General features: G+C 59.7%; 196 protein-coding genes, 1 riboswitch and 1 other annotated feature (1 of these 198 only partly in view). Of the genes, 122 read left to right on the top strand and 74 right to left on the bottom strand.

The features are described 5' to 3' along the window. Positions 1-17 precede the first annotated feature (17 nt). The 5 genes from deoC to yjjJ all read left to right on the top strand — a co-directional run bounded on the left by deoC (position 18) and on the right by yjjJ (position 5,791). Positions 18-797 carry a deoxyribose-phosphate aldolase gene (gene deoC, locus CYR55_RS04275; RefSeq protein ID WP_101815028.1) on the top strand — a complete coding sequence of 260 codons (780 nt, stop codon included), beginning with the start codon at positions 18-20 and terminating at the stop codon, positions 795-797. 63 nt (positions 798-860) lie between these two features. Continuing rightward, positions 861-2,183: a thymidine phosphorylase gene (deoA, locus tag CYR55_RS04270; RefSeq protein WP_101815027.1), complete on the top strand. Its 1,323-nt coding sequence runs from the start codon at positions 861-863 to the stop codon at positions 2,181-2,183. A 75-nt stretch (positions 2,184-2,258) separates the two neighbouring features. Next, positions 2,259-3,482, top strand: coding sequence for a phosphopentomutase (deoB, locus tag CYR55_RS04265; protein WP_101814910.1), 1,224 nt, complete (start codon positions 2,259-2,261; stop codon positions 3,480-3,482). Positions 3,483-3,559: 77 nt separating this feature from the next. Beyond that, on the top strand, positions 3,560-4,279 hold the full coding sequence (gene deoD, locus CYR55_RS04260) for a purine-nucleoside phosphorylase (protein ID WP_072928645.1): 720 nt from the start codon (positions 3,560-3,562) through the stop codon (positions 4,277-4,279). Between the two features lie 180 nt (positions 4,280-4,459). Further along, on the top strand, positions 4,460-5,791 hold the full coding sequence (gene yjjJ / locus CYR55_RS04255; protein ID WP_101814909.1) for a type II toxin-antitoxin system HipA family toxin YjjJ: 1,332 nt from the start codon (positions 4,460-4,462) through the stop codon (positions 5,789-5,791). 62 nt (positions 5,792-5,853) lie between these two features. Here the strand turns inward: yjjJ and CYR55_RS04250 are convergent, their stop codons facing one another. Then, entirely contained in the window at positions 5,854-6,522 is a 669-nt protein-coding gene (locus CYR55_RS04250) for a YtjB family periplasmic protein (protein ID WP_101814908.1), read from the bottom strand. A gap of 225 nt (positions 6,523-6,747) precedes the next feature. Between CYR55_RS04250 and serB the strand changes: the two genes are divergently transcribed. From serB to nadR, 3 genes are all read left to right on the top strand, one after another. Next, positions 6,748-7,722, top strand: a complete 975-nt coding sequence (gene serB / locus CYR55_RS04245) for a phosphoserine phosphatase (RefSeq protein WP_101814907.1) — start codon at positions 6,748-6,750, stop codon at positions 7,720-7,722. Positions 7,723-7,828: 106 nt separating this feature from the next. Next, positions 7,829-9,214: a DNA repair protein RadA gene (gene radA, locus CYR55_RS04240; protein ID WP_101814906.1), complete on the top strand. Its 1,386-nt coding sequence runs from the start codon at positions 7,829-7,831 to the stop codon at positions 9,212-9,214. A 67-nt stretch (positions 9,215-9,281) separates the two neighbouring features. Further along, entirely contained in the window at positions 9,282-10,514 is a 1,233-nt protein-coding gene (gene nadR / locus CYR55_RS04235) for a multifunctional transcriptional regulator/nicotinamide-nucleotide adenylyltransferase/ribosylnicotinamide kinase NadR (protein WP_101814905.1), read from the top strand. A gap of 67 nt (positions 10,515-10,581) precedes the next feature. Here nadR and ettA read toward each other — a convergent pair whose 3' ends face one another. The 3 genes from ettA to CYR55_RS04220 all read right to left on the bottom strand — a co-directional run bounded on the left by ettA (position 10,582) and on the right by CYR55_RS04220 (position 15,975). Beyond that, positions 10,582-12,249: an energy-dependent translational throttle protein EttA gene (gene ettA, locus CYR55_RS04230; RefSeq protein ID WP_101814904.1), complete on the bottom strand. Its 1,668-nt coding sequence runs from the start codon at positions 12,247-12,249 to the stop codon at positions 10,582-10,584. A gap of 183 nt (positions 12,250-12,432) precedes the next feature. Continuing rightward, positions 12,433-13,053 carry a transcriptional regulator RcsA gene (gene rcsA, locus CYR55_RS04225; protein WP_101814903.1) on the bottom strand — a complete coding sequence of 207 codons (621 nt, stop codon included), beginning with the start codon at positions 13,051-13,053 and terminating at the stop codon, positions 12,433-12,435. 171 nt (positions 13,054-13,224) lie between these two features. Then, positions 13,225-15,975, bottom strand: coding sequence for a cation-transporting P-type ATPase (locus CYR55_RS04220; RefSeq protein WP_193852584.1), 2,751 nt, complete (start codon positions 15,973-15,975; stop codon positions 13,225-13,227). 219 nt (positions 15,976-16,194) lie between these two features. Here CYR55_RS04220 and CYR55_RS23485 point away from each other — a divergent pair, with 219 nt between their 5' ends. The 3 genes from CYR55_RS23485 to trpR all read left to right on the top strand — a co-directional run bounded on the left by CYR55_RS23485 (position 16,195) and on the right by trpR (position 18,822). After that, entirely contained in the window at positions 16,195-16,347 is a 153-nt protein-coding gene (locus tag CYR55_RS23485; protein WP_165699522.1) for a hypothetical protein, read from the top strand. Between the two features lie 161 nt (positions 16,348-16,508). After that, positions 16,509-18,437, top strand: coding sequence for a murein transglycosylase (gene sltY, locus CYR55_RS04215; protein WP_101814902.1), 1,929 nt, complete (start codon positions 16,509-16,511; stop codon positions 18,435-18,437). Positions 18,438-18,492: 55 nt separating this feature from the next. Continuing rightward, positions 18,493-18,822: a trp operon repressor gene (gene trpR / locus CYR55_RS04210; protein WP_101814901.1), complete on the top strand. Its 330-nt coding sequence runs from the start codon at positions 18,493-18,495 to the stop codon at positions 18,820-18,822. On the opposite strand, the gene yjjX is transcribed toward trpR, so the two are convergent. Beyond that, a complete protein-coding gene (gene yjjX / locus CYR55_RS04205) occupies positions 18,823-19,356 on the bottom strand; it encodes an inosine/xanthosine triphosphatase (protein WP_101814900.1) in 534 nt (177 codons plus the stop codon). 52 nt (positions 19,357-19,408) lie between these two features. On the opposite strand from yjjX, the gene gpmB reads away from it, so the two are divergent. Next, positions 19,409-20,056 (top strand): 2,3-diphosphoglycerate-dependent phosphoglycerate mutase GpmB, encoded by a 648-nt coding sequence (gene gpmB / locus CYR55_RS04200; RefSeq protein WP_101814899.1) that lies wholly within the window; start codon positions 19,409-19,411, stop codon positions 20,054-20,056. On the opposite strand, the gene robA is transcribed toward gpmB, so the two are convergent. After that, entirely contained in the window at positions 20,053-20,919 is an 867-nt protein-coding gene (gene robA / locus CYR55_RS04195; protein WP_101814898.1) for an MDR efflux pump AcrAB transcriptional activator RobA, read from the bottom strand. The two genes, gpmB and robA, sit on opposite strands and share 4 nt — an antisense overlap. A gap of 207 nt (positions 20,920-21,126) precedes the next feature. On the opposite strand from robA, the gene creA reads away from it, so the two are divergent. Beyond that, entirely contained in the window at positions 21,127-21,603 is a 477-nt protein-coding gene (gene creA, locus CYR55_RS04190) for a protein CreA (protein WP_101814897.1), read from the top strand. Between the two features lie 65 nt (positions 21,604-21,668). Here the strand turns inward: creA and arcA are convergent, their stop codons facing one another. Next, on the bottom strand, positions 21,669-22,385 hold the full coding sequence (arcA, locus tag CYR55_RS04185) for a two-component system response regulator ArcA (RefSeq protein WP_072928659.1): 717 nt from the start codon (positions 22,383-22,385) through the stop codon (positions 21,669-21,671). 654 nt (positions 22,386-23,039) lie between these two features. Between arcA and CYR55_RS04175 the strand changes: the two genes are divergently transcribed. From CYR55_RS04175 to CYR55_RS04145, 7 genes are all read left to right on the top strand, one after another. Further along, on the top strand, positions 23,040-23,726 hold the full coding sequence (locus tag CYR55_RS04175; protein ID WP_101814896.1) for a tRNA/rRNA methyltransferase: 687 nt from the start codon (positions 23,040-23,042) through the stop codon (positions 23,724-23,726). A 217-nt stretch (positions 23,727-23,943) separates the two neighbouring features. Continuing rightward, a complete protein-coding gene (gene thrL / locus CYR55_RS04170; protein WP_101815025.1) occupies positions 23,944-24,012 on the top strand; it encodes a thr operon leader peptide in 69 nt (22 codons plus the stop codon). Next, positions 23,951-24,069 (top strand) — a sequence feature (Thr leader region). Its footprint overlaps the gene before it by 62 nt. Before the next feature lie 25 nt (positions 24,070-24,094). Beyond that, positions 24,095-26,554, top strand: coding sequence for a bifunctional aspartate kinase/homoserine dehydrogenase I (thrA, locus tag CYR55_RS04165; protein WP_101814895.1), 2,460 nt, complete (start codon positions 24,095-24,097; stop codon positions 26,552-26,554). 1 nt (position 26,555) lies between these two features. Next, complete coding sequence (thrB, locus tag CYR55_RS04160) at positions 26,556-27,485, top strand: homoserine kinase (RefSeq protein WP_101814894.1); 930 nt, start codon at positions 26,556-26,558, stop codon at positions 27,483-27,485. 3 nt (positions 27,486-27,488) lie between these two features. After that, a complete protein-coding gene (thrC, locus tag CYR55_RS04155; RefSeq protein ID WP_101814893.1) occupies positions 27,489-28,778 on the top strand; it encodes a threonine synthase in 1,290 nt (429 codons plus the stop codon). Positions 28,779-28,975: 197 nt separating this feature from the next. Continuing rightward, the gene (locus CYR55_RS04150) at positions 28,976-29,908 is read left to right on the top strand and encodes a LysR family transcriptional regulator (RefSeq protein ID WP_101814892.1); all 933 of its coding nucleotides are present in this window, start codon (positions 28,976-28,978) and stop codon (positions 29,906-29,908) included. A 236-nt stretch (positions 29,909-30,144) separates the two neighbouring features. After that, complete coding sequence (locus tag CYR55_RS04145) at positions 30,145-30,477, top strand: phage holin family protein (RefSeq protein ID WP_101814891.1); 333 nt, start codon at positions 30,145-30,147, stop codon at positions 30,475-30,477. 57 nt (positions 30,478-30,534) lie between these two features. Here CYR55_RS04145 and CYR55_RS04140 read toward each other — a convergent pair whose 3' ends face one another. Beyond that, positions 30,535-31,080, bottom strand: coding sequence for a glycoside hydrolase family 108 protein (locus CYR55_RS04140; RefSeq protein WP_101814890.1), 546 nt, complete (start codon positions 31,078-31,080; stop codon positions 30,535-30,537). 25 nt (positions 31,081-31,105) lie between these two features. Next, entirely contained in the window at positions 31,106-31,546 is a 441-nt protein-coding gene (locus tag CYR55_RS04135) for a winged helix-turn-helix domain-containing protein (protein WP_241522074.1), read from the bottom strand. A gap of 502 nt (positions 31,547-32,048) precedes the next feature. Between CYR55_RS04135 and CYR55_RS04130 the strand changes: the two genes are divergently transcribed. After that, positions 32,049-34,157, top strand: coding sequence for a glycoside hydrolase family 18 protein (locus tag CYR55_RS04130; protein WP_101814889.1), 2,109 nt, complete (start codon positions 32,049-32,051; stop codon positions 34,155-34,157). A gap of 79 nt (positions 34,158-34,236) precedes the next feature. On the opposite strand, the gene yaaA is transcribed toward CYR55_RS04130, so the two are convergent. Next, entirely contained in the window at positions 34,237-35,019 is a 783-nt protein-coding gene (gene yaaA, locus CYR55_RS04125) for a peroxide stress protein YaaA (protein ID WP_101814888.1), read from the bottom strand. A gap of 84 nt (positions 35,020-35,103) precedes the next feature. Continuing rightward, positions 35,104-36,528 carry an alanine/glycine:cation symporter family protein gene (locus CYR55_RS04120; RefSeq protein ID WP_101814887.1) on the bottom strand — a complete coding sequence of 475 codons (1,425 nt, stop codon included), beginning with the start codon at positions 36,526-36,528 and terminating at the stop codon, positions 35,104-35,106. 293 nt (positions 36,529-36,821) lie between these two features. Between CYR55_RS04120 and tal the strand changes: the two genes are divergently transcribed. From tal to CYR55_RS04105, 3 genes are all read left to right on the top strand, one after another. After that, positions 36,822-37,775, top strand: coding sequence for a transaldolase (gene tal, locus CYR55_RS04115; protein ID WP_101815023.1), 954 nt, complete (start codon positions 36,822-36,824; stop codon positions 37,773-37,775). A 117-nt stretch (positions 37,776-37,892) separates the two neighbouring features. Beyond that, positions 37,893-38,480: a molybdopterin adenylyltransferase gene (gene mog, locus CYR55_RS04110; RefSeq protein WP_101814886.1), complete on the top strand. Its 588-nt coding sequence runs from the start codon at positions 37,893-37,895 to the stop codon at positions 38,478-38,480. Between the two features lie 117 nt (positions 38,481-38,597). Next, the gene (locus CYR55_RS04105) at positions 38,598-39,905 is read left to right on the top strand and encodes an MFS transporter (RefSeq protein WP_101814885.1); all 1,308 of its coding nucleotides are present in this window, start codon (positions 38,598-38,600) and stop codon (positions 39,903-39,905) included. Between the two features lie 92 nt (positions 39,906-39,997). Here CYR55_RS04105 and satP read toward each other — a convergent pair whose 3' ends face one another. Then, complete coding sequence (satP, locus tag CYR55_RS04100) at positions 39,998-40,564, bottom strand: acetate uptake transporter (RefSeq protein WP_101814884.1); 567 nt, start codon at positions 40,562-40,564, stop codon at positions 39,998-40,000. Positions 40,565-40,875: 311 nt separating this feature from the next. Between satP and dnaK the strand changes: the two genes are divergently transcribed. From dnaK to nhaR, 4 genes are all read left to right on the top strand, one after another. Then, complete coding sequence (gene dnaK, locus CYR55_RS04095) at positions 40,876-42,783, top strand: molecular chaperone DnaK (RefSeq protein WP_101814883.1); 1,908 nt, start codon at positions 40,876-40,878, stop codon at positions 42,781-42,783. A gap of 129 nt (positions 42,784-42,912) precedes the next feature. Continuing rightward, on the top strand, positions 42,913-44,049 hold the full coding sequence (dnaJ, locus tag CYR55_RS04090; protein WP_101814882.1) for a molecular chaperone DnaJ: 1,137 nt from the start codon (positions 42,913-42,915) through the stop codon (positions 44,047-44,049). 239 nt (positions 44,050-44,288) lie between these two features. After that, a complete protein-coding gene (nhaA, locus tag CYR55_RS04085; RefSeq protein WP_241522082.1) occupies positions 44,289-45,431 on the top strand; it encodes a Na+/H+ antiporter NhaA in 1,143 nt (380 codons plus the stop codon). Between the two features lie 64 nt (positions 45,432-45,495). Continuing rightward, positions 45,496-46,437 (top strand): transcriptional activator NhaR, encoded by a 942-nt coding sequence (gene nhaR / locus CYR55_RS04080; RefSeq protein ID WP_101814880.1) that lies wholly within the window; start codon positions 45,496-45,498, stop codon positions 46,435-46,437. 50 nt (positions 46,438-46,487) lie between these two features. On the opposite strand, the gene rpsT is transcribed toward nhaR, so the two are convergent. Next, positions 46,488-46,751 carry a 30S ribosomal protein S20 gene (gene rpsT / locus CYR55_RS04075; RefSeq protein ID WP_101815022.1) on the bottom strand — a complete coding sequence of 88 codons (264 nt, stop codon included), beginning with the start codon at positions 46,749-46,751 and terminating at the stop codon, positions 46,488-46,490. Positions 46,752-47,149: 398 nt separating this feature from the next. Here rpsT and ribF point away from each other — a divergent pair, with 398 nt between their 5' ends. From ribF to ispH, 5 genes are read left to right on the top strand one after another with little or no spacing between them, the layout of a single operon-like run. After that, positions 47,150-48,088 carry a bifunctional riboflavin kinase/FAD synthetase gene (ribF, locus tag CYR55_RS04070; protein WP_101814879.1) on the top strand — a complete coding sequence of 313 codons (939 nt, stop codon included), beginning with the start codon at positions 47,150-47,152 and terminating at the stop codon, positions 48,086-48,088. A 32-nt stretch (positions 48,089-48,120) separates the two neighbouring features. Then, positions 48,121-50,937 (top strand): isoleucine--tRNA ligase, encoded by a 2,817-nt coding sequence (gene ileS, locus CYR55_RS04065; protein WP_101814878.1) that lies wholly within the window; start codon positions 48,121-48,123, stop codon positions 50,935-50,937. Then, complete coding sequence (gene lspA, locus CYR55_RS04060) at positions 50,937-51,452, top strand: signal peptidase II (RefSeq protein WP_101814877.1); 516 nt, start codon at positions 50,937-50,939, stop codon at positions 51,450-51,452. The genes ileS and lspA overlap by 1 nt, the downstream gene beginning before the upstream one ends. A gap of 3 nt (positions 51,453-51,455) precedes the next feature. Then, complete coding sequence (gene fkpB, locus CYR55_RS04055; protein WP_101814876.1) at positions 51,456-51,926, top strand: FKBP-type peptidyl-prolyl cis-trans isomerase; 471 nt, start codon at positions 51,456-51,458, stop codon at positions 51,924-51,926. Further along, a complete protein-coding gene (ispH, locus tag CYR55_RS04050) occupies positions 51,907-52,857 on the top strand; it encodes a 4-hydroxy-3-methylbut-2-enyl diphosphate reductase (protein ID WP_101814875.1) in 951 nt (316 codons plus the stop codon). The genes fkpB and ispH overlap by 20 nt, the downstream gene beginning before the upstream one ends. 58 nt (positions 52,858-52,915) lie before the next feature. Here ispH and CYR55_RS04045 read toward each other — a convergent pair whose 3' ends face one another. The 6 genes from CYR55_RS04045 to citS all read right to left on the bottom strand — a co-directional run bounded on the left by CYR55_RS04045 (position 52,916) and on the right by citS (position 60,268). Continuing rightward, complete coding sequence (locus tag CYR55_RS04045; protein ID WP_101814874.1) at positions 52,916-53,602, bottom strand: response regulator; 687 nt, start codon at positions 53,600-53,602, stop codon at positions 52,916-52,918. A gap of 14 nt (positions 53,603-53,616) precedes the next feature. Further along, a complete protein-coding gene (locus CYR55_RS04040) occupies positions 53,617-55,131 on the bottom strand; it encodes an ATP-binding protein (RefSeq protein WP_101814873.1) in 1,515 nt (504 codons plus the stop codon). Between the two features lie 402 nt (positions 55,132-55,533). After that, the gene (locus tag CYR55_RS04035) at positions 55,534-56,835 is read right to left on the bottom strand and encodes a sodium ion-translocating decarboxylase subunit beta (protein ID WP_101814872.1); all 1,302 of its coding nucleotides are present in this window, start codon (positions 56,833-56,835) and stop codon (positions 55,534-55,536) included. A gap of 11 nt (positions 56,836-56,846) precedes the next feature. After that, the gene (oadA, locus tag CYR55_RS04030) at positions 56,847-58,616 is read right to left on the bottom strand and encodes a sodium-extruding oxaloacetate decarboxylase subunit alpha (RefSeq protein WP_101814871.1); all 1,770 of its coding nucleotides are present in this window, start codon (positions 58,614-58,616) and stop codon (positions 56,847-56,849) included. 15 nt (positions 58,617-58,631) lie between these two features. Further along, a complete protein-coding gene (locus CYR55_RS04025; protein WP_101814870.1) occupies positions 58,632-58,871 on the bottom strand; it encodes an oxaloacetate decarboxylase subunit gamma in 240 nt (79 codons plus the stop codon). A gap of 53 nt (positions 58,872-58,924) precedes the next feature. Continuing rightward, complete coding sequence (gene citS / locus CYR55_RS04020) at positions 58,925-60,268, bottom strand: citrate/sodium symporter CitS (protein ID WP_101814869.1); 1,344 nt, start codon at positions 60,266-60,268, stop codon at positions 58,925-58,927. Positions 60,269-60,535: 267 nt separating this feature from the next. Between citS and citC the strand changes: the two genes are divergently transcribed. Genes citC through citG form a run of 6 tightly spaced genes read left to right on the top strand, consistent with a single transcriptional unit; the run spans position 60,536 to position 65,708 of the window. Next, positions 60,536-61,582: a [citrate (pro-3S)-lyase] ligase gene (citC, locus tag CYR55_RS04015; protein WP_101814868.1), complete on the top strand. Its 1,047-nt coding sequence runs from the start codon at positions 60,536-60,538 to the stop codon at positions 61,580-61,582. Between the two features lie 29 nt (positions 61,583-61,611). Further along, positions 61,612-61,908, top strand: coding sequence for a citrate lyase acyl carrier protein (gene citD, locus CYR55_RS04010; protein WP_101814867.1), 297 nt, complete (start codon positions 61,612-61,614; stop codon positions 61,906-61,908). Then, on the top strand, positions 61,905-62,774 hold the full coding sequence (citE, locus tag CYR55_RS04005; RefSeq protein WP_101814866.1) for a citrate (pro-3S)-lyase subunit beta: 870 nt from the start codon (positions 61,905-61,907) through the stop codon (positions 62,772-62,774). The genes citD and citE overlap by 4 nt, the downstream gene beginning before the upstream one ends. A gap of 12 nt (positions 62,775-62,786) precedes the next feature. Beyond that, complete coding sequence (citF, locus tag CYR55_RS04000) at positions 62,787-64,289, top strand: citrate lyase subunit alpha (protein ID WP_101814865.1); 1,503 nt, start codon at positions 62,787-62,789, stop codon at positions 64,287-64,289. Further along, entirely contained in the window at positions 64,286-64,936 is a 651-nt protein-coding gene (gene citX / locus CYR55_RS23920) for a citrate lyase holo-[acyl-carrier protein] synthase (protein WP_101814864.1), read from the top strand. The genes citF and citX overlap by 4 nt, the downstream gene beginning before the upstream one ends. Further along, entirely contained in the window at positions 64,872-65,708 is an 837-nt protein-coding gene (citG, locus tag CYR55_RS03990; protein WP_241522081.1) for a triphosphoribosyl-dephospho-CoA synthase CitG, read from the top strand. Before citX ends, citG begins: the two co-directional genes overlap by 65 nt. 36 nt (positions 65,709-65,744) lie before the next feature. Here citG and CYR55_RS03985 read toward each other — a convergent pair whose 3' ends face one another. Then, a complete protein-coding gene (locus tag CYR55_RS03985) occupies positions 65,745-66,620 on the bottom strand; it encodes an SMP-30/gluconolactonase/LRE family protein (RefSeq protein ID WP_101814862.1) in 876 nt (291 codons plus the stop codon). A gap of 377 nt (positions 66,621-66,997) precedes the next feature. Between CYR55_RS03985 and dapB the strand changes: the two genes are divergently transcribed. The 3 genes from dapB (at position 66,998) to carB (ending at position 72,683) form a co-directional block, all read left to right on the top strand. Then, positions 66,998-67,819 carry a 4-hydroxy-tetrahydrodipicolinate reductase gene (dapB, locus tag CYR55_RS03980; RefSeq protein ID WP_101814861.1) on the top strand — a complete coding sequence of 274 codons (822 nt, stop codon included), beginning with the start codon at positions 66,998-67,000 and terminating at the stop codon, positions 67,817-67,819. Positions 67,820-68,285: 466 nt separating this feature from the next. Then, positions 68,286-69,434 carry a glutamine-hydrolyzing carbamoyl-phosphate synthase small subunit gene (carA, locus tag CYR55_RS03975; RefSeq protein WP_101814860.1) on the top strand — a complete coding sequence of 383 codons (1,149 nt, stop codon included), beginning with the start codon at positions 68,286-68,288 and terminating at the stop codon, positions 69,432-69,434. 18 nt (positions 69,435-69,452) lie between these two features. Then, a complete protein-coding gene (carB, locus tag CYR55_RS03970; protein ID WP_101814859.1) occupies positions 69,453-72,683 on the top strand; it encodes a carbamoyl-phosphate synthase large subunit in 3,231 nt (1,076 codons plus the stop codon). Between the two features lie 131 nt (positions 72,684-72,814). Here the strand turns inward: carB and CYR55_RS03965 are convergent, their stop codons facing one another. Further along, positions 72,815-73,276, bottom strand: a complete 462-nt coding sequence (locus CYR55_RS03965) for a winged helix-turn-helix transcriptional regulator (RefSeq protein ID WP_101814858.1) — start codon at positions 73,274-73,276, stop codon at positions 72,815-72,817. A 166-nt stretch (positions 73,277-73,442) separates the two neighbouring features. On the opposite strand from CYR55_RS03965, the gene CYR55_RS03960 reads away from it, so the two are divergent. From CYR55_RS03960 to kefC, 4 genes are all read left to right on the top strand, one after another. After that, positions 73,443-74,621, top strand: coding sequence for an MFS transporter (locus tag CYR55_RS03960; protein ID WP_165699521.1), 1,179 nt, complete (start codon positions 73,443-73,445; stop codon positions 74,619-74,621). Next, positions 74,618-75,505: an EamA family transporter gene (locus tag CYR55_RS03955; protein WP_101814856.1), complete on the top strand. Its 888-nt coding sequence runs from the start codon at positions 74,618-74,620 to the stop codon at positions 75,503-75,505. The genes CYR55_RS03960 and CYR55_RS03955 overlap by 4 nt, the downstream gene beginning before the upstream one ends. A gap of 187 nt (positions 75,506-75,692) precedes the next feature. Further along, positions 75,693-76,262 (top strand): glutathione-regulated potassium-efflux system oxidoreductase KefF, encoded by a 570-nt coding sequence (gene kefF, locus CYR55_RS03950; RefSeq protein ID WP_101815021.1) that lies wholly within the window; start codon positions 75,693-75,695, stop codon positions 76,260-76,262. Continuing rightward, positions 76,255-78,108, top strand: a complete 1,854-nt coding sequence (gene kefC, locus CYR55_RS03945; protein WP_101814855.1) for a glutathione-regulated potassium-efflux system protein KefC — start codon at positions 76,255-76,257, stop codon at positions 78,106-78,108. Before kefF ends, kefC begins: the two co-directional genes overlap by 8 nt. Before the next feature lie 69 nt (positions 78,109-78,177). Here the strand turns inward: kefC and iadA are convergent, their stop codons facing one another. The 4 genes from iadA to CYR55_RS03925 all read right to left on the bottom strand — a co-directional run bounded on the left by iadA (position 78,178) and on the right by CYR55_RS03925 (position 81,364). Continuing rightward, positions 78,178-79,341 carry a beta-aspartyl-peptidase gene (iadA, locus tag CYR55_RS03940; protein WP_101814854.1) on the bottom strand — a complete coding sequence of 388 codons (1,164 nt, stop codon included), beginning with the start codon at positions 79,339-79,341 and terminating at the stop codon, positions 78,178-78,180. A 9-nt stretch (positions 79,342-79,350) separates the two neighbouring features. Beyond that, on the bottom strand, positions 79,351-79,812 hold the full coding sequence (locus tag CYR55_RS03935; protein ID WP_101814853.1) for a YjiG family protein: 462 nt from the start codon (positions 79,810-79,812) through the stop codon (positions 79,351-79,353). A 1-nt stretch (position 79,813) separates the two neighbouring features. Further along, positions 79,814-80,467, bottom strand: coding sequence for a nucleoside recognition domain-containing protein (locus CYR55_RS03930; RefSeq protein WP_101814852.1), 654 nt, complete (start codon positions 80,465-80,467; stop codon positions 79,814-79,816). 282 nt (positions 80,468-80,749) lie between these two features. Beyond that, positions 80,750-81,364: a LysE family translocator gene (locus CYR55_RS03925; RefSeq protein WP_101814851.1), complete on the bottom strand. Its 615-nt coding sequence runs from the start codon at positions 81,362-81,364 to the stop codon at positions 80,750-80,752. Between the two features lie 129 nt (positions 81,365-81,493). On the opposite strand from CYR55_RS03925, the gene CYR55_RS03920 reads away from it, so the two are divergent. From CYR55_RS03920 to CYR55_RS03905, 4 genes are all read left to right on the top strand, one after another. Beyond that, positions 81,494-82,297, top strand: coding sequence for a threonine/serine exporter family protein (locus CYR55_RS03920; RefSeq protein ID WP_101814850.1), 804 nt, complete (start codon positions 81,494-81,496; stop codon positions 82,295-82,297). Then, the gene (locus CYR55_RS03915; RefSeq protein ID WP_165699520.1) at positions 82,294-82,758 is read left to right on the top strand and encodes a threonine/serine exporter; all 465 of its coding nucleotides are present in this window, start codon (positions 82,294-82,296) and stop codon (positions 82,756-82,758) included. The genes CYR55_RS03920 and CYR55_RS03915 overlap by 4 nt, the downstream gene beginning before the upstream one ends. A 249-nt stretch (positions 82,759-83,007) precedes the next feature. After that, positions 83,008-83,490, top strand: a complete 483-nt coding sequence (folA, locus tag CYR55_RS03910) for a type 3 dihydrofolate reductase (RefSeq protein ID WP_101814848.1) — start codon at positions 83,008-83,010, stop codon at positions 83,488-83,490. Positions 83,491-83,646: 156 nt separating this feature from the next. Continuing rightward, on the top strand, positions 83,647-85,542 hold the full coding sequence (locus tag CYR55_RS03905; protein WP_101814847.1) for a PhoX family protein: 1,896 nt from the start codon (positions 83,647-83,649) through the stop codon (positions 85,540-85,542). A 91-nt stretch (positions 85,543-85,633) separates the two neighbouring features. Here CYR55_RS03905 and apaH read toward each other — a convergent pair whose 3' ends face one another. The 6 genes from apaH to lptD form a co-directional block, all read right to left on the bottom strand. Next, positions 85,634-86,482: a bis(5'-nucleosyl)-tetraphosphatase (symmetrical) ApaH gene (gene apaH, locus CYR55_RS03900; protein ID WP_101814846.1), complete on the bottom strand. Its 849-nt coding sequence runs from the start codon at positions 86,480-86,482 to the stop codon at positions 85,634-85,636. A 3-nt stretch (positions 86,483-86,485) separates the two neighbouring features. Beyond that, the gene (apaG, locus tag CYR55_RS03895) at positions 86,486-86,863 is read right to left on the bottom strand and encodes a Co2+/Mg2+ efflux protein ApaG (protein WP_101814845.1); all 378 of its coding nucleotides are present in this window, start codon (positions 86,861-86,863) and stop codon (positions 86,486-86,488) included. Next, positions 86,863-87,699, bottom strand: a complete 837-nt coding sequence (rsmA, locus tag CYR55_RS03890; RefSeq protein WP_101814844.1) for a 16S rRNA (adenine(1518)-N(6)/adenine(1519)-N(6))-dimethyltransferase RsmA — start codon at positions 87,697-87,699, stop codon at positions 86,863-86,865. Before rsmA ends, apaG begins: the two co-directional genes overlap by 1 nt. Continuing rightward, on the bottom strand, positions 87,692-88,687 hold the full coding sequence (pdxA, locus tag CYR55_RS03885) for a 4-hydroxythreonine-4-phosphate dehydrogenase PdxA (RefSeq protein ID WP_101814843.1): 996 nt from the start codon (positions 88,685-88,687) through the stop codon (positions 87,692-87,694). Before pdxA ends, rsmA begins: the two co-directional genes overlap by 8 nt. Further along, positions 88,668-89,966: a peptidylprolyl isomerase SurA gene (surA, locus tag CYR55_RS03880; RefSeq protein ID WP_101814842.1), complete on the bottom strand. Its 1,299-nt coding sequence runs from the start codon at positions 89,964-89,966 to the stop codon at positions 88,668-88,670. Before surA ends, pdxA begins: the two co-directional genes overlap by 20 nt. A 64-nt stretch (positions 89,967-90,030) precedes the next feature. Next, a complete protein-coding gene (gene lptD, locus CYR55_RS03875) occupies positions 90,031-92,373 on the bottom strand; it encodes an LPS assembly protein LptD (protein WP_101814841.1) in 2,343 nt (780 codons plus the stop codon). Positions 92,374-92,554: 181 nt separating this feature from the next. Here lptD and djlA point away from each other — a divergent pair, with 181 nt between their 5' ends. Continuing rightward, complete coding sequence (djlA, locus tag CYR55_RS03870) at positions 92,555-93,370, top strand: co-chaperone DjlA (protein WP_101814840.1); 816 nt, start codon at positions 92,555-92,557, stop codon at positions 93,368-93,370. 58 nt (positions 93,371-93,428) lie between these two features. Here djlA and CYR55_RS03865 read toward each other — a convergent pair whose 3' ends face one another. From CYR55_RS03865 to CYR55_RS03850, 4 genes are all read right to left on the bottom strand, one after another. Next, positions 93,429-94,724, bottom strand: coding sequence for a Gfo/Idh/MocA family protein (locus CYR55_RS03865; RefSeq protein ID WP_101814839.1), 1,296 nt, complete (start codon positions 94,722-94,724; stop codon positions 93,429-93,431). A gap of 230 nt (positions 94,725-94,954) precedes the next feature. Further along, positions 94,955-95,641, bottom strand: a complete 687-nt coding sequence (gene rluA / locus CYR55_RS03860) for a bifunctional tRNA pseudouridine(32) synthase/23S rRNA pseudouridine(746) synthase RluA (protein WP_101814838.1) — start codon at positions 95,639-95,641, stop codon at positions 94,955-94,957. A 57-nt stretch (positions 95,642-95,698) separates the two neighbouring features. Then, the gene (gene rapA, locus CYR55_RS03855) at positions 95,699-98,605 is read right to left on the bottom strand and encodes an RNA polymerase-associated protein RapA (RefSeq protein ID WP_101814837.1); all 2,907 of its coding nucleotides are present in this window, start codon (positions 98,603-98,605) and stop codon (positions 95,699-95,701) included. A 197-nt stretch (positions 98,606-98,802) separates the two neighbouring features. Continuing rightward, complete coding sequence (locus CYR55_RS03850; protein WP_101814836.1) at positions 98,803-101,172, bottom strand: DNA polymerase II; 2,370 nt, start codon at positions 101,170-101,172, stop codon at positions 98,803-98,805. Between the two features lie 179 nt (positions 101,173-101,351). On the opposite strand from CYR55_RS03850, the gene CYR55_RS03845 reads away from it, so the two are divergent. Beyond that, positions 101,352-102,119 carry a DedA family protein gene (locus CYR55_RS03845; RefSeq protein ID WP_101814835.1) on the top strand — a complete coding sequence of 256 codons (768 nt, stop codon included), beginning with the start codon at positions 101,352-101,354 and terminating at the stop codon, positions 102,117-102,119. Between the two features lies 1 nt (position 102,120). Here CYR55_RS03845 and thiQ read toward each other — a convergent pair whose 3' ends face one another. From thiQ to sgrR, 4 genes are all read right to left on the bottom strand, one after another. Then, entirely contained in the window at positions 102,121-102,822 is a 702-nt protein-coding gene (thiQ, locus tag CYR55_RS03840; protein ID WP_101815020.1) for a thiamine ABC transporter ATP-binding protein ThiQ, read from the bottom strand. Beyond that, positions 102,806-104,434, bottom strand: a complete 1,629-nt coding sequence (thiP, locus tag CYR55_RS03835; RefSeq protein WP_101814834.1) for a thiamine/thiamine pyrophosphate ABC transporter permease ThiP — start codon at positions 104,432-104,434, stop codon at positions 102,806-102,808. The genes thiQ and thiP overlap by 17 nt, the downstream gene beginning before the upstream one ends. Then, on the bottom strand, positions 104,410-105,411 hold the full coding sequence (thiB, locus tag CYR55_RS03830) for a thiamine ABC transporter substrate binding subunit (protein WP_175580784.1): 1,002 nt from the start codon (positions 105,409-105,411) through the stop codon (positions 104,410-104,412). The genes thiP and thiB overlap by 25 nt, the downstream gene beginning before the upstream one ends. A 42-nt stretch (positions 105,412-105,453) precedes the next feature. Continuing rightward, positions 105,454-105,561: riboswitch (TPP riboswitch) on the bottom strand. A gap of 39 nt (positions 105,562-105,600) precedes the next feature. Next, positions 105,601-107,262, bottom strand: coding sequence for an HTH-type transcriptional regulator SgrR (sgrR, locus tag CYR55_RS03825; RefSeq protein ID WP_101814833.1), 1,662 nt, complete (start codon positions 107,260-107,262; stop codon positions 105,601-105,603). A 100-nt stretch (positions 107,263-107,362) separates the two neighbouring features. On the opposite strand from sgrR, the gene sgrT reads away from it, so the two are divergent. Next, positions 107,363-107,533, top strand: coding sequence for a glucose uptake inhibitor SgrT (gene sgrT / locus CYR55_RS03820; protein WP_101814832.1), 171 nt, complete (start codon positions 107,363-107,365; stop codon positions 107,531-107,533). 213 nt (positions 107,534-107,746) lie between these two features. After that, complete coding sequence (locus CYR55_RS03815; RefSeq protein WP_101815018.1) at positions 107,747-108,925, top strand: MFS transporter; 1,179 nt, start codon at positions 107,747-107,749, stop codon at positions 108,923-108,925. Positions 108,926-108,989: 64 nt separating this feature from the next. Here the strand turns inward: CYR55_RS03815 and leuD are convergent, their stop codons facing one another. Genes leuD through leuA form a run of 4 tightly spaced genes read right to left on the bottom strand, consistent with a single transcriptional unit; the run spans position 108,990 to position 113,674 of the window. Further along, on the bottom strand, positions 108,990-109,592 hold the full coding sequence (gene leuD, locus CYR55_RS03810) for a 3-isopropylmalate dehydratase small subunit (RefSeq protein WP_101814831.1): 603 nt from the start codon (positions 109,590-109,592) through the stop codon (positions 108,990-108,992). An 11-nt stretch (positions 109,593-109,603) separates the two neighbouring features. Then, a complete protein-coding gene (gene leuC, locus CYR55_RS03805) occupies positions 109,604-111,004 on the bottom strand; it encodes a 3-isopropylmalate dehydratase large subunit (protein ID WP_101814830.1) in 1,401 nt (466 codons plus the stop codon). 1 nt (position 111,005) lies between these two features. Beyond that, entirely contained in the window at positions 111,006-112,097 is a 1,092-nt protein-coding gene (leuB, locus tag CYR55_RS03800) for a 3-isopropylmalate dehydrogenase (RefSeq protein ID WP_101814829.1), read from the bottom strand. 2 nt (positions 112,098-112,099) lie between these two features. Next, a complete protein-coding gene (gene leuA / locus CYR55_RS03795) occupies positions 112,100-113,674 on the bottom strand; it encodes a 2-isopropylmalate synthase (protein WP_101814828.1) in 1,575 nt (524 codons plus the stop codon). Positions 113,675-114,510: 836 nt separating this feature from the next. Between leuA and leuO the strand changes: the two genes are divergently transcribed. The 20 genes from leuO (at position 114,511) to lpxC (ending at position 138,043) form a co-directional block, all read left to right on the top strand. After that, complete coding sequence (gene leuO / locus CYR55_RS03790; RefSeq protein ID WP_101814827.1) at positions 114,511-115,452, top strand: transcriptional regulator LeuO; 942 nt, start codon at positions 114,511-114,513, stop codon at positions 115,450-115,452. A 567-nt stretch (positions 115,453-116,019) separates the two neighbouring features. After that, positions 116,020-117,738 (top strand): acetolactate synthase 3 large subunit, encoded by a 1,719-nt coding sequence (gene ilvI / locus CYR55_RS03785; protein ID WP_101814826.1) that lies wholly within the window; start codon positions 116,020-116,022, stop codon positions 117,736-117,738. Between the two features lie 2 nt (positions 117,739-117,740). After that, entirely contained in the window at positions 117,741-118,232 is a 492-nt protein-coding gene (gene ilvN, locus CYR55_RS03780; RefSeq protein WP_165699519.1) for an acetolactate synthase small subunit, read from the top strand. A 261-nt stretch (positions 118,233-118,493) separates the two neighbouring features. Further along, positions 118,494-119,498 carry a catabolite repressor/activator gene (gene cra / locus CYR55_RS03775; protein ID WP_101814825.1) on the top strand — a complete coding sequence of 335 codons (1,005 nt, stop codon included), beginning with the start codon at positions 118,494-118,496 and terminating at the stop codon, positions 119,496-119,498. A gap of 716 nt (positions 119,499-120,214) precedes the next feature. Then, positions 120,215-120,673: a division/cell wall cluster transcriptional repressor MraZ gene (mraZ, locus tag CYR55_RS03770; protein ID WP_072928818.1), complete on the top strand. Its 459-nt coding sequence runs from the start codon at positions 120,215-120,217 to the stop codon at positions 120,671-120,673. Between the two features lie 2 nt (positions 120,674-120,675). Then, complete coding sequence (gene rsmH, locus CYR55_RS03765; protein ID WP_101814824.1) at positions 120,676-121,617, top strand: 16S rRNA (cytosine(1402)-N(4))-methyltransferase RsmH; 942 nt, start codon at positions 120,676-120,678, stop codon at positions 121,615-121,617. Further along, a complete protein-coding gene (gene ftsL, locus CYR55_RS03760) occupies positions 121,614-121,934 on the top strand; it encodes a cell division protein FtsL (RefSeq protein ID WP_101814823.1) in 321 nt (106 codons plus the stop codon). Before rsmH ends, ftsL begins: the two co-directional genes overlap by 4 nt. 23 nt (positions 121,935-121,957) lie before the next feature. Beyond that, a complete protein-coding gene (locus CYR55_RS03755) occupies positions 121,958-123,730 on the top strand; it encodes a peptidoglycan glycosyltransferase FtsI (RefSeq protein ID WP_101814822.1) in 1,773 nt (590 codons plus the stop codon). Further along, positions 123,717-125,204 (top strand): UDP-N-acetylmuramoyl-L-alanyl-D-glutamate--2,6-diaminopimelate ligase, encoded by a 1,488-nt coding sequence (gene murE, locus CYR55_RS03750; protein ID WP_101814821.1) that lies wholly within the window; start codon positions 123,717-123,719, stop codon positions 125,202-125,204. The genes CYR55_RS03755 and murE overlap by 14 nt, the downstream gene beginning before the upstream one ends. Beyond that, the gene (gene murF, locus CYR55_RS03745) at positions 125,201-126,562 is read left to right on the top strand and encodes a UDP-N-acetylmuramoyl-tripeptide--D-alanyl-D-alanine ligase (RefSeq protein ID WP_101814820.1); all 1,362 of its coding nucleotides are present in this window, start codon (positions 125,201-125,203) and stop codon (positions 126,560-126,562) included. Before murE ends, murF begins: the two co-directional genes overlap by 4 nt. Then, a complete protein-coding gene (gene mraY / locus CYR55_RS03740) occupies positions 126,556-127,638 on the top strand; it encodes a phospho-N-acetylmuramoyl-pentapeptide-transferase (RefSeq protein WP_101814819.1) in 1,083 nt (360 codons plus the stop codon). The genes murF and mraY overlap by 7 nt, the downstream gene beginning before the upstream one ends. A gap of 2 nt (positions 127,639-127,640) precedes the next feature. After that, a complete protein-coding gene (gene murD / locus CYR55_RS03735) occupies positions 127,641-128,957 on the top strand; it encodes a UDP-N-acetylmuramoyl-L-alanine--D-glutamate ligase (protein ID WP_101814818.1) in 1,317 nt (438 codons plus the stop codon). Continuing rightward, positions 128,957-130,177, top strand: coding sequence for a cell division protein FtsW (gene ftsW / locus CYR55_RS03730; protein ID WP_101814817.1), 1,221 nt, complete (start codon positions 128,957-128,959; stop codon positions 130,175-130,177). Before murD ends, ftsW begins: the two co-directional genes overlap by 1 nt. A gap of 2 nt (positions 130,178-130,179) precedes the next feature. Next, positions 130,180-131,286, top strand: coding sequence for an undecaprenyldiphospho-muramoylpentapeptide beta-N-acetylglucosaminyltransferase (gene murG, locus CYR55_RS03725; RefSeq protein WP_101814816.1), 1,107 nt, complete (start codon positions 130,180-130,182; stop codon positions 131,284-131,286). Between the two features lie 21 nt (positions 131,287-131,307). Further along, positions 131,308-132,783: a UDP-N-acetylmuramate--L-alanine ligase gene (gene murC / locus CYR55_RS03720; protein WP_101815016.1), complete on the top strand. Its 1,476-nt coding sequence runs from the start codon at positions 131,308-131,310 to the stop codon at positions 132,781-132,783. Continuing rightward, positions 132,776-133,696, top strand: a complete 921-nt coding sequence (locus tag CYR55_RS03715; RefSeq protein WP_101814815.1) for a D-alanine--D-alanine ligase — start codon at positions 132,776-132,778, stop codon at positions 133,694-133,696. Before murC ends, CYR55_RS03715 begins: the two co-directional genes overlap by 8 nt. Before the next feature lies 1 nt (position 133,697). Beyond that, entirely contained in the window at positions 133,698-134,540 is an 843-nt protein-coding gene (gene ftsQ / locus CYR55_RS03710) for a cell division protein FtsQ (RefSeq protein WP_101814814.1), read from the top strand. Beyond that, positions 134,537-135,793, top strand: a complete 1,257-nt coding sequence (gene ftsA / locus CYR55_RS03705; protein ID WP_072928843.1) for a cell division protein FtsA — start codon at positions 134,537-134,539, stop codon at positions 135,791-135,793. The genes ftsQ and ftsA overlap by 4 nt, the downstream gene beginning before the upstream one ends. A 71-nt stretch (positions 135,794-135,864) precedes the next feature. Beyond that, positions 135,865-137,025: a cell division protein FtsZ gene (ftsZ, locus tag CYR55_RS03700; protein WP_101814813.1), complete on the top strand. Its 1,161-nt coding sequence runs from the start codon at positions 135,865-135,867 to the stop codon at positions 137,023-137,025. 100 nt (positions 137,026-137,125) lie between these two features. Then, entirely contained in the window at positions 137,126-138,043 is a 918-nt protein-coding gene (gene lpxC, locus CYR55_RS03695; RefSeq protein ID WP_101814812.1) for a UDP-3-O-acyl-N-acetylglucosamine deacetylase, read from the top strand. 7 nt (positions 138,044-138,050) lie between these two features. On the opposite strand, the gene CYR55_RS03690 is transcribed toward lpxC, so the two are convergent. Further along, positions 138,051-138,569: a DUF721 domain-containing protein gene (locus tag CYR55_RS03690; protein WP_101814811.1), complete on the bottom strand. Its 519-nt coding sequence runs from the start codon at positions 138,567-138,569 to the stop codon at positions 138,051-138,053. Between the two features lie 26 nt (positions 138,570-138,595). Here CYR55_RS03690 and secM point away from each other — a divergent pair, with 26 nt between their 5' ends. From secM to mutT, 3 genes are all read left to right on the top strand, one after another. Further along, positions 138,596-139,120: a secA translation cis-regulator SecM gene (secM, locus tag CYR55_RS03685; RefSeq protein WP_101814810.1), complete on the top strand. Its 525-nt coding sequence runs from the start codon at positions 138,596-138,598 to the stop codon at positions 139,118-139,120. An 80-nt stretch (positions 139,121-139,200) separates the two neighbouring features. Beyond that, complete coding sequence (gene secA / locus CYR55_RS03680) at positions 139,201-141,912, top strand: preprotein translocase subunit SecA (protein ID WP_101814809.1); 2,712 nt, start codon at positions 139,201-139,203, stop codon at positions 141,910-141,912. Positions 141,913-142,080: 168 nt separating this feature from the next. Then, positions 142,081-142,473 carry an 8-oxo-dGTP diphosphatase MutT gene (gene mutT / locus CYR55_RS03675; RefSeq protein ID WP_101814808.1) on the top strand — a complete coding sequence of 131 codons (393 nt, stop codon included), beginning with the start codon at positions 142,081-142,083 and terminating at the stop codon, positions 142,471-142,473. Positions 142,474-142,519: 46 nt separating this feature from the next. Here the strand turns inward: mutT and yacG are convergent, their stop codons facing one another. Genes yacG through coaE form a run of 3 tightly spaced genes read right to left on the bottom strand, consistent with a single transcriptional unit; the run spans position 142,520 to position 144,122 of the window. Further along, a complete protein-coding gene (gene yacG / locus CYR55_RS03670; protein ID WP_101814807.1) occupies positions 142,520-142,720 on the bottom strand; it encodes a DNA gyrase inhibitor YacG in 201 nt (66 codons plus the stop codon). A 32-nt stretch (positions 142,721-142,752) separates the two neighbouring features. Next, complete coding sequence (gene zapD / locus CYR55_RS03665; RefSeq protein ID WP_101814806.1) at positions 142,753-143,505, bottom strand: cell division protein ZapD; 753 nt, start codon at positions 143,503-143,505, stop codon at positions 142,753-142,755. A gap of 5 nt (positions 143,506-143,510) precedes the next feature. Further along, positions 143,511-144,122 (bottom strand): dephospho-CoA kinase, encoded by a 612-nt coding sequence (gene coaE, locus CYR55_RS03660; RefSeq protein WP_101814805.1) that lies wholly within the window; start codon positions 144,120-144,122, stop codon positions 143,511-143,513. A 304-nt stretch (positions 144,123-144,426) separates the two neighbouring features. Here coaE and CYR55_RS03655 point away from each other — a divergent pair, with 304 nt between their 5' ends. Further along, positions 144,427-145,467: a GMP reductase gene (locus CYR55_RS03655; RefSeq protein WP_101814804.1), complete on the top strand. Its 1,041-nt coding sequence runs from the start codon at positions 144,427-144,429 to the stop codon at positions 145,465-145,467. Positions 145,468-145,606: 139 nt separating this feature from the next. Here the strand turns inward: CYR55_RS03655 and hofC are convergent, their stop codons facing one another. The 4 genes from hofC to nadC all read right to left on the bottom strand — a co-directional run bounded on the left by hofC (position 145,607) and on the right by nadC (position 149,798). Beyond that, complete coding sequence (hofC, locus tag CYR55_RS03650) at positions 145,607-146,812, bottom strand: protein transport protein HofC (RefSeq protein WP_101814803.1); 1,206 nt, start codon at positions 146,810-146,812, stop codon at positions 145,607-145,609. Then, positions 146,805-148,238 carry a type II secretion system protein GspE gene (gspE, locus tag CYR55_RS03645; protein ID WP_101814802.1) on the bottom strand — a complete coding sequence of 478 codons (1,434 nt, stop codon included), beginning with the start codon at positions 148,236-148,238 and terminating at the stop codon, positions 146,805-146,807. The genes hofC and gspE overlap by 8 nt, the downstream gene beginning before the upstream one ends. Beyond that, a complete protein-coding gene (ppdD, locus tag CYR55_RS03640) occupies positions 148,238-148,678 on the bottom strand; it encodes a prepilin peptidase-dependent pilin (RefSeq protein WP_101814801.1) in 441 nt (146 codons plus the stop codon). Before ppdD ends, gspE begins: the two co-directional genes overlap by 1 nt. Positions 148,679-148,907: 229 nt before the next feature. Then, positions 148,908-149,798 (bottom strand): carboxylating nicotinate-nucleotide diphosphorylase, encoded by an 891-nt coding sequence (gene nadC, locus CYR55_RS03635; RefSeq protein ID WP_101814800.1) that lies wholly within the window; start codon positions 149,796-149,798, stop codon positions 148,908-148,910. A gap of 128 nt (positions 149,799-149,926) precedes the next feature. On the opposite strand from nadC, the gene ampD reads away from it, so the two are divergent. Continuing rightward, positions 149,927-150,478 (top strand): 1,6-anhydro-N-acetylmuramyl-L-alanine amidase AmpD, encoded by a 552-nt coding sequence (ampD, locus tag CYR55_RS03630; RefSeq protein ID WP_101814799.1) that lies wholly within the window; start codon positions 149,927-149,929, stop codon positions 150,476-150,478. Positions 150,479-150,522: 44 nt separating this feature from the next. Then, positions 150,523-151,377, top strand: a complete 855-nt coding sequence (ampE, locus tag CYR55_RS03625) for a beta-lactamase regulator AmpE (protein ID WP_101814798.1) — start codon at positions 150,523-150,525, stop codon at positions 151,375-151,377. Positions 151,378-151,538: 161 nt separating this feature from the next. Here the strand turns inward: ampE and CYR55_RS03620 are convergent, their stop codons facing one another. The 3 genes from CYR55_RS03620 to CYR55_RS03610 all read right to left on the bottom strand — a co-directional run bounded on the left by CYR55_RS03620 (position 151,539) and on the right by CYR55_RS03610 (position 155,550). Beyond that, entirely contained in the window at positions 151,539-152,495 is a 957-nt protein-coding gene (locus tag CYR55_RS03620; RefSeq protein ID WP_101814797.1) for a glycoside hydrolase family 43 protein, read from the bottom strand. Continuing rightward, positions 152,492-153,922, bottom strand: a complete 1,431-nt coding sequence (locus CYR55_RS03615; protein ID WP_101814796.1) for a glycoside-pentoside-hexuronide (GPH):cation symporter — start codon at positions 153,920-153,922, stop codon at positions 152,492-152,494. Before CYR55_RS03615 ends, CYR55_RS03620 begins: the two co-directional genes overlap by 4 nt. A gap of 275 nt (positions 153,923-154,197) precedes the next feature. Then, positions 154,198-155,550: an amino acid permease gene (locus CYR55_RS03610; RefSeq protein WP_101814795.1), complete on the bottom strand. Its 1,353-nt coding sequence runs from the start codon at positions 155,548-155,550 to the stop codon at positions 154,198-154,200. Between the two features lie 650 nt (positions 155,551-156,200). On the opposite strand from CYR55_RS03610, the gene pdhR reads away from it, so the two are divergent. The 6 genes from pdhR (at position 156,201) to yacL (ending at position 166,858) form a co-directional block, all read left to right on the top strand. Beyond that, positions 156,201-156,965 (top strand): pyruvate dehydrogenase complex transcriptional repressor PdhR, encoded by a 765-nt coding sequence (pdhR, locus tag CYR55_RS03605; RefSeq protein ID WP_072928879.1) that lies wholly within the window; start codon positions 156,201-156,203, stop codon positions 156,963-156,965. A gap of 121 nt (positions 156,966-157,086) precedes the next feature. After that, positions 157,087-159,750 (top strand): pyruvate dehydrogenase (acetyl-transferring), homodimeric type, encoded by a 2,664-nt coding sequence (gene aceE / locus CYR55_RS03600; RefSeq protein WP_101814794.1) that lies wholly within the window; start codon positions 157,087-157,089, stop codon positions 159,748-159,750. Positions 159,751-159,765: 15 nt separating this feature from the next. After that, on the top strand, positions 159,766-161,694 hold the full coding sequence (gene aceF / locus CYR55_RS03595) for a pyruvate dehydrogenase complex dihydrolipoyllysine-residue acetyltransferase (RefSeq protein WP_101814793.1): 1,929 nt from the start codon (positions 159,766-159,768) through the stop codon (positions 161,692-161,694). Positions 161,695-161,943: 249 nt separating this feature from the next. Then, entirely contained in the window at positions 161,944-163,368 is a 1,425-nt protein-coding gene (lpdA, locus tag CYR55_RS03590; protein WP_101814792.1) for a dihydrolipoyl dehydrogenase, read from the top strand. Between the two features lie 369 nt (positions 163,369-163,737). Continuing rightward, a complete protein-coding gene (acnB, locus tag CYR55_RS03585; RefSeq protein WP_101814791.1) occupies positions 163,738-166,335 on the top strand; it encodes a bifunctional aconitate hydratase 2/2-methylisocitrate dehydratase in 2,598 nt (865 codons plus the stop codon). Between the two features lie 160 nt (positions 166,336-166,495). Continuing rightward, positions 166,496-166,858: a protein YacL gene (gene yacL, locus CYR55_RS03580; RefSeq protein WP_101814790.1), complete on the top strand. Its 363-nt coding sequence runs from the start codon at positions 166,496-166,498 to the stop codon at positions 166,856-166,858. A gap of 54 nt (positions 166,859-166,912) precedes the next feature. Here yacL and CYR55_RS03575 read toward each other — a convergent pair whose 3' ends face one another. Continuing rightward, positions 166,913-167,779, bottom strand: a complete 867-nt coding sequence (locus tag CYR55_RS03575) for a hypothetical protein (RefSeq protein WP_101814789.1) — start codon at positions 167,777-167,779, stop codon at positions 166,913-166,915. A gap of 629 nt (positions 167,780-168,408) precedes the next feature. Beyond that, positions 168,409-168,756, bottom strand: a complete 348-nt coding sequence (locus CYR55_RS03570; RefSeq protein ID WP_101815015.1) for a YacC family pilotin-like protein — start codon at positions 168,754-168,756, stop codon at positions 168,409-168,411. 240 nt (positions 168,757-168,996) lie between these two features. On the opposite strand from CYR55_RS03570, the gene hpt reads away from it, so the two are divergent. Further along, on the top strand, positions 168,997-169,533 hold the full coding sequence (hpt, locus tag CYR55_RS03565; RefSeq protein ID WP_101814788.1) for a hypoxanthine phosphoribosyltransferase: 537 nt from the start codon (positions 168,997-168,999) through the stop codon (positions 169,531-169,533). Positions 169,534-169,634: 101 nt separating this feature from the next. Here the strand turns inward: hpt and can are convergent, their stop codons facing one another. Then, positions 169,635-170,285, bottom strand: a complete 651-nt coding sequence (can, locus tag CYR55_RS03560; RefSeq protein WP_101814787.1) for a carbonate dehydratase — start codon at positions 170,283-170,285, stop codon at positions 169,635-169,637. Between the two features lie 142 nt (positions 170,286-170,427). On the opposite strand from can, the gene CYR55_RS03555 reads away from it, so the two are divergent. After that, complete coding sequence (locus CYR55_RS03555) at positions 170,428-171,354, top strand: ABC transporter ATP-binding protein (RefSeq protein WP_101814786.1); 927 nt, start codon at positions 170,428-170,430, stop codon at positions 171,352-171,354. After that, positions 171,351-172,121: an ABC transporter permease gene (locus CYR55_RS03550; protein WP_101814785.1), complete on the top strand. Its 771-nt coding sequence runs from the start codon at positions 171,351-171,353 to the stop codon at positions 172,119-172,121. The genes CYR55_RS03555 and CYR55_RS03550 overlap by 4 nt, the downstream gene beginning before the upstream one ends. Before the next feature lie 105 nt (positions 172,122-172,226). Here CYR55_RS03550 and panD read toward each other — a convergent pair whose 3' ends face one another. From panD to panB, 3 genes are all read right to left on the bottom strand, one after another. Next, the gene (gene panD / locus CYR55_RS03545; RefSeq protein WP_101814784.1) at positions 172,227-172,607 is read right to left on the bottom strand and encodes an aspartate 1-decarboxylase; all 381 of its coding nucleotides are present in this window, start codon (positions 172,605-172,607) and stop codon (positions 172,227-172,229) included. 109 nt (positions 172,608-172,716) lie between these two features. Continuing rightward, complete coding sequence (gene panC / locus CYR55_RS03540) at positions 172,717-173,571, bottom strand: pantoate--beta-alanine ligase (protein WP_101814783.1); 855 nt, start codon at positions 173,569-173,571, stop codon at positions 172,717-172,719. Positions 173,572-173,606: 35 nt separating this feature from the next. After that, complete coding sequence (gene panB, locus CYR55_RS03535; RefSeq protein WP_101814782.1) at positions 173,607-174,401, bottom strand: 3-methyl-2-oxobutanoate hydroxymethyltransferase; 795 nt, start codon at positions 174,399-174,401, stop codon at positions 173,607-173,609. 155 nt (positions 174,402-174,556) lie between these two features. Here panB and qseB point away from each other — a divergent pair, with 155 nt between their 5' ends. Together qseB and qseC are read left to right on the top strand one after the other, a co-directional pair. Continuing rightward, a complete protein-coding gene (gene qseB, locus CYR55_RS03530; protein ID WP_101814781.1) occupies positions 174,557-175,219 on the top strand; it encodes a quorum sensing response regulator transcription factor QseB in 663 nt (220 codons plus the stop codon). Then, complete coding sequence (gene qseC / locus CYR55_RS03525) at positions 175,216-176,565, top strand: quorum sensing histidine kinase QseC (protein ID WP_101814780.1); 1,350 nt, start codon at positions 175,216-175,218, stop codon at positions 176,563-176,565. Before qseB ends, qseC begins: the two co-directional genes overlap by 4 nt. Positions 176,566-176,569: 4 nt before the next feature. Here the strand turns inward: qseC and folK are convergent, their stop codons facing one another. The 6 genes from folK to thpR all read right to left on the bottom strand — a co-directional run bounded on the left by folK (position 176,570) and on the right by thpR (position 181,432). Next, a complete protein-coding gene (gene folK / locus CYR55_RS03520; RefSeq protein WP_101814779.1) occupies positions 176,570-177,049 on the bottom strand; it encodes a 2-amino-4-hydroxy-6-hydroxymethyldihydropteridine diphosphokinase in 480 nt (159 codons plus the stop codon). Beyond that, positions 177,046-178,464, bottom strand: a complete 1,419-nt coding sequence (gene pcnB, locus CYR55_RS03515) for a polynucleotide adenylyltransferase PcnB (RefSeq protein ID WP_101814778.1) — start codon at positions 178,462-178,464, stop codon at positions 177,046-177,048. The genes folK and pcnB overlap by 4 nt, the downstream gene beginning before the upstream one ends. 135 nt (positions 178,465-178,599) lie before the next feature. Further along, entirely contained in the window at positions 178,600-179,472 is an 873-nt protein-coding gene (gene gluQRS / locus CYR55_RS03510) for a tRNA glutamyl-Q(34) synthetase GluQRS (RefSeq protein ID WP_101814777.1), read from the bottom strand. 59 nt (positions 179,473-179,531) lie between these two features. Next, complete coding sequence (gene dksA / locus CYR55_RS03505; protein ID WP_072928917.1) at positions 179,532-179,987, bottom strand: RNA polymerase-binding protein DksA; 456 nt, start codon at positions 179,985-179,987, stop codon at positions 179,532-179,534. A gap of 191 nt (positions 179,988-180,178) precedes the next feature. Beyond that, complete coding sequence (gene sfsA, locus CYR55_RS03495; protein ID WP_101814776.1) at positions 180,179-180,886, bottom strand: DNA/RNA nuclease SfsA; 708 nt, start codon at positions 180,884-180,886, stop codon at positions 180,179-180,181. 18 nt (positions 180,887-180,904) lie between these two features. Next, positions 180,905-181,432 (bottom strand): RNA 2',3'-cyclic phosphodiesterase, encoded by a 528-nt coding sequence (gene thpR / locus CYR55_RS03490; protein WP_101814775.1) that lies wholly within the window; start codon positions 181,430-181,432, stop codon positions 180,905-180,907. An 88-nt stretch (positions 181,433-181,520) separates the two neighbouring features. On the opposite strand from thpR, the gene hrpB reads away from it, so the two are divergent. The 7 genes from hrpB to fhuB all read left to right on the top strand — a co-directional run bounded on the left by hrpB (position 181,521) and on the right by fhuB (position 194,554). Beyond that, positions 181,521-183,986 carry an ATP-dependent helicase HrpB gene (gene hrpB / locus CYR55_RS03485; RefSeq protein ID WP_165699518.1) on the top strand — a complete coding sequence of 822 codons (2,466 nt, stop codon included), beginning with the start codon at positions 181,521-181,523 and terminating at the stop codon, positions 183,984-183,986. Between the two features lie 181 nt (positions 183,987-184,167). Then, entirely contained in the window at positions 184,168-186,750 is a 2,583-nt protein-coding gene (gene mrcB, locus CYR55_RS03475; RefSeq protein WP_101814773.1) for a bifunctional glycosyl transferase/transpeptidase, read from the top strand. Positions 186,751-186,919: 169 nt separating this feature from the next. Further along, positions 186,920-188,317 carry a CBM96 family carbohydrate-binding protein gene (locus CYR55_RS03470; RefSeq protein WP_101814772.1) on the top strand — a complete coding sequence of 466 codons (1,398 nt, stop codon included), beginning with the start codon at positions 186,920-186,922 and terminating at the stop codon, positions 188,315-188,317. Positions 188,318-188,547: 230 nt separating this feature from the next. Further along, positions 188,548-190,749, top strand: coding sequence for a ferrichrome porin FhuA (fhuA, locus tag CYR55_RS03465; RefSeq protein WP_420912719.1), 2,202 nt, complete (start codon positions 188,548-188,550; stop codon positions 190,747-190,749). Between the two features lie 102 nt (positions 190,750-190,851). Further along, positions 190,852-191,676: a Fe3+-hydroxamate ABC transporter ATP-binding protein FhuC gene (gene fhuC, locus CYR55_RS03460; protein WP_101814770.1), complete on the top strand. Its 825-nt coding sequence runs from the start codon at positions 190,852-190,854 to the stop codon at positions 191,674-191,676. After that, positions 191,676-192,569, top strand: coding sequence for a Fe(3+)-hydroxamate ABC transporter substrate-binding protein FhuD (gene fhuD / locus CYR55_RS03455; protein ID WP_101814769.1), 894 nt, complete (start codon positions 191,676-191,678; stop codon positions 192,567-192,569). Before fhuC ends, fhuD begins: the two co-directional genes overlap by 1 nt. Further along, entirely contained in the window at positions 192,566-194,554 is a 1,989-nt protein-coding gene (gene fhuB, locus CYR55_RS03450; protein ID WP_101814768.1) for a Fe(3+)-hydroxamate ABC transporter permease FhuB, read from the top strand. The genes fhuD and fhuB overlap by 4 nt, the downstream gene beginning before the upstream one ends. A 75-nt stretch (positions 194,555-194,629) precedes the next feature. Here fhuB and hemL read toward each other — a convergent pair whose 3' ends face one another. After that, positions 194,630-195,919, bottom strand: coding sequence for a glutamate-1-semialdehyde 2,1-aminomutase (gene hemL / locus CYR55_RS03445; protein WP_101814767.1), 1,290 nt, complete (start codon positions 195,917-195,919; stop codon positions 194,630-194,632). Positions 195,920-196,151: 232 nt separating this feature from the next. Between hemL and clcA the strand changes: the two genes are divergently transcribed. After that, positions 196,152-197,594, top strand: coding sequence for a H(+)/Cl(-) exchange transporter ClcA (gene clcA, locus CYR55_RS03440; protein ID WP_420912718.1), 1,443 nt, complete (start codon positions 196,152-196,154; stop codon positions 197,592-197,594). Positions 197,595-197,678: 84 nt separating this feature from the next. Next, on the top strand, positions 197,679-198,026 hold the full coding sequence (gene erpA / locus CYR55_RS03435) for an iron-sulfur cluster insertion protein ErpA (protein ID WP_072928938.1): 348 nt from the start codon (positions 197,679-197,681) through the stop codon (positions 198,024-198,026). Positions 198,027-198,163: 137 nt separating this feature from the next. On the opposite strand, the gene CYR55_RS23275 is transcribed toward erpA, so the two are convergent. The 4 genes from CYR55_RS23275 to mtnN form a co-directional block, all read right to left on the bottom strand. After that, entirely contained in the window at positions 198,164-198,436 is a 273-nt protein-coding gene (locus CYR55_RS23275; RefSeq protein ID WP_146000944.1) for a hypothetical protein, read from the bottom strand. 309 nt (positions 198,437-198,745) lie between these two features. After that, a complete protein-coding gene (locus tag CYR55_RS03430) occupies positions 198,746-199,366 on the bottom strand; it encodes a TRIC cation channel family protein (RefSeq protein ID WP_101814766.1) in 621 nt (206 codons plus the stop codon). Between the two features lies 1 nt (position 199,367). Next, positions 199,368-200,219, bottom strand: coding sequence for a vitamin B12 ABC transporter substrate-binding protein BtuF (gene btuF, locus CYR55_RS03425; protein WP_420912717.1), 852 nt, complete (start codon positions 200,217-200,219; stop codon positions 199,368-199,370). Further along, positions 200,219-200,920: a 5'-methylthioadenosine/S-adenosylhomocysteine nucleosidase gene (mtnN, locus tag CYR55_RS03420; RefSeq protein WP_101814765.1), complete on the bottom strand. Its 702-nt coding sequence runs from the start codon at positions 200,918-200,920 to the stop codon at positions 200,219-200,221. Before mtnN ends, btuF begins: the two co-directional genes overlap by 1 nt. A 167-nt stretch (positions 200,921-201,087) precedes the next feature. Between mtnN and dgt the strand changes: the two genes are divergently transcribed. The 3 genes from dgt (at position 201,088) to CYR55_RS03405 (ending at position 205,704) form a co-directional block, all read left to right on the top strand. Continuing rightward, positions 201,088-202,614 (top strand): dGTPase, encoded by a 1,527-nt coding sequence (gene dgt / locus CYR55_RS03415; protein ID WP_101814764.1) that lies wholly within the window; start codon positions 201,088-201,090, stop codon positions 202,612-202,614. Positions 202,615-202,793: 179 nt separating this feature from the next. Next, on the top strand, positions 202,794-204,248 hold the full coding sequence (gene degP / locus CYR55_RS03410; RefSeq protein ID WP_101814763.1) for a serine endoprotease DegP: 1,455 nt from the start codon (positions 202,794-202,796) through the stop codon (positions 204,246-204,248). A 298-nt stretch (positions 204,249-204,546) separates the two neighbouring features. Continuing rightward, positions 204,547-205,704, top strand: coding sequence for a CdaR family transcriptional regulator (locus CYR55_RS03405; protein WP_101814762.1), 1,158 nt, complete (start codon positions 204,547-204,549; stop codon positions 205,702-205,704). A gap of 12 nt (positions 205,705-205,716) precedes the next feature. Here CYR55_RS03405 and barA read toward each other — a convergent pair whose 3' ends face one another. Then, positions 205,717-208,473, bottom strand: a complete 2,757-nt coding sequence (gene barA / locus CYR55_RS03400) for a two-component sensor histidine kinase BarA (RefSeq protein ID WP_101814761.1) — start codon at positions 208,471-208,473, stop codon at positions 205,717-205,719. A gap of 468 nt (positions 208,474-208,941) precedes the next feature. On the opposite strand from barA, the gene relA reads away from it, so the two are divergent. The 8 genes from relA (at position 208,942) to CYR55_RS03360 (ending at position 218,127) form a co-directional block, all read left to right on the top strand. Then, complete coding sequence (gene relA, locus CYR55_RS03390) at positions 208,942-211,182, top strand: GTP diphosphokinase (protein WP_101814760.1); 2,241 nt, start codon at positions 208,942-208,944, stop codon at positions 211,180-211,182. Between the two features lie 84 nt (positions 211,183-211,266). Beyond that, positions 211,267-212,097 carry a nucleoside triphosphate pyrophosphohydrolase gene (mazG, locus tag CYR55_RS03385; RefSeq protein WP_101814759.1) on the top strand — a complete coding sequence of 277 codons (831 nt, stop codon included), beginning with the start codon at positions 211,267-211,269 and terminating at the stop codon, positions 212,095-212,097. Positions 212,098-212,186: 89 nt separating this feature from the next. Then, positions 212,187-212,456, top strand: coding sequence for a hypothetical protein (locus CYR55_RS03380; protein ID WP_101814758.1), 270 nt, complete (start codon positions 212,187-212,189; stop codon positions 212,454-212,456). A 199-nt stretch (positions 212,457-212,655) separates the two neighbouring features. Then, the gene (gene pyrG / locus CYR55_RS03375) at positions 212,656-214,293 is read left to right on the top strand and encodes a glutamine hydrolyzing CTP synthase (RefSeq protein WP_101814757.1); all 1,638 of its coding nucleotides are present in this window, start codon (positions 212,656-212,658) and stop codon (positions 214,291-214,293) included. A 78-nt stretch (positions 214,294-214,371) separates the two neighbouring features. Next, positions 214,372-215,667, top strand: coding sequence for a phosphopyruvate hydratase (gene eno / locus CYR55_RS03370; RefSeq protein ID WP_101814756.1), 1,296 nt, complete (start codon positions 214,372-214,374; stop codon positions 215,665-215,667). Between the two features lie 165 nt (positions 215,668-215,832). Further along, entirely contained in the window at positions 215,833-216,504 is a 672-nt protein-coding gene (gene queE / locus CYR55_RS03365) for a 7-carboxy-7-deazaguanine synthase QueE (protein ID WP_101814755.1), read from the top strand. Between the two features lie 154 nt (positions 216,505-216,658). Continuing rightward, the gene (locus CYR55_RS24105) at positions 216,659-216,781 is read left to right on the top strand and encodes a hypothetical protein (protein ID WP_277622306.1); all 123 of its coding nucleotides are present in this window, start codon (positions 216,659-216,661) and stop codon (positions 216,779-216,781) included. 107 nt (positions 216,782-216,888) lie between these two features. After that, positions 216,889-218,127 (top strand): DUF2235 domain-containing protein, encoded by a 1,239-nt coding sequence (locus CYR55_RS03360; protein WP_101814754.1) that lies wholly within the window; start codon positions 216,889-216,891, stop codon positions 218,125-218,127. A gap of 66 nt (positions 218,128-218,193) precedes the next feature. Here the strand turns inward: CYR55_RS03360 and queD are convergent, their stop codons facing one another. Beyond that, a complete protein-coding gene (queD, locus tag CYR55_RS03355; RefSeq protein ID WP_101814753.1) occupies positions 218,194-218,556 on the bottom strand; it encodes a 6-carboxytetrahydropterin synthase QueD in 363 nt (120 codons plus the stop codon). Positions 218,557-218,946: 390 nt separating this feature from the next. Between queD and cysJ the strand changes: the two genes are divergently transcribed. Genes cysJ through CYR55_RS03340 form a run of 3 tightly spaced genes read left to right on the top strand, consistent with a single transcriptional unit; the run spans position 218,947 to position 223,243 of the window. Beyond that, positions 218,947-220,752: an NADPH-dependent assimilatory sulfite reductase flavoprotein subunit gene (cysJ, locus tag CYR55_RS03350; protein WP_101814752.1), complete on the top strand. Its 1,806-nt coding sequence runs from the start codon at positions 218,947-218,949 to the stop codon at positions 220,750-220,752. Next, positions 220,752-222,467: an assimilatory sulfite reductase (NADPH) hemoprotein subunit gene (cysI, locus tag CYR55_RS03345; protein ID WP_101814751.1), complete on the top strand. Its 1,716-nt coding sequence runs from the start codon at positions 220,752-220,754 to the stop codon at positions 222,465-222,467. Before cysJ ends, cysI begins: the two co-directional genes overlap by 1 nt. Before the next feature lie 44 nt (positions 222,468-222,511). Next, entirely contained in the window at positions 222,512-223,243 is a 732-nt protein-coding gene (locus CYR55_RS03340) for a phosphoadenylyl-sulfate reductase (protein WP_101814750.1), read from the top strand. Positions 223,244-223,333: 90 nt separating this feature from the next. Here CYR55_RS03340 and CYR55_RS03335 read toward each other — a convergent pair whose 3' ends face one another. Further along, entirely contained in the window at positions 223,334-224,386 is a 1,053-nt protein-coding gene (locus tag CYR55_RS03335) for an aminopeptidase (RefSeq protein ID WP_101814749.1), read from the bottom strand. A gap of 247 nt (positions 224,387-224,633) precedes the next feature. Here CYR55_RS03335 and cysG point away from each other — a divergent pair, with 247 nt between their 5' ends. The 8 genes from cysG to ispF form a co-directional block, all read left to right on the top strand. Further along, positions 224,634-226,052 carry a siroheme synthase CysG gene (gene cysG / locus CYR55_RS03330; RefSeq protein WP_101814748.1) on the top strand — a complete coding sequence of 473 codons (1,419 nt, stop codon included), beginning with the start codon at positions 224,634-224,636 and terminating at the stop codon, positions 226,050-226,052. A 9-nt stretch (positions 226,053-226,061) separates the two neighbouring features. Next, positions 226,062-226,970 (top strand): sulfate adenylyltransferase subunit CysD, encoded by a 909-nt coding sequence (gene cysD, locus CYR55_RS03325; RefSeq protein WP_101814747.1) that lies wholly within the window; start codon positions 226,062-226,064, stop codon positions 226,968-226,970. Between the two features lie 11 nt (positions 226,971-226,981). Then, positions 226,982-228,409, top strand: coding sequence for a sulfate adenylyltransferase subunit CysN (gene cysN / locus CYR55_RS03320; protein ID WP_101814746.1), 1,428 nt, complete (start codon positions 226,982-226,984; stop codon positions 228,407-228,409). A 2-nt stretch (positions 228,410-228,411) separates the two neighbouring features. Beyond that, positions 228,412-229,014: an adenylyl-sulfate kinase gene (gene cysC / locus CYR55_RS03315; RefSeq protein WP_241522072.1), complete on the top strand. Its 603-nt coding sequence runs from the start codon at positions 228,412-228,414 to the stop codon at positions 229,012-229,014. A 60-nt stretch (positions 229,015-229,074) separates the two neighbouring features. After that, positions 229,075-229,437, top strand: coding sequence for a DUF3561 family protein (locus tag CYR55_RS03310; protein WP_101814744.1), 363 nt, complete (start codon positions 229,075-229,077; stop codon positions 229,435-229,437). A 167-nt stretch (positions 229,438-229,604) separates the two neighbouring features. Continuing rightward, positions 229,605-229,925 (top strand): cell division protein FtsB, encoded by a 321-nt coding sequence (ftsB, locus tag CYR55_RS03305; protein ID WP_101814743.1) that lies wholly within the window; start codon positions 229,605-229,607, stop codon positions 229,923-229,925. A gap of 4 nt (positions 229,926-229,929) precedes the next feature. Next, the gene (gene ispD, locus CYR55_RS03300; RefSeq protein ID WP_101814742.1) at positions 229,930-230,646 is read left to right on the top strand and encodes a 2-C-methyl-D-erythritol 4-phosphate cytidylyltransferase; all 717 of its coding nucleotides are present in this window, start codon (positions 229,930-229,932) and stop codon (positions 230,644-230,646) included. Further along, positions 230,646-230,686, top strand: partial view of a 2-C-methyl-D-erythritol 2,4-cyclodiphosphate synthase gene (ispF, locus tag CYR55_RS03295; RefSeq protein ID WP_072929117.1) — the beginning only. It continues 433 nt past the right edge of the window; 41 of the gene's 474 nt are visible here — the first part of the coding sequence; its start codon is at positions 230,646-230,648; the stop codon falls past the right edge of the window. Before ispD ends, ispF begins: the two co-directional genes overlap by 1 nt.

The following is a 230,686-nucleotide window of genomic DNA, read 5'->3' as shown; positions in this document are numbered from 1 at the left end:
AAATGTTGGAGAGTCATATGACCGATTTAACCGCCGCAGCGCAACGCGCGCTGAGCCTCATGGATTTAACCACCCTGAACGAAGACGATACCGATGAAAAGGTGATCGCGCTGTGCCGCCAGGCCAAAAGCCCGGCCGGCAACACCGCTGCCATCTGTATCTACCCGCGTTTCATCCCGGTGGCCCGCAAGACCCTGCGTGAGCAGGGAACCCCGGATATCCGCATCGCGACCGTCACCAACTTCCCGCACGGCAATGATGACATCGACATCGCGCTGGCTGAAACCCGCGCCGCTATCGCCTATGGGGCGGACGAAGTGGATGTGGTGTTCCCGTATCGCGCGCTGATGGCCGGCAATGAGCAGGTCGGCTTTGAGCTGGTGAAAGTCTGTAAAGAGGCCTGCGCCGCCGCCGATGTGCTGCTGAAAGTGATCATCGAAACCGGTGAGCTGAAGCAGGACGCGCTGATCCGCAAAGCCTCCGAGATCGCCATCAACGCCGGGGCTGACTTCATCAAAACCTCTACCGGCAAAGTGCCGGTGAATGCCACGCCGGAAAGCGCAGCGCTGATGATTCAGGTGATCCACGATCTGGGCGTGGGTGACCGCGTGGGCTTCAAACCGGCCGGTGGTGTGCGTACCGCAGAAGACGCCGCTGAGTTCCTGGCGATTGCCGATCGCATCATGGGCGCAACCTGGGCCGATGCGCGCCATTTCCGCTTTGGTGCCTCAAGCCTGCTGGCCAGCCTGCTGACCACGCTCGGCCACGCCACTGCGAAAAGCAACGGCGGCTACTGATCTGAATGCCGCACCGGCAACCGGTGCGGCCCTGTTATTTGCTGCGTCATGCAGGGGGACACCTTGTTTCTGGCACAAGAAATTATTCGAAAAAAACGGGACGGCCAGCCGCTGACGGAAGAGGAGATTCGTTTCTTCGTCAACGGTATTCGCGACAACCAGGTTTCAGAAGGGCAGATCGCCGCACTGGCGATGACAATTTACTTCCATGACATGAGCATGGCCGAACGCGTGGCGCTGACGATGGCGATGCGGGATTCCGGTACCGTGCTGAACTGGGCAGAGCTGGGGCTGAACGGCCCGGTAGTGGACAAACACTCCACCGGCGGCGTCGGTGATGTCACCTCCCTGATGCTCGGCCCGATGGTGGCGGCCTGCGGCGGCTACGTGCCGATGATCTCCGGGCGCGGCCTCGGTCACACCGGCGGCACGCTGGACAAGCTGGAGGCGATCCCGGGGTTTGACATTTTCCCGGATGACCAGCGTTTTCGCGCCATCATTAAAGAGGTCGGCGTGGCGATTATCGGCCAGACCAGCTCGCTGGCCCCGGCAGACAAACGCTTCTACGCGACGCGTGACATCACCGCGACCGTGGACTCGATTCCGCTGATCACCGCGTCGATTCTGGCGAAAAAACTGGCCGAAGGGTTGGATGCGCTGGTGATGGATGTCAAAGTGGGTTCCGGCGCGTTTATGCCGACCTATGAAGAATCAGAAAAGCTGGCGCAGTCGATTGTCAGCGTGGCGAACGGGGCCGGGTGCCAGACCACCGCGCTGCTGACGGACATGAACCAGGTGCTGGCTTCCAGCGCCGGGAACGCGGTCGAAGTGCGCGAAGCGGTGCGCTTCCTGACCGGCGATTACCGCAACCCGCGCCTGTATGAAGTGACCATGGCCCTGTGCGTGGAGATGTTACTCTCGGGCGGGCTGGCGAAAGATGACGCCGAGGCCCGCGCGAAATTGCAGGCCGTGCTCGACAATGGCGCGGCGGCAGAGGTATTTGGCCGGATGGTGGCTGCCCAGCGCGGCCCCACCGATTTTATTGAGCACTATGACCGTTACCTGCCGGCGGCAACGCTGAGCAAACCGGTGTATGCGATGGAAAACGGCATTATCAGCGCGATGGATACCCGCGCGCTGGGCATGGCCGTGGTGGCACTGGGCGGCGGCCGCCGCCGGGCCAGCGACACCATCGACTATAGCGTCGGCCTGACGTCCATGGCGCGCCTGGGCGACCGGGTAGACACCCGGCAGCCGCTGGCGATGATCCATGCCGCCAGTGAAGAGACGTGGGAGCAGGCGGCGGCGGCCGTCCGCGCCGCGGTGACGCTGGGCGGGCACGCCCCTGAGGCGACGCCGGTCGTCTGCCGGCGCATCCGGGCGTAATGGTCATCCTTTAGCACCCTCTGTGGCCCGGCTTTCAGCCCGCCGCAAAACGCGTGAAATACGCAGGAGAGCAGAATGAAACGTACTTTTATCATGGTTTTAGACTCTTTCGGTATTGGCCACAGTGCTGATGCGGAGAAATTTGGCGACAAAGGTTCCGACACGCTGGGCCACATCGCTGAAGCCTGTGCGCGCGGCGACGCCGACGTCGGCCGCAAAGGGCCGCTGACCCTGCCGAACCTGAGCCGCCTTGGCCTCGGCAAAGCCGCCGAAGCCTCCACCGGCACCTTCCCGGCCGGGCTGGATGAAAAAGCGGACATCATCGGCGCGTATGCCTACGCCAGCGAACTCTCTTCCGGCAAGGACACGCCGTCAGGCCACTGGGAGATCGCCGGGGTGCCGGTACTGTTTGACTGGGGCTACTTCAGCGACACCGAAAACAGCTTCCCGCAGGAATTGCTGGATAAACTGGTGGCGCGCGCCAACCTGCCGGGCTACCTCGGCAACTGCCACTCTTCCGGTACCGTGATCCTCGACCAGCTCGGCGAAGAGCACATGAAAACCGGCAAGCCGATTTTCTACACCTCCGCGGACTCCGTGTTCCAGATCGCCTGCCACGAAGAGACCTTCGGGCTGGAGAAGCTGTATGAACTGTGCGAAATCGCCCGTGAAGAGCTGACCGAAGGCGGCTATAACATCGGCCGCGTGATTGCACGCCCGTTCATCGGCAACAAGCCGGGTGAATTCCAGCGCACCGGTAACCGCCACGATCTGGCCGTTGAGCCGCCGGCTCCGACCATCCTGAAAAAACTGGTGGACGAGAAGGGCGGTAACGTGGTCTCCGTGGGCAAAATCGCCGACATCTATGCGCAGGTCGGCATCACTAAAAAAGTGAAGGCTACCGGGCTGGACGCGCTGTTTGACGCTACCGTGGCCGAGATGAAGCAGGCGGGCGACAACACCATCGTCTTTACCAACTTTGTTGATTTTGACTCCTCCTACGGCCACCGCCGTGACGTGCCGGGGTACGCGGCTGCGCTGGAGCTGTTTGACCGCCGCCTGCCGGAGCTGATGGAGCTGGTCGGCCCGGATGACATGCTGATCCTCACCGCCGACCACGGCTGTGACCCGACCTGGAGCGGCACCGACCACACCCGCGAGCACATCCCGGTGCTGATCTACGGCCCGAAAATCAAACCGGGCTTCCTCGGCAAGCGCGATACCTTTGCGGACATCGGCCAGACCGTCGCCAGCTACTTCGGCCTCTCGCCGATGGAATATGGCAAATCGATGCTGTAACCTTTGCCTGCGCCGCCTCCGGGCGGCGCTTTTTTACCGATGATTAACGCCACAACTGGCAGAATAAGGAATGAATTATGGCTACGCCGCATATCAATGCTGAAATGGGTGATTTTGCAGACGTGGTACTGATGCCGGGCGACCCGCTGCGTGCCAAGTACATCGCTGAGAACTTCCTGGACGATATCCGCCTGGTGAACGAAGTGCGCGGGATGCTGGGCTACACCGGCACCTATAAAGGCCGCCGCATCTCCGTGATGGGTCACGGCATGGGCATCCCGTCCTGCTCCATTTACGCCAAAGAGCTGATCACCGAGTTCGGCGTGAAGAAGATCATTCGTGTCGGCTCCTGCGGCGCAGTGCGCAGCGACGTGAAACTGCGTGACGTGGTGATCGGCATGGGTGCCTGCACCGACTCCAAAGTCAACCGCCTGCGTTTCAAAGATCATGACTACGCGGCGATTGCGGACTTCGACATGGTGCGCAATGCGGTAGACGCAGCGAAAGCCAAAGGCGTCCCGGCGCGCGTCGGGAACATCTTCTCCGCTGACCTGTTCTACACGCCGGACCCGCAAATGTTCGACGTGATGGAAAAGTACAACATCCTGGGTGTTGAGATGGAAGCGGCCGGCATCTACGGCGTGGCCGCCGAGTTCGGCGCAAAAGCGCTGACCATCTGCACCGTGTCTGACCATATCCGCACCCACGAGCAGACCACCGCCGAAGAGCGCCAGACCACGTTCAACGACATGATTGAAATTGCGCTGGAATCTGTGCTGCTGGGCGACCAGGAATAATTTTTCCTGCCTTCAGCAAAAAGCGCCCTGCGGGGCGCTTTTTTTGTGCCAGATTTTTCTATTCACCTTTTTCTTTATCGCTGATTCAGCACATTGTAAAAACAGCGGTTTTTACAGGTGACAGCGCTTTTTTTCTATTCAATAATCTATTCATCTTAGTATTCTCTGCGGCAGAAAACGATGCCTGATTCTTTGTTACGTCATGAAACCGCCACGGCAGCGCAGCTTACGGCTCACCTGGGTATCAGCCAGCCCACTCTGTCACGCCGGTTGCGGGCGCGTAAGGATATTCTGGCCTTTGGTAAGGGGAAATCGACGCGCTACGCCTTGTTGCGACCGGTAAACGGCCTGACGCAATTCCCTTTATACCGTATTAATGAGCAGGGGCAGGCGGCGCACTGGGCGACGCTTTACCCCATCTGGCCTCAGGAGAGCTGTGTGGTGTATGACATGGCGCGGTCAGCCTGGCAGCACTATGAGGGATTGCCGTGGTATCTGTATGATATGCGACCGCAAGGCTTTCTAGGCCGCGCCTGGGGGCGGCACTGTGCGGCCTCACTGGCCTTACCGGATGATATTGCCCGCTGGAGTGACACTCAGGTGCTCATCGCCTTGGCAAACGGTATAGAGGATACGCCGGGGGATAAGGTGCTTGGCGAGGCGAGCTATCAACGCTGGCTGACACGGCAGCTGCCGGAGCCGGTGCTGCGTGCGGATAAAAGAGTTCGTTACCGTGAGTTGGCCGAACGTGCGCTGGCAGGCGATCCCGTGGGTTCTTCCGCAGGCGGGGAGCAGCCGAAATTTACCTGCTGGGCGGAAACCGGTGCAGGGTTGCGTCATGTGCTGGTCAAATTTACCCCGGCTCAGCACAACGAAAACAGCGCGCGCTGGGCCGATCTGCTTCAGGCGGAGCATCTGGCGCTTGAGGTGTTGCGGCAGTTTGGCCTGTCGGCAGCGGAAAGCTGCCTGCTGCACGGCGATAACGGGCAAACTTTTTTAGAGATGGTGCGTTTTGACCGGGCCGGGGCAGAGGGGCGCAGGGGCGTTGCCTCCCTGTTGGCCGTTGACGCGGAATTTATCGGCCAGGCCAACCTGAACTGGGCACGGGCGGCGCAATCCCTGGCTCAGGGCGGTTATATCACGGCAGAAACGCGCCACCATATTGAGGTGTTGTATGCGTTTGGTCGGTTGATTGCTAACAGTGATATGCATCAGGGGAATTTCTCCTTTTTGCATCCTGATACCTTTCCGCTGGTGCCGGCCCCGGTGTATGACATGCTGCCGATGGCGTTTGCCCCGTCCCGGCAAGGCGATATGCGTCACGCCGCGCCGGATATCACCCTGACAGCGGAGGTCAGCCGCCAGGTCTGGCAACAGGCACAGGAGATGGCGCAGGTTTACTGGCAGAGACTGAGTGAGTCGCCCGGCGTGAGTGAGCGCTTCAGGCAATTGGCCGGTGACATGCTACGGCAGACGGAAAAGTGGGAAGCGCAGATTTTCCGTATGGCCTGACTTTCTGTATGAATTGACTTGCCGCCCATGAAAAAGCGCCCCACGGGGCGCTTTTTTTGTGCTCAGGATTTGCCCGGCGGCGTCTCTTCTGCCGGTTCATCCTTCTCTTTCAGCGGGGTGCTGGCGGTGAGCAGGAAGGGGGACTGTTGCCAGCGGCTGCGGCGGTGCTGCAACAGGGTGCGCGCCAGGATAATGCCGATCGCCAGCGCCAGCAGCATCATCAGGCGCAACAGGTTGGTGGTGTTATCGACCTGCTTCGATTCGGTGGCCAGCACGTGGGTATCCAGCGTGATGCGCAAAAAGCCGCTCGGGTCGGCGCGGTCGCCCACCGGTTCCACAATCTGGTGGTTGAAGTAGCTGCCGGCGCGCTTGCCGTCCAGCGCCAGCCGGTCACGCACCGGCACCGTTTCACCGGCATGCGCCACCAGTGAGCCGTCAAGCTGGTAAACGGCGGCATCCAGGATGCGGCTGTTGTCATCCGTGAGCCGGGTGAGCAGCGCGTTTATCTTGTCGCTGTCCACGTTATCATTGTCATTATCCATCAGGGGGGCCAATGAATAGGCCACCTGCCGCGCCAGCGTCTGCGCCAGCTCCTCCGTCTGTTCTGAGCGCGCCATCTGGTGGCTCAGGCTGAAGTAGGAGGCACCCTGCATCAACCCCACCAGCAATGCCACGCAAATCAGCACGATAACCGTGCGGTGCAGGCGGAACGTAAATTTGGCTCGGGCCATGCCATTTCCTTCAGGGGGATTTCATCAGTTTAATGTTGCCAGAAGCAAGGGCGATAGGATAGCTTGATGCGGCGTTTTAACGAGAGCCACGTTCGCCGTGCCCTGTGGGCTGCCTGCTTTCCGCTTTATCAGTTAAATCCATGCCTGATCGTTTTGCATAATGAATACGTCGGCACTATCAACCCAGTTTATCATGACCCCTCTGCACCCCTACAGGAGTTAACGATGTCTACCAGTCTGACCTATTGCGATCTTCCGGCGGAGATTGATCAATGGCCGGGGCTTCCCCTTTCATTAAGCGGCGATGAAGTGATGCCGCTTGACTATCGCGCGGGCCAGACCGGTTGGCTGCTGTACGGCACCACGCTGGACAAGCAGACCGTGACCCGTTTCCAGCGTGAATTGGGTAACGCGCTGGTGATTGTCAGCGCCTGGTGCATCGGGAATTGTTGCGTAACCCGCATCGCCGGTACCCTGACGCCGGAGATCGCCGCGCTGGCAGACAGCTACCAGTTGGACGTCGCGCAGCTCGGCAAATTGCCGGACCTGCGTATGCCGGGCCTGCTGGTGATGGACATGGACTCCACCGCCATTGAGATTGAGTGTATCGATGAGATCGCCAAACTGGCGGGCGTGGGCGAGCAGGTGGCGGAAGTGACCGAGCGGGCGATGCGCGGTGAGCTGGATTTCACCGCCAGCCTGCGCCAGCGCGTCGGCACGCTGAAAGATGCCGATGCCAACATCCTCAAAACCGTGCGTGACCGCCTGCCGCTGATGCCGGGGCTGACTGAGCTGGTGACCCGCTTACAGGGCTTCGGCTGGTATGTGGCGATTGCATCCGGCGGTTTTACCTACTTTGCCGAACACCTGCGTGACAACCTGGGCCTGACGGCGATTGTGGCGAATGAGCTGGAGATCCGTGACGGCAAGCTGACCGGTAATGTGCTGGGGCCGATTGTGGATGCCCAATACAAAGCTGACACGCTGACCGCGCTGGCAGAAAAGCTGGAGATCCCGCCGTCCCAGACCGTGGCCATCGGTGACGGGGCCAACGACCTGCTGATGATTCAGGCCGCCGGGCTTGGGTTGGCGTACCATGCCAAACCCAAAGTCTATGCGCAGGCGCGCGTCTGCATCCGCCATGCGGATCTCACCGGCGTATTGTGTGTATTGAGCGGCAGCTTCCGCGACGGCATTTAAAGACTGGTTATTTATACAGTTAACGGGGTATAATCGGGGCTTGTGTGGCGCAGGTAATGTGCCGGTTCCCAGGACGCCCCGGCGTCATAAAACGGTGAGGTAGGCTGTGGCTAAAGCTCCAAAACGTGCGTTTGTCTGTAATGAATGTGGTGCGGATTATCCGCGCTGGCAGGGGCAGTGCAGTGCCTGCAATGCCTGGAATACCATTACGGAAGTGCGTGTGGCCGCCTCATCCTCCTCGTCGGCGCGCACCGAGCGCTTCAGCGGCTATGCCGGTGATGCCGGCATCAGCAAGGTGCAGAAACTCTCCGACATCAGCCTGGAAGAGTTGCCGCGCTTCTCCACCGGGTTCAAAGAGTTTGACCGCGTACTGGGCGGCGGCGTGGTGCCGGGCAGTGCCATCCTGATCGGCGGCAGCCCCGGTGCCGGTAAAAGTACCCTGCTGTTGCAGACGTTGTGCAAGCTGTCAGAAAACATGAAAACGCTCTACGTCACCGGCGAGGAATCCCTCCAGCAGGTGGCGATGCGCGCCCACCGCCTCGGCCTGCCTACCGCTAACCTCAATATGCTCTCTGAAACCAGCATCGAGCAGATCTGCCTGATCGCCGAGCAGGAGCAGCCGAAACTGATGGTGATTGACTCCATCCAGGTGATGCACATGGCGGAGATCCAGTCCTCGCCCGGCAGCGTGGCGCAGGTGCGGGAAACCGCCGCCTACCTGACCCGCTTCGCGAAAACCCGCGGCGTGGCGATCGTTATGGTGGGCCACGTCACCAAAGATGGCTCGCTGGCCGGGCCGAAGGTGCTGGAGCACTGCATCGACTGTTCGGTGCTGCTGGACGGCGACGCCGACTCCCGCTTCCGCACCCTGCGCAGCCACAAAAACCGCTTCGGCGCGGTGAACGAGCTGGGCGTGTTCGCCATGACTGAGCAGGGGTTGCGCGAAGTGAGCAACCCATCTGCCATCTTCCTCAGCCGCGGCGATGAGATCATGTCCGGCAGTGCGGTGGTGGTGATCTGGGAAGGTACCCGGCCGCTGCTGGTGGAGATCCAGGCGCTGGTGGATCACTCAATGATGGCCAACCCGCGCCGGGTGGCAGTGGGGCTGGAGCAGAACCGACTGGCGATTCTGCTGGCGGTGCTGCACCGTCACGGCGGGTTGCAGATGTCCGATCAGGATGTGTTCGTCAACGTGGTGGGCGGGGTGAAGGTCACGGAAACCAGTGCCGACCTCTCGCTGCTGCTGGCGCTGGTCTCCAGCCTGCGTGACCGGCCATTGCCGCAGGATCTGGTGGTGTTTGGTGAAGTGGGCCTGTCCGGCGAAATCCGCCCGGTGCCGAGCGGCCAGGAGCGCGTCTCGGAAGCGGCCAAGCACGGCTTCAAGCGTGCCATTGTGCCGCACGCCAACGTGCCGAAGAAATTGCCGCCTAATATGCAGGTGTTCGGCGTCAAAAAGCTGGCGGATGCGCTGTCTATCCTCGACGAATTGTAATGCCGGCGCTTCAACGTCGCCGTGGTTGTGATAGGGTGGTTTAATGCCCTGAACAAGAGGATCGGCGATGTCGCAGTTTGATTACCTGAAGGCTGCCATTAAGCATAAGGGATGCACCCTTCAGCAAGTGGCTGACGCCAGCGGAATGACCAAAGGCTATTTAAGCCAACTCCTTAATGACAAGATAAAAAGCCCCAGTGCGCAGAAGTTACAGGCGCTGCATCACTTCCTGGGGCTGGAGTATCCGCATCGCGAGAAAAAGATCGGCGTGGTGTTTGGTAAATTTTACCCACTCCACACCGGCCATATCTACCTGATCCAACGCGCCTGTAGCCAGGTGGATGAACTGCATATCGTGATGGGCTTCGACGAGCCGCGCGATCGCCAGCTGTTTGAAAACAGTTCGATGTCCCAACAGCCCACGGTGAGTGACCGCCTGCGCTGGTTGCTGCAAACCTTCAAATACCAGAAAAACATCCGCATCCACGCTTTTAATGAAGAGGGCATGGAGCCGTACCCGCACGGCTGGGACGTCTGGAGCCGCGGCATCAAGGCGTTTATGTCCCAACAGGGCATCGAGCCGAACACCATCTACACCAGCGAAGCGCAGGACGCGTCGCAATACCGCGAGCACCTGGGCATTGATACGGTGCTGATTGACCCGCAGCGATCCTTTATGAGCATCAGCGGCACGCAGATCCGCCAGAACCCGTTCCGCTACTGGGATTACATCCCGACAGAAGTGAAGCCGTTCTTTGTGCGCACCGTGGCGATTCTGGGCGGCGAGTCGAGCGGTAAATCGACGCTGGTCAATAAGCTGGCCAACATCTTCAACACCACCAGCGCCTGGGAGTATGGCCGTGATTACGTCTTCTCCCATCTGGGCGGTGATGAGATGGCGCTGCAATATTCTGACTATGACAAGATCGCGCTGGGGCAGGCGCAGTACATCGATTTCGCAGTGAAATACGCCAACAAAGTGGCGATCATCGACACCGATTTCGTCACCACGCAGGCGTTCTGCAAAAAGTATGAGGGGCGGGAGCACCCGTTTGTGCAGGCGCTGATTGATGAGTACCGGTTTGATCTGGTGATCCTGCTGGAGAACAACACGCCGTGGGTGGCGGATGGCCTGCGCAGCCTGGGCAGCTCGGTGGACCGGCAGAGCTTCCAGCAGCTGCTGGTGGAGATGTTGGACAAAAATAACGTGGCGTTTGAACACGTAGACTCGGCGGATTATGACCAGCGTTTCCTGCGCTGTGTCGCGCTGATCCAGCAGTTGCTGGGTATGCCGCGCTGACCCGGCCCTAAAGCCTGCACGAAAAAAAGCCCGCATCGCGGGCTTTTTTATCAGGCCAGAGGGGCGTTTACTTGGCGATCTTTTTGTACTTGATGCGTTTTGGCTCCAGGGCGTCGGCACCCAGGGTACGCTTCTTGTACTCTTCGTATTCGGTAAAGTTACCTTCGAAGAACTCCACCTTGCCTTCATCCTGGTAGTCGATGATGTGGGTGGCGATACGGTCAAGGAACCAGCGGTCGTGCGAGATCACCATCGCGCAGCCCGGGAACTCCAGCAGGGCGTTTTCCAGCGCGCGCAGGGTTTCGATGTCCAGGTCGTTGGTCGGTTCATCGAGCAGCAGCATGTTGCCGCCAACCTGCAACAGCTTCGCCAGGTGCAGACGGCCGCGCTCACCGCCGGAGAGTTCACCGACGCGTTTGCCCTGATCCACACCCTTGAAGTTGAAGCGGCCGACATAGGCGCGGCTTGGCATCTCAAAGTTGCCGATGCGCATAATGTCCTGACCGTTGGACACCTCTTCCCACACGGTTTTTGAGCCGTCCATGCTGTCACGGAACTGGTCAACAGAGGCCAGCTGCACGGTTTCGCCCAGCGTGATATTGCCGCTGTCCGGCTGTTCCTGATTGGAGAGCATGCGGAACAGGGTCGATTTACCGGCACCGTTCGGGCCGATGATGCCGACAATCGCCCCTTTCGGCAGCGCGAAGCTCAGGTCATCAATCAGCAGGCGATCGCCATAGGATTTGCTGAGGTGCTCAACTTCCAGCACTTTGTCACCCAGGCGCGGGCCAGGCGGAATGAACAGCTCGCTGGTCTCGTTACGCTTCTGGTACTCAACGCTGTTGAGCTCTTCAAAGCGGGCCAGACGCGCCTTGCCTTTGGACTGGCGGCCTTTGGCCCCCTGACGCACCCACTCCAGCTCTTTCTCAATGGATTTGCGGCGGGCCGCTTCCGCAGAGGCTTCCTGCGCCAGACGCTGATCTTTCTGCTCCAGCCAGGAGGAGTAGTTGCCTTCCCATGGGATGCCTTCGCCACGGTCCAGCTCCAGGATCCAGCCGGCGACGTTGTCGAGGAAGTAACGGTCGTGGGTAATCGCCACCACGGTGCCTTCGTAGTCATGCAGGAAGCGCTCCAGCCAGGCCACGGACTCGGCGTCCAGGTGGTTGGTCGGTTCGTCGAGCAGCAGCATGTCCGGCTTTTCCAGCAGCAGGCGGCAGATCGCCACGCGGCGGCGCTCACCCCCGGAGAGGTTGCTGATTTTGGCATCCCACGCCGGCAGGCGCAGCGCATCGGCGGCGCGCTCAAGCTGGTTGTCGAGGTTGTGGCCATCATGGGACTGGATAATCGCTTCCAGCTCGCCTTGCTGTTTCGCCAGCTTGTCGAAGTCAGCTTCCGGATCGGCGTAGGCGGCATAGACCTCGTCCAGGCGGGTCAGGGCGTTTTTCACCTCAGCCACCGCTTCCTCGATCGATTCGCGGACGGTCTGCTCCAGGTTCAGCTGCGGCTCCTGCGGCAGGTAGCCGATTTTGATGCCGGGCTGCGGGCGCGCTTCGCCTTCGATGTCTTTATCGATGCCTGCCATGATGCGCAGCAGGGTCGATTTACCGGCACCGTTCAGGCCCAGCACACCAATTTTGGCGCCGGGGAAGAAGCTGAGGGAGATGTTTTTCAGGATATGACGCTTCGGCGGAACCACTTTGCCGACGCGATGCATGGTATAGACGTATTGAGCCACGTTGAATTGAGCCTCTTTATCAGACCGGGTATTGGAATTCGGCTGCGGAGTGTAGCCCGTTTCCGGGCGCGATAACAGCCGAACGCATTGACCACCCAGTATAGCGTGGATGGCCGCCGGTTACCGCCGCTAAACGCGCAGCGAATGCCGCGCAACGCACAACCCTGGGCTTTTTACCGGCGCTTACCGGCCGGTGACCTGAATACCGCTGGTGAGCTGCCCGGCCAGCCGGGCAACATGGTGGATCACCTGGTTATTCAGGCAACCGACTTTGCGCCGGATATTGCCTTTATACAGTGACACGGTTTTTTGCTGGATATTCAACTGCCGGGAAATCACCGGGGTCGGCTGGCCGGCCATCCACATGTCGAGCACCTGGGATTCCGACCGGCTGAGCAATAACGGGGTGAGATCAATCTCTTCCACGTTGTCCGGCGTGGGCGCCGTCGGCAGGCACTGGCGCAGCAGCGGGTAGAGGGTCTGCGATCGGGCCGATTTGGAGAGGATCACGATATTACGGCGGAGTGGGACAAATTCCCGGTAATTCGCCTGTTCGTAGTCAATCAAAATCACAAACTGGGTATCGGGATAATTTTTAATGATCTGTCTGAATTGCGCCGGGTTGCGGGAGAAACAGCAGTCATTAATAAAGACGGCGTGCGGCATCATCATGCCGATATTATCCCGCAGCGCGGAAAGGGTTTTTATTGTGAGTATGTCCCGCGCCTCCAGGCCCATATCAAGCAGGGTCGTGGAAAGGGCCAGCCGGGTAAAATGGCACGGATCTACAATAATGGCAGACATAGTAATTCCATGTAATGTCAGGGGAGCGATAAAAACGCGCCAGGGTTATCCATCCACGATAATAGGCAGGCGGGTTGATTAACCGGCCATGCGAGCAGTAATAGGGCAGGCCTGCCGCACTTGTAAAGTGGGCAGACCCGGATTGAGACAACCTGACGCCAGATTGAGACGTTATGAACGATCGCTGGTCAGATCAGCGGCCGGCGGCACCGGTTTTTTGATGCGTTCCAGCAACCATTTTTCCAGCTCGACGACCAGGAAGATCCCGGCACCGGCCAGCAGCGTCATCCCCCAATACGTGAGCGGCAGTGGCACCGTGCCAAACAGGGTGTTCATAAACGGCAGATAGAGAATGGCCAGTTGCAGCACCAGCAGAATACCGGACACCACCCACAGGGCGCGGTTGGCAAACATCCCCCGGTTGAGGGCAAAGCCCTGCAGGGTGCGGCAGTTAAACATGTAGGCCCACTGGGCGGTGACCAGCATCTGCAACAGCACGGTACGGATGAATTCCGGTGTGTAACCCCGGGGTTGCAGCCAGGCTTCCAGCAGGAAGGCGGAACAGGCGATCAGCGCGCCGACAAAGCCGATGCGCCAGATCCCGTGCAGATCGATCACATGGCGGCGTGGATCGCGCGGGCGGCGCTGCATCACATCGCGCTCGGCCGGTTCAAACGCCAGCCCGAAGGCGAGGGTGACGGAGGTCGCCATGTTCATCCACAGGATCTGGATCGGCGTCAGCGGGATCAGCGCACCGGCCAGAATTGCGATCACAATCAGCAGCCCCTGGGCCAGGTTGGTCGGCAGGATAAACAGGATCGTTTTCCGCAGGTTGTCATAGACCCGGCGGCCCGATTCCACCGCACGGGCAAGGGTGGCGAAGTTATCATCGGTGAGTACCATATCCGCCGCCTCCTGGGTGACTTCCGTACCCTTGATGCCCATCGCGATGCCGACATCCGCCTGTTTCAGGGCCGGGGCGTCATTTACGCCGTCACCGGTCATGCCGACCACTTCCCCACACTGTTGCAGGGCGCGCACCAGCCGCAGCTTATGCGCCGGGCTGGTACGGGCGAAGATGTCATACTGCTGGGCCGCGCCGGCCAGCGCGTCGTCACCCATATGTTCCAGCTCTGCGCCGGTGATCGCCGCTGAGCCGTCCCCGATCCCCAGCATCGCACCGATCGCCATAGCGGTATCCGGGTGATCGCCGGTGATCATCTTGACGCGGATCCCCGCCTGCCGGCAGGTGGCGATGGCCTCGATCGCCTCCGGCCGCGGCGGGTCCATCATGCCGGCGATGCCGAGGAAGATCATGCCCTGATGCAGCGCTGCGTGATCGAGCGGGGCCGCGTCCGGCGTGGCCGGTTTGCTGGCGGCGGCGAGCATCCGCAGCCCCTGGCGGGCATAGCGCGCCATTTCCTGCTCCCAGAATCCGCGTTCAAACGGCACCACGCCCGCCTCGGTGAGCTGGTATTCGCACAGGGAGAACAGCACATCCGGCGCGCCGGTCAGGAAGATGCGGTCTTCTCCGGCCAGCTGATAATGGGTCGCCATGTATTTATAGGCAGAATCAAACGGGATCTTATCCACCAGCCGCGTCGTGGTGTGGGCCACGCCGGCTTTGGCGGCCAGCACTTTCAGCGCCCCTTCGGTCGGCCCGCCGGTGATCGTCCAGTGGCCGGCCTGATCCAGCGCCAGCTGACTCTCATTGCAGAGATCGACCGCCGACAGAAAGGCGGAAAGCACGGCGTCATGCTGAAGGTCCGCCGGGCGGCCGCACACCTCATGCACAATCTCCCCCTGCGGCGCATAGCTGTCGCCGCTGACGCGCCATTGGCTGTCTGCCAGAATAACGGCGTTGACCGTCATTTCGTTGCGCGTCAGGGTGCCGGTTTTGTCCGAGCAGACCACCGTCATCGCGCCCAGCGTCTCCACCGTGGGTAGCTTGCGGATAATGGCATGGTTGCGCGCCATCGCCTGCACGCCAAGGGAGAGAATAATCGAGATAATCGCCGGCAGCCCCTCCGGTACGGCAGCCACCGCCAGGCCGATCAGCGCCAGCAGCAGCTCACCCAGCGGCATATCCCGCAGGATAAAGGCAAAGAGGAACAGGAAGGCCATCATCAGCAGGATCAGGCCGAGAATGCTGTTACCGAGCCGGTCCATCTGTTGCAGCAGCGGCGTGCGCCGGGCTTTTGCTTCGCCCATCATCTGGCTGATATGGCCCAGTTCGGTGGCTTGCCCGGTGGCTACGACCACACCGGTCGCGCTGCCGGCGCTGACCAGCGTGCCGGAAAACAGCATATTGGTGCGATCGCCAATGCCTGTCTCGCGCGGGATCGGTGCGCAGCGTTTCTCTGCGGCAACTGACTCCCCGGTCAGGATCGCTTCGTCGATACGGAGATTATGGGCTGCTATCAGGCGCAGATCCGCCGGGACTTTATCCCCCGGGCGGAGCTGAACGATATCGCCTGGAACCAGCTCATCCGCATCAATCGCCTGGCTAAGGCCCTCACGCATGACCCGTGCCCGGCTGGAGAGCATCAGCCGGATGCCCTGAAGCGATCGTTCGGCGCTGCTTTCCTGAAGGTAGCCAATCAACGCGTTGATCACGGCCACCGCCAGGATAACCGTGGTATCCACCCAGTGGCCCATCACCCCGGTGACCACCGCCGCCGCCAGCAGGATGTAGATCAATACATCATTGAAATGCAGCAGAAAGCGCAGCCAGGCCGGTTTGCGCGGCGTGGTGGGCAGGGTATTGCGCCCGTGCCGCGCCAGCCGGTCATACGCTTCCTCAGCAGTCAGGCCGGTTTCGCGGCTGTGAAGCTGTGCCAGCACCTCATCGGCGCTGCGCTGATACCAGGCGGGTGGCTGGTTTACGGAAGTATCAGAGGGGGGAGTGGGGGTCATCGCCATGAGGTCGTGCTCCTGAAAGAGAAAGGTGAAAGAAAATAACGGCAGGGCACACAGCGAAAATAAAAACCATTAATAAACGAGGGGTAAACAAACAGGGAATTTAAAATTTAAATAACGTGCTGATTTTTTTATTAACGTTTAATTAATACTATTTACCTGTCGCTGGGCTTAAATTAATCATGCGATGAATTTATCCCTGCAAAATTATTTGGAGGCGTGATGTTAAATGACCTGTTTTCCCGCGCCTTGATCTGGATTAATAAAAAACCGCACCGCGCTTATTTATTCGCCCGGCCGTTGGCGGTTTCGGCCTGTGCCATGCCGGGCAGAGAAAGGGAAGCGTGGGCGGCCCGCCTGGTGCGGCGCGTGTAAATTTTGTGGCTTTACCGGGTGCGACCTTCAATTTTAGCGATGAATAGATTAGCGTTACTGTTAGCCGGCACGGCAAGGGGCCAGCAGGGCGGCCGGCAGAGAATACGCGCAGCGGGGAAGATTCACCCGTTCGCCGACACACAGCGAGGATAAGAGCAAGTATGGTCAAGGTGGACAAAAAAGGGGTTCTGGTGGTGGGCGTGTGGCTGGCAATCTTGGCCGGGAGCGCCCATGCCGATTCGCTGGATGCCCAGCGGCAGCGCTACCAACAGATCAAACAGGCCTGGGACAGTAAGCAAATGGATACCGTCTATCAGCTGATGCCGACGCTGCAGGATTATCCGCTCTATCCCTACCTTGAGTACCGCCAGCTGACGGAGGATCTCGGCACGGCCGTCTCAATGCGGGTGTCGGCCTTTATCAAGGCGAACCCGACGCTGCCGCCTGCACGGTCGCTGGCATCGCGCTTCGTTAATGAGCTGGCGCGGCGTGAGGACTGGCGCGGCCTGCTCGCCTTCAGCCCGGAGCCGCCGAAACCGGTCGCGGCCCGCTGTAACTACTACTATGCCAAATGGGCAACCGGCCAGCAGCAGGTGGCCTGGGACGGTGCCAAAGCGATCTGGCTCTCCGGGAATACGCTGCCGGGCAGTTGCGATAAGTTGTTCTCCGTCTGGCAGCAGGCCGGCAACGTTACCCCGATCACTCTCCTCGCACGCATCGGCCTGGCGATGAAAGAAGGCAACAGCAATCTGGTTAACTTCCTGGCGAAACAGTTGCCGGATGATTACCAGACCATGGCCACCGCGCTGACGACGCTGCAAAACGATCCGGACAGCGTGGAGAGTTTTGCCCGTACCGTGGGGCCGACCGATTTCACCCGGCAGGCGGTGACGGTGGCCTTTGAACGCGTGGCGCGTGAGGATGCGGAAAATGCCCGCTCCATGCTGCCGGTGATCGCCCGGCTGCAAAAGATGAGTGACAGTGAAAAGCTGGCGCTGGAAGAGGCGATTGCCTGGCGGCTGATGGGCAACGACGTTACCACGGAACAGGCTGCCTGGCGTGACAGCGTAATTCTGCGCGGCCACGCGACCGCGTTACTGGAACGCCGCGTACGTATGGCGCTGGGCGCGGGCGACCGGCAGGGGCTGGCGGTGTGGCTGAACCGGTTGCCGGAGGAGGCGCAACAGAAAGATGAGTGGCGCTATTGGCGCGCCTCGGTACTGATCGATCAGGGGCGCCGCAGTGAAGGCGAGGCGATTCTGCGTTCTCTGATGCAGTCGCGCGGCTTCTACCCGATGGTGGCGGCGCAGAAACTCGGCGTGCCTTATGCCATCAAGGTGGAGCCTTCCGCCGCACCGGATAGCCGCACTGCGGCGCTGCCGGGCATCGCGCGGGTGCGTGAGCTGATGTACTGGGGCATGGACAACCTGGCGCGTACTGAATGGAGTTATCTGGTCGCCAGCCGTGATAAAACCGAGCAGGGGCAACTGGCGCGTTACGCCTTTAATCAGGGCTGGGCTGACCTTAGCGTCCAGGCGACGATTACCGGCAAACTCTGGGATAACCTGGAAGAGCGCTTCCCGATGGCCTGGGTGCAGGAGTTCCGCACCAACACCGAAGGGAAGGGGATCACACCGAGTTACGCGATGGCGATTGCCCGCCAGGAGAGCGCCTGGAACCCGAAAGCCCAATCGCCGGTGGGGGCGGCCGGGCTGATGCAGGTGATGCCGCGCACCGCCGAGCATACGGTGAAAATGAGCAATATTCTCGGCTACTACAACAGCAGCCAGCTGCTTGACCCGCAGACCAATATCCTGATCGGCACCAGCTACCTGGAGTACGTTTACCAGATGCTTGGCCGTAACCGCATCCTCTCCTCCGCCGGGTATAACGCCGGGCCGGGGCGGGTTACCACCTGGCTGGAGAACAGCGCCGGGCGGGTAGATGCAGTGGCGTTCATTGAAAGTATTCCCTTCTCTGAAACCCGTGGATATGTTAAAAACGTGTTATCATATGATGCGTTTTATCGCTATTTCATGCACCGGCCGGCAAAAGTGCTGACCGACGCAGAGTGGCAGAGGCGTTATTGATTTTTACTGGGTTATGGTATGCTGCTGTACTAGTTAAATAGTATGGCAGCAGATTATGGCGCAATTAATCCTTAACGACCCGGCTCTTTCCCAACAAGGCAATGAAGACTGGCTGCGTTTTGTCGCGCTGCTTCAGCAGGCGTTTGCCGAAAACCGGCACCCGCAGCTGTTGCAGCTGTTCCTGACCCCTGACGAGCGCACCTCGCTGGGCACACGGCTACGGATTATTGAAGAACTGATGCGGGGCGAACTGAGCCAGCGTGAGCTGAAAGGGGAGCTGGGGGTCGGCATCGCGACCATTACCCGAGGCTCCAACAGTTTGAAAAGCGCCACGCCTGAGCTTAAACAGTGGCTGACCGAACAGTTGCTCGACGGCCCGGCCTGATCAGTGCGTGCGGCGGCGTTGCTGGTAGACCTCGTTATGGAACGGGGCCAGTGCCAGCACCAGCGCCTGATGGTAAACGCGGGTGCGGCTCAGCACCCCGGCGGTAAACAGGCCGATGGCACCGCCCCGGCGTTTTACATCAGCAATGCCGCTGAGTTTGGCCATTTCATCCCCGAGTTCGCTGCCCTGGCGGATCGCCTGCAGGATAATCTCCGGCAGCATCAGGCTGGCAGATCGTGATTCCCCGCGCTGGTGCATGTTTTCGATCACCATCCACGCGAAGGTCATCTCCTCTTCAATCCCGGCTTCAATACCGACCCAGAAATCCGCTTCCGGGCGAACCTGACGGGCTGCAATCACCCGGTGACGCGCCCCGGTGCGGGTTTCCAGATTACCCATAGGTTGGGCAGGCACTCCGCTGTCGACCTCTATGCCTTCAACACGGATTGTACCCGCACCAAAAATGTCTTCAAAAGCCAGTTGGACAGCCTCGATTTTGGCGGGATTAGTTGTTGCGGCGACCACGTGATACATAAAGATTTCAGCATCCTTTGGTAAATTTCACGCAGTATAACGGAAAACACTCATGCTACAGGTATATCTTGTTCGCCACGGCGAAACCGTATGGAATGCGGCGCGCCGCATTCAGGGGCAGTCAGACAGCGCATTAACTGCTAAGGGTGAGCTGCAGGCCCGGCAGGTGGCGCAGCGCGCCCAGTCGCTCGGCATTACCCATGTGGTGGCCAGCGATCTGGGCCGCGCCCGCCGCACCGCAGAGATTATTGCGGATGCCTGTGGCTGCCCGGTTATCCTTGAACCGCGCCTGCGCGAACTGCACATGGGCGTGCTGGAGGAGCGGGAGATCGACAGCCTGACGGCTGAAGAGGAGACGTGGCGTAAGCAGATGGTAGACGGCACGCCGGATGGCCGCATTCCGCAAGGCGAGTCGATGACGGAACTGGGCGCGCGGGTGCGTGAGGCGCTCGACAGCCTGCTGGCATTGCCGGCAGGCAGCGTGCCGCTGGTGGTCAGCCACGGTATTGCGCTGGGCTGCCTGCTGGGCACCATCATCGGCTTACCGCCCTATGCAGAACGCCGGTTGCGGCTGCGCAACTGCTCAATTTCCCGCGTGGATCATCAGCAAAGCCCGTGGCTGGCGCCAGGCTGGATTGTAGAGAGTGCGGGCGATGTATCCCATCTGGACTTGCCCGCCCTGGATGAACTCCAGCGTTAACGCCGGATCGGGATCAGGTAATCACACGCCACTTCTTTGAGGGGGCGTGTGGCCAGATCGCCTTTCGGGTAGAAGCGCTCAATATCGTAGCCTTTGCGGCGGGTCATTTTCAGCAACGGCAGACAGGTGCCGTACAGCATCAGGATAAAGTCCTGGAAGGCGCTGGTCGGCCCCTCGTAATGGAACATGGCGTACTCGCCGCCCTGCAACATCACCGGTTGCCCCTCCTGTACGCTCTCCGGCACATGCTCCGGCAACAGGGCGGTGGTATAAAACACCTCCTGCTCATCATCTTTTTCCTGGCTCGGGCGTGAATGGTGCAAACCATACAGTACCGGCGGCAAGGCAGAGACCTGGCCCAGGAACTGGCCCCAGAATTGCGAGCGCAACTCGGTACGGAAGGTGGAGAGCTGCTCAAGGGTGCAGGTATAACTTTGCGTCAGGCCCACCAGGTGTTGCTCCGGCAGGGAAACATATTCCGGTTGCGGCAGCGGCAGGTTATCGAGCCGGATCGGCGGGCAGATGCCATAAGAGTGCCAGTCTTCCGCGCGGCGATAGAGCGCCGGCGTCTGGGCAAACTGCTTTTTGAAGGCGCGTGTAAACGTCTGCTGGGAGTCGAAGCGGTATTGCAAGGCGATATCAAGGATCGGGCGGCTGGTCAGGCGAAGCGCGACCGCTGCCTTGGAAAGACGACGTGCACGGATATAAGCACCAATCGCATTCCCTGTAACATCCTTGAACATACGTTGCAGGTGCCATTTGGAATACCCGGCTTTGGCTGCCACATTGTCAAGGGATAACGGCTGATCAAGGTGGCTTTCCAGCCAGCTAAGCAGATCGCGAATAATTCCGGCTTGATCCATGGATCGTCCTCATTGAACTAAGATTGGCGCAACTAATTTGACGCCGCATGATAGCAACATTTTCAGGTTAACACTTCTGGAGAATTTTTTGCCCGCACGTGCTATTGCAGGGTAAAAATGTAGAGAATGATCTGTTTTTGTGAGCACGGTGTCGAAATGGCAGTGAGAAGCCGACCACATTACTTTATGTTAAAAGGGAGTAAGTAAATGAAAATAAGCTGGTTAATTTGTTGCAGTCTGCTGTTAGGCGGGATGGGCGTTGCGCAGGCTGAACAGGTCGGGGAAGTGGATACCGTGTTTAAGCTGTTTGGACCGGACCACAAAATTGTGGTGGAAGCTTTCGATGATCCGGACGTCAAAAATGTCACCTGCTATATCAGCAGGGCAAAAACCGGCGGGATCAAAGGCGGACTGGGCCTGGCGGAGGACACCTCTGATGCGGCCATCTCCTGCCAGCAGGTTGGCCCGATTGAGCTGAGCGATAAAGTCAAACAGACGCAGGATAAAGGCGTCGTGGTGTTCCAGAAGCGCACCTCGCTGATCTTCAAGAAGCTTCAGGTTGTGCGTTTCTATGATGAAAAGCGAAATGCCCTGATCTACCTGACCTATTCAGACAAAGTGGTGGACGGCTCGCCAAAAAATGCCCTGAGTGCTGTACCGATTATCCCGTGGGGCGGGCGATAACCCATAAAAAAGCCAGCGCATGCGCTGGCTTTTTTGTGTACGGCAGAGGGTGACGCTTCCTGGACTTATTCTTCCAGATCACCACAGAAACGGTAACCTTCACCGTGAATGGTGGCGATGATTTCCGGTGTATCCGGCGTGGACTCAAAATGCTTACGGATACGACGGATGGTGACATCCACCGTACGGTCGTGCGGTTTCAGCTCACGGCCGGTCATTTTTTTCAGCAACTCACCGCGGGTCTGGATCTTGCCCGGGTTTTCGCAGAAGTGCAGCATGGCGCGGAATTCACTGCGCGGCAGCTTATAGTGATCGCCCTGCGGGCTTATCAGCGAGCGGCTGTTGATGTCCAGTTCCCAGCCATTGAAGCGATAGCTCTCTACCAGACGGCGCTCTTCACCGGTGCTCGCCAGGTTCATGGTACGGGAGAGCAGGTTACGGGCGCGGATAGTCAGTTCGCGTGGGTTGAACGGTTTGGTGATGTAATCATCCGCGCCGATCTCCAGGCCCAGGATCTTATCCACTTCATTATCACGGCCGGTCAGGAACATCAGGGCGACACTCGCCTGTTCGCGAAGCTCACGGGCTAACAACAGGCCATTTTTCCCTGGCAGGTTGATATCCATGATAACGAGGTTAATGTCATTTTCAGACAGGATCTGGTGCATCTCCGCACCGTCATTGGCCTCATAGACCAGGTAGCCTTCGGCCTCAAAAATGGTCTTTAATGTATTACGAGTGACCAACTCGTCTTCGACGATCAGGATTTGCGGGGTCTGCATGTTTGCTACCTAAAATTGCCAACAAATAGAAAATAGGAAGTACAGAAGTCTTTGTTCTCATGGAGCTGTCTGCGGCACTGACCGTCAACTCACCTTACTGCCCGACTAAAGTACGTAAACTCGTTCTTGATGCACTTTCCATCAACGTCAACAACATCGCCAGTCTGGTTGGGGAAGATACGCTAACCGCGCCAGGGAACCAAAAGAGGCGCACATCCTAGCCCCATTAACAGCAATATAACAGTGTGTATCGAATTTACCACCCAACAAAACTACGCTTTGTTGACATATATCAAATTCAATTGTAGCACGTTAACAGATTGGTGATAAACACTTCGTAGAATGCCGGGTTCAGTCACACTTTATCGATTATTCCTATGCTTTTAATGATGATTAATGGGGGCAATTAATATTAAATATCTATGAAAAAATAAAAGTATATCCGTTTGATTTATAAAAATTTGATGCGCATAAATAAACCAATGTTATAACTTAAAGTTTTTTAATCATGAAGCTGATAATTCTGCCTATTAGCCGGAGAAAATGCGCCTGCCTTTTATGTTAATGTACTGTAAAATTAGCGTAACTGGCCAGCATCACACCGGCAAGGTAAAGTAATGAACGTTTCTCTTTTTTTGGTCTGTTGAGTCTGCCATGCAACTGCATATTATTTTAGTTTCACCTGCCCGCCCCGAAAATGTCGGCGCGGCAGCCCGCGCCATGAAGACGATGGGGTTCACGTCACTGCGTATTGTTGACAGCAACGCCCACCAGCAGCCGGAGGCGGCCTGGGTCGCCCACGGCTCCACGGAGATCCTGGACAATGCCCGGCACTACCCCACTCTGGAGGCCGCACTGGCGGACATTGACCTGACGATCGCCACCACGGCGCGCAGCCGCTCGCACTATCACTACTACTGCACACCACAGGAGCTTCAGGCGCAGCTGGAGGAAAAGCAGCAGTGGATCCACCACGCGGCGCTGGTGTTTGGCCGTGAGGATTCCGGGCTGACCAACGAGGAACTGGCGCTGGCGGATCTGCTGACCGGTGTGCCGATGCAGGCGGATTACCCATCGCTGAACCTGGGGCAGGCGGTGATGGTCTACTGCTACCAACTTTCTGCCCTGCATCAGCAGGCGCAGGCGGTAGCCCCCGCCGCTGAGCCGGGACAACTGGCCGCATTGCGACGCCGGGCGCTGTATCTGTTGCCGCAACTGGGCTGTGAGCAGGACCATAAAATGGTGGACTGGATCAACCAGCGGCTGGGCAGTGTGTCACAGCGCGACACCGCGATGCTGCATCGTCTGTTGCATGACATTGAAAAAAAACTCGCTGACTGAGTGCTGAGGATTCTTCTGCCCGGCGCGTATCAGGCAGTGCGATCGTCTGCATGGTCTGCACGCATAAAGCGATATGCTGGATGAAGCGTATTTTTGCAGTGAGAACGGTTTGCAGGCCACGTCGCGGTTTCCGGCCCCGCCGGGAGAAATAATTTGACTTGCAAGGGCGATTGCTTTAGCTAATAGGGGAGACAGATAAATCGGACAGACAGACTCCATGCGACACATCAGCCTGAACACCACAATTATTACCACCACCGATACCACAGGTAACGGGGCGGGCTGACGCGTACAGGAAAAAATAAGAAAAAAGCCCGCACCTCACAGTGCGGGCTTTTTTTTCGGCATAAATTCAGGAGAAACCAGAAATGCGAGTGCTGAAATTTGGCGGGACCTCGGTAGCGAATGCGGAACGCTTTTTGCGCGTGGCCGACATCATGGAAAGTAACGCACGTCAGGGACAAGTCGCCACCGTCCTTTCTGCACCGGCGAAGATCACCAACCACCTGGTGGCGATGGTGGAAAAGACGGTAGCAGGGCAGGATATCCAGCCAAATATCAGCGATGCCGAGCGTATTTTCTCTGAGCTGCTCACCGGGCTGGCACAGGCGCAGCCGGGCTTTGATCTGGCCGGGGTGAAAGCGTTTGTAGATCAGGAAGTCGCTCAGCTGAAGCAGAAACTGCACGGCATCGCGCTGCTGGGGCAGTGCCCTGACAGCGTCAATGCGTCGATCATCTGCCTGGGTGAGAAACTCTCCATCGCGATCATGGAGGCGGTGTTCCGCGCGAAAGGCTTCCCGGTCACGGTAATAAACCCGGTCGAGAAGCTGCTGGCGCAGGGGCACTACCTGGAGTCTACCGTGGATATCACCGAGTCCACCCTGCGGATCTCTGCGGCGGCTATCCCCGCTGACCATATCATCCTGATGGCCGGGTTTACCGCCGGTAATGAGAAGGGTGAGCTGGTGGTGCTGGGCCGCAACGGGTCAGACTACTCCGCGGCGGTGCTGGCCGCCTGCCTGCGCGCCGACTGCTGTGAAATCTGGACCGATGTTGACGGCGTCTACACCTGTGACCCGCGCACCGTACCGGACGCCCGCCTGCTGAAGTCGATGTCCTACCAGGAGGCGATGGAGCTCTCTTATTTTGGTGCCAAAGTGCTGCACCCGCGGACCATTACGCCGATTGCCCAGTTCCAGATCCCGTGCCTTATCAAAAATACTTCCAACCCGCAGGCACCGGGCACGCTGATTGGCGGTGACAGCCATGATGAGGCCAACCCGGTCAAAGGCATTACCAACCTGAACAATATGGCGATGTTCAACGTCTCCGGGCCGGGCATGAAAGGCATGGTCGGCATGGCGGCGCGCGTGTTTGCTGTGATGTCCCGCGCCGGCATCTCGGTGGTGTTGATCACCCAGTCCTCGTCGGAATACAGCATCAGCTTCTGCGTGCCGCAGAGCGACACGGCGCGTACCCGCAAAGCGCTGGAGGATGAATTTTATCTGGAGCTGAAAGATGGCCTGCTGGAACCGTTGGATGTGATGGAGCGGCTGGCGGTGATCTCAGTGGTCGGCGACGGAATGCGCACCTTGCGCGGCATCTCGGCCAAATTCTTCTCGGCGCTGGCGCGTGCCAACATCAATATTGTGGCGATTGCGCAGGGCTCCTCCGAGCGTTCTATCTCCGTGGTCGTCAATAATGATGACGCCACCACCGGCGTGCGCGTCAGCCATCAGATGCTGTTCAACACCGATCAGGTAATCGAAGTGTTTGTGATTGGCGTGGGCGGGGTCGGCGGCGCGCTGATCGAGCAGATCCACCGCCAGCAGGCGTGGCTGAAACAGAAACACATCGATTTGCGGGTCTGCGGCATTGCCAACTCCCGCGCGATGCTGACCAACGTGCACGGCATTGCGCTGGAGAGCTGGCGCGATGAGCTGGGTGCCGCGCAGGAGAGCTTCAACCTGGGCCGCCTGATCCGGCTGGTGAAAGAGTATCACCTGCTGAACCCGGTGATAGTGGACTGTACCTCCAGTCAGGAAGTCGCTGACCAATACGCCGATTTCCTGGCCGATGGTTTCCACGTGGTGACGCCGAACAAAAAGGCCAACACCTCGTCGATGAATTACTACCACCAGCTGCGCAAGGCCGCACAGGGCTCGCGCCGTAAGTTCCTCTACGACACCAACGTCGGGGCGGGGCTGCCGGTGATTGAAAACCTGCAAAACCTGCTCAATGCGGGCGATGAACTTACCCGCTTCTCCGGTATTCTTTCCGGCTCGCTCTCCTTTATCTTCGGTCAGCTGGACGACGGCATGTCACTCTCTGCGGCGACGTTGCAGGCAAAAGAGATGGGCTATACCGAACCGGACCCGCGTGACGACCTCTCCGGCATGGATGTGGCGCGCAAGCTGCTGATCCTGGCGCGTGAGGCCGGGTATACGCTGGAGCTGAATGAGATAGAGGTGGAGTCAGTATTGCCGCCCACCTTTGACAGCCAGGGCGACGTGGCCACCTTCCTGCAACGCCTGCCCTCGCTGGATGAGGCGTTTGCCCGCCGGGTGGCGGACGCGCGTGACGCCGGGAAAGTGCTGCGTTACGTCGGGGTGATAGAAGAGGGGCGCTGCAAAGTGAAAATCGCGGCCGTTGACGGCAACGACCCATTGTTTAAAGTGAAGAACGGTGAAAACGCCCTGGCGTTCTACAGCCGTTACTACCAGCCGCTGCCGCTGGTGCTGCGGGGTTACGGGGCCGGGAACGATGTCACGGCCGCCGGTGTCTTTGCAGATCTTTTACGCACACTGTCATGGAAGTTGGGGGTTTAATATGGTTAAGGTGTATGCACCGGCGTCAATCGGGAACGTCAGCGTAGGCTTCGATGTGCTGGGCGCGGCCGTGTCACCGGTGGACGGCACCCTGCTGGGCGACTGCGTCAGCGTTGAGGCGGCCGCCACATTCAGTCTGCGTAATGAGGGGCGTTTCGTCAGCAAACTGCCGGATGACCCGAAAGAGAATATCGTCTACCAGTGCTGGCAGCGTTTCTGCCAGGCCATCGGCCGGGAGATCCCGGTGGCGATGACGCTGGAAAAAAACATGCCGATCGGCTCCGGCCTCGGCTCCAGCGCCTGCTCCGTGGTAGCGGGGCTGATGGCGATGAATGAATTCTGTGACCGCCCGCTGGACGAAACCACCATGCTCTCCCTGATGGGTGAGCTGGAAGGGCGTATCTCCGGCAGCGTGCACTATGACAACGTGGCACCCTGCTATCTGGGCGGCCTGCAATTGATGCTGGAAGCGGACGGCATTATCAGCCAGCCGGTGCCGGCGTTTGATGACTGGTTCTGGGTGATGGCCTACCCGGGCATTAAAGTCTCCACCGCGGAGGCGCGCGCCATTCTGCCCGCCCAGTATCGCCGGCAGGACTGCATCAGCCACGGGCGTTACCTGGCAGGGTTCATCCACGCCTGCCATACCCGCCAGCCGCTGCTGGCGGCCAAATTGATGAACGATGTGATCGCCGAACCGTACCGCACACGCCTGCTGCCCGGCTTTGCCGAGGCGCGCAAAGCCGCCGGAGACATCGGTGCGCTGGCCTGCGGGATCTCCGGGTCCGGCCCGACACTGTTTGCCGTATGCAATGAGGCCGCCACCGCGAAACGCATGGCGGAATGGCTGCAAAACCATTACCTGCAAAATGATGAAGGTTTTGTTCATATATGCCGTCTGGATACCACCGGCGCACGACAATTAGGATAAGACATGAAACTCTACAACCTGAAGGATCATAACGAACAAGTCAGCTTCGCCCAGGCGGTCAAGCAGGGGCTGGGCAAACAGCAGGGGCTGTTTTTCCCGCTGGAACTGCCTGAATTTGAACTGACAGAGATCGATCGCCTGCTGGATCTGGATTTCGTTACCCGCAGCGCCCGCATCCTTTCGGCCATTATCGGCGATGAGATCCCGGCTGACACGCTGGAAGCCCGGGTACGTGAGGCCTTCGCCTTCCCGGCCCCGGTGGTCAAGGTAGAAGAGGACATCGCTGCGCTGGAGCTGTTCCACGGCCCGACGCTGGCCTTTAAAGATTTTGGCGGCCGCTTCATGGCGCAGATGCTGGCGCTGGTTTCCGGCAACCAGCCGGTCACCATTCTGACCGCCACCTCCGGCGACACCGGCGCCGCCGTTGCCCATGCGTTCTATGGCATGGAGAACGTGCGGGTCGTTATCCTCTACCCGCGCGGCAAAATCAGCCCGCTGCAAGAGAAGCTCTTCTGCACCCTGGGCGGCAACATCCACACCGTCGCGGTAGAGGGCGATTTCGATGCCTGCCAGGCGCTGGTGAAACAGGCGTTTGATGATGAAGAGCTGAAACAGCGCCTCGGCCTTAACTCTGCCAACTCCATCAATATCAGCCGCCTGCTGGCGCAGATCTGCTACTACTTCGAAGCGGTGGCCCAGCTGCCGCAAGAAGCACGCAACCAACTGGTGGTCTCAGTGCCGAGCGGCAACTTCGGCAACCTGACGGCCGGGCTGCTGGCGAAATCCCTGGGCCTGCCGGTCAAACGTTTTATTGCTGCCACCAACGCCAACGACACCGTGCCGCGCTTCCTGCAAGCGGGCGCATGGCAGCCGCAAACCACGGTGGCCACGCTGTCGAACGCGATGGACGTCAGCCAGCCAAATAACTGGCCGCGGGTAGAAGAGTTGTTCCGCCGTAAAACCTGGCAACTGAAGGAGCTGGGCTTTGGTGCGGTGAATGATGAAACCACCCGTGATACCCTGCGTGAGCTGGATGAAAAGGGATATCTTTCTGAACCGCATGCCGCCATCGCGTACCGTTTATTACGTGATCAACTGCAGGAGGGTGAATTCGGCCTGTTCCTGGGAACGGCGCACCCGGCAAAATTCAAAGAAAGTGTTGAGGCGATTCTTGGAAAAGAACTGGATTTGCCACAGGCGTTAGCCGCCCGTGCCGGGCAGGATTTATTGTCACACAACCTGCCTGCTGACTACCTGAAAATAAGAGAATTTTTACTGACAATTCCTGCATAAAATTTCCCCTCTCTCTTTTCAGAAAAAGGCCATTTTTTAATGGCCTTTTTTTATACATAAAAATTAACCAACTTTTGCCTGCCACAAACTTCGTAACTTTAAATCTTTTTAGGTGAGTTAGGCTAAGTTATTTTACCCGGAGAGGGATGTAGCGATATCTAAAGTGATAACGTGCCTAAAACGCTCATGAGGCAGCAATGAAAGAAAGACGTTCCCCGTTATTCGACTACAACCTTATCCGAATTATGGATGAGGTCATTGCCGCAGGGAGCGCGTCTAAAGCCGCAAAGCGTTTGAACCTTTCCACTTCCGCCGTCAGCCTTTCTCTGAGTCGCCTGCAAAAGCATTTTGGTCAGGAGTTGTTCATTAGGACCGGCACCGGTCTTAAGCCTACACCCTCTGCCCTGGAAATTAACCGGTCATTCAGGCAGGCTATTGATATAGTTGATAATATAATTGAAGTCTATCAAAAGGAGGAGAATCATTTAGAATTTTTGCGGATAACCGGATCAGATTTTACTGAGACCTATTACATCTCTCAATTAATTGATCAGGGATATTTACAGATAAATAATATCGTTTTTTATACCCTGATTAATCAGGATGAGTTTGAATTAACCGATAGCCTTCTGCAAAATAAAAGTGACCTGGCATTAACATTTTTGCCACTGGTTCATGAGTCAATAGTATCGGAAAAAATAAATAGCCTGCAAAAGTTTGTTGCCATTTGCCGGTCAGATCACCTGTTGGCAGCGAATCACGCCATGACGCTGGCAAACTATTATGCACTGCCACATGCAGGCCTGAATGGGGAAATCTCCGATATGGACACCACTTTATTAGGCAGCCTTATGCATATTAACCATGAGTTCCGGGGAAAGCGCAAAATTACTTATCGTTCCAACAGCTTTAACGGTATTATCAATGCTATTGAAAAGAGTGATATGATTGCGATTGTTCCTGAGGTTATTGCCCACTTTTTGATAGAAAAAGAAAAAAAGAAGTTGGCAATACTGACACTTCCTCCGGAATTAGAGCCTTACCCAGTTAATGTTTACGCTAATCATTATGTTAATTCTGCTTACCATTCAACGATTGAAACCCTGCTTTCAAAATTAAAAGCCATTTAATATTGATTTAAGTTGCCGTTAAACATTCCTCTTTTACCCTTTTGTTAAAAAATACGAGAGTAATGACTTCGCAGGTTAATCACATGTTCGCTTGAGGGAGGTCTAACATATAATTATTTTCAGCCAGGTGTCATATATAAAACGAGAGCCTGAATGATTTGCTGCCGCAGAGGCGGGGGCCTAGAATCGTTTCCAGCAAAACAACTCCCTTTTAATGACTCAACGAGGTATATATCATGAACACGACCATGGTCGAGAACTTTGCTTTTATGGAATTTGAATTACTGCTGGTCATTCTTATTATGGCATCCTGGGGCGGTATTATCCGCGTCCTGCTGCAAAAAGATGGCTTATCCAAGGAAAATCTGGTGCGTCGCTGTATTGCCCAGGTGGTTGTCTCCTGCTTTAGCGGCTTTATTCTGAGTGTGCTGGGGTTGGAACGCGGGTTAAGCTCACATATGATTATCATGATGGCGGGGCTGGGCGGGGCATTTTCCGGTACGCTGTTAACCGCGGCAGGGGAACGCATTAAAAACATCATCGGCGGCAATGCGGTAATGAGTAAATAAGAGAAGCAGTAAAAAATGGCTAAAAAGGAGAACAGGATGTTCTCCTTTTTATCACAATTAGATCAATGCCACCCGTGTGCTTATCCAGCCATAAATGAACGCTTCATTCTTCTCCCTTTTCTCTACCAATTCCAGGTAGTAATTTCCCTGACTGCAATTCATTGAGGTTATTAACACGTTCTCACCGTGCGGGGCCCTTTTTTTAAGGAAGCTTGTCAGCGCGGAGAACGATTTTGAGCCTAACCTGCCATCTACCGTAATATCGGGGTAATATTTTTGTTGGTTGTTAAATGCATTCAGCCAACGCTGCAACCATTTAACCGGGAGAGTTGTCCCGATATTCGTTCCTGTGTCACACAGCTCCAGCGCGAGGATCGGCGCTATGTCATGCACCTTGTCAAACCCCGGTGCCCGCCAGTAGTCATCCTCCAGAATCATATAGGCTTTTTCTTTAGAGAGGTGTTTCATATCCCCCATGTAGCCATGCTTACGGGCGACCTCTTCAGTGATGCCCCAGCATGTCGGGCCACCCTTATCATGAGGGTGATCAACATAATGTCCTTCTCTTTCTATGATGCTATTAATCACAGGGTTGGTAAACATAAGGTTTCCCCTTGTTCATATTCGTCTAATACAGGAAGAACAGGGTGCCGAGCGCAATTAAAAACAGAATCAGGGCACCGCTGGTCAGATAAAGGCCTTTCCGGTGATAAACCACTTCCGGCGCTTTTTCTATTTTCTCTATCTGTACCGTGTCATTGACCCGGATGCCGGAGCGCGGAACGGTAATAAAAAAGTCATCCAGCCCCAGGGTTTTGAGATCTTTGCGGATTAAATAGAGCGTTTGGGTCAGACTCGCATCACTTGCAAATTGGCTGCGTTTTCCCCAGAGCGCCTGTGAAAGCGAGGATTTTTCAATCACGTCTTCATTGGCATGTTCAATGATATAGCTGAGGCAGCGAGCCCGCATGGACGTGAGCTTTATAATGACATCACTGTCTACTAATTTCAGTTCTTTAGCATTCTCATTGAAAATACACATCTTATTCAGAAGATAGTTGCTCATCATATTAAGCTCTCTTATGTGTTACGTTCATTGCAGGAACGGGTGGACTTTTAAAAGCGTAATTGCGTTTGCACAATAATCTAGTTCTGAGAGGGGTAAAACATTGTCGTTTATTTTATTCTGTGGAGCACTTCAATAAAAACCACCCTTTTTAAGTTTTACTAAAAACCCTTTTGAGTTTTACTCAAATTATATTTTTTTAGCCCGATTTATCGCGATAATTATGTTTTTGGGCGTAACATAATATGTCAGCCTAAGAACAGGAAAATTAATGTTTCCTTCGGGGCTGATAGGTAAATGATGTCGGGGAAATGCGGTCTGGCAATGATGGTGAGCGGATTTTTGTTTTCTCAATACATGTGGGAAACTTTATTATCTGGGTGAGTGATTGTTCACATAATAAATTTGATGTGGTGTGATTTGTTTTCGTGGCGCGCAGAGCGAAAAATAACGTCCACAGCGCAATGCTGTTTGATGTTTTCTCACACTACATAAGGTAAATAAAATGGCGACAAGTAAACTTATTCAGTCTGATGATCTGACAGATCAGTCCTATAAGATGGATGGTTTTGACCCGGCAACCGAAACGATTAAATACAGCACCACCTCAGCCAGGGTTACTAAACCCGTTTACAATAAATATAATACGACGAATAAACCTAAAGTATTCGGTTATTATACGGATTGGTCACAGTATGACGGCCGGTTACAGAGTGGAGGATCCACAGGGATTGCAGCGCGTGGCCGTGGGTATGACTTAGCGAATGTTTCCCCCACTGCCTATGACAAAATTATTTTAGGGTTTATCGGTATTGTTGGTGACCAGGGTGAAAAGCGACAAACTGTGGCTAATGCGGCGCAGCAAGCCAATAAAAAAGAGAATGAAGTCGCTTTCCTTGATCCATGGGGTGATTTTGCGTCATCGACCAACTGCGGGCTGGATAATCCGGGCTGGGTGGAGCTGTCTTTGACCTCATTGACTCAGGCCAATGCTAAAGGGGTAGTAGGCGGGTTACGCGATCTGCAGAAAAAAGCCAAGGCACAGGGGCATACCCTGGTGCTTTCCCTGAGCATCGGCGGCTGGACGTTGAGTAATGGTTTTCACAATATGTCGAAAACTGCGGCGGGGCGCAGCACCTTTGCCAAAAGCACTGCCAGCCTGTTTAAACGTTTCCCGATGTTCAGCGAAGTGGATATTGACTGGGAGTATCCGAACAATGCGGGGAACGGTAACCCACACGGCCCGGAAGATGGCCCAAATTACGCCTTACTGATTGCGGAGCTGAAAAAAGAGTTCGCCGCCATCAATCGTTCTGATGTGAAAATCAGTATCGCCAGTTCTGCGGTGGTCAGCGTTCTTGGCCATTCTAATGTCAAAGCTTTGCTGAATGCCGGGCTCTACTCCATCAACGTCATGACCTATGACTTTTTCGGTACGCCATGGGCAGAGACGCTGGCTCACCATACCAATTTGCATGCGTTGAAAAAGGGTGAACTGGGAGTCGACACCATCGTCGATTACCTGATTGCCGAAGGTTTCCCAAGTGACCGTATCAATGTCGGGTATGCAGCCTATACCCGCAATGGGCAGAACGCCCAGATTGATAGCTTCTCCCCGCTGAAAGGCAGCTATAAACCCGAGGAAGGCAAAACCACCACCGGATCGTTTGAGAGCGGCACCACCGAATGGTATGACCTGATCTATAACTATATCGATCTGGAAAACCAGCGTGGCCGCAACGGTTTTGATGTGTATACCGATCAGGTGGCGAATGCCGATTACCTGTATAACAAAAAAACCAAACTCTTTATGTCGTGCGAAACGCCGCGCTCGGTGAAAGCCAAGGGCGAATACGTGACCAAAAAAGGGCTGGGCGCGCTGTTTACCTGGACTATCGACCAGGATAACGGCGTGCTGGTCAACGCTGCGCGTGAAGGTTTGGGGTGCAGCATCAGTAAAAAAGTGATCGATATGTCCCCGTTCTATTTCGAGGGCATCAACGTCAGCGGCACCGTGCCGGATGAGCCAGAGCAGGACGAAGAGGAAACCGGCGCTGAGAACCGTGCACCGGTGGCGGCGATTGATCTTCAGGTGGAAGGTGGCTCGAGAGTGCGCCTGAGCGGGGCGGGTTCCCACGATCCGGATGATGATGAGATCACCTACCTGTGGACGGTTCCGGCCGCGGTCGCCGTGGCGGACAAAACCGCTTCGACGCTGGAATTCACCGTACCGAACGTGGTGGATAAGGCGAGCTTCACCTTCTCTCTGGAAGTGACCGACAGCAAAAACGCCAGCTCAACGCTGGAGACCTTTGTCCTGACGGTGGTCGCTGCCGGGTTTGAGGAAGAAGAAACCGAAGAAGAGGAAGAAACCCCGGTCACGCCGGCCGAACCGGAAACCCCTGCCGAACCGGAAACCCCCGCCGAACCGGAAACCCCGGCCGGGGCCGCCCCTTATGCCCTGTGGGAAAAAACCAAGGCTTACAGCGGTGGGGAAACCGTCAGTTGGAAAGGCACCAACTACCAGGCCTCCTGGTGGACCCAGGGTGATGAACCGGGCACCGCGCGAGGCACCGGTTCCGGCCTTCCATGGGTGGCGAAAGGCACCTACTAAGTGCATACTTTTATGCGTACATCTTCAGCCGGGCATCTGCCCGGCTTTTTCTTTCTCTCTATTTCACATCCTGCTGGGCCTATTTCGCATCCTGCTGGGCGCGGGTAAACACGTATTCATTGCCCTGCGAGCGCGCCTCATCAAAGCGATAGCCTTCCAGATCAAACGCTTTGATCTGTTCTGGTTGCGTCAGCTGCCGGGTGATAATAAAGCGGCTCATCAGCCCGCGCGCCTTTTTGGCATAGAAGCTGATCACTTTATAACTGCCGTTTTTCTCATCCAAAAACACCGGCTTCACGATGTCCGCCTGCAAATTTTTCGTTTTCACTGCCCGGAAATACTCATCCGACGCCAGGTTCACCACCACATTATCCCCTTGTGCAGCAACCGCTGAGTTCAGCGACTGTGTGATGATCTCCCCCCAGAAGGCGTAGAGATCTTTGCCGCGCGGGTTATCCAATTTCGTGCCCATCTCCAGCCGGTAAGGTTGCATCAGATCCAGCGGGCGCAGCAGCCCATACAGGCCGGAAAGCATCCGCAGATGCTGCTGGGCAAAGTCGAACTCCTGTTCGCTGAAGGTGTGTGCTTCCAGCCCGGTATAGACATCGCCTTTAAACGCCAGCAGTGCCTGACGGGCATTGTCCGGCGTGAAGGCCGGCGTCCAGTTCTGGAAACGGCCGGCGTTGAGGTCAGCCAGCTTGTCACTGATGCTCATCAGGCTGGCAATCTGCGCTGGGGTGAGCGCCCGGCAGCGTTCGATCAACATCTGGCTGTGGTCCAGCAGCGCCGGCTGGGTATAACGGGTTGTCGCCAGCGGGCTTTCATAATCCAGCGTTTTGGCGGGTGAAATAATCATCAACATAACGGGCGATCCTCTGTTTTCCGGGCGCTACTTTACCAAATGCCTGCGTAAAAAGGGGCGATGAGTTTGATAGGGCGCGCCATGTCAGCCTTCGCGCTCCCAGATGCCGGGCGTGAGCTGTTTGCGCAGGGCCGGGAAGTGGGCGGCATTAAATACCGGCTCCCGGCCAATCTGGCGCTGGCGGTGATAATCTTTGATAACCGTGAACGCCACCCCGGAGAGCAGCAGCAATGCGGTGAGGTTGGTGAGGGTCATCAGCGCCGTGGCGATGGTCGCCAGCGGGTAGATCCACCCGGCATCCCACATAATGCCCGCCGCAGCCGCCAGCAGCACCAGCGCGCGCAACAGAACCAGGCCTGCCGGGCGCTGGCGGGTCAAAAACAGCAGGTTATTTTCGGTATACGCGTAGTTGGCGAGCATGGCGGTAAAGGCAAACAGGAAGACCACCAGCGTCACCACCGGGGCGCCCCACAGCCCGGAAAACGCCGCAAAAGCCTCTGCCGTCAGGGTGATGCCGTGTGCCGGGTGGTCACGCCCCGGGGAACCGGCCAGCAGCATAATCATGGCCGTGGCACTGGAGATCATCAGGGTGTCCACTACCACGCCGAGCATCTGCATATACCCCTGGGAAACCGGGTGCGACGGCACCGGCTGGGCAGAAGCCGCTGCATTGGGCGCGGTGCCGAGCCCCGCCTCATTAGAGAACATCCCGCGCTGGGCACCCTGGGTCATCGCCTGGGAGATGCCGTAACCCATGGCCCCCGCTGCGGCTTGCTCGGTACCGAACGCGCCACGGAAAACGGCGAGGAACACCTGCGGCAAGGCAGAAAGATGGGTCGCCATTGCCCAGAGGGTCAGGGCCAGGTAGAGCAACAGAATCAGCGGCACCAGCAGGGCACAGCAGCGGGCAATGCGCGGCAACCCGCCCGACAGCACCAGGCCGCCGGGCAGCAACAGGCCCAGCGCCAGCAGCAGGGGAGGGCAGTGCAGGGCATAACGGTTCGCTGCCGCCACCGCGCCCGCCTGCACGGTGTTAAACGCGAAACCAAAAGCAAAAATCAGCAGCAGCGCGAAAACCACCCCCAGCCAGCGCATCCCCAGCCCTTTTTCCATATAGCAGGCAGGGCCACCGCGCAGCTGGCCGCGGCTGTCACGGGTTTTATAGAGTTGGGCCAGCGTGCTCTCCACCAGCGCAGTGATCATACTCAGCCAGGTCATTACCCACATCCAGAAAATGGCACCCGGCCCGCCGGTATTGATCGCCACGGCTACCCCGGCGAGGTTACCTGCCCCGACGCGTGCGGCCAGCGTCAGGCACAACGCCTGCCAGGCGGAGAGGCTGCCCGGCAGGCGCGTACGGCTCTGCTTCAGCACCCGGAACATCTCCGGCAAGTGGCGCAGCGGCAAGCCGCCGGTGCGGTAGGTAAAATAGAGACCGGCACCGATCAGCAGATAAATAAGAATGGAGTCCCAGAGCAGGGCGTTAAGAAAATCCATCAGTTCTGTCATGAAGGCCCTCATTGCGGGCGGGCGTATGCGCGACCCGGCCATGGTGTTAACGTGGCATCGGTAAAAACCTGACGTTCACCGCGACTTTACCACGAACCGTACGGCGCTGCCTGTCAGAACCATTGGCCGGATCTGCTTGAATTCCGGTGCCATTTTTGCCGGGTGGCGAGGTGTAGGAATGGGTGAGGTTTTCGCCCAGATCGTGCCTTGCGCGGCCTCTGTTGCATGGTATTATCAGGCAACGGCAAGGCCGCCCGGCCTCCATGAATACCCATCCTATGAGAAAAGCCAACATGACCAATAAACTGACTGCCCTGCGCCAGCTGACTACCGTGGTTGCGGATACCGGCGACATCGCAGCGATGAAGCTTTATCAGCCGCAAGATGCTACCACTAACCCTTCCCTGATTCTGAACGCCGCTCAAATCCCTGAATACCGCAAACTGATTGAAGAAGCCATTGCCTGGGCCCGTGACCAGAGCAACGATCACGATCAGCAAATCATGGATGCGTCCGACAAGCTGGCCGTGAACATCGGCCTTGAAATCCTGAAGCTGATCCCAGGCCGGATCTCCACCGAAGTGGATGCGCGTCTCTCTTATGACACCGAGGCGAGCGTGGCCAAGGCCAAGCGCCTGATGAAACTCTACAACGATGCGGGCATCAGCAACGATCGTATCCTGATCAAACTGGCCTCCACCTGGCAGGGCATCCGTGCTGCTGAGCAACTGGAAAAATCCGGCATCAACTGTAACCTGACGCTGCTGTTCTCCTTCGCCCAGGCGCGCGCCTGTGCCGAAGCCGGTGCCTACCTGATCTCCCCGTTCGTCGGCCGTATCCTCGACTGGTACAAAGCCAACGGTGAGAAAAAAGAGTTCGAATCCCAGGAAGATCCGGGTGTGGTGTCCGTGACCGAAATCTACAAATATTACAAAGAGCATGGCTACGACACCGTGGTGATGGGTGCCAGCTTCCGTAATATCGGTGAGATCATCGAACTGGCCGGCTGTGACCGCCTGACCATCGCCCCGGCGCTGCTGAAAGAGCTGGCGGAAAGCGAAGGCACGCTGGAGCGTAAACTCTCCTACACCGGTGAGATCAAGGATCGCCCGCAACCGCTGACCGAGTCTGAGTTCTACTGGCAGCACAACAGCGACCCGATGGCCGTGGAAAAACTCACGGACGGCATCCGCAAATTCGCCGCGGATCAGGAAAAACTGGAAAAAATGATCGCTGACCTGCTGTAAGGCGGGCAAAGCGCAGAAAAGGCGGCTCCGGCCGCCTTTTTTTATGCCGGAAGGATCGCAGCCGGGGCAGAATTCGTATACTGAAGCGAACAGTGAGCAAGTGTGAAAAGGTGAAGAATGAATACATTACGCATTGGTCTGGTATCGATCTCCGATCGCGCCTCCAGCGGGGTTTATCAGGATAAGGGCATTCCCGCCCTGCAGGCCTGGCTGGCGACGGCGCTGACCTCGCCGTTTGTGGTGGAAACCCGCCTGATCCCGGATGAGCAGACGCTGATTGAGCAGACCCTGTGCGAGCTGGTGGATGAGAGCGGCTGCCACCTGGTGTTGACCACCGGCGGCACCGGCCCGGCCCGCCGTGATGTCACGCCGGATGCGACGCTGGCCGTGGCTGACCGCGAGATGCCGGGCTTCGGCGAACAGATGCGCCAGATCAGCCTGAATTTTGTGCCGACGGCCATCCTGTCGCGGCAGGTTGCGGTGATCCGTAAGCAGGCGTTGATCATTAACCTGCCGGGCCAGCCGAAGTCTATTCAGGAGACGCTGGAAGGGCTGAAAGATGAAACTGGAAAGGTAGTTGTACACGGCATCTTTGCCAGTGTGCCTTACTGCATACAATTGCTGGACGGGCCTTACATCGAAACCGACCCGGCGGTGACAGCAGCTTTTCGCCCTAAAAATGCCATTCGCGAAACAAAAAGCTGAAGTTCAGCCTTTTCTGTCATAAGCTGCCTCTGCGCTGGTGTGTAAATAAATTGCCGATATAGTCATGTTAACTTTACAGACAGTCGGCAATGTTTACACTGATTCGCGTGGTTAATTATGATCCCTGAAGATACCCGTCGCCTTAACCGGCAAGATTTCAAAACCCTCTCCCTGGCTGCCCTTGGCGGGGCGCTGGAGTTCTACGATTTCATTATCTTTGTCTACTTTGCGGCGATCCTTGGCGATCTGTTCTTTCCGGCGCAGATGCCGGAGTGGCTGCGGCTGGTGCAGACGTTCGGCATTTTTGCTGCCGGCTATCTGGCGCGCCCGCTGGGCGGCATTGTCATGGCCCATTTTGGTGACAAGGCCGGGCGTAAAAAGATGTTCAGCCTGAGCATCCTGCTGATGGCCCTGCCGACGCTGGCGATGGGGCTGTTACCGACTTATGCCACGATCGGCATTGCCGCGCCGTTGCTGCTGCTGTTATTGCGGATGTTACAGGGTGCGGCGATTGGTGGTGAGGTGCCGGGTGCCTGGGTGTTTGTGGCGGAACATGTGCCGCACCGGCGCACCGGCTTTGCCTGCGGCACGCTGACGGCCGGGCTGACCGCCGGTATTTTGTTAGGGTCGCTGGTCGCGGCGTTGCTGAATACCTGGCTAACCCCTGAGGCGTTGGCGCAGGGCGGCTGGCGCATTCCGTTCTTCCTCGGCGGCCTGTTTGGCCTGGGGGCGATGTACCTGCGCCGCTGGCTGAAAGAGACGCCGGTGTTCACTGAAATGCAGCAACGCAAAGCGCTGGCGCAACAGTTGCCGCTGAAAACCGTGCTCACCCAACATAAACGCGGGCTGACGATCAGCATGCTGCTGACCTGGCTGCTCTCGGCGGGCATTGTGGTGGTGATCCTGATGACGCCCACTTACCTGCAAAAACAGCTGGGCATCCCGGCGGCGCTGGCGTTGCAGGCGAACTGCCTGGCAACGGTGGCCTTGCTGGTGGGCTGTGTGGTGGCCGGGGCGCTGGCGGACCGCATTGGCGGCGGCAAGACGCTGATCGGCGGCTGCCTGCTGCTGGGCGGCGGGTGCTGGGCGTTCTACCATCTCGCTTCTGCGGATGTGCCGACCCTGTTTGCGTCCTATACGCTGGCCGGGTTCAGCGTCGGGGTAGTCGGTGCGGTGCCGTATATCATGGTGCGGGCCTTCCCGGCCGAGGTGCGTTTTACCGGTATCTCTTTCTCTTATAATGTGGCCTACGCCATTTTTGGCGGGCTGACGCCGATTTGTGTCACGTTACTGATGGCCCTGACGCCGATGGCCCCGGCCTACTATGTGCTGGCCCTGGCGGCGATGGGCGTGGGGGTAGGGCTGGTGCTGAACCGGCATTCGCCGCAGGGCGTAAAGCCGGTTGCGCTGGCGCAGGAGCGTTAAGCGTGGGGTGTAAGAAAGTGGAGTGTAAGAAAGCAGAGTAGAAAAAAGTGGAGTAGAAGAAAAAAGCCCTGTATCACAGGGCTTTTTTTAGGTCAGGCCGGTTCGCCGATGGGCAACACCGTGCGCCCCAGCTGCTCTTTCAGCACCTCGGCCATCGCCAGGTAGATGGCGCTTGCACCGCATACCATGCCTTCAAACCCGGCTATCCGCAGCAACCCGGCATTGCCGGTGATATTGCCCACAGCCAGCAGGGCAAACAGCAGCGTCAGGCTGGCGAACACAAACTGCATCACCCGGCTGGCGCGCAACGTGCCGAAAAACATAAACAGTGTAAAGACGCCCCACAGCGCCAGGTAGCCGCCTAAGGTCTCGCCGTCACTGGCTTGTGCCAGCCCCAGCCGCGGCAGCAACAGAATCCCCACCAGGCTCAGCCAGAATGCGCCGTACGAGGTAAAGGCCGTCATGCCGAAGGTGTTGCCTTTTTTGAACTCCAACAACCCGGCCAGGATCTGCGCCAGACCGCCGAAAAACAGCCCCATACTCAGGACAACGGCCGTCAGGTCGCAAAAGCCCGCATTATGGAGATTAAGCAGGATGGTGGTCATACCAAACCCCATCAGCCCCAGGGGGGCAGGGTTGGCGTAGTGCGTGGTGTGCATAAGTCCTCTGCATCACAAAAGAGTAAGTGGCCGGATTTGAAAACGGGAAAAAAGCCCCGATAACTGCCTTATCGGTGCAAGGCGCGCCATCATAATCAGCGGCAAATGGGCAAACATTGATCCGGAAAGGAGGAAAACGCATTTTTTTTTCATCTTTCCCCCTTGATGCCGTCGCGCTTGGCCCCATCTTATTTGCAACCGCAGTTGCTAATCGCGGGCAAGCCGGACATATCGGGCGTTGAAAACCAAAAAACCGCCCGCATATCTATTAGCAACCTGATCGAATATGAATATTTAGTGGAGACGTTTAGATGGGCAAAATTATTGGTATCGACCTGGGTACAACCAACTCTTGTGTGGCAATCATGGACGGCACTCAGGCTCGCGTGCTGGAGAACAGCGAAGGCGACCGTACCACGCCTTCTATCATTGCTTACGCGCAGGACGGTGAGACCCTGGTAGGTCAACCGGCTAAACGTCAGGCTGTCACTAACCCGCAAAACACCCTGTTTGCGATCAAGCGCCTGATTGGCCGTCGCTTCCAGGACGAAGAAGTCCAGCGCGACAAAGGCATCATGCCTTACCAGATCATCAGCGCAGACAACGGTGACGCCTGGATCGACGTAAAAGGCCAGAAAATCGCACCGCCGCAGATCTCTGCTGAAGTGCTGAAGAAAATGAAGAAAACGGCGGAAGATTACCTGGGCGAGCCGGTAACTGAAGCGGTTATCACTGTCCCGGCTTACTTCAACGATGCACAGCGTCAGGCGACCAAAGACGCCGGCCGCATCGCGGGCCTGGAAGTCAAACGTATCATCAACGAACCGACCGCAGCCGCACTGGCGTACGGCATGGACAAAGGCATGGGCAACCGTACCATCGCAGTCTATGACCTGGGCGGCGGTACCTTCGACATCTCCATCATCGAAATCGATGACGTTGACGGCGAAAAAACCTTTGAAGTGCTGGCGACCAACGGCGACACCCACCTGGGTGGTGAAGACTTTGACAGCCGTATGATCAACTACCTGGTGGATGAGTTCAAAAAAGACCAGGGCCTTGACCTGCGCAACGACCCGCTGGCCATGCAGCGCCTGAAAGAAGCGGCAGAGAAAGCGAAGATCGAGCTCTCTTCTGCACAGCAGACCGACGTGAACCTGCCGTACATCACTGCAGACGCGACCGGCCCGAAACACATGAACATCAAAGTGACCCGTGCCAAACTCGAGTCGCTGGTAGAAGATCTGGTGGCACGCTCCATTGAGCCGCTGAAAGTCGCGCTGCAGGATGCCGGCCTCTCTGTGTCCGAGATCAATGACGTGATCCTGGTCGGCGGCCAGACCCGTATGCCGATGGTGCAGAAAAAAGTAGCAGACTTCTTCGGCAAAGAGCCGCGTAAAGACGTCAACCCGGACGAAGCAGTAGCCATCGGTGCTGCGGTTCAGGGCGGCGTGCTGAGCGGTGACGTGAAAGACGTGCTGCTGCTGGACGTGACCCCGCTCTCCCTGGGTATCGAAACCATGGGTGGCGTGATGACGCCGCTGATCACCAAAAACACCACCATCCCGACCAAGCACAGCCAGGTGTTCTCAACGGCGGAAGACAACCAGTCCGCGGTGACCATCCATGTGCTGCAGGGTGAGCGTAAACGTGCCGCGGACAACAAGTCCCTGGGCCAGTTCAACCTGGACGGCATCCAGCCGGCACCGCGTGGCATGTCGCAGATCGAAGTGACCTTCGACATCGATGCGGATGGTATCCTGCACGTCTCGGCGAAAGACAAAAACACCGGTCGCGAGCAGAAGATCACCATCAAAGCCTCTTCCGGCCTGAGCGATGAAGAAGTGCAGAAAATGGTGCGTGAGGCAGAAGCCAACGCCGAGTCTGACCGTAAGTTCGAAGAGCTGGTTCAGACCCGCAACCAGGCTGACCATCTGGTGCACAGCACCCGTAAGCAGCTGGAAGAAGCCGGTGACAAACTCTCTGCGGAAGACAAAGCACCGATCGACGCTGCCCTGAAAGATCTGGAAGCGGCGCTGAAAGGCGAAGACAAAGCAGACATCGAAGCGAAAATCCAGGCGCTGGTGCAGGTTTCCGGCAAGCTGCTGGAAGTCGCTCAGGCACAGGCCGGTGCGGCTGAAGGCCAGGCAACTGACGGTGCCAAGAAAGAAGATGACGTTGTCGACGCTGAATTTGAAGAAGTTAAAGACAAAAAATAATCGCCCTTAAGCGGGCACAGCAGCGGTGAGGCCGGAGAAACCAGGAATATCGCACTGCTGCTGATAACCAGGCACGGGCGTCGGGGAAACTCTACGCCCGTGCACGCATGTTGAGGGCAGGACAACAGAATGGCGAAGAAAGACTATTACGAGATTTTAGGCGTTTCCAAAACAGCGGAAGAGCGTGAGATCAAAAAGGCCTATAAACGCCTGGCGATGAAATATCACCCTGACCGTAACCAGGGTGATAAAGAGTCGGAAGCCAAATTCAAAGAGATCAAAGAAGCGTACGAGATCCTCACGGACGCCCAGAAGCGTGCGGCCTATGACCAGTACGGCCATGCGGCCTTTGAGCAGGGCGGTATGGGCGGCGGCGCAGGCGGCTTCGGCGGCGGTGGTGCAGACTTCAGTGATATCTTCGGCGACGTGTTCGGCGACATCTTTGGCGGCGGCCGCCGTCAGCGTGCCAGCCGCGGCTCTGACCTGCGCTATAACATGGATCTGACGCTGGAAGAGGCCGTACGCGGCGTCACCAAAGAGATCCGCATCCCGACGCTGGAAGAGTGTGACATTTGCCACGGCAGCGGCGCGAAGCCGGGCAGCTCCCCGGTGACCTGCCCGACCTGTCACGGTGCCGGCCAGGTGCAGATGCGTCAGGGCTTCTTCACGGTGCAGCAGGCGTGTCCGCATTGCCAGGGGCGCGGCCAGATCATTAAAGATCCGTGCAACACCTGCCACGGCCACGGCCGGGTAGAGAAATCCAAAACGCTGTCGGTGAAAATTCCGGCTGGCGTGGACACCGGTGACCGTATCCGCCTGGCGGGTGAGGGTGAAGCCGGGGAGCACGGCGCGCCGGCAGGCGATCTCTACGTTCAGGTGCAGGTTAAGGCCCACCCGATCTTTGAGCGTGAAGGCAATAACCTCTACTGCGAAGTGCCGATCAACTTTGCGATGGCTGCCCTGGGCGGGGAGATTGAAGTCCCGACGCTGGATGGCCGCGTGAAGCTGAAAGTCCCGTCTGAAACGCAGACCGGTAAGCTGTTCCGTATGCGCGGCAAGGGTGTGAAATCGGTACGCGGTGGTGCGCAGGGCGACCTGCTGTGCCGTGTGGTGGTTGAAACGCCGGTTAACCTGAGCGAAAAACAGAAACAGCTGCTGCGTGAGCTGGAAGACAGCCTCGGCGGGCCGTCCGGTGAGAACAACAGCCCGCGGTCGAAATCCTTCTTCGACGGCGTGAAAAAGTTCTTCGATGACCTGACCCGCTAACCGCGTCTCGCTATTTGCTTAAAAAAACCAGATGACATGTCATCTGGTTTTTTTTATCTGTTATGTCACCCCGCCCGCCTTTTGTTTATTTATTTACTTCGGTTATCCCGAATCAAAGATGTCTAAAAAGCTGCTTTTAACGATAAGTGGAAATGCGTAACCTTTAGACTCCCGGTTTAACCTGATTATAAATATAAAGGATGGCATTCGTGCGTAACACCATCAGGCATTTTTTCAACATGGAAGCCTCCGGCGGCATTGTGCTGATTGTGGCGGCTATTATCGCGCTCATCATGGCAAACTCGCCGTTGCATGAGACCTATTTATGGTTGATCAATACCCCCTTACCGCTGCATCTGGCCGGTTATGATCTGAGTCATTCGTCACTCTGGTGGATTAACGATGCCCTGATGGCGATTTTCTTCCTGCTAGTGGGGCTGGAAGTAAAACGCGAATTAATGGAAGGCTCGTTGGCGGGCTTAAATAAAGCCCTTTTCCCGGTGATTGCCGCGTTGGGCGGGATGATTGCTCCATCATTAATCTATTTGTTATTTAATGCCGGCGATGAGGTCACGCGCGTAGGCTGGGCGATTCCGGCCGCCACCGATATTGCGTTTGCCGTCGGGGTGATGGCGCTGCTCGGCAGCCGCGTACCGGCCAGCCTGAAAGCCTTTTTGCTGGCGCTGGCGATCATCGACGATCTGGGGGCGATCGTGATTATCGCCCTGTTCTACACCTCCCACCTCTCCCTGACCGCACTAGCCGGGGCGGCGTTGACCATCCTGGTGATGGCGGTGATGAACTGGCGCGGCGTTAACTCGCGCACGCTCTATCTGCTGCTGGGCGCGGTATTGTGGGTCTGTATTTTACAGTCGGGTATTCATGCCACGCTGGCGGGGGTGATAACCGGTTTCCTGATCCCGCTTAACCGCGGCCACAAGTTCTCCCCGCTGCGCGAGCTGGAGCATCAGTTGCACCCGTGGGTGGCGCGCCTGATCCTGCCGCTGTTCGCGTTCGCCAATGCCGGGATCTACCTCGGTGCGGTATCGGTGGCGGGGCTGCTGTCCGATTTGCCGCTCGGCATCATCGCCGGGTTGTTTATCGGTAAGCCGCTGGGGATCACGCTGATCTGCTGGCTGGCCGTAAAAGCAGGTATCGCCCACTTGCCGGACAGAGTGACGTTTAAACATATCAGCGCGGTGTCAGTGTTGTGCGGCATCGGCTTTACCATGTCGATCTTTATTGCCGGGCTGGCGTTCGGCCATGACGATCCCGCGCTGATTAACTATGCCAAACTGGGCATTCTCAGCGGCTCCCTGCTGGCGGCCTGCTTCGGCTACCTGGCCCTGAGCCGGGTGCTGCCGGCCAAACGCCCCGCCTGACGCGCTCGCGCGTCCGGGCCATTATCCGGCAGACTGGAGCGTCTGCCGGTTGTGAGGCTCTATCATGCGTATGTCTCATCTTAACTTTAACCATCTCTACTACTTCTGGCATGTCTGCAAAGCCGGGTCGGTTTCCGGCGCGGCTGATGCGCTGTTTCTGACCCCCCAGACTATCACCGGCCAGATCAAGGCGCTGGAGGAGCGGCTGGACGGCAAGTTGTTCAAACGCCAGGGGCGCGGGCTGGTGCCGTCTGAACTGGGGCAACTGGTGTTCCGCTACGCGGATAAGATGTTTATGCTCAGCCAGGAGATGCTGGATATCGTCAACTACCGCAAAGAGTCGAGCCTGCTGTTTGATGTCGGCGTGGCTGATGCACTCTCTAAGCGGCTGGTGAGCCGGGTGCTGGAAACGGCGGTGGCGGAGGAGGGGCAGATTCATCTGCGCTGTTATGAATCCACCCATGAGTTGCTGCTGGAGCAACTGAGCCAGCACAAACTGGACATGATCCTCTCGGATTGCCCGGTGGACTCCAGCCAGCAGGCGGGGCTGTTTTCGGTGAAGCTGGGGGAGTGCGCAGTCGGTTTCTATTGCGGTGCCCCGCTGCCGGAGCAACCTTTTCCTGAGTGCCTGCGCCACCGTAAGCTCTTAATTCCCGGCCGCCGTTCGATGCTGGGGCGCACGCTGCTCAACTGGTTCAGCTCGCAGGGCATTCAGCCGGAAATATTGGGTGAGTTTGATGATGCCGCGCTGATGGCCGCGTTTGGCCAGCATAACAATGCGATTTTTGTCGCGCCGGCGCTCTATGCAGCCGAGATGCAGGGGCTGATGCGGGTGCACCAGGTGGGGCAGGTTGATTCCGTCAAAGAGAAGTATTACGTGATTTTTGCCGAACGGATGATTCAGCACCCGGCGGTGCAGCGCATCTGCCACACGGATTTCTCCGGGCTGTTCAGCGCCCAGGAGATACAACGCGAACCCATGGCGGAAGGGAAATCGCAGGCGTAAAAAAACCGGCCTGAGCCGGTTTTTTTAACAAAGCAAACAGCGTAATGCGATTATTGCATTGCGTTGATTTGCGCAGTCAGGTTTGACTTATGACGCGCAGCTTTGTTTTTGTGGATCAGACCTTTGGAGGCCTGACGGTCCACAAGTGGTTGCATTTCGTTAAATGCTTTCAGTGCAGTTTCTTTATCGCCAGTGGCGATAGCCGCGTATACCTTCTTGATGAAGGTACGCATCATAGAGCGACGGCTTGCATTATGCTTGCGACGCTTCTCTGACTGTACGGCGCGTTTCTTAGCTGATTTGATATTAGCCAAGGTCCAACTCCCAAAATATTCTATTGAGGACAATTCAAAGGCCGAGGAATATGCCCTTTTAGCCTTCTTTTGTCAATGGATTTGTGCAAATAAGCGCCGTTTGTACGGCCGGCACTTGTTACGTTGTGATGGCGCAGGATTTTAACAGCTTCGTCCCAGGGAATACAGCCTTTCCCACGAAAATTCGCCAGCGGGTACAGAAAGGATTGAGAAAAGGCGCTAACCGGTTGTTTACATTCAGTCACCCGCCGGCAACCTGCCGGCAGGCGGCTGCAAAAGGATTTTACCGCCTGCATAACTCCGGTATGGTAGGACATCATACTAAACCCCCAATCGCGGGTTAACCTTAAAGGCTGTACAAGGTATAATCCGCCGATTTCCACTCTCTTGAGCCTGCTATGGAGCTTATTCGCGGCATTTACAATCTTCGGGCGCGCCACCACGGTTGCGTGCTCACTATTGGTAATTTTGACGGCGTGCACCGTGGCCACCGGGCGTTGCTGGAGCAGTTGAAATATGAAGGCGGGCGGCTGGGGCTGCCGGTCATGGTCATGGTGTTTGAACCGCAACCGCAGGAGTTATTTGCAGCGGAAAAAGCCCCGGCGCGGTTGACCCGCCTGCGTGACAAAGCCCGCTATCTGGCGGAGGCCGGGGTGGATTACCTGCTCTGTGTGCGGTTTGACCCGCGTTTTGCCGCCATGAGCGCCCAGGCGTTTGTCGCCCAGTTGCTGATTGAAAAGCTGGGGGTGAAGTTCCTGACCGTGGGCGATGATTTCCGCTTCGGGGCAGGCCGCCAGGGGGATTTCACCCTGTTGCAGAAAGCCGGGGCGGAATTCGGCTTTACCGTCCAAAGTACGCCGACCTTCCATGAGGGCGGCCTGCGCATCAGCAGCACGGCCATCCGTACCGCGTTGAAAAATGATGATCTGGGGCTGGCAGAGCGCCTGCTTGGCCACCCTTACAGCATCTCCGGCCGGGTGGTGCATGGTGATGCCCTGGGCCGGACGATTGGCTTCCCCACGGCTAACCTGCCGCTGAAGCGGCGGGTGGCCCCGGTTAACGGCGTGTACGCGGTGCAGGTGCATGGCCTGGGGCCATCCCCGCTGCCCGGCGTCGCCAATATCGGCACCCGCCCCACGGTGTCGGGCGTGCGCCAGCAGCTGGAAGTTCACCTGCTGGACGTTGCAATGAACTTATATGGGCGCCATATAGAAGTGGTGCTGAGCGCCAAAGTGCGTAATGAACAGCGGTTTGCTTCACTTGATGCATTGAAACAGCAGATCGCCAACGATGTGGTGACTACCCGGAAATATTTCGGGCTGAAGGCACCGGTTTAACCTCTCTTGCCGAAAACGGAACCGAGAATCTGATGAGTGACTACAAAAATACCCTGAATTTGCCGGAAACAGGGTTCCCGATGCGCGGCGATCTCGCCAAGCGCGAGCCTGGCATGCTGCAACGCTGGTATGAGCAGGATCTGTACGGGATGATTCGTACTGCCAAAAAGGGCAAAAAAACCTTTATCCTGCATGACGGCCCTCCGTATGCGAACGGCAGCATTCATATTGGTCACTCGGTTAACAAAATTCTCAAAGACATTATTATCAAGTCGAAAGGGATGGCCGGTTATGACTCGCCGTATGTACCGGGCTGGGACTGCCACGGCCTGCCAATCGAACTGAAAGTCGAGCAGCTGATCGGCAAGCCGGGTGAGAAAGTCACCGCGGCCGAATTCCGTGAAGCGTGCCGGAAATATGCTGCTGAGCAGGTGGCCGGCCAGAAAGCGGATTTCATCCGCCTCGGCGTGCTGGGCGACTGGGATCGCCCCTACCTGACCATGGACTTCGGCACCGAAGCCAACATCATCCGTGCGCTGGGTAAAATCATCGCCAACGGCCACCTGCACAAAGGCGCAAAGCCGGTGCACTGGTGTACTGACTGCGGATCTTCGCTTGCGGAAGCAGAAGTCGAGTATTACGACAAAACTTCGCCGTCGATTGATGTGATGTTCAACGCCACCGACGCCGCAGGCGTGGCCGCCAAATTCGGCGTCACGCAGTTCAACGGCCCGATTGCGCTGGTTATCTGGACGACCACTCCGTGGACCATGCCGGCCAACCGCGCGATCTCCCTGAACCCGGAGTTCGCCTACCAGCTGGTGCAGGTGGAAGGGCGTTGCCTGATCCTGGCGACCGATCTGGTAGAGAGCGTGATGAAGCGTGCCGGCATCACCGAGTGGACGGTGCTGGGCGAATGCAAAGGAGCGGCTCTGGAGCTGCTGCGCTTCCAGCACCCGTTCCTGGGCTTTGACGTGCCGGCGATCCTGGGCGATCACGTCACGCTGGACGCCGGTACCGGTGCGGTACACACCGCGCCCGGCCACGGCCCGGATGACTACGTGATCGGCCAGAAATATGGCCTGGAAGTGGCCAACCCGGTCGGCCCGAACGGCTGCTACCTGCCGGGCACCTACCCGACGCTGGATGGCCTGTTCGTCTTCAAAGCCAACGATGTGATTGTGAACCTGCTGCGTGAGCAGGGCGCCCTGCTGCACGTTGAGAAACTGACCCACAGCTACCCGTGCTGCTGGCGTCACAAAACGCCGATCATCTTCCGCGCCACGCCGCAATGGTTCATCAGCATGGACCAGCATGGCCTGCGTAAGCAGTCACTGAGCGAAATCAAAGGCGTGCAGTGGATCCCGGACTGGGGCCAGGCGCGTATCGAAAACATGGTCGCCAACCGCCCGGACTGGTGTATCTCCCGCCAGCGCACCTGGGGCGTGCCGATGTCGCTGTTCGTCCATAAAGAGACGGAAGTGCTGCACCCGCGCACCATTGAGCTGATGGAAGAGGTGGCGAAACGCGTTGAAGAGAACGGCATCCAGGCATGGTGGGATCTTGACCCGGCCGAACTGCTGGGTGACGACGCCGCTGACTACGTGAAAGTGCCGGACACGCTGGACGTCTGGTTTGACTCCGGCTCCACCAGCTTCTCCGTGGTGGATGCCCGTCCGGAATTTGACGGCCACACGCCGGACATGTACCTGGAAGGCTCTGACCAGCACCGCGGCTGGTTTATGTCGTCGCTGATGATCTCCACCGCGATGAAAGGCAAAGCGCCGTACAAAGAGGTGCTGACCCACGGCTTCACCGTGGATGGACAGGGCCGCAAGATGTCCAAGTCCATCGGTAACACCGTCTCCCCGCAGGACGTGATGAACAAGCTGGGTGGCGACATTCTGCGCCTGTGGGTGGCCTCTACCGATTACACCGGTGAAATCGCGGTTTCCGACGAAATCCTGAAGCGCGCAGCGGATTCCTACCGCCGCATCCGTAACACCGCCCGCTTCCTGCTGGCGAACCTGAACGGCTTCAACCCGGAAACGGACATGGTCAGCCCGGAAGAGATGGTGGTGTTGGACCGCTGGGCCGTGGGCCGTGCGCTGGCCGCGCAGCAGGATATCGAACAGGCGTACGCCCGTTACGATTTCCACGAAGTGGTGCAGCGTCTGATGCAGTTCTGCTCGGTGGAGATGGGGTCGTTCTACCTCGACATCATCAAAGACCGCCAGTACACCGCGAAAAGCGACAGCGTGGCGCGCCGCAGCTGCCAGACCGCGCTCTTCTTCATCGTGGAAGCGCTGGTGCGCTGGATGGCACCGATCATGTCCTTTACTGCGGATGAGATCTGGGGCTACCTGCCGGGCAAACGCGCGCAATACGTGTTCACCGAAGAGTGGTTCAGCGGCCTGTTCGGGCTGGACGACGCCGAGCCGATGAGCGACGCCTTCTGGGCCGAGCTGCTGAAAGTGCGCGGCGAAGTGAACAAAGTGATTGAGCAGGCCCGTGCGGACAAACGCCTCGGCGGCTCGCTGGAAGCGGCAGTCACACTCTACGCAGACAGCGACCTGGCGGCGAAACTGCACAGCCTGGGCGCGGAACTGCGCTTTGTGTTGCTGACCTCGGCGGCCACCGTGGCACCGCTGGCGGAGGCCCCGGCCGATGCACAGGCCAGCGAGCAGCTCAAAGGGCTGAAAATCGGCCTGGCGAAAGCCGACGGCGAGAAATGCCCGCGCTGTTGGCACTTCACCACCGATGTAGGCCAGAACCCGGAGCACGCAGAGATCTGCGGTCGCTGCTATACCAACGTAGCCGGTAACGGCGAAGAGCGTAAATTTGCCTGATGCGTAAACCGTTATTTTCAACCGGACTGCGCTGGCTGTGGCTGACGATTGTGGTATTAATCGTTGACCTCGGCAGCAAGCAGTGGATTGTGAACCATTTCATGCTGGGCGAAACGCAGCCGCTGTTTCCGTTCCTGAACCTGCACTACGCGCGCAACTATGGCGCGGCGTTCAGTTTCCTGGCGGACAAAGGCGGCTGGCAGCGCTGGTTCTTCGCGGGTATTGCGATTGCCATCGCGCTGGCCCTGCTGGTGATGATGTTCCGCAGCAGCGCACAGAAGAAAATCGCCAACAGCGCCTACGCGCTGATTATCGGCGGGGCGTTGGGCAACCTGTTTGATCGCATGTGGCACGGCTTTGTGGTGGACTTCGTTGACTTCTACATCGGCAACTGGCACTTCGCGACCTTCAACATCGCTGACACCGCCATTTGTGTCGGCGCGGCACTGGTGGTGCTGGAGGGCTTCATCGCCCCCGGCACCAATGACAAGGCTGCGGCCGGAAACAAGGGGTAACTGATGGCAGACCATGTTCAACCTGACAGCGCCGTGCTGGTGCATTTTACCCTGACGCTGGAAGATGGCTCAGTGGCGGAATCCACCCGCGGCAACGGCAAACCGGCGCTGTTCCGCCTGGGCGACGGCAGCCTCTCTGACGATCTGGAAGCGCATCTGCTGGGCCTTCAGGTCGGCGAGAAGCGCGCCTTTACCCTGTCGCCGGAGTCGGCGTTCGGCCAGAAAAGCCCGGATCTGATCCAGTTCTTTTCCCGCCGTGACTTCATCGAAACCGGCATCCCGGAAGTGGGCACCATTATGATGTTCAACGCGATGGACGGCAGTGAAATGCCGGGCGTGGTGCGTGAGGTGGCGGAGGAGTCGATCACCGTCGATTTCAACCACCCGCTGGCCGGCCAGCACATCAGCTTTGATCTGGAAGTGCTGGAGATTGACCCGAATCTGGAGGCCAATAATGCAAATCCTGCTGGCTAACCCGCGCGGTTTCTGTGCGGGCGTTGACCGCGCCATCAGCATTGTGGAGCGTGCGCTGGAGATCTACGGCGCGCCGATCTACGTGCGGCACGAAGTGGTGCATAACCGTTACGTGGTAGACAGCCTGCGCGCCCGCGGTGCGGTGTTTATTGAGCAGATTGACGAAGTGCCGGACGGCTCGATCCTGATCTTCTCCGCGCACGGCGTATCACAGGCGGTACGGGCGGAAGCGCGCAGCCGTGACCTCACGGTCTTCGACGCCACCTGCCCGCTGGTGACCAAAGTGCATATGGAAGTGGCCCGCGCCAGCCGTAAAGGCACCGAAGCGATCCTGATCGGCCATGCCGGCCACCCGGAAGTGGAAGGCACCATGGGCCAGTACAGCAACCCAGAAGGGGGCATGTACCTGGTGGAATCCCCGGCGGATGTCTTCACCCTGCAAGTGAAAAACGAGGATAACCTCTGCTTCATGACGCAGACCACCCTGTCGGTGGATGACACCTCTGACGTGATTGACGCCCTGCGTGAGCGTTTCCCGAAGATCGTCGGGCCGCGTAAGGATGACATCTGCTACGCCACCACCAACCGGCAGGAAGCGGTACGCAACCTGGCGGATGGGGCGGACGTGGTGCTGGTGGTGGGGTCACGCAACTCCTCCAACTCCAACCGTCTGGCGGAGCTGGCACAGCGCATGGGCAAACAGGCCTATCTGGTCGATTCCGCCGCCGACATCCAGGAAGCCTGGCTGAAAGGCGCAGCGAGCATCGGCGTTACGGCCGGGGCCTCCGCGCCGGACGTGCTGGTGCAGGATGTGATCAAGCGTCTGCAGGCGCTGGGCGGCGGTGCGGCGATTGAGATGAGCGGCCGCGAAGAGAACATTGTGTTTGAAGTGCCGAAAGAGCTGCGGGTGGATGTCAAACAGATCGACTGATCTTGCCCCGCTGCGTTCTACAGGGTCTGCCTCGGCAGACCCTTTTTTTATGGCGGTATCAGGCGCGGCGGGCGCGGTAAACCCGCTCCGGGCGGCCGACCCGGCCATACACCACTTCCGCCTCCAGGAAACGCTCTTTCACCCCATGCTCCAGATAGCGCCTGGCAGTGGTTTTGCTGCTGCCGAGCAGGCGCGCCAGGCTGTCTGCGGTGTAGCTGCTCTCCCCGGTGAAGAGGTCACGGATTTTTTGCAGCGTATTACCCTCAATGCCGCGCAACGGCGCGGGCGCTTCCTCAGCCCATTCGCGTGACTGCATATTAAACAGCGCATCCACATGCTGCTGGCTGGCCTGTTCGCTGGAGCGCAGCGAGCTGACATAGCGGCTGAAGCGGCTCAGGGTATGGTGCAGCCGCTGGTAATGCACCGGCTTTATCAGGTAGTCAAACACCCCGAGGCGGATCGCCTCGCTGATGGTGTCCATGTCATTGTCGGCGGTGATGAACACCACGCGGCTGGTGCTGTTCTCATTCACCAGATGTTTAATCAGCTCAATGCCGCGCCCGTCGGGCAGGAAATTATCCAGCAGAATCAGGTGGGGTTTATAACGCCGGGTAATCATCCGCGCCTCATTCAGCGTGCCGGCGATGCTCACAATATGAAAATTAAAATTTTGCTTGATGTAATCCGCCAGCAGTTCCGCCAGTTGCGGCTCATCTTCAACAATCAGCAGCGATAATATCGTCATCATTCATCCTCTTCTCACCACGGGATTGTCAGGGTAAAAATGGTGCCGGCCGGGGTGTTGTCATCAATGAAAATGGTGCCTCCGGCCTGCCGTACATAACTGTCCACCAGCCACAGGCCGATGCCGTGATCGCCGGAGGTGCTGGTGGTAATGCCGCGTTCGAAAATCCGCGCCCGGATCGCCTCCGGGATGCCGCAGCCGTGATCCGCCACTTCCAGCACCACCTCATCCCCCTGCGCATTGAGGTAAAACTCGACCACCCGCGGGCTGCCGGGTTGCTTTAAGGTGGCGATAAAGGCGTTATCCAGCAGGTTGCCGACAATCGAGATCCACTCATTGTGCGTCAGGCTCTCCGGCAACTCCGCCACATAGCAGCCGGGGTCGAACGTGAGTTCAATGCCCAGCTCCTGCGCGCGGTAATATTTCCCGATTAACAGCCCGGCCAGCGGGTTATTCCGGAAATTCATCGTCACGTAATCCACTATTTTCTGGTGGCGTTCAGACTGCGCCTGAATCATGTTCATCGCATCATCATAGGCTTTTATATGCAGCAGCCCGGCCAGGGTGGAAAAGGTATTAATTTGCTCGTGGCGCATGGCGCGTAAATTATCCGCATATTGCTGAATCTGGCTCAATTGCAGGCTCAGGGTATTAATATCATCTTTATTACGGAAACTGATGACCGCCCCCTGCGGGATACCGTTAATGCAAATGCCCATCCGGCTGGCAATCACCTTCACATTATTAAATGAGGCAATATCATCTTTTTTATCCTGCCCCGGTGAGTCGAGAAAAAAACTGCCGGGGTGCACAATCTCCTGAACCGGCTCACCAGTCAGCAGATGCACCGGCTGCACCAGCCCCAGCATCCGCCGCGCTGCCTGATTAATGGCGATGATGCGGTTTTCCGCGTCAATGGCGATAAGCCCCTCAAACACCGACTCGAACAGCACCTCCTGCTGAATCAGCAGCCGCGCCAGTTCATCCGGCTCCAGGCTGCGCATCTGCCGCTTGATATGCAGCGAAAAACACCAGGCGCACACCAGCAGAAACAGCAGCAGTAATAGCATCGGCAGCAGCAACGTATTGCGTTGCAAACACATCCAGCTCTCCAGCTGGCTCAGGGTATACCCCACGGACACAATGCCGATGATCCGGCCATCTGCCGTGCGCACCGGGGCTTTGCCGCGCAGCGACGTACCCAGTGAGCCGCGCCGCTCCGAGAGATAACTGCGGCCATCCTTCAGCGCCGGGCCGCTGTCGCCGCCCTCCATCAGCGCGCCGATTTTCTCCTCATCCACATGGAACAGCCGCACGCCGTGGCTGTCCCCGATGGTGATGTAGGTGGCATCCGACAGCGCACGCAGCCGGGTTGCCAGCGCTTTCACGGCGTCGGTGTCCTGTTGCGCCACCGCCTCCACCATGGAGGGCATCGCGGCGATTTGCCGGGCCTGCACCAGGGCGCGCTGACCGACCTGATAATGCAGCCGCTCTTTTTCCATACGGCTGAAATAGCCGGTCATCACCATAAGGCTGATGGTCGAGGTAAACAGCAGCAGCAGAAAAACGCGCGTCTGAAAAGATTTCGGGCCGGCATATTTTCGCCGGATAGCAGCCTTGTTCCTGAGTGAATTAACCGGATGGATAAATAGTCTCCTTATAAGGGGGGTGGCCTGTATTAAATAGCCCGCAAGGCCGGGAATAAAACCCCTGTTAATATAATGGTTAAGAAAGAGGAAACCGTGAAGGAGTGCGTGGAGTGCTGAAAATTTTATGCACTTTATGCACGTTATGAATAATATGGGTTTATAACGCAGGACGAGTGAGAATATTTCCGGCAGGTTGTGTCAAACAATAGAGAATATTGTAAAGCGGCCGCGATGAACGGCCGCTTTTTTGTTACAGAGCGGAGAAAAGACCGGGCAGGGGGCTTACATCGCCAGGATATAATTAATCATCACCCCGGCCGCAATCGCCGAGCCAATCACCCCGGCGACATTCGGCCCCATCGCGTGCATCAGCAAAAAGTTTTGCGGGTTGGCCTCCAGCCCCACTTTATTGGCGACCCTGGCGGCCATCGGCACCGCCGAGACCCCGGCCGCGCCAATCAGCGGGTTAATCGGCGTCTTGCCAAACCGGTTAAGCAGCTTCGCCATCAACACCCCGCTGGCGGTGCCGATGCCGAAGGCAATCACCCCCAATAGCAGAATGCCCAGCGTCTGCGGTTGCAGGAACTTATCCGCTACCAGCTTCGCGCCGACGGACAGGCCAAGGAAAATCGTGACGATGTTAATCAGCGCGTTCTGCACCGTGTCGCTCAGCCGATCCACCACGCCGCATTCGCGCATCAGGTTGCCGAAGCAGAACATCCCCAGCAGCGGGGCGGCGTCCGGCAGCAGCAGCGCCACCAGCAGCAGCAACATCACCGGGAAAATGATCTTCTCCCGTTTATGCACCACCCGCAGCTGGGTCATCACAATCTGCCGCTCCGCCGGGGTGGTCAGCGCCCGCATGATCGGCGGCTGGATCAGCGGCACCAGCGCCATATAGGAGTAGGCCGCCACCGCGATCGCCCCCAGCAGTTCCGGGGCCAGAATGCTGGAGAGATAAATCGCCGTTGGCCCGTCCGCGCCGCCGATGATGCCAATCGCCGCCGCCTGCGGCAGCGTAAAGCTGATGACGCCCAGCATATTCAGCGCCAGTGCGCCGAGCACCGTGGCGAAGATGCCGAACTGCGCGGCCGCCCCCAGCAGCAGCGTGCGGGGGTTAGCCAGCAGCGGGCCGAAATCGGTCATCGCCCCGACGCCCATAAAGATCACCAGCGGCGCAATGCCGGAGGCAATCGCGACCTTATAGAACACGTAAAGCACGCCGTCGCTGTGGCCCATCTCCTCGGCCAGTGGCGCCAGCCCGTGCAGCACCGCCGGGGCGGCGGTGGCCAGTTGCGCCTTGATGACCGCCGCGTCCGGCAGGCAGTTCAGCCGTGCGGCCAGCGCCGCCAGCTGATCCGGCTGCGCCTTGTAGAGCACCATCTCCAGCGCCGACATCGCCAGCCCGGCATCCGGAATATTTGCCAGCAGGCCGCCGAAGCCAATCGGCATCAAGAGCAGCGGTTCGAACTTACGGGCGATCGCCAGCCACAACAGCAGCAGGCTCACCAGCAGCATCAACGCCTGCCCGCCGCTCAGGTGCAGGATGCCCAATCCCTGAAACAGGGCCGTTAACCTTTCCATGCGGTGTCGCCTCAGGCCAGAGTAAGCAGGCAGTCGCCCACGTTGACGGCATCACCCGGTTTCACCCGGATGGCGCTGACGGTGCCGGGCGCAGAGGCGCGGATCTCGGTCTCCATCTTCATTGCTTCCAGAATCACCAGTACATCACCCTGCTGCACCGCTTGCCCCTCGTTCACCACCACTTTCCAGATCGCCCCGGCCAGCGGCGCATTCACCGCCACGCCCCCGGCCGACACCGGCGCAGCGGGTGCGGCCACCGGCGTAATGGTGTCAACATCTCCGCCTTCGGTGACCTGCACCACATAGCAACGCCCCTCCATCTCCACGGTGTAGCGCGCCGGGCCGTTGGGCGATGCTGGCGGCTGCGGCTGCGGCACGGCGGCGCAGCCAGGCAACGGCTCAAACGCGGCCGGGTTGTGGCGGTTCGCCAGGAATTTCCAGGCGATCTGCGGGAACAGCGCCACCGTCAGCACATCATCCAGCGGGGTGTCCGCCAGCGTCACGCCTTTGGCGGCTGCCTCGCGCCGCACCTCCGCTTCCAGTGCCGCCATCTCCGGCGGCAGGTGGTCGGCCGGGCGGCCGGTAATCGGCTGGCCGCCCGCCAGCACCCGTTGTTGCAGCGCGGCGTTGACCGGCGCAGGCGTCGCGCCGTACTCGCCTTTCAGGATGCCGGCGGTCTCTTTGGCGATGCTTTTGTAGCGTTCGCCGAGCAGCACATTCATCACCGCCTGCGTGCCGACAATCTGGGAGGTCGGCGTCACCAGCGGCAGGAAGCCGAGGTCTTCCCGCACGCGCGGGATCTCCGCCAGCACCGCGTCCAGCTTGTCTGCGGCATTCTGCTGTTTCAGCTGGCCCTCCAGATTGGTGAGCATCCCGCCCGGTACCTGCGCCACCAGAATCCGGCTGTCTGCGCCGCGCAACTGGCCTTCGAACGCATGGTATTTTTTGCGCACCTCACGCAGACAGGCGGCGATCGCCTCAAGCTGCACCAGGTCCAGCCCGCTGTCCCAGGCGGTGCCGCGCAGGGCGGCGACCAGCGCCTCGGTGGCCGGGTGGCCGTAGGTGCCGCTCATCGAAGAGATGGCGGTGTCCACGCCATCCACCCTGGCTTCAATCGCTTTCAGCAGTGTCATCTCCGCCATGCCGGTGGTGGCGTGGCAGTGCAGATGCAGCGGCACGTTGAAGCGCTGCTTGATCAGGCTCACCAGCCGGAACGCAGTGTCCGGCGTCAGAATGCCGGACATATCCTTGATCACCACCGAATCGACGCCGCTCTCCAGCAACTGTTCCGTCAGGGTCAGCCAGGTGTCGTCGTTATGCACCGGGCTGGTGGTGTAGCTCAGCGTGCCCTGGGCGTGCGCGCCCTGTTTGCGCACCGCCTGCAACGCGCAGCGCATGTTGCGCACATCGTTCATCGCGTCGAACACGCGGAACACGTCCATGCCGTTGGCGACCGCCCGCTCCACAAAGCGCTCCACCACATCGTCGGCGTAGTGGCGGTAGCCCAGCAGGTTCTGGCCGCGCAGCAGCATCTGCAACGGGGTGGTGGGCATCGCTTTTTTCAGCTCGCGCAGGCGCACCCAGGGGTCTTCACCCAAAAAGCGGATGCAGGCGTCAAAGGTCGCGCCGCCCCAGCACTCCAGCGACCAGAAGCCGATCTTGTCCAGCATCGCGGCAGCGGGCAGCATATCGTCCAGCCGCAGGCGGGTTGCAAACAGGGATTGGTGCGCGTCGCGCAGCACCACATCAGTTATCGCCACAGGGCGCAATAAAGGGGACATCAGGTTCTCCAGGGATCAGTGAATGCCGTGCAGACGGCGGTGGTGGTGAAGGGCGGCGGCGATAACCGGGCGCAGGTGCGCCAACGTATCGGGAGCCGGGGACGCGGGCGTGGCCGCCGGGGCCGGGGAAAATCGGGTGATAATCCCGGACATCAGGCGCAGCGCAAACACCAGCACCAGCAGGAAAATCACCACAAAGCCCATGCCGCAGACCATCAGGGCCAGGCCCTCACGCATCAAATCGGGTTCAGACATCTTTTGGTTCTCAATCAAAACGCGGCACGGCGGCAGGCCGCGCCGCAGGGGGCTTAGCCGGTGAACATGCCGAACACCACGCTGGCGATCACCAGCACAATGCCGCCGCCGAGGCGTGAGGAGATCTGCGCATAGGAGATCAGCGACATGCGGTTACAGGCGGAGAGCACTTCCAGGTCGCCGGAGCCGCCGCGGTTCGCCATGCACAGCCCGGCAGTAATCGCCGACTCCACCGGGAAGAAGCCGATCAGCCAGCCGCCCAGCGCCGCCCCCACAATCGCGCCGAGCACGATAACCCCGGCGATCACCACGTTGGCAAAGGTCAATGCCGCGATGATTTCACCGAGGTCGGTGTAGCAGACGCCGACGCCCACCATCAGCACCCACAGCATCTGTTTGGAGAAGAAATCGGAGAGGCGTTTCGCGCCCTCTTTGATCTCCAGCGAACAGAGGTTGGCGGCGTTCAGCGCGGCCACAATCAGCACCATGTAGGCGAAGGTATGAATTTGTACCGAGCCGATGCCCGGCAGCAGGGATTTGGAAAGCACATAGGCCAGCAGGAAGCAGCAGGTCGCCAGCACCATGCCGACCGCCACCTCGCGGTGGGTGATTTTCCCGGCTTTCTCCTCCTCTTCCACGCGGAAAGAGGCCTTGCGCACCAGTTCGCCCTCGCCGGTCAGTGACGGGAACTTCTTGCCGACGATGTCGAGGATCGCCGCCGCCACGATGGCGAAAATATTGGCGATGGTCAGGATGGCGATGGCGACGGAGTAGTACTCTTCGCGCGAATTGCCGGTCACCGAGTGGTAGATCTCAGAGAGCGGCACCGCGCCCGCGCCGTTGCCGCCGCCCATGATCGGCAGCACATAGAGCATCAGCACCCGATCCACCGGAATACCGAACAGCGCGCCAATCAACACCCCAAACAGCGCCGCCCCGGCGACCCCGGCCAGAATGGTCGGGATATAGCCCACCAGCGAGCGCAGCAGTAATTTACGGTTGACCGACAGAATCGAGCCGGTAATTAACACCGCAATAAACAGGTTCAGGAAATTACTTTCATCCATCACATTGGTGATGGTTTTAATCTCTTTCTCCGTGAATATGCCCGCATACACAAACCAGGCGGCGACCAGGAATATCATCACCGGTGCACCGCCGATATATTTATTAAAGATCGGCAGGCGTTTGCCTATTTCGCCAAATAGCGCGCCAATCACAAACATCAGCGCAAAACCGCCCACCAGATCGTTGGGCAGAGTATCGGTGAAATGGGCCAGCAGCACCGTCACCAGCGTGAAGGCGTAGAGCGGCAGCGGCATACCAAACAGCTTGAATGACCAAAGGGCAGTCGCGCCCTTGGCTTCCTTTTCCGGAAGCGGGGTAATTGTCGTCATCGTGACGTTATCCTTGTAGTAAGAGAGACCAGACAGCAGCGGGGGAGATGCTAATGAATTACCGGCCGTCAGCGATGTGATGGCGTTCAATGAATCACGAGGGTTTTTATTAATTTAATGCGGTTTATTTGCCGGAAGTAATTAAATAAATAAACGCCATAGGCGGCATTAAAATTGCCGGTGAAATGTGATCCTGCCGGAATTAATCCCCGGTGCGGCGTGGCGAAATAGCGCTCCCTTTCTTTTGCTGATGATGCGGAGCGCATTATGCCGGTTCTGTTTCGCCGCCTCTTTCCCGGTGATGAACGCCTCACCCAGCTGTTGCCGTTGCTGCACCAGGCTGGGATGCGGCTGGAAGAGGATGTGGAAGTGATGATCGCCGCGTACCAGCAGGGCCGGGTGGTGGCCTGCGGCGGGCTGGCGGGGCGGGTGCTGAAATGCATCGCCATTGACCCGGCGCGGCGCGGGGAAGGGCTGAGCCTGACCCTGATGACGGAGCTGATCACGCTGGCGTTTGAGCGCGGCCGCCCGGAACTCTTCCTGTTCACCAAACCGGAGAACCGCGCGCTGTTTGCCGCCGCCGGGTTTTACCCGCTGGCCGAGGTGCCGGGCTACCTGGTGCTGATGGAAAACAGCCCCGACCGCCTGCGCCGCCATTGCGCCCAGCTGCGCCGCCATTGCGCCCAGCTGCGCCGCCAGCGGCAGCCCGGCCAGCGCATCGGTGCGATTGTGATGAATGCCAACCCGTTCACCCTCGGCCACCGCTGGCTGGTGGAGCAGGCCGCCGCCCGCTGTGACTGGCTGCACCTGCTGGTGGTGCAGGAGGACGCCTCGCAGTTCCGCTACGCCGAGCGCTACCCGCTGATCGCGCAGGGCACGCACGGCATCCGCAACCTGACGCTGCACCCCGGTTCGGCGTATGTGATCTCACGCGCCACCTTTCCCGGCTACTTCCTGAAGGATCAGGGGGTCGTGGACATCTGCCACAGCCAGATCGACCTACAGCTGTTCCGCCACTACCTCGCTCCGGCGCTGGGCATCACCCACCGCTTTGTCGGCACCGAACCCTTTTGCCCGCTCACCGCCGCCTACAACCGCCGTATGAAAGCATTACTGACCCAGCCGGACGGCCTCGGGCGGCCGGTGGAAGTCATGGAGCTGCCGCGGCTGGAAATCGGCGGCGCGCCGGTGTCGGCTTCCAGGGTGCGGGCGCTGCTGGCCGCCGGAGACTGGGATGCCTTAACCGCACTGGTGCCGCCGACCACGCTGGCGTTTTTGCAACACGCACACCGCAGGGAAACGACCCCTGCCTGACTTAACTAACCAATGAGGCAATACACGACATGGAGATCGTAAAAGACGCTGTCGCCGGCACGCTGGAGTCCAGTGATGCGCTGGTGCGCATCGGCCCGTCGCCGGAACCGGGGCTGCACCTGACGCTGGAAAGCGTGGTGCGGGCGCAATTTGGTGAGGCGATTGACCAGCTCGCACGGGCGACGCTGGCGCAGCTTGGGATCACCCAGGCGCAGATCGCCATTGATGACAAAGGGGCGCTGGAGTGCGTATTGCGCGCCCGCGTGCAGGCGGCCGCGCTGCGTGCTGCCGGAAAAGAACCCTCAGAATGGAGCCTGCCCGGATGAAATTACGCCGCAGTATGCTGTTTATCCCCGGTGCCAACGCCGCGATGCTCAGCACCTCGTTTGTTTACGGTGCCGATGCCGTGATGTTTGACCTGGAAGATGCCGTGGCGCTGCGCGAGAAAGACAGCGCCCGCCTGCTGGTGTTTCACGCCCTGCAGCACCCGTTCTACCGCGAAGTGGAAAAAGTGGTGCGCATCAACCCGCTGGATACGCCGTTCGGCCTCGCCGATCTGGAAGCGGTGGTGCGCGCCGGGGTGGACATTATCCGCCTGCCGAAAACCAACAACGTGGAGGATGTGCAGCAACTGGAAGCAGAAGTGGCGCGCATCGAAGCCGCCTGCGGCCGCGAGGTGGGCAGCACCCGGCTGATGGCGGCGATTGAGTCGGCGCAGGGGGTGGTGAACGCGGTGGCGATTGCCCGCAGCAGCCCGCGCATGGTGGCGATTGCGCTGGCGGCGTTTGACTACGTGATGGACATGCAAACCTCACGCGGCGACGGCTCCGAGCTGTTCTACGCCCGCTGTGCGGTGCTGCACGCGGCGCGGGTGGCAGGGATCGCCGCCTATGACGTGGTGTGGTCAGACGTTAATGATGACGCCGGGTTCCTGCGTGAAGTGGAGCAGGTGCGGCGGCTGGGCTTTGACGGTAAATCGCTGGTCAACCCGCGCCAGATCGAGCTGCTGCACCAGGCCTATGCGCCGACGCAGCAGGAAGTGGCCTACGCCCGCGAGGTGATCGCGGCAGCGGACGAGGCTGCCCGGCAGGGGCTGGGGGTTATCTCCCTCAACGGCAAAATGATTGACGGCCCGATTGTGCTGCACGCGCAGCGCGTTCTGTCACGGGCCGCGGGCGGCATTCGCGAATAAGGAGCAGCAAACATGACAACCCACACTACACCCGCACACACGGATCTTCCGGCGTTTACCCACGCCGCCGCCCACAGCCCCTGGCTGACGCAGGAAGATGAAAAACGCCGGCGCAAGCTGTGCGCCTCGCTGGAACAGGCGATCGTGCGATCCGGCCTGAAAAACGGCATGACCCTCTCCTTCCACCATGCGTTTCGCGGCGGCGACAAGGTGGTCAACCTGGTGGTCGGCACGCTGGCGCGCATGGGGTTCCGCGATCTGACGCTCGCGTCCAGCTCGTTGATTGACGCCCACTGGCCGCTGATCGAACACATTCAACAGGGCGTGATTCGCCAGATCTACACCTCCGGCCTGCGCGGCAAATTGGGCGAGGCGATCTCCCACGGGCTGATGGACAACCCGGTGCAGATCCACTCCCACGGCGGCCGCGTGCAGCTGATCGACAGCGGCGAACTGACGATTGATGTGGCGTTCCTCGGCGTGCCTTGCTGTGACGAGTTCGGCAACGCCAACGGCTTCAGCGGCAAATCATGCTGCGGCTCGCTGGGCTATGCGCAGGTGGATGCCCAGCGCGCCCGCACCGTGGTGCTGCTTACTGAAGAATTTGTCAGCTACCCCAACCACCCGGCCAGCATCGCGCAGGATCAGGTGGATCTGATCGTCAAAGTCGAGGAAGTGGGCGATCCGGCCAAGATTAGCGCCGGAGCGATCCGCCTCACCAGCAACCCGCGTGAACTGTTGATCGCCCGGCAGGCCGCCAATGTGATCGAGCATTCCGGCTACTTCCATAACGGCTTTTCGCTGCAGACCGGCACCGGCGGCGCGGCGCTGGCCGTCACCCGGTTTCTGGAAGAGAAGATGCGCCGCCATCAAATCACCGCCGGGTTCGCGCTGGGCGGCATCACCGGCACCATGGTGGATCTGCATGAAAAAGGGCTGGTGGAAAAGCTGCTCGACACCCAATCCTTTGACGCCGACGCGGCACAATCGCTGAGCCGCAACCCGCACCATATCGAGATCAGCGCCAACCAGTACGCCAGCCCGCGCTCCAAAGGCGCGGCCTGCGAACGGCTGAATGTGGTGATGCTGAGCGCGCTGGAGATCGATCTCAATTTCAACGTTAACGTGATGACCGGCTCCGACGGCGTATTGCGCGGCGCATCGGGCGGCCACAGCGACACCGCCGCCGGGGCGGATCTCACCATTATCACCGCGCCGCTGGTGCGCGGCCGCCTGCCGACGGTGGTGGACAAGGTGCTGACCACCGTGACGCCGGGCGAAAGCATCGACGTGCTGGTCACTGACCATGGCATCGCCGTCAACCCGCGCCGCCCGGAGATCAGCGAACGGCTGCGGGCGGCGGGCCTGCCGCTGATAACCATTGAACAGCTGCATGCGCGGGCGCGGCTGCTGACTGGCGAACCGAAAGCGATCGCATTCACCGACCGGGTGGTGGCGGTAGTGCGCTACCGCGACGGCTCGGTGATCGATGTGATCCGTCAGGTCAAACCGTGAACCGTAAACACCGGATGCCGCAGCCCAGGGTGGTGACGCTGGCGGAGATGCTCGCCGCCCGCGAACGGCGCGCCAGGCGGCAGCAACAGGCGTTGCACTGCTTCGGCAACACCCTGATTTGCGGCACGCTGATTGCGCCGGGCGGCATCAAAGACAGCGCGGCGTATCGTCGCCTCAGCCACTACGCGCGCGAGGCGGTCACCGCCCTCTGCCGGGAAAAGCAGTGGCCGGTCTGCTGGCACCAGCGCTGGCTGCACGCCACCGGGCCGGAATTTATGCTGGTGGTGGAGGCGGCCGCAACAGAGGTGAAAGCGGCGCTGGTCACGCTGGAGGAGACGCACCCGCTCGGGCGGCTGTGGGATCTGGATGTGCTGAACGCCGCCGGGGAGGCGATCCCGCGTGTGCAGGTGGGGAGCGCGCCGCGCCGCTGCCTGATCTGCCCCGAACCGGCACACCTCTGCGCCCGCGCGCGCCGCCATGCGCTGTGGCTGATAAAGGAAGAGATTCATAACAGGATGGAAAACTATGAGCGGAATAACCTTACCGCCCCGGACGCCGTTGCGGGAACAGCTGGTGCAGCAGATGGGGGAGGCGTTATTGCAGGAGGTGATGCTGACGCCGAAACCGGGGCTGGTGGACAAGCGTAACAACGGCGCGCACCGGGACATGAACCTCGGGCTGTTTGTGCGCAGCATTGAAGCGCTGTTGCCCCGGATGCCGCGCTTTTACGATCTGGGGTTCAGCACCGCCGCGCTCGCTCCGGTGCAGGTGTTGCCGATGCTGCGGCCGCTGGGGCTGGCGTGTGAGGCGGGGATGCTGCACGCCACCGGCGGGGTGAATACCCACAAAGGCGCGATTTTCGCCTTCGGCTTGTTGCTGGCCGCGGCGGGGCGGCTCACGGCCCAGCAACAGCCGCTGGCGCAGCAACCGTTGTGTGAAGCCGTCAGCCAGTTCTGCCGGGGGCTGGTGCAGCGGGAGTTGGCCGGCATCACCGCACCGCGCACCGCCGGGGAGCGGCTCTATCAGCAGCACGGCCTGACCGGCGCACGCGGTGAGGCAGAGAGTGGCTTTCATACCGTGCGCAGTGTGGCGCTGCCGACCTGGCGGCGGATGATGACGAAAACCGGCGATAAAGCGCAGGCGCGGTTACAGGTGTTACTGCACCTGATGGCCTGGAATGCCGACACCAATCTGGCGGCACGCGGCGGAGTAGCGGGGTTGCACTATGTGCAGCAGCAGGCGCAGGGGCTGTTGTGGCAGGGCGGGGTGTCGGCACCGGACGGCATGGCGCGCTTATATGCGCTGGATGATGCGCTTATCGCCCGCCACCTCAGCCCCGGCGGCAGTGCCGATCTGCTGGCGGTCACGGCCTTTCTGGCTGAATTCCCGGTGGGGGAGGCGGCGTGGGCGGCCTGGTAAAGCCGCCTTGTCAGGGTGATGCGCAGGCAGGAAAACTCAGCCCGGCAAAATAAAGCGGTGCTGCGGGGCGCCGGTCTCGCTGGTCTCGACCTGCAACAGTGCGCCTTCCAGCGCGCCGGGGTTCTCCATGCCTTTGCGTGCGGAGGTGATAAACAGCGTCTTGCGCTCCGGGCCGCCAAAGGTGCAGCAGCTTGGCTGGGTCACCGGCAGCGGGATCGCCTCTTCCGCCAGCAGTTCGCCCTCATTAATCTGGTAGGTGAACAGACAGTGGTGGCCGAAACAGGCATTGATCAAACGGCCGCCGGTGGTCAGCGTAGAGCCGTCCGGCGTCAGGTCACCGCTGGAATAGCAGCTCAGTGTGCGCGGGTTGATGCGCTTGCCGTTGCCGGAGTAGAAGCGTTTGGCGTTGCTGTCCGCGAACCAGACGCGGTTCTCATGCCACACCAGCGTATTGGGGATGGTGAGCTTGTCCATCATCATCTCCGGCGCGGCGTCCCCGGCGGCAAAACGGTACCAGGCACCGATCGGCTCGCTTTCGGTCAACTCCATGGTGCCGAACCACAGGGAGCCGTCCGGCGCGACCGCCGCCTCATTCGGGCGGGTTTTGCTGGTCTCTTCCGGGTAGTCGCACAGCACGGTAATCTCACCGCTGGCGTAGTCATAGGCGGCAATCCCCTGATGGGCGGCCAGCAGGAACACCTCATCCTTATCCGTGAGCAGCACGCCGCTGGTGACGCTCGGCAAATTGCGGATCTCCGTCTCCCGGCGTGACGGCCAGTAGCGCAGCAGGCGCCGGCGGTTGATGTCCACCCACAGCAGCGACTGGCTGCGGTCACACCACACGGGCGTTTCGCCCAGCTCGGCCCGGTAATCGTTAACCGGGGTTATCTCAGAACGTAGAAAATCGGCCATAGCGCTCGTTGTCCTCCCTTTCACAGTGGCTCGCGCTGCACATGGCAGCGCACTCTCTTAGCGTAGCCGGAAGCCCCCACCGGCGCTGGCGGAATCGGATCATTCCGGCGGCAACCGGCGGTGCGGCACGCTGGCTGAAAATGCATGACTATGCGAAGATCATGCATGGACAAAACCGGCGGCGTGGCTGGTTAAAAATCACACATTTATGCCGGTTTTTGCCTAATCTTTTAACATCATAGGGATAGATTTTACTGATGTTAACAAGCCTATATCATAAATTTCTTATTATCCGAGAATTTATCTGGCTGTGACGAGAGGGCGTAGCTACCCTGAAGGAGATTCACGGCGAATGAGAAAAACAGAAGAGAGAATGTATGCATAATTCTGATATCCGCATTGCGATTGCGGGGTCGGGCGGCCGGATGGGCCGACAACTGATTCAGGCCGTGCAGCAGGCCGACGGCGTAGTACTGGGTGCCGCGCTGGCCCGCCCCGGTTCGTCGCTGGTGGGCGTGGATGCGGGTGAGCTGGCTGGGGTCGGCGCGCTGGGTGTGAAAATCAGCGACAGCCTGGACGCCGTGATGAACGCTTTTGACATCCTGATCGACTTTACCCGCCCGGAAGCCACCCTGGCCTATCTGGAAGCCTGCCGCCGGCACGGCAAAGGCATGGTGATCGGCACCACCGGGTTTGACGACGCCGGAAAAAGCGCGATTAAACAAGCGGCTGACGACATCGGCATCGTGTTTGCGGCCAACTTCAGCGTTGGCGTTAATGTGGTGCTGAAGCTGCTGGAAAAAACCGCCAAAATCATGGGTGACTACACCGACATCGAAATTCTGGAAGCGCACCACCGTCACAAAGTGGATGCGCCCTCCGGCACCGCGCTGGCGATGGGCGAGGCGATTGCCGACGCGCTGGGCCGCGATCTGAAACAGTGCGCGGTCTACGCGCGTGAAGGCCATACCGGCGAACGTGACCCAAAAAGCATCGGGTTTGCCACCGTGCGCGCCGGGGATATCGTCGGTGAACACACCGCGATGTTTGCAGATATCGGCGAGCGGGTGGAGATTACCCACAAGGCCTCCAGCCGGATGACCTTTGCCAATGGCGCGGTTCGCGCGGCTTCCTGGGTATCAGGCCAGAAAAATGGACTTTATGACATGCGGGATGTGCTTAATCTGCATGCGTTATAGCTTTCCCAAACCATCGTGATGTGGTTTTTTGATCATACTTCTTTGATTGCCGGGCAATTCCTTGATTGCCCTTTTTTTTACTGTAAAAATGGGCGTTACAATGCTTATTTTTATTATCGCCTCTATTAATGACACTTTTCCTCATCTTGGTGCGCCGCGCACTTACTTGTTAGTATAAAAATCATCCACATCCGGCGTTTTCCTGCCCTTTCTTTCTGCTGGGTGACTCGCAACCGTTTACTCCCCCGACTTATCCGGTGCTTTTGACGCGAATAAGAGGTAATTTGTCTGAATGGTGAGAAAACATAACAAAAAAGGGCCGTGTGGGTAGACAAAGGGGATCGCCCTCATTAGAATGCGCGCAATTTGCCGAAAATTAGCTCTTGCAGCGATTTTTGCATTGATTTAGCGCGTCTGTTCTGAATTAATATGCAAATAATGTGATTGATTATTCCTGGAGGATGCTTTGATTAAGTCAGCGCTGTTGGTTCTGGAAGACGGAACCCAATTCCACGGTCGGGCCATTGGGGCCGAAGGTACGGCAGTGGGGGAAGTGGTCTTCAATACGTCGATGACCGGTTATCAAGAAATCCTCACTGATCCTTCCTATTCCCGCCAGATCGTCACCCTTACTTATCCCCATATCGGCAATGTCGGCACCAACGCCGCCGATGAAGAATCCTCCACTGTTCATGCGCAAGCCCTGGTTATCCGCGACCTCCCGCTGATTGCCAGCAACTACCGTAATGAAGAAAACCTCTCCGACTACCTCAAGCGCCTCAACATTGTCGGCATCGCGGACATCGATACCCGTAAACTCACGCGCTTGCTGCGTGAGAAGGGCGCGCAGAACGGCTGCATCATCGCCGGTGACACGGTAGACGCCGCGCTGGCGCTGGAAAAAGCCAAAGCCTTCCCGGGCCTGAAAGGCATGGACCTGGCGAAAGAGGTCTGCACCCGCGAGAGCTACAGCTGGCAGCAGGGCAGCTGGGCGCTGGAAGGCGGCCTGCCGGAAGCGGCCGAGGCGGCTGAGCTGCCGTTCCACGTGGTGGCCTACGACTACGGCGTGAAGCGCAATATCCTGCGGATGCTGGTGGATCGCGGCTGCCGCCTGACGGTTGTCCCGGCGCAGACCCCGGCCGACGAGGTGCTGGCGATGAACCCGGACGGCGTGTTCCTCTCCAACGGCCCGGGTGACCCGGAACCGTGCGACTACGCCATCGCGGCGATCCAGCGCTTCCTGGAAACGGACGTGCCGGTGTTCGGCATCTGCCTCGGCCACCAGTTGCTGGCGCTGGCCTGCGGCGCGAAAACCCGCAAGATGAAGCTCGGCCACCACGGCGGCAACCACCCGGTGAAAGACTGGGACAACAACACGGTGATGATCACCGCGCAGAACCACGGTTTTGCGGTGGATGAAGAGGACTTGCCGCCGACGCTGCGCGTGACGCACTCCTCGCTGTTCGACCACACGGTGCAGGGCATCCACCACACCAGCAAGCCGGCCTTCAGCTTCCAGGGCCACCCGGAAGCCAGCCCCGGCCCGCACGATGCCGCACCGCTGTTCGACCACTTTATCGACTTGATCAAGACTTACCGTTCCACCGCCAAATAATCAGGAGCCATAACAGCCATGCCAAAACGTACCGACATAAAAAGCATCCTGATCCTCGGCGCTGGCCCGATTGTTATCGGCCAGGCATGTGAGTTTGACTACTCCGGCGCGCAGGCGTGTAAGGCGCTGCGTGAAGAGGGTTACCGCGTTATTCTGGTGAACTCCAACCCGGCCACCATCATGACCGACCCGGAAATGGCCGATGCCACCTACATCGAGCCGATCCACTGGGAAGTGGTGCGCAAAATCATCGAAAAAGAGCGCCCGGATGCGGTGCTGCCGACCATGGGCGGCCAGACGGCGCTGAACTGTGCGCTGGAGCTGGAGCGCCAGGGCGTGCTGGAAGAGTTCGGCGTCACCATGATTGGTGCCACCGCAGACGCCATCGACAAGGCGGAAGACCGCCGCCGCTTTGACCAGGCAATGAAGAAAATCGGCCTGGACACCGCCCGTTCCGGCATCGCGCATAACATGGAAGAGGCGCTGGCCGTGGCGGCTGACGTCGGCTTCCCGTGCATCATCCGCCCCTCCTTTACCATGGGCGGCACCGGTGGCGGCATCGCCTATAACCGCGAAGAGTTTGAAGAGATCTGCGAACGCGGCCTCGACCTCTCCCCAACCAAAGAGCTGCTGATTGATGAGTCGCTGATTGGCTGGAAAGAGTATGAGATGGAGGTGGTGCGTGACAAAAATGACAACTGCATCATCGTCTGCTCGATCGAAAACTTCGATGCGATGGGCATCCACACCGGTGACTCCATCACCGTGGCCCCGGCGCAAACGCTGACCGACAAAGAGTACCAGATCATGCGTAACGCCTCGATGGCGGTACTGCGTGAGATCGGCGTGGAAACCGGCGGCTCCAACGTACAGTTCTCGGTGAACCCGAAAAACGGCCGCCTGATCGTCATCGAAATGAACCCGCGTGTGTCGCGCTCCTCGGCGCTGGCCTCGAAAGCCACCGGCTTCCCGATTGCCAAAGTCGCGGCCAAGCTGGCGGTGGGCTACACGCTGGACGAGCTGATGAACGACATCACCGGCGGGCGCACCCCGGCCTCGTTCGAGCCGTCGATTGACTACGTCGTCACCAAGATCCCGCGCTTCAACTTTGAGAAGTTCGCCGGTGCCAACGACCGCCTGACCACCCAGATGAAATCAGTGGGTGAAGTGATGGCCATCGGCCGCACCCAGCAGGAGTCGCTGCAAAAAGCGCTGCGCGGCCTCGAAGTCGGCAAAACCGGCTTTGATCCGATGGTGAGCCTGGAGGATCCGGAAGCCCTGACCAAGATCCGCCGCGAGCTGAAAGACGCCGGTGCGGATCGCATCTGGTACATCGCTGACGCCTTCCGCGCCGGGATGTCGGTAGACGGCGTCTTCAACCTCACCAACGTTGACCGCTGGTTCCTGGTGCAGATTGAGGAGCTGGTGCGGCTGGAAGAGCAAGTGGAAGAGGGCGGGGCCAGCGTGCTGAGCGCCGACTTCCTGCGCACCCTGAAACGCAAGGGCTTCGCCGACGCGCGCCTGGCCAAACTGGCCGGTGTCTCCGAAGGGGAAATCCGCAAGCTGCGCCACAAATACAACCTGCACCCGGTCTACAAACGCGTGGATACCTGTGCGGCGGAGTTCTCCACCGACACCGCCTACATGTACTCCACCTATGAGGAAGAGTGCGAATCCAACCCGACCAACGACCGCCCGAAAGTGATGGTGCTGGGCGGCGGGCCGAACCGTATCGGCCAGGGTATCGAGTTCGACTACTGCTGCGTACACGCCTCGCTGGCGCTGCGTGAAGATGGCTATGAAACCATCATGGTCAACTGCAACCCGGAAACCGTCTCCACCGACTACGACACCTCTGACCGCCTCTACTTTGAGCCGGTGACGCTGGAGGATGTGCTGGAAATTGTGCGCATCGAGCAGCCGAAAGGCGTGATTGTGCAGTACGGCGGCCAGACCCCGCTGAAACTGGCGCGCGAGCTGGAAGCAGCCGGTGTGCCGGTGATCGGCACCAGCCCGGACGCGATTGACCGTGCAGAAGACCGTGAGCGCTTCCAGCAGGCGGTCAACCGCCTCGGCCTGAAGCAACCGGCCAACGCCACCGTGACCACCATTGAACAGGCGGTCGAAAAAGCCGCCGGGCTGGGTTACCCGCTGGTGGTGCGCCCCTCCTACGTGCTGGGCGGCCGGGCGATGGAAATCGTCTATGACGAAATCGACCTCAAGCGCTACTTCCAGAATGCGGTGTCGGTCTCCAATGACGCGCCGGTGCTGCTTGACCGCTTCCTGGATGACGCAGTGGAAGTGGACGTTGACGCCATCTGCGACGGCGAGCGGGTGCTGATTGGCGGCATCATGGAGCATATCGAACAGGCAGGCGTCCACTCCGGTGACTCCGCCTGCTCCCTGCCGGCCTACACCCTGAGCAAAGAGATTCAGGATGTGATGCGCCAGCAGGTTGAGAAGCTGGCCTTCGAGCTCTGCGTGCGCGGCCTGATGAACGTGCAGTTCGCGGTGAAAGACAACGAGGTCTACCTGATTGAGGTGAACCCACGTGCGGCGCGTACGGTGCCGTTCGTCTCCAAAGCCACCGGCGTGCCGCTGGCGAAAGTGGCGGCGCGGGTGATGGCCGGTAAAACCCTGGCTGAGCAGGGCGTGACGGAAGAAGTGATTCCGCCGTACTACTCGGTGAAAGAGGTGGTGCTGCCGTTCAACAAGTTCCCGGGTGTTGACCCGATCCTCGGGCCGGAAATGCGTTCGACCGGTGAAGTGATGGGCGTCGGCCGCACCTTCGCGGAAGCCTTCGGCAAAGCGATGCTCGGCAGCCAGTCCGGCATGAACATGAAGAAAAGCGGCCGTGCGCTGCTGTCGGTGCGCGAGGGGGATAAATCCCGCGTGGTGGATCTGGCCGCCAAGCTGCTGAAACGCGGCTTCGAGCTGGACGCCACCCACGGCACCGCCGTGGTGCTGGGCGAGTCGGGCATCAACCCGCGCCTGGTCAACAAGGTGCATGAAGGCCGCCCGCACATTCAGGATCGCATCAAGAATGGCGAGTACACCTACATCGTTAACACCACCGCCGGGCGTCAGGCGATTGAGGACTCCAAGCTGATTCGCCGCAGCGCCCTGCAATATAAGGTGCACTACGACACCACGCTGAACGGCGGCTTTGCCACCGCGATGGCGCTGAGCACCGACCCGACAGAGCAGGTGATCTCAGTGCAAGAGATGCACGCGCTGATTAAAGGCTGATTTTAGTCACCTCAGCAAAAACCCCACGGCAACGTGGGGTTTTTTTATGCCTGTACCGTCAATGCATCACTATTGCGGCCAGGCGGGAAGGGGCATCGTGCCCGGCCCTGCCGCGTAATCCAAAGGGCATATCACGCTTTTTTGCCTGCCATCACCCGCTGGCGATGGCAATCGCCGGGTTCCAGTTTATGCCCGTGAAGTGAACGCACTTCCAGCGGCTGCACTGGCTGCCCGCAGGCGTTATCCAGCAGCACAGAATGTGTCTCGCCCTGCTCAAACATATAGCGCTCCCCCCATTGCCGTATGGCCACCACAATCGGGAAGACGGAACGACCCTTTTCGGTCAGGACATATTCGCTGTACGCACTGCCATCTGACGCGGGGCAGATCTCAAACACACCGATATCAACCAGCAGTTTCAGGCGGGAAGCCAGAATATTTCTCGCCAGGCCCAGATTCTTTTGAAACTCACTGAATCTGCGCACATCGTCAAACGCCTCACGGATGATCATCAGACACCAGCGTTCACCAATGGACTCTAACGTCCTGGCGACGGGGCATTCGCTGGTTCTGAGCGATTCCTGTTTTGCCATCTGTTTTTGCTCTCCGTTTGCCCGTTTATTGACGCCAGCATAATCCTCACCAAAAGAAGTTGCAAAAAAAAACCACTGAGGGTAATTCTATGGGGCATGTAGTTTCAAAAAAAAACCAGATAAGGGCGTGACGATGGACAGGAAGGCAGATACACATGCGGAGGCTATGGAAAAGATCGCTTTGGCAGAGGCCCCGGTGCTTACCCCGCGGATAACCTTTCTGTTTTCCCTCACGAGTGCCCTGGCGGTGGCCAATGTCTATTCGGCTCAGCCTTTACTGGAATCGATGTCAGCCAGCCTGAAGGTGCCGCCCGGCACGATAGGCAGCGTCATCACCGCTACCCAGGCGGGGTATGCAGCCGGGTTGATCTTTCTGGTGCCGCTTGGCGATCGGGTAAACCGAAAAACCCTGGTTATCACTCATCTGTTACTTTCCGTGCTGGCGCTGGCAGCGGCGGGGTTATCACAAAATCTGGCAACCCTGTTATGCGCGATGTTGTTTACCGGCCTGATGGCGGTGGTGGTGCAACTCATGGTGGCCTGGGCTGCGACGCTGGCGGCTCCCCAGCGGCGCGGGCAGGTGGTCGGCACGGTGACCAGCGGCATTGTGCTGGGGATCCTGCTGGCCCGTTTTATCTCAGGAACGATTGCCGATCTCGCCGGCTGGCGGGTGGTTTACCTGACGGCGGCCGGCCTGATGTTGCTCGTCGCCTGTTTACTGGGCAAAGTGATGCCGTCTACCCCGCCCCGGACGCCAACGCCTGCCTATCTTTCCCTGCTGCTGTCAGTTTTCCGCCTGTTTATCACTGAACCTCAGCTGAGGACGCGGGGGCTTTTTGCCCTGCTTATCTTTGCTGCTTTCAGCATGCTGTGGACGTCGATGGTCATGCCGCTCAGTGCCATGTCGTTGTCACATACCCAGATAGGCCTGTTTGGATTAGCGGGCATTGCCGGTGCGCTGGCGGCGTCAAGAGCGGGTTTATGGGCAGATAGAGGCAAGGGGCAGCGTGCGACCGGCACGGCGCTGGCGGTGCTGACCCTCTCGTGGCTGCCCATCGCTTATACCGAAACGTCTTTGCTGTGGCTTCTCATCGGCGTCATCACGCTGGACTTCGCGGTGCAAACCATCCATGTGACCAACCAGAGCATCCTGATTGCGGCCAGGCCGGACGCGGCGAGCCGTCTGGTCGGCGCCTATATGTGTTTTTATTCGGTGGGCAGCGCACTGGGCGCCATTACCGCAACGGCGCTTTATGCGCGCTGGGGGTGGCAGTCAGTCTGCTTCGCGGGGGCACTCGTGAGTGCCTGTGCTTTTCTCTTCTGGGCAGGATCCCGTCAATCATGAAATTACATCATCTGTTGCTCGCCGTTCTGATAACGGCAATCTGGGGCATTAACTTTTCAGTTATCAAGCTGGGGCTGAGTTCGGTGGAGCCCTTCACGCTGGCAGGCATACGCTTCACGCTATGCGCGTTACCACTCCTGCTGTTTATCAAAAAACCGGATGTCCCATGGCGCTACATCATCAGCTATGGTCTGGTGTTTGGCATTGGCCTGTGGGGGCTGGTCAACCTGGGGATCAGAACCGGGCTTTCAGCAGGGATCGCGTCACTCTTGCTGCAATTCAGCGCCTTTTTTACCCTGCTGCTGGGCCGCCTGGTATTGAAAGAGAGCCTCAGCCGTTATCAAATCGCCGGGTTCATGATTGCCTGCGGGGGATTACTGAGCATTGTTTTCATCACTGATGGTTCCGTGACCTTCTCCGGTATGCTGCTGGTGCTGGCGGGGGCCATCGCCTGGAGTATCGCCAACATCATTAACAAGAAGGCGGGCACCAGGCAGGTATTTGCCTTTCTGGTCTGGTCGAGCGCCTTTGCGCCGGTTCCCCTCTTTCTGCTGGACTGGCTGGCCAACGGCACCCGCGGCTATATATCGCTGGTCAGCCACATGGACGCGCGCGCCGTGTTGTCAGTGCTGTTTCAGGTCTATCCCAATACCCTGTTCGGCTACTGGGTATGGAATTCCCTGCTTAAGCAATACCCGGTGTCCACCGTGGCCCCCCTGTCGTTGCTGGTGCCGGTGTTTGGGATTCTGGGTTCCATGGTGATAGTGGGGGAAACGCTTTCGCCGGTAAAAATCCTCGCCCTGCTGCTGATTATTTCTGGGTTGGTTGTCGGGTTGTATGGCCGGCGGCTGACGCATTTTTTTGCAGAATTGCGCACCGGGTAGCCTGAAGGCCGTTAAGCATTCAGCGCGGCGCGTCTTTATGCACCCGCCGCCTGTGGCCCGCGTTTCTCTTTTTTCCCATTTCTCACACCGGGTTAACCCCGTAGAATGCCTGTTTCCGAAAGGCGGCGGCAACGGGGCCTGTTCCCGTGACCACGACCTGAAGCACACGCTTTGCAGTGAGATCCCTATGATCCTGATTATTTATGCCCACCCCTATCCGCAGCACTCGCACGCTAACAAGCGCCTGATTCAGGCGGCCGGCGAGCTGGATCAGGTTGAAGTGAGATCGCTTTACGATCTCTATCCCGATTTCGCGCTGAATGTGGAGGCTGAACAGCAGGCGCTGAGCCGTGCCTCGCTGGTGGTCTGGCAGCACCCGATGCAGTGGTACAGCATGCCGCCGTTATTGAAGCTCTGGTTTGACAAAGTGCTGACCCATGGCTGGGCCTACGGGCAGGGCGGCCACGCGCTGCGCGGCAAAAAGGCGCTCTGGGCGGTGACCACCGGCGGGGACCACCACCACTTTGAACTCGGCAACTTTCCGGACTTCGCCGCCCTGGCGCAGCCGCTGGAGGCCACCGCGCTCTATTGCGGCATGCAGTGGCAGCCGCCCTTTGTGCTGCACGGCACCTTTAACTGCGACCCTGTGACGCTGGAGGCCGCGGCCGCCCGCTACCACAGCCAGCTTTCCGCTTACCTGCTGCCGCAGGCCGCCAATGAATCTACCGCCGCGCTGGCCGGGGGGACGCATGGATAACCATGACATGATGCTGGAGGGGCTTATTTACCTCGGCTCCGCCGCGCTGATTGTGCCGGTGGCGGTACGTTTCGGCCTGGGATCGGTGCTGGGTTACCTGATCGCCGGCTGCCTGATCGGCCCATGGGGGCTGCGGCTGGTCTCTGATGCCGAATCGATCCTGACGTTCGCCGAAATCGGCGTGGTGCTGATGCTGTTTATCATCGGCCTGGAGCTGGACCCAAAACGGCTGTGGAACCTGCGGGTCGCGGTATTCGGCGGCGGCGGGCTACAGATGGTGGGCGGCGGCCTGCTGCTCAGCGCGTTCTGCTACTTCCTGGGGCTGACGTGGCAGGTGGCGGCGCTGATCGGCCTGACGCTGGCGCTCTCCTCCACGGCGATCGCCATGCAGGCGATGAGCGAACGTAACCTGACCGGCACGCCGATCGGCAACAGCGCCTTTGCGGTGCTGCTGTTCCAGGATATCGCCGCCATTCCGCTGGTGGCGATGATCCCCCTGCTGGCCACCAGCGGCGGCAGCACCACGCTGGCGGCGTTTGCCCTCTCCGCCGGGAAAGTAGTGATGGCCCTGACGCTGGTGGTGCTGCTGGGGCGTTATGTGACCCGCCCGCTGCTGCACTTTGTGGCGAAATCGGGGATGCGTGAAGTCTTCAGCGCCGTGGCCCTGTTCCTGGTGTTCGGCTTTGGCGTGCTGCTGGAGATGGCCGGACTGTCGATGGCGATGGGCGCGTTCCTGGCCGGGGTGCTGCTGGCCAGCTCGGAATACCGTCATGCGCTGGAGAGCGACATCCAGCCGTTCAAAGGGCTGCTGCTGGGGCTGTTCTTTATCGGCGTCGGGATGTCGATCGACTTCGGGACGCTTCTCCACCACCCGCTGCTGATCCTCACGCTGCTCGGCGGCTTTATGCTGCTGAAAGGCGCGCTGTTGTGGCTGATCGCCCCGGTATTGAATGTGCCGCGCGCGCAGCGCGCGCTGTTTGCCATCCTGATTGGGCAGGGCAGTGAGTTCGCCTTTGTGGTGTTCAGCACCGCCCAGACTGCCGGGGTGTTGCCGGTAGACTGGGCGAAAGCGCTGACGCTGGCGGTGGCGCTCTCCATGGCGGTGACGCCGGTGCTGCTGGTGCTGGCAAAACGCCTGCAAAAAGCCGCACCGGCCAACCAGCGCCCGGCCGACACCATTGATGAACATGCGAGTGTCATCATCGCCGGGTTTGGCCGTTTCGGGCAGATCACCGGCCGTATGCTGCTCTCCAACGGCATCAACGCGGTGGTTCTGGATCACGACCCGGATCACGTCGAGACGCTGCGCAAATTCGGCACCAAGGTGTTTTACGGCGACGCCACGCGGGTGGAGCTGCTGGAGTCCGCCGGGGCGGCACAGGCGAAAGTGCTGATCAACGCCATTGATGACGTGGATGCCAACCTGCAACTCACCGATCTGGCGCGCGAGCACTTCCCGCACCTGAAGATCATCGCCCGTGCGCGCGATGTGGATCACTACTACCAGTTGCGCTTGCGCGGCGTGGAAGCCCCGGAGCGTGAGCTGTTTGAAGGGTCGCTGCGCACCGCCCGGCATACGCTGGAGGCGATTGGCTTCGGCGCGTATGAGGCGCGGGAGAAAGCGGACATCTTCCGTGAGCACAACCTGAAGGTGCTGGAGGAGACGCTGCCGAACTACGAGGACACCGAGTTCCGCATCGCCAGCATGCAGCGGGCGAAAGCGATGCTGACTGACGCCATGGCGATGGATCACACCCGTCTGGCGCAGGAGCAGCGTACCGGCTGGCAGGGCCGCCCGGAAGACGCGGAAATCCCGGTCGAGGACGACACCCCGCGCCCGGCATAAGGCGCGAAAGAGTACATAAACAAGGCGGGCATGATGCCCGCCTTTTTACTGCCGGTTTTCAGAGACTCTCTATTCAAACGTCCCTTTCACCGTGGCTTTACCCTGATCGACCACCCGTTTCCCCTTCGCCCAGACCTGATGAATGGTGAGTTCCGGCGTCAGCACCAGCAGATCCGCCGCACTCCCCGGCCGCAGTGCGCCTTTATCTGCCAGCCCGAGAAACGCCGCCACATTGCAGGTGAACGGCCGGAGGGCGTCTGCCAGCGGGAACTGATGCTGCTGCACCAGCATGCGCAGGGCGCGCGGCAGGCTCTCCACGCCGCCGACGCCGATGCCGGTGAGGTTGCCCTGTGCGTCAAACACCGGCTGGCTGCCGTTGCCGTCTGAACTTACGGTGATCTGCGCCAGCGGCACCGCGGCCGCCACTGCCCGCGCCACCGCCGTGGCGGCATCGATCGGTTGCTCAATGCCGCTGGTGAAATCAATAAAGCCGCCGTCATGCGCAAACACCAGCGCGGCGGTAAACAGCGGTTCGCTGCGGTTGAGGTGCGTCGGCAGCAGTTTGCCGATCGGCACGTCGCTGTCACGCAGGATGTCATAAACCGGGGCCAGCAGGCGCGGGCTGTTGCCCATATGGAACACGCTGACGCCCGCCTTGCCGCCGAGCAACCCGCCGACCCGCGCCTGCGCTGCCATCTCTGCCAGCTGCGCCGCCGACGGGGCAGAGGAGCGGTGATCGGCGATCGCGCATTTCACCCCAATCACCTTATCAATCAGCGTCAGATCGCGGGCGATGCTGCCGGTGATCGTGGGGGAGGGCAGCGCATAGGCGCCGGTCAGCATAAAGGCGGTGATCCCCTCATGCTCCAGCGCGCGGGTTTTCGCCAGCAGCGATTCCGGGTGGCGGGTGATGCCGTCCGTGCCCAGCAGCCCCACCACGGTGGTGATGCCCGCTTCCACCAGCCGCGACAGGGCGATCTCCGGCGTGCGGCTGTGCGGGCCGGCCTCGCCGCCGCCGCCAATCAGGTGTACATGCTGGTCAATCAGGCCGGGGCAGAGGGTGTAGCCGTGCAGATCCACCACCTCGCACTGGGGAACGACGTCATCTGCGATGTGCGGCGCCATGGCGATAATTTTCCCGCCGCTGAGCAGCAGATCCTGTTGCCCCAGCGCATCCGGGCTGTACACCTCCGCGCCGCGCAATAACATAAAGCCTGCTACAGAAAGATCCATCGGTGGCTCCTAGACCAGCGCCTGCATCACCCACAGGGAGAGCAGCGCGTTAATCACACATACCGCAATGATGTGCGGGTAATATTTTGCGTCCACGGCGGCGGTGCCGAGGCAGCGCCCGACGTTCTGCACCGGGTTGCCCATCAGATAGATGGCGGGCAGCAGCACCGTGGCATCATGCCCGGTCAGCGCCCCGGCCACCACCAGGCTGGCGCAAACGCCGACCGCGCCGCCCATGCTCATCAGCGAGGTCAGTAACACCGCCGCCGCTTCCCCCGGCAGGCCCCAGAGCGCCATTACCGGGCGGCAGACGTTGCCGACCATCTCCAGCAACCCGGTGACTTTCAGCGCCTGAATAATCACAAACGCCATCACTACATTCGGCAGCAGGTTGGTGGTGGCGATGGTGAAGCCGCGCCGCGCGCCGTCAATAAACATCTCCATGACGTTTTTACGTGCCTGAGTCGTCATCTTATTGCTCCTGCGCCCGGCGGCGCTCCAGGCTGTGGATCCAGAGGCGCAGCAGGTTGGCACCGATAAATTTGAACATCAAAATCACCGCCAGCGGGGTGATCACCGGCACGGTAATCACCGTAAACAGCGCCGCGCCCGAGGAGAAGTAATTGGTGATCAGCGCACTGCCGCTGGTCTGGAAGGTGGCGAAAATCGCTTTTTCCTCACCGGTAATCAGCCCCTCTTCCGCCAGCTCTTTGGTCATGCCGGCGGCGGCGTCGGTGTTTTGCAGGTTGGCGATCAGCGCCAGCGAGCAGATGCCGGGAATGCCCAGCAGCGGGCGCAGGATCGGCGTCATCAGCTGTTGCGCGGCGCGCAGGCCGCCCAGCCCTTCGGTCACGGCAATGATGCCGAGGGAGAGGATCACCGACGGGGCCAGCTCCAGCGCAAACAGGAAGCCCTCTTTGGCCCCGGTGCCGCCGCTGCCGCGGAAGGAGACCGCCGTCTGCCCCGCCTCGTTAATCTTGCCGAACGCGCCGTTCAGTACGGTGAAGTCAAAGACCCGCCACCAGCCGGTGCTGGTGGAAAACAGGCCGGAAAAGAAAATGATCGTAATAAAAAACGCCAGGTAGGCCGTCCAGCCTACGCGCGCGGCGCGCTGCTCGGGTTCCATGAATATCCCTCTCGGTTGCGGTGAAGTTAATCGTTCAGTGCGGCAGAATGGCCGGAAAAGCACCATAAAACAGCGAACTGGCGAAAAGGGCGGGGCGAGATCAACAAAAGCGGCGTTTCAGCAGGCGACAAAGAAAAGTGGGGCAGAGGGCAACTTTTCCGGCCGCAATTGTTAAGCCGGATTGAATGTTCAGGGAGAGAGAGGTTTCCGGGGGAATAACAGAATGTAACCGGCGGGCAATAAAAAAGCGGGCCGCAGCCCGCTTCTCATCGCCGGGGGAGATCAGCTCAGGGCCACTTTGATGCCGAGCGCGATCAGCACGCCACCGAGCAGACGATCGATAACCTTCTGTGCTTTCGCCAGCCCGCGGCGCACCGGTTCGCTCTGGATCAAGACCACCAGCAGCGGCCACCAGACGGCGGAGAGGCCGAGGATAATCCCGGCGTACCAGAGTTTCTCGCCCACGCTGGAGTTGACCTGCAATACCTGGGTAAATACCGCCAGGAAGAACAGCGTGGCCTTCGGGTTCAGCAGGTTGCAGAGATAGCCCTGAAGAAAGGCAGTTTTCAGGCTCACCGGCTGCGCGCTGAACTGGCTGAGGTTCATTTTGCTGTCACCTTTGGCGCGCAGCGCCTGGATGCCGACCCAGATCAGGTAAACGGCACCGGCATATTTCAGCACGTTGAACAGCCACGGCGTGGTGGTGATCACCACCGCCAGCCCGGCCACACAGTAGGTCATGTGGGTCGCGACGCCGCAGGTCACGCCGAGGGCGGTGATCATCGCGGCGGAACGCTGATAACGGGCGGCGTTTTTAATCACCAGGAAAAAGTCGGGGCCGGGGGAGAGCATCCCCAGGGCTGCGATGGTCGCGACAAACAGAGAGGTTTCTAACATGATTTACAACGCCGGGAGCAGAAAACCGGAATGATAGCCTTCCCGGCAGAATTTCGCATCACGCTTATTGGTTATTCGTGCCCGCTGTGATAACAATTCCCTTTTGTTTGTAAGGATAAAGGGGCAGTTATGCACGCACTTTCCCTGTCGCCGCCCCCGGTGACGGCCCACCCGCAACAGCGGGAAATTACCCGGCTCTGCATCCAGTGCGCGCTGATGCTGCTTCAGCACGGTGCGGAAAGTATGCTGGTAGAACAGCTCGCCGCCCGGCTCGGCATCGCGCTGGGTATGGACGCCGTCGAGAGCGCCATCTCTGCCAATGCGGTGGTGCTGACCACCCTCAGCAACGGCCACTGCCTGACCACCACCCGGCGCAATAGCGATCGCGGCATCAATATGCATGTGGTCACCGAGGTGCAGCACTGCGTGATCCTGGCGGAGCACAAGCTGTTGCAGTGCGATGACGTAGCAAAACGGCTGGCGAACATCCGGCCGCTGCGTTACCCGCGCTGGCTGGTGGTGCTGATGGTGGCCTGCTCCTGCGCCTGTTTTTGCCGGCTGAACGGCGGCGGCTGGAGCGCGGCGGCAGTGACCTTTGCGGCGAGCGGCACCGCGATGGCGGTGCGCCAGTGGCTCACTGCGCGGCAGATGAACCCGCTGATCAACTTCTGCCTGACCGCCTTTGTGGCGACCGCGATTGCCGGTTTGCTGTTGCGGCTGGAGGCGCTGCACGCCGCGTCAGGCGTGGCGATGGCCGCCAGCGTGCTGCTGCTGGTGCCGGGCTTTCCGCTGATTAACGCGGTGGCGGATATGTTTAAAGGCCATGTGAATACCGGGCTGGCGCGCTGGGCGATGGCCAGCCTGCTGACGCTGGCAACCTGCATCGGCATGGTGATGGCGATGGCGCTGTTTGATCTGCCGGGGTGGGCATGAACTTGTTACTGCTGTTACTCGAAGACATGGTGCTGGCGGCGATTCCGGCGCTGGGGTTCGCCATGGTGTTTAACGTGCCGCAGCGGGCGCTGCCCTACTGCGCGGCGTTGGGGGCGGCCGGCCACGGCGCACGGCTGCTGATGATGCAGGCCGGGCTGAATATTGAGCTGGCCTCCCTGCTGGCGGCGGTGTTGATCGGGGTGATAGGCATTAACTGGTCACGCTGGTTGCTGGCACACCCGAAAGTGTTTACCGTGGCGGCGGTGATCCCGATGTTCCCCGGCATCTCCGCCTATACCGCCATGATCTCCGTGGTGGAGATTGCCCGCGTTGGCTATAGCGAGGCGCTGATGGCACGGATGGTGACCCATTTCCTGCGGGCCGGGTTTATCGTCGGCGCGCTCTCTATTGGCCTGTCACTGCCGGGGTTGTGGCTCTATCGCACGCGGCCGGGGGTATAACTCTTTCCGGGTAGTAAGGGCGATCTTATTCTGTCAAGTGTGCCTTTAAAGACGATGAAACACGCGAATAAGTCACTATTTGTGGCGAAATAAACGGTAAAATGACGGCTTCGCTAAGAGCTGTCTTATAAATTCTTACGGAGTGATTAACGCTATCGACGGCCTTACTCCCTTTCCGTATAGTGGCAGCACTTTTCGGTGACACATTTTTTTCCGACGACAACACTTTCCGACACACAAGGTTCAACAATGATTATCAGCCTGATCGCTGCACTGGCGGTGGATCGCGTTATTGGCATGGAAAACGCCATGCCATGGCATTTACCGGCTGACTTGGCGTGGTTTAAACGTAACACGCTCAACAAACCGGTAATTATGGGACGCAAGACATTTGAGTCTATTGGACGCCCGTTACCGGGGCGCCACAATATCGTTATCAGCAGCCAACCGGGCGACCACGATGGCGTTACCTGGGTGACGTCAGTTGACGGGGCGATCGCCGCCGCCGGTGATGCTGCCGAAGTGATGGTGATTGGCGGTGGCCGGGTGTATACCCAGTTCCTGCCGCGCGCAGACCGCCTCTACCTGACGCACATCGATGCGGAAGTGGAAGGCGATACCCATTTCCCGGACTACGAGCCGGATGAGTGGGAGAGCACCTTCAGCGAGTTCCACGACGCAGACGACAATAACTCCCACAGCTACTGTTTCGAAATCCTCGACCGCCGTTAATCTCTGTTTGCCCCGGCGCGTGACCTTCACGCGCCTGTTTCCACGCTTTTCCCGCTGTAACAATTCTTGTTTTTTGTAACAATCCTGTCACTTTCCCTGTTTACACTGGCCCGCATCGTCAGCCTGGCTGCGCCAATTAAGCATAGGGAATTTCGCATGAGTGACAAAACTGAACTGAACGCCGATCGCCTGATTAACCCCACCCGTCGTAAACTTCTGCTCGGCAGCGCCGGGGCCGTCGGGCTGGCCGGTTTCCTCGGCGGCATCGGCGCGTTCCCCGGCAAAAGCTGGGCAGCCGGCCAGGCCGCAGGCGTAACCGGCAGCCCGCTGCTGGGTTTCAAAGGCATCGCTGCGTCCACGGAAGACAAGGTGGTGCTGGCCGAGGGCTACCGTGCGGACGTGCTGATCTCCTGGGGTGACCCGCTGCACCCGGATGCCCCGGCCTTTGACCCGAACGGCGGCAACAGCGCGGCCGATCAGGAGAAACAGTTCGGTGACAACAATGACGGCATGAGCTTCTTCCCGCTGGATGAAAACCGCGGCGTGATGGCGATCAACAATGAATACGTCAACGAACAGTACCTGTTCGCCCACGGCGGCAGCAAAGCCACCAGCCTGGAAGATGTACGCAAATCCCAGGCGGCGCATGGCGTGTCGGTGGTGGAAGTGCGCCGGATTGCCGGTTCCCCGCGCTGGGAAAAAGTGATCGACTCCCGCTACAACCGCCGCATCACCGCCGCCACGCCGATGACCTTCAGCGGCCCGGCGGCCGGCAATGCGCTGCTGAAAACCGAGGCGGACCCGAGCGGCACCAAAGTGCTCGGCACCTTCGGCAACTGCGCCAACGGCAAAACCCCGTGGGGCACCTACCTGACCTGCGAAGAGAACTTCGACACCTATTTCGGCACCAAACAGGCAGGCTATGTCACCACGGCCGATCAGAAACGCTACACCCTGAAGCCGGATGAGCCGGAGCGCAACTGGCCCGATTTCGACCCGCGCTTTGATGTGGCGAAAAACCCGAACGAGTTTAACCGCTTTGGCTGGATCGTCGAGATCGACCCGATGGACCCGGCCTCTACGCCGATCAAACGCACCGCGCTCGGCCGCTTCAAGCATGAAAACGCCGCCGTGACCGTGGCGAAAGATGGCCGCCTGGTGGTGTATATGGGCGACGACGAGCGCGGCGAGTTCATCTACAAATATGTTTCCAACGGCAAAGTGGATACCGCCAACCCGGCCAATAACCGCACCCTGCTGGATGAGGGCACGCTCTACGTCGCGCAGTTCAACGGCGATGCAAACGGCACGCCGCTGAAAGGCACCGGCAAATGGCTGGCGCTGCGTTTCGGTGAGAACGGCCTGACGCCGGAAAACGGCTTCCAGGATGCGGCGCAGGTGGTGATCTTCGCCCGGAAAGCGGCGGCCAAAGTGGGCGCTACCCGCATGGACCGCCCGGAATGGATCGCGGTGAACCCGCATGACGGACGCGCTTACTGTACCCTGACCAACAACAGCAAGCGTGGCGGCGAGGGAATGCCCCTGAACGCGGCAAACCCGCGCCCGGACAATATCTACGGCCAGATCATCCGCTGGGATGAGGGCGGTGACGCCACCGCAGAGGATTTCCGCTGGGACATGTACGCGTTGTGCGGCAACCCGATTGCCCACCCGCAGGGCGTGAACCGTGGTACGCCGAACATCACGGCGGAAAACACCTTCAACAGCCCGGATGGGCTGGGCTTTGACCGCGACGGCCGCTTGTGGATCCTGACTGACGGCAAGTACACCAACAAGGATGACTATCAGGGGCAGGGCAATAACCAGATGCTGGTCGGCGACCCGAAAAGCGGCGAGATCCGCCGTTTCCTGGTGGGGCCGAAATCCTGTGAACTCACCGGCGTGGCCTTCACCCCGGACTACCGCACGCTGTTTGTGAACATCCAGCACCCGGGTGAAGAGAAGGATTCCCACTTCCCGGATAACAGCCCGCGCCCGCGCTCGTCCGTCCTGATGATTACCCGCGAGGATGGCGGCATCATCGGCGCGTAGCCTTTACGGCTGAACCGCGCCAGAAAAAACGCGTCATAAAAAAAGCCGCCGGGCAGCAACCCGGCGGCTTTTATGTTTCAACCAAGAGCAGTCAGGAGGCTTTCGGCGCGGCGTGGGGATCGGCCCGGCGCAGGGAAGGCTGATGGAAATAAGTTTTATCTTCCCAGCGCAGCAGCGTTAAATCACCGCCCCAGCAGCAGCCGGTGTCGAGGGCGTAAATCCCTTCCGGCGTACCGCGCCCTTCCAGCGAGGCCCAGTGACCGAAGATGATCGCATAGCCTTGCTCAGTGACCTGATTCGGCAGCGCAAACCATGGCTTCAGCGGGGCAGGGGCGTGCTCCGGCGTATCTTTGCAGATCATGTCGAGTTGGCCATTGGGGAAGCAGTAACGCATCCGCGTCAGCGCATTGGTGCCGAAGCGCAGGCGCGCCAGGCCGGTGAGTTCCGGCAGCCAGTTGTTCGGCATGTCGCCGTACATCGCATCCAGGAACAGCGGATAGCTGTCACTGCTGAGCACCGCTTCCACTTCACGCGCACAGAGTTGCGCCGTCTCCAGATCCCACTGCGGCGTGATGCCGGCGTGCGCCATCACGAGGCGTTTTTCCTCATCCACTTGCAGCACCGGCTGGCGGCGCAACCAGTTGATCAGTTCATCGGCGTCGGGTGCGTCCAGCAGCGGCGTGATGCGATCCTTGGGCTTGTTGCGGCTGATCCCGGCATACACCGCCAGCAGGTGCAGGTCATGGTTGCCCAGCACCATACGTACCGCCGGGCCGAGGGAACGCACGTAACGCAGCACGTCCAGCGAGTCCGGGCCGCGGGCGACCAGGTCACCGGTGAGCCACAGGGTGTCATGGGCCGGATCAAATGCCACCTGCGCCAGCAGCGCGCGCAGCTCATCGTAACAGCCGTGGATATCGCCTATCAGGTATGTCGACATAGATCAGTTAATCATGGTTGGAATGGCGAGACGGAACGCCGGAATGGCCACACGGAACGGCTCGCCATTCTGGTCGATCATCTCGTAGTGCCCTTGCATGGTGCCGAGCGGGGTTTCCAGAATGGCGCCGCTGGTGTACTGGAACTCATTGCCCGGCGCAATCAGCGGTTGCTCACCGACCACACCTTCGCCCTGAACTTCCATTTTGCCGCCATTGCTGTTGGTGATGAGCCAGTACCGGCGCAGCAACTGCACCGGATGACGCCCCAGGTTGCGGATCGTGATGGTATAGGCAAACACATAGCGATCCTCTTCCGGGAAGGAGTGGGACTCAATGTAAACACTCTGTACCTGAACGCAAACGCGGGGCGACTCAATCATTACAGCGACTCCTGTGGTTCCTGCTGCAAAGGCGGATTGGCGGAGAGCCAGTTCGCCAGCGCGCAATACTGCGCCACCGAAATATTCTCCGCCCGCAGGCCGGGGTCAATCCCCAGCTCAGTCAACTGCTCCGGCGTGAAGAGGTGGCCGAGGCTGTTGCGGATCGTTTTACGGCGCTGGTTAAACGCCTGGGTGGTGATGCGGCTTAACATGCGCACATCGCCGACCGGGTGCGGCATCTCACGGTGCGGCACCAGGCGCACCACGGCGGAATCCACTTTCGGCGGCGGGGTAAAGGCCGTCGGCGGCACTTCCAGCACCGGGATCACGTTGCAGAAATACTGCGCCATCACCGTCAGGCGGCCATAGGCTTTACTGTTTGGCCCGGCCACCAGGCGGTTGACCACCTCTTTCTGCAACATAAAGTGCATGTCGCGGATCGCCTGAGTATAGCTGAAAAGATGGAACATCAACGGTGTGGAGATGTTGTACGGCAGGTTACCGAACACGCGCAACGGCTGGCCGGCTTCAGCGGCCATTTCCGCGAAGTCCACCGTCATGGCGTCCTGCTGGCGGATGGTCAGCTTGTCTTTCAGCGTCGGGTGTACTTCAAGGCGGGCCGCCAGATCGCGGTCCAGCTCGATAACGGTCATCTTGTCCATGCGTGCGCCGACCGGTTCGGTCAGGGCGCCCAGGCCGGGGCCAATCTCCACCACGGCTTCGCCGGGCTGCGGGTGAATGGCCGACACAATGCTGTCGATGACGAACTGATCGTTTAAGAAGTTTTGTCCAAAACGTTTGCGGGCAAAATGCCCTTGGTGGACTCGATTATTCATTACTGTTGGTTATCATTTTAATGGCAAGGTTTAAGGCCGTTTTGAAGCTGCCGGCATCGGCGCTGCCGGAACCGGCCAGCTCTAAAGCGGTACCGTGGTCAACTGAGGTCCTGATAAAGGGCAGGCCGAGGGTGATATTCACCGCGCGGCCGAACCCCTGATATTTTAGCACCGGCAGCCCCTGATCGTGGTACATCGCCAGCACCGCATCCGCATGTTGCAGGTATTTGGGCTGGAACAGGGTGTCTGCCGGCAACGGGCCGGTCAGTTGGATCCCGGACTCACGCAGTGCGTTCAGCGCCGGGATAATGGTATCAATCTCTTCACGCCCCATGTGCCCGCCTTCGCCGGCATGGGGGTTCAGGCCGCACACATAGATATGCGGGCGGGCAAGACCAAATTTGGTGCGCAGGTCGTGATCCAGAATGGTGATCACTTCATGCAGGCTTTGCGGGGTAATGGCATCCGCCACCGCTTTCAGCGGCAGGTGGGTGGTCGCCAGTGCCACCCGGAGTTCTTCGGTGGCCAGCATCATCACCACACGTTCGCAGCCGCTGCGGTCAGCAAAGAACTCGGTATGGCCGCTGAAGGCGACGCCCGCGTCGTTAATCACCCCTTTGTGGACCGGGCCGGTGATAAGCGCGGAAAACTCGCCGTTCAGGCAGCCGTCACAGGCACGCGCCAGGGTCTCTACCACATAGGCGCTGTTGGCGACGTTCAGCGTACCGGCCACGGCCGGTTCCGCCAGCGCCACCGGCAGCACGGAGAGCTCCCCGGCCTGCGGGGTAAACGCCCGGCCCGGCTGATAGGTGCGCAAGGCCAGCGGCAGCCCGAGCTGGGCGGCGCGCTGAGACAACAAAGCCGGATCGGCACACACCACCAGCTCAACAGGCCATGCCTGCTGAGCCAGGGCGATCACCAGATCCGGCCCAATCCCGGCGGGTTCGCCGGGCGTAATGACGACAGGTTTACGGTTGAGCATTGCCATCCAGGATTTTCACATAGGCACTGGCGCGTTGTTCCTGCATCCAGGTTTGTGCCTCTTCAGCAAATTTGCGGTTGAACAGCATCCGGTATGCCCGGTCTTTCTGGGCCGCGTCGGTTTTATCCACCTGGCGGGTGTCCATCAGCTGAATCAAATGCCAGCCAAAGCTGGAGTGAACCGGCTGGCTGATCTCACCTTTCTGCAATTTCAGCAGGGCGTCGCGGAAGGCCGGATCGTACATGTCCGGGGATGCCCAGCCCAGATCGCCGCCCTGCATGGCAGAACCTGGATCTTGTGAAAGCTGTTTCGCCAGGGTGGCGAAGTCCGCTTTGCCGCTTTTGATCTGCTCAAGTGCGTCCTGGAGTTTGGCGCGCGCCTGATCGTCAGTCAGCACCACGGACGGCTTCAGCAGAATGTGGCGGGCATGCACTTCCGTGACCGACACCGTCTGGTTGTTGCCGCGGATGTCATTCACGCGCAGGATGTGGAAGCCCACACCAGAGCGGATCGGCCCAACAACCTGGCCTTTCTGCGCGGTTTGCAGGCGTTCAGCAAACAGCGTCGGCAGCTCTTCCAGTTTGCCCCAGCCCATCTGGCCGCCTTTCAGCGCCTGCGGGTCAGCGGAGTAGGTGATCGCCAGTTTGCCGAAATCAGCACCGCTGTTGATTTCAGCCACCAGCTTTTTCGCCAGCTCTTCTGCCTGATCGACCTGATCCTGGGTCGGGTTTTCCGGCAGTGGGATCAGGATGTGGCTCAGGTTGAATTCAGCACTGCTGCCGTTCTGGGCGGCGATCTGCTTCGACAGCGATTCCACTTCCTGCGGCAGGATGGTCACACGGCGGCGAACTTCGTTGTTACGGACTTCCGAGATCAGCATCTCTTTACGGATCTGCGCGCGGTAGGTGCCATAGTTCAGGCCGTCATAGGCCAGGCGGCTGCGCAGCTGATCCACGCTCATGCGGTTCTGGGCGGCAATGTTTGCGATCGCCTTGTCAACGTCCGCGTCGGTCAGGGTAATGCCCATTTTCTGCGCCATCTGCAACTGGATGTTGTCCATGATCAGACGCTCCAGAATCTGGTGGCGCAGGGTATTGTCATCCGGCAACTGCTGGCGGGCATCTTTTGCATTCATCTTCACTGACTGCATCAGGCCATCCACGTCACTCTCCAGCACGACGCCGTTATCCACCACGGCGGCGACCCGGTCAACTTCCTGCGGTGCTGCGAACGCGGTATTGGCACAGATAGCCAAGCCGAGAATCAGCGTTCTCCAGTTCTTCATACCTTTTCCATTTTTGTCATCCGCATAGCGGGTTAAAGTTTACACATCTTGCAGTTGCACTTAATCAGAATGCACGCTGATACGGCAGGATACCCTGCTTCAGCATCTCATCCGTCCCGAGCGAATGGTTACTGCTCAGGCCGCGCAACTCAATATTAAATGACACCCTGTTATCGTACTGGCTTGACTGGGTCGTGTTGTCCCAGTCAGTGATTTTGCGCTCATACCCGAGGTTGATGGCCCAGCAGCAGGTGCTGTATTGCAGCCCAATCAGCTGATCGGCCGGCTGTTTTGCCTCAATATCGTAGTAGTAAGCGGCCACCACAGCCCAGCGGTCGGCCAGAGGCCAGCTCGCTGTCATCCCTACCTGGGAAATACCCTGCTGGTAACCGGGGTTCTGCACACTCGGCAGCGTGGCCTGGATATATTCCGGGCTGGCGTAACGGTAATTCAGCTGAACCATCCGCTCCGCATCTTTCCGGTACTCCACCACTGCATCACCCAGGGCCACCGCATCGAGACGGGTGTCATACTGCAACCCACCGCGTAAGCCCCAGTTATTGTCGATCCGCCAGTAGGTATCCCCCGCCCACACCAGGCTGCCGGTATCGTCGCTTTCATCAAGCGAGGAGTTCGGGTCGCCGGTGCGCGGCTGGGTGAAGTAGTAGATTTGACCCGCAGAAACGTTAAAACGTTCAACCAAAGCATCATCATAAATACGCGACGTCAAACCGGCCGCCAGCTGGTTAGCCGAGGCGATGCGATCCAGGCCGCTGTAACTGCGGTCACGGAACAGGCCGGTATAGTCCGATTGCAGCAGGGTGGAGTCGTAGGTGTAGATGTCACTCTGGTTGCGGTACGGAATATAAAGGTATTGCGCACGCGGCTCGAGCGTCTGGGTGTAACCCTCAGCCCAGGTCATGCTGCGGTCAAACACCATTTTGCCGTCGGTCTTGAACTCCGGCATGGTGCGGTTGACGTTGTCCCGCAGCGCCAGGTTGTTATTGGTGTTGAAGTCGTCCGGCACATCCTGCTGGTAGTGCGTGGCCAGCAATTTGGCTTCGGTATTCAGGCTGCCCCAGCCATTGGCCAGCGGCAGGCTGATGGTCGGCTCAATGTGCAGACGGGTCGCTTCCGGGTTGTCCGGGTTGACGCTGGTGAACTTCACCGCCTGGCCATAGATGTTGAAGTCAAACGGGCCGACGTCATTCTGGTAGTAATTGATGTCGAGCTGCGGCTGCGCACGGTAGGCGTTGGCGTTACCGGAATCGGCAAAGACCTGGAACTGCTTCGACGCCAGTTTCACATCCCAGTGGGTGTCCGCATAGCCGACGCTGAATTTCTGCGTGGCGTAGCCGTCGGTGGTGGAACCGTAGGTGGAGTCGAGGTCAGTGAAGTATTTCGAGTCACTGACTTTCAGATAGTCGACGTTGAAACGCCAGACCTGGTCCATCACCCCGGCGTGGCGCCAGTAGAAGAGCCAGCGGGTGTCGCTGCTGTCTTCCGGGTAATCTTTGTGGTACTCGCTGTCGCTCGGCAGCCAGTCGAACTCGACCAGGCCCGCGCCCGGCGTCGTCAGGTAGCGGAATTCGTTCTGGAACTGCATCCCACGTTTGCTGATGTAGTGCGGCGTCAGCGTGGCGTCAAAGTTGGGCGCGATGTTCCAGTAGTACGGCAACATGAACTCGAAGCCGTTGTTGCTGCCGAACTTGGCATTCGGGATCAGGAACCCGGAACGGCGGCGGTCACCCACCGGCAGTTGCAGGTAGGGGCTGTAGAACACCGGCACCGGGCCGATTTTGAAGCGGGCGTTCCAGATCTCGGCGACTTCTTCCTGGCGATCGTGAATCACCTCGGAACCAACCACACTCCAGCTGTTGTCACCCGGCAGGCAGGAGGTAAAGGTGCCGTTGTCGAGGATGGTGTAGCGGTTGCTGTCACGCATCTTCATCTTGTCGGCGTCACCGCGGCCCTGGCGGCCTACCATCTGGTAGTTGCCCTGATCCATGTCGGTGTCTTTGGTGTTCAGGTTGGAGAAGGCGCGCGGGCCTTTCAGCTTGATCTGGTTGTCATCGTAATGGACGTTGCCGGTGGCCGTCACGGTGCGCGTCGGCTCCGGTTGGTTTGCCACCTGCGTCTGGTTCAGCTCGACCTGGTCAGCCGTCAGCGTACTGTTACCCTGCTGGATATTGACGTTCCCGGAGAAAATCGCATTGTCCGGGTAATTGGCCTCACTCTTGTCGGCCTGGATATGGACCGGCAGCGTGTTAGGGTCGCCTTTTACCAGCGGCTTATTATAGGTGGGAACGCCGATCATGCATTGTTCAGCGAGGTCGGCCAGCGCACCCTGGCTGTAGAGTGCCGAGCCAATCATGGTGGCCAGCAGTGTTGGGAGACATTTTTTCATACGCGGTATTCGGTGTTCCGTCATCAGAGGCGTCATGCCGGCAAACGGTCAGAGACTATATCACTCATCAGCGTTGCGCTAGTGTTAAATCCAGCCGTGGGTCTGTCGTCGTTAGGCATCCGGATAAATGCCGGGTATGATAAAGCAAATCTGACGCAACGGCATGTGAATTGAGGAGTATATGCAGTATTGGGGAAAGCTGCTCGGCGTTGTACTGGGCTTGATGTCCGGTGCGGGCTTTTGGGGCGTAGTAATAGGATTGTTGATCGGCCATATGGTTGACAAGGCGCGGGCCACCCGCAGCCGTGGCTACTTTGCCGACCAGCAGACAAGACAGACAGTATTTTTCCGCACCACCTTCCAGGTCATGGGGCACCTGTCCAAATCGAAGGGGCGCGTGACGGAAACGGATATCCAGACCGCCAACCTGTTTATGCAACGCCTGAACCTGCATGGCGAACAGCGCACCATGGCACAGCAGGCGTTCCGTGAGGGCAAAGAGGGCAACTTCCCGCTGCGTGAGCGGCTGCGTGAACTGCGCAGCGTCTGCTTCGGCCGTTTTGATCTGATCCGCATGTTTCTGGAGATCCAGCTGCAGGTGGCATTCAATGATGGTGAACTGCACCCGAACGAGCGCCAGGTGCTGTATGTGATTGCTGAAGAGCTGGGAATTTCGCGTGGCCAGTTCGACCAGTTCCTCCGCATGATGGAGGGCGGGCAGCAGTTCGGCGGCGGGCAGCAGGGCAGGTACTCTCACGGTGGCTTCCAGCAGCCGCAGGGGCCGACGCTGGCTGACGCCTGCAAAGTGCTGGGCGTGAAGGAAGAGGATGACGCCACCACCATCAAGCGCGCGTACCGCAAGCTGATGAGTGAGCACCACCCCGACAAGCTGGTAGCCAAAGGGCTGCCGCCGGAGATGATGGAGATGGCGAAGCAGAAAGCGCAGTCGATTCAGGCCGCCTATGACCTGATCAAACGCGAGAAAGGTTTCCGCTAAGCCCGTTGCGTAACGTATTACCGCGAAAGCCGCCCCCCGGGGCGGCTTTTTTATGGCCTCAGCGCCCGCGCAGCTTACGTACCACCTCGAACTCGTCGAAGAACACCGGAGTGCCGCGCTGCATGGAGAGGTTACCGGCGACGCCCGTCAGGATCGAGAGCGTACCGGCGCGGTGGTCGGCGGCGCGGCGTAACGGGTCTTCGGGCGGGTTGCCGAACAGGTCCGCCAGCATCGCCCGATCGCCGCCGCCGTGCCCGCCCTCACCGGCGGTGAAGTCCGCCTCCCACGGGGTGCCGAACATCGGGTAGACGGTGATGCGGCAGGCGTCGAGGTTGCCTTCCTCCTCACGCAGGCCGCCGCCGTTGACGTAGGAGTTCTCCTCCACGTTCATCTCCAGCCGCCCCTTGCTGCCGTTAAACACCACGTTCAGCCCCTCTTTCGGCAGGTAGGCGTTGAGGGAGTAGGTAAGCTGCGTGCGGTTGCGGTATTTCACCATCACCGACAGCGTATCCTCGATGTTGATGCCGTCGCTGAACACGCTCTGGTCGCGGTAGTAGCTGTCTTCGTGCTCCGCCTCTAAATAGAGGGCGCGCAGTTGCGGGTTGGCTTCCATGTGCAGCGCGAACGGATCCTCCGCGGCCTGCGGCGCGCCGTGCGCCCGGCTGTAAAAGCGGGTTTCGCCGCGTTTTTCCGCATTCTCCCGGCCATAAAAGCGCAGATCGCCCAGCGCGAACACCTGTTCCGGCGAGCTGTCGAGCCAGAAGTTCATCAGGTCAAAATGATGGGTTGATTTGTGCACCAGCAGCCCGCCGCTGTTGCGCTTTTCGCGGTGCCAGCGGCGGAAGTAGTCCGCGCCGTGCTCGGTATTCAGCAGCCACTCAAAATGCACCGAAAACACCTCGCCGATGGTGTCGTTCATCAGCAGTTCGCGCACTTTGCTGTGGTGCGGCGCATAGCGGTAGTTGAACGCCACACGCACCCGGCGGCCGGTCTCCTCAATCGCCTCGGCAATGCGCAGGGCGCGTGCCGCATCGATGGTCATCGGTTTTTCGGTGATCACATCACACCCGGCGTGCAGCGCCCGCACAATATAGTCGTCGTGGGTACGGTCGATGCTGGTGACAATCACGGTATCCGGCCGGGTGTCGGCGATCATCGCCTCAAACTGCCCGGCCCGCCAGGTGGAAACCGGCGCGGCCCCCGCTTTAGCCAGCAGATGGTTGGCGTAGTCCATCCGCGTCTGGTTGGTGTCACAGAACGCCACCCACTGCGCGCTCTCCCGGTAGGTGGCGGCAATCGCCTCGATGTACAATCCGGCGCGGCCGCCGGTACCGACCAATGCATATCTTTTCATCACGCTATCTCCTGAAGCTTACGCCCAACCGGGCGCAGAAAAGGGGGGACGCTCGCTGCCGCGGGTCGCCTGTTTTTTTCGCGTATTGCCGGTGCGCTGACAAACGGCAAGAAAAGCAGCCACCTGTCAATGCATAACAGGCAGCCGCGCTTAACGCTATGTCATGCGCGGTGGAAAAAGGGTGAGTCAGGTCACAAGCGGGGGAGCCTGCCCCAGGGGGCAGGGGAGAATCAGAAATCCGCCGGGGCGCGGAAGGTCATCGAGGTGTGGTAGTGCGGGTGGGCCAGCGTCAGGGTTTCGGCATGCAGTTGCAGGCGGGAGGCCATCGCGCGGGCTTCCGGTGGTGCGTAGAAGTTATCGCCGAGAATCGGGTGTCCGAGCGCCAGCATATGCACCCGCAACTGGTGCGAGCGGCCGGTTACCGGGGTCAGCCGCACGCGGCTGGTGCCGTCCTCATCCCGTGACAACACCTGATAGAGCGTCTGCGCGGTTTTGCCGGTCTCAAAGCAGACTTTCTGCTTTGGCCGGTTCGGCCAGTCGCAAATCAGCGGCAGGTCAATCAGCCCCTCATCCTCCGCCACATGCCCCCAGACGCGCGCCAGATAGCTCTTTTTCGGTTCGCGTTCACGGAATTGCCGCTTCAGTTCCCGCTCGGCCGGCTTGGTCAACGCCACCGCCAGCACGCCGCTGGTGGACATGTCGAGCCGGTGCGCCGATTCCGCCAGCGGAAAATCACGCTGGACGCGCGTGATCACGCTGTCCTGATGCTCTTCAGCACGGCCGGGCACCGAGAGCAGGCCGCTCGGCTTGTTCACCACCATGATGTGATAATCCTGGTAGAGAATCTGAAGCCACGGCTCCTGCGGCGGGTTGTAGCCTTCCAGCGGCGGTGTCTGAGACGCGATGTGGTCGCTCATGGTGTTGGTCACTGTAGAGAGGAAAACAGCCGGGCGCGCTGTGCGCCCGGACCGGGGTTACTGGTGGCTTACCACCACCAGACGTATGGCATCCAGCCGCCAGGTGGCGTCGTTGAGGTTCGCCAGCACCTGCTTGCGGTTGAACTCCAACGCTTCGACTTCGTCGTCACGGATGTTCGGGTTCACCGCACGCAGCGCCTCCAGACGGGCGAGTTCGCTGCTGGTCTGCTCGTCGGCTTCGATTTTCGCCGCCTCGATCAGCGCACGCGCCTCATCAGCCACCAGCGCTTCCGCCTGTTGCAGCATGGCGTGGACGTCCTGCTGCACCGCGTTCACCAGCTTGCTGGAGGTGTGGCGGTTCACGGCGTTCAGTTGGCGGTTGAAGCTCTCGAACTCCACCTGTTTGGCGAGGTTGGTGCCTTTGCGGTCCATCAGCATACGGATCGGCGTCGGCGGCAGGAAGCGCGTCAGCTGCAGGTGTTTCGGTGCCTGCGCTTCCACCACGTACACCAGCTCGGTAAGCAGGGTGCCGACCGGCAGCGCCTTGTTCTTCAGCAGCGACACGGCACAGCTGCCGGTGTCACCGGAGAGGATGAGGTCCAGCCCGTTGCGGATCAGCGGGTGCTCCCAGGTGATGAACTGCGTGTCCTCGCGTGACAGCGCCTGCTCACGGTCGAAGGTCACGGTGCAGCCATCCTGCGGCAGGCCGGGGAAATCCGGTACCAGCATATGGTCAGACGGCGTCAGCACAATCAGGTTATCGCTGCGGTCATCCTGGTTGATGCCGACAATATCGAACAGGTTAAGCGCAAAGTTCACCAGATTGACGTCATTGTCGCCTTCGGCGATCGCCTCGGCCAGCGCCTGCGCGGCTTCACCGCCGTTGGAGTGCTGCTCCAGCAGGCGGTCACGCCCCTGCTCAAGCTGCTGGCGCAGTGCGTCGTGCTCGGTGCGGCACAGGTGCACAAACTCCGGCAGCCCTTCCTGTTCGGACGGGGTGGCGAGGAAGCGGATCAGCTGCTCATAGTGCTTGTCATAAATTGCGCGGCCGGTCGGGCAGGTGTGCTCGAAGGCGTCCAGCCCGTCGTGATACCAGCGGATCAATACCGCCTGCGCGGTCTGCTCCAGGTACGGCACCATGATCTGGATGTCGCGCTGCTGGCCGATACGATCCAGACGGCCGATGCGCTGCTCCAGCAGATCCGGGTTAAACGGCAGATCGAACATCACCAGATGGCTGGCGAACTGGAAGTTACGCCCTTCAGAGCCGATCTCCGAGCAGAGCAGCACCTGCGCGCCCTCTTCGGCGGAGGCGAAATAGGCCGCCGCGCGGTCACGTTCGATGATCGACAGCCCTTCGTGGAACACCCCGGCGCGGATGCCTTCACGCTCACGCAGCACCTGCTCCAGTTGCAGCGCGGTTTCCGCTTTGGCGCAGATCACCAGCACTTTTTCGTCGCGGTTGCTGGTCAAAAAGCCCATCAGCCACTCGACGCGCGGGTCGAAGTTCCACCAGGTGCCGTTCTCGCCTTCGAACTCCTGATAGATGCGCTCCGGGTAGAGCATGTCACGCGCGCGATCTTCGGTGCTCTTTTTGGCCCCCATAATGCCGGAGACCTTGATTGCCGTCTGGTACTGCGCCGGCAGCGGCAGGCGGATCTCATGCAGCACGCGGTGCGGGAAGCCTTTCACGCCGTTACGGGTGTTACGGAACAGCACGCGGCTGGTGCCGTGGCGATCCATCAGCAGGGTGATCAGCTCGCGGCGTGCGGCCTCGCTGTCTTCGCCGTCACCGTTGGCGGCGGCCAGCAGCGGCTCGATGTCCTGCTCGGCGATCATCTCGCCCAGCAGGTTCTGTTCATCATTGGAGAGGCGGTCGCCGCTCAACAGCAGCGTCACCGCATCCGCCACCGGGCGGTACTGTTGCTGCTCGGCCACGAACTCCTGATAGTCGTGGAAGCGGTTCGGGTCGAGCAGGCGCAGGCGCGCAAAGTGGCTCTGCGGGCCGAGCTGCTCCGGCGTGGCGGTCAGCAGCAGCACCCCGGCGGTGTGTTCCGCCAGTTGCTCAACCACCTGGTATTCTCGGCTTGGGGCCTCTTCGCTCCAGGCGAGGTGGTGCGCCTCATCGACGACCAGCAGATCCCAGGCGGCATCGGCCATCTGCTCCAGGCGGCTTTTGTTGCGGCGCACGAAATCCAGCGAGCAGATAACCAGTTGCTCACTTTCAAACGGGTTGGTGGCGTCATGCAGCGATTCGGCGTAACGCTCATCATCAAACAGGGAGAAACGCAGGTTGAAGCGGCGCAGCATCTCCACCAGCCACTGGTGCTGGAGGGTTTCCGGCACCACGATCAGCACGCGCTCGGCACGGCCGGAGAGCAGTTGCTGATGGATGATCATCCCGGCCTCAATGGTTTTGCCGAGGCCCACCTCATCCGCCAGCAGCACGCGCGGCGCATGGCGCTGGCCCACTTCATGGGCGATGTGCAACTGGTGTGGGATCAGGCTGGCACGCATCCCGCGCAGGCCGCTCCAGCGCAGGCGGAACTGCTCACGCTGGTATTTACGCGCCCGCAGGCGCAGCGCAAAGCGGTCCATCCGGTCGATCTGCCCGGCGAACAGCCGGTCCTGCGGCTTGCTGAAGGTGAGTTTGCTGTCCAGCAGCACCTCACGCAGCGCAACGGCGGCCTCGTCAGTATCCAGACGGGTGCCGATGTAGGTCAGCAGGCCGTTCTCTTCTTTAACCTCGTCAACTTTCAACTGCCAGCCTTCGTGGCTGTTGATGGTGTCACCCGGGTTGAACATCACGCGGGTGATCGGTGAGTCATTTCTGGCATAGAGGCGGTTCTCACCCGTCGCGGGGAAAAGCAGTGTCACCATACGCGTATCGAGCGCGACTACAGTGCCTAATCCTAATTCGCTTTCCGTGTCGCTTATCCAGCGTTGACCAAGTTTAAAGGGCATAGTTACTCTCTGTGTTGATGTATCGGGCCGTGCGTTTTTTTACTGCTTTGCGTGCGTTATCCGGACAATAGCAACGCTGCCATGCCGGGGCGCGGAGTCTCTGGGAGAGGTGCAAAAATGGGAAAGGGCGCTATGGTAATGGAAGGTCGCGGTTTCGTCACCTGCCAAACGCCGTTATTTGTCGTAAACCGCCCGCGTCAGAACAATCCCATTTGCCCGGTGATCAGTGTAGCAAAATCGTCCTGCAGGAACGGTAAAATGCCGTCCGCCACCGGCTCCAGCTGCCGCTCAATATAGTGCTCGTAGTCAAGCGGCGCATGGCGTGCTTCCAGCGGTTCCGGCCCGGCGGTGGTCATCACGTAGCGGATCCAGCCGCCTTTCTGGTACTGCAACGGCCGCCCCTGAGCAAGGTTGGCCTCATCCGCCAGCCGTGCGGCGCGCGCATGGGGCGGCACATTGCGCTGGTACTCCGCCAGCGGGCGGCGCACCTGTTTGCGGTAGACCAGCCGGTCATCAAACTCCCCGGCGCGGGTGCGCGCCACGTAGTCACGCAGATACTCCTGATAGGGCTGCCGGTGGAAGATGCGCTGGTAAAGTTCCTGCTGGAAAATCTGCGCCAGCGCCGTCCAGTCGGTGCGCACCGTCTCCAGCCCTTTGTAGATCATCTTCTCTTCGCCGTTGCGGAGTACCAGCCCGGCATAGCGTTTTTTGCTGCCTTGCTCCACCCCGGCCCCGCGGATGGTGGGCATCAGGAAGCGGCAGAAATGGGTTTCAAACTCCAGCTCCAGCGCGCTCTCCAGCCCCATCTCCTCGCGCAGGTGCTGCTGCCAGAACTGGTTCACCTTCGCCACCAGCGCCCGGCCAATCTCCTGCGCGGCGGCCTCGTCGTGCGGCTGTTTGAGCCAGACAAAGGTGGAGTCGGTGTCGCCGTAGATAACCTGATAGCCTTCGGCCTCAATCAGCGCGCGCGTCTGGTGCATGATCGCATGGCCGCGCAGGGTGATGGAGGAGGCGAGGCGCGGATCGTAAAAGCGGCAGGCGCTGGTGCCGAGCACGCCATACAGCGCATTCATGATGATTTTCAGCGCCTGTGACAGCGGGGCGTTCTGCTGCTGTTTGGCCGCCTCGCGCCCCTGCCAGATCTGCCGCACAATTTCCGGCAGGCAGTGGGTGGTGCGGGAGAAGCGCGCGCCGCGGAACCCCTCAACGGACGCCTGCTCATCCGGCTGGTGCAGCCCGGCCACCAGCCCCACCGGATCGATCAGGAAGGTGCGGATAATTGACGGGTAAAGGCTTTTGTAATCCAGCACCAGCACCGAGTCATACAGGCCGGGGCGCGAGTCCATCACAAAGCCGCCGGGGCTGGGCTGTTCCTCCACATCGCCCCGGTTCGGCGCGACAAAGCCTGCGCGGTGCATGCGCGGGAAATAGAGGTGGCTGAAGGCCGCCACCGAGCCGCCGCTGCGGTCTGCTTCCAGCCCGGTGACGCTGGCGCGCTCCAGCAGGAATGCCAGCAGATCGGTTTTGGCGAAAATGCGCGTCACCAGTTCGCAATCTTTCAGGTTGTAGCGCGCCAGCGCCGGTTTGTCTTCCCGGAAGCGCTGCTCAATCTCCGCCAGCCGCTGGTAAGGGTTGTCGGTAGCCTTACCTTCACCCAGCAGCGTTTGCGACACCGCCTCCAGGCTGAACGACGGGAAATTCCAGAACGCCGATTTCAGCGCCTCAATGCCGTCAATAATCAGCCGCCCGGCGGCCGACGCAAAGAAGTGCCCCTGCCGGAAGCCATGCTCGCGCCACTCCAGCGCGGCACCGCCGCGCCCCAGCCGCAGCGGAATGCCGTAACGCTCGGCGTGTTTCTGCAATACCCGCAGGTCAAACTGGATCACGTTCCAGCCGATGATTACATCCGGGTCGTGGTCGGCCAGCCACTGGTTGAGCTTCTCCAGCAGCAGCGGGCGCGAGGCGACATACTCCAGCGTGAAATCCTCGCGCTGCGGCGTGCCGTTCTCCGGCCCCAGCATGTAAACCTGCCGCTGGCCGCAGCCCTCAATGCCGATGCAGTACAGCTCGCCGTTGCCGCTGGTTTCAATGTCAATCGAGGCGAGTTTCAGCGGCGGGCGATAGCCTTCGGCCGGTTTCATTCTGGTATTGCGCAGCGTGTTGTCCGCGCCCGGCTCACCGCTGAACCAGACCGGCGCGGTGATGTAGCGCTCCATCAGAAAGCGCTCCGGCGGGCGGATGTCCGCTTCATACAGCGTCACGCCCTGATCTTTCAGCGCCCGCTCCAGCCGGGAGAGCTGGCGCTGCTGGCGGCAATAGAGCGCCAGTTGCGGCCGGTGGCGGAAATCACACAGCGCCACCTCGCGCAGCTGCGCACCGCTTTCGCCGCGCAACACCGGCTCCGCCAGTGCGCGCTGTTCCGCGGGCAGGAACGCCACCGCCTGCTGGGGCGGCAGGCAGACTTTCTGCGGGCCGCTATCGGTGGCCAGCCAGAGCTCAATCTCTGTGCCGGTGGGCGTATCACGCCAGTGGCGGGTCAGGATAAATCCCTGGCGGGCTGGGGTCACGGGGCTACCTTTGGGGCGAGGGGAACAGATGGACGTAGTATGGTTTTTTATACAGGTGATGTCCAACGCCGGTAGTGTTTGCTAAATACACATACAATTCATTGATTGACTGCGTGAATAACCGCGTTAACAATTCAGCGGCAAAATGATGAATTTACGCCACAACCTTGTTGGAATTTATGGAATCTTACCTTGAACATCTGATTACCCAGTCTGTGGCCTTTTCACTGATGGCGGTTGGCCTGGTGGCGTTTCTGGAGTCGCTGGCACTGGTGGGGCTGCTGCTGCCGGGCACGGTGATGATGGCGTCCCTCGGCGCGCTGATCGGCAGTGGGCGGGTCAATTTTTACGAGGCCTGGGCGGCAGGGATTATCGGGTGTTTCGCCGGTGACTGGCTCTCCTATTACATCGGCCACCGTTTCAAAGGGCCGCTGCAACGCTGGTCATTCCTGAAGAAGCATAAATCCCTGATGAGCAAAACCCGCCACGCGCTGCATAAGCACAGTTTTGCCACGGTGCTGGTGGGGCGCTTTATCGGCCCGACCCGCCCGCTGGTGCCGCTGGTGGCCGGGATGCTGGATTTGAAACCGCTGACGTTTGCCGTGCCGAACGTGGTGGGCTGCCTGACCTGGCCGCCGGTCTACTTCCTGCCGGGCATTCTGGCAGGGGTGGCGATAGGTATTCCGGCCGGGGCGGACGTCGCGCATTTCCGCTGGCTGCTGCTGGCGGCCTTTGTGGCGGTGTGGCTGGCGGCCTGGCTGGGCTGGCGCTGGTTCCGCGACGGCAAACGCAGTGAAGACTGGCTGTCACGCCGCTTGCCGCTGGCGCGGCTGCGCTGGGTGTGCGGGCTGGTCACCGTGGCGGCAGTCGCCTGCCTGGTGATGCTGTTCAACCACCCGCTGATGCCGGTCTACCGCCGCTTGCTGTGGCAGGTGCTGGCGTACTGAGTCAGGTGCGCGTAATGCCGAGGACGCGCGCCTCGGCGGCGCTGCCGTCAATCAGCGCGGCGGTCGGGCCGTCGTAGTAAATCCTCCCGTCCACCACCAGCAGCGTGCGCGGCGCAATCCGCGCCGCGTCATCCAGATTATGCGACACCATTAACAGCGTCAGGGCGCGGCGGCGGCACACGTCGTCCAGCAGCGTCAGCATGTCGCTGCGCAAGGCCGGGTCAAGCGCCGAGAACGGCTCATCCAGTAACAGCAGCGGCTGGCTGCGCAACAGACAGCGCGCCAGCGCCACCCGTTGCCGCTGGCCGCCGGAAAGCTGCGACGGCAACCGTTCCAGGCATTCCTCCAGCCCCACCTGCGCGGCGATCTCCTCCAGCGCCTGCCGTTGCCCGGCAGTGAGTTTCAGGCCGGGGTGCAGACCCAGCCCCAGATTCTGCCGCACCGTCAGGTGGGCAAACAGGTTGTTCTCCTGAAACAGCATCGATACCGGGCGTCTCGCCGGTGGCGTGTCGCGGTGGTCTGCACCGGCGATCTGTAAGGTGCCGCTGCTGGCGGGGAGGAAACCGGCGATCAGGCCAAGCAGGGTACTTTTGCCCGCGCCGCTCGGCCCCAGCACCGCCACACGTTCGCCGGGCTTCACCGCCAGGTCAAAGCGCATCGGCAGGTGGTGGTAAAGGTAGGTCAGCTTATCCAGCGTCAATATCGGTTCGGGCATTCTTCCGGCGCTCCGGTAAACGTTCAATCAGGGTGAACAGCAGGAAACAGAGCAGCAGCAGCAGCAGCGCGGTCACGGCACCGTCCTGGCTGCGGTACGCGCCCATCTGCTGATAAAGGTAGAACGGCAGGGTGCGGAACTGCTCATTGCCGAACAGCGCCACCACCCCGAAATCCCCCATCGACAGCACGCTGGCAAAGGCCATCGCCTGCGCCAGCGGCAGGCGCAGCGCGCTCAGCTCCACCCAACGCACGCGCTGCCAGCCGCCCATGCCCAGCGCCCGGCAGAGCGGAGTATAGCGCTCCGCCAGGTCACGCATTGGGTTGTCCAGCACTTTGAGCGCGTAGGGTACCGCCATCAGCGCATTGGTGAGGATAACCAGCGCCCACGGGGAGGTGGGCAAACCGCCGGTAGCGCTCAGCAGCAGGAAGAAGCCGGTCGCCAGCACAATGCCCGGCATCGCCAGAATCACCATGCCGCACAGCTCCAGCGCCTGCGCCCGGCCGCACTGCTGGCGCAACCGCCATTCGCGGCTGCTCCAGAGCAGCATCATGGTCAGCACCACGCAGAGCAGCCCGGCACCCAGCGCAATCCGCAGTGAGGTAGTGAGCGCCTGCCATAGCACCGGCTGTTGCAGCACGCCCAACAGCGCGCGGTTGGCACCGTCCGCCACCACTGCCAGCAGCGGCGGCAGGATCAGTAATAATGCCAGCGCAATCACCACGCCATCCGTAAACCGGGCGAGGGCGCTGTCCTGCGGGTTACGCCACTGCGCGGCCTGTGTATGCCCGGCGGGCAGCGCCTGGCTGAGGCGCTGGCTCAGCAGCACCAGCCCCAGACAACAGCTGAGCTGGATCAGCGCCAGCATCGCCGCCCGGCTGAGATCGTAGTCGTAACTCAGCGCCTGATAGATCGCCAGCTCGATGGTGGTGGCCTGCGGCCCGCCGCCGAGGGACAGCACGGTGGCAAAGCTGGCAAAGCAGAGCATAAAGATCAGCGCGGCAGCGGGCAGCAATTGCCGCCGCACGGCGGGCCACTCCACGAAACGCCACTGTTGCCAGCCGTTCATGCCGAGCTGCGCCGCCAGCTGGCGCTGCTCCACCGGGATATTCTCCAGGGACTGCAACAGCAACCGGGCGGCCAGCGGCAGGTTGAAGAACACATGCGCCAGCAAAATGCCCTGCAAGCCATAGGGCGAGAAGGTGTAAGGCACGCCGAGCCCGCCGCAGATCTCCGCGAGCCAGCCCTGCCGCCCATAGACGCTGAGCAGGCCGAACACCGCCACCAGCACCGGCAGCACCAGCGTCATGGCGCAGAGCCGCAACAGCAGCGCCCGGCCGGGGAAGCGGCGGCGGAACAGCGCCCGCGCCAGCCACAGCGCGGGCACCACCGAACAGACCGCCGACAGCAGCGCCTGTAAAAAGGTGAAGCGCACCACATGCCATAAATAGGTGTCATCGGCCAGCGTGCGCCACGCCAGCGCCGGTGCATGAAATAGGATCGCACCGAACGCCAGCCCGGCCACACCCAGCAGCAGCGCGCCCGCCAGCAGGCCGGGCCGTTGCCAGCCGGGGATCAGCGGCTGACGGCGGTTTGCCATGTGCGGGTCCAGGCGGCGCGTTGGGCAGCGACCTCAGCGGCGCTGTAGCTCAGCGCGGTTTTCGGCACGGCCAGGCTATCGAACCCGGCAGGCAGCGCCACCGGCGTTACCGGGTACATCCAGTTGCCGGTCGGGATGGTGTTCTGGAAGGCGGGCGTCACCATAAACTGCATAAACTTCTGCGCCAGTGCCGGCTGGTGGCTGGCAGCCAGCCGCCCGGCGACTTCCACCTGCAAATAGTGGCCTTCGCTGAAGGGGGCGGCGGCGTAATTCGCGTTTTTCTCTTCAATCAGGTGGTAGGCGGGGGACGTGGTGTAACTCAGCACCATGTCGCTCTCGCCTTTGAGGAACAGGCCGTAAGCCTCGCTCCAGCCTTTGGTCACAGTGACGGTTTTCTTCGCCAGCTTTTGCCAGGCATCCGCTGCCTGGTCGCCGTAGACTTTCTGCATCCAGAGCAGCAGGCCGAGGCCCGGCGTGCTGGTGCGCGGGTCTTCATAAATCACTTTCAGCGGGCGGTCGCTCTCCACCAGATCGCGCAGGCTGGTGGGCGGGTTTTTAAGTTTCTCTTTGTTATAGACGAAGGCGAAATAGCCGTAGTCATAAGGCACAAAGGTTTTATCCTGCCAGCCGCCCGGCACTTTCAGCGCGGCGGTATCGAGGCCGGACGGGGCGAACAGGCCGGTTTGCGCCGCTGCCTGCAACAGGTTGTTGTCCAGCCCCAGCACCACGTCGGCCGGGCTGTTTTTGCCCTCCATCCGCAGGCGGTTAAGCAGCGAGACGCCATCTTCCAGCGCCACGAATTTCAGCTCACAGCCGCATTCTGCCTCAAAGGCTTTTTTCACTGCCGGGCCGGGGCCCCAGTCAGCGGCGAACGAGTCATAGGTATACACGGTCAGCAGCGGTTTGGCGGCCAGCGCCGGGGCAGACAAGATAACAGCAGAGACAACACACAGATAAGGCAGGATCTTTCGTGACACTTTGCGCTCCTCAGAAAAAGGGTGGCAAAGGATTTTGAGCAAGCGTTGCGCAGTCTCAAATCCCTCCGCCGGTATTAACCGGATCAGGTTCGACGGGACTCTCTCAGCGACCACGGCCAGCAAGGCGGTGTCGCACCCCGTTGAGAACGCGCCATTGTAAAGGCTTAATCCGGTTGGCGAAAGGGCGGACTACTGCTCCGGCGGGGCGAACCAGGCGGATTTGAAGTCAAACCAACCGAGGCTGTTCATCCGCACGCCGCGCATGCTGCGCTGGCCCTGCAGTTGCAGCCAGTGGTGGAACAGCGGGTGAATCTGTTGGCGGCGCACCAGCGCCTGGCACCACTCCGCCAGCGGCAGCTGGTTATTACGCCACTGTACCGCCGCCGGGTGCAGATCCTCATCCAGACAGTGGTGCAGCAGCGGCAGCTCATACAGCCCGGCGAACAGGGAAAATTCCAGCGGCTGGGTGAAGTTAACGCTGCCGAGCCACAGATCGCTCTCTGCCTCGCCGTTGACCCAGGTTTCATAGCTCACCTCCTGCATCACGAGCGTGACGCCCTGCGCCGCCAGCAACGGCTGCAACGCGTTCACGATGGCGGGGAACTCCGGGTGGTGGCGGTAACAGGTCAGGGTCAGCGTCGCTAGCCCGACGGGCTGGGCGGGCTGCGCGTCATGGGCGCGGTGGTGCCAGCGCGGCAGCAGGCCAAAGGCCGGTGACCAGTAGCGCTGGTAGAGGCGATCAACCTGATGCAGCAGCGCCAGCGGGTTCAGCAGGTCGGTGAGCCAGGCGCGCACCTCCGGCCGGGCGGCGAGGGCAGAACGCCGGTCAAACAGCAGGAAGTAGCAGCCCTCTTCCAGCCGGTTCTCAAGCTCGCTGTGGGCGGTGTCGTCGGCCTGCAACTGCACGCCGGAAGAGACCAGCTCCTCACTCAGTTCCGGCTGTACCCAGATGCTGACTTCATCAATCAGTGCGCGGTAGCCGAAGTAGTCATCGAATGCGCGGATCTTCAATTGGGCCGGGCGGTTATGCACCACCGCATAGGGGCCGGTGCCGATCGGCTGGCGGGCGAAGTCCGGCAGTTGCGGCCACTCACGCGGCAGGATCATCGCCGGGACGCTGCCGAGCAGCCACGGCAGCCAGTGGTCCGGCATACTGAGGCGGATGTCGATGACATGCGGCGTCGGTGAGCTGATCCCCAGCAGGTGGGAAAAGAGCGGCAATGCGCGGATGCGCGTCAGCGAGGCGATAACATCCTCCATCTCCAGCGGCCGCCCATGGTGGAACGGGATGGCCGGGCGCAGATAGAAGCGCCAGTGCAGCGGTGACAGCGCCTGCCAGTGGTGCGCCAGATCCGGCTCCAGTTCCCCGTTTTCCTCATTTATCCGCGTCAGGCCGTTGAAAATTTGGCGCGCCAGATGGGTCTCTGAGCGGCGCATCGGCGAGCCGGGCAGCAGGTTAAACATCGGGCGGTAGTAAAGCACCCGCAGCAGGTGCCGCCCCTGGCGGAAGCTGCGCCCCAACTGGGCCAGCAGCATCTGGCGGGCGGCCTGTTTGTCCCCCACCAGTTGCACTAACTGGTCCGCATTGCCCTGGTCGATCAGCTCTTCAGCCCGCTGTTGCTGGAGCGCCAGCCCGGTGCGCAGAAAGGTGAGGGTAGAGCGCCGCCCGCGCCCCGCCTCCGCCTGCCAGTGCAGCCAGCCCTGCTGCTGCATACTGTTAAGCAGCGAGCGGACGTGGCGGCGCGAGCAGGAGAGGGTCTCCGCCAGGGCCTGAAGCGTGGTCTCGGCCGGCTGGCCGTGGAAGTGCTGCCAGAGGCGGATAAACTGCTGCTGTAAACGTGAGGTCGGCATAAAAGAGGAACTCCGCGCGAGAACTTCATCAATTTTTCTTTCCCCATATTACGCCGATACTGTTTCCCAGCAACCCACCCTGCCGCGTGGAGAAGAAAACATGAAACGCCTGCTGACCAGCCGGTTTTACCGGCGCTATTTCAACGCCGTCTCACCGCAATGGGACTGGCTGGCCTGGATACCCTGCCAGCACCGCATCACGATGCTTGAGCAACTGATGCAATGGCAGACGCCCACCATGACCGACGAGCAATACCACTCGCATACCTGACGCGCCGGTCATCCGTTTTTCTGAGTAATGGTGCTTTTCACCAGCCAGCCGGGTCCTCCGCTGGCTTTTTTATTACCGTTCACTGAAGCAAAAAAGCGTGCGTTTGCAGGCTTTTGCTGCTGTATCCGCGGCAAAACCCGTCTACACTCCACGTTTCACCGGGTTAAAAACCGCTTTCACTCGCAGGGATACACCTTTATGTCCAACCGGTTTATGCCTCAGCGGCTTACCGCTTTCCGCCGGCTCAATCCTGTTTTTGTCGCTTTCCTCGCCGTGACCTTACTGAGCGGGATTGCCGGTGCGCTTCAGGCACCCACGCTCAGTTTGTTTCTGACTACCGAGGTCAAGGCCAGCCCGCTGTGGGTCGGGCTGTTTTACACCATTAACGCGGTGGCCGGGATTGTGGTCAGTTTCCTGCTGGCGAAACGCTCTGACCACAGCGGCGACCGGCGCAGCCTGATTCTGGTCTGCCTGTTGATGGCGGTAGGCAACTGCGTTCTGTTCGCCTTTAACCGCCACTACCTGACACTGATCACCGCCGGGGTATTTCTGGCCGCGATTGCCAATGCCGCAATGCCGCAGATGTTTGCGCTGGCGCGGGAATACGCCGATAACTCAGCACGCGAAGTGGTGATGTTCAGCTCAATGATGCGGGCGCAGCTCTCGCTGGCCTGGGTGATTGGGCCGCCGCTCTCCTTTACGCTGGCACTGAACTACGGCTTTACCCTGATGTTCAGCCTGGCAGCGGCGTTCTTTCTGGTCAGTGCCGTGGTGGTCTGGTGGATGCTGCCGTCGGTGCCGCGCGCGGAACAGCCGGTCGATAAGATGGTGGTCTCCACCCGGGCCTGGAGTGATGTGAATGTGCGCACGCTGTTTTTCGCCTCGCTGCTGATGTGGACGGCAAACACCATGTACATCATCGATATGCCGCTCTACATCAGCCACGATCTCGGGCTGCCTGACCGGCTGGCCGGGCTGCTGATGGGCACGGCGGCGGGACTGGAAATCCCGGCGATGCTGCTGGCGGGCTATTACGTCAAACGTTTCGGCAAGCGGAAAATGATGATTGGCGCAGTGGTGGCCGGGGTGCTGTTCTACGGCGGGCTGGTGCTGTTCCAGGGCAAAACCGCGCTGCTGCTGTTGCAGCTGTTCAACGCGATTTTTATCGGTATCGTCGCCGGGATCGGCATGCTCTATTTCCAGGATCTGATGCCGGGGCGGCCCGGCTCTGCCACCACCTTGTTCACCAACAGCATCTCCACCGGGGTGATTGTGGCCGGGGTATTGCAGGGGGTAGTGGCCGAGCACGTCAGCCATTATGCCGTCTATTGCGTGGCGGCGGTGCTGGTGGTGGTGGCGCTGCTGCTGACCTGCCGCATCCGGGAGGTGTAAACGGCCCGCATAAATAAAAAAAGCCCGCCAAATCTGGCGGGCTTTTTTGTCGGCGCGGCGTGGGTTAACGCATAAAGGCCGGCTGTTTTGCTTCGTAGTTGCTGATCTCGGCGTCGTGTTGCAGCGTCAGGCCGATGCTGTCCAGCCCGTTGATCATGCAGTGGCGGCGGAAGCTGTCGATCTCAAACGGGTAGCGATGGTCGCCTGCGATCACCTGCTGCTGCTCCAGATCCACGGTGAAGGTGATGCCCTCGTTTTCTGCCACCAGCCGGAACAGCGTATCCACATCGGCTTCGCTCAGGGTCACCGGCAACAACTGGTTGTTGAACGAGTTGCCGTAGAAAATATCGGCAAAGCTCGGCGCGATGATCACTTTAAAGCCGTAATCCGTCAGCGCCCACGGCGCATGCTCACGCGAGGAGCCACAGCCGAAGTTTTCACGCGCCAGCAGAATCGTCGCGCCCTGATAGCGCGGGGCGTTCAGGATGAACTCCGGGTTCGGCACCTGGCCGGCATCATCCAGAAAACGCCAGTCGTTGAACAGGTGCTGGCCAAAGCCGGTGCGCGTCACTTTTTGCAGGAACTGTTTCGGGATGATGGCATCGGTGTCGACGTTGGCCGCGTCCAGCGGCACAACCAGACCGGTATGCTGGGTAAATTTCGCCATGAAAATGCTCCTTAATTCAGTTCGCGGATGTCAGCAAAGTGGCCGGTGACCGCCGCAGCGGCTGCCATTGCCGGGCTGACCAGATGGGTGCGGCCGCCACGGCCCTGACGGCCTTCAAAGTTACGGTTGCTGGTGGAGGCGCAACGCTCGCCGGGGTTCAGGCGGTCATTGTTCATCGCCAGGCACATGGAGCAGCCCGGCAGACGCCATTCAAAGCCGGCCTCCAGGAAGACTTTGTCCAGCCCTTCCTGTTCCGCCTGTGCTTTCACCGGGCCGGAACCCGGCACCACGATAGCCTGCACGCCGGCGGCCACTTTGCGCCCGCGGGCAATGGCGGCGGCGGCGCGCAGATCCTCAATACGTGAGTTGGTGCAGGAACCGATAAAGACTTTATCAATCGCCACATCGGTGAGTTTGATGCCCGGCTTCAGGCCCATGTAGGCCAGCGCTTTCTCGGCGGAGGCGCGCTCTACCGGGTCGCTGAAGGAGTCCGGGAACGGGATGTCCTGGTTCACGGCGATCACCTGGCCGGGGTTGGTGCCCCAGGTCACCTGCGGGGCGATGTCGGCGGCGTTCAGGGTGACCACGCTGTCAAAATGCGCGCCCTCATCCGATTTCAGCGTCGACCAGTAGGCCACGGCGGCGTCCCAGTCTGCGCCTGTCGGGGCAAACTGGCGGCCTTTCAGGTAGGCGAAGGTGGTGGCATCCGGCGCAACCAGGCCCGCTTTGGCACCCATCTCAATCGCCATGTTGCACAAGGTCATGCGGCCTTCCATGCTCAGCGCTTCAATCGCGGAACCACAGAACTCCACCACGTGGCCGGTGCCGCCGGCGCTGCCGGTTTTGCCGATCACCGCCAGTACGATGTCTTTGGCGGTGATGCCGGAGGCCGCATCGCCGTTAACCTCAATTTTCATGGTTTTGGCGCGGCCCTGTTTCAGGGTCTGGGTGGCCAGCACGTGCTCCACCTCGGAGGTGCCGATGCCGAACGCCAGAGAGCCGAATGCGCCGTGGGTGGCGGTGTGGGAGTCGCCGCAGACAATGGTCATGCCCGGCAGCGTCATGCCCTGTTCCGGGCCGATGACGTGAACGATGCCCTGGAACGGGTGGTTCAGATCATACAGTTGCACGCCGAATTCCGCACAGTTCTTGATCAGCTCCTGCATCTGGATGCGGGCCATTTCGCCGGACGCATTGATGTCTTTGGTCTGGGTCGAAACGTTGTGATCCATGGTGGCGAAGGTTTTACCCGGCTGGCGCACCGGGCGGCCCATTGCGCGCAGGCCGTCGAACGCCTGTGGGGAGGTCACTTCATGCACCAGGTGGCGGTCGATGTAGAGCAGCGGCGTCTCGTTGGGCGCTTCATGAACCACGTGGGCATCAAATAATTTCTGGTATAAGGTCTTGGCCATGTTATGCCCCTTCTTTCACAAAACGGGCGATGATGTCGCCCATGTCACCGGTAGAGACGGCGTTGCCGTTCCCGGCCAGATCGGCCGTGCGGGAACCCTGTTCTAACGCCTGATTAACGGCGCGCTCGATGGCGTCTGCCGCGTCGTCCGCGCCCAGGCTGTAACGCAGCAGCAGCGTCAGGGAGAGGATCTGGGCAATTGGGTTGGCGATGCCTTTGCCGGCGATGTCCGGCGCGGAGCCGCCTGCCGGCTCATACAGCCCAAAACCTTCTTCATTCAGGCTGGCAGAGGGCAGCATGCCCATGGAGCCGGTGATCATCGCGCATTCGTCGGAGAGGATGTCACCAAACAGGTTAGAGCAAAGCAGCACATCAAACTGTGATGGATCTTTAATCAGCTGCATGGTGGCGTTGTCGATGTACATATGGCTCAGCGCCACGTCCGGGTACTCTTTCGCCACGCCGCTGACCACTTCACGCCACAGGATCGAGCTTTGCAGCACGTTGGCCTTGTCGATAGAGGTGACTTTGCTGCGGCGCTTGCGGGCTGACTCAAACGCGATGCGCGCGATGCGTTCAATCTCAAAACGGTGGTAGATCTCGGTGTCGAACGCTTTCTCCTGCGGCCCCTGGCCTTCACGCCCTTTCGGCTGGCCGAAGTAGATGCCGCCGGTGAGTTCACGTACACACAGGATGTCGAAGCCGCGCGCGGCGATGTCAGCACGCAGCGGGCAGAAGGCTTCCAGCCCGGCATAGAGGCGCGCCGGACGCAGGTTGCTGAAGAGTTTGAAGTGCTTGCGCAGCGGCAGCAGCGCGCCGCGCTCCGGTTGCTGGTCCGGCGGCAGGTTTTCCCATTTCGGGCCGCCCACGGAGCCGAACAGAATGGCGTCTGCTTCTTCACACCCGGCCAGGGTCTCTGCCGGCAGCGGGCTGCCGTGCTTGTCGATGGCCGCGCCGCCGACATCATATTCGCGGGTGGTGATCGCGAGATTAAAACGCTGACGCACCGCGTCGATCACTTTGTAGACCTGTGCCATCACTTCCGGGCCGATGCCGTCACCGGGCAAGACGGCGATGTGGTGGGTTTTGCTCATGTTCACACCGTTTCCTGATTATTTTGTTGTGGGGTGGTTTGCAGGCGTTGTTTCTCTTTTTCTACCTGCTTGCTGCGCCAGATGCAGTTCAGCACATGCACCATCGCTTTGGCAGAGGATTCGACGATATCGGTGGCCAGGCCCACGCCGTGGAAGCGGCGGCCTTCAAAGGAGACCACGATGTCAACCTGGCCCAGTGCGTCACGGCCGTGGCCTTTGGCCGTCAGCTGGTATTTCACCAGTTCAATCTGGTAGCCGGTGATGCGGTTGATCGCCTGATAGACTGCGTCCACCGGGCCGTTACCGGTCGCGGCTTCGGTTTGTACCTCGTCGCCGCAGCCCAGGTTGACCGTCGCGGTGGCGGTGATGCTGGAGCCGGACTGCACGTTAAAGTTGTCCAGACGGTAGAACTCCGGCTCTTCCTGCTGTTTGTTAATGAAGACCAGCGCTTCCAGATCGTAGTCAAACACCTGGCCTTTCTTGTCGGCCAGCTTCAGGAAGGCGCTGTAGAGTGCGTCCAGGTTGTAGTCGCTCTCTTTGTAGCCCATCTCCTCCATACGGTGCTTCACTGCCGCACGGCCGGAGCGGGAGGTCAGGTTCAGCTGCACCTGGTTCAGGCCGATCGATTCCGGCGTCATAATTTCGTAGTTCTGGCGGTTTTTCAGCACGCCGTCCTGGTGGATGCCGGAGGAGTGGGCGAAGGCGTTGGAGCCGACAATCGCTTTGTTGCCCGGGATCGGCATGTTGGTGATCTGGCTGACGATCTGGCTGGTGCGGTAGATCTCTTTATGGTTGATGTTGGTGTGCACGTTCAGGATGTCTTCACGGGTTTTGATCGCCATGATGACCTCTTCCAGCGCGGTGTTACCGGCACGCTCGCCGATGCCGTTCAGCGTGCCTTCTACCTGGCGCGCCCCGGCCTGCACGGCGGCGATGGAGTTGCCGACCGCCATGCCCAGATCGTCATGGCAATGCACGGAGATGATCGCTTTATCGATGTTCGGCACGCGGTTGTACAGGGTAGAGATAATGCCGCTGAACTGGTGCGGGGTGGTGTAGCCCACGGTGTCCGGGATGTTAATGGTGGTGGCCCCGGCAGTAATGGCGGCTTCCACAATCCGGCACAGGTTATCAATCGGCGTGCGGCCGGCATCTTCACAGGAGAACTCGACGTCGCTGGTGTAGTTGCGGGCGCGCTTCACCGAGCGGATCGCCATCTCCATCACATCGTCAAAGGTGCGTTTCAGCTTGGATTCAATGTGCAGCGTGGAGGTCGCCAGGAACACGTGGATGCGGAAGGCCTCTGCTACGCGCAGCGCTTCGGCGGCGACGTCGATGTCATTGTCCACACAACGGGCCAGCCCGCAGACGCGGCTGTTTTTAATCTGGCGGGCGATGGTCTGCACTGATTCAAAATCGCCGGGAGAGGAGACAGGAAAGCCGACTTCCATGACGTCCACACCCATTCTTTCCAGTGCCAGCGCAACCTGCAGTTTTTCGTTCACGCTCAGGCTGGCTTGCAGGGCTTGTTCACCGTCGCGCAGGGTGGTATCGAAAATAATAACTTGTTGGCTCATGGGGTTAATCCTTGTGGTTGTCTCGTTTCGCGCCCAGCAGGTAAAAAAAAACCCGCGCAATGGCGCGGGTTTTCATCTGGGAGAGGGCTGAATCAGTTCTGGATCCCGTCCACCGCCATACCGCGCAAATAAGATGCGTGAAGTAGTAGGCTGGTTAGGCGGGTGATAATAAACATGATGTGTCAGCGTCCCGTTATCTTTTAAAAAAGTCGTTGCCTAATTTGATACGTTATCAGGACACCCTTGTCAACCCTGCGCCCTGAAATAGGGAACCCGCCGCCGGCGCCCCGCCGCAGGATAAAACACTGCCCTTGAAACTGTTAGTGATGGAATATGTTGCCGGTCAGAGATCCCGCATCTGGTTTGAAAAAACCGGCCAAAAAAGAGTTATTTGATTTTTATCATGGCGGGGGTTTTCATTTTTGGTTTTCACGCGTGTTTATCGTTATTTCTTATCTATTATTATTTGTGATGATAGGGTTGAGATGCGTGAGATTAAACAATCGTCAGATCATGAAGTTAGAGAACAGTTTAATGAGAGTAAATCTATTATTCTATTTTACTGATGTTGTCTGTCATAAGATCATATGTTCATATTGGCCCAACAAATAAACAGGCATGATGGTTGATAGCAACTGTTAGCTGATAGTTAATAAAAATAATTATCTGTTAATGCAGCCCCGGTTACCCCCGTAAGGCACGCCTGTTTTTCGTGATGACTGCTCCTCCCTGGTATTTATCATCGCCGGCGGTGTGGAGGGTAACAAATAATATCCTGCCGTTGACAGATACCCGATCGGGTTATATTTCTGTCAGCCGGCCTAGCGGAGCCAACCATGTCTGACGTTATTTTAGAGCAAGAAGAACAGGCCGAAGATGTTCAATTACGTGATTTTGATCTGAATTTATTAACGGTATTTGATGCCGTCATGCAGGCGCAGAATATTACCCGGGCGGCAGAAAGTCTGGGTATGTCTCAGCCGGCTGTCAGCAATGCCGTCGCGCGGCTGAAAATGATGTTTAATGATGAGCTGTTTGTACGCTACGGCCGCGGCATTCAGCCCACGGTGCGCGCCCGCCAGCTGTTCGGGCCGGTACGCCAGGCGCTGCAACTGGTGCTGAATGAGCTGCCGGGGGCCGGCTTTGAACCGGCCACCAGCGATCGCCTTCTTTCGCTTTCTATCAGCAGCCCGCTGGATATCCGTCTGGCCCCTAAAATTTATAATGTGGTGGCTGAACATGCGCCTAATGTGCAATTAAGGCTGACCTCCTGCTTTGATGAGAATATTGAGCATCAGCTGCGCTATCAGGATGTGGAATTCTTTATCAGTTATAAAACATTTGAAAGTGATGCTTTTTGCAGTGACACGCTTTTCCAGGATGAAGTGGTATTGGTGTGTTCATCATCGCACCCGAATATCAAAAACCTGAATAACCGCGAAAGTTATCTTAAAGAGCGCCATGCCGTGGTGAATTTCTCCCAGGCCGGTTCGTTCAGCTCTGAGTTTTATGCGTCCACCGAAGCCCGCCGGGCCATTGTTTATCAGGCCAATGATTTGAGCAGTGCAATGAATATTGTTTCCCAGACGGAAATGATTACGCTCGCCCCGCGCTGGCTGGCCTCCGAATATATGCAGATGCTGAATATTACGTTGCTGCCGATTACCTGGATGGAAAATACCATGAAATGTTATTTGAGCTGGCATAAGGCCGCCGATAAAGATCGTGCCCATCAATGGCTGCGTACTCTGCTGAACCAATCTAAATCCTCGTTGTAAACCCCGTTTTTATGGCCCGGCAGGGGGATACCTGCCGGGCCTCAGCCTGTGCTGTTTCCTGCGCGCCACGGACCATTGATGCTGGGCACTCTGCCCCAGGCAAACGATTATCCTGTGACGCAGGCCACAAAAAAAAGCCTTTTTTCCTGGCGCGGGTTCCCTGTTTCACCAAAATAATGCAGGCAAAAACCGGTGCGATGCCCGGCCGTGGTGAGGCTGTGCGTTACCCGGTGCAGGCTGCCCTATTTCAGGGCCACATGGCTGCCCGGGCAGGGCGTTATTTTCCCGCATCATTTACTTCTGTGTTTATTCCCTGCTGCACTATATTTTCTGAGCGTAATGCCTTTTCTCCAGTGAATAATTTCTTTTCATGGTGCATTGGCAGGGGAGGCGTAATTTCCCGCCCCCGGCCGGGCTTTTTTGCTGTTTGCCTGGCCCAAATTCTGACGTTAAGGTACTGCGTTATATCCGAACAATAATAATAACAGGGCAGCGCCCTATACCCACAGAATGGCGGGGAAGGAGTCTCCCCATTCAGTAATGAAAACAGAAGCCTGGAGGCGAGTCATGGAGATGTTGTCAGGAGCCGAGATGGTTGTCCGGTCGTTAATCGATCAGGGCGTCAAGCATGTGTTTGGTTATCCCGGCGGGGCGGTGCTTGATATCTACGATGCGTTGCATACCGTGGGCGGGATTGATCACATTCTGGTGCGCCATGAACAGGGCGCAGTGCATATGGCGGATGGGTACGCCCGCGCCACCGGTGAAGTCGGCGTGGTGCTGGTCACCTCCGGCCCCGGCGCGACCAATGCCATTACCGGCATTGCCACCGCGTACATGGATTCCATCCCCCTGGTGGTGCTCTCCGGGCAGGTTCACAGCGCACTCATCGGCTATGATGCCTTCCAGGAGTGCGACATGGTGGGCATTTCACGCCCGGTGGTTAAACACAGCTTCCTGGTGAAGCGCGCCGAAGATATTCCGACCATCCTGAAGAAAGCGTTTTATCTGGCTTCTACCGGCCGTCCCGGCCCGGTGGTGATCGACCTGCCGAAAGATGTGGTGAACCCGGCGGTGAAATTGCCGTACGCCTACCCTGAGCAGATCGCGATGCGCTCCTACAACCCGACGGTGCAGGGGCACCGCGGGCAGATCAAACGTGGGTTGCAAACCCTGCTGGCGGCGAAGAAACCGGTGCTGTATGTCGGCGGCGGGGCAATCAATGCCGCCTGTGAGGCGGAACTGCTGCAACTGGCGGAGTCCCTGAACCTGCCGGTGACCAGTTCACTGATGGGGCTGGGCGCATTCCCCGGCTCGCATCGCCAGAGCCTGGGGATGCTCGGCATGCACGGCACCTATGAAGCCAATATGGTGATGCACAACACCGACCTGATTTTTGCCGTCGGCGCGCGCTTTGATGACCGCACCACCAACAATCTGCTGAAGTACTGCCCGAATGCCACCGTGCTGCACATCGACATCGACCCGACCTCCATTTCCAAAACCGTTAACGCCGACATCCCGATTGTCGGGGATGCCCGCCAGGTGTTGACCCAGATGCTGGAACTGCTGGCGCAGGGGAGTGGGGAGCAGGACAGCGGGGCGCTGCAAACCTGGTGGCAGGAGATTGAGCAGTGGCGCGCCCGGCAATGCCTGGCGTATGAAAAAGCGGGCAAGACCATTAAGCCGCAGGCGGTCATTGAGACGCTTTACCGGCTCACCAACGGCGACGCTTACGTCACCTCGGATGTCGGCCAGCACCAGATGTTCGCCGCCCTTTACTATAAATATGACAAACCGCGCCGCTGGATTAACTCCGGCGGCCTCGGCACCATGGGCTTTGGCCTGCCGGCGGCATTAGGGGTGAAACTGGCCCTGCCGGACGAGACCGTGGTCTGCGTGACCGGTGACGGCAGCATCCAGATGAACATCCAGGAGCTTTCTACCGCGCTGCAATATGATCTGCCGGTGGTGGTGGTCAACCTGAACAACCGTTATCTGGGCATGGTGAAGCAGTGGCAGGATATGATCTATTCCGGCCGCCACTCCCAGTCCTATATGGAGTCGCTGCCGGACTTCGTGAAACTGGCGGAGGCTTACGGCCATATCGGCATCGCCATCCGCACGCCGGAGGAGCTGGAGAGCAAACTGGCAGAGGCGCTGGCATACAAGACCCGCCTGGTGTTTGTGGACATCACCACCGATGAGACGGAGCACGTCTACCCGATGCAGATCCGCGGTGGCGGGATGGATGAAATGTGGTTAAGCAAAACGGAGAGGACCTGATCATGCGCCGGATTTTATCGGTATTACTGGAAAACGAATCGGGTGCGCTGTCCCGCGTGGTCGGCCTGTTCTCCCAGCGCGGGTACAATATCGAAAGCCTAACGGTCGCCCCCACTGATGACCCGACGCTCTCCCGCATGACTATCCAGACCGTGGGGGATGCGAAAGTGGTGGAGCAGATCGAAAAGCAGCTGCACAAGCTGGTGGACGTGCTGCGCGTGAGCGAACTGGCCCAGGGCGCGCATATTGAGCGCGAGATCATGCTGGTGAAAGTGCAGGCCAGCGGTTACGGGCGGGAAGAGGTCAAGCGCTGTGCCGATATCTTCCGCGGCCAGATCGTGGACGTCACGGCCACGCTTTACACCGTTCAGCTCGCCGGAACCAGTGACAAGCTGGACGCCTTTTTAAGCGCCGTGCGCGATGTGGCTGAGATTATGGAAGTCGCCCGCTCCGGCGTGGTCGGCGTCTCACGCGGCGATAAAATTATGCGCTAACCACGCAAAACAACAGGCTTAATTAGCCGGAAGGGCCGGGCAGAATATGCCCGGCCCTTTTTTTTGCGGGTGCGCTGATACCTTTCGGCAAAACACCTTGCTCCACTCAGGCGATTGGGGTTAGATAAATACAGGTTATTTATCCCGGCTGACTGATTTACCTGCTTATAACGATAATCATCCGGGAAATATTGGCTGTGCGCCTTTCCTGCAACCTGATTGGAACAGGCGGAATATCACTTTAAGCAATGAGAGGACGTCGTGAAACTGGATGAAATCGCGCGGTTAGCCGGTGTTTCGCGTACCACGGCCAGTTACGTCATTAACGGCAAGGCAAAGCAGTACCGCGTCAGCGATAAAACCGTTGAGAAAGTCATGACGGTCGTCAGACAGCATAATTATCACCCCAATGCCGTGGCCGCCGGGCTGCGTGCCGGGCGCACCCGCTCCATCGGGCTGGTGATCCCCGATCTGGAAAATACCAGCTATACCCGCATCGCCAACTATCTCGAACGCCAGGCTCGCCAGCGCGGCTACCAGTTGCTGATCGCCTGTTCGGAAGATCAGCCGGATAATGAAATGCGCTGTGTGGAGCACCTGTTGCAGCGTCAGGTGGATGCGATCATCGTCTCGACCTCACTGCCGCCTGAGCACCCGTTTTACCAACGCTGGGCGAACGATCCTTTCCCGATTATTGCCCTGGACCGTGCGCTGGACCGCGAAAATTTCGTCAGTGTAGTGGGGGCCGATCAGGAGGATGCCCTGATGCTGGCCAAAGAGCTGCGCACCTTCCCGGCTGAATCGATCCTATACCTGGGGGCGCTGCCGGAACTCTCAGTGAGTTTCCTGCGGGAGCAGGGTTTCCGGGAGGCGTGGGCCGGGGATACACGGCCCATCAGCTACCTGTATGCCAATAGCTTTGAGCGCGCAGCGGCCGGTGAACTGTTCAGAAACTGGCTGAAAAATAACCCGATGCCTCAGGCGCTGTTTACCACCTCTTTCCCGCTGTTGCAGGGGGTGATGGATGTGGCGCTGGCGCAGCAGGGGCAGTTGCCAACCGATTTGATTATCGCGACCTTTGGCGACAATGAGCTGCTCGACTTCCTGCAATGCCCGGTGCTGGCGGTAGCGCAGCGCCATCGCGATGTGGCCGAGCGGGTGCTGGAGCTGGTGCTCGCCAGCCTGGATGAGCCGCTCAAACCTAAACCGGGGCTGACCCGCATCCGCCGTAACCTTTATCGCCGCGGCGCGTTAAACCGTAAATAAAAAGCCGGTGCAACAAGGTTGCACCGCAATTATTCCGCGCATTATCGGCCGCGCATTTGGATTCTTTACACATTTTTACGTGCAATAAATCATCGCGGCTAAAAAGCGAAAGAAAACGAAATAATTTATGTAAGAATTTAATTCACTAAGAGGCGTGGCCAATTAAGATGAATCTTAATAATAACCCCTGTTATATAATCCGACGTCGCCTAATAAAACACCGTGGTTATTTACCGTTTTTTGCAGCTGATTAATAAAGGCGGCCGGATATAATAGCGCAGAGATCGCCGTAATTTAATCAATTCCCTTTATGTTCAGGGGGTTAACCATTACCGAAAGTATGGGGAATGGAGCGCCAACCGTTTCGCTATGCGTTGTGGTTCGCGTTGGCCACGGGGTTATTTACTGCCAAAAGCCTGTTAAAAATGAGATATTGATAACAGAACACTATAAGAAGCTATTTATTGTACAATTTGCCTTTTTTTTAATCTACTTTGCGGTAATTATAGAATTTTCCTTAGCTAATCATAACGTTATTATTTATAACGTCCCGAAAGTTTTACAACGCAGTGAATTCCGCTCTCCTAACCCCTCAGAAATATTGCGAAACCGCCTCCGCGCTGGCTTGACAAGGTTTTCATACCCTCCGTAAACTCCTTTAGGTGGGAATTTGTGGGGGAAAGTGGTGAAAATGGTTATCAAGGGGTAATTCAGCCATGTTCCGAGGGGCAACGCTCGTTAACCTCGACAGTAAAGGGCGGCTCGCCGTTCCAACCCGATACCGGGAAATGCTGACCGAGGGTTCCCAGGGCCAACTGGTTTGTACCATTGACCTTCACCAGCCCTGCTTACTGCTTTATCCCCTCCCTGAATGGGAAGTCATAGAACGAAAATTGTCCCGTCTGTCGAGCATGAATCCCGCCGAGCGCCGCGTACAGCGCCTGCTTCTGGGCCATGCCAGTGAGTGTCAGATGGATAACGCCGGGCGGCTGCTGATTGCCGGTACGCTGCGCCAGCACGCCGGGCTCACCAAAGAAGTGATGCTGGTCGGGCAGCTCAATAAGTTTGAGCTGTGGGATGAACAGACCTGGTATCAACAAGTTAAGGAAGATATTGACGCTGAGCAATCGAGTCAGGAGCCGTTGTCTGACCGGTTACAGGATTTGTCATTATAAGCATGTTGGAAAATTATAAGCATAAGACCGTGTTGCTTGATGAGGCCGTTAACGGCCTGAACATCCGCGGCGACGGCATTTACATTGACGGTACCTTTGGTCGCGGTGGCCACTCTCGCCTGATTCTGTCCCAGCTCGGGCCGGACGGGCAACTGCTGGCGATCGACCGTGACCCTCAGGCCATCCAGGCTGCCCAGTCTATCACTGACCCCCGGTTCACCATCGTACACGGCCCCTTTTCCGATTTATCGCACTATGTGCGTGAACGCGGCCTGGAAGGGAAGATTGATGGCATCCTGCTCGATCTGGGCGTTTCCTCCCCCCAGCTGGACGACCCGGAGCGTGGCTTCTCCTTTATGCGTGACGGCCCGCTGGACATGCGCATGAACCCGTCCCGTGGCTTGTCGGCCGCAGAATGGTTGCAGAAAGCCGAGGCCGAGGACATCGCCTGGGTACTCAAAACCTTTGGTGAGGAGCGCTTCGCCAAACGTATTGCCCGCGCCATTGTGGAGCGTAACCGTGAACTTCCGATGACACGCACCAAAGAGCTGGCCGAGCTGATTGCCGCCGCCACGCCCATCCGTGACAAACACAAGCACCCGGCGACCCGCAGCTTCCAGGCTATCCGCATCTATATCAACAGCGAGCTGGAAGAGATTGAGCGTGCGCTCGACGGCGCACTTGAGGTGCTGGCCCCCGGCGGCCGCCTTTCCGTGATCAGCTTCCACTCCCTGGAGGATCGCATCGTGAAGCGCTTTATGCGCCAGCATAGCCGCGGCCCGCAAGTGCCGGCGGGTTTACCGATGACCGAACAGCAGTTGAGCGAGCTGGGCGGCCGTTCACTGAAAGTGGTTGGCAAAATGATGCCGTCAGAACCGGAAGTGGCTGAAAACCCGCGCGCGCGCAGTTCTGTATTGCGCTTTGCTGAGAGGACCGGCGCGTGATCGGCACTGAGCGGCATGGCCTGGTCGGCGTTATCGGCGGTGATCTGCTGCGCCATGGCAAAATTCCGGTGATCTTACTGATCGCTGTGCTGGTCTCCGCCGTTCTGGTGGTGACCACCGCTCACCGCACCCGCCTGCTGACGGCAGAACGTGAACAACTGGTTCTGGAGCGGGATGCGCTGGATATCGAATGGCGCAACCTGATCCTGGAAGAGAATGCCCTGGGCGATCACAGCCGGGTTGAGCAGATCGCCACGCAGAAGCTGCAGATGCAGCATGTCGATCCTGCACAGGAAAATATCGTGGTTAAACAATAATTACCGGAGCCGATAAGTCGCGCATGAAAGCCACACGTGGAGTGAAGTTAAAACGCCAGGAAGATCAAGCCAGCTTTGTCAGCTGGCGTTTTGCGTTGCTGTGTGGCTGCATTTTGCTGGCGCTGGTGGGGCTGATGTTGCGGGTGGCTTATCTGCAGGTGATTAACCCTGACCGGCTGGTGAGGGAAGGGGATATGCGCTCGCTGCGGGTGCAGCAAATCCCGACTTCACGCGGCATGATCAGTGACCGGGCCGGGCGGCCGCTGGCAGTGAGCGTGCCGGTCAATGCCATCTGGGCCGATCCGAAAGAGCTGAACGAGCATGGCGGCATTACGCTGGACACCCGCTGGAAAGCGCTCTCCGATGCGCTCTCTATCCCGCTCGACCAGCTCTCCGCCCGCATCAACGCCAACCCGAAAGGGCGCTTTGTCTATCTGGCCCGTCAGGTTAACCCCGCCATCGGTGAGTACATCCATAAACTGAAACTGCCGGGGATTTTCCTGCGTCAGGAGTCGCGCCGCTACTATCCGGCCGGTCAGGTGACCGCGCATGTGATTGGCGTGACTAACATTGACGGAAAAGGGATCGAGGGCGTAGAAAGCAGCTTTAACCGCTGGCTGACCGGCCAGCCGGGTGAGCGCACGGTGCGTAAAGACCGTTACGGCCGGGTCATCGAGGACATCTCCTCGGTAGACAGCCAGGCAGCGCATAATCTGGCGCTCAGTATTGATGAGCGTTTACAGGCACTGGTCTACCGCGAGCTGAATAATGCGGTCGCCTTCAACAAGGCGGAATCAGGCACCGCGGTGCTGGTGGATGTGAACACCGGCGAAGTGCTGGCGATGGCTAACAGCCCGTCCTATAACCCGAACAATTTAAGCGGCACCCCGCAGGAAGCGATGCGCAACCGCGCCATCACTGACATTTTTGAGCCGGGCTCCACCGTCAAACCGATGGTGGTGATGACGGCGCTGCAACATGGTGTGGTGCGTGAAAATACCGTGCTCAACACCTTGCCCTACCGGGTAAACGGCCACGAGATCAAAGACGTGGCGCGCTATAACGAGCTGACCCTGACCGGGGTTCTGCAAAAATCGAGTAACGTTGGTGTCTCAAAGCTGGCGTTAGCGATGCCCTCCTCGGCGCTGGTAGAAACATACTCGCGTTTCGGGTTGGGTAAAGCGACCAATTTGGGGTTGGTCGGAGAGAGCAGTGGCTTATATCCCCATAAACAACGGTGGTCTGACATAGAGAGGGCCACCTTCTCATTTGGCTACGGGCTGATGGTAACGCCGTTACAGTTAGCGCGTGTTTACGCCACTATCGGCAGCCTGGGCATCTACCGCCCGCTGTCGATCACCAAGGTTGACCCGCCGGTCTCCGGGGAGCGTGTCTTTCCGGAACAGCTGGTACGCACGGTAGTGCATATGATGGAAAGCGTCGCCCTGCCGGGCGGCGGCGGTACCAAAGCCGCCATCAAGGGTTACCGCATTGCCATTAAAACCGGTACGGCCAAGAAGGTCGGCCCGGACGGCAGGTACGTTAATAAATATATCGCTTATACCGCCGGTGTTGCCCCGGCCAGTGATCCGCGCTTTGCGCTGGTGGTGGTCATCAACGATCCGCAGGCCGGTAAATATTACGGTGGTGCGGTCTCGGCGCCGGTGTTCGGGGCCATTATGGGCGGTGTACTGCGTACCATGAATGTGGAGCCGGATGCGTTGACGACCCCGCCAACCGGCGAGAAAAATGATTTGGTAAATAACAAAAATGAGGGTTCAGGTGGCCGATCGTAATTTGCGCGATTTACTCGCTCCTTGGGTGTCCGATGCCCCTGAGTGCGCGCTGCGGGAAATGACACTGGACAGCCGTGTGGCGGCTGCCGGGGATCTGTTTGTGGCGATCAAAGGCCATCAGGCAGATGGGCGCCGCTATATTCCGCAAGCCATTGCCCAGGGCGTAGCCGCCGTAGTGGCCGACGCAGACAGCGCGGCTGAGCACGGCACGCTGACCACCATGCATGGCGTACCGGTTGTCTTTATCCACGGCCTGCAGCAGCAGCTTTCCGCGCTGGCCGGCCGCTTCTACCAGCAACCCGGCGAAAAACTGCGTCTGGTTGGCGTGACCGGCACCAACGGGAAAACCACCACCAGCCAGCTGCTGGCGCAGTGGAGCCAGGCGCTCGGCGACACCAGCGCCGTCATGGGCACTATCGGGAATGGTTTGCTGGGCCAGGTTGTACCGGCGGAAAATACCACCGGCTCCGCCGTGGATGTGCAGCAGGCGCTGCATCAGCTGGCGGAAAAAGGGGCGACCTTCGCCGCCATGGAGGTCTCCTCCCACGGTCTGGTGCAACACCGGGTGGCGGCGTTGCCGTTTGCTGCGGCGCTGTTTACCAACCTGAGCCGCGATCACCTGGATTACCACGGTGACATGGCCAGTTATGAAGCGGCGAAATGGCTGCTGTTCTCTACCCATCAGGTGGGGCAAAAAATTATTAATGCTGACGACGACGTCGGCCTGCGCTGGCTGCAACAGTTGCCGGATGCGGTGGCAGTCTCTGTTGACGGCAAGCTACCGGCAGGGTGGGGCGGTCACTCGCTCACTGCCCATGCGGTGCAGTATCACGATAATGGCGTCCGGGTGGAGTTCAGCTCCAGCTGGGGCAACGGCGTACTGGAAGCGCGGCTGATTGGCGCATTCAACGTCAGCAATTTACTGATGGCGCTGGCGACCTTGCTGGCGCTGGGTTACCCGCTGGCGGCGCTGCTGGAAGCTGCACCGCAGCTTCAGCCGGTCTGTGGCCGGATGGAAGTCTTCAGCGCACCGGGCAAGCCTACGGTGGTGGTGGATTATGCCCACACGCCGGATGCCCTGGAAAAAGCCCTGGCGGCTGCGCGCCTGCACTGCACCGGCAAGCTCTGGTGCGTATTTGGCTGCGGCGGCGATCGCGACAAAGGCAAACGCCCGCTGATGGGCGGCATTGCTGAACAGTATGCCGATCGCGTAGTGGTGACTGACGATAACCCGCGCAGTGAAGAGCCACAGGCGATTGTTGCTGACATCCTGCGCGGCATGCTGGACGCCGGGCGGGCGCAGGCCATTCATGGCCGCACTGAGGCAGTGACGAATACCATTATGCAGGCGACCCCGGACGATCTGGTTCTGATTGCCGGTAAAGGGCATGAGGATTACCAACTGGTGGGCAACCGCCGCCTTGACTACTCCGACCGCCTGACGGTCGCGCGGCTGCTGGGGGTGATGGCATGATCGCGGTTTCCCTGCAAACGCTGGCAGAGGTGCTGAACGCTGAGCTGATCGGTGATGACGTCCTGATTGATGCGGTGGCCACCGATACCCGTCAGCTGAGCGCCGGCAGCCTGTTTGTGGCGCTGAAAGGTGAGAATTTTGACGCCCATGCGTTTGCTGACAATGCCGTGGCCGCCGGTGCGGCTGCGCTGCTGGTCAGCCGCCGTGTGGACGCGGATGTGCCGCAACTGTGCGTGGCGGATACCCGCATCGCGCTGGGCCAGTTGGGTGCCTGGGTTCGCCAACAGGTGCCGGCGCGCATTGTGGCACTGACCGGTTCCTCCGGGAAAACCTCGGTCAAAGAGATGACGGCCACGATTCTGCGTGAATGCGGCAACGTGCTGTTTACCCAAGGCAATTTTAACAATGACATCGGCGTGCCGCTGACGTTGTTGCGCCTTGAGACGCAGCACGACTTCGCGGTGGTGGAGATGGGCGCGAACCATATCGGTGAGATTGCCTACACCACGGCGCTGGTGCAGCCGGAAACCGCACTGGTGAATAACCTGGCTGCTGCGCATCTTGAAGGCTTCGGCTCGCTGGCAGGCGTGGCAAAAGCCAAAGGTGAAATTTTTGATGGCCTGCCGCCAAAAGGCGTGGCGATCCTGAATGCGGACAGCCATGACTGGCCGCACTGGCAGTCAAAACTGGCCGGGAAAACCGTCTGGCGCTTTGCGCCGCAGGCCGCCGCAGACGTGGATTTTTTCGCCAGTGACATCGTGATAGACCAGCAGGGTACCGCATTTACCCTGCATTCGCCGTTTGGCGAAGTAAGTGTTCGCTTACCTTTGCCGGGGCGTCACAACGTGGCGAATGCGCTGGCGGCGACAGCCCTGGCGATGTCCATCGGTGCATCATTAGAGGCCGTGCGCCGTGGGCTGTCACAGCTTCAGGCGGTGCCGGGGCGTTTGTTCCCGATTACGCTGGGGCAGGGCAGGTTGCTGCTGGATGACAGCTACAACGCCAACGTCGGGTCGATGACGGCCGCGGCGCAGGTGCTGGCTGAGATGCCCGGCTACCGCGTTATGGTCGTAGGCGATATGGCGGAACTGGGCGCAGAGAGCGAAGCGTGTCACCGTCAGGTAGGCGAGGCGGCGAAAGCGGCCGGGATTGATAAAGTATTGAGCGTTGGGCGCGAGAGCCGGCTGGTGAGTGAGGCCAGCGACTGTGGCGAACATCTTCAGGATAAGACAGCAGTGGCAGCCCGGTTAACGAGCTTACTGTCTGAACATGCGGTAATTACCGTTTTGGTTAAAGGTTCACGTAGTGCCGCAATGGAGCAGGTAGTACGCGCGTTACAGGAGAATGCAACATGTTAGTTTGGCTGGCCGAGCATCTGGTCAAGTATTATTCCGGCTTCAACGTCTTTTCATATCTGACGTTCCGCGCCATTGTCAGCCTGCTTACTGCGCTGTTTATCTCTCTGTGGATGGGCCCGCGCCTGATCGCTTATCTGCAAAAGCTGCAAATTGGCCAGGTCGTGCGTAATGACGGCCCGGAGTCGCACTTCAGCAAGCGCGGCACCCCCACCATGGGCGGGATTATGATCCTCACCTCGATCACCATTTCGGTGCTGATGTGGGCGTATCCCTCTAACCCGTATGTCTGGTGCGTGCTGTTTGTGCTGGTGGGCTACGGCATCGTCGGCTTTGTGGATGACTACCGCAAAGTGGTGCGGAAAAACACCAAGGGGCTTATCGCCCGCTGGAAATATTTCTGGCAGTCGGTGATTGCGCTGGTGGTGGCATTCGCGCTGTATGTCATCGGCAAAGACACCCCGGCCACCCAGCTGGTGGTGCCGTTCTTTAAAGACATCATGCCGCAGCTGGGCCTGCTCTACATTCTGCTGTCGTACTTTGTGATTGTCGGCACCAGTAACGCCGTCAACCTGACCGACGGCCTCGACGGGCTGGCAATCATGCCGACCGTGTTTGTCGCGGCCGGGCTGGCGCTGGTCTCCTGGGCGACCGGGAACATGAATTTTGCCGGTTACCTGCATATTCCTTACCTGCGCCACGCCGGTGAACTGGTGATCGTCTGTACGGCGATTGTCGGGGCCGGGCTGGGGTTCCTGTGGTTTAACACCTACCCGGCACAGGTCTTTATGGGGGATGTCGGTTCACTGGCGCTGGGCGGCGCGCTCGGGACTATCGCCGTGCTGCTGCGCCAGGAGTTCCTGCTGGTGATTATGGGCGGGGTCTTCGTGGTGGAAACGCTGTCAGTGATCCTGCAGGTCGGTTCCTTTAAGTTGCGCGGCCAGCGCATCTTCCGGATGGCGCCGATTCACCACCACTATGAATTGAAAGGCTGGCCGGAACCGCGCGTGATTGTGCGCTTCTGGATTATTTCGCTGATGCTGGTGCTGATTGGCCTGGCGACGCTGAAGGTGCGGTAATCATGATTGACTATCAGGGTAAGCAGGTTGTCATCATCGGGTTGGGCCTGACCGGCCTCTCTTGTGTTGATTTCTTCATGGCACGCGGCGTGACGCCGCGCGTCATGGATACCCGTGTCAATCCGCCGGGGCGCGATAAATTACCGGCCGGTGTGGAGTGCCATGTCGGCTCGTTGAATGAGGCGTGGCTGCTGGCGGCGGATCTGATTGTCGCCAGCCCCGGCATGGCGCTCGCGCACCCGGCACTGAGTGCCGCGGCAGACGCCGGGGTCGAGATTGTGGGCGACGTGGAGCTGTTTTGCCGCGAGGCGCAGGCACCGATTGTGGCCATCACCGGCTCAAACGGCAAAAGCACCGTGACCACGCTGGTCGGCGAGATGGCGAAAGCCGCCGGCTGGCAGGTGGGCGTGGGCGGCAATATCGGCTTGCCGGTGCTCTCCTTGCTCGGCTCACCCTATCAGCTTTATGTGCTGGAGCTCTCCAGCTTCCAGCTGGAAACCACCTCCAGCCTGAAAGCCGCGGCTGCCACCATTCTGAACGTGACGGAAGATCATATGGATCGCTATCCGTTCGGGTTGCAGCAATACCGCGCCGCCAAACTGCGCATCTATGAAAATGCCGCCGTGTGTGTGGTCAATGCGGACGACGCGCTGACGATGCCGGTACGTGGCGCCGATACGCGCTGTGTGAGTTTCGGTGCGGATGTGGGCGACTATCACCTTAACCGCCAGCTGGGCGAAATCTGGCTGCGGGTGCGGGGTGAGAAAGTGCTGAATACCAAAGAGATGGCGTTGACCGGCCAGCATAACTACACCAACGCGCTGGCGGCACTGGCGCTGGCAGATGCCGTGGGCCTGCCGCGCGCCTCCAGCCTGAAGGCGCTGACCACCTTTGGCGGCCTGGCGCACCGTTTCCAGCTGGTGCATCAGCATAACGGCGTGCGCTGGATCAATGACTCCAAAGCCACCAACGTTGGCAGCACGGAAGCCGCGCTGAAAGGTTTGCAGGTCGGGGGCACGCTGCACCTGTTGCTGGGCGGGGACGGCAAGTCAGCCGATTTCTCCCCGCTGACGCCTTACCTGCAACGGGACGCAATCCGTATTTACTGCTTCGGCCGTGACGGCGAGGCCCTGGCGCAGTTGCGCCCTGAGGTGTCGCAGCTGACCGGCACCATGGAAGAGGCGATGCGTGCGCTGGCACCGGCCCTGCAACCCGGCGATATGGTGTTGCTCTCCCCGGCCTGCGCCAGCCTCGATCAATTCCGTAACTTTGAGCAGCGCGGTGATGAATTCGCCCGGCTGGCTAAGGAGCTGGGCTGATGAAGATCCCGGGTCTGATGCTGGTCGGCCGCGTTTCCGGCAGCCTGTTTGGCAAACTCAATGACTGGGTGATGGGCGCGCGTGAAAGCGACAACACCAGCATGGTGCTGTATGACCGCACCCTGCTGTGGCTCACGTTTGGTCTGGCGATTATCGGCTTTGTGATGGTGACGTCCGCCTCGATGCCGATTGGGCAGCGGCTGGCAGATGACCCGTTCCTGTTTGCCAAACGTGACGCGCTCTATCTTGGGCTGGCCTTTGTGTTGTCCCTGGTGACGTTGCGGGTGCCGATGGCCGTCTGGCAGCGTTACAGCAACGTGATGCTGCTGGTGTCGCTGGTGATGCTGCTGATCGTTCTGGTGGTGGGCAGCTCGGTAAACGGCGCATCACGCTGGATTGCCCTCGGCCCGCTGCGTATTCAGCCGGCAGAATTTTCCAAGCTGTCGCTGTTCTGCTACCTCGCCAGCTATCTGGTACGGAAAGTGGAGGAGGTGCGCAGCAACTTCTGGGGCTTCTGTAAGCCGATGGGTGTGATGGTGATTTTAGCCGTGCTGCTGCTGGCGCAGCCGGATCTCGGTACGGTGGTGGTACTGTTTATCACCACGCTGGCGATGCTGTTTCTGGCCGGTGCAAAGATGTGGCAATTCCTGGCGATTATCGGGTCAGGGGCCTTTGCGGTGGTGCTGCTGATTATTGCGGAACCCTACCGTATGCGCCGCGTGACCTCGTTCTGGAACCCGTGGGCCGATCCGTTCGGCAGCGGCTACCAGCTGACCCAGTCACTGATGGCGTTCGGCCGCGGTGAATTCTGGGGGCAGGGGCTCGGTAACTCCGTACAAAAACTGGAATATTTACCGGAGGCACACACCGATTTTATTTTCTCTATTCTCGGTGAGGAGCTGGGGTATTTCGGTGTGGTTTTAGCCTTGTTAATGGTATTCTTCGTCGCTTTTCGCGCGATGTCCATCGGGCGCAAGGCGTTGGAGATTGACCAGCGCTTTTCCGGCTTCCTGGCCTGCTCCATCGGCGTATGGTTCAGCTTCCAGGCCCTGGTTAACGTGGGTGCGGCAGCCGGTATGTTGCCGACCAAAGGCCTGACGCTGCCGCTGATCAGTTACGGTGGTTCCAGCTTGTTGATTATGTCCACAGCGATCGTTCTGTTGCTGCGGATCGATTTTGAAACGCGGATGACGAAAGCGCAGGCGTTTGTAAGGGGTTAATGATGAGTGGCAAGACCAAGCGTTTACTGGTGATGGCAGGCGGCACAGGCGGGCATGTGTTCCCCGGCCTCGCCGTTGCCCATCATCTGATGGCGCAGGGCTGGCAGGTACGCTGGCTGGGAACTGCCGACCGGATGGAGGCCGATCTGGTGCCGAAACACGGCATTGAGATCGACTTCATCCGCATTTCGGGGCTGCGCGGCAAAGGGCTGAAAGCCCAGCTGATGGCCCCGGTACGCATTTACCGCGCCGTGCGCCAGGCCAAAGCCATCATCCGTGCTTACCAGCCGGACGTGGTGCTGGGCATGGGCGGCTACGTTTCCGGCCCCGGTGGGCTGGCCGCCTGGCTGAGCGGCGTGCCGGTGGTGCTGCATGAGCAGAACGGCATCGCTGGGCTGACTAACCGCTGGTTGTCGAAAATTGCCAAAAAAGTGTTACAGGCGTTTCCCGGGGCGTTCCCCCAGGCAGACGTGGTCGGTAACCCGGTGCGAACCGATGTGCTGGCCCTGCCGTTGCCCGGCGTGCGTCTGGCGGGGCGTGAAGGCCCGGTACGGGTGCTGGTGCTCGGCGGCAGCCAGGGTGCCCGCGTCCTGAACCAGACGATGCCGGCGGTGGCCGCGTCAATGGGGGATCGCATTACCTTGTGGCATCAGGTAGGGAAGGGCGCGCTGGAGGAGGTGACGCAGGCTTATCAGCACGTCGGCCAGACCCAGCACAAGATCGCCGAGTTTATCGATGATATGGCCGCTGCGTACGCCTGGGCGGATGTGGTGGTCTGCCGCTCCGGTGCGCTCACCGTGAGTGAAATTGCCGCCGCCGGGCTGCCCGCGATTTTCGTGCCGTTCCAGCATAAAGATCGCCAGCAGTACTGGAATGCCCTGCCGCTGGAGCAGGCAGGGGCCGCAAAAATTCTTGAGCAGCCGGATTTCACCAATGAGGCGGTGTGCGGGTTGCTGACACAATGGAACCGCCCGGTGTTGGCTGAGATGGCGCAACGCGCCAGGGCGGCAGCCATTCCGGATGCCACCGAACGGGTGGCCGCCGAGGTATGTGCGGTTGCGCACATTGACTATGAACGATCTGCGCCGCGCGCGGTCGTCAATCAGTAACGATGAAAAGTGAAGAATAACGTGAATACACAACAATTGGCGAAACTGAGAACCTTCGTGCCCGAGATGCATCGCGTCCGGCACATCCACTTTGTCGGCATCGGTGGTGCCGGCATGGGGGGTATCGCCGAAGTGTTGGCTAACGAAGGCTACCAGATCAGCGGGTCTGATCTGGCGCCAAACCCGGTGACGCAGCATCTGACGGCGCTGGGCGCACAAATTTATTACCACCATCGCGCAGAAAATGTGCTGAACGCCAGCGTGGTAGTGGTCTCCTCGGCCATCAGCCAGGATAACCCGGAGATTGTGGCCGCGCGTGACGCACGTATTCCGGTGATCCGCCGGGCGGAAATGCTGGCAGAGCTGATGCGTTTCCGCCACGGCATTGCGGTGGCCGGTACGCACGGCAAAACCACCACCACTGCGATGGTCAGCAGTATTTATGCAGAGGCCGGGCTGGACCCGACCTTTGTGAACGGCGGGCTGGTAAAAGCGGCCGGCACGCACGCCCGGCTGGGTACCAGCCGTTACCTGATTGCCGAGGCGGACGAAAGTGACGCCTCGTTCCTGCATCTGCAACCAATGGTGGCGATCGTGACCAACATCGAAGCGGACCACATGGATACCTATCAGGGCGATTTTGAGAACCTGAAGCAGACGTTCATCAACTTCCTGCACAACCTGCCGTTCTATGGCCGTGCCGTGATGTGTATTGATGATCCGGTGGTGCGTGAGTTGCTGCCGCGCGTGGGCCGCCATGTCACCACTTACGGTTTCAGTGAGGATGCGGATGTCCGCATCGAAAGCTATCACCAGCAGGGCGCACAGGGGCACTTTACGCTGAGCCGCCAGGATAAGCCGCTGATGACCGTGACGCTGAATGCGCCGGGCCGCCATAACGCGCTGAATGCCGCCGCAGCGGTGGCCGTGGCGACAGAAGAGGGCATTGCCGATACGGCGATCCTCAGCGCGCTGGCCGGTTTCCAGGGCACTGGCCGCCGTTTCGACTTTCTCGGTGAATTCCCGCTGGCCCCGGTGAACAGTAAGGCAGGCGCGGCGATGCTGGTGGACGATTACGGCCATCACCCGACAGAAGTGGATGCGACCATCAAGGCCGCGCGTGCAGGCTGGCCGGAAAAACGGTTGGTGATGATTTTCCAGCCGCACCGTTATACCCGCACCCGTGACTTGTACGACGATTTCGCCAATGTGCTGTCGCAGGTGGATGTGTTGCTGATGCTGGATGTGTATGCCGCAGGTGAAGCGCCGATTCCGGGCGCTGACAGCCGCTCACTCTGCCGGACAATCCGCGGGCGCGGTAAGATTGATCCTATTTTGGTTTCCGATGTGGACACCGTGCCGGAAAATCTGGCCCAAATCCTGGAGAATGATGACCTGGTTCTGGTTCAGGGCGCCGGGAATGTTGGCAAGGTTGCCCGTAAATTGGCTGAGCAGAAGTTTCAGCCCGTAAGAAAAGGTGAAGAGCAGCATGGCTGATAAAGTCGCGGTATTACTGGGCGGGACGTCCGCCGAACGCGAAGTGTCGTTGCAGTCCGGGCAGGCGGTACTGGCCGGCCTGCGTGAATCAGGCATTGAGGCTTACGCGGTTGACCCAAAAGAGACGCCGGTGACTGAGCTGAAAGCGATGGGCTTTACTAAGGTGTTTATCGCGCTGCATGGCCGCGGCGGGGAAGACGGGACGTTGCAGGGGCTGCTGGAACACCTGGGCCTGCCGTATACCGGCAGCGGCGTAATGGCCTCCGCCCTGACCATGGATAAGCTGCGTACCAAGCGTATCTGGCAGGCGATGGACCTGCCGGTCGCGCCGTTTGTTGCGCTGAACCGTGCGCAGTTTGCGTCCGGTGAGCTGGGCGAGGATGCCACTACGCTGGCTGCGCTGGGCTTCCCGCTGATTGTGAAGCCGAGCCGCGAAGGTTCCAGCGTCGGGATGAGCAAAGTAGACAGCATCGAGCAGTTACAGCCGGCGCTGGAAGAGGCGTTCCGCCATGACGACGACGTGCTGGTAGAGAAGTGGCTGAGCGGCCCGGAATTCACCGTGGCGATTCTGGGAGACGAGGTTCTGCCTTCCATCCGGATCCAGCCGGCCGGTGTATTTTACGATTATGAGGCGAAATACCTCTCTGATGAGACGCAGTATTTCTGCCCAAGCGGCGTCAGTGAGGCCGATGAGGCGTATCTGGCGGCGCTGGCGTTACGCGCTTACCGCGCACTGGATTGCCGGGGCTGGGGCCGGGTAGACATCATGCAGGACAGTGACGGCAGCTTCTGCCTGCTGGAAGTGAATACCTCGCCGGGGATGACCAGCCACAGCCTGGTGCCGATGGCCGCCCGACAGCATGGCCTGAGTTTCGCCCAGCTGGCGGTGCGTATCCTGGAGCTTGCTGACTGATATGTCGCAGGCGGCCTTGAATACACGCGAGCGCGATGAGCCTACGGTCAGCCGTAGCCTGCGCCGCAGTAACGGTACCCAGCTGGCGGGGATTCTCTTCCTGCTGATGGTACTGGGGACCATCGGCTGGAGTGGCTGGGCAGTGCTGGGGTGGATGAAAGACGCCAACCGCCTGCCGCTCTCCAGGCTGGTGGTGACGGGTGAACGCCATTTCACCACCAATGACGACATCCGGCAGGCCATTATGGCCCTAGGGTCGCCGGGCACCTTCATGACGCAGGATGTGAATGTCATCCAGCAGCAGATTGAGCGGTTGCCGTGGATCAAACAGGCCAGTGTCCGCAAGCAGTGGCCGGATGAACTCAAGATCCATGTGGTGGAGTATGTGCCCGTTGCCCGCTGGAACGACCTGCATATGGTCGATGCTGAAGGAAAAGCCTTCAGCGTGCCGTCGGAGCGGATGAGCAACCAGAAGATGCCGTTGCTCTACGGGCCGGAAGGCAGTGAACAGGATGTTTTGCAAGGTTACAGAACGATGAGCCAGACGCTGGCCGCCGGTAAGTTCACGCTGAAGATGGTCTCCATGACCGCGCGTCACTCCTGGCAACTGGCGCTGGATAACGATATCCGTATTGATCTGGGCCGTGATGACCGTGCAGGACGCTTGCAGCGCTTTATTGAGCTGTTCCCGGTATTGCAGCAGCAGGCACAGACCGACAACAAGCGCGTCAGCTATGTCGATCTGCGTTATGACACCGGTGCGGCAGTGGGCTGGGCTCCGGCATTCGTTGAGCAGCAAAACAGTAATCAGCAACAAAATCAGGCACAGGCAAAACAACAATGATCAAGTCGACGGACAGAAAACTGGTAGTTGGACTGGAAATCGGTACGGCAAAGGTTGCGGCATTGGTAGGGGAAGTTCTGCCCGATGGCATGGTCAACATTATTGGGGTGGGCAGTTGCCCGTCCCGCGGTATGGATAAAGGTGGCGTCAACGATCTTGAGTCGGTGGTAAAATGCGTACAACGCGCCATCGATCAGGCGGAACTGATGGCAGATTGCCAGATATCGTCAGTTTACCTGGCATTATCCGGCAAACACATCAGTTGCCAGAACGAAATCGGGATGGTTCCTATTTCGGAAGAGGAAGTCACACAGGAAGATGTGGAAAATGTGGTACATACCGCTAAATCGGTACGTGTACGTGATGAACACCGCATTCTGCACGTGATTCCGCAGGAATACGCCATTGACTACCAGGAAGGTATCAAAAACCCGGTGGGGTTGTCCGGCGTGCGGATGCAGGCAAAAGTGCATCTGATTACCTGTCATAACGACATGGCGAAGAATATTGTAAAAGCCGTGGAACGTTGCGGCCTGAAAGTTGACCAACTGATTTTTGCCGGCCTCGCGGCCAGCTATGCGGTGCTGACGGAAGATGAGCGCGAGCTGGGTGTGTGCGTGGTGGATATCGGCGGCGGCACGATGGATATCGCCGTGTATACCGGTGGGGCGTTGCGCCATACCAAGGTGATTCCTTACGCCGGCAATGTGGTGACCAGTGACATTGCCTACGCCTTTGGTACCCCACCCACCGATGCCGAGGCCATTAAAGTGCGCCACGGATGTGCACTGGGTTCCATTGTCAGCAAGGATGAGAGCGTGGAAGTGCCCAGCGTAGGCGGTCGTCCGCCGCGCAGTCTGCAGCGCCAGACGCTGGCCGAGGTGATCGAGCCGCGTTATACCGAGCTGCTGAACCTGGTCAATGATGAGATCCTGCAATTGCAGGAGCAGCTGCGCCAGCAGGGCGTCAAGCATCATCTGGCCGCCGGTATTGTCCTGACCGGCGGCGCGGCACAAATCGATGGTCTGGCGGCCTGTGCCCAGCGGGTGTTTCACACCCAGGTCCGCATCGGCCAGCCGCTGAACATTACCGGACTGACGGATTATGCGCAGGAGCCTTACTACTCCACAGCGGTAGGGTTACTGCACTACGGAAAAGAGTCTCACCTGAGCGGTGAGGCGGAAGTGGAAAAACGCGCCTCAGTGGGCAATTGGTTCAAACGAATCAACAGCTGGCTGAGAAAAGAATTTTAATGTTTAACAAGAGATCAAGCTGATCCTCTTTTTTTGATCTCGAAGCGACAGGCACAAAACGGAGAGAAATTATGTTTGAACCTATGGAATTAACCAATGACGCGGTGATTAAAGTCATCGGCGTCGGCGGTGGCGGCGGTAATGCCGTTGAACATATGGTGCGTGAACGCATCGAAGGTGTTGAATTCTTCGCCGTAAACACAGACGCTCAGGCTCTGCGTAAGACGGCGGTGGGCCAAACCATCCAGATCGGCAGCGGGATCACCAAAGGGCTGGGCGCAGGCGCCAACCCGGAAGTGGGCCGCAACTCTGCCGAAGAGGACCGCGAGGCATTGCGTACGGCGCTGGAAGGCGCTGATATGGTCTTCATCGCGGCCGGCATGGGCGGCGGTACCGGTACCGGTGCTGCACCTGTTGTCGCTGAAGTGGCAAAAGATCTGGGTATTCTGACCGTGGCCGTTGTGACCAAGCCTTTCAATTTTGAAGGCAAGAAACGTATGGCCTTTGCCGAGCAGGGGATTGCGGAGCTTTCCAAGCACGTTGACTCCCTGATCACTATTCCTAACGACAAGCTGCTGAAAGTGCTGGGCCGCGGCATCTCCCTGCTCGATGCGTTTGGTGCTGCCAATGACGTGCTGAAAGGCGCGGTACAGGGCATCGCTGAATTGATCACCCGCCCGGGCCTGATGAACGTCGACTTCGCCGACGTGCGCACCGTGATGTCCGAAATGGGTTACGCCATGATGGGTTCCGGCGTGGCCTGTGGGGAAGACCGTGCGGAAGAAGCGGCCGAGATGGCTATCTCCAGCCCGCTGCTGGAGGATATCGATCTCTCCGGCGCCCGCGGTGTCCTGGTCAACATCACGGCCGGCTTCGACCTGCGTCTGGATGAGTTCGAAACCGTGGGTAACACTATCCGTGCTTTCGCATCGGATAACGCGACCGTGGTTATCGGTACGTCACTCGATCCGGAGATGAATGACGAATTGCGCGTCACCGTGGTGGCCACCGGCATCGGCATGGACAAACGTCCGGAAATCACGCTGGTGACCAACAAGCAGCAGACCCAACAGCAGCCGGTTATGGATCACCGTTACCAGCAGCATGGTCTGTCACCGCTGCCGCAGGAAAACAAACCTGCCGCCAAGGTGGTTAACGAGCAGAATACGCAGTCGAACAAAGAGCCTGATTACTTAGATATTCCGGCTTTCCTGCGCAAGCAGGCTGATTAATTGTCGCTGCTTTAGCATCTCCGCTCTTTGTGCTAAACTGTCCCGCCGATCCTGGTATAAGCTGGGATCGGTAGGATGGATAACATTGCGAGATAAAACGATGATCAAACAACGCACATTAAAACGTATTGTTCAGGCGACAGGCGTCGGTTTGCATACCGGTAAGAAGGTCACGCTGACTCTGCGCCCTGCACCGGCCAACACCGGGGTCATCTATCGCCGCACTGACTTGAATCCACCGGTAGATTTCCCGGCAGATGCCAAATCCGTGCGTGATACCATGCTCTGTACTTGCCTGGTCAATGAGCATGACGTACGTATTTCTACGGTTGAGCACCTGAATGCCGCCCTGGCGGGCCTGGGCATCGACAACATCGTTATTGAAGTTGATGCGCCGGAAGTTCCGATTATGGACGGCAGCGCCGCGCCTTTCGTCTACCTGCTGCTGGATGCCGGTATCGAAGAGCTGAATTCAGCCAAGAAATTCCTGCGGATTAAAGAGACTGTCCGCGTAGAAGACGGTGACAAGTGGGCCGAACTGCGACCGCACAATGGTTTCAGCCTGGACTTCACGATTGATTTTAATCACCCGGCGATTAACAGCAGCTCACAACGTTATCGTATGGATTTCTCGGCCGATGCTTTTGTGCGTCAAATCAGCCGGGCACGTACTTTCGGTTTCATGCGTGACATCGAGTACCTGCAATCCCGTGGCCTGTGCCTGGGCGGCAGCTTCGATTGTGCGATCGTCGTTGATGACTATCGTGTGCTGAACGAAGACGGCCTGCGTTTTGAAGACGAATTCGTGCGTCACAAAATGCTGGATGCCATCGGTGACTTGTTCATGTGCGGCCATAACATCATTGGCTCCCTGACGGCGTATAAGTCAGGCCATGCACTGAACAACAAACTGCTGCAGGCGGTGTTGGCGAAACAGGAAGCGTGGGAATATGTGACCTTCCAGGACGAAGCAGAAATGCCGCTGGCATTCAAAGCGCCGTCTGCTGTGTGGGCATAACCTTAGCTTAGTTTTTTTTATCACGACTGGTTGCACTGGTACTCTCTCCGGCCAGGGCAGCCAGCCGTTCTAACGCCTTTTTCAATTTTTCCGGGCTGCGATCCGCCACACCGCGTAACGCATCCGCACTCTGCGGGCTTAACTGCCGGTAAACCTCTCTCGTCTCTTCGTTCTGCGATTTTTGCGCAGGCGCTTCCGCTTTTGCCATTAACGAGGGATTAATCCTGATGTCGATTGCGGACAATGATGGTAATATTTGCGCTCGTAGTGCAGAGAGAAGATTGGACTGTTCGTAGCGTAATCGCATCATCCAACTGGCATTAGCCGTTTCAAGCACTAAAATACCCTGTCGGTAGTTAGCGACACGGCACCAGGGATGCAACTGAACAGGCAACAGACCTTTCACTGCACGGTTAAGCTTTAACAGCGCGGTAGCGCGTTGTTGTACGCTTTGCAGCGGGCTTTTCCCTCCTGCCGAGGCATCGTCGAACAGGACATCTAATAATTGTGGGCGGCTATCACGCATGGCGGGGCTCCGGCGGATCTAAACTCGTGATTGGTATTCTAAATCGTTGGCGACAATTTGGCAGACGTTATTTCTGGCCGCATCTTCTGCTGGGGATGGTCGCGGCGAGCTTTGGCGTGTCGTCCGGGATAGGTAATACCTCTGATCAATCCGCCTTGCCCAATCCGTCTTCCACATTAAACCGCCAGAACAGTGCCAGTACAGCCTTTACGCGCCTGATGCTGTTGCAAGAGGCGCATCGCCGCCCTGCCTTCAGTGTTGACTACTGGCACCAGCATGCCATCCGAACGGTTATCCGTCACCTTTCCTTTGCTCTGGCCCCAACGGTCATCTACCAGACAGCTACCGAGGCTGAAGCGATTCAGGCTGAGCCATTACAGGCACAGCGCCTGGCCTTACTGCTCACGCTCAATGCATTGCTGACGCATGAGCCCAAGCCACCGACGATTATCCGCTTCACCTCCACCCGCCTTTTCATGGCAGTGACCCACTATCAGGCAGGCTTGTGGCTGGCGCAGGTGCAAGGTATTCGTGCCGGTCCGATTGCATAATTCCCTCAATACCTTTAAAACAATTGATAAATCAATAAAGTAGTGGCTAATAATTAGCCAGCTGAGAGATATTAAGAATTATGTTAATCAAATTATTGACCAAAGTATTTGGCAGCCGCAATGACCGCACTCTGCGCCGCATGCGCAAAGCCGTAGAGCAGATCAACCGTCTTGAGCCGGAAATGGAAAAGCTTTCCGATGATGCGCTGAAGGCGAAAACCGACGAATTCCGTGCCCGCCTGGCCAAAGGCGAAGTGCTGGAAAGCCTGATCCCGGAAGCTTTCGCGGTTGTGCGTGAGGCCAGTAAACGCGTCTTTGGTATGCGCCACTTCGACGTGCAGCTGCTGGGCGGTATGGTACTCAACGATCGTTGCATCGCTGAAATGCGTACCGGTGAAGGTAAAACCCTGACCGCAACCCTGCCGGCCTACCTGAATGCGCTGAGCGGCAAGGGCGTACACGTTATTACCGTCAACGACTATCTGGCCCAGCGTGACGCCGAAAATAACCGTGCGCTGTTTGAATTCCTTGGCCTTTCCATCGGCATCAACCTGCCGGGGATGCCGGCACCGGCCAAACGTGCCGCGTACGCCGCTGACATCACTTACGGTACCAACAACGAATACGGGTTTGACTACCTGCGTGACAACATGGCCTTCAGCCCTGAAGAGCGCGTGCAGCGTAAACTGCACTATGCGCTGGTGGATGAGGTCGACTCCATCCTGATCGATGAAGCGCGTACTCCGCTTATCATCTCCGGCCCGGCTGAAGACAGCTCGGAGATGTACATCAAGGTCAACAAACTGATTCCCAAGCTGATTCGTCAGGAGAAAGAGGATTCAGAGACCTTCCAGGGCGAAGGCCACTTCTCGGTGGACGAAAAAGCCCGTCAGGTACATCTCACCGAACGCGGCCTGATTCTGATTGAAGAGCTGCTGATGGATGCCGGCATCATGGAGGAGGGCGAGTCACTCTACTCCCCGACCAACATCATGCTGATGCACCACGTCACTGCCGCTCTGCGCGCGCATGTGCTGTTCACGCGTGACGTGGATTACATCGTAAAAGACGGTGAAGTGATCATCGTTGATGAGCATACCGGCCGTACCATGCAGGGCCGCCGCTGGTCTGATGGTCTGCATCAGGCAGTAGAAGCCAAAGAGGGCGTGGAGATCCAGAACGAGAACCAGACCCTGGCCTCCATCACCTTCCAGAACTACTTCCGCCTGTATGAAAAACTGGCCGGGATGACCGGTACTGCTGACACCGAAGCATTCGAATTCAGCTCTATCTATAAGCTCGATACCATTGTAGTGCCGACCAACCGCCCGATGATCCGTAAAGATCTGCCGGATCTGGTCTACATGACCGAACTGGAAAAAATTGGCGCAATCATCGAAGACATTCGTGAGCGTACCGCTAACGGGCAGCCGGTGCTGGTAGGGACCATCTCTATTGAGAAATCGGAAGTGGTTTCCAATGAGCTGACCAAAGCCGGCATCAAGCACAACGTTCTGAACGCCAAGTTCCACGCCCGCGAAGCGGATATCGTGGCACAGGCCGGGCAGCCGGGTGCTGTGACCATCGCGACCAACATGGCCGGCCGTGGTACTGACATTATGCTCGGCGGCAGCTGGCATGCCGAGGTGGAAGAGCTGGAAGAGCCGACCCAGGAACAGATTGATGCCATCAAAGCGGCATGGCAGAAGCGCCATGACGCGGTACTGGCCTCCGGCGGCCTGCATATCATTGGTACTGAGCGCCATGAATCGCGCCGCATCGACAACCAGTTGCGTGGCCGTGCCGGTCGCCAGGGTGATGCCGGTTCCTCCCGCTTCTACCTGTCGATGGAAGATGCGCTGATGCGTATTTTTGCCTCTGACCGCGTCTCCAACATGATGCGGAAACTGGGCATGAAACCAGGTGAAGCGATTGAGCACCCGTGGGTGACCAAAGCGATTGCCAACGCCCAGCGTAAAGTGGAAAGCCGCAACTTCGACATCCGTAAGCAGTTGCTTGAGTATGATGATGTTGCCAACGACCAGCGCCGTGCCATCTACACCCAGCGTAATGAGCTGCTGGACGTGTCTGACGTCAGCGAAACCATTGCCAGCATCCGTGAGGATGTGTTTAAGGCCACGCTCGACAGCTACATTCCGCCGCAGTCACTGGAAGAGATGTGGGATATTCCCGGCCTGGAACAGCGCCTGAAAACCGACTTCGATCTCGACCTGCCGATTACCGAGTGGCTGGACAAAGAGCCGCAGCTGCATGAAGAAACGTTGCGCGAGCGCATCCTGCAAAATGCTATCGAAGTTTACCAGCGTAAAGAGGAAGTGGTCGGCATCGAGATGATGCGTAACTTTGAAAAAGGCGTGATGCTGCAAACGCTGGATTCCCTGTGGAAAGAGCACCTGGCCGCGATGGATTACCTGCGCCAGGGCATTCACCTGCGTGGTTATGCGCAGAAAGATCCGAAGCAGGAATATAAGCGCGAATCCTTTGCGATGTTTGCGGCGATGCTGGAATCCCTGAAGTATGAAGTTATCAGCACTCTGAGCAAAGTACAGGTTCGCTTGCCGGAAGAGGTTGAGGCACTGGAGCAGCAGCGTCGCGAAGAGGCAGAACGTCTGGCGCAGCAACAGCAGCTGAGCCACCAGAATGACGCGGCGATCGAAGCGGAAGCGGCGCGCAGCGGTGCAGCGGGCGAACGCAAAGTAGGCCGTAACGATCCGTGCCCATGCGGTTCAGGTAAAAAATACAAACAGTGTCACGGACGCCTGCAAAAGTAAGGCCGCGTTCATGACCACGCCGTGCTAAAGAGCGGGGTAAACGCATAAGACACAGGGGTTCAGCGTGCTGAGCCCCTGTTTTTTTGCACTGTGATCAGAAAAGACCCGCGATCAGCGAAGATTGCTGATCAAAAAAGCGTGATGACCAGAAAAGAAAAGGAGAAATGCATGACACTCAAGCACCTGACTATTGCCGTCGGTATCATCCGTAACCCCCGGCATGAAATCTTTATTACCCAGCGCGATGCCGGCTCCCATATGGCAGGATTCTGGGAGTTCCCCGGCGGCAAAGTCGAAGCCGGGGAGACGCCGGAGCAGGCCCTGATACGCGAACTGGACGAAGAGACCGGCATTGTGCCGGTTTCAGTGCAGCCGCTGAAACGTGTGGAGCATGCGTTTGACGATCGTCGCGTCACACTCCATTTCTTTCTTGTTGAGGCGTGGCAAGGTGAACCCTATGGCCGTGAGGGGCAACCGATGCGCTGGGTACCGCAGCAGGAATTACGGGAAGAGGATTTCCCGCCGGCTAATGCCGCCGTTATCGCCTTACTGAAAGCCTGATTTCCCTGTCTGGCGCGCCCCCCCGGGCAGCGCCTTCAGCCGGGCCTTAGCGCTCGTCCTCTTCGCTCCACTTTTCTGAGTCATTGATGTCGGTCTGGCTGGGAATACGCTTTTCTTCATCTGCCCATTCACCGAGATCAATTAACTGACAGCGCTTGCTGCAAAACGGGCGATAAGGGCTCTCTTCACCCCATATCACCGGTTTCCGGCAGGTCGGGCAATTGACGATAGTCTGTTCGTTATCCATTCGTTCTCCTAAAAAAGTAAACCGGGCCGCGCCTAGCAGCAGGCAAGCGTGAAAGAGAGGCGCGCCGGCACCTGCCCGCGTTCACTATCCAGTGATAAAAAGCGAATCGCGTAACGGGTTTTGTGGCCTGAAATCTGTGGGTAGATCTGGTGCTCCAGTGCCACCCGTAACCGCAACAGATCGGCATCTTCCGCGTTATCCTGGAAGAAACCATTCAAACTGATCTGGTTTTTAAACGCCCCTGACTGACGAATCAGATCAAGGATAATCGTCAGGGCGTCACTCAATGGCGCAAGCGTGGTAAGCCAGCTGTTTACCTGGCTATCACGCGCCTCCTGCTCCAGATGCAGCCACATGTGCAGCGTGGGCAGGTCAAAACTGCAACAGCCGCCCGGAATGCTCAACCGCTGCTTAACCAGACTAATCAACCGATCCTCACGCAGGGACTGCCCAAGCCGCGGCGCGGCCATCAGGGCGGTGGAGCGCTGTTTCAGCTGCTGGCGCAAGGCTTCAACCCGGGTCATATCCACACCCGGCACATCTGCCCATACCCGCAACTTCTGCTGCTGGCGTTCCAGCTCTTTGACCAGTTCGGTACGGACTTCACCACGCTCTAACACATCCAGCAGGTCAGCAATGGTACGGAAGAAGGCGAGGGCCGTGGTAATGTCACTGAGTACCGGGTACTGATGCAGTTGTTGCAGCAAAAACTCAATACGCAACCAGGTGCGCATCTTCTCATTCAACGGGTGTTCAAACAGAACGGTAGGAGAAAGGTCACTCATGTCTATTAATCCTGTTGGGTTGCCGCCGCCAGTTGCAGGTAATGCTGGTGAAGGGCAGCAACGCGCGGTCCGATCGCTGAGGGATCGCCGCTGTTATCAATCACATCGTCAGCACAGGCCAGGCGCTGTTCGCGTGTTACCTGTGCTGCAAGAATATTTTCGGCCTGCTGGCGTGACACCCCATCGCGCGCAGTGGTTCTGACCAGCTGCGTCTCACGATCAACGTCAATCACCAGCACCCGATCGGCACGCGTCTGCAAGCCATTTTCGACCAGCAACGGCACCACCCACAGCACATAGGGTGTGGTGGCCTGTTGGATCCGGCGTTGTGTCTCTTGCTGGATCAACGGATGCAGCAAGCTGTTCAGCCACGTTTTTTCCGTGGGGTCGGCAAAGATGAGCTCCCGCAAGCGGGCGCGGTTGAGGCTGCCGTCAGGGTGCAGCAGTGCCTCACCGAAATGCGCAGCGATGGCGCTGAGTGCCGGCGTGCCCGGTTCGACGACCTGACGGGCAATCACATCAGCGTCAATCACCGTTACACCTAAGCGGGAAAATGCATTCGCCACGGTACTTTTGCCACTGCCGATGCCGCCTGTCAGTGCAACAAGGTAGCTCATGGTTATGCTCTCAATAAGAAGGATAGACGAAACATAATGATACCCGGCAGAACCCTTTACTGCGGCAGTGTGCACAAGCCATTTTTTTGGGTCGCTGTACAGTCATAATCGTGAGCAGCATCACGCCGGTATTTATCAGTTAAATTTCTGTGATTGTAGCGTAAATAAAGTCAAATTCGCAGACTTGTTCGGCGATTATTCCGGCGTATGATGACGTCACTGGGAATGGCAGCACGACTCTTCGCGCACCTTTCTGCCCGATCACCTTTTGCGATCCGTCGCCGACTACCAGGAAACTGTCACCATGCGCATTGAAGAAGATGTAAAACTCGGCTTTAAAGATGTTTTAATCCGCCCGAAACGCTCTACCTTGAAAAGCCGCTCAGAGGTTGACCTGCAACGCCGCTTCACGTTTAAACATGCCGGCGCGGCCTGGTCAGGCGTACCGATTATTGCCGCCAATATGGACACGGTCGGCACGTTCCGTATGGCAACCGTTCTGGCCTCGTTTGATTTGTTGACTGCCGTGCATAAGCACTACAGCGTTGAGCAGTGGCGCAGCTTTATTGAAGGCGCGACGGAAGAGGTGCTGAATCATGTGATGGTCTCTACCGGCACCTCAGAAGCTGACTTTGTTAAAATGAAGCAGATTCTGGCCCTCTCTCCGGCCTTAAAATTCATCTGCATCGATGTGGCTAACGGTTATTCAGAACATTTTGTCGCTTTCCTGCAACGGGCGCGTGAAGCCTGCCCAGATAAAGTGATCTGCGCCGGGAATGTGGTCACCGGTGAAATGGTGGAGGAGCTGATCCTCTCCGGGGCTGACATTGTCAAAGTCGGTATTGGCCCGGGGTCTGTTTGCACCACACGGGTAAAAACCGGCGTGGGTTACCCGCAGCTGTCGGCCGTTATCGAATGTGCGGATGCCGCCCACGGCCTGGGCGGGCAGATTGTCAGTGACGGTGGCTGTGCCGTACCGGGCGATGTCGCCAAGGCTTTCGGCGGCGGCGCAGATTTCGTTATGCTGGGTGGCATGCTGGCCGGCCATAATGAATGTGAAGGCACTATCGTGGAAGAGAACGGTCAGGAGTTTATGCTGTTTTATGGCATGAGTTCTGAGTCAGCCATGAAACGCCATGTTGGCGGTGTGGCAGAGTACCGGGCTGCTGAGGGCAAAACGGTAAAACTCCCTCTGCGCGGGCCGGTAGAGCATACCGTGCGGGACATTCTGGGCGGTTTGCGCTCTGCCTGTACCTATGTCGGGGCTGAGCGGTTGAAAGAGCTGACCAAGCGCACCACCTTTATCCGGGTCGCCGAGCAGGAGAACCGTCTGTTCGGGCAGTAACCTCTTTTTTCGCCGGCCGCTACGTGTATCCCTTGCTGCCGGCGCATCCTCTTTTTACTGATCGCCAACCGCCAACCGCCAACCGCCAACCGCCAACCGCCAACCGCCAATTACCCACTACTTCTGCCAGGCTTCCCCTTTAACCATTGCCCATCACGCTGCCTAACTGGAAAATCGGCAGGTACATGGCAATCACCAGCCCACCGACCAGGCCACCCATCACCACCATCATCAGCGGTTCCAGCGTTTGCGCCAGTCCTTCAGCCTGTTGCATCGTGTGCTGTTCATACCATTGCGCCAGCCGTGCCAGCAGCGTATCCAATGATCCGGACTCCTCACCGACCCGGATCAACTGCCGGCACAGCGGGGTAAACAGCGGCTCTGCATTAATTGCCTGATGCAGCGGCACGCCCTGGCCCACCTGTTGCTGAACCCGCATCACGGCCTGCTGGTAACAGAGATTAGGCACCGCTCTGGCCGCCGCCTGCAAACCGGTAAGCAAATCCAGCCCGGCCCGTTGTGTCAGCGCCAGTGTCGAGAAAATCTGGGCAATGCTGCCGCCCTGAATGAGCCCGGCAATCAGGGGCAGATGTAACAGCGCTTGCTGTTCCCGTTGTTGCCAGCGCGGCTGGGGATGAAGCCGCAAACCATACCCCAGTGCGGCCAACCCCAGCAGCATAAGCAGCCATGGCCCTTGTGTGACCATCCAGTGAGAGCAGGTCATCAGCGCCTGGGTAAACCACGGCAACGGGGCGTTAAAACTCTGGTAGATCGCGGCAAAGGCCGGCAGCACCAGCGTCAGCATCAGGATACACACCAATAACGCGATCGCGCTGACGATCAGCGGGTAACGCACCGCTTTACTGACCTTCTGCCGCAGCCGCTGGGCCCGCTCTTCCAACTGGGAAAATTGTTGGCAGCAGTGATCGATATTGCCCGTCAGTTCGCCTACCTCCATCATCTGGAGACAGATAGCCGGAAACACCGCCGGATAGCGCGCCAGCACCCCGGAAAGCGGCAGGCCGTCTGCAATCCGGGCCGCCACGTCCCGCAGTATGCAGCGCCAGCCCGGCCTGGGGTGCCCCTCCGCCAGCAGAGTGATACTTTCCATCAGCGGCAGCCCGGCCTGTAGCAGAGTAGCCAGTTGCTGAAACAGTGCCGTGCGCTCTGCGGGTTTCCAGTAGCCTTTACGTAACCGGCCCTGGGAAACGACCCGCAGCGGTTGCAGCCCCTGATCCATAATCTGTTCAAGCGCCGCCGGTTTGCCGGCTGCCAACAGGTCGCCGTGCTGAAGCTGCCCCTGAAGGTCAATCGCCTGCCAGCGGAACAGGCAGGGGTCAGCCATCTTGCGCCCCCACCACCCGGTACACCTCTTCCAGCGACGTGGTGCCCTCCGCCGCCAGTGCCAGACCCACATGTAATAACGAAGCCTGCCCCTGATGCCGCGCAATCGCTGCCAGCTCCTGCACGGTGGCCTGCCGGGTTAATGCCTGCTGGATTTCCGGGGTAACAACCAGCATTTCATACAAACCGGTCCGGCCATAATACCCGGCACAACAATGGTGGCAGCCTGCCGCACGCCAGGGAAACAGCGGCCCGCCGGGGCTTCCCGGCGGCAGGGTTGCCGCCTCCGGGCTGCGGGTGCGGCAGTGGGGGCAGAGCCGGCGTACCAGCCGCTGGGCAATGACCAGTTTCAGGCAGGAAGCGATAAGGTAACCCTCAATGCCCATCTGGTTCAGCCGCACCAGAGTCTCCGTTGTCGAGTTGGTATGGAGCGTTGAGAGCACCAGGTGGCCGGTCTGGGCGGCGTTCACCGCGATCTCGGCAGTTTCCGCGTCACGGATTTCACCAATCATGATGATGTCCGGATCCTGGCGCAGCAGCGCCCGCAGGATGCGCGCAAAGCTGAGTTCCGCTTTCGGGTTCACCTGGGTCTGGTTGATGCCCTCCACCGGGATTTCGACCGGGTCTTCCACACTACAAAGGTTGTGCGCCGGGCTGTTAAGCTGCTTCAGCCCGCTGTAGAGCGTGACGGTTTTACCGCTGCCGGTCGGGCCGGTGACCAGGATCAGCCCTTGCGGTTGTGCCAGTACGCGCCGGAAACAGGCCAGCGCTTCCGGGGTCATGCCTAACTGCGCCATATCCGGTGCCTGTTGCGGCCCCTGTTGCAGCCGCAGCACCAGCTTTTCCCCGTACAACGTCGGTAAAGAGGAGAGGCGAAGGGCGAGCGGCTGACCGCCACACTGCACGGTACACTGCCCATCCTGCGGCAGGCGACGTTCGGCAATATCCAGCTTGCCCATGACTTTAAGGCGCGCACCGATCTGGTTACCTAACCCGGCCGGGGGCGGGGTAATCTCCTGTAACACGCCGTCAATCCGCAGCCGCAGGCGATAACGCCCCGCATACGGCTCAAGATGAATGTCCGAAGCACGCCGCTGCAACGCCAGCAACAACATCTCGCGGATAAAAAGCGCCGCCGGGGCGTTGTCATCAGCCGGTGCCGCGTCTGCCTGACTGCGCAGAGAGGCGGGCGGGGGCTCTGCAGCTGCCTGGGGGGCCGCCTGCCGCGCCTGTTCAAGGCGTGCCGCAGGCCAGCACTCGGTGTGCAACGTCTGGGGGCAGGCAAACCGCAGGGCTTCGCTTAGCGCCTCCAGCACCTCAGCCTGGGCCGCAACATGCAGGTGCTGCGCATCATGGTGGATAATCACTGCCTGAAACCGCGCACAGATTTGGCGCAGCGCGGCGGTGTGTTCCGTGGTGACCGTCATCACGCATTCCCCGCTTCAAACCGGAATATCTCTTCGCACAGCGTTTGCAGCTCGCTTGCTGCCGCAACACACTGGCGCTGCCACACCAGCCCGCCGGCCTGGGTGTCCGGTACCGGGGTCAGGGTGACATTCAGGCCATTCAACGCGGCCTGCCCGGTCAGGGTAATCACGCCGTTGGTCACCGTCACTCCACTCACATAATGAGTAGATTTACTGGCCGGGATCCCTGCTGTACCGAGGTTGCAGCCGGTCAACGCACCCTGCTCAATGGCACAAAGTTCCGTCGCCATTTTGTAAGGGGTCATCGCCTGTAACATATCGGTCAGGGCGGCTTTCTGGATATAGCTCTGATAGGCGGGGATGCCGACGGCACTCAGAATGGCGATGATGGCAATTACTACCATCAGTTCAATCAGGGTAAAGCCTTGCTGGTAATGCATGTTTTCACTCCGCTGGAATAAGGTGCCGCCACGGTAAGCATCCGGGCGGCGGGGTGCCAGCGGCAAGGCATCAACGTTCGGCGTGGCTCGGAATAAAAAACCACTATTCAGCGGGTTACAAAAAAGAGTGGAAGCAGGATCGCAGGCGGTGAGGAAAGAAAAACAGCGGGAAAAAAAGCAGCGTATAACAGCGCAACGGCTCCCGGTATGGCGGCCGGGAGCCGGTCACTCAGCGGAAGCGCATGGAGAGGTCCATTGCCCGCAGGTGCTTGGTCAGGGCACCGACGGAGATGTAATCCACCCCGGTTTCGGCAAACTGGCGCAGGGTAACATCGGTGACATTGCCGGACACTTCCAGCTTGGCACGCCCCTGGGCCAGGGCAACGGCCTCACGCATCATCTCCAGGCTGAAGTTGTCCAGCATGATGATGTCTGCCTCGGCATCCAGTGCCTGGCGCAGTTCGTCGAGGGTTTCGACCTCTACCTCGATCGGCACGTCAGCATGCATCCAGAACGCCTTTTCCACGGCCTGTTTGATGGAGCCGGAGGCAATAATGTGGTTTTCCTTGATCAGGAAAGCATCAGAAAGGCCGAGGCGATGGTTGCTGCCGCCCCCGCACAGCACGGCATATTTCAGTGCAGTACGCAGGCCGGGCAGGGTTTTACGGGTGTCGAGCAACTGGGTGCGGGTGCCTTCCAGTAAGTCAACATAACGGCTGACTTCGGTGGCCGCGCCGGAGAGCGTCTGGATAAAGTTAAGGGCGGTGCGTTCGCCGGTCAGCAACAGGCGGGCCGGGCCGCTGAGTTCGCACAGGAGCTGGTTCGGCACCACACGATCCCCGTCGTTGACATGCCAGGTGACGTGTACTTTGTTATCAAGCTGGATGAACACCTCATTCAGCCAGCGCGCACCACAAAAAACGCCGGCCTCACGGGTGATGATGGTGGCCTCGGCCTGCTTGTCCGCCGGCAGCAATTGCGCGGTCAGATCGCGGTCGGCATCCACATCGCCGCCGAGATCTTCACGCAACGCCTGGGCAACCAGGTAAGGAATATCATGTTGGATACGGTTGAGTAATTCAGTCCGGCGGCTCTCGGCACTGTAGCTGCGGGTTGGCATGAAAATCTCCGAAATGGCGGATTAGGGGGTAGGGGAAACATGCTACCCTGTTGCCCGGATAAGTACCATATCGGGCCGTGATGCGTACCGGCCACAGGCAATACCCGGTGCACGGGAAGAGGTGAAGCATGGAACTGGAAAAAGGGTGGCTGACCGGGGTCAGAAAGGTGGTGTCGCCGCATTGTGATCAACGCCCGGCGGATACCGTGCCGAACCTGTTGATTATACATAATATCAGCCTGCCGCCCGGCCGGTTTGGCGGCCCTTACATTGACCAGCTGTTTACCGGCACGCTGAACCCGCAGGATGACCCGTTCTTTGCAGAGATTCATACCCTGCGGGTCGCTGCGCACTGCCTGATCCGGCGCGATGGCGAGATTGTGCAGTATGTCTCCTTCAATGATCGGGCCTGGCACGCGGGCGTATCACAATGGCAGGGGCGTGAGCGCTGCAACGATTTCTCCATCGGCATTGAGCTGGAAGGCACCGACACGCTGCCGTTTACCGAGGCGCAGTACCGGAGCCTGACAGAGGTCAGCGAATTGTTAATTAGCGCGTATCCTATTACTGTAGAAAACATTACCGGTCACAGTGAGGTGGCACCGGGGCGCAAAACCGATCCCGGCCCGGCGTTCGACTGGGCCGGTTATCGTCAGCGACTCAGGGCCGTGCAGCCGTAAGGCACCCGGTTGGATATGCGTGAAATAAGGGGATACTTCGGCAGATGACGCTTTTTACTTTATTGCTGGTTTTAGCATGGGAGCGCCTGTTTAAACTGGGCGAACACTGGCAGCTGGACCACCGGCTGGAACAGGTTTTTCAACGAACCCGTGGCGCGTCATGGCCAAAAACGGTGCTGATGCTGCTGTGCTGGCTCGGCGTCGTGTGGGGCATCTTGTGGGTGGTACATGGGTTGTTCTTCGGCGTGCTGACCTTGATCCTGTGGGTATTGATTGGCCTGCTGTGCATTGGGGCCGGCAGCAAGCGCCGCCACTACCGCGCGTACCTGAAAGCAGCACGGCAGGGGGATGCCCATGCCTGTGAGCATCTGGCAGGCGAACTGGCACTGATTCACGGGCTGCCGGTGGACTGTGCCCAGGAGCTGCGGTTGCGTGAGCTGCAAAATGCGCTGCTGTGGATTAACTTCCGTTACTATCTGGCTCCGCTGTTCTGGTTTGTGTTGTGCGGGCCTTACGGGCCATTGGCCCTGGCGGGTTATGCGTTCCTGCGCGCCTACCAGAGCTGGCTGGCACGGCACGGTACCCCGCTGCTGCGGGCGCAATCCGGGATTGATGCGCTGTTGCATCTGCTGGACTGGGTACCGGTGCGGCTGGCCGGTGTCGCTTATGCACTGCTGGGGCACGGTGAACGGGCACTGCCGGCGTGGTTTGCCTCTGTGTGGGATCGCCATACATCGCAATATACCGTACTGACCGGCTTGGCTCAGTTCTCACTGGCACGCGAGCCGCATCTGGACCCGATTCAGACGCCGCGCGCCGCAGTGACCATGGCGAAAAAGGTGACGATGATCATTGTGGTGGTGGTGGCGCTGCTGACCATTTACGGCACCTTAACCTGACCTGACCTGACGGCGAGGCCGGGCAGCGGCAGAGAAAACCGGGAATAAAAAAGCACGGCGCGCCGTGCTTTTTTGTGGGCAGGGTGAAAGGGCGCCGTGTGGAAAGAGGCGCCATTCTCTGCATCAGCCACATCATTTATCTGATGCAAAGCCGCATGCCGTCAGCGGTTGTCCGCAGGCGGTACGCCGAAGACCGGCATGCCTTGTTTGTCCCATTCCAGATCTTTGATGCGGGTATGGCGGTTGGGATCGTAGAGCGGATCGCCCTCAATCTCGGTGTAGTTACGGGCATGGTAAACCAGCACATCACCGCCCTGCGCGTTAACGGTAAAGCTGTTATGCCCCGGCCCGAACTGGCGGTTCTCCCAGCTGGTGGTAAAGACCGGTGTCGGGGATTTATGCCAGCTGGCCGGGTTCATCAGGTTGCTGTGAATATCTGCCCAGAGCAGGCCGATGCAGTAGTTCTCGTCGGTGGCGCTGGCGGAATAGCTAATGAAAATCCGTTCGCCATGTACCACCACCGCCGGCCCCTCATTAACCCAGAAGCCGCGCGTCTCCCACTCCAGCTCCGGTTTGCTCAGCATTACCGGGGTGCCTTTCAGCCGCCAGGCATTCTCCATTTCACACAGGTAAAGGTTGGAGTTGCCGCGGATGGCCGGGTCTTTTTGCGCCCACAGGTAGTAGCGCGTCCCCTGATGTTCAAAGGTAGTGGCATCCAGCGAAAAGCTGTCGAACTGGGTATGGATGCGCCCGCGTTCAATCCAGCGGCCGCGCAGCGGGTCGTCATCCGCACACTCCAGCGCGTACATCCGGTGCTGGAACAGCCCATCAACGATGGTTTTTGACGGCGCAGCAGCGAAGTAAATAATCCACTTGCCGTCAACCCGGTGCAGCTCCGGGGCCCAGATCAGCGCGCTCATCGGGCCGCGCTCCGGCTTGCGCCAGACAATGTACGGCTCGGCCGTCGCCAGCGCCTCCAGCGAAGGCGCGCGGCGCAGCTCCAGCCGGTCATACTCCGGCACGGAAGCGATAAAGTAGTAATGGCCGTCATCATGACGATAGATAAACGGGTCGGCACGCTGGGTAATCAGCGGGTTAGGGTAACGTGTTGCGGTCATGCCTGCGGCTCCTTATCTGCGGCAATCAGGGCGGCACCCTCACGGTGTTTGCTGCCCTGGTACTCCGCCAGTTCACGGTAATTCTGGCGGCGTTTTTCCAAATCAAGCTGAATCTGTGCCATCAGGCTGCGGTCAACCTTCAGCAGGCGTACCACCCCGGCGGTGATCAGGTAGCCTACACCCGGGATGATGGTGAACAGCAGCACAATGCCGTTCACGGCAGAGGCGCTCTGCTGTTTCGCCCCGGCATCATAACCATAGAACGAGAGCAGGAAACCGACCATCGCCCCGGCAATTGCCAGCCCGACCTTCAGGAAGAACAGGTTACCGGAGAAGCTGATACCGGTGATACGTTTGCCGGTTTTCCATTCGCCGTAGTCATCCACGTCGGCCATCAGTGACCAGTGCAGCGGGGAAGGGATCTGGTGCAGGATGTTCAGCACAAAATAGGCAACCAGAATCAGGTTGGTGAGATGCGGGTCAAGGAAGTAGAAGCCGCTGGAACAGATGGCCAGCACGATGTTGGTCCAGAAGAACACTTTCAGCTTGCAGAACTTGTCGGTCAGCGGTTTCGCCAGTGCCGCACCAATCATCATGCCGACCACGCCCAGGCTGATAAAGAAGCTGGCAAAAGAGGCGGACTGCCCCATCACCCAGGTGACGTAGTACATGGTGGCGGCCATACGGATAAAGCCGGGGCAGACGTTACACAGCGTCAGCAGCAGAATGCGCACCCACTGGTCATTTTTCCAGACATCTTTCAGGTCAGATTTCAGCGCATCACGGCTCGGCACCGCCGGCTGAATGCGCTCACGCACGGTGGCAAAGCAGAACAAGAACATAAACAGCGCAATCACCGCCATCACGCCCATCGACATCTGGTAGCCGCGCGCCCGGTCATCGCCGCCAAACCATTCCGCCATCGGCAGCAGGGTAGAGGAGAGGATCAGGGTAGCAATGCCGACCATAAAGAAGCGGTAGGACTGACAGGAGACGCGCTCATGCGGGTCAGCGGTGATCACGCCGCCCAGTGAACAGTAAGGAATATTGATGGCGGTATAAGTCAGGGACATCAGGAAATAGGTGACAAAGGCATAGATCACCTTGCTGTTATAGCTCCACTCCGGGGTGGTAAACATCAGCACACTAAACAGCACATAGGGCACTGAAATCCAGAGCAGGTAGGGGCGGAAGCGCCCCCAGCGGCTTTCGGTGCGGTCAGCAATCGCGCCCATAATCGGGTCAGTGACGGCATCAATCACCCGTACGGAGAGCAGCAACACGCCCACCAGCGCCGGCGCCAGGCCAAACACATCGGTATAAAAATAGTTGAGAAAGAGCATGATGGCGCCGCCAATCATGTTGCAGCCGGCGTCGCCCATCCCATAGCCAATCTTCTCTTTAATCGAAAGCGCCCCACCTTTCATGGATCTTTTCTCCGTGATGGATAAAAACTGCTGTCAGGCGACGATTATTGCGCCCTCTGCCGCACACTATGCAGAAGCCGATGGTTATAGAGATGGACAAATCAGTCACGCTGGTGAAAGTGTGAGATTGTTAGCAAGTTAACAACAAACTTGCTTATTTATTAACAGGGTTAACGGCGGGCAGCGGGAAGCGGGCATAAAAAAGCCCGGCCTGAGCCGGGCTATCACACAATATTGCGCTAACCGCGCTAACCGCGCTAACCGCGCTAACCGCATTAGCCGCGTTTGCGGGTGAACCTGAAGCCGATGGCCAGGACAATCAGCCAGACCGGGATCAGCAGCACCGAAATACGGATGCCCGGCGTCAGGTACATGATCACCAGAATCGCGGCCATAAAGGCCAGGCAGAGGTAGTTGCTGAACGGGTACCAGAACGCCTTGAACTTCGGCTCAATGCCTTGCAGGCGTTTGACCTTGCGGAACTTCAGGTGCGCGAGGCTGATCATCGCCCAGTTAATCACCAGCGCGGAAACCACCAGCGCCATCAGCAGCTCAAACGCTTTGCCCGGCATCAGGTAGTTGATCACGACGCAGAGCGCGGTCGCCAGCGCGGAGATACCAATCGCCGCCACCGGTACGCCACGGCGATCGATTTTCATCAGCGCTTTCGGGGCGTTGCCCTGTTTCGCCAGGCCGTACAACATACGGCTGTTGGAGTAGACGCAGCTGTTATACACCGACAGCGCCGCCGTCAGCACCACGATGTTCAGCACCGTCGCCACCACATTGCTGTTCAGCGCGTGGAAAATCAGCACGAACGGGCTGCCGCCTTCCACCACTTTGCCCCACGGGTAGAGTGACAGCAGGATCGCCAGCGAGCCGATATAGAAGATCAGGATACGGTAGATCACCTGGTTAGTGGCTTTCGGGATGGTGACATCCGGGTTATCCGCTTCTGCCGCCGTGATGCCGATAAGCTCCAGCCCGCCGAAGGAGAACATAATCACCGCCATTGCCATGATCAGCCCGCCGATGCCGTTCGGGAAGAAGCCGCCCTGCGCCCAGAGGTTGGTCACGGTCGCTTCCGGGCCGCCACTCCCACTCAGCAGCAGCCAGCCGCCGAACACGATCATGCCGACAATCGCCACCACTTTAATAATGGCGAACCAGAACTCCATCTCGCCATAGACTTTGACGTTGGTCAGGTTGATGGCGTTGATCAGCACAAAGAACACGGCGGCAGTGACCCAGGTCGGGATCTCCGGCCACCAGTACTGGATATAGATGCCGACAGCGGTGAGTTCCGCCATGGCGACCAGCACGTAAAGTACCCAATAGTTCCAGCCGGAAGCGAAACCCGCAAAGTTGCCCCAGTATTTATAGGCGAAATGGCTGAAGGAACCGGCGACCGGCTCTTCAACCACCATCTCACCCAATTGGCGCATGATCAGGAAGGCGATAAACCCCGCGACCGCGTACCCCAGCAGCACGGAGGGGCCTGCCATTTTAATTGTCTGTGCGATGCCGAGGAAAAGCCCGGTACCAATAGCACCACCCAGAGCAATAAGCTGAATGTGGCGATTTTTCAGCCCACGCTTCAGCTCGTCGCCATGCTGTTTTTCATCCATTTACTGTCCTCTGTCACTTGGAGCAAACGCCTTACCAGAGGCAGCTTACGCCGCTTGTAAGGCGATAATTACAGTTGTTGTATTAATGGGTTTACGATGCGCGGGAAAGGAAGAAACGCCGTGCGCTACCGTTGCGGCCAGAATAGTGGTAAGCGGAAAAATTTGCACTTGGTTTCTGAATGTAACTGTTTAATTAGCGTCCGGTTAGTGCAGGCGTGGAGAAATCCAGAGGCTGTGCCGGCATGGTCATCGAATGGTCATCACCGGCATGAATAATTCGGTTAAAGAGTATTAATGGTAAGACCGTTTTTTTTCGGGCGACGGCCATGCTGTGTTATGCCGGCAACATGACCATTGCATGGTTATGCGCAAATTCAGGATGTTCAGGCAGGGTTATGCAGGTTGCCACGTTTCAGCAGTCACGCTTATTTGTTTCATAAAAGTTAAAACTTGATCTGCATCAAAAATGGTCATACCAAGCGTGGGCGGGGCTTTTGATTTAGGTAGGTAAAAACTTTGTTAAAATGTGCGAGCCAGGCGCTTTTCATTCGTGCGATATGGACAGAAGGTGAATACTTTGTTAGTTTACGGGCACGTTTTATAAATTGGTATTACCAATTTACTACGCGCTTTCCGGTGAGAAGAATAACATGGCCTACAGCAAGATCCGCCAGCCCAAATTATCGGATGTGATTGAGCAGCAACTGGAGTATTTGATTCTGGAAGGGACACTGCGTCCCGGCGAGAAATTACCCCCGGAGCGTGAGCTGGCGAAACAGTTTGATGTGTCGCGTCCTTCTCTCAGAGAGGCCATCCAGCGTCTGGAGGCCAAGGGGCTGCTCCTGCGGCGTCAGGGCGGCGGCACCTTCGTCCAAAAAAACCTGTGGCAAAGCTTCAGCGACCCGCTTGCTGAACTGCTGGCCGACCACCCCGAATCACAATTCGACCTGCTGGAAACCCGCCACGCGCTGGAGGGTATCGCCGCATACTACGCGGCCCTGCGCGGGACGGAGGAAGATTTGCTGCGCATCCGCGATTGCCATCTGGTTATCCAGCAGGCGCAGGACAGCGGCGATCTGGATGCCGAGGCAGACGCGGTAATGCAGTACCAGGTGGCAGTTACCGAGGCGGCGCATAACGTGGTGCTGTTGCACCTGCTACGCTGCATGGGCCCGATGCTGGAAAAGAACGTCCGACAGAACTTTGAATTGCTCTACTCACGCCGCGAGATGCTGGCGAAAGTGAGCAGCCACCGTGCCGGCATTTTTGAGGCGATAGTGGCCCGCGAGCCGGAAAAGGCGCGTGAGGCATCGCACCGGCACCTGGCGTTTATTGAGGAAATTTTGCTGGATCTCAGCAGAGAACACAGCCGGCGAGAGCGCTCGCTGCGCCGTCTCCAGCAACGCAGGGATTAAGCGCTTAGTTAAGCACTGATAGCGGCAACCCATAACGGGCCTGTCTTCGTGTGTTCTGCCTCAGAGCACAGGAAGACAGGCTCCATTACACCAACGTATAGAGAAGATAAGGAATCCCACCATGTCAGAACGTGTAAATAATGACGTGGATCCGATCGAAACCCGCGACTGGGTACAGGCGATCGAATCGGTCATCCGTGAAGAGGGTGTTGAGCGTGCTCAGTTCCTGATTGATCAGGTTTTGGGAGAGGCACGTAAAGGTGGCGTTCAGGTCGCTGCCGGTGCCGCCGCACGCAATTACGTCAACACCATCAACGTGGAAGACCAGCCGGAGTATCCCGGTAATCTGGAGCTGGAGCGCCGCATCCGTTCCGCCATCCGCTGGAACGCCGTGATGACCGTATTGCGCGCGTCGAAAAAAGACCTGGAACTGGGTGGCCACATGGCGTCCTTCCAGTCTTCCGCGACCTTCTACGAAGTCTGCTTCAACCACTTCTTCCGTGCGCGCAATGAGAAAGATGGCGGCGACCTGGTCTACTTCCAGGGCCACATCTCCCCGGGCGTTTACGCACGTGCCTTCCTGGAAGGCCGCCTGACTGAAGAGCAGATGAACAACTTCCGCCAGGAAGTACACGGCAAAGGGCTCTCTTCTTACCCGCACCCGAAACTGATGCCGGAATTCTGGCAGTTCCCGACCGTGTCGATGGGCCTTGGCCCGATCAGCGCCATCTACCAGGCGAAGTTCCTGAAATACCTGGAGCACCGCGGCCTGAAAGACACCTCCGAGCAGACCGTTTACGCCTTCCTGGGTGACGGCGAAATGGATGAGCCGGAATCCAAGGGCGCGATCACCATCGCCACCCGTGAGAAACTGGACAACCTGGTGTTCGTGATCAACTGTAACCTGCAGCGCCTCGACGGCCCGGTGACCGGTAACGGCAAGATCATCAACGAGCTGGAAGGCATCTTCGGCGGCGCCGGCTGGGAAGTGATCAAAGTCATCTGGGGTTCCCGTTGGGACGAGCTGCTGCGTAAAGACACCAGCGGCAAGCTGATCCAGCTGATGAACGAAACCGTGGACGGCGACTACCAGACCTTCAAGTCCAAAAACGGTGCCTACGTGCGTGAGCACTTCTTCGGCAAATACCCGGAAACCGCCGCGCTGGTGAAAGACCTGAGCGACGACGAGATCTGGGCGCTGAACCGTGGCGGCCACGATCCGAAGAAAGTCTTCGCCGCGCTGAAAAAAGCGCAGGAGACCAAAGGCAAGCCGGTGGTTATCCTGGCCCATACCATTAAAGGTTACGGCATGGGCGTCACCGCGGAAGGCATGAACATTGCCCACCAGGTGAAGAAGATGAACATGGAAGGCGTGCGTTACTTCCGCGATCGCTTCAATGTGACCATCACGGACGAAAACATCGAAAGCCTGCCGTTCATCAAATTCGAAGAGGGTTCGGAAGAGCACAAATACCTGCATGAGCGCCGTCAGGCCCTGAAAGGGTATGTGCCGACCCGTCTGCCGAAGTTTACCCAGTCGCTGCAACTGCCGGCGCTGGAAGATTTCTCCGCCCTGCTGGAAGAGCAGAAGAAAGAGATCTCCACCACCATCGCCTTCGTGCGTGCGCTGAACGTGATGCTGAAAAACGATTCCATCAAGGATCGTCTGGTGCCGATCATCGCTGACGAAGCGCGTACCTTCGGGATGGAAGGGCTGTTCCGCCAGATCGGGATTTACAGCCCGAACGGCCAGCAATACACCCCGCAGGACCGCGAGCAGGTGGCCTACTACCGTGAAGACGAGAAAGGCCAGATCCTGCAGGAGGGGATCAACGAACTGGGCGCTGCCTCCTCCTGGCTGGCTGCGGCGACGTCGTACAGCACCAACGACCTGCCGATGATCCCGTTCTACATCTACTACTCAATGTTCGGCTTCCAGCGCATCGGTGACCTCTGCTGGCTGGCGGGCGACCAACAGGCGCGCGGCTTCCTGGTCGGCGGCACCTCCGGGCGCACCACGCTGAACGGCGAAGGCCTGCAGCACGAAGATGGCCACAGCCACATCCAGTCGCTGACCATCCCGAACTGTATCTCCTACGACCCGGCCTACGCCTATGAAGTGGCGGTGATCATGCATGACGGCCTGGAGCGTATGTACGGTGAAGCGCAAGAGAACGTTTACTACTACATCACCACGCTGAACGAGAACTACCACATGCCGGCCATGCCGGAAGGTGCCGAAGAGGGTATCCGCAAGGGTATCTACAAACTCGACACCCTGGAAGGCAGCAAAGGCAAAGTGCAGCTGCTCGGCTCCGGTGCCATCCTGCGCCATGTGCGTGAAGCGGCAGAGATCCTGTCGAAAGAGTACGGCGTGGGCTCTGACGTCTACAGCGTGACCTCCTTCACCGAACTGGCGCGTGACGGCCAGGACTGCGAGCGCTGGAACATGCTGCACCCGTCTGAAGAGCCGCGTGTGCCGTACATCGCCCAGGTGATGAGCGATGCGCCGGCCGTGGCCTCGACCGACTACATGAAACTGTTTGCCGAGCAGGTGCGCAGCTTCATCCCGGCCAGCGAGTTCCGCGTTCTGGGTACCGACGGTTTCGGCCGTTCCGACAGCCGTGAAAACCTGCGTCACCACTTCGAAGTGGACGCCTCCTACGTGGTGGTGGCTGCACTGGGTGAACTGGCAAAACGTGGCGATATCGACACCAAGGTAGTGGCAGAAGCGATTACCAAATTCGGCATCGATGCTGACAAAGTTAACCCGCGTCTGGCATAAGAGGGTAGAGAAAAGATGGCTATCGAAATCAACGTACCGGACATCGGTGCAGATGAAGTTGAAGTCACCGAAGTGATGGTGAAGGTTGGCGATAAGGTTGAAGTTGAACAATCGCTGATCGCCGTTGAGGGTGACAAAGCCTCAATGGAAGTGCCCTCCCCGCAGGCGGGTGTGGTGAAAGAGATCAAAGTCTCCGTGGGCGACAAAGTCGAAACCGGCAAACTGATCATGACCTTCGAAGAGGCCGGTGCGGCCTCTGAAGAGAAAGCCCCGGCTGCCCCGGCCTCTGACGCGAAAGCGGAAGAGAAACCGGCCGCCGCCGCCGCAGGCGCCAGCAAAGAAGTCAACGTCCCTGACATCGGTTCCGATGAAGTGGAAGTGACCGAGGTGATGGTGAAAGTCGGTGACAAGGTCGAGGCTGACCAGTCGCTGATCGCCGTGGAAGGTGACAAAGCCTCCATGGAAGTGCCGGCCCCGTTCGCCGGTACCGTGAAAGAGATCAAGATCGCGACCGGCGACAAAGTCAGCACCGGCTCCCTGATCATGGTGTTTGAAGTGGCAGGCGCGGCAGAACAGCCGCAGAGCGCGCCGAAACCGGCCGGTGAAACCGAGCCTGCGCAAGCGCAGGGCGGTTCTGCCAACAAAGAGGTCAGCGTGCCGGACATCGGCGGTGATGAAGTAGAAGTCACCGAAGTGATGGTCAAGGTCGGCGACAAGGTTGCGGCTGAGCAGTCTCTGATCACCGTAGAAGGTGACAAAGCCTCCATGGAAGTGCCGGCACCGTTCGCCGGTACCGTCAAAGAGATCAAGATCGCGGCCGGTGACAAAGTGAAAACCGGCTCCCTGATCATGATCTTCGAGGTGGAAGGTGCCGCCCCGGCCGCGCAGAGCAGCGCGAAACAGCAGGAAACCGCCGCCCCGGCGAAAGCCGAGCAGGATTCCAACGTGCCGAAAGCGACCCCGGCGAAAGCCGAAAGCAAGCCGGAAGCCAAAGGCGAATTCGCGGAGAACGATGCCTACGTCCACGCCACGCCGGTGATCCGTCGCCTGGCGCGTGAGTTCGGCGTTAACCTGGGCAAAGTGAAAGGCACCGGCCGTAAGGGCCGCATCCTGCGCGAAGACGTCCAGAGCTACGTGAAAGACGCGGTGAAACGCGCTGAGTCTGCCCCGGCTGCCGCTGCGGCAACCGGCGGCGGCCTGCCGGGCATGCTGCCGTGGCCGAAAGTGGACTTCAGCAAGTTCGGTGAGATCGAAGAAGTCGAGCTGGGCCGCATCCAGAAAATCTCCGGTGCTAACCTGAGCCGTAACTGGGTGATGATCCCGCACGTCACGCACTTCGACAAAACCGACATCACCGAGCTGGAAGCCTTCCGTAAGCAGCAGAATGCCGAGGCAGAGAAGCGCAAACTGGACGTGAAATTCACCCCGGTGGTCTTCATCATGAAAGCCGTGGCTGCGGCGCTGGAGCAGATGCCGCGCTTCAACAGCTCGCTGTCTGAAGATGGCCAGAAGCTGACGCTGAAGAAATACATCAACATCGGTGTGGCAGTGGATACCCCGAACGGCCTGGTGGTTCCGGTCTTTAAAGACGTGAACAAGAAGGGCATCACGGAGCTGTCCCGCGAGCTGATGACCATCTCCAAAAAAGCGCGTGATGGTAAACTGACGGCCGGCGAAATGCAGGGCGGTTGCTTCACTATCTCCAGCCTGGGCGGTATCGGGACGACGCACTTCGCGCCGATCGTGAACGCGCCGGAAGTGGCGATCCTCGGTGTGTCTAAATCCGCCATGGAACCGGTATGGAATGGCAAAGAGTTCACACCGCGTCTGATGATGCCGATGTCTCTTTCCTTCGATCACCGCGTGATTGACGGGGCTGATGGTGCGCGTTTCATCACCATCATCAATAACATGCTGTCTGACATTCGCCGTCTGGTGATGTAAGCGCACAGGCCGGCCTTCGGGCCGGCCTGAGTTTTTTGGCATCGGCATGGTCGCCGCCGGTTTCATCGGGTGTATAACCTGGTGTAACCCGATCGCTAAGACACTGAACACTCGAACTTGCTTTGCAGGTTGTTAACAATTCTGTAAACTGCTCGCGGTGTAAGCGTCCCGGTGGATGAAGGGCGTTATGAATTCTACAAGCGACAAAACTGACGTCTGACCCGCCGGACAATCAATTAAGAGGTCATGATGAGTACAGAAATCAAAACCCAGGTTGTGGTACTTGGGGCAGGCCCTGCAGGTTACTCTGCGGCCTTTCGTTGCGCTGATTTAGGTCTTGAAACGGTTCTGGTTGAACGCTATTCCACGCTGGGCGGTGTCTGCCTGAACGTGGGCTGTATCCCTTCCAAGGCGCTGCTGCACGTCGCCAAAGTCATTGAAGAAGCCAAAGCACTGGCGGAACATGGCGTGGTGTTCGGCGAGCCGAGAACGGACATCACCAAAATCCGTACCTGGAAAGAGAAGGTCATTAACCAGCTGACCGGCGGCCTCTCCGGCATGGCCAAACAGCGTAAGGTGAAAGTTGTCAACGGCTTCGGGAAATTCACCGGTGCCAACACCCTGCAGGTTGAAGGCGAAAATGGTGCAACCACCATCACCTTCGACAATGCCATCATCGCGGCGGGTTCCCGTCCGATCCAATTGCCTTTCATTCCGCACGACGACCCGCGCGTGTGGGATTCGACGTCCGCCCTGGAGCTGAAAGAAGTGCCTGAGCGCCTGCTGGTGATGGGCGGCGGTATCATCGGCCTGGAAATGGGCACCGTTTATCACGCACTGGGCTCTAAAATCGACGTGGTTGAGATGTTTGACCAGGTGATCCCGGCGGCGGACAAAGACGTGGTGAAAGTCTTCACCAAGCGCATCAGCAAGCAGTTCAACCTGATGCTGGAAACCAAAGTGACGGCGGTAGAAGCCAAAGAAGACGGCATCTACGTCACCATGGAAGGCAAGAAAGCCCCGGCTGAACCGCAGCGTTATGACGCGGTGCTGGTGGCGATCGGCCGTGTGCCGAACGGCAAACTGATGGATGCCGGTAAAGCGGGCGTTGAAGTGGACGACCGTGGCTTTATCCACGTCGACAAACAGATGCGCACCAACGTGCCGCACATCTTCGCCATCGGTGACATCGTCGGCCAGCCGATGCTGGCGCACAAAGGCGTGCATGAAGGCCACGTGGCTGCGGAAGTGATCTCCGGTAAGAAACACTACTTCGACCCGAAAGTGATCCCGTCCATCGCCTATACCGAGCCGGAAGTGGCATGGGTTGGCCTGACCGAGAAAGAAGCGAAAGAGAAGGGCATCAGCTACGAGACCGCCACCTTCCCGTGGGCAGCCTCCGGCCGTGCCATCGCCTCTGACTGTGCAGACGGCATGACCAAGCTTATCTTCGACAAAGAGACCCACCGTGTGATCGGCGGTGCCGTGGTTGGCACCAACGGCGGCGAGCTGCTGGGCGAAATCGGCCTGGCGATTGAGATGGGTTGTGATGCCGAAGACATCGCGCTGACCATCCACGCGCACCCGACGCTGCATGAATCCGTAGGTCTCGCCGCTGAGATCTTCGAAGGCAGCATCACCGACCTGCCGAACCCGAAAGCGAAGAAGAAATAATTTCCCGCCCCGGTTCAGCATGATAAAAACGGTGCCGAAAGGCGCCGTTTTTTTATTCCGGTTCCCCGCCTGCCATGGCCTCAGACGATTCCCCTGTGGTCAACGATTCAGCAAAGATTTAATGTTGCTTTTATGTGAACGAATTAACAACCGATTCAAATCCTGATATGCTGGCTGGGCGGAACCGGGCGCTGTACCCTTACAGTCCAGGTGATTGACCGTAGTGCTGTGGTGTTTCATGAAGTCGAGCGTTGAAAGGCAAAAAATCTCATCAGGCGAAAAACCCTGTGCGCAGGGCGGCAGGTTTTACACCGGTATGAATATGGATAGCCAGGCACAATAAATGACAATGAGAGCGAGGAGAGAGTCGTGCTAGAAGAATACCGTAAGCACGTAGCCGAGCGTGCTGCAGAGGGCATTGCCCCCAAGCCATTAGATGCTTCCCAAATGGCCGCGCTGGTTGAGTCACTGAAGAATCCGCCCGCGGGCGAAGAAGAAGTCCTGTTAGACCTGTTGATTAACCGTGTACCGCCGGGCGTTGATGAAGCTGCCTACGTAAAAGCCGGCTTCCTGGCCGCGGTCGCCAAAGGCGACACCCACTCCCCCCTGATTACCCCGGAAAAAGCCATCGAACTGCTGGGCACCATGCAGGGCGGCTACAACATCCAGCCCCTGATTGAAGCCCTGGACCATGAGCAACTGGCCCCGATTGCGGCCAAGGCGCTGTCCCATACGCTGCTGATGTTCGATAACTTCTATGACGTGGAAGAGAAAGCACAGGCCGGGAATGTTTACGCGCAACAGGTGATGAAATCCTGGGCGGAAGCCGAATGGTACCTGAGCCGCCCGCAACTGGCGGACAAACTTACCGTCACCGTGTTTAAAGTCACTGGTGAAACCAACACCGATGACCTGTCACCGGCGCAGGATGCCTGGTCACGCCCGGACATCCCGCTGCATGCGCTGGCGATGCTGAAAAACGCCCGTGAAGGCATTGAGCCGGATCAGCCGGGCAGCGTCGGCCCGATCAAACAGATCGAGGCGCTGAACCAGAAAGGCTTCCCGCTGGCCTACGTCGGTGACGTGGTCGGTACCGGCTCTTCCCGTAAATCCGCCACCAACTCGGTGCTGTGGTTCATGGGCGACGACATCCCGTTCGTGCCGAACAAACGCGGCGGCGGCGTGGTGCTGGGCGGCAAAATTGCCCCGATCTTCTTCAACACCATGGAAGATGCCGGCGCACTGCCGATCGAGCTGGACGTTTCTAACCTGAATATGGGCGATGTGATCGACATCTACCCGTACAAAGGGGAAGTGCGTAATCACGACACCAATGAACTGATCGCCACCTTTGAGCTGAAAACCGACGTGCTGCTGGACGAAGTCCGCGCCGGCGGCCGCATCCCGCTGATCGTGGGCCGTGGCCTGACCTCCCGGGCGCGTGAATCGCTGGGCCTGCCGCACAGCGATGTGTTCCGCATCGCCCGCCCGGTAGCGGCCAGCGACAAAGGCTTCTCCCTGGCGCAGAAAATGGTGGGCCGCGCCTGCGGCGTCACCGGCGTGCGCCCTGGCGAATACTGCGAACCGAAAATGACCTCCGTCGGTTCACAGGACACCACCGGCCCGATGACCCGTGACGAGCTGAAAGATCTGGCCTGCCTCGGCTTCTCCGCTGACCTGGTGATGCAGTCCTTCTGCCACACCGCGGCCTATCCGAAGCCGGTGGATGTGACCACCCACCACACGCTGCCGGACTTCATTATGAACCGTGGCGGCGTGTCGCTGCGCCCGGGCGACGGCATCATCCACTCGTGGCTGAACCGTATGCTGCTGCCGGACACCGTCGGCACCGGCGGTGACTCCCACACCCGCTTCCCGATCGGGCTGTCGTTCCCGGCCGGTTCCGGGCTGGTAGCGTTTGCCGCCGCCACCGGCGTGATGCCGCTGGACATGCCGGAATCGGTGCTGGTGCGCTTCAAAGGCAAAATGCAGCCGGGCATCACCCTGCGCGATCTGGTGCACGCCATCCCTTACTACGCGATCCAGCAGGGCCTGCTGACCGTGGAGAAAAAGGGCAAGAAGAACATCTTCTCCGGCCGTATTCTGGAGATCGAAGGCCTGCCGGAGCTGAAGGTTGAACAAGCCTTTGAACTGGCAGATGCCTCCGCAGAGCGTTCCGCTGCCGGCTGTACCATCAAGCTGGACCAGGCGCCGATCATCGAATACCTGACCTCCAATATCGTGCTGCTGAAGTGGATGATTGCCGAAGGCTACGGCGACCGCCGTACGCTGGAGCGCCGCATCCAGGGCATGGAGAAATGGCTGGCTGACCCGCAACTGCTGGAAGCGGATGCTGACGCCGAGTACGCCGCGGTGATCGAGATCGATCTGGCTGACGTCAAAGAGCCGATCCTGTGTGCGCCGAATGACCCGGACGACGCGCGCCTGCTCTCCTCGGTGGCCAACAGCCACATTGACGAGGTGTTCATCGGCTCCTGCATGACCAACATCGGCCACTTCCGTGCGGCCGGCAAGCTGCTGGATCAGCACAAAGGCCAGCTGCCGACCCGCCTGTGGGTCGCCCCGCCGACCAAGATGGACGCCGCGCAGCTCACCGAAGAGGGCTACTACAGCGTCTTCGGTAAGAGCGGTGCGCGCATCGAGATCCCGGGTTGCTCCCTCTGCATGGGTAACCAGGCGCGGGTGGCGGACGGCGCGACGGTGGTCTCCACCTCCACGCGTAACTTCCCGAACCGCCTGGGCAACGGCGCAGACGTCTACCTGGCGTCCGCTGAGCTGGCGGCGGTAGCCTCGCTGCTGGGCCGCCTGCCGACCCCGCAGGAGTACCAGGAGTACATGGCGCAGGTAGATAAGACGGCAGTGGACACCTACCGCTACCTGAACTTTGACCAGCTCGACCAGTACACCGAAAAAGCGGATGGCGTTATCTTCCAAACTGCGGTGTAAGCGGCTATAGTGCGCGACGCAACAAGGAGGCCCCGGCGGGCCTCCTTTTTTTATGGACGGTTTTTACCGCCCGGTTGCGGCAGCCGGAAATGGGCGCAGCATAGCGCTTTGCCGGGCGGCATCAGGCTACACTTAGCGGATCAACAGGGGAGAGAACATCATGGACTACGAGTTTTTGCGTGATATCACCGGCCAGGTGCAGGTGCGGTTCTCAATGGGCCACGAAGTGGTGGGCCATTGGTTCAATGAAGAGGTTAAAGGCGATTTGGCGCTGCTGGATGAGGTCGAGACGCAGGCAGCCACGGTCAAAGGCACCGAGCGCCAGTGGCAGCGTGAAGGGCGTGAGTACACGCTCTGGCTGGATGGCGAAGAGGTGATGATCCGCGCCAATCTGCTGGAGTTTGAAGGCGACGAGATGGAAGAGGGGATGAGTTACTACAATGAGGAGAGCCTGTCGCTGTGCGGCCTGGAGGACTTTCTGGAGGTGGTGAAAAAGTACCGGGCGTTTATCAACGGGCGCTGAAGGGGCCGGCCAGTAACTGGCCGGCGGTGTCCGGCATCCATGACCTGTGATTCCTTAATAGTAGAAGCCAAACTCCAGGCCCGCTGACGAGGTGGTGGTGGCCGGCTGATAGAAGTTCATCGCCTTATCGCCCAACATGCCGCGCTCGGTGTCAGACTTGCCATATTTCTGGTGCACGTAATAGGCCTTCACGAACACATCACGCGTTACGTTCCAGGTCAGCGCCGCGTACGGAGACAGGCGTGATTTCGGCTGCAACCAGACATCCCCGGCGTTGCTGTGGGTCCAGGTCTGGATCGGGTAAAGCGCGCCGCCTTCCAGGCTCACCTGGGACGCCGGCGTCATCTGCCAGTTCACCCCGGCACCCGCTTTGGCGTAAGGCTGAAGCGACACTTCCACCGCGCCAAAGCGGCGGGTACGCTGTTCGGAAGCGACATAAACATCGTCTGAACGGATGTTACGCAGCCAGGCCTGGGCACCCAGCGAGCCTTTCAGGTCAAACGAGACGTTTTCTGAGGCGCGCATCCGGTAACCGCGGGTCATGTCCGCGCTGTAACCGGTATACCAGGTTTCGCCTTTCAGCGAGCCGGGCGGCAAATTGTATTGCGGGTCGAGCGCACCGCCACGGTAGCTTACCGCACCGGCCATCAGGCTCATTTCCCAGCCTTTCAGCGTACCGCGGCGGGCGTCCACGTAGTTATTGGCACCGGTATTCACCCGGAAACGCGGGCCGTGTTCCTGCACATATTTCCGGTCGAGGTTATCGACGGTTTCATCCCACTTGAAATATTCCACACCGGCACTGGCGTAATTACGGGTAGAGGCACTGAACGGATTTTCCCCGGCGCTGGCAACGCCAGAAAGCAATACGCCGGCCGTGGTGAGGGTGGCGGCAAGCGCGGTGCAAAATGTTATTTTCATAGTCGGCATTCTTTAGAGTGATTAGCAGGAGTGATGAGTGTAAAAAAAGTGCAGAAATGCGAACGGCAGAATAAGGTGGGATAAATAGCTCAATTTAAAATCAAGGAAAACAAAGCGTTGTCAGCTGAGTTAGCCTAAATAAAGAGTGAGTAACGCCAATGATTTGGTATAAAACGTGGGGGATATGCTGCTAATTTGGCTTAATGACAGAATTGCCGTCTGGGGCAGGGCAATAAATTTGACTTAATGCAGAGATAATAAAGTAAATAAAAAACGGGATAAATTTAACTTAAGGATTAAATAGTGTTAAGAAATAGTAATTAATTACCCGCCGTAATTCAACCCACAGGACACCTGTTTACAACAAATATATTCCAACAAAGATTTAACAAGAATTTAAAAAATAGATAAGCCGAGGGCAGCGGGCAATTTTTTCCGCTCCGCACCTGATGATCATGACCCTAAAGGTAAACCGGTTGCGTAACGAGGCGGAAAAATTGTAATCCCTTGCGCCAGTAGGTTAAGGCCGGTTGAAGCATCAGGGCAGGAGAGGGCAGGGCAGAGGATTATGCTGAAAACACAGGGCTGCGGCAGGGGGAAAAGTGCCCGCCTGACGGGCAGCAGGCGGGTTACTGTGCGTAAGCCAACAGTCCCAGGGAGTCCCGGGCCAGCGCTTTGCACTTGTTCGGCGTGGAGATCGCGATGCCGCTCAGGTCGCGGTAGCTCTCTTCGCCCAGCCGGCGCATGTTGAAGGTGTTGTAGTTGCTGAGATCCCAACTGTTCTGCTGGGCGAAATAGACAATCGCCTGCTTGATCTGGTTATTCGGCAGATCGTGGTAGCCGCAGTTGTTCTTCAGGTAGACAAACACCGCCGTCAAATCGGCAAGGTCTTCCGCTTCGGTGTCGCTCAGTGCCTGGCTGGCAGAGGAGAAGCCCAGCAGCCCCAGCAGCAGCATCATCAGTGTCGTTCGTTTCATTGCCATCAGTGACTTATTCATGGTTAGCAGACGTTATCACACTTACTTATTCACGCACCAAATTAATTGCGCGCCCGGCAGGCGTACCGGGAAAGGAGGGTCTGGAACGGAAAAATACCCTGAGTATAGCGGCTCCGGGCGATAACCTGCAGGCCGGGAGTCTGAAAAGGCAGCGCGTCGATCCGCCGCAGGGGCTATGTTAAACTCTGATACCCCGTACAGGTAACAGATAAAATATTTATGAAACACACTGTAGAAGTCATGATTTCCGAGCAAGAGATCCGGCAGCGTATTGCGGAACTGGGCCAACAGATCACCAATGACTACCGTGACAGCGGCAGCGACATGGTGCTGGTCGGGCTGTTGCGCGGTTCATTCATGTTTATGGCCGATCTCTGCCGCCAGATTGAGGTACCGCATGAAGTCGATTTCATGACCGCCTCAAGCTACGGCAACAGCATGTCCAGCAGCCGTGATGTGAAAATCCTGAAAGATCTGGATGAGGATATCCGGGGCAAGGATGTGCTGATCGTGGAAGACATCATCGATTCCGGCAATACCCTGAGCAAGGTGCGTGAAATCCTGGCGTTGCGTGAGCCGAAGTCCCTGGCTATCTGCACGTTGCTGGATAAACCGTCACGCCGGGAAGTCAGCGTGACGGTGGAGTATATCGGTTTCTCGATCCCGGATAAATTTGTGGTCGGGTACGGAATCGATTACGCCCAGCGCTACCGGCACCTGCCTTACATCGGCAATGTGGTGCCGGCCGCGGAGTAACTGCCTTTACGCCCTTGTTTCTTCCTGAAAAACCGCAGGGTAAAAGCGCTTGGAAAGCTAATTTTTACGCTGCGGTATTGGCTATGCTCCGTGCTTGCCGGTCAAACGTCCGGCAATAGCTTGGCAATGGCGTTGTGGTAGTTCATTTCCAGCGTTTCACGGTTAGCGGCGGTGACGTTCAGGTCATTGAGCTGGCCGTTCTGCAAGCCGTAAACCCAGCCGTGCAGCATCACTTTCTGCCCGCGTTTCCAGGCACCCTGCATAATGGTGGAGTGGCCGAGGTTATACACCTGCTCTACCACGTTGATCTCGCACAGGGTATCCAGGCGCTCATCGGGCGGGAGTTCGCTGAGTAACGCGCTATGCTTGTACCACAGGTCGCGGATGTGCAGCAGCCAGTTGTTGATCAGGCCCAGCTCCGGGTTTTCGACCGCCGCCGCCACGCCGCCACAGCCGTAGTGACCGCAGATGATCACGTGTTCCACCTGCAGGACGTCAATCGCGTACTGCACCACGGAGAGGCAGTTGAGGTCGGTGTGGATGACGAGGTTGGCCACGTTACGGTGTACGAACAGCTCGCCCGGCTCCATGCCGGTCAGGCGCTCTGCCGGAACCCGGCTGTCGGAGCAGCCAATCCACAGGAAGCGCGGCTTCTGGGCCTGAGCCAGGCGTTCAAAGAAGGCAGGATCGTCTTTGGTGATGGTCTCAGACCAGGCGCGGTTGTTAGCAATGAGTCTTTCGATTTCTTTCATGGGATATCATTAATCTCATATGAAGTGTGAACAATCTGTAACGCGCAGATTGCCGCTTTAATATAGGACATACATCACGAATTTGAAATCTGATCCTGTCGGCGGGATCAGAGAAACAACAGGACAAGGTGATTCTACTTTTATGACATATGCACTGGAACTCACGCAGCTGACCAAAACCTATGCAGGTGGGGTTCAGGCGCTGCGCGGCATTGACCTGAAGGTCAACGCCGGGGATTTTTATGCACTTCTTGGGCCGAACGGCGCCGGGAAATCCACCACCATCGGTATCATCAGCTCTTTGGTGAACAAAACGGCCGGTAAGGTGCGGGTGTTTGGCTATGACATTGACCAGGATATCGTCAACGCCAAACGCCAGCTTGGGCTGGTGCCGCAGGAGTTCAACTTCAACCCGTTTGAAACCGTGATGCAGATTGTGGTCAACCAGGCGGGTTACTACGGTGTAAAACGCCGTGACGCGCTGGAGCGCGCAGAGAAATACCTGACGCAGCTCGATCTCTGGGGCAAGCGTGACGAACGGGCGCGGATGCTCTCCGGCGGCATGAAGCGCCGCCTGATGATTGCGCGCGCGCTGATGCATGAGCCGAAGCTGCTGATCCTCGATGAACCGACCGCCGGGGTGGACATTGAATTGCGCCGCTCCATGTGGGGCTTCCTGAAAGATCTTAACGCCCAGGGCACCACCATCATCCTCACCACCCATTATCTGGAAGAAGCGGAGATGCTGTGCCGCAACATCGGCATCATCCAGAACGGGGAACTGGTGGAGAACACCAGCATGAAAGCGCTGCTGGCGACGCAGAAATCAGAGACCTTTGTGCTGGATCTGGCGGCGAAAAGCCCGCTGCCGAAACTGGAAGGCTACAAGAGCAAGCTGGTGGACACCTCCACCCTGGAAGTGGACGTGATGCGCGAGCAGGGGCTGAACGGGCTGTTCAGCCAGCTGAGCAAGCAGGGCATTCAGGTACTCAGTATGCGTAACAAAGCCAACCGGCTGGAAGAGCTGTTCGTTAACCTGGTGAACGGCAACGAGGGAGAAAACGTATGACCCGTCTCTATTGGGTGGCACTGCAAAGCATCTGGTACAAAGAGATTAACCGCTTCGGCCGCATCTGGATCCAGACGCTGGTGCCGCCGGTGATCACTATGACGCTCTATTTCATTATTTTCGGCAACCTGATCGGCTCGCGGATTGGGGAAATGCACGGCTTTGATTACATGCAATTTATTGTGCCGGGGCTGATCATGATGGCGGTGATCACCAACTCTTACGCCAACGTCGCCTCATCGTTTTTCAGCGCCAAATTCCAGCGCAACATTGAAGAGCTGCTGGTGGCCCCGGTACCGACCCACGTGGTGATCGCCGGCTATGTCGGCGGCGGCGTGGCGCGCGGCATCTGCGTCGGGGTGCTGGTCACGGCGGTGTCGCTGTTCTTTGTGCCGCTGCATGTGCACGCCTGGTGGGTGATTGCCGCGACCCTGCTGCTGACGGCGATCCTGTTCTCGCTGGCCGGGCTGCTGAACGCGGTATTTGCCACCACCTTTGATGACATCAGCCTGATCCCGACCTTTGTGCTGACGCCGCTGACTTACCTCGGCGGGGTATTCTACTCGCTGACGCTGCTGCCGCCGTTCTGGCAGGCGGTGTCGAAGCTGAACCCGATCGTCTACATGATCAGCGGCTTCCGCTATGGGTTCCTCGGTATCAGCGACGTGCCGCTGGCGTTCACCATGGCGGTACTGGTGGCGTTTATCGTGGTGTTCTACCTGCTTGCCTGGTACCTGATCCAGCGCGGCCGCGGGCTGCGCTCGTAAGGGCAGATGCGCTTTACAGTAAAAATAAAAAGCCGGGGATTCCCGGCTTTTTTATGGGTACAAAAAAGGGAGCCGTCCGGCTCCCCTTTGTTACGACAGGCGGCGTCAGGCAACCTGAACCGGGATCGCTTTTGCCTGGCGCTGTAACTGGTTGTCGCCCTCAAAGTAGGCCACTTTCGGCGTGTGCGCGCGGGCGTCGGCCTCGGCCATCTGCACGTAGGAGCAGATGATCAGCTTGTCACCAACGCAGGCGAGGCGGGCAGCGGCGCCGTTGACCGAAATGATGCGGGAGCCGCGCTCGGCGGCAATCGCGTAGGTGGAGAAGCGCTGGCCGTTGTCGACGTTGTAGATGTCGATGGCTTCATATTCCAGAATGCCGGAGGCGTCCAGGAAATCCTGATCGATGGCGCAGGAGCCTTCGTAGTGCAGGTCAGCCTGCGTTACCTTTACCCGGTGAAGCTTGCCTTGCAGCATGGTGCGTACCATAACGTTGTTACCTTAATAGCCAAAAAGAAAACAGAGGGTTATGCGCCCGGCCAACGCGCGCGGCCGGTCTCTTGCTGGGTGCGTCCTGCGTTCAGCGGTTGAGGGCGGGTCAGACCGTCAGATCCACCTGCCGGTTATCAATCAATCGCGCCTTGCCGAGCCACGCCGCCATCAGGATCACCGCGCGGGTGCTGGAAACGGTGAGCGGTTGCAGGGTATCGGCATCCCGGATGAACAGCTCATCCGGCGTGAAACCGGCCTCACGCAACTGCTCAGCGGCCTGTTCCAGCAACTCTTCTACGTGGCGCTCGCCCTGCAACAGCTGCTCTGCCAGGCCATTCATCACCCGGCTCAGCGCCGGGGCGAGCTTGCGTTCGTCGGCGGTGAGGTAGCCGTTGCGCGAACTGAGCGCCAGCCCGTCTTTGGCACGCACCGTGGGTACGCCGACAATCTCAATGTCGTAACCCATGTCCGCCACCATTTTGCGGATCAGCGCCAGTTGCTGGTAATCCTTTTCGCCAAAGCAGGCCAGATCCGGCTGCACCAGATTAAACAGCTTGCTGACGATGGTGGAGACGCCACGGAAGTGGCCGGGGCGGCTGGCACCTTCCAGCATGGCGGAGAGGCCGGGCACCTCAACGAAGGTCTGCGTCTCCAGCCCTTGCGGGTAGAGGTCGGCGGCGGCCGGGGCGAACACCAGATCCACCCCGCGGCGCTTCAGCAGTTCGCTGTCTTCCTGCAACGTGCGCGGGTAACGCGCCAGATCGTCAGCGTTATTGAACTGCATCGGGTTCACGAAGATGCTCACCACCACCACATCGGCACGGGCTTTGGCCTCGTCCACCAGCGTCATATGGCCTTCGTGCAGGTTACCCATGGTCGGCACCAGCGCAATGCGCTGGCCGTCCTGCCGCCAGCGGCGGATCTGACGGCGCAGCAGCGGCAACGTTTCAATGATTACCACGTTACATCTCCTTGAGTCTGTGCCTTACGGCATCATTAGTTGAAGGTGTGTTCGGGGGCCGGGTAAGCGCCGGACGCCACCTGATCCACATAAGCCTGTACCGCACTGCGCAGGTCACCGGCTTCCGCCAGGAAGTTCTTGGCGAATTTCGGCACGTGGCCGCCGGTGATGCCAAAGGCGTCATGCATCACCAGAATCTGGCCGTCCGTCACGTTACCGGCCCCGATGCCGATCACCGGGATCTGCAACGCGCGGGTGACGCGCTCCGCCAGCGCCACCGGCACACATTCCAGCACCATCAGTTGCGCGCCCGCCTGCTCCAGGTTGAGCGCGTCCTGCAACAGCCGGTCGGCAGCGGCGTCATCACGCCCCTGGACTTTATAGCCGCCAAAAATGTTCACCGACTGCGGCGTCAGCCCGAGGTGGCCGCAGACCGGCACCGCGCGCTCGGTCAGCTTTTTCACCGTGTCGCACAGCCAGCTTCCGCCTTCCAGCTTCACCATATTGGCCCCGGCGCGCATCAGCGTGGCGGCGTTCTCACACGCCTGCTCCGGCGTGTTGCAGCTCATGAACGGCAGATCCGCCATCAGTAAACTGTGCGGTGCACCACGGCGCACGCAGCGGGTGTGGTAGGCTACCTCCTCCACCGTGACCGGCAAGGTAGAATCGTGCCCCTGAACCACCATGCCTAACGAGTCGCCAATCAGCATCACGCTGATGCCCTGTTGCTCAAACAGCTGGGCGAAGCTGGCATCGTAGGCCGTAATGGTCGCAAACTTGCGCTGCTGCTGTTTCCACTGCCGTAAATGGCTGACTGTGGTGGATTTCATAATAACCTCTTATACGACTTTATCGTGGTATTCACCCGGTGCGCCATTCTAATGATAAGGGCGTCACCTGGGTAGCCGCCTGTGCGTGACCTTAAGATCCTGTTAAGAAGATCGTGCTTAACTGTAAGGCTAACGGCGAACGAAAGGGAGTGACGATGCGCATTTTGTTGATTGAGGATGACCGCCTGATTGGGGACGGCATCCGCGCCGGGCTGGGCAAGCTGGGCTTCAGCCTGGACTGGTTCACCGACGGCCCCACCGGCCGCGAGGCGCTGCGGGCCGCGCCCTATGATGCGGTGATCCTGGACTTAAGCCTGCCGGGGCTGGACGGCATGGCGCTGCTGCGTGAATGGCGTGCGGCGGGGCAGGATACGCCGGTGCTGATTTTGACGGCGCGTGACGCGCTGAGCGAGCGGGTGGCCGGGTTGCAGGCGGGGGCGGATGACTACCTCTGCAAGCCGTTTGCGCTGGTGGAGGTGGCAGCGCGGTTGCAGGCGTTGATTCGCCGCCGCCACGGCCACCTGACCCCGCACCTGACGCACGGCGCCCTGGCGTTCGACCCGGCAGCGCGCAGCGTGACGCTGGCGGGCGAGCCGGTCACGCTCACCCCCAAAGAGCTGGCGGTGCTGGAGCTGCTGCTCACCCACAAAGGCCGGGTGCTGGCGCGCTCACTGATTCAGGACAAACTCTACAGCTGGGATGAGGAAGTAAGCAGCAACGCGGTGGAGGTGCATATCCACCATCTGCGGCGCAAGCTGGGCAATGCGCTTATCCGCACCGTCCACGGCGTCGGCTACACGCTGGGGGACGAGGCATGAGCCGGTTGAGCCTGCGGGCGCGGCTGATCCTGTTATTCAGCCTGGTGTCGCTGGTGGTCTGGGGCATCGCCAGCACGCTGGCGTGGGTGCGCACTCAGCACACGATTAATGAACTGTTTGATACCCAGCAGATGCTGTTCGCCAAACGGCTGGCTACCGCCCGTCTGGGGGAAATAACCGGCGGGGAGGCGGTGCGGCTGCCGAAAACCAGCACGCTGGTGCGCCACGGCAGCCGCGGTGAGCTGGAGGATGATGCGCTGGCGTTCGCCATTTTCGGCCAGCACGGTGACATGCGGCTGAACGACGGGGAAAACGGCCGGGACATCCGCTTTGATGCGCGCACGCAGGGGTTCGTGGAGGGCACGCTGGCCGGGGATGATGACCGCTGGCGGCTGGTCTGGCTGACGGCACCGGGCGGTGAGCGCATTGTGGTGGGGCAGGAGGTGGAGTACCGCGAGGATATGGCGTGGGCGGTGGTCTCCGGGCAATTTATGCCGTGGCTGGTGTCGCTGCCGCTGCTGGTGCTGCTGATGGCCTGGCTGATTGGCCGCGAACTCACGCCGCTGCGGCAGGTGGCGGCAGCGCTGCGGCAACGAGCGCCGGAAGATGGCCGCCCGCTGGCTACCGCCCGGCTGCCCACGGAAGTGCTGCCGCTGGCGGCGGCGCTGAATGCGCTGTTTGAGCGCGTCTCAAGCATGCTGGTGCGCGAGCGGCGCTTTACCTCAGATGCCGCCCACGAACTGCGCAGCCCGCTGGCGGCGCTGCGGGTGCAGACCGAAGTGGCACAACTGGCCGGTGATGACGAGGCGATGCGCAACCATGCGCTCGCGAACCTGACGGAGGGCATCGACCGTGCCACCCGGCTGGTGGATCAGTTGCTGACGCTCTCGCGGCTGGAGGCGCTCAGCGGGCCGGAGGCACGCGAGCCGGTGGCGTGGGCAGTGCTGGCGCAACAGGCGCTGGCAGAAGTGGAACCCCAGGCGCGCGCCAAAAACATCCGGCTTGATCTGCACGCTACCGGCACGCCGCCGGTGACGCAGGGGCAGGCGCTGCTGCTGTCGCTGATGCTGCGTAACCTGCTGGATAACGCGGTGCGCTACTCGCCGGGCGGCACCACGGTAACGGTAACGCTGGGGCCGGAAATCCGGGTTGAGGATCAGGGGCCGGGCATGACGGCGGAGCAACTCACCCGGCTGGGCGAGCGGTTTTACCGGCCGCCGGGGCAGGCGGAGAATGGCAGCGGGCTGGGGATGTCGATTGCGTTACGGATTGCGGCTCTGCATGGCCTGGCACTGTGGGCGGAAAACCGCCCATCAGGGGGGCTGGCGGTGGTGATCACCGCCTGAGGCATTACCAGCGGGTGAGGCCGTTGCGATCCACCCCGGCCAGGTGCTGTTTCAACACCGTGCCGTCCGGGAACACCAGATCCGGCGCAATCTCCGCCAGCGGGTAGAGCATGAATTCGCGGTTCATCATGTCGTAATGCGGCACGGTCAAACGCGGGGTGTGAATCACCTGGTCACCATACAACAGCATATCAAGGTCCAGCGTGCGCGGCCCCCAGCGCTCCGCCTTGCGCACCCGCCCCTGTTGCTGCTCAATCGCCTGGGTGGCATCGAGCAGGGCTTCCGGCAGCAGCGTGGTGTCGAGCGCCACCACGGCGTTCAGGTAGTCAGGCTGATCTTTTGGCCCGAGCGGCGTGCTGCGGTAGAACGAGGAGCACGCTACCTGCCGCGTCTGCGGCAGGGCGGCCAGTGCGTCAAGCGCGGCGTTGACCTGATCGAGCGGCTGGGCAAGGTTGCTGCCCAGCGCAAGGTAAACGCGGATCATACGTTGTTGTCACGGCGCGGGGCGCGTTTGCGCGGGCGGCGGGCACGGCTGCGGCGCGGGCCGGCATCATCGCCCAGGTTGGTCAGCATCCCTTTCTGGCGCACCGGGGTCGCCTCCTGGAATTCGCTCCACCACTGGGTCAGCTGTTGCAGCTCGCGGCTGTTCTCCGCCTCGCCGCGCAGCGCCAACAGATCGAAGGCGGCCCGGAATTTCGGGTGCTCCATCAGCTTATGGGCGCGTTTGCCCTGGCGGCGTGACAGGCGCAGTTGCAGCGCCCAGATGTCACGCACCAGCGTGGTAATGCGTTTCGGGATCGCCAGTGAGCGGCACTGCTCATCCAGCACATCATTCATCGCCAACGCGAAAGCGTCGAAATAGGCCAGCCCGCTCTCCTGCGCCAGCTTCTGCGCATGTTCAATCAGCGGGTACCAGAGCATCGCGGCAAACAGGAACGCCGGGTTGACGCGCATATCGGTCAGGATGCGGTGATCGGTGTTCTTCAGCACCTGCTCCAGAATGCGCTCCATCGGGCTGTCACCGCTTTCGGTGAACTGGCGGGCAATCAGCGGGAACAGCGGCTGGAACAGCTGGTATTCACACAGCAGGCGCCAGGTCGGGTAACCGTGCCCGGCCTGCAGCAGCTTCAGCGACTCCTCAAACAGCCGCGCCGGCGGGATCTCATGCAGCAGCGAGGCGAGGCGCGGGATCGGCTCAGCGGTTTCCTCGCTGAGATCCATGTTCAGCTTGGCAGCGAAACGCACGGCGCGCAGCATCCGCACCGGATCTTCACGGTAACGGGTTTCCGGGTCACCAATCAGGCGGATGATGCCGTCATCAAGGTCACGCAGGCCGCCGGTGTAGTCGCGCACCGAGAAGTCAGCCACGCTGTAGTAGAGGCTGTTGATGGTGAAGTCACGGCGTTGCGCGTCTTCCTCGATCGAGCCGAAAATGTTGTCGCGCAGCAGCATACCGTTCTGGCCCTGCTGGGACGCATTCTTGTCAGACTGCGGCTGCTCCTGTTCATGATGACCACGGAAGGTCGCCACTTCGATAATTTCCGGGCCGAACATCACATGCGCCAGACGGAAACGACGCCCGACCAGACGGCAGTTGCGGAACAGTTTGCGCACCTGCTCCGGGGTGGCGTTGGTGGTCACGTCAAAATCTTTGGGCTTCTTACCGAGCAGTAAGTCACGCACGCCGCCGCCGACCAGATAGGCCTCAAAACCTGATTTGTTCAGACGGTACAACACCTTCAGGGCATTTTCACTGATATCCCGGCGTGAGATCGCATGTTGATCGCGCGGAATAATGGTGACAGTCGGCAAAGGCGCCGGCACGGGTTCAACCGTGTCAGGAACGTCGTTTTCGCGGGCCAGTACCTTTCGGCAAAAATTGGCTACTCGGGTAAAAATGGGACACCTCGATAGTGACTAAAATAGACAGAGCAAAAAACAGCGGCTAATCATAGCTCATGCCGGGGGGTTTGAGAATAATGTTATACAGCTGTCAATGGCCGGTTGCCGCGCATTCTGCGGGCTGTGGGCCATTTATGGCACGATATCCGCCACTTGCCACTGGGCAACCGCCTGCGCCAGCAACTGCGGCAGGCGTAAATCCTGCCAGCCCGCCGGCACCGGCTGGTGCAGGAACGCCAGCGCCGCCACCAGCGTCGGGCGCGGATCGCCCGGCGGCAGCGGCGGGGCGTGGTTCTGTTTGGAGAGCTTGTCACCCTGGGCGTTCACCGCCAGCGGCAGGTGGATATAATGCGGCGGCGGCCAGCCCAGCTGCTGATAGAGCGCCATCTGGCGCACCGTCGGCTCAATCAGATCCGCGCCGCGCACAATTTCCGTCACGCCCTGATGGTGGTCATCCACCACCACCGCCAGGTTATAGGCGAACAGCCCGTCACGCCGGTGGATAATGAAGTCCTCCTCCGCCATGCGCGCATCGGCCGCCAGCCAGCCGCGCAGCCCATCCTCAAACCCGTAGACCGGTGCCGTCTGGTGCAGGCGCAGGGCGGCATTCTCCGGCCCCCGGTGCAGCAACCGGCAATGGCCGTCATAGAACCCGCCGAGGGACTGGATGCGGCTGCGGGTGCAGGTGCAGTAATAGGCCTGCCCGCGGGCGATGAGTTGCCCCAGCACCGCGCGGTAGGCGTCATGGCGAGTTGACTGGTAGAGAACCTCGCCGTCCCACAGCAGGCCATACTGTTCCAGCTGGGCCAGGATGCGTGCGGCGGCACCCGGCACTTCGCGCGGCGGGTCGATGTCTTCAATGCGCACCAGCCAGCGGCCACCGCAACGGCGGGCGCGCAGATAACTGCCCAGCGCAGCGACAAGCGAACCAAAGTGGAGTTCACCGGAAGGCGACGGCGCAAAGCGGCCAATATAGGGGGAGGGGGGTGTCAGGGTGTCAGGCATAAGCGTGGCGACGACAGCGCGGTGCCGGGGCACCGCGGCCGTCGTCGTGATACGGTTGCTTAACCGGCCATCTGCTTTTCGCGGATTTCAGCCAGGGTTTTGCAGTCAATACACAGGTCGGCAGTCGGGCGCGCTTCAAGGCGGCGAATACCAATCTCAACACCACAGGACTCGCAGAAGCCGAAATCTTCGTCTTCTACTTTCTTCAGCGTTTTCTCGATCTTCTTAATCAACTTACGCTCGCGATCGCGGTTGCGCAGTTCCAGGCTGAATTCTTCTTCCTGGGCAGCACGGTCTACCGGATCGGGGAAGTTAGCGGCTTCGTCCTGCATATGAGACACAGTACGGTCGACTTCATCCCTGAGCTGATTGCGCCACGCTTCAAGAATACGCTTGAAGTGAGTGAGCTGGGCGTCGTTCATATACTCTTCGCCTGGCTTCTCTTGATACGGCTCCACCCCAGCGATGGCGAGAATGCTCAAGGAGGATGTTTTACGGGTTTGCCCTTCTTGCATGTTGCTTCTCCTCATAACACGCACTATCGATCCCCAACGTGGGGAAAAATCAGGCCGCTATAAATAACAGATGGGAAGGTAGATGGCAATTATTCCTCTCACCTGCTTGACAACCCTGTGAGCCGCGGCGTTTTTGGCTTCGCCGCGTGACACACCTCAGCCGTGCTGTGGGTTGTCCGGCCTTAGGCTTTTTATTCGCATACCAACGGAATGGGTTGCATCAGGGTAATACCGGCCGGTGAAAGCTGCGCTCCATAGCTAATCACCTCAACCCCCTGATTTTGCGCTTCTGTCAGTAAACCGGCATAGCGCGGGTCGATGTGGCGGGCGGCGGCCACTTCCTGAATACCGGAGTGCAGCACCGCGAAAAACAGCACCGCCCGCCGGCCTTCGGCCACCATCTGCTGCAACTCCCGCAGGTGCTTCTGGCCGCGAAGGGTCACGGCATCAGGAAAGTAACCACGATTATGTTGCAACAACGTTACAGACTTCACCTCAATATAGCAGTCAGGCCGGTTTTCCGCTTGTAATAACAGATCGATACGGCTGTTTTCGCCACCATATTTTATTTCACTGTTCACGCGACTGTAACCAGATAATTCAGGGATGCGCCCCTGCTCAATCGCCTCGCGCACCAGCCCGTTAGCCCGTTGAGTATTTACGCAAATCCAATGCCCCTGTTGCGTTTCAGATAACTCCCAGGTGTGGGCATATTTGCGTTTCAGGTTGGGGGAGGTGGAATACCAGACGGTGTCACCCGGTGTCGCGCAGCCGGTCATCGCACCGGTATTGGCGCAGTGCAGCGTCAGCAGCGCCCCGTCGGGGGTGATGACATCGGCCAGAAAACGTTTGTAACGCTTAATCAGGGTGGCGTGTTGCAGTGGGGGGGTAAATAACATGACTCTCCTTGCCCGGCTTCAGGTAAATGGCCAGCTCTGAAGCACGTGATAACGGGTGCGCCCGCGTTCGGTGCGGGATTCGTACAGGCAGAAATGCGTGGCGTCCAGCGCCCAGCCTGGGGTCGTGGGCGGCAACGCCACCGGGTGAACCGCGCCGCGCAACAGGGTGATATGAGGGTGGAACGGCTGCGTGCTCTGCGGGCAGCCGTTACGCGCCGCCTGGGCGCGCAGCAGCGCCGCCAGCTGCAACAGCCCGCGCGGCGCGCGGCGGGTGCCGAGCCACACCACGCCGGGGCGCGGCCAGTGGCCAAGGTCATCCAGCGTAAGCGTAAAGCCCGGCTGCACAATATTGCCCGCCAGCGCCGCCAGCACCTCCGCTTTGCGATCGCTGACCTCGCCGAGAAACGCCAGCGTCAGGTGCAGGTTCGCGGCGGCAACCGGCCGCCCGGCCTCTGCCGGGAACGCCGTGGCGCGCCAGGCGGAAGCCGCCTGTTGCAGGGCATCCGGCAGCGGCAGGCCGAAAAAGAGTCGGCGTGAGTCGGGCATAAGCGCTCCTGAATGAATTGTCCAAAGGGGATCGGGCGCAATGCTACAATGCGCGGCTGAGAAAGTTAACCGATGTGAGGGGAAAGGTATGGGTGCGGTGACACAGGGCGCGCAGGCGGCGCTGCCGGTCAGCGAAGTGGTGGAGGAATTGCTGGCGGCCCTGGCGGTGTCCCCGCAGGTGTTGCTGAACGCGCCGACCGGCGCAGGCAAATCCACCTGGCTGCCGCTGGCGATCCTGGCGCGTGCCGGGTTGCCGGGCCGCATCATCATGCTGGAACCGCGGCGGCTGGCGGCGAAAAACGTCGCGCACCGGCTGGCGCAGCAACTGGGCGAAACGCCGGGGCAGCAGGTGGGCTACCGGATGCGTGCCGAGAGCAAAACCAGCGCCGCCACCCGGCTGGAGGTGGTGACCGAAGGCATCCTGACCCGCATGGTGCAGCAGGACCCGGAGCTGTCCGGCGTCTCGCTGGTGATCCTCGACGAGTTCCACGAGCGCAGCCTGCAAGCCGACACCGCGCTGGCGCTGCTGCTGGATGTGCAGCAAGGCCTGCGGGATGACCTGAAACTGCTGGTGATGTCCGCCACCCTCGACAACGCCCGGCTGGCGGCACGGTTGCCGGATGCGCCGGTGATTGTCTCGCAGGGGCGCAGCTTCCCGGTGGAGCGGCGCTACCAGCCGCTTGCCGGCCATGAGCGGCTGGAGGAGGGCGTGGCTGCGACGGTGCGGCGGCTGTTGCAGGGTGAGCACGGCTCGTTGCTGCTGTTCCTGCCCGGTGTGGCGGAAATTCACCGGGTGCAAGCGCGGCTGGCGGAGAACCTCCCAACAGACACCGATCTCTGCCCGCTCTACGGCGCGCTGCCGCTGGCGGCACAGCAGCAGGCCATCCAACCCGCGGCCGCCGGGCGGCGCAAAGTGGTGCTGGCCACCAACATCGCCGAAACCAGCCTGACGATTGAGGGCATCCGGCTGGTGGTGGACAGCGGGCTGGAGCGCAGCACCCGCTTTGACCCGCGCACCGGCGTCACCCGGCTGGTGACCCAGCGCATCAGCCAGGCATCAATGACCCAGCGCGCAGGCCGCGCCGGGCGGCTTTCGCCGGGCATTTGTCTGCACCTGTTCAGCCGGGAGCAGGCGGAGCGCGCCGCCGAACAGAGTGAGCCGGAGATCCTGCAAAGCGATCTCAGCAGCCTGTGGCTGGAGCTGGTGCAGTGGGGCTGCCGCACGCCGGACGATCTCACCTGGCTGGATGCGCCCCCGGCCCCGGCGCTGGCCGCCGCGCAGGACTTGCTGTTGCGCCTCGGCGCGCTGGACGCACAGGGGCGGCTCTCCGCCACCGGGCAGCGCATGGCTGCCCTCGGCGTGGAACCCCGGCTGGCGGCGATGCTGGTGGCCGGGGCGGCGCACAGCGGCGACGCGCTGGCGACGGCGGCCCTGCTGGCGGCGATCCTGGAAGAACCGCCGCGCAGCGGCACGCCGGATCTCAGTGACTGGCTGACCCGCCCGCAACCGCACTGGCAACGCCGCGCCGCGCTGCTGGCGAAACGCAGCGGCCGCACGGCCGGGCAACCGACGCCGGACGACGCGGGCTGGCTGCTGGCGCAGGCGTTCCCGGATCGCATCGCCCAGCGGCGTGGCGACGATGGGCGCTACCTGCTGGCTAACGGGCTGGGCGCGTCACTGCCGCAGGATGAGGCGCTGACCCGCCACGGCTGGCTGGTGGCCCCGTCGCTGTTGCAAAACAGCACCAGCCCCGATGCGCGCATATTGCTGGCCCTGCCGGTAGAGATTGAGGCGCTGGCTGAGCGCCTGCCGGCCCTGGTGGAGCGGCGTGCGGCGGTGGAGTGGGATGAGGAAAAAGGCACGCTGCGCGCCTGGCAGCGTGAGATGATCGGGCGGCTGGTGCTGCGCGCCCGGGTGCTGGCAAAACCCTCTGACGAAGAGCTGCAACAGGCGCTGATTGGCTGGATACGCCAGCAGGGATTAAGCGTGCTGAACTGGGAACCGGCGGCGGAACAGCTGCTGTTGCGCCTGCGCTGCGCCCGGCGCTGGCTGCCGGAAGGCGACTGGCCGCCGGTAGAGGAGGGTGACCTGCTGGCGGGCCTCGAACAGTGGCTGTTGCCGTCGCTGGGCAAGGTGCGTGACCTGCGCGCCCTGCGGCAGGTGAACCTGAGCGAGGCGCTGGGCCGCCTGCTGAACTGGCCGCAGCGGCAACGGCTGGATAGTGCGCTGCCGAGCCATTACACTGTGCCGACCGGCAGCCGCCTGCCGCTGCGTTATGACGCGGAAAAACCGCCGGTGCTGGCGGTGCGGTTGCAGGAGATGTTTGGTGAGGAAGCCAGCCCGCGCGTGGCCGAAGGGCGGGTGGCGGTGGTGCTGGAGCTGCTCTCCCCGGCGCACCGGCCGTTGCAGATCACCGCCGATCTGGCCGCATTCTGGCGCGGCGCGTACCGCGAAGTGCAGAAAGAGATGAAAGGGCGCTACCCGAAGCACCCCTGGCCGGATGACCCGGCGCAGGCGCTGCCGACGCGGCGCACCAAGAAATATCAGCCCTGACCGGCCCTGTGGCCGCCGATTTTCAGATGTTTCCGCTGGCCGGGCCGGGCGGCGGATAACAGAGTAGCGCCTTTCCCGGCCTCGTCGATAAGCACAGCAATCTGAAAAGCCACCGCAGGACGCCGCGACTTTTCTCTGGAAATGTAAATGATGAAAGAAAACAGTAGCGTGGAGAACAACAATGTCAGGTGATGACCGCGAACCCATCGGGCGTAAGGGCAGAACGCCGCCTCCCGTCCGCAAGCCTCCACGGCAGCGGCCGCGTTATCGCCGGGATGAGGACGTTGAAGAGATTGAGGCCGATTCGGCTGAACAGGACAATGACAATAAAGGTAAGCAACGCATGCCACGTAAGGTAAAGGCGGGCAAACCGCGCAAGAAGCGCGGCTGGCTGGGCCTGCTGATTAAAATAGGGATTGTGCTGGCGGTCGCGCTGGCGGTATATGGGTTCTACCTCGACGGCCAGATCCGCAGCCGCATCGACGGAAAGGTATGGCAATTGCCGGCCGCCGTGTATGGCCGCATGGTCAACCTCGAGCCGGGCATGAACTACAGCAAGAAAGAGATGGTGGCACTGCTGGAAGGCACGCAGTACCGCGAAGTCACGCGCATCACCCGGCCGGGTGAATTCACCGTGCACGCCAACAGCATTGAGCTGCTGCGCCGCCCGTTTGAATTCCCGGACGGCAAAGAGGGGCAGATCCACGCCCAGCTGACCTTCAAGGGCGACCGGCTGACGCAGATCCAGAACATGGACAACCAGCGCAACTTCGGCTTCTTCCGCCTCGACCCGCGCCTGATCACCATGTTGCAGTCGCCGAACGGCGAGCAGCGGCTGTTTGTGCCGCGCGCCGGCTTCCCCGATCTGCTGGTGGATACGCTGCTGGCGACGGAAGACCGCCATTTCTACGAGCATGACGGCATCAGCTTCTACTCGATTGGCCGTGCGATGCTGGCGAACCTCACGGCGGGCCACACGGTGCAGGGGGCGAGTACCCTGACGCAACAGCTGGTGAAGAACCTGTTCCTCACCAACGAGCGCACCTACTGGCGTAAAATCAACGAAGCCTACATGGCGCTGCTGGTAGACAGCCGCTACAGCAAGGACCGCATCCTGGAGCTGTACCTGAACGAGGTCTACCTCGGGCAGAGCGGCAACGACCAGATCCGCGGCTTCCCGCTGGCCAGCCTCTACTACTTCGGCCGCCCGGTGGACGAGCTGAGCCTCGACCAGCAGGCGCTGCTGGTGGGCATGGTGAAAGGGGCGTCGCTGTATAACCCGTGGCGCAACCCGACACTGGCGCTGGAGCGGCGTAACGTGGTGCTGAAGCTGCTGGAGCAGCAGAAGATCATCGACAACGAGCTCTATACCATGCTGAGCGCCCGCCCGCTGGGCGTGCAGCCGAAAGGCGGGGTGATTTCACCGCAGCCTGCCTTTATGCAGATGGTGCGCCAGGAGCTGCAACAGCGCCTTGGCGACAAGGTCAATGAGATTTCCGGCGTGAAAATCTTCACCACCCTCGATCCGGTGTCGCAGGACGCCGCCGAGCAGGCGGTGGAAGAGGGCGTGCCGCTGCTGCGTAAAAAGAGCGGGCTGAAAGACATTGAAACCGCCATGGTGGTGGTCGATCGCTTCACCGGTGAGGTGCGGGCGATGGTCGGCGGTGCCGAAACGCAGTTCGCCGGGTTTAACCGCGCCATGCAGGCGCGCCGCCAGGTCGGCTCGCTGGCGAAACCAGCCACCTACCTGACGGCGCTGGCACAGCCGGACAAGTACCGCCTCAACACCCTGCTGGCTGACCAGCCGCTGGCGCTGAAGCTCTCTAACGGCCAGACCTGGAAACCGCAGAACGACGATCACCAGTTCCGCGGCCAGATGCTGCTGGTGGATGCGCTGGCGCGTTCGATGAACGTGCCGACGGTGAACCTCGGTATGGCCGTCGGGCTGGATGAGATCACCAAAACGCTGGTGGCGCTGGGCGTGCCGCCGAACGTGCTCAACCCGGTGCCGTCGATGCTGCTCGGCGCGATTGCGCTGACGCCGATGGAAGTGGCGCAGGAGTACCAGACCATCGCCAGCGGCGGCAACAAAGCCCCGCTGTCGGCGGTGCGGTCAGTGATCGCGGAGGATGGCTCGGTGCTTTACCAGAGCTTCCCGCAGGCGGAGCGTGCCGTGCCGGCGCAGGCCGCCTACCTGACGCTCTACGCGATGCAGCAGGTGGTCAACGAAGGGACGTCACGGGCGCTGGCGGTGAAATTCCCCAACCTGCACCTGGCGGCGAAAACCGGGACCTCCAACGACCTGCGTGACAGCTGGTTCGCCGGGGTGGACGGCGATCAGGTGGCGATCACCTGGGTCGGCCGCGACAATAACGGCCCGTCCAAACTCTGGGGCTCTACCGGGGCGATGGCGCTCTACAGCCGCTACCTGACCAACGAGACCCCGCAGCCGCTGGACTTGCAGGCCCCGGAGGACATCACCGAGATGCGCGTGGACTCCGCAGGCAACTTCGTCTGTGGCGGCGGGCTGACCGGCGGCCTGACCGGCGGCGTAGTGCGCAGTATGCCGGTCTGGACCAGCGACCCGGACAGCCTCTGCCAGGCCAGCCTGGCGGCGCAACAGCAGCAGATGCAACAGCAGCAACAGCAGATGCAGCAACAGCAGATGCAACAGCAGCAACAGCAACAGCAGCAGGCGCCGCAGGGTGAGCAGAAAGAGAGTAACGGCATGGCGGGCTGGCTGAAGGAGATGTTCGGCCAGTAACGGCGACGCCGTCACTGATAACCGGGTGTGATGCGTGTTCACTGCGCATCGCACCCTTTTTTTATCAAGCTTATCAGTGATGCACGATGTGAGTTGATGATTGGCTGACGCGCCGTGGCGTGGGTATTTCTGTTTGTGCGATCCCCTACAGCACAATAAGGAGTTCCCGATGCGCCCGCTTTTACCCTTTACCCTGCTCGGCATGGCCGCGCTGGTGCCGTTTCACAGCCAGGCCCTGAACGGGCAGACCAACGTCCAGTGCGACTACAGCCACACCCTGCCGGATGATGCCATCATGATGCCGGGGATGCCCGGCGTGGCGATGTCGCATGATTTCTTCGGCAATACCCATACCAACGCCTACACCACCAATGAACAACTGGTGACGGAATTCGCCACCACCTGCAACAACAGTTCCGATCACTCTGCCTACTGGGCGCCCTCGCTGCGGCTGCCCGACGGCACCGTGGTGCGCCCGGCGTACCAGAAAACCTACTACCAGGCGAGCCAGGTCGAGAAGTACCCGATCCAGCCATTCCCGGTGGGGCTGCAACTGCTGGCCGGCACCCACAACGGCACCACCCCGAACAAGGTCGCGGTGGACTATTTCTGCCAGGGGCTGGGCTACTCGGATATTCCCAAAAGCAGTTGCCCGCCGCAGGCCGACGGCACCGTGCAGATGAACATTGCGCTGAAATTCCCCAACTGCTGGGACGGCGTCACCCTTCACCCCGGCATGGGGATAAAAAATGCGGATTATGCGGTAAATGATGTCTGCCCGGCCGCTTACCCGGTCAAAATTCCGATGGTGAATATGAACATCGCCTACCTGATTCCCCATTCAAAACCGATCGACATGACCAAAGTCGAGTTGTCGCTGGACCCGGTGATGGTGAACGGCAAGGTGGTGGAGCAGTGGGGATCGATCTATAGCGCCCACGGCGATTTTATGAATGGCTGGACGGCGCAGGGTGCGGATTTTATGGCGAACCACTGTATGAACCTCGGCCTCGCCTGTGACACCAATATCCCGCAGTCGTATGAGATGGCGGTGCAGGATGTCACCGTCAGCAACCTTGATCTGGCGGATAAGAATTTTGCCGGGGAAGAGACGCTGCATGTGCAGGATAACTGGCAGGGTACCCGCAGCCAGAATAAAGAGGAGATTGGGCTTATCCAGTTCACTATTCCGGCCTGGCCGCCGGAGCTGGATATCAATAACAACACGGAGTTCACGTATAAAATCCGGCTGTATGGCGGCAATGTCTCTGATGCTAATGCCCGCACTATTTATCTCTACGGCACCAGCAACCAATGGGACGAGCACAGCGTCACCTGGAACAGCCGCCCGGCCTGTAACGGCAATGCCGCCGGCTCGCTGTACGCAAACAGCACGCAGTCTTACCGCTATATTCCGGTGGATGCGGCGGTGAAAGAGGCGATTAAAAACAAACAGACCACGATTTCATTCTGCATCGGCGGCGAGCGTAAAGGCCATGCGTATGCGTTCAGTGCCGCAGAAAGCCCCAATCCCCCGATATTAATGTTGCAGGGCTTTAAAAAATAATACGCAAACTATTAATTAATGGTGAAACCCGTAACCCGTAGGTTGCGGGTTTTTATTTATGTGCAATAAAAAGGTTAATAAAAAATGGCCGTGTATTTCATAAGGCCATTTCTTCAGCATATCCGCCGGTGGCACCCTATTTCTGCTTGAGTTTAAAATTTCATCCGAATATGATTCTGCCTTCATAATAATAATTCTCGTTTACATTCCTGTTTACCATCATCAGAGAAATGACCATGCGCACACATTCAGGCACTATGACCCCGGCGGCCTTTCCCCTTGGGAAAGTGACCCTTGCCATTGCTGTTACGTTAGGCACGTTCGTATTACCCGCCACCGCGGCAGAGAACGACCCGGCACAAACGGGTGATACCATCACCGTGGTCGGCAGCGGGCCGAATGTGGCAGAGGAGAGCGCATGGGGGCCGGCAGCCACCGTGGCGGCCAAGCGGAGTGCCACCGGCACCAAAACCGATACGCCGCTGGTGAAGACGCCGCAGTCAATTTCAGTGGTCACCAGTGACGAGCTGGAGATGCGCCAGCCGGACACGGTAAAAGAGGCGCTGAGCTACACGCCGGGCGTGTTCGCCAGCCGCGGCAGCTCCAACATTCTGGATGCCGTCGCCATCCGTGGTTTCACCAATACCAACACCAACCAGTACCTGGACGGCATCAAACTACAGGGCGATAACTACTCCGAAGTGTCGATGGACCCGTACTTCCTCGAGCGCGTGGAAGTGCTGCGCGGCCCCTCCTCGGTTCTGTACGGCAAAAGTAACCCCGGCGGCCTGGTCTCTATGGTCAGCAAGCGGCCGACCACCGAGACCCTGCGTGAAGTACAGTTCTCGATGGGCACCGACAACCTCTACCAGACCGGCTTTGATTTCGGCGGCGCCATCGATGACGACGGCGTGTACAGCTACCGCCTGACCGGGCTGGCCCGCAGCCAGGATGCCCAACAGGCGATGTCGCAGGAGAAGCGTTACGCCATCGCACCGTCCTTCACCTGGCACCCGGATGACAACACCACCTTTACCTTCCTGAGCAACTTCCAGAACGATCCGGAAGCGGGCTACTACGGCTGGCTGCCGCGTGAGGGCACCGTGGTGCCGTACACCGATGCCAGCGGCAAGCAGCACAAACTGCCGGTGGACTACACCGACGGTGAGCAGGAGGACAAGTTCTCCCGCAACCAGAAAATGGTGGGCTACAGCTTCGAGCACGCGTTCAATGACACCTGGACGGTGCGCCAGAACCTGCGCTACACCATGCTCAGCACCCACTATATCGGCCACTACGGCACCGGCTATATTGCCCCGGCCACGCAAACCCGTTCCTTTGTGGATTCCAGCGAGAAGCTGAACAACTTCGACGTGGATACCCAGGCGCAGGCCAAATTCGCTACCGCCCAGGTTGACCATACCCTGTTGATGGGCGTGGACTACATGCGGATGCGCAATGACATCAACGCAGATTACGGCACCGCCACCAGCCTGAATATGCTGGCACCGCAGTACGGCAACGATGAGACCAGCATCTATTACAACTACCACATCCTGAACCGTCAGGAGCAGACCGGCCTCTATGTGCAGGATCAGGCGGAGTGGAACCACTGGTTGCTGACCCTGGGCGGCCGTTATGACTTCGCCAAAAGCACGGTGCTGACCCGCAGCAGCGGTGCCACGGACAAAGACCGCGATGAGCAGTTCACCTGGCGCGGCGGCCTGAACTACCTGTTCGACAACGGGATTTCGCCGTACTTCAGCTACAGCGAATCCTTTGAGCCGGTCAGCGGTGCCACCATTACCGGCAAATCTTTCGACCCGTCCCACGGCAAGCAGTATGAAGCCGGGGTGAAATACATCCCGCAGGATCGCCCAATCAGCCTGACGGCCGCCATCTACCAGCTGACCAAAGACAACAACCTGACGGCCGATCCGACCAACAGCAGCTTCAGCGTGCAGTCGGGCGAGATCCGTTCGCGCGGCGTGGAGCTGGAGGCGAAAGCGGCGGTCAATGCCAACATCAACGTCACTGCGTCGTACACCTTCACCGACGCGGAATACACCAAAGACACCAACCTGAAGGGCCAGCGCCCGGTGGAAGTGCCGCGTAACATGGCTGCGCTGTGGGCGGACTACACCTTCCATGAGACGGCGCTCAGCGGCCTGACCATCGGCAGCGGCGTGCGCTACACCGGTGCCACCAACACCATTGACGCGGCTAACCAGCAGTACAACGTGGCGGCCTATACGCTGGTTGACGCCACCGTGAAGTACGATCTGGCGCGCGTCGGCCTGCCGGGTTCCTCCGTGGGGCTGAACATCAACAACCTGTTTGACCGCGAGTATGTTTCCAGCTGCTACCGCGATTACGCCTGCTACTGGGGCAGTGACCGCCAGATTGTTGCCACCGCCACCTTCCGCTTCTGAGTAAAGGACAGCCTTGCGTTCATGATGAACCCGGTGCCGCCCTGACATATCACACTGACCTTCGGGCACGGCATGCCGTGCCCGTTTTCAAGACAGGGAATTATGCAGGATAACAACATTCAACCCGTCGACGGCACGCCCGCCGCATCCTCCCACGCCACGCTGTGCCTGCAACAGGTCAGCTTCTCTGTTCCCGGGCGCACGCTGCTCGCTCCCCTGACGCTGACCTTTCCCCAAGGCAAATTCTGCGGCCTGATTGGCCACAACGGTTCCGGCAAATCCACGCTGCTGAAAATGCTCGGCCGCCACCAGCCGCCCTCCGGCGGTACGCTGCTGCTGAATGATAAGCCGCTGGCGCAGTGGGAGAGCAAAGCGTTCGCGCGTGAAGTGGCCTATATGCCGCAGCAATTGCCGCCCGCCGAAGGGATGACGGTGCAGGAGCTGGTGGCGATTGGCCGCTACCCGTGGCACGGCGCGCTGGGGCGTTTCCGCCATCACGATCGCGACGCGGTAGAGCGGGCGATTGCGCTGGTGGGCCTCAATGCGTTCGCCCACCGGCTGGTGGACAGCCTCTCCGGCGGCGAGCGCCAGCGCGCCTGGCTGGCGATGATGATGGCGCAGGAGACGCGCTGCCTGCTGCTGGATGAGCCGACCTCGGCGCTCGACATCGCGCATCAGGTGGAGGTGCTGGCGCTGATCAAACGGCTGACCGCCGAACGCGGGCTGACGGTGATTGCGGTGCTGCATGACATCAACGTGGCGGCGCGCTACTGCGATCACCTGATCGCGCTGCGTGAAGGGCAGATGATTGCCGAAGGCAGCCCGCTGGCGATCATGCAGGGGCCGGTGCTGGAGAAAATTTACGGTATCCCGATGGGCGTGCTGCCGCACCCCGGCGGCGGTGCCCCGGTGAGCTTTGTCTGCTGATGAAATGTGACCAACCTGACACCACGCGCCGTCGCCTGTTACAGGCGCTGGCGCTTTCGCCGCTGCTTGCTGCCTGGCCGTCGCTGGCGGCCGCCCGCCCGGATCTGGCCAGAATTGTGGCGCTGGAGTGGGCGCCGACCGAGCTGCTGCTCGCCCTCGGTGTGCCCCCGCTGGGCGTTGCAGACACCTACAACTACCGCCTGTGGGTGAAAGAACCGGCGCTGCCGCCGGAGGTGGTGGATGTCGGCAGCCGCATTGAGCCGAACCTGGAGCTGCTGCAACAGCTGCGGCCGTCGCTGCTGCTGCTCTCTGCCGGGTATGGCCCGTCGCCGGACGCGTTGCAGCGTATTGCGCCCTCCATGGGCTTCGCCTTTTACGACGGCAAACAGCCGCCGCTGCTGCTGGCGCGCCGCGCGTTGCAGCAACTGGCAGAACGGCTCGATCTGCGGCCTGCCGCCGGCCGCCACCTGGCGGAATTTGATGCACTGATGGCGCAGACGCGGGCGCAACTGCCCGCCGCCCGCCGCCCGGTGCTGTTGTTCTCATTCCTCGACGCCCGCCATGTGCTGGTGTTCGGCAAAGGCAGCCTGTTTATGAATGTTCTGGATGAGCTGGGCGTCCCCAACGCCTGGCCCGGCGACACCAACTTCTGGGGCAGTGCGATCGTGGGGATTGAACAGCTCTCTGCCGTGAAACCGGCCCATGCGCTCTGCTTTGATCACGGCGACCGCCGCCTGCGTGATGAGATCACCGCCACGCCGCTCTGGCAGTCGCTGCCGCTGGCGCGCGACGGCGTGATAACCGACCTGCCCGCCACCTGGTTCTACGGCACCACGCTCTCTGCCATGCGCTTCTGCCGCCTGTTGCCGCACGCGCTGGGAGGCCGCTCATGACCCGCCGTACGCCTGCCATTGCGCTCCTGACCTTCAGCTTGTTGATCGCCGCCTGTCTGGCGCTCAGCGGCTATAACCTGCGCTGGCAACTGCCGCTTTCGCTGTGGCCGGACGGGTTCTGGCACCCGGATGCAGATGACGTCCGCCAGATGGTGTTCCACTACAGCCTGCTGCCGCGCATCACGGTGGCGCTGCTGGCCGGGGCCGGGCTGGCGCTGGCCGGGGTGCTGTTCCAGCAGGTATTGCGTAACCCGTTGGCGGAACCGGCCACGCTGGGGGTGTCGGCCGGGGCGCAGCTCGGGCTGGCGATCGTTACCCTGTGGCCGATGCCGGGCGGCTTCCTGACGCAGCAATTTGCGGCGATGGCCGGGGCGCTGCTGATTGGCGTGCTGGTGTTCGGCGTCGCCTGGGGCAAACGCATGTCGCCGGTGACGCTGATCCTCGCCGGGCTGGTGCTCAGCCTCTATTGCGGGGCGGTCAACGGCCTGCTGGCGCTGTTTAATTACGATCAGCTACAGAGCCTGTTCCTCTGGAGCAGCGGCGCGCTCAACCAGCAAGACTGGCATATCGCCGGTTTCCTGTGGCCGCGGCTGGTGCTGGCGCTGGTGCTGGCGTTGCTGCTGCTGCGGCCGATGACGCTGCTGGGGCTGGATGACGGCATCGCCCGTAACCTCGGGCTGGGGCTCTCTACCGCACGGCTTTGTGCGCTCGGGGTGGCGATTGTGCTCAGCGCGCAGATCGTGAACGCCGTCGGGGTGATTGGCTTTGTCGGGCTGTTCTCGCCGCTGCTGGCGACGCTGCTCGGCGCGCGCCGCCTGGTGAGCCGCCTGCTGCTGGCGCCCCTGCTGGGCGCGCTGCTGCTGTGGCTGACGGATCAGATCATGCTGTGGCTCAGCCACGTCTGGCAGGATGTGCCGACCGGGGCGGCGACGGCGCTGGTCGGTGCGCCGCTGCTGTTATGGCTGCTGCCGCGCCTGCGCCACCGCACTGCACCGCCGCCGATGGCGCAGGGCGGCAGCGTGCCGGCAGAGCGTGCGCGCCTGCCGCTGTGGGTCGGCGGCGGGTTGCTCTGCCTGCTGGCCGGGCTGTGGGTGGCGCTGGCTTTTGGCCGCGACATGAACGGCTGGGCCTGGGCGCACGGCGACCTGTTCACGCAACTCCTGCCGTGGCGGATGCCGCGGGTAATGGCGGCGCTGGCCGCGGGCGTGATGCTGGGCGCGGCGGGCACCCTGATGCAGAAGCTGACCGGCAACCCGATGGCCAGCCCGGAAGTGCTGGGTATCAGCTCCGGCGCGGCATTCGGCGTGGTGCTGATGCTGTTTCTGGTGCCGGGGGACGCCTTCGGCTGGCTGCTGCCGGCGGGCAGCCTGGGCGCGGCAGGCACGCTGATGATCATTATGCTGGTGACGGCGCGCGGCAATTTCTCCCCGGCGCGGATGCTGCTGGCAGGGATTGGCCTCAGCACCGCGTTCACCACGCTGATTACCCTGCTGATGGCGAGCGGCGACCCGCGGATGGGCAGCCTGTTGACCTGGATTTCCGGCTCCACCTACTCCGTGACGCCAACGCAGGCGTGGCACAGCGCGCTGATGGGCATTCTCCTGCTGGCGCTGGCGCCGTTCTGCCGCCGCTGGCTGGTGATCCTGCCGCTGGGCAGTGCCACGGCGCGTTCGGTGGGGCTGGCGCTGGCACCAACGCGGCTGGTGATTATGCTGCTGGCGGCGGTGATGACGGCGGTAGCCACGCTGACCATCGGCCCGTTGAGCTTTGTCGGGCTGATGGCCCCGCACATGGCGCGCATGATGGGCTTTCGCCGGGCAGGGCCGCAGCTGGTGATGGCCTCCCTGTTGGGCGGCATGCTGATGCTGCTGGCGGACTGGGGTGGGCGGATGCTGCTGTTCCCGAACCAGATCCCGGCCGGGCTGCTGGCGACCTTTATCGGCGCGCCGTACTTTATCTACCTGCTGCGCAAGCAGGCCGCGTAGTTCAAAACGGTAGGGCAGGGCAGAGCGCAAAAACAATAAAGGGGCCGGATGGCCCCTTTTTTAATGGCGTGATGCTCAGAGCTGCGCGAAGCAGCGGCGGGCGGCGTCAATGGTGCGCTGGATATCTTCCTGGGTGTGCGCCAGTGACATAAACCCGGCCTCAAAGGCGGACGGCGCCAGGTAGACGCCTTCCTCCAGCATCAGGTGGAAGAAGCGCTTGAAGCGTTCCACGTCGCAGCCCATCACATCCTGATAGCAGGTGATGCGCTCGGCGTTGGTGAAGAAGATGCCGAACATGCCGCCGACGCGGTTCACCACCAGCGGGATGTTCTCCTCTTTTGCTGCCGCCAGCAGGCCGGTGGCGAGGCTCTCGGTGAGCTCGGCCAGGGTTTCATGGGTGCCCGGCTGGGCGATCTGCGTCAGGCAGGCGTAACCGGCCGCCATGGCGATCGGGTTGCCGGAGAGCGTACCGGCCTGGTACACCGGCCCGGTCGGGGCCAGCGCAGCCATCACGTCAGCCCGGCCGCCAAACGCACCCACCGGCATCCCGCCGCCGATGATTTTGCCGAGGCAGGTGAGATCCGGCACCACGCCGTAGTGCGCCTGCGCGCCGGCCAGCGCCACGCGGAAGCCGGTCATCACTTCGTCGATGATCAGCAGCGCGCCGAACTCATCACACAGCGCACGCAGCCCCGGCAGGAACTCCGGCAGCGGCGGCACGCAGTTCATGTTACCGGCCACCGGCTCCACGATGATGCAGGCGATGTCGTCCGGGTACTGTTCGAACGCAGTCCGCACCGAGGCCAGATCGTTATAGGTGCAAATCAGGGTGTGTCTGGCGAAATCCGCCGGCACGCCCGGTGAGTTCGGCTGGCCGAGGGTCAGCGCGCCGGAACCGGCTTTCACCAGCAGGTGGTCCGCGTGGCCGTGGTAGCAGCCCTCGAACTTGATGATTTTGTCGCGGTGGGTGAAGCCGCGCGCCAGGCGGATGGCACTCATGGTCGCCTCGGTGCCGGAGTTCACCATCCGCACCATGTCCATGGTCGGCACCAGTTCGGTGACCAGCTCCGCCATCGTCACTTCCATCTCGGTCGGCGCGCCGAAGCTCAGGCCACGGGAGGCCGCCTCAATCACCGCCTCGCGGATGGCGGCGTTATTGTGCCCCAGCACCATCGGCCCCCAGGAGCCGACATAGTCGATATAGGCTTTGCCGTCGGCATCAAACAGGTAAGCCCCGTCCGCATGTTCGACGAACAGCGGCACGCCGCCGACGCCGGTAAAGGCACGTACCGGCGAGTTAACGCCGCCGGGGATCAGTTTCTGCGCCCTGGTGAACAGGCTTTCGGACTTGCTGTGTTGGCTCATGAATCGGCTCCTGAAAAGGTTCGCATCCTGTGGATGCAGAGGATAACCCCGTTATTCTAGTGAAGTGGCACGCGTTATGAAATCGTTGCCGGGCGGTGAACGGCCCACAGCGATGAGAAAAACGTGCCATTTTGTTGCAGGCTCGGTTCAGCAGGGTAGGATAACCGGCGCTGATGTGTGGGACGTGCCGCCCCGGCGCGTTATTTTCCCCAATGCTGTTGGAAGACCCCGGATGATGACCCAAGACGAAACCCGCCCGCTTTCCCCCGTGCGCCTGCGGCGCAGTGACCTGCTGCGGCATTTTCTGCGGCGCGACAAAACCCCGGCGGCTATTCTGGTGGTGGCGGCGCTGGTGGGCGGCGTGACCGGCCTGCTCGGCGTGGGCTTTGAGCGGGCAGTGGGCTGGGTGACGCAGCAGCGGCTCAGCGCGCTGCACGCGGCAGCGGGGCAGGCGTGGCTGCTGTGGCCGCTGGCGTTTGTGCTCTCCGCACTGTTGGCGATGGGCGGTTACCTGCTGGTGCGCAACTATGCGCCGGAAGCGGGTGGCTCCGGCATCCCGGAGATTGAGGGCGCGCTGGAGGAGTTGCGGCCGGTGCGTTGGTGGCGGGTGATCCCGGTGAAATTCGTCGGCGGCATGGGCACGCTGGGGGCCGGGATGGTGCTCGGGCGCGAAGGGCCCACGGTGCAGATTGGCGGCAACGCCGGCAAAATGCTGGTGGATCTGTTCCGGCTGAAAAGTGCGGAGGCGCGCCACTCGCTGCTGGCTACCGGCGCGGCGGCCGGGCTGTCCGCCGCCTTCAATGCGCCGCTGGCCGGCATCCTGTTTATTATCGAAGAGATGCGCCTGCAGTTCCGCTACAGCCTGATTTCCATTAAAGCGGTGTTCATCGGCGTGATCGCCTCAAGCGTGGTGTACCAGTATTTCAACGGCAGCGCGTCCGTGATTCAGGTCGGCAAATTGCAGGCGGCGGCGATGGACACGCTGTGGCTCTATCTGCTGCTCGGGATGCTGTTCGGGCTGGTCGGCGTGCTGTTCAATGCGCTGATCTTCCGTACCCAGGATCTGTTCCAGCGGCTGCATGGCGGCCGGTTACGCAAGATACTGCTGACCGGCGGGCTGCTGGGCGGCCTGTGCGGTGTGCTGGGGTTGATTATGCCTGCGGCCACGAGCGGCGGTTTTGGGCTGATCCCGCAGGCGGCGCTGGGGCATTACACGCTGGGAATGCTGCTGACCCTCTTTTTCACCCGCATCATCACCACGCTGCTCTGCTTCTGTTCCGGCGCGCCGGGCGGAATTTTCGCGCCGATGCTGGCACTCGGCACGCTGGCCGGCACCGCCTTCGGCATGGCGTGCGGCGTGCTGTTTCCGCAGTATGGGTTGCAGCCGGGCACCTTTGCCATTGCCGGGATGGGCGCGCTGTTTGCGGCCACCGTGCGTGCGCCGCTGACCGGCATCGTGCTGGTGCTGGAGATGACGGACAACTACCAGCTGATTTTGCCGATGATCATTACCTGCCTGGGCGCGACGCTGGTGGCGCAATTTCTCGGCGGTAAGCCCTTGTATTCCACCCTGCTGGCCCGCACGTTAGAACGTCAGGCCCGCGAACAGGCGGCGAAAGTGCCGCAAGCGGCTGACAATCCTCAGGGAAACCGCCCCCCTGCGGCGAATACTTGAACAGAATACTCAGCTATTAGATAATCAGGGTATTATTCAGGCGGCTAATGGTGCACCCTGAAGCAAAACTGGTTGGAGATAAAAATGAGTGATGACGTCGTAGCACTGCCCCTGCAATTTACCGAGGCAGCAGCACACAAGGTGAAAAACCTGATTGCTGACGAAGAGAACCCGAACCTGAAACTGCGGGTCTATATTACCGGCGGCGGTTGCAGCGGTTTCCAGTATGGCTTCACCTTTGACGATCAGATCAACGACGGTGACATGACCATTGAGAAAGCGGGCGTGGCGCTGGTGGTAGACCCGATGAGCCTGCAATACCTGGTGGGCGGTTCCGTGGACTACACCGAAGGGCTGGAAGGGTCGCGCTTTATCGTGACCAACCCGAACGCTAAAACCACCTGCGGGTGCGGCTCGTCCTTCAGCATCTGACGCGGCCAACGCCGGGCAGAAAAAAACCCGTGTGCCGGTGGCAGACGGGTTTTTTATTAGGGTTATTTTTTTGATGACGCTTATATGATTTTGGGTAAAACGCATTGCTGTGTGTAGTGTGGAACCCCGCCGCAGCCTCACCATTCAACGGTAATAAGCTGCGTCTGTTGTGCCACGTTGCCCGCCAGATGGGCCTCTTGTTTCAGAGCCTGGGTGCGGATAACCGGCTGATAGCGTGCATCGCTGCCGCACTCCGCCGTTGGCGTGTTGTCAGTGACGGTCACTGCGCAGGTCGGCACAATCACCATACGAACATTTATCACGCCCTGGGCACCTGTGCCCTGACTTCCGATGGCCGCTGCCGGCAATACCCACAACGCAAACAGCGCGCTGAATAGGTGTTGTCGCATGGGTCATGATCCTGGTGTTGAAAAAGTGTTCAACGCATCAGTTACCTTATTATCGGCACAGGGTGCTGCCGGCTTTAGCCGATCTGCGCGTCCCTTAGGTTAACCGGTTTACTAATGCGCTGTTTTCTGAGCCGTCACGAGTCACATTAAGGGAATCAGGAGGGCATCAGAAGGGTGATTGAGAAGCGAAACAATGAAGGGCTGCTTCTCAATGTGAATGAATATAACAGAACAAATCAGTTTGGTGAATATTTTTTAATCAAGAAATACTTAATTAGTGGTTAAGTAATTTGCAAGGCAAACCGGCGATCATCCGCCGTTGTTTTCTAACACAAAGGTCGGCAATTTCAGGTGCCAGCGGATCGCCGCCAGCCGGATCGCCAGCGTGATCGCCATGCCGAGCAGGGTCGCCTGCGAGAGCGGCATCCCCAGCGCGTAGGCGACAGTGTGGACAATGCCGCCGGCGATACACGCGGTAGCGTAAATTTCAGTACGCAGGATCATCGGGATTTCGCGCGCCAGAATATCGCGGATAATGCCGCCGCCCACGCCGGTGATCACCCCCATGCAGACCGCCACCAGCGGGCCGGTGCCGGCGGCCAGCGCTTTATTGACGCCGATACCCACAAATACCGCCAGCCCGACCGCGTCCAGCACCGGCAGGATCCATTTCGGCAGCCGCCGCGGCTGGCGCACCAGCGCGATGGTCAGCATGCAGGTCACCATCGCCACCACCAGATCGGTGGGGTCACGCACCCAGAATACCGGGCCGTGATCCAGCGCCATATCGCGGATGGTGCCGCCGCCAATCGCTGTGACCACGCCCAGCACCAGCACGCCAAACGGGTCCATGCGCAATTTACCCGCCAGCAATACGCCGGAGATGGCAAACACCGCCGTGCCTAAAATATCCAGAATGTAGAGCAGCATATCAACGATCGTTCCGTGCCGGGGAAGGGGAGGCGGGCAGCGCCGCCAACTGCGGGCAGAGTTGCCGCGCGGCCAGCATAATACGCGGCCCGGCCCGGCTGAACCAGTCCGAATTCAGGGCAATTACCGGCACCGTTAACTGGGGCTGCCACCACGCCGCCACCGCCTGTTGCGCGGCGCGATCGCCGGGGGTGACAATCGCTGCCGGGCGGCGCATCAGCACCTGTTCGCGGCTTACCTGCGGCCACGGTACGCGGCTGTCGGCAAACAGGTTCTGCGCGCCGCACAGCCGCAGGACTTCGCTTTGCAGCGTCTGGCCGGAGGCGGTGAACAGCGGCCGGGTGCCGAATTGCAACAGCACCGGCAGCGGGGTGGTGCGCGCATACTGCCGCTGTAACGCCTCACGTTCTGCACGCAGCTGCTGTGCCGCCTGATGCGCGGTCTCCGGCGCGCGACTGTAACCCGCCAGCTGATCCAGCGCTGCTGCCACCTGCTCGATGCTCTGCAGATCGAGGGTGATCACCGGCACCCCGAGCGCCCGCAATTGATCCAGCGATCGCTGCGGGTTGCCGCCGCGCCACGCCAGCACCAGATCCGGCTTCAGCGCCACGATCCGCTCCAGATTGATCCCCTGCCAGTTGGCGACCCGCTCCAGCTTTTCTGCGGCGGGCGGGTAGTCCGCATAATCACTGGCGGCGACCATCTGCGGCCCCAGCCCGGCGGCATACGCCAGCTCCGTCAGGTTCGGTGCCAGCGCAATCACCCGCTGGGCGGGCTGGGCCACCGCACTTCCCATGACAAAAAAAGGCACTGCCATCAGCAGTGCCTTGAGGGTACGCAACAGGTGCATCATCAGCCGCGCTGCGCCAGCGCCTGCACCATCGCATCCACCATACGGGTGGATTGTTCGGCCGCCACCACCAGGAACTCTTCAAAGCTCAGGTGGGAAGCCTGGTCTGCCACGTCAGAGATGGCGCGCACCACCACAAACGGCGTGCCGAACAGGTGGCAGACATGGCCGATGGCCGCCGCTTCCATCTCCACGGCCGCGACCTGCGGGAAGGTGGCCCGGATGCGCGCCAGCGGCTCGGCACCGTTGATAAACGCGTCACCGCTGCACACCAACCCGCGGACTGCGTTGAGGCCGAGGTCGCTGATGCAGCGCGCCGCCAGATCGATCAACGCCGCATCGGCGGTGAAGGCCGCCGGGCAGCCCGCCATCTGGCCTGGTGCGTAACCAAAGGCAGTAACGTCGGCGTCGTGGTAGCGCACCTCATCGGAGACCACAATGTCGCCCACTTTCAAAGTGGCGGCCAGCCCGCCGGCGGAACCGGTGTTGATCACCACGTCCGGGCGGCAGTGCTCCAGCAGCAGGGTGGTACCCATTGCGGCGGAGACTTTCCCGATACCGGATTTCAGCAGCGCCACCTCGACGCCGTGCAGCGTGCCGGTATAAATTTCACACCCGGCGCGTTGCAGGGTTTCACGGTTTTCAATCTTGTCGCGCAGCAGGGTGACTTCCTGCTCCATTGCGCCGATGATGCCAACTTTCATAGGGATACTCGCAGATGGGGTGAGCGGCCCGCATGTTGATGCGGGCGGGCATGTTGATAAAGGCAACATGTTTATAAAGGCAACATGTTTATAAAAGCAAATAGTCTATCATGGCTACTGACGGGCGCTAATGGGTAATACACCGCGCGACCCGCGGAGGGAACAGCATGCCGGAAATCGATTTCAGTAAAAAATTCAGTATAGAACGCCCTTTCAGCCCGCCGCGCCGCGATCTGGCGGATCTCGATGCCTATGACATTGTGCGCCAATTTGAGAGCGACCGCGGGCGCATCATCAACTCCGCGGCGATCCGCCGCCTGCAACAGAAAACCCAGGTGTTCCCCCTGGAGCGCAATGCAGCGGTGCGCAGCCGCCTGACCCACTCGCTGGAGGTGCAGCAGGTAGGGCGGCATATTGCCAAGGAGATCCTGCACAAGCTCGGCAAACTGGGGCAATTGGAGGCGCTGGGGCTGTCGGCGCTGGTGGCCCCTTTTGAGAGCGTGGTGGAGATGGCCTGCCTGATGCATGACATCGGCAACCCGCCCTTCGGCCACTTTGGCGAGTCCGCGATCAACGACTGGTTCGGGCGGCGCATGGCAATCGCTGATGCCGGGGAAACCCCACCGGAGCAGGATGCCTGCCGGGTGCCGCTGCTGCAACGGCGCGCGGGGGAGCAGCAGCTCAACGCGCTGCGCTGCCGCATCCGCCAGGATCTCAGCCATTTTGAAGGCAACGCGCAGGCGATCCGGCTGGTGTTCAGCCTGTTGCGCCTCAACCTGACCCATACCCAGGTGGCCTGCATCCTGAAGTATACCCGCCCGGCGTACTGGGCCGGGCCGGTGCCGCCCGCCTACAGTTATCTGATGAAAAAGCCGGGTTACTACCTGGCCGAGGAGCCGCTGATCGGCCAGTTGCGCAGGCAGTTGCAACTGGGTGAATTTCAGCGCTTTCCGCTGACCTACATCATGGAGGCGGCCGATGACATCTCCTACTGCATCGCCGATCTGGAAGACGCGGTGGAGAAAAAGATTTTCACCGTTGAGCAGCTCTACCACTATTTACAACAGGAGTGGGGCAGCGCGCAGCCGGGCGATCTGTTTGATCTGGTAGTGGGCACCGCCTATAAGAAGATGACGGCAGCACAAAGTTACCGCCACCCGATCGACTATTTCTTTATGGAGTTGCGGGTGCAGACGGTGAAACGGCTGGTGCCCCATGCGGCACAACGCTTTATCGACAACCTGCCGCAGATCTACGAGGGTACGCTGAACCAGGCGTTGCTGGAGGATCAGAGCCAGGTTAACCGGCTGCTGGAGATCTTCAAGAGTGTCGCGTTCCGGCGGGTGTTCAACCACCATGAGGTTGAGGAGCTGGAGTTGCAGGGCTACCGGGTGATCAGCGGCTTGCTGGATATTTACAGCCCGCTGCTGGAGATGCCGCCGGAAGATTTCCGCCAGCTCAATGAACAGGATACCCACCGGCGCTACCCGATTGAGACGCGGCTATTCCATAAACTCTCCGGCAAGTACCGGCTGGCGTATAGCCAGGCTGTTAAAGAGAGCGCCTCTTTGCCGGCGGCGGAGCAGCCGATCTGGGAATACTATTTCCGCGCCCGGCTGATTCAGGACTACATCAGCGGCATGACCGATTTGCACGCCTATGATGAGTACCGGCGGCTGGCGGCGGCAGAGTAGAAACCGGCGTAGCGTGACCGGGTGATTAAAAAACGCCCTTTTGTAAAGGCGTTGAACACTTTTTTACCATTGCTGAATCGACGCCGGTGAACTTAAGGTGATTAATTACATCTTATTCAGCACGGCTACACCGTCAGTATTGTTCTTGTCGCATCAATAAATTAAAGAGATACAGACAAATGAAAAAATCATCTTTGTTCCTGAGCGCCCTGGCGCTAAGTATTGGAATGGCCCTTGGCCCGGTTTCAACGGCTTACGCGGCGGAAACCGCCTCCTCCAGCAGCGCACAGTTGCCCAGCCTGGCACCGATGCTGGAAAAAGTGATGCCCTCGGTGGTGAGCATTAACGTCGAAGGCAGTGCCGCCATCAACACCCCACGGATGGGGCAGAATTTCCAGCAATTCTTTGGTGACAATTCCCCGCTCTGCCAGGACGGCTCGCCGTTCCAGCAATCCCCGCTGTGCCAGGATGGCGGCGACGGCAGTGACGGCGGCCAGGGCGGCAACGTCGCCCCGCAGCCGAAACAGGCCTTCCAGGCACTCGGCTCCGGCGTGATCATTGATGCGGGCAAAGGCTATGTGGTGACGAATAACCACGTGGTCGACAACGCCACCAAAATCGTGGTGCAACTCAATGACGGCCGCAAATTTGACGCCAAAGTGATCGGTAAAGATCCCCGTTCTGACATCGCGCTGATTCAGATTAAAGACGCGAAAAACCTCACGGCGGTGAAAATGGCGGATTCCGAATCCTTGCGCGTGGGTGATTACACCGTGGCGATCGGCAACCCGTATGGCCTGGGCGAAACCGCCACGTCGGGCATTGTTTCAGCGCTCGGCCGCAGCGGTTTGAACATTGAAAACTATGAGAACTTCATCCAGACCGACGCCGCGATTAACCGCGGTAACTCCGGCGGCGCGCTGGTGAACCTGAACGGCGAGCTGATCGGCATCAACACCGCGATCCTGGCACCGGACGGCGGCAACATCGGTATCGGCTTTGCTATCCCGAGCAACATGGTGAAAAACCTCACCGCGCAGATGATCGAGTTCGGCCAGGTGAAACGCGGCGAGCTGGGCATCATGGGTACCGAACTGAACTCTGAGCTGGCGAAAGCGATGAAAGTCGACGCCCAGCGCGGGGCATTCGTCAGCCAGGTGATGCCGAAGTCCGCCGCGGCCAAAGCCGGGATCAAGGCCGGGGATGTGATCCTGACCATGAACGGCAAAGCGATCTCCAGCTTTGCCGCGTTCCGTGCGGAGATTGGTACCCTGCCGATTGGCTCAAAACTGACGCTGGGGCTGCAACGTGACGGCAAACCGGTCACCGTTGAGGTGACGCTGGAGCAGAGCCAGCAGGCGCAGGTCGATTCCGGCACCATCTACACCGGCATTGAAGGGGCGGAGCTGAGCAACACCGACCTGAACGGCCAGAAAGGGGTGAAAGTGGACAATGTGAAACCTGGTTCGTCCGCGGCGCGCATTGGCCTGAAAAAAGGCGACGTGATCCTGGGCGTCAACCAGCAGCCGGTGGCCAACCTCGGCGAGCTGCGCAAGATCCTCGACACCAAGCCGTCAGTGCTGGCGCTGTCGATCCAGCGTGGCGACAGTTCTCTTTATTTATTGATGCAGTAAATGCTGATGCAGTAATCAAGCCTTGCCGGCACCACAGTTCCGGCAGCGCACAAAAGGCACGGGAAACCGTGCCTTTTTTATGGCCGCGATCCGCTTGTTTCCTCTGGCGGCCACTATTTTTACCGCCTCTCCCTGGCCGGGCAGGCGTTCTTTCATTCTGTTGCGTTGCAAAAATCTGTGATAGCTGCCACAGCTTTCGGGCATATCCCGGTGCTTTGTGCGTTTGCACAATGCGGGGCTACGGCGCGCTCAGTATGCTGGGAAGAGAGGATCAACCGGCAGGCGGAGAGGGAAAGGAATGGCAGCATATCATCTGGATGCCAGACTGGCACAGGACATCGTGGCCCGTACCATGCGCATTATTGACAGCAATGTCAACGTCATGGATGGGCGCGGCAGGATCATCGGCAGCGGTGACCGGGAGCGGCTGGGGGAATTACACGAAGGGGCGCTGCTGGCGATCTCGCAGGGCCGGGTGGTGGACATTGATGACGCGGTGGCGCGCCACCTGCACGGCGTGCGGCCCGGCGTAAACCTGCCGCTGCGGCTCGACGGGGACATCGTCGGCGTGATTGGCCTGACCGGCAACCCGGCTGAGCTGCACCAGTATGGGCAACTGGTCGGGATGACGGCGGAGATGATGCTGGAACAGGCGCGGCTGCTGCATATGCTGGCGCAGGACAGCCGCCTGCGGGAAGAGCTGGTGCTGAACCTGATCCGTGCGGAGAGCCTCTCCCCGGCGCTGAGCGAATGGGCGCAGCGGCTCGGCATTGACCTCAGCCAGCCGCGGGTGGTGGCAGTGGTGGAAGTGGACAGCGGCCAGTTGGGGGTAGACAGCGCAATGGCGGAATTGCAGCAGTTACAGACGCTGCTCACCTCGCCGGAGCGTGACAACCTGATCGCCATTGTCTCGCTGACGGAAATGGTGGTGCTGAAACCGGCGCTCAATAACCACGGCCGCTGGGACGCCGACGCGCACCGCACGCGCATTGACAGCCTGCTGGCGCGGATGACGGAACGCGGCCGTTTACGCATCCGGCTGGCTCTGGGTAACTATTTTCCGGGGCCGGGCGGCATTGCCCGCTCCTACCGCACCGCCCGCACTACCATGAGCGTCGGCAAACAGCGGATGCCCGATCAGCGCAGCTACTTTTACCAGGACCTGATGCTGCCGGTACTGCTCGACAGCCTGCGCGGCGGCTGGCAGGCCAATGAACTGGTGCGCCCGCTGGCGCGGCTGAAAACCATGGACAACAACGGCCTGCTGCGCCGCACGCTCGCCGCCTGGTTTGCCCATAATGTGCAGCCCACCGCCACCGCCAGGGCGCTCTATATCCACCGCAATACGCTGGAGTACCGGCTGAACCGGATTTCAGAACTCACCGGCCTTAATCTCGGGAATTTTGACGATCGTTTGCTGCTCTATGTCGCCCTGCAACTGGATGACGATCGCTGAACCAAGGGGCGATCAGCCACCCCGCAGGCGGATCTTCGCTGCATTGGTGACATTCTCAATCTCGTCAAGCAGCTCCAGCCACTCCGGCTCCAGCGCATGCAGGCTGACATTCTGCCGCAGCTGCTGCTCCAGGTAGCAACAGAGCTGCTTCAGGCGCGGTACGCCGCTGTAGCTGCAACTGCCGTGCAGTTTGTGGATCAGCGCCAGGATCGCGTCGTCATTGGCCCCGTCAATGATCGCCTGCACCCGTTCGCTGACCTGCGGCAGGAAGTCGATCAACATCTGTAACAGCTCGCCCGCCAGATCCTCTTTGTTGGCTGACTGGCGCAGCGCCAGCGACCAGTCCAGCGAGGGCAGCGGCTCGCCGGAACCGGGGATGACCAGCGGCGGTGGGGCGTCCGGCTCGGCCGTCGCCGGGGCGTGGTAGCGTGCCAGCACCCGTTTCAGCATCGCCTCATCAATCGGTTTCGCCAGATACTCTTCCATACCGGATTGCAGCAGATGTTCACGTTCACCCGACAGCGCGTGGGCGGTGACCGCGATGATCGGCGTGCGGGTGTGCTGCGGCAGCTGGTGAATCAGCTCGGCAGCGCGGATGCCGTCAATGTGCGGCATCTGAATATCCATCAGGATCACATCCAGATCCTGCTCACGTGCCAGCGCCAGCGCATCGGCACCGCTGTCGCACAACAGCGTATGCTCGACCAACTCCTCCAGCAACGTGCCGATAAGCTTCAGGTTGGCCGGGTTGTCATCCACGGCCATGACCGTCAGCGGCAGGCGCGGCGGGCGGTGGGCCTTGTTGCCCAGCAGCCCGGCCTGGCTGTCATCCAGCAGCAGCGGCAGCAAGCGGACACTGGAGATCGGTTTGATCAGGCAGCCCTGAACCCCGCGCTTTTTCAGCGCTTCGGCATCAATCTGCAACTGGGAAGGCACCGCCATGATGACGCGGTCGGCCAGCGCCAGAATGCCCGGCATCCGGGTTTTGTACTCTTCGAGCATGTGCCGTTTGTTCAGCGGCACGCCAATCAGCAGGATGTCAAAATGCTCCTCCGGCAGTTGCGCAAGCTGGGTGCCGTGCGTCACCTGCAACGGCGTGGTGGCCAGAATCTCCAGCGTGGCCTTGGCGGCCGCATCGTTGGCTTCGATGTAGGCCAGCCGCTTGCCCTGTAGCGCCTCCATCGGCTGGGCGCTGGGCAGAAAGTGATCGTTGAGTTCAATATTGATGTGGAACCAGAAGGTTGAGCCACGGTTGAGCTGGCTGTAGAAACTGATGTCGCCCCCCATCTCCTTGACCAGTTTCTGGGTGATCACCAGCCCCAGCCCGGTGCCGCCGTGGCGGCGCGAAATGCTGGCGTCCGCCTGGCGGAAGGCCTGGAACAGCTGCGACTGCTGGCGCTCAGAAATACCGATGCCGGTATCATGGATCTGCACCTCCAGCTCCGCTTTCATATTGTCGTGCGAGCGCAGCTCCACGTTGATATCAATATTGCCGCTTTCGGTGAATTTCACTGCGTTGCCGAGCAGGTTGGTGACCACCTGCTGCAGGCGCAACGGGTCGCCGATCACCTGTTCCGGCACATTGTTCTGCACATTCAGCGTCAGTTCCAGCCCCTTCTCATGAGCGGTGTGCGCCAGCAACACCACCACTTCATCCAGCGTTTCCCGCAGGGCGAACGGGATATGCTCCAGCACCAGTTTGCCCGCCTCCAGCTTGGAGAAGTCGAGCACGTCATTGATGATAGTCAGCAGGTTGTTGGCGGAGCGCTCAATGGTTTGCAGGTAATCGCTCTGGGTCGGCGTCAGCGGGGTTTTCAGCGTCTGGCGGGTAAAGCCGATCACGCCGTTAAGCGGGGTGCGCAGTTCATGGGACATATTGGCCAGAAATTCTGACTTGATGCGCGCCGCCTCCTGCGCCCGTTTCTTCGCCAGATCCAGCTCCACGTTCTGGATCTCCATCTGCTCCAGCGTCTCGCGCAGGTCTGAGGTGGCCTGGTCAATGTTCTGCTGCATCTCCTCGTGGTAGGCGGTCAGCGACATCGCCATCGAGTTGATGCCGTTTTTCAGCATGTCCAGCTCGCCGAGCATATAGCCCTCTACCCGGCTGTCGAGCTGGCCGCGGCGGATGCGGTCTACGGTATTCACCATATTGCGGATCGGGCCGGTGACGTCGCGCATCAGCCGGTAGGCGAACAGGATGGCGATGCAGAGGCTCAGCACCAGCAGCAGCGTGGCCACAAACACCTCTTTGTACTGCTGGAGGCGCACGGAGTTGAGGTCGAGTTCAATGGCGATGTAGCCGAGGTTGTCCGGTTTCAGCGCCGGGATGCTGTCGGTTTCATCCGGGGAGTTCTCTTCCGAGGTGATCGGCGTGCGCAGGATCAGCTCATTGCCGTAGCGGCTCAACATCAGCTCGGTGGGCATCGGCTCGCCCTGGCTGATTTGCAGCTGGCTGTAGTTGCGGTGGTAATTCGAGGTGACGAACAGCCGGTTATCGCGGTCAAACACCGTGATGGAGCGCACAATATCGGAATGCCGGCGATGCAGCAAACTCACCAGCTGGCGCACGGACTCGCGGTTGTGGAAGGTCATGCCATATTCACTGGCGACGGCCAGCGGCTCAATGATGCTGGCACCAGAATCCACCAGCTGATCCTGCAATTCGTTGTAGCGGTGAACCACAAAGAATGTGCTGAGCAGCAGCCCGATCAACAGGGTGGGGGCCAGGATTAACACCATCATCCGGGCGCGAAGGCTATATTTGGTCATGAGATTCCACTGTGGGAGAATGGGCCGCTGAACCGCGTGGTCAACATGGCTGACCCCGGCAATAAGCCCTGATTCTACCTTGCAAACCGCCGTGTGACGACCCGGTAAAATCAACCCTCCGGGCAGACGCGGCGCGGGCGTGGAAGGTATTGCCACGCTGGTGGCGAATGGGCAATATAATGCACATATAAATTCGCTGAATATTTCCCGGCTTTCACCGGGGGCGGCGGGCGGCACAAGGAACCCCCAGGGTGCCGCCCGGCGCGCGGGCAAGAGAGGGCGGTGCCACATCACGCCAAACTTTCCCTGACGTGGAGTGTCTATCTGTGCTGTACCCGCCTGTCGGGACGGGACAATCAGGTTTTGCTGGGAACAGGCTATCCTCTGGCTGAGGTGCACGCGTCGCGCAGGCGTGTGCAGGCCCTGTTTATCAACCGGTCCGCTATGCCGGACAAGTAGGGAGTCGATATGGTTGCGGTAAGAAGTGCGCATTTGAATACGGCGGGCGAATTTGCGCTGGATGCGTGGATTGAAAGTTTAGGCTTGTCCAGCCCCCAGTCATGTGAGCGTCTGGCCGAAACCTGGCGTTACTGCGAACAGCAGACCCAAGGCCATCCTCAGGCATCGCTGCTGTTATGGCGCGGCCTGGAGATGGTGGAGATCCTCTCTACCCTCAGCATGGACAACGACAGTATGCGCGCCGCGCTGCTGTTCCCGCTGGTGAATGAGGGCATCGTTGACGAAGCGACCCTCACCGAAGCGTTTGGCCAGGGCATCACCTCGCTGGTGCACGGCGTGATTGATATGGACGCCATCCGCCAGCTGAAAGCCACGCAAAATGACTCCATGGCCTCGGAGCAGGTCGATAACGTGCGCCGCATGCTGCTGGCGATGGTGGAGGATTTCCGCTGCGTGGTGCTGAAGCTGGCGGAGCGTATCGCCCACCTGCGTGAAGTCAAAGACGCGCCGGAAGATGAGCGCGTGCTGGCGGCCAAAGAGTGTACCAATATCTATGCGCCGCTCGCCAACCGCCTCGGCATCGGCCAGCTGAAGTGGGAGCTGGAAGATTTCTGCTTCCGCTACCTGCACCCTGACGAATACAAGCGCATCGCCAAATTGCTGCATGAGCGCCGCATCGACCGCGAGCAGTATATCGATGATTTCGTCGGTAACCTGCGCCGGGCAATGCAGGGTGAAAACATCAAGGCGGATATCTACGGCCGCCCGAAACACATCTACAGCATCTGGCGCAAGATGCAGAAAAAATCCCTGGCCTTTGATGAGCTGTTTGATGTGCGCGCGGTGCGGGTCGTGGTGGATCGTTTGCAGGATTGCTATGCGGCGCTGGGGATCGTGCATACCCATTATCGCCACCTGCCGGATGAGTTCGACGACTACGTCGCTAACCCGAAACCCAACGGCTACCAGTCGATCCACACCGTGGTGCTCGGCCCGCGTGGCCTGCCGCTGGAGATCCAGATCCGTACCCGGCAGATGCACGAGGACGCCGAACTGGGCGTCGCCGCGCACTGGAAATATAAAGAGGGTGCACCGGTGGTGGGTGCCCGTACCGGCTACGAGGAGCGCATCGCCTGGCTGCGCAAACTGATTGCCTGGCAGGAAGAGATGGCCGACTCCGGCGAAATGCTGGACGAAGTGCGCAGCCAGGTGTTCGACGACCGGGTCTACGTCTTTACGCCGAAAGGCGACGTGGTCGACTTGCCCACCGGCTCCACGCCGCTTGATTTTGCCTACCACATCCACAGCGATGTGGGGCATCGTTGCATCGGGGCGAAGATCGGCGGGCGCATCGTGCCGTTCACCTATCAGTTACAGATGGGCGACCAGATCGAGATTATCACCCAGAAGCACCCGAACCCCAGCCGTGACTGGCTGAACCCTAACCTCGGCTACATCACCACCAGCCGCGGCCGATCGAAGGTGCAGAACTGGTTCCGCAAACTCGATCGCGACAAAAACATCATCGCCGGGCGGCAGATCCTGGATGATGAGCTGGCGCGGCTCGGCATCAGCCTGAAAGAGGCGGAAAAGGTGCTGATCCCGCGTTATAACGTCAACTCGCTGGACGAAGTGCTGGCGGCGATTGGCGGCGGCGACATCCGGCTTAACCAGATGATCAACTTCCTCCAGTCGCAGCTGAACAAGCCCACGGCCGAGGAGCTGGATCGCGAAGCGCTGCGCCAGCTGACGCAGAAAAGCGCGCCGTCACACCAGCGTGCCGCCAACAAAGACAACGGCCGCGTGGTGGTGGAGGGCGTTGGTAACCTGATGCACCACATCGCGCGCTGCTGCCAGCCGATCCCGGGCGATGAGATTGTCGGCTTCATCACCCAGGGGCGCGGCATTTCGATCCACCGCGCTGACTGTGACCAGCTGGCCGATCTGCGCTCCCATGCGCCGGAACGGCTGGTGGATGCGGTGTGGGGCGAAAGCTACTCCAGCGGCTATTCGCTGGTGGTGCGGGTGACCGCCAACGACCGCAGCGGCCTGTTGCGTGACATCACCACCATTCTGGCGAATGAGAAGGTGAATGTGCTGGGCGTCGCCAGCCGCAGCGACACCAAAGAGCAGCTCGCCACCATCGACATGGAGATTGAGATCTACAACCTCCAGGTGCTGAGCCGGGTGATCGCCAAGCTGAACCAATTGCCTGATGTGCTTGAGGCCCGGCGGCTGCACGGCAGCTAATCCCTGCGACGACGGCCCGGTTATCCGGGCCGTCTGCTTTTTCCCCCGGAACCGTGCCGGTTCCGCCTACCATTGAGACGTACCATGACTGAACTTTCCCCGCTTGACCGCCTGCTCGCCATCATGAAAACCCTGCGCGACCCGCAACAGGGTTGCCCCTGGGATCGCGAGCAGACTTTTGACACCATCGCGCCCTATACGCTGGAAGAGACCTATGAAGTGCTGGATGCGATTGCGCGCCGCGATTACGGCGACCTGCGGGATGAACTGGGTGACCTGCTGTTTCAGGTGGTGTTCTATGCCCAGATGGGCAGCGAACAGGGGCTGTTTACCTTTGAGGATGTCTGCAACGCCATCAGTGACAAACTGACGCGCCGCCACCCGCACGTCTTTGATAAAAATAGTGATGAAAATGGCGGTCGGCCGGGGCCGTCGGCGGCGCGCTGGGAAGGGCTGAAAGCGCAGGAGCGGGCAGAGAAGGCGCTGCATTCCGCGATGGATGACATCCCCGACGCGCTGCCGGCGCTGATGCGGGCGCATAAAATCCAGAAACGCTGTGCCGCCGTGGGCTTTGACTGGGAGACGCTGGGCCCGGTGCTGGACAAAGTGCATGAGGAGATCGATGAGGTGATGCATGAGGCGCAACAGGCCGTTATCGATCAGGAGAAACTGGGTGAGGAGATCGGCGACTTATTGTTTGCTACCGTCAATTTGTCACGCCACCTCGGCCATAAGGCGGAAAACGCCCTGCAGGCGGCTAACCGCAAGTTCGCGCGCCGGTTCCGCGCGGTGGAAAACATCATCCATGCGCAGGGGCTGACGCCGGAGCAGGCGACGCTGGAACAGATGGAAGCCGCCTGGCAGCAGGTGAAGCGTGATGAGATGGCGCAGAAGAGCCCGGAGAAGCCTGCGTAAGCGTGTGATTTTCAGCCAAAGTGCGGGCTTACAACCGCCTTTGGCCGCGCTAGACTGGCCGCCTTTTTCCCTCACAAGGTGCGTCAGGAATGTTAAGAAAGTTATTATTCATCAATCTCATAGCGTTAACGGCGACCGCGGATTTTGCGGCGTTTGCCGGCCCGCGTGCGCAGGCTGTCCCTTCTGTGGTGCAACAGGTGCGTGAGGCCGTCAACACGCGCAATGTGGCACCGTGCCAGGGTAAAAAAGAGGGCGATAAGGTGACCCTGACCAGCCGCAGCGGCGGCAGCGTGCAGGCCACCTGTACTTTGACGGCGATCAAGGATCCCACGCCTGCGAACAGTACAATACCGCGCTGACCGGGCTGACGTCACCGGCAAGAAAAGTGCTGTAACAGGCGGTATAACAGGGTGAGAAGGGAGCGGGAAACGGCTCGGCAACGCGCTTTCCGCACCCAGAGCGATAAAACGATCAATTGTGGCATCCCCAAGCTTCCGGTATACTACTTTCCCGTCCTGGTTCTTCCATCGTCTTTAAACCTAAACTCTCAGGTTCAGCATGACAACTAATTATATTTTTGTGACCGGCGGGGTCGTCTCCTCTCTGGGTAAAGGCATTGCCGCAGCCTCCCTGGCGGCTATTCTTGAAGCCCGTGGCCTCAACGTTACCATCATGAAACTGGACCCGTACATCAACGTGGACCCGGGCACCATGAGCCCGACGCAGCATGGTGAGGTTTTCGTCACCGAAGACGGCGCAGAAACTGACCTTGATTTAGGTCACTACGAACGTTTCATCCGTACCAAAATGTCCCGCCGCAACAACTTCACCACCGGCCGCATCTACTCCGATGTGCTGCGCAAAGAGCGCCGTGGTGACTATCTGGGCGCGACCATCCAGGTTATCCCGCACATTACCAACGCCATTAAAGAGCGCATCATCGAAGGCGGCGAAGGCCATGATGTGGTGCTGGTCGAAATCGGCGGTACCGTGGGTGACATCGAATCCCTGCCGTTCCTGGAAGCGATCCGCCAGATGGCGGTAGACGTGGGCCGCGAGCACACGCTCTACATGCACCTGACGCTGGTGCCGTACATGGCGGCCGCCGGTGAGGTGAAAACCAAACCGACCCAGCACTCGGTGAAAGAACTGCTCTCCATCGGCATCCAGCCGGATGTGCTGATCTGCCGCTCTGACCGCGCTGTGCCTGCCAACGAACGTGCGAAAATCGCGTTGTTCTGTAACGTGCCGGAAAAAGCGGTTATCTCCCTAAAAGATGTTGATTCAATTTATAAAATCCCGGCGCTATTGAAATCACAGGGCCTGGACGATTATATTTGTAAACGATTCAGCTTAAACGCGCCAGAAGCGAACCTGGCCGAATGGGAACAGGTTATCTATGAAGAGGCCAACCCGGGCGGTGAAGTGACTATCGGTATGATCGGCAAGTACGTTGAATTGCCGGATGCGTACAAGTCGGTGATTGAGGCGCTGAAACATGGCGGCCTGAAAAACCGCCTGACGGTCAACATCAAGCTGATTGACTCGCAGGACGTCGAAACCCGTGGCGAAGAGGTGCTGAAAGACCTCGACGCGATCCTGATCCCGGGTGGCTTCGGCTACCGTGGTGTGGAAGGGAAGGTGGCCGCCGCCCGTTATGCGCGTGAAAATAACATTCCTTATCTGGGCATTTGCCTGGGTATGCAGGTGGCACTGATGGAGTTTGCCCGCCACGTGGCCGGCATGGACAACGCCAACTCCACTGAATTTGTGCCAGACTGTAAGTACCCGGTGGTCGCATTGATCACTGAATGGCGCGATGAAAACGGCAACGTTGAAGTGCGCGACGAGAAGAGTGATTTGGGCGGGACCATGCGTGTGGGTGGGCAGCAGTGCCACCTCACCGAAGGCAGTCTGGTCCGGCAGATGTATGGCGAGCCGACCATCGTAGAGCGCCATCGTCACCGTTATGAAGTCAACAACATGTTGTTGAAGCAGATCGAAGCGGCGGGTTTGCGTGTTGCCGGTCTCTCTGCAGACAAGCAGTTGGTGGAAATTATTGAGATCCCGAACCACCCGTGGTTCGTGGCGTGTCAGTTCCACCCGGAATTTACGTCAACGCCGCGTGATGGTCACCCGTTGTTTGCAGGCTTCGTCAAGGCTGCCGGTGAGTATCAGAAGCGTCAGGTAAAATAAAATATCGATGAGCAGTGCGCACCCCGGTGCGCACTGTTTGTCTGGAGTTTTAGTTTAACTTGTACTGAGGAAAACCTAATGTCCAAAATCGTTAAAGTCATCGGTCGCGAAATCATCGACTCCCGTGGTAACCCGACGGTAGAAGCTGAAGTGCATCTGGAAGGTGGTTTCGTTGGTCTGGCGGCGGCACCATCAGGTGCGTCTACCGGTTCCCGTGAAGCACTGGAACTGCGTGACGGTGACAAATCCCGTTTCCTGGGTAAAGGCGTGACCAAAGCCGTTGCCGCGGTAAACGGCCCGATTGCACAGGCTGTGACCGGCAAGGATGCCAAAGACCAGGCTAACATCGACAAGATCATGATCGACCTGGACGGCACCGAGAACAAATCCCAGTTCGGCGCCAACGCCATCCTGGCCGTTTCTCTGGCAGCAGCCAAAGCTGCTGCCGCTGCAAAAGGCATGCCGCTGTACGAGCACATTGCTGAACTGAACGGCACTCCGGGCAAATTCTCTATGCCGCTGCCGATGATGAACATCATCAACGGTGGTGAGCACGCTGACAACAACGTCGACATCCAGGAATTCATGATTCAGCCGATTGGCGCGAAAACTGTGAAAGAAGCCATCCGTATGGGTTCTGAAGTTTTCCACACCCTGGCAAAAGTGCTGAAATCCAAAGGCATGGGGACTGCAGTAGGTGACGAAGGCGGCTACGCGCCGAACCTGGGTTCCAACGCCGAAGCCCTGGCTGTTATCGCTGAAGCGGTAAAAGCAGCCGGTTACGAGCTGGGCAAAGACATCACCCTGGCGATGGACTGCGCAGCCTCTGAGTTCTACAAAGACGGCAAATATGTGCTGGCCGGCGAAGGCAACAAAGCCTTCACCTCTGAAGAGTTCACCCACTTCCTGGAAGACCTGACCAAACAGTACCCGATCGTCTCCATCGAAGATGGCCTGGACGAATCTGACTGGGACGGTTTCGCTTACCAGACCAAAGTCCTGGGCGACAAAATCCAGCTGGTGGGTGACGACCTGTTCGTGACCAACACCAAGATCCTGAAAGAAGGGATCGAAAAAGGCATCGCTAACTCCATCCTGATCAAATTCAACCAGATCGGTTCTCTGACCGAAACCCTGGCTGCTATCAAGATGGCAAAAGACGCCGGCTACACCGCGGTTATCTCTCACCGTTCCGGTGAAACCGAAGACGCCACCATTGCTGACCTGGCAGTGGGTACCGCAGCAGGCCAGATCAAAACCGGTTCTATGAGCCGTTCTGACCGCGTTGCCAAGTACAACCAACTGATCCGTATCGAAGAAGCGCTGGGCAACCGTGCGCCGTTCAACGGTCTGAAAGAAGTGAAAGGCCAGTAATTACTGCGTCGGAAACCTCTGATAAAACCCGCTCCGGCGGGTTTTTTTATGGGCGTTTTCCGGGGCGGTAACGCCCCGAAACAGTAAAGGCTGCGCTATATTTGGTCAGAGCAACGTAATCTGCCATAATCACGCCCCTTCAAAACCACTACTAATGAGAATGTCATGCAGTACCCGATTAATGAGATGTTCCAGACCCTGCAAGGGGAAGGCTATTTTACCGGCGTGCCGGCCATATTTGTTCGCCTGCAAGGTTGCCCGGTAGGGTGCAGCTGGTGCGACACCAAACACACCTGGGACAAATTGGCCGATCGGGAAGTCGCGCTGGATGAGATTCTGGTCAAGACCACAGAGACCGATGCGTGGGGCGCGGCCACCACGGAAGATCTGCTGGCGGTGATTGAGCGCAACGGCTACACCGCGCGCCATATCGTGATCACCGGCGGCGAGCCGTGCATCCACGATCTCGGCCCGCTGACGCTGTTGTTGGAAAAAAGCGGCTTCACCTGCCAGATCGAAACCAGCGGCACCCATGAGGTTCGCTGTTCGCCGAATACCTGGGTCACGGTGTCGCCGAAGGTGAACATGCGCGGCGGCATGGAAGTGCTGGATCAGGCGCTGAAACGCGCCGATGAGATCAAGCACCCGGTGGCGCGTGAGCGCGACATTGAAGCGCTGGACGCATTGCTGGCCCGCCTGCACGATGAGAAATACCGTGTGGTGGCGCTGCAACCGATCAGCCAGAAAGAGGATGCGACCCGCCTCTGTATTGAAACCTGTATCGCCCGCAACTGGCGGCTGTCGATGCAGACGCATAAGTACCTCAATATTGCCTGACCCCGCTTTTTATCCTGCTTTTTACCTATAAAACGAACCCGCCCCGGCGGGTTTTTTATGGACTGATTTGAAGCACTTCACAAATCATAATAATTTCCCGGCAGGGCAGGCGGCAGGCCGGTTCCCTACGTTACACCTGATGAGATGCCCCGTTATGGTGCTGCCGCTGCCGGATGTATACAGAATCAATCATCTGCGTCAGGCCGCCCTGGCCGCCGTTAACGAAAAAAACACTGATGTTTACCGCGTTATTGAGCGGAAGAAATTAACGCCTTAATGGTTATTTTGCTTATGAATAAACGCCGCCTTTGGCCCTCTTGCTATTTTTTTTGTGCAGGTATGTGATGGGCATAACTACCCCCCGAACCCTGTGCGGAGTTTATTATGAGCAAAAACATTGTTTTTTGTGCGGACGGTACGTGGAATGGGATCGCCAATAATGACGACGATGATAAAGAGTTTGAATGCAGCAACGTCTTAAAACTGTTTAAAAGCCTGAAAGGCATACCGGAGGAATTAAACCAGCGCCAGCCGGATGAGCAGGAAAAAGTCTTTACTGAAAATGGGCAGGTGAAGCAGGTTGCTAAATATATTCATGGCGTCGGCGACAGCAATAACAGGCTGATTAGAAGTCTCGAGGGGGTATTCGGCAGCGGTACCATCCAGCGTATTGTGCGCGGGTATACCTTTATCAGCCGCCACTATCGCCCCGGCGACAAGATATTCATCATCGGTTTCAGCCGGGGTGCCTATACCGCCCGGGCGCTGGCGGGCATGATCACCTCCCAGGGGCTGCTGGATGCGGAGAAACTGAACCTGGCTGATGAAAGTGAAGCGCATAAGGAGCAAGCCTACCGCTGGGGTACCACCGTCTGGGCAGAGTACCGCCGCAAGGCAAAGGCTGAGAAATCGTGGCAGGATAGATTGGTTTCCTTTAAAGAGACGCTGCTGGGCCGTGCCTCCGACCCGGTTGACCCGAAGTCGATGATCTTTTTTGTGCCGATAGAGATGGTGGCCGTGTGGGACACCGTTGGCTCGCTGGGTATTCCCTACTATGACGATGAAGACCGGCGGATCGATTTATTCCGTTTTGCCGATACTGCCCTGAATAAAAATGTGAAACTGGGTCGCCATGCGATTTCACTCGACGAACAGCGGATTGATTTTACCCCGGTATTATGGGACGCCCGTCAGGGGATACAGCAGGTATTATTCCCCGGTGCGCATTCTGATGTGGGCGGCGGTTATCCGGAAAAAGAGAGCGGCCTCTCCAACGGCGCCTATCACTGGATGCATGAGGAATTAGCGGAAGCGGGGCTGTTATTGAATCCGCATACTTATATAAGTAATGCCCGGGCACTCTGCCACTGCCCCTGGTTTAATAAACACTACTATAAAACCAACGCCCGGCAATTAACCTCGCCGCTGAAAAAGAACCTGCCCTATCTGTTTGACGGCAATTACACCCTGGCGGTTCACCAGTCGGTGCTTGAACGCTGCACAGAGGCGCAGGTTTCCCTGCAGGACCCGGTCACCGGGGAGATTGTGGAAAAACCTTATCGCTCCGCCTATCTGGAGAGCTTTATCAATGATGCGGAGATCATGGTGGTGCCGATGAAATAACGCGGCCGGGCAGGGGAGAAAAAGCGGAACGCATGAACCACCGGGCGGTGGTTCATGCTGACAGGGTTACTCACCCTTATAGATGCAGCCTGCGGTGCAAGTCTCTTTCACCAGCACGGCGCTCAGGATCGGCAGTTGCGGCTTCAGCTCATCCCAAATCCATTTCGCCAGCACTTCACTGGTCGGGTTCTCCAGGCCGGGGATGTCGTTCAGGTAGAAGTGATCCAGACGTTCCCAGGTCGGCTTGAATAGCGCTTTGAGTTCGGAAAAGTCCATCACCCAGCCGGTGTACGGGTCGACTTCACCGGTGATCTCCAGGCGAACCATAAAGGAGTGGCCGTGCAGACGACCGCATTTATGGCCTTCCGGAACGTGCGGAAGCCGGTGGGCGGCTTCAAATTGAAAATCTTTAAACAGCGTGGTTACCATTGCTACCGTCTCATTGCCTTAAAAACCGGCGAATACTACCGGAAAGCCGTTCCCCACGCCATGAAATCTCATCTTACAGGGCAGCACGTCAAAAAAAATTTTCAGCCGCTCTTCGGGCAGGGTCTGCTGCCATATCAACACCTTAGTTCAGGGTGATGACTAAAACATGAACCAATTCAACGGTATAAAAAGGCGCTTTTACCACTTTTTCCGGTAACAACCATCACTAAATCAGCTTAGGCGTTTTAGTTATTTGTTATGTCCATCCCTTATTTAGGGGTTGCCAGGGCACTCGGTAACCTTACAAACTCTCTACTTTCTCTCTTTTTCCTCGTCTCACCCGACGCGACGAAAACAGACACAGGCTTACGTACAGGAACCGGTATTGCAATGACGACTCAGGCACCCCCTACCTCGCTGCTCCCGCTCACGCCCGAACAGTTGGCACGCTTGCAAGGCGCAATCGGTGAGTTCTCACCGACCCAGATGGCCTGGCTCTCCGGCTATTTCTGGGGCATGGTCAACCAGCAACCGGGCGCTGCCGTGCCTGCCGCCCCGGCAGCCCCGGCCGCCAGCAGCATCACGCTGATTTCGGCATCGCAAACCGGCAATGCGCGCCGCCTGGCAGAACAACTGCGGGATGACCTGCTGGCCGCCAAACTGACCGTGAACCTGGTCAACGCCGGTGACTACAAATTCAAGCAGATTGCGCAAGAGAAGCTGCTGGTCATGGTGGCCTCCACCCAGGGCGAGGGCGAACCGGCAGAAGAGGCGGTGGCGCTGCATAAGTTCCTGTTCTCCAAAAAAGCCCCCAAACTCACTGACACCGCGTTTGCAGTGTTTGGCCTGGGCGACACCTCCTATGAGCATTTCTGCCAGGCGGGCAAAGATTTTGACAGCAAGCTGGCCGAGCTGGGCGGCGAGCGCCTGCTCGACCGCGTAGACGCAGATGTGGAATACCAGGCGCAGGCGGAGCAGTGGCGTAAGCAGGTGGTGGAAGTGCTGAAAGCCCGCGCCCCGGCGCAACCGGCCGCCGCCTTGCAGGCTGCCCAGAGCGGCACGGTGAATGAGGTGGACTCCAGCCCTTACACCAAAGAGCAGCCGCTGGCCGCCACGCTGCTGCTGAACCAGAAAATTACCGGCCGCAACTCAGATAAAGATGTGCGCCACATTGAGATTGACCTCGGGGATTCCGGCCTGCGTTATCAGGCGGGGGATGCGCTGGGCGTCTGGTTCGCCAACGATCCGGCGCTGGTGGACGAACTGCTGGGCCTGCTGTGGCTGAAGGGCGATGAGAGCATCACCCTCGACGGCAAACCGCTGACGCTGCGCGACGCGCTGATCCACCATTATGAGCTGACGCAAAACACCCCGGTGATCGTCAGCAACTACGCCGCGCTGGCGCGCAATGAACAGCTGACCGAGCTGCTTACTGACAAAGCACGTTTGCAGCAGTATGCGCAGACCACGCCGATTGTTGACATGGTGCGCCAGGCACCGATGGAGCTGAACGCCGAGCAACTGACCGGCCTGCTGCGCCCGCTGACGCCGCGCCTCTACTCCATCGCCTCCTCCCCGGCGGAGAATGAGGGCGAAGTGCACATCACCGTGGGCGCGGTGCGTTATGAAATTGACGGCCGCGCGCGTACCGGCGGTGCGTCGGGCTATCTGGCTGACCGGCTGGAAGAAGAGGGCGAAGTGCGGGTATTTATCGAGCACAACGACAACTTCCGCCTGCCGGCTGACCCGGACGCCCCGGTGATCATGATCGGCCCCGGTACCGGCATTGCGCCGTTCCGTGCCTTTATGCAACAGCGTGACAATGACGGTGCCGGCGGCAAAAACTGGCTGTTCTTCGGCAACCCGCACTTCACCGAGGATTTCCTCTATCAGGTGGAGTGGCAGCGTTATGTCAAAGACGGCCTGCTGACCCATATCGATCTGGCCTGGTCACGCGATCAGGCGAATAAAGTCTACGTACAGGACAAACTGCGCGAGAAGGGCGCGGAAGTATGGCAATGGATCCAGGAAGGCGCGCACATTTATGTCTGCGGTGATGCCAACCGGATGGCCAAAGATGTGGATCGGGCACTGGTGGAACTGGTGGCAGAACACGGTGCAATGGACGCCGAGTCAGCCGATGAATTTTTAAGTGAGCTGCGCCTTGCGCGCCGTTATCAGCGAGATGTGTACTAATGAGCGATAAACACCCCGGCCCTCTGGTTGTGGAAGGCAAACTCAGTGATGCCGAGCGCATGAAGCGCGAGAGCAACTACCTGCGCGGCACCATTAAAGAAGATCTGAATGACGGCCTGACCGGCGGCTTCAACGGCGATAACTTCCTGCTGATCCGTTTCCACGGCATGTACCAGCAGGATGACCGCGACATCCGCGCCGAGCGCGCTGCGCAGAAACTGGAGCCGCGCCACGCGATGATGCTGCGCTGCCGCCTGCCGGGCGGCATCATGACGCCGGACCAGTGGCTGGGCATCGACAAATTTGCCGCCGAGAGCACGCTCTACGGCAGCATCCGTATTACCAACCGCCAGACGTTCCAGTTCCACGGCATCCTGAAGCCGAACGTGAAGCCGGTACACCAGCTGCTGAATAAGCTGGGGCTGGACGCGCTGGCCACCGCCAACGACGTAAACCGCAACGTGCTCTGCACCTCTAACCCGGTGGAGTCGGAACTGCATCAGGAAGCGTACCAGTGGGCGAAGAAGATCTCCGAACACCTGCTGCCGCGCACCCGTGCCTATGCGGAAGTCTGGCTGGATCAGGAGAAGGTCGAAACCACCGACGAGGAGCCGATCCTCGGGGCGACCTACCTGCCGCGTAAGTTCAAAACCACGGTGGTGATCCCGCCGCAGAATGATGTCGATTTGCACGCCAACGATCTGAACTTTGTGGCGATCGCCGACAACGGCAAACTGATTGGCTTCAACGTGCTGGTAGGCGGCGGTCTTTCCATCGCCCACGGCGACAAGAAAACCTATGCGCGTACCGCCAGCGAACTGGGCTTTATCCCGCTGGAAAATACCCTGGCGGTGGCGGAAGCAGTGGTCACCACCCAGCGCGACTGGGGCAACCGCACCGACCGCAAAAACGCCAAGACCAAATACACCCTGGAGCGCGTCGGCGTTGACACCTTCAAGGCGGAAGTGGAAAAACGCGCCGGCATCGCTTTCGCGCCGGTTCGCCCGTATGCCTTCACCGGCCGTGGTGACCGCATCGGCTGGGTGAAAGGCATCGACAACCAGTGGCACCTGACGCTGTTTATTGAGAATGGCCGCATCCTTGACTATCCGGGCCGCCCGCTGAAAACCGGCCTGGCCGAGATCGCGAAAATCCACAAAGGGGATTTCCGCCTCACCGCCAACCAGAACCTGATCGTGGCCGGTGTGCCGGAGCAGGAGAAGGCGCGCATTGAAGCGCTGGCGCGCGACCATGGGCTGATCGATGACCAGCTCAGCGAACAGCGCAAAAACTCGATGGCCTGCGTCTCCTACCCGACCTGCCCGCTGGCGATGGCGGAAGCCGAACGCTTCCTGCCGGAGTTCGTCACGCAGGTGGAAGAGATCATGCACCGTCACGGCGTCGGCAATGAGCACATTGTGTTGCGCGTCACCGGCTGTCCGAACGGCTGCGGCCGGGCGCTGCTGGCAGAGATCGGGCTGGTGGGCAAGGCGCTCAACCGCTATAACCTGCACCTGGGCGGCAACCTGGCCGGCACCCGTATCCCGCGCATGTACCGCGAGAACATCAGTTCAGAAGAGATCCTGACGATCATTAATGAACTGGTCGGGCGCTGGGCCACCGAGCGCACGCCGGGCGAAGGCTTTGGTGACTTTACTGTCCGTACCGGCATCATCCGCCCGGTGCTGGACCCGGCCCGTGATTTCTGGGAGTGAGCGCATGCTCTCCCGACCACGCCTATGTATGCTGAGGAGCACTGATGTCGCACTTTAATCTGGCAGAACTGAACGCCTTGCCGAAATCCGGCCAGGCACTGGCATTGGCAGAGACCAACGCTGAACTGGAAGCGCTGAGCGCCGAGCAGCGCGTGGCCTGGGCGCTGGAGCACCTGCCGGGGGAGGTTGTGCTCTCCTCCAGTTTCGGTATTCAGGCGGCGGTCTGCCTGCATCTGGTGACGCGCCAGCGCCCGGACATCCCGGTGATCCTGACCGATACCGGCTACCTGTTCCCGGAAACCTACCAGTTCATCGACGCGCTGACCGAGCAGCTCGGCCTGAACCTGAAGGTGTTCCGGGCGGAGCATTCGCCGGCCTGGCAGGAGGCGCGCTACGGCAAACTCTGGGAGCAGGGCGTGGAAGGGATTGAGCGCTACAATCAGATCAACAAAGTCGAGCCGATGAACCGCGCCATGGAAACGCTGGGTGCCGGTACCTGGTTCGCCGGGTTGCGCCGCGAGCAGTCCGGCAGCCGGGCGCACCTGCCGGTGCTGGCAGTACAGCGCGGGGTATTCAAGGTATTGCCGATCATCGACTGGGATAACCGCCAGGTGCATCAGTACCTGAAACAGCATGGCCTGAGCTATCACCCGCTGTGGGATCAGGGCTACCTCTCGGTGGGTGACACCCACACCACGAAAAAGTGGGAACCGGGCATGAAAGAGGAAGAGACCCGCTTCTTCGGCCTGAAACGTGAGTGCGGCCTGCACGAGTAAGCGTTCAGTTGTTAAAAAAAGCGCGGCGTGACATCAACGCCGCGCTTTTTTATTGCCTGCAATTTTTATTGCCTGTGAGGGCGCGGGCGATCAGCGCTCCGGCGCGGGTTGCGCCAGCGCCTTCAGCAGCGGCAGCAGAATACGCACCGCGTCACGGCTGCGGTGGTGGATGCGCCCCGGCAGGTGGCGATCCAGATAGGCCAGATTATCCCGCTGGCTCTGGTGGCGGCTGCTGCCTTGCGGGAAGGCGCTGCTCTCCGGCCGGGTCTGGCAGCCGTCGTGGTCGCCCAGCGCCCAGTTGGTCGCCGTCACTGAGAGCACCGGCAGCCCGGCCTGATCAAAGGCATCCGCCGTGTGGCTGCACCCCAGCCCGTGCGGGGTGGCGGGGTCAAGCAGTGGCCGGGTGGTGGCCGGGATTCCCAGCCGCCGCGCCAGTTGCAGCGCGCGGTCGCGTGACTGCGCAGCCATGGCCGACGGAGCAGGGCGGCCGTTGGTAAAGGAGAGGCGATCGCCGGTGATCAGGCTGTCGAGGTTAATCACCAGCAGGGTATTTTTCCGCTCGGCGGCGCTCATCCGCGCCAGATAGTGCCGGCTGCCCTGCCGGCCAATCTCCTCGCCGCCCAGTGCCACAAATCGCAGGCCATAGTGCGTTGGCTGGGCGCTGAGGCGCTGCGCCAGCTCCATCATCACCCCCAGCCCGGAGGCATTATCATCCACTCCCTGCAACGTCAGGCCGCCCAGGTTGTGGTTGATGTCGCTGTCGCTCTGCGGGGTGAAGGTGTCCAGATGCGCGACAATCAGGATCTCCTGCGGCACCCGGCCACTGCGGGCGGCAATCACCGAAGTGACGTCCGCTTTCTGCCAGCTCTGTTTGCCGCGCTGGCTGGTGTAGCGGTAGCGTGCCGGAAACGTGCGCAGGTCGCTCTGGTACCCCATCTGGCGGAAATGCTGGTTCAGGTAGTCAGCGGCGACCAGTTCAGCCGGGCCGCCGGCCATCCGGCCGGGGAAATAGGTCGCGATATGGCGCGTCTGCTGTTCGGCATACGAACCCATCGCGCCGGGAAGGGGGGCGGCCAACAGTGAGCAGGGCAGCAGCAGGCTCAAGGCCAGGGTGGCCGTGCTCAGGCAGCGGGAGGAAAACATACCGGTGTGTCCTTGTAACAACTGCGCCGCCGGGGCGGCCTTGATGCGGTGGCCACCAGTATAAACTGATTGGCTTCGCCCGCGGCGCGGCGGCCGCAGCAAATCGTGCGGTCAGAGGAGCCGGGGAGGCGCCCCGGATGCGCCTATATTCCATAAAGTAACTAATCATTCCATTTCGTCATTTCATAAGGCAGAAGCGCACACCGTATAGTCACCTTATCAATTTTTTGTATATGTAAAGGCTGTCGTGGACTATCTCCCCCTTTTTGCCGACCTGAAACAGCGTCCGGTCCTGGTGGTGGGTGGCGGTGAAGTCGCCTCGCGCAAAATCGAGTTACTGCTGCGCGCAGGTGCAGACGTGCGGATAGTGGCACAGGCGCTTCACCCCGAACTCCAGCATCGCTATGAACAACAACAGGTGACCTGGCTGGCAGAGGCGTTTGATCCTGCCCAGCTTGATGACGTGTTTCTGGTGATCGCCGCCACCGATGACAACGCGCTGAATGCTGAGGTATTCGACGAGGCCGATCGCCGCCGTGTGCTGGCGAACGTGGTGGATGACCAGCCGAAATGCTCCTTTATCTTCCCGTCTATTGTCGATCGCTCGCCGCTGGTGGTGGCGATCTCCTCCAGCGGCAAAGCCCCGGTACTGGCGCGCCTGCTGCGGGAGAAGCTGGAAGCCCTGCTGCCCGCCAGCCTCGGCACCATGGCGGAGATTGCCGGGAACTGGCGCGGCCGGGTGAAAGATCAGCTGCGCTCGATGACGGAACGCCGCCGCTTCTGGGAAAAAGCCTTCAGCGGGCGTTTTGCTGCGCTGGTGGAGAGCGGCCAGCCGGAACTGGCAGAACAGGCGCTGAACGACACCCTGACCCAGCACCAGAAAGAGGGCGGGCAGGTGACGCTGGTGGGCGCGGGGCCGGGCGATGCCGGGCTGCTGACGCTGCGCGGCCTCCAGGTGATGCAACAGGCTGACGTGGTGCTGTATGACCATCTGGTCAGCGATGAAATTCTGGACCTGGTGCGCCGCGACGCCGACCGCATCTGCGTCGGCAAGCGTGCCGGGGCGCACTCCGTGGCGCAGGAAGAGACCAACCGCCTGCTGGTGGAACTGGCGCTGAAGGGCAAACGGGTGGTGCGGCTCAAGGGCGGCGACCCATTCATCTTCGGGCGCGGCGGCGAGGAGTTGCAGGCGGCCAAAGCTGCCGGGATCCCGTTCCAGGTGGTACCGGGCGTCACGGCCGCTGCCGGGGCCACGGCCTATGCCGGTATTCCGCTGACTCACCGTGACTATGCGCAAAGCGTGCAGTTTATTACCGGCCACTGCCGCCCGGACGGCGACGCCTTTGACTGGGCGACGCTGGCCCGCAGCCGCCAGACGCTGGCGATTTACATGGGCACCGTCAAAGCGGCGGAAATCAGCGCGCAGCTGATTGCCCACGGCCGCGCCGCCGATACCCCGGTGGCGGTGATTGGCCGCGGCACCCGTGCTGACCAGCAGGTGCTGACCGGCACCCTGGCGCAACTCGATATTCTGGCTCAACAGGCACCGACACCGGCGTTGCTGGTGATTGGCGAAGTGGTTTCGCTCCATTCGCAACTCGCCTGGTTTGGGCATCAACCGCAGGCGGACGGCTTCCAACGCCCGTCCGTCGTGAATTTGGCTTAAGGATCTGTTATGGACGAAAAACGACTCACACATTTGCGGCAACTGGAGGCGGAGAGCATCCATATCATCCGTGAGGTCGCCGCTGAATTCGGTAACCCGGTGATGCTCTACTCCATCGGGAAAGACTCGTCAGTGATGCTGCACCTGGCGCGCAAAGCCTTCTACCCCGGCACGCTGCCGTTCCCGCTGCTGCATGTGGATACCGGCTGGAAATTCCGCGAAATGTACGAATTCCGCGACCGTACCGCCAAAAATTATGGCTGCGAACTGCTGGTGCACAAAAACCCGGAAGGGGTGGCGATGGGCATTAACCCGTTCGTCCACGGCAGCGCCAAACACACCGACATCATGAAAACCGAAGGGCTGAAGCAGGCGCTGAACAAATACGGCTTTGATGCCGCGTTTGGCGGTGCCCGCCGTGATGAGGAGAAATCCCGCGCCAAGGAGCGTATCTACTCCTTCCGCGACCGCTTCCACCGCTGGGACCCGAAAAACCAGCGCCCGGAGCTGTGGCACAACTACAACGGCCAGATCAACAAAGGGGAGAGCATCCGCGTCTTCCCGCTGTCGAACTGGACGGAGCTGGACATCTGGCAATATATCTACCTGGAAAACATTGAGATTGTGCCGCTCTACCTGGCCGCGCCGCGTCCGGTACTGGAGCGTGACGGCATGCTGCTGATGGTGGACGATGACCGCATCGACCTGCAACCGGGCGAAGTGATTGAGCAGAAGATGGTGCGCTTCCGTACCCTTGGCTGCTGGCCGCTGACCGGCGCGGTGGAATCCGAGGCGCAAACGCTGCCGGAGATCATCGAAGAGATGCTGGTTTCCACCACCAGTGAGCGCCAGGGGCGCGCCATTGACCGCGATCAGGCCGGGTCGATGGAATTGAAAAAGCGTCAGGGATATTTCTAAGGAACCACCAGATGAATAATGCAATTGCACAACAGATCGCTGAACAGGGTGGCGTTGAAGGCTACCTGAAGAGCCAGCAGCACAAAAGCCTGCTGCGTTTCCTGACCTGCGGCAGTGTCGATGACGGCAAGTCCACGTTGATCGGCCGCCTGCTGCACGACACCCGCCAGATCTATGAAGATCAGCTCTCTTCGCTGCACAACGACAGCAAACGCCACGGCACCCAGGGCGAGAAACTCGACCTAGCGCTGCTGGTGGATGGCCTGCAGGCGGAGCGCGAGCAGGGCATCACCATCGATGTGGCCTATCGCTACTTCTCCACCGAGAAGCGAAAATTTATCATCGCTGACACGCCGGGGCATGAGCAGTACACCCGCAACATGGCGACCGGCGCCTCAACCTGCGACCTGGCGATTTTGCTGATCGACGCGCGCAAAGGGGTACTGGACCAGACCCGCCGCCACAGCTTCATCGCTACGCTGCTGGGCATCCGTCACCTGGTGGTGGCAGTGAACAAAATGGACCTGGTGGACTACAGCGAAACCGTCTACGAGCAGTTCAAGCAGGATTACCTCGACTTCGCCCAGCAACTGCCGGCGGATCTCGACATCAAATTTGTGCCGATGTCCGCCCTTGAAGGGGACAACGTCGCCACCCAGAGCAGCAAAATGGGCTGGTACACCGGCCCGACGCTGCTGGAACTGCTGGAGACGGTCAACGTCATCAACGTCAGCGAGCAGCAGCCGCTGCGCTTCCCGGTGCAGTACGTCAACCGCCCGAACCTCGACTTCCGTGGCTACGCAGGCACGCTGGCTGCCGGGGTGGTGCGGGTCGGCCAACGGGTGAAAGTGCTGCCGTCCGGCGTGGAGTCTACGGTGGCGCGTATTGTCACCTTCGACGGCGACTTGCAGGAAGCCTGGGCCGGTGAGGCGATCACGCTGGTGCTGAAAGATGAGATCGACATCAGCCGTGGTGACCTGCTGGTGGATGCGGCAGACAGCCTTAAGCCGGTGCACCATGCGCTGGTGGACGTGGTGTGGATGGCCGAGCAGCCGCTGGTACCGGGGCAGAGTTACGACATCAAAGTCGCCGGGAAGAAATCCCGCGCGCGGGTGGAGAACATCCAGTACCAGGTGGAGATCAACTCCCTGACCCAGCGCGTGGTGGAAAACCTGCCGCTGAACGGCATCGGGCTGGTGGAACTCACCTTTGATGAGCCGCTGATGCTGGACAGCTACCAGGCCAACGCCGTGACCGGCGGCATGATCTTCATCGATCGCCTGACCAACGTCACCGTGGGCGCGGGCATGGTGCGTGAAGCGCTGGACACCGTGTTTGAAGAGCCGGGTGCCTTCAGTGCCTTCGAGCTGGAGCTGAACGCGCTGGTGCGCCGCCACTTCCCGCACTGGGGTGCGCGTGACCTGCTGGGTGGTAAATAAACGTGTCTGAACGCGACGAAAACATCGTCTGGCACCCGCACGCCGTCGCGCGTGCGGACCGTGAGGCGCTGCATCGCCACCAGGGCACGGTGCTGTGGTTTACCGGGCTGTCAGGCTCCGGCAAGTCCACGGTGGCCGGGGCGCTGGAGCAGGCGCTGCACGCCCATGGGGTCAGCACCTATCTGCTTGATGGTGATAATGTCCGCCATGGGCTGTGCCGCGATCTCGGCTTTTCCGACGATGACCGGCGCGAGAATATCCGCCGGGTCGGGGAGGTGGCGAAACTGATGGTGGATGCCGGGTTAGTGGTGCTGACCGCGTTTATCTCACCGCACCGGGCAGAGCGGCAGATGGTGCGCGAGCTGCTTGGCGATCGCTTTATTGAGGTGTTTGTTGACACGCCGCTTGAACTGTGTGAAGCCCGCGATCCCAAGGGGTTATACAAAAAAGCGCGTGCGGGGGAGCTGAAAAACTTCACCGGGATTGACTCGGTTTACGAGGCGCCTGAAGCCCCTGATATTCATCTGAAAGGTGAACAATTAGTAACAAATTTGGTCGAGCAAATGTTAGACGTTCTGCGTCGCCGCGTTATTATCGAACCCTGAACCGGCTGCGGAAACGCGCATGAATGCGTGCTGCCGCACTGAGACCACAGGGATCACCGTATGCAGAATGTCAGCCCCTATTCTAATGCCGGCCGTCCGGCCACTGAGCCGTCGCGGCCCCTGCGCCCGGCGGCTGACCGGCGGGAAAGCGAGGAGCCGTCTTACTCCTTTCTGGGCGGCAGCGCGGGTTTTATCTTCTACTGGCTGGCTTTCGCCATTCCTTTTATGGTGTATGGCGCCAACACGCTGTTTTTCCTGCTCTATACCTGGCCCTTCTTTCTGGCGCTGATGCCGGTGTCGGTGCTGGTCGGTATTGCCGTCAGTATGCTGCTGCGCGGCAACGTGCCGCTGACACTGCTGATAAGCGGTGCCGTGGTGATTTGCCTGTTCTGGATGTTGTTCTCCTTTCTGACCGGCTGGTGATCCCTGCTGTCTTCCCGCCCTGTTTTTCCCCTTTTTCTTCCGGCCTGCCGCCGGTGAAGCCTGTTGCCGGTGCCCAATCCGCTGTGTAATCTCCCGGCCAATGCATTGCGCATGTGGAGTCGAACGTAAAGTTATGGGATGATTGCCGGGTTTTTCAGGGGGCGGGCATGGGCAAATTAACGCTGCTGTTATTGGTTTTACTTGGCTGGCTCCAGTATTCACTGTGGCTGGGCAAGAATGGTATTCACGATTATGTCCGGGTGGATGATGACGTTGCGGTCCAGAAGACCAACAACGCCAAGCTGAAATCACGGAACGATCAGCTTTTTGCTGAAATAGATGATTTGAATGGCGGTCAGGAAGCGATCGAGGAGCGCGCGCGCAACGAACTCGGGATGATTAAACCGGGCGAAACCTTCTACCGGCTGGTGCCTGACCAATCCAAACGCAGCGCAACCACCGCGTCTGCTCAAAACAACGCACACTAATCAGATGAACAACGCAGGTTCCCTTCCAGAGATCATTGCCGTTGTGCCGGCCGCCGGTATCGGCAGCCGAATGCAGGCACAATGCCCGAAGCAGTACCTCACCATCGGCCACCAGACCCTGATTGAGCATGCCATCACCGCGTTGCTGCGCCACCCGCGCATCAACCGCGTGATTGTGGCTGTCAGCCCACAGGACACGCATTTCAGCCATTTACCGATTGCCGCTGACCGCCGGATTAACGTAGTGTCAGGCGGTTCAGAGCGCGCCGATTCGGTGCTGGCGGGCCTTGAATGTGCCGGTGGGGCAGAGTGGGTGCTGGTGCATGACGCCGCGCGCCCCTGCCTGCATCAGGACGATCTGGCGCGCCTGCTGGCCATCACCGAGACCAGCAAGATCGGCGGCATCCTGGCGGCCCCGGTGCGGGACACCATGAAGCGCGCCGAGCCAGGCGTGGCGGCGGTGGCACACACCGTTGACCGCCAGAACCTGTGGCATGCCTTAACGCCGCAGCTCTTTCCGCTGGCGCTGCTGAAGGCGTGCCTCAGCCGGGCGCTGAGTGAAGGGGCAACCATCACGGACGAAGCCTCGGCGCTGGAGTATTGCGGTTACCATCCGCAGCTGGTGGCGGGGCGTGCTGACAACATCAAAGTGACGCAGCCGGAAGATCTGGCGCTGGCGGCATTTTATTTATCTCATTTTTTAACACAGGAGAGCGCATGATGCGTATCGGTCACGGATTTGATGTACATAAATTTGGTGG

It is taken from the genome of Chimaeribacter californicus (assembly GCF_002858675.1).
Classification (GTDB): Bacteria; Pseudomonadota; Gammaproteobacteria; order Enterobacterales; family Enterobacteriaceae; genus Chimaeribacter; species Chimaeribacter californicus.
This window is presented reverse-complemented; position numbering and strand designations above follow the sequence as displayed.

What these genes read in the sequence shown, in the direction of transcription:
- deoC (WP_101815028.1), top strand. Translation starts at nt 18, where the DNA reads ATGACCGATTTAACCGCCGCAGCGCAACGCGCGCTGAGCCTCATGGAT.
- deoB (WP_101814910.1), top strand. Translation starts at nt 2,259, where the DNA reads ATGAAACGTACTTTTATCATGGTTTTAGACTCTTTCGGTATTGGCCAC.
- deoD (WP_072928645.1), top strand. Translation starts at nt 3,560, where the DNA reads ATGGCTACGCCGCATATCAATGCTGAAATGGGTGATTTTGCAGACGTG.
- yjjJ (WP_101814909.1), top strand. Translation starts at nt 4,460, where the DNA reads ATGCCTGATTCTTTGTTACGTCATGAAACCGCCACGGCAGCGCAGCTT.
- CYR55_RS04250 (WP_101814908.1), bottom strand. Translation starts at nt 6,522, where the DNA reads ATGGCCCGAGCCAAATTTACGTTCCGCCTGCACCGCACGGTTATCGTG.
- serB (WP_101814907.1), top strand. Translation starts at nt 6,748, where the DNA reads ATGTCTACCAGTCTGACCTATTGCGATCTTCCGGCGGAGATTGATCAA.
- nadR (WP_101814905.1), top strand. Translation starts at nt 9,282, where the DNA reads ATGTCGCAGTTTGATTACCTGAAGGCTGCCATTAAGCATAAGGGATGC.
- rcsA (WP_101814903.1), bottom strand. Translation starts at nt 13,053, where the DNA reads ATGTCTGCCATTATTGTAGATCCGTGCCATTTTACCCGGCTGGCCCTT.
- CYR55_RS04220 (WP_193852584.1), bottom strand. Translation starts at nt 15,975, where the DNA reads ATGGCGATGACCCCCACTCCCCCCTCTGATACTTCCGTAAACCAGCCA.
- CYR55_RS23485 (WP_165699522.1), top strand. Translation starts at nt 16,195, where the DNA reads ATGTTAAATGACCTGTTTTCCCGCGCCTTGATCTGGATTAATAAAAAA.
- sltY (WP_101814902.1), top strand. Translation starts at nt 16,509, where the DNA reads ATGGTCAAGGTGGACAAAAAAGGGGTTCTGGTGGTGGGCGTGTGGCTG.
- trpR (WP_101814901.1), top strand. Translation starts at nt 18,493, where the DNA reads ATGGCGCAATTAATCCTTAACGACCCGGCTCTTTCCCAACAAGGCAAT.
- yjjX (WP_101814900.1), bottom strand. Translation starts at nt 19,356, where the DNA reads ATGTATCACGTGGTCGCCGCAACAACTAATCCCGCCAAAATCGAGGCT.
- gpmB (WP_101814899.1), top strand. Translation starts at nt 19,409, where the DNA reads ATGCTACAGGTATATCTTGTTCGCCACGGCGAAACCGTATGGAATGCG.
- robA (WP_101814898.1), bottom strand. Translation starts at nt 20,919, where the DNA reads ATGGATCAAGCCGGAATTATTCGCGATCTGCTTAGCTGGCTGGAAAGC.
- creA (WP_101814897.1), top strand. Translation starts at nt 21,127, where the DNA reads ATGAAAATAAGCTGGTTAATTTGTTGCAGTCTGCTGTTAGGCGGGATG.
- arcA (WP_072928659.1), bottom strand. Translation starts at nt 22,385, where the DNA reads ATGCAGACCCCGCAAATCCTGATCGTCGAAGACGAGTTGGTCACTCGT.
- CYR55_RS04175 (WP_101814896.1), top strand. Translation starts at nt 23,040, where the DNA reads ATGCAACTGCATATTATTTTAGTTTCACCTGCCCGCCCCGAAAATGTC.
- thrA (WP_101814895.1), top strand. Translation starts at nt 24,095, where the DNA reads ATGCGAGTGCTGAAATTTGGCGGGACCTCGGTAGCGAATGCGGAACGC.
- thrB (WP_101814894.1), top strand. Translation starts at nt 26,556, where the DNA reads ATGGTTAAGGTGTATGCACCGGCGTCAATCGGGAACGTCAGCGTAGGC.
- thrC (WP_101814893.1), top strand. Translation starts at nt 27,489, where the DNA reads ATGAAACTCTACAACCTGAAGGATCATAACGAACAAGTCAGCTTCGCC.
- CYR55_RS04150 (WP_101814892.1), top strand. Translation starts at nt 28,976, where the DNA reads ATGAAAGAAAGACGTTCCCCGTTATTCGACTACAACCTTATCCGAATT.
- CYR55_RS04145 (WP_101814891.1), top strand. Translation starts at nt 30,145, where the DNA reads ATGAACACGACCATGGTCGAGAACTTTGCTTTTATGGAATTTGAATTA.
- CYR55_RS04140 (WP_101814890.1), bottom strand. Translation starts at nt 31,080, where the DNA reads ATGTTTACCAACCCTGTGATTAATAGCATCATAGAAAGAGAAGGACAT.
- CYR55_RS04135 (WP_241522074.1), bottom strand. Translation starts at nt 31,546, where the DNA reads ATGATGAGCAACTATCTTCTGAATAAGATGTGTATTTTCAATGAGAAT.
- CYR55_RS04130 (WP_101814889.1), top strand. Translation starts at nt 32,049, where the DNA reads ATGGCGACAAGTAAACTTATTCAGTCTGATGATCTGACAGATCAGTCC.
- yaaA (WP_101814888.1), bottom strand. Translation starts at nt 35,019, where the DNA reads ATGTTGATGATTATTTCACCCGCCAAAACGCTGGATTATGAAAGCCCG.
- CYR55_RS04120 (WP_101814887.1), bottom strand. Translation starts at nt 36,528, where the DNA reads ATGACAGAACTGATGGATTTTCTTAACGCCCTGCTCTGGGACTCCATT.
- tal (WP_101815023.1), top strand. Translation starts at nt 36,822, where the DNA reads ATGACCAATAAACTGACTGCCCTGCGCCAGCTGACTACCGTGGTTGCG.
- mog (WP_101814886.1), top strand. Translation starts at nt 37,893, where the DNA reads ATGAATACATTACGCATTGGTCTGGTATCGATCTCCGATCGCGCCTCC.
- CYR55_RS04105 (WP_101814885.1), top strand. Translation starts at nt 38,598, where the DNA reads ATGATCCCTGAAGATACCCGTCGCCTTAACCGGCAAGATTTCAAAACC.
- satP (WP_101814884.1), bottom strand. Translation starts at nt 40,564, where the DNA reads ATGCACACCACGCACTACGCCAACCCTGCCCCCCTGGGGCTGATGGGG.
- dnaK (WP_101814883.1), top strand. Translation starts at nt 40,876, where the DNA reads ATGGGCAAAATTATTGGTATCGACCTGGGTACAACCAACTCTTGTGTG.
- dnaJ (WP_101814882.1), top strand. Translation starts at nt 42,913, where the DNA reads ATGGCGAAGAAAGACTATTACGAGATTTTAGGCGTTTCCAAAACAGCG.
- nhaA (WP_241522082.1), top strand. Translation starts at nt 44,289, where the DNA reads ATGGAAGCCTCCGGCGGCATTGTGCTGATTGTGGCGGCTATTATCGCG.
- nhaR (WP_101814880.1), top strand. Translation starts at nt 45,496, where the DNA reads ATGCGTATGTCTCATCTTAACTTTAACCATCTCTACTACTTCTGGCAT.
- ribF (WP_101814879.1), top strand. Translation starts at nt 47,150, where the DNA reads ATGGAGCTTATTCGCGGCATTTACAATCTTCGGGCGCGCCACCACGGT.
- ileS (WP_101814878.1), top strand. Translation starts at nt 48,121, where the DNA reads ATGAGTGACTACAAAAATACCCTGAATTTGCCGGAAACAGGGTTCCCG.
- lspA (WP_101814877.1), top strand. Translation starts at nt 50,937, where the DNA reads ATGCGTAAACCGTTATTTTCAACCGGACTGCGCTGGCTGTGGCTGACG.
- fkpB (WP_101814876.1), top strand. Translation starts at nt 51,456, where the DNA reads ATGGCAGACCATGTTCAACCTGACAGCGCCGTGCTGGTGCATTTTACC.
- ispH (WP_101814875.1), top strand. Translation starts at nt 51,907, where the DNA reads ATGCAAATCCTGCTGGCTAACCCGCGCGGTTTCTGTGCGGGCGTTGAC.
- CYR55_RS04045 (WP_101814874.1), bottom strand. Translation starts at nt 53,602, where the DNA reads ATGACGATATTATCGCTGCTGATTGTTGAAGATGAGCCGCAACTGGCG.
- CYR55_RS04040 (WP_101814873.1), bottom strand. Translation starts at nt 55,131, where the DNA reads ATGGTGATGACCGGCTATTTCAGCCGTATGGAAAAAGAGCGGCTGCAT.
- CYR55_RS04035 (WP_101814872.1), bottom strand. Translation starts at nt 56,835, where the DNA reads ATGGAAAGGTTAACGGCCCTGTTTCAGGGATTGGGCATCCTGCACCTG.
- oadA (WP_101814871.1), bottom strand. Translation starts at nt 58,616, where the DNA reads ATGTCCCCTTTATTGCGCCCTGTGGCGATAACTGATGTGGTGCTGCGC.
- CYR55_RS04025 (WP_101814870.1), bottom strand. Translation starts at nt 58,871, where the DNA reads ATGTCTGAACCCGATTTGATGCGTGAGGGCCTGGCCCTGATGGTCTGC.
- citS (WP_101814869.1), bottom strand. Translation starts at nt 60,268, where the DNA reads ATGACGACAATTACCCCGCTTCCGGAAAAGGAAGCCAAGGGCGCGACT.
- citC (WP_101814868.1), top strand. Translation starts at nt 60,536, where the DNA reads ATGCCGGTTCTGTTTCGCCGCCTCTTTCCCGGTGATGAACGCCTCACC.
- citD (WP_101814867.1), top strand. Translation starts at nt 61,612, where the DNA reads ATGGAGATCGTAAAAGACGCTGTCGCCGGCACGCTGGAGTCCAGTGAT.
- citE (WP_101814866.1), top strand. Translation starts at nt 61,905, where the DNA reads ATGAAATTACGCCGCAGTATGCTGTTTATCCCCGGTGCCAACGCCGCG.
- citF (WP_101814865.1), top strand. Translation starts at nt 62,787, where the DNA reads ATGACAACCCACACTACACCCGCACACACGGATCTTCCGGCGTTTACC.
- citG (WP_241522081.1), top strand. Translation starts at nt 64,872, where the DNA reads ATGGGGGAGGCGTTATTGCAGGAGGTGATGCTGACGCCGAAACCGGGG.
- CYR55_RS03985 (WP_101814862.1), bottom strand. Translation starts at nt 66,620, where the DNA reads ATGGCCGATTTTCTACGTTCTGAGATAACCCCGGTTAACGATTACCGG.
- dapB (WP_101814861.1), top strand. Translation starts at nt 66,998, where the DNA reads ATGCATAATTCTGATATCCGCATTGCGATTGCGGGGTCGGGCGGCCGG.
- carB (WP_101814859.1), top strand. Translation starts at nt 69,453, where the DNA reads ATGCCAAAACGTACCGACATAAAAAGCATCCTGATCCTCGGCGCTGGC.
- CYR55_RS03965 (WP_101814858.1), bottom strand. Translation starts at nt 73,276, where the DNA reads ATGGCAAAACAGGAATCGCTCAGAACCAGCGAATGCCCCGTCGCCAGG.
- CYR55_RS03960 (WP_165699521.1), top strand. Translation starts at nt 73,443, where the DNA reads ATGGAAAAGATCGCTTTGGCAGAGGCCCCGGTGCTTACCCCGCGGATA.
- CYR55_RS03955 (WP_101814856.1), top strand. Translation starts at nt 74,618, where the DNA reads ATGAAATTACATCATCTGTTGCTCGCCGTTCTGATAACGGCAATCTGG.
- kefF (WP_101815021.1), top strand. Translation starts at nt 75,693, where the DNA reads ATGATCCTGATTATTTATGCCCACCCCTATCCGCAGCACTCGCACGCT.
- kefC (WP_101814855.1), top strand. Translation starts at nt 76,255, where the DNA reads ATGGATAACCATGACATGATGCTGGAGGGGCTTATTTACCTCGGCTCC.
- iadA (WP_101814854.1), bottom strand. Translation starts at nt 79,341, where the DNA reads ATGGATCTTTCTGTAGCAGGCTTTATGTTATTGCGCGGCGCGGAGGTG.
- CYR55_RS03935 (WP_101814853.1), bottom strand. Translation starts at nt 79,812, where the DNA reads ATGACGACTCAGGCACGTAAAAACGTCATGGAGATGTTTATTGACGGC.
- CYR55_RS03930 (WP_101814852.1), bottom strand. Translation starts at nt 80,467, where the DNA reads ATGGAACCCGAGCAGCGCGCCGCGCGCGTAGGCTGGACGGCCTACCTG.
- CYR55_RS03925 (WP_101814851.1), bottom strand. Translation starts at nt 81,364, where the DNA reads ATGTTAGAAACCTCTCTGTTTGTCGCGACCATCGCAGCCCTGGGGATG.
- CYR55_RS03920 (WP_101814850.1), top strand. Translation starts at nt 81,494, where the DNA reads ATGCACGCACTTTCCCTGTCGCCGCCCCCGGTGACGGCCCACCCGCAA.
- CYR55_RS03915 (WP_165699520.1), top strand. Translation starts at nt 82,294, where the DNA reads ATGAACTTGTTACTGCTGTTACTCGAAGACATGGTGCTGGCGGCGATT.
- folA (WP_101814848.1), top strand. Translation starts at nt 83,008, where the DNA reads ATGATTATCAGCCTGATCGCTGCACTGGCGGTGGATCGCGTTATTGGC.
- CYR55_RS03905 (WP_101814847.1), top strand. Translation starts at nt 83,647, where the DNA reads ATGAGTGACAAAACTGAACTGAACGCCGATCGCCTGATTAACCCCACC.
- apaH (WP_101814846.1), bottom strand. Translation starts at nt 86,482, where the DNA reads ATGTCGACATACCTGATAGGCGATATCCACGGCTGTTACGATGAGCTG.
- apaG (WP_101814845.1), bottom strand. Translation starts at nt 86,863, where the DNA reads ATGATTGAGTCGCCCCGCGTTTGCGTTCAGGTACAGAGTGTTTACATT.
- rsmA (WP_101814844.1), bottom strand. Translation starts at nt 87,699, where the DNA reads ATGAATAATCGAGTCCACCAAGGGCATTTTGCCCGCAAACGTTTTGGA.
- pdxA (WP_101814843.1), bottom strand. Translation starts at nt 88,687, where the DNA reads ATGGCAATGCTCAACCGTAAACCTGTCGTCATTACGCCCGGCGAACCC.
- surA (WP_101814842.1), bottom strand. Translation starts at nt 89,966, where the DNA reads ATGAAGAACTGGAGAACGCTGATTCTCGGCTTGGCTATCTGTGCCAAT.
- lptD (WP_101814841.1), bottom strand. Translation starts at nt 92,373, where the DNA reads ATGAAAAAATGTCTCCCAACACTGCTGGCCACCATGATTGGCTCGGCA.
- djlA (WP_101814840.1), top strand. Translation starts at nt 92,555, where the DNA reads ATGCAGTATTGGGGAAAGCTGCTCGGCGTTGTACTGGGCTTGATGTCC.
- CYR55_RS03865 (WP_101814839.1), bottom strand. Translation starts at nt 94,724, where the DNA reads ATGAAAAGATATGCATTGGTCGGTACCGGCGGCCGCGCCGGATTGTAC.
- rluA (WP_101814838.1), bottom strand. Translation starts at nt 95,641, where the DNA reads ATGAGCGACCACATCGCGTCTCAGACACCGCCGCTGGAAGGCTACAAC.
- rapA (WP_101814837.1), bottom strand. Translation starts at nt 98,605, where the DNA reads ATGCCCTTTAAACTTGGTCAACGCTGGATAAGCGACACGGAAAGCGAA.
- CYR55_RS03845 (WP_101814835.1), top strand. Translation starts at nt 101,352, where the DNA reads ATGGAATCTTACCTTGAACATCTGATTACCCAGTCTGTGGCCTTTTCA.
- thiP (WP_101814834.1), bottom strand. Translation starts at nt 104,434, where the DNA reads ATGGCAAACCGCCGTCAGCCGCTGATCCCCGGCTGGCAACGGCCCGGC.
- sgrR (WP_101814833.1), bottom strand. Translation starts at nt 107,262, where the DNA reads ATGCCGACCTCACGTTTACAGCAGCAGTTTATCCGCCTCTGGCAGCAC.
- sgrT (WP_101814832.1), top strand. Translation starts at nt 107,363, where the DNA reads ATGAAACGCCTGCTGACCAGCCGGTTTTACCGGCGCTATTTCAACGCC.
- CYR55_RS03815 (WP_101815018.1), top strand. Translation starts at nt 107,747, where the DNA reads ATGCCTCAGCGGCTTACCGCTTTCCGCCGGCTCAATCCTGTTTTTGTC.
- leuD (WP_101814831.1), bottom strand. Translation starts at nt 109,592, where the DNA reads ATGGCGAAATTTACCCAGCATACCGGTCTGGTTGTGCCGCTGGACGCG.
- leuC (WP_101814830.1), bottom strand. Translation starts at nt 111,004, where the DNA reads ATGGCCAAGACCTTATACCAGAAATTATTTGATGCCCACGTGGTTCAT.
- leuB (WP_101814829.1), bottom strand. Translation starts at nt 112,097, where the DNA reads ATGAGCAAAACCCACCACATCGCCGTCTTGCCCGGTGACGGCATCGGC.
- leuA (WP_101814828.1), bottom strand. Translation starts at nt 113,674, where the DNA reads ATGAGCCAACAAGTTATTATTTTCGATACCACCCTGCGCGACGGTGAA.
- leuO (WP_101814827.1), top strand. Translation starts at nt 114,511, where the DNA reads ATGTCTGACGTTATTTTAGAGCAAGAAGAACAGGCCGAAGATGTTCAA.
- ilvI (WP_101814826.1), top strand. Translation starts at nt 116,020, where the DNA reads ATGGAGATGTTGTCAGGAGCCGAGATGGTTGTCCGGTCGTTAATCGAT.
- ilvN (WP_165699519.1), top strand. Translation starts at nt 117,741, where the DNA reads ATGCGCCGGATTTTATCGGTATTACTGGAAAACGAATCGGGTGCGCTG.
- mraZ (WP_072928818.1), top strand. Translation starts at nt 120,215, where the DNA reads ATGTTCCGAGGGGCAACGCTCGTTAACCTCGACAGTAAAGGGCGGCTC.
- rsmH (WP_101814824.1), top strand. Translation starts at nt 120,676, where the DNA reads ATGTTGGAAAATTATAAGCATAAGACCGTGTTGCTTGATGAGGCCGTT.
- CYR55_RS03755 (WP_101814822.1), top strand. Translation starts at nt 121,958, where the DNA reads ATGAAAGCCACACGTGGAGTGAAGTTAAAACGCCAGGAAGATCAAGCC.
- murF (WP_101814820.1), top strand. Translation starts at nt 125,201, where the DNA reads ATGATCGCGGTTTCCCTGCAAACGCTGGCAGAGGTGCTGAACGCTGAG.
- mraY (WP_101814819.1), top strand. Translation starts at nt 126,556, where the DNA reads ATGTTAGTTTGGCTGGCCGAGCATCTGGTCAAGTATTATTCCGGCTTC.
- murD (WP_101814818.1), top strand. Translation starts at nt 127,641, where the DNA reads ATGATTGACTATCAGGGTAAGCAGGTTGTCATCATCGGGTTGGGCCTG.
- ftsW (WP_101814817.1), top strand. Translation starts at nt 128,957, where the DNA reads ATGAAGATCCCGGGTCTGATGCTGGTCGGCCGCGTTTCCGGCAGCCTG.
- murG (WP_101814816.1), top strand. Translation starts at nt 130,180, where the DNA reads ATGAGTGGCAAGACCAAGCGTTTACTGGTGATGGCAGGCGGCACAGGC.
- CYR55_RS03715 (WP_101814815.1), top strand. Translation starts at nt 132,776, where the DNA reads ATGGCTGATAAAGTCGCGGTATTACTGGGCGGGACGTCCGCCGAACGC.
- ftsQ (WP_101814814.1), top strand. Translation starts at nt 133,698, where the DNA reads ATGTCGCAGGCGGCCTTGAATACACGCGAGCGCGATGAGCCTACGGTC.
- ftsA (WP_072928843.1), top strand. Translation starts at nt 134,537, where the DNA reads ATGATCAAGTCGACGGACAGAAAACTGGTAGTTGGACTGGAAATCGGT.
- ftsZ (WP_101814813.1), top strand. Translation starts at nt 135,865, where the DNA reads ATGTTTGAACCTATGGAATTAACCAATGACGCGGTGATTAAAGTCATC.
- lpxC (WP_101814812.1), top strand. Translation starts at nt 137,126, where the DNA reads ATGATCAAACAACGCACATTAAAACGTATTGTTCAGGCGACAGGCGTC.
- CYR55_RS03690 (WP_101814811.1), bottom strand. Translation starts at nt 138,569, where the DNA reads ATGCGTGATAGCCGCCCACAATTATTAGATGTCCTGTTCGACGATGCC.
- secA (WP_101814809.1), top strand. Translation starts at nt 139,201, where the DNA reads ATGTTAATCAAATTATTGACCAAAGTATTTGGCAGCCGCAATGACCGC.
- mutT (WP_101814808.1), top strand. Translation starts at nt 142,081, where the DNA reads ATGACACTCAAGCACCTGACTATTGCCGTCGGTATCATCCGTAACCCC.
- yacG (WP_101814807.1), bottom strand. Translation starts at nt 142,720, where the DNA reads ATGGATAACGAACAGACTATCGTCAATTGCCCGACCTGCCGGAAACCG.
- zapD (WP_101814806.1), bottom strand. Translation starts at nt 143,505, where the DNA reads ATGAGTGACCTTTCTCCTACCGTTCTGTTTGAACACCCGTTGAATGAG.
- coaE (WP_101814805.1), bottom strand. Translation starts at nt 144,122, where the DNA reads ATGAGCTACCTTGTTGCACTGACAGGCGGCATCGGCAGTGGCAAAAGT.
- CYR55_RS03655 (WP_101814804.1), top strand. Translation starts at nt 144,427, where the DNA reads ATGCGCATTGAAGAAGATGTAAAACTCGGCTTTAAAGATGTTTTAATC.
- hofC (WP_101814803.1), bottom strand. Translation starts at nt 146,812, where the DNA reads ATGGCTGACCCCTGCCTGTTCCGCTGGCAGGCGATTGACCTTCAGGGG.
- gspE (WP_101814802.1), bottom strand. Translation starts at nt 148,238, where the DNA reads ATGACGGTCACCACGGAACACACCGCCGCGCTGCGCCAAATCTGTGCG.
- ppdD (WP_101814801.1), bottom strand. Translation starts at nt 148,678, where the DNA reads ATGCATTACCAGCAAGGCTTTACCCTGATTGAACTGATGGTAGTAATT.
- nadC (WP_101814800.1), bottom strand. Translation starts at nt 149,798, where the DNA reads ATGCCAACCCGCAGCTACAGTGCCGAGAGCCGCCGGACTGAATTACTC.
- ampD (WP_101814799.1), top strand. Translation starts at nt 149,927, where the DNA reads ATGGAACTGGAAAAAGGGTGGCTGACCGGGGTCAGAAAGGTGGTGTCG.
- ampE (WP_101814798.1), top strand. Translation starts at nt 150,523, where the DNA reads ATGACGCTTTTTACTTTATTGCTGGTTTTAGCATGGGAGCGCCTGTTT.
- CYR55_RS03620 (WP_101814797.1), bottom strand. Translation starts at nt 152,495, where the DNA reads ATGACCGCAACACGTTACCCTAACCCGCTGATTACCCAGCGTGCCGAC.
- CYR55_RS03615 (WP_101814796.1), bottom strand. Translation starts at nt 153,922, where the DNA reads ATGAAAGGTGGGGCGCTTTCGATTAAAGAGAAGATTGGCTATGGGATG.
- CYR55_RS03610 (WP_101814795.1), bottom strand. Translation starts at nt 155,550, where the DNA reads ATGGATGAAAAACAGCATGGCGACGAGCTGAAGCGTGGGCTGAAAAAT.
- pdhR (WP_072928879.1), top strand. Translation starts at nt 156,201, where the DNA reads ATGGCCTACAGCAAGATCCGCCAGCCCAAATTATCGGATGTGATTGAG.
- aceE (WP_101814794.1), top strand. Translation starts at nt 157,087, where the DNA reads ATGTCAGAACGTGTAAATAATGACGTGGATCCGATCGAAACCCGCGAC.
- aceF (WP_101814793.1), top strand. Translation starts at nt 159,766, where the DNA reads ATGGCTATCGAAATCAACGTACCGGACATCGGTGCAGATGAAGTTGAA.
- lpdA (WP_101814792.1), top strand. Translation starts at nt 161,944, where the DNA reads ATGAGTACAGAAATCAAAACCCAGGTTGTGGTACTTGGGGCAGGCCCT.
- yacL (WP_101814790.1), top strand. Translation starts at nt 166,496, where the DNA reads ATGGACTACGAGTTTTTGCGTGATATCACCGGCCAGGTGCAGGTGCGG.
- CYR55_RS03575 (WP_101814789.1), bottom strand. Translation starts at nt 167,779, where the DNA reads ATGAAAATAACATTTTGCACCGCGCTTGCCGCCACCCTCACCACGGCC.
- CYR55_RS03570 (WP_101815015.1), bottom strand. Translation starts at nt 168,756, where the DNA reads ATGAAACGAACGACACTGATGATGCTGCTGCTGGGGCTGCTGGGCTTC.
- hpt (WP_101814788.1), top strand. Translation starts at nt 168,997, where the DNA reads ATGAAACACACTGTAGAAGTCATGATTTCCGAGCAAGAGATCCGGCAG.
- can (WP_101814787.1), bottom strand. Translation starts at nt 170,285, where the DNA reads ATGAAAGAAATCGAAAGACTCATTGCTAACAACCGCGCCTGGTCTGAG.
- CYR55_RS03555 (WP_101814786.1), top strand. Translation starts at nt 170,428, where the DNA reads ATGACATATGCACTGGAACTCACGCAGCTGACCAAAACCTATGCAGGT.
- CYR55_RS03550 (WP_101814785.1), top strand. Translation starts at nt 171,351, where the DNA reads ATGACCCGTCTCTATTGGGTGGCACTGCAAAGCATCTGGTACAAAGAG.
- panD (WP_101814784.1), bottom strand. Translation starts at nt 172,607, where the DNA reads ATGGTACGCACCATGCTGCAAGGCAAGCTTCACCGGGTAAAGGTAACG.
- panB (WP_101814782.1), bottom strand. Translation starts at nt 174,401, where the DNA reads ATGAAATCCACCACAGTCAGCCATTTACGGCAGTGGAAACAGCAGCAG.
- qseB (WP_101814781.1), top strand. Translation starts at nt 174,557, where the DNA reads ATGCGCATTTTGTTGATTGAGGATGACCGCCTGATTGGGGACGGCATC.
- qseC (WP_101814780.1), top strand. Translation starts at nt 175,216, where the DNA reads ATGAGCCGGTTGAGCCTGCGGGCGCGGCTGATCCTGTTATTCAGCCTG.
- folK (WP_101814779.1), bottom strand. Translation starts at nt 177,049, where the DNA reads ATGATCCGCGTTTACCTTGCGCTGGGCAGCAACCTTGCCCAGCCGCTC.
- gluQRS (WP_101814777.1), bottom strand. Translation starts at nt 179,472, where the DNA reads ATGCCTGACACCCTGACACCCCCCTCCCCCTATATTGGCCGCTTTGCG.
- dksA (WP_072928917.1), bottom strand. Translation starts at nt 179,987, where the DNA reads ATGCAAGAAGGGCAAACCCGTAAAACATCCTCCTTGAGCATTCTCGCC.
- sfsA (WP_101814776.1), bottom strand. Translation starts at nt 180,886, where the DNA reads ATGTTATTTACCCCCCCACTGCAACACGCCACCCTGATTAAGCGTTAC.
- thpR (WP_101814775.1), bottom strand. Translation starts at nt 181,432, where the DNA reads ATGCCCGACTCACGCCGACTCTTTTTCGGCCTGCCGCTGCCGGATGCC.
- hrpB (WP_165699518.1), top strand. Translation starts at nt 181,521, where the DNA reads ATGGGTGCGGTGACACAGGGCGCGCAGGCGGCGCTGCCGGTCAGCGAA.
- mrcB (WP_101814773.1), top strand. Translation starts at nt 184,168, where the DNA reads ATGTCAGGTGATGACCGCGAACCCATCGGGCGTAAGGGCAGAACGCCG.
- CYR55_RS03470 (WP_101814772.1), top strand. Translation starts at nt 186,920, where the DNA reads ATGCGCCCGCTTTTACCCTTTACCCTGCTCGGCATGGCCGCGCTGGTG.
- fhuA (WP_420912719.1), top strand. Translation starts at nt 188,548, where the DNA reads ATGACCATGCGCACACATTCAGGCACTATGACCCCGGCGGCCTTTCCC.
- fhuC (WP_101814770.1), top strand. Translation starts at nt 190,852, where the DNA reads ATGCAGGATAACAACATTCAACCCGTCGACGGCACGCCCGCCGCATCC.
- fhuD (WP_101814769.1), top strand. Translation starts at nt 191,676, where the DNA reads ATGAAATGTGACCAACCTGACACCACGCGCCGTCGCCTGTTACAGGCG.
- fhuB (WP_101814768.1), top strand. Translation starts at nt 192,566, where the DNA reads ATGACCCGCCGTACGCCTGCCATTGCGCTCCTGACCTTCAGCTTGTTG.
- hemL (WP_101814767.1), bottom strand. Translation starts at nt 195,919, where the DNA reads ATGAGCCAACACAGCAAGTCCGAAAGCCTGTTCACCAGGGCGCAGAAA.
- clcA (WP_420912718.1), top strand. Translation starts at nt 196,152, where the DNA reads ATGATGACCCAAGACGAAACCCGCCCGCTTTCCCCCGTGCGCCTGCGG.
- erpA (WP_072928938.1), top strand. Translation starts at nt 197,679, where the DNA reads ATGAGTGATGACGTCGTAGCACTGCCCCTGCAATTTACCGAGGCAGCA.
- CYR55_RS23275 (WP_146000944.1), bottom strand. Translation starts at nt 198,436, where the DNA reads ATGCGACAACACCTATTCAGCGCGCTGTTTGCGTTGTGGGTATTGCCG.
- CYR55_RS03430 (WP_101814766.1), bottom strand. Translation starts at nt 199,366, where the DNA reads ATGCTGCTCTACATTCTGGATATTTTAGGCACGGCGGTGTTTGCCATC.
- btuF (WP_420912717.1), bottom strand. Translation starts at nt 200,219, where the DNA reads ATGATGCACCTGTTGCGTACCCTCAAGGCACTGCTGATGGCAGTGCCT.
- mtnN (WP_101814765.1), bottom strand. Translation starts at nt 200,920, where the DNA reads ATGAAAGTTGGCATCATCGGCGCAATGGAGCAGGAAGTCACCCTGCTG.
- dgt (WP_101814764.1), top strand. Translation starts at nt 201,088, where the DNA reads ATGCCGGAAATCGATTTCAGTAAAAAATTCAGTATAGAACGCCCTTTC.
- degP (WP_101814763.1), top strand. Translation starts at nt 202,794, where the DNA reads ATGAAAAAATCATCTTTGTTCCTGAGCGCCCTGGCGCTAAGTATTGGA.
- CYR55_RS03405 (WP_101814762.1), top strand. Translation starts at nt 204,547, where the DNA reads ATGGCAGCATATCATCTGGATGCCAGACTGGCACAGGACATCGTGGCC.
- barA (WP_101814761.1), bottom strand. Translation starts at nt 208,473, where the DNA reads ATGACCAAATATAGCCTTCGCGCCCGGATGATGGTGTTAATCCTGGCC.
- relA (WP_101814760.1), top strand. Translation starts at nt 208,942, where the DNA reads ATGGTTGCGGTAAGAAGTGCGCATTTGAATACGGCGGGCGAATTTGCG.
- mazG (WP_101814759.1), top strand. Translation starts at nt 211,267, where the DNA reads ATGACTGAACTTTCCCCGCTTGACCGCCTGCTCGCCATCATGAAAACC.
- CYR55_RS03380 (WP_101814758.1), top strand. Translation starts at nt 212,187, where the DNA reads ATGTTAAGAAAGTTATTATTCATCAATCTCATAGCGTTAACGGCGACC.
- pyrG (WP_101814757.1), top strand. Translation starts at nt 212,656, where the DNA reads ATGACAACTAATTATATTTTTGTGACCGGCGGGGTCGTCTCCTCTCTG.
- eno (WP_101814756.1), top strand. Translation starts at nt 214,372, where the DNA reads ATGTCCAAAATCGTTAAAGTCATCGGTCGCGAAATCATCGACTCCCGT.
- queE (WP_101814755.1), top strand. Translation starts at nt 215,833, where the DNA reads ATGCAGTACCCGATTAATGAGATGTTCCAGACCCTGCAAGGGGAAGGC.
- CYR55_RS24105 (WP_277622306.1), top strand. Translation starts at nt 216,659, where the DNA reads ATGGTGCTGCCGCTGCCGGATGTATACAGAATCAATCATCTGCGTCAG.
- CYR55_RS03360 (WP_101814754.1), top strand. Translation starts at nt 216,889, where the DNA reads ATGAGCAAAAACATTGTTTTTTGTGCGGACGGTACGTGGAATGGGATC.
- queD (WP_101814753.1), bottom strand. Translation starts at nt 218,556, where the DNA reads ATGGTAACCACGCTGTTTAAAGATTTTCAATTTGAAGCCGCCCACCGG.
- cysJ (WP_101814752.1), top strand. Translation starts at nt 218,947, where the DNA reads ATGACGACTCAGGCACCCCCTACCTCGCTGCTCCCGCTCACGCCCGAA.
- cysI (WP_101814751.1), top strand. Translation starts at nt 220,752, where the DNA reads ATGAGCGATAAACACCCCGGCCCTCTGGTTGTGGAAGGCAAACTCAGT.
- CYR55_RS03340 (WP_101814750.1), top strand. Translation starts at nt 222,512, where the DNA reads ATGTCGCACTTTAATCTGGCAGAACTGAACGCCTTGCCGAAATCCGGC.
- CYR55_RS03335 (WP_101814749.1), bottom strand. Translation starts at nt 224,386, where the DNA reads ATGTTTTCCTCCCGCTGCCTGAGCACGGCCACCCTGGCCTTGAGCCTG.
- cysD (WP_101814747.1), top strand. Translation starts at nt 226,062, where the DNA reads ATGGACGAAAAACGACTCACACATTTGCGGCAACTGGAGGCGGAGAGC.
- cysN (WP_101814746.1), top strand. Translation starts at nt 226,982, where the DNA reads ATGAATAATGCAATTGCACAACAGATCGCTGAACAGGGTGGCGTTGAA.
- CYR55_RS03310 (WP_101814744.1), top strand. Translation starts at nt 229,075, where the DNA reads ATGCAGAATGTCAGCCCCTATTCTAATGCCGGCCGTCCGGCCACTGAG.
- ftsB (WP_101814743.1), top strand. Translation starts at nt 229,605, where the DNA reads ATGGGCAAATTAACGCTGCTGTTATTGGTTTTACTTGGCTGGCTCCAG.
- ispD (WP_101814742.1), top strand. Translation starts at nt 229,930, where the DNA reads ATGAACAACGCAGGTTCCCTTCCAGAGATCATTGCCGTTGTGCCGGCC.